The organism is Mannheimia massilioguelmaensis (genome assembly GCF_000940515.1).
Lineage (GTDB): Bacteria > Pseudomonadota > Gammaproteobacteria > Enterobacterales > Pasteurellaceae > Basfia > Basfia bettyae.
On sequence record NZ_CDQL01000004.1, the window covers coordinates 1 to 230,686 of the forward strand.

214 protein-coding genes, 5 tRNA genes, 2 rRNA genes and 2 pseudogenes (1 of these 223 cut by a window edge) are annotated in these 230,686 nt (G+C 37.5%); 157 read left to right on the forward strand and 66 right to left on the reverse strand.

From position 1 onward, the window contains the following. Positions 1-140: 140 nt before the first annotated feature. The 5 genes from BN1226_RS01425 to BN1226_RS01440 all read left to right on the forward strand — a co-directional run bounded on the left by BN1226_RS01425 (position 141) and on the right by BN1226_RS01440 (position 4,934). Positions 141-3,040 (forward strand): 23S ribosomal RNA (locus tag BN1226_RS01425). A 118-nt stretch (positions 3,041-3,158) separates the two neighbouring features. After that, positions 3,159-3,274, forward strand: a 5S ribosomal RNA gene (rrf, locus tag BN1226_RS01430). 383 nt (positions 3,275-3,657) lie between these two features. Further along, a complete protein-coding gene (locus BN1226_RS10750; RefSeq protein WP_156149880.1) occupies positions 3,658-3,807 on the forward strand; it encodes a hypothetical protein in 150 nt (49 codons plus the stop codon). Positions 3,808-3,819: 12 nt separating this feature from the next. Then, complete coding sequence (locus tag BN1226_RS01435; RefSeq protein ID WP_156149881.1) at positions 3,820-4,260, forward strand: hypothetical protein; 441 nt, start codon at positions 3,820-3,822, stop codon at positions 4,258-4,260. Continuing rightward, positions 4,257-4,934 carry a hypothetical protein gene (locus BN1226_RS01440; protein WP_044469674.1) on the forward strand — a complete coding sequence of 226 codons (678 nt, stop codon included), beginning with the start codon at positions 4,257-4,259 and terminating at the stop codon, positions 4,932-4,934. The genes BN1226_RS01435 and BN1226_RS01440 overlap by 4 nt, the downstream gene beginning before the upstream one ends. Before the next feature lie 304 nt (positions 4,935-5,238). Here the strand turns inward: BN1226_RS01440 and BN1226_RS01445 are convergent, their stop codons facing one another. After that, complete coding sequence (locus tag BN1226_RS01445) at positions 5,239-6,570, reverse strand: NAD(P)/FAD-dependent oxidoreductase (protein ID WP_005761270.1); 1,332 nt, start codon at positions 6,568-6,570, stop codon at positions 5,239-5,241. Positions 6,571-6,754: 184 nt separating this feature from the next. Between BN1226_RS01445 and nudC the strand changes: the two genes are divergently transcribed. The 7 genes from nudC to BN1226_RS01480 all read left to right on the forward strand — a co-directional run bounded on the left by nudC (position 6,755) and on the right by BN1226_RS01480 (position 13,928). Beyond that, the gene (gene nudC, locus BN1226_RS01450) at positions 6,755-7,549 is read left to right on the forward strand and encodes an NAD(+) diphosphatase (RefSeq protein ID WP_044469675.1); all 795 of its coding nucleotides are present in this window, start codon (positions 6,755-6,757) and stop codon (positions 7,547-7,549) included. 68 nt (positions 7,550-7,617) lie between these two features. Beyond that, a complete protein-coding gene (hemE, locus tag BN1226_RS01455) occupies positions 7,618-8,682 on the forward strand; it encodes a uroporphyrinogen decarboxylase (RefSeq protein WP_044469676.1) in 1,065 nt (354 codons plus the stop codon). Positions 8,683-8,699: 17 nt separating this feature from the next. Further along, positions 8,700-9,287 (forward strand): YjaG family protein, encoded by a 588-nt coding sequence (locus BN1226_RS01460; RefSeq protein ID WP_044469677.1) that lies wholly within the window; start codon positions 8,700-8,702, stop codon positions 9,285-9,287. 171 nt (positions 9,288-9,458) lie between these two features. Then, positions 9,459-9,734 carry an HU family DNA-binding protein gene (locus BN1226_RS01465; RefSeq protein ID WP_044469678.1) on the forward strand — a complete coding sequence of 92 codons (276 nt, stop codon included), beginning with the start codon at positions 9,459-9,461 and terminating at the stop codon, positions 9,732-9,734. 132 nt (positions 9,735-9,866) lie between these two features. Next, positions 9,867-10,646 (forward strand): DeoR/GlpR family DNA-binding transcription regulator, encoded by a 780-nt coding sequence (locus BN1226_RS01470; RefSeq protein WP_044469679.1) that lies wholly within the window; start codon positions 9,867-9,869, stop codon positions 10,644-10,646. A 40-nt stretch (positions 10,647-10,686) separates the two neighbouring features. Next, complete coding sequence (gene glmS / locus BN1226_RS01475) at positions 10,687-12,522, forward strand: glutamine--fructose-6-phosphate transaminase (isomerizing) (protein ID WP_044469680.1); 1,836 nt, start codon at positions 10,687-10,689, stop codon at positions 12,520-12,522. Between the two features lie 200 nt (positions 12,523-12,722). After that, on the forward strand, positions 12,723-13,928 hold the full coding sequence (locus tag BN1226_RS01480) for an MFS transporter (protein ID WP_044469681.1): 1,206 nt from the start codon (positions 12,723-12,725) through the stop codon (positions 13,926-13,928). Positions 13,929-14,018: 90 nt separating this feature from the next. Here the strand turns inward: BN1226_RS01480 and pnuC are convergent, their stop codons facing one another. Beyond that, positions 14,019-14,744: a nicotinamide riboside transporter PnuC gene (gene pnuC / locus BN1226_RS01485; RefSeq protein WP_005761355.1), complete on the reverse strand. Its 726-nt coding sequence runs from the start codon at positions 14,742-14,744 to the stop codon at positions 14,019-14,021. A gap of 218 nt (positions 14,745-14,962) precedes the next feature. Here pnuC and rapA point away from each other — a divergent pair, with 218 nt between their 5' ends. From rapA to hslU, 5 genes are all read left to right on the forward strand, one after another. Continuing rightward, positions 14,963-17,860 (forward strand): RNA polymerase-associated protein RapA, encoded by a 2,898-nt coding sequence (gene rapA / locus BN1226_RS01490; protein ID WP_044469935.1) that lies wholly within the window; start codon positions 14,963-14,965, stop codon positions 17,858-17,860. Between the two features lie 289 nt (positions 17,861-18,149). Then, on the forward strand, positions 18,150-19,499 hold the full coding sequence (gene gdhA, locus BN1226_RS01495) for an NADP-specific glutamate dehydrogenase (RefSeq protein ID WP_044469682.1): 1,350 nt from the start codon (positions 18,150-18,152) through the stop codon (positions 19,497-19,499). A gap of 147 nt (positions 19,500-19,646) precedes the next feature. Further along, positions 19,647-20,648 (forward strand): outer membrane protein assembly factor BamC, encoded by a 1,002-nt coding sequence (gene bamC / locus BN1226_RS01500; RefSeq protein WP_044469683.1) that lies wholly within the window; start codon positions 19,647-19,649, stop codon positions 20,646-20,648. A gap of 204 nt (positions 20,649-20,852) precedes the next feature. After that, on the forward strand, positions 20,853-21,374 hold the full coding sequence (gene hslV / locus BN1226_RS01505) for an ATP-dependent protease subunit HslV (RefSeq protein ID WP_005761269.1): 522 nt from the start codon (positions 20,853-20,855) through the stop codon (positions 21,372-21,374). A gap of 61 nt (positions 21,375-21,435) precedes the next feature. Next, positions 21,436-22,761: an HslU--HslV peptidase ATPase subunit gene (gene hslU / locus BN1226_RS01510; RefSeq protein ID WP_204204310.1), complete on the forward strand. Its 1,326-nt coding sequence runs from the start codon at positions 21,436-21,438 to the stop codon at positions 22,759-22,761. A 116-nt stretch (positions 22,762-22,877) separates the two neighbouring features. Here the strand turns inward: hslU and BN1226_RS01515 are convergent, their stop codons facing one another. From BN1226_RS01515 to hemC, 4 genes are read right to left on the reverse strand one after another with little or no spacing between them, the layout of a single operon-like run. Further along, positions 22,878-24,197, reverse strand: a complete 1,320-nt coding sequence (locus tag BN1226_RS01515; protein ID WP_044469685.1) for a heme biosynthesis protein HemY — start codon at positions 24,195-24,197, stop codon at positions 22,878-22,880. Positions 24,198-24,208: 11 nt separating this feature from the next. Beyond that, entirely contained in the window at positions 24,209-25,480 is a 1,272-nt protein-coding gene (locus BN1226_RS01520; RefSeq protein WP_044469686.1) for a uroporphyrinogen-III C-methyltransferase, read from the reverse strand. Positions 25,481-25,497: 17 nt separating this feature from the next. Further along, positions 25,498-26,247, reverse strand: coding sequence for a uroporphyrinogen-III synthase (locus BN1226_RS01525; protein WP_005761310.1), 750 nt, complete (start codon positions 26,245-26,247; stop codon positions 25,498-25,500). A 3-nt stretch (positions 26,248-26,250) separates the two neighbouring features. Next, positions 26,251-27,183 (reverse strand): hydroxymethylbilane synthase, encoded by a 933-nt coding sequence (hemC, locus tag BN1226_RS01530; RefSeq protein ID WP_044469687.1) that lies wholly within the window; start codon positions 27,181-27,183, stop codon positions 26,251-26,253. A 155-nt stretch (positions 27,184-27,338) separates the two neighbouring features. Between hemC and BN1226_RS01535 the strand changes: the two genes are divergently transcribed. From BN1226_RS01535 to ppx, 5 genes are all read left to right on the forward strand, one after another. Further along, complete coding sequence (locus BN1226_RS01535) at positions 27,339-29,840, forward strand: class I adenylate cyclase (RefSeq protein WP_044469688.1); 2,502 nt, start codon at positions 27,339-27,341, stop codon at positions 29,838-29,840. Positions 29,841-29,902: 62 nt separating this feature from the next. After that, positions 29,903-30,532 (forward strand): response regulator, encoded by a 630-nt coding sequence (locus tag BN1226_RS01540; protein WP_044469689.1) that lies wholly within the window; start codon positions 29,903-29,905, stop codon positions 30,530-30,532. A 267-nt stretch (positions 30,533-30,799) separates the two neighbouring features. Then, complete coding sequence (gene tamA, locus BN1226_RS01545) at positions 30,800-32,557, forward strand: autotransporter assembly complex protein TamA (protein WP_082041896.1); 1,758 nt, start codon at positions 30,800-30,802, stop codon at positions 32,555-32,557. Positions 32,558-32,602: 45 nt separating this feature from the next. After that, positions 32,603-36,511, forward strand: a complete 3,909-nt coding sequence (tamB, locus tag BN1226_RS01550; RefSeq protein WP_044469691.1) for an autotransporter assembly complex protein TamB — start codon at positions 32,603-32,605, stop codon at positions 36,509-36,511. Between the two features lie 12 nt (positions 36,512-36,523). Then, complete coding sequence (gene ppx / locus BN1226_RS01555; protein WP_044469692.1) at positions 36,524-38,083, forward strand: exopolyphosphatase; 1,560 nt, start codon at positions 36,524-36,526, stop codon at positions 38,081-38,083. A gap of 142 nt (positions 38,084-38,225) precedes the next feature. On the opposite strand, the gene glnA is transcribed toward ppx, so the two are convergent. Further along, complete coding sequence (glnA, locus tag BN1226_RS01560; RefSeq protein WP_044469693.1) at positions 38,226-39,653, reverse strand: type I glutamate--ammonia ligase; 1,428 nt, start codon at positions 39,651-39,653, stop codon at positions 38,226-38,228. Positions 39,654-40,068: 415 nt separating this feature from the next. On the opposite strand from glnA, the gene typA reads away from it, so the two are divergent. Further along, the gene (gene typA, locus BN1226_RS01565; protein ID WP_044469694.1) at positions 40,069-41,916 is read left to right on the forward strand and encodes a translational GTPase TypA; all 1,848 of its coding nucleotides are present in this window, start codon (positions 40,069-40,071) and stop codon (positions 41,914-41,916) included. Between the two features lie 51 nt (positions 41,917-41,967). Here typA and bcp read toward each other — a convergent pair whose 3' ends face one another. Next, positions 41,968-42,435 (reverse strand): thioredoxin-dependent thiol peroxidase, encoded by a 468-nt coding sequence (gene bcp, locus BN1226_RS01570; RefSeq protein ID WP_044469695.1) that lies wholly within the window; start codon positions 42,433-42,435, stop codon positions 41,968-41,970. Between the two features lie 121 nt (positions 42,436-42,556). Here bcp and dapA point away from each other — a divergent pair, with 121 nt between their 5' ends. Both dapA and dsdA read left to right on the forward strand, forming a co-directional pair. Beyond that, positions 42,557-43,453, forward strand: a complete 897-nt coding sequence (dapA, locus tag BN1226_RS01575; RefSeq protein ID WP_044469696.1) for a 4-hydroxy-tetrahydrodipicolinate synthase — start codon at positions 42,557-42,559, stop codon at positions 43,451-43,453. Positions 43,454-43,659: 206 nt separating this feature from the next. After that, the gene (gene dsdA, locus BN1226_RS01580; protein WP_044469697.1) at positions 43,660-44,976 is read left to right on the forward strand and encodes a D-serine ammonia-lyase; all 1,317 of its coding nucleotides are present in this window, start codon (positions 43,660-43,662) and stop codon (positions 44,974-44,976) included. A 61-nt stretch (positions 44,977-45,037) separates the two neighbouring features. On the opposite strand, the gene BN1226_RS01585 is transcribed toward dsdA, so the two are convergent. Next, entirely contained in the window at positions 45,038-45,745 is a 708-nt protein-coding gene (locus BN1226_RS01585) for a tRNA1(Val) (adenine(37)-N6)-methyltransferase (protein ID WP_044469936.1), read from the reverse strand. 188 nt (positions 45,746-45,933) lie between these two features. On the opposite strand from BN1226_RS01585, the gene secE reads away from it, so the two are divergent. From secE to BN1226_RS01665, 16 genes are all read left to right on the forward strand, one after another. Then, a complete protein-coding gene (secE, locus tag BN1226_RS01590) occupies positions 45,934-46,347 on the forward strand; it encodes a preprotein translocase subunit SecE (RefSeq protein WP_044469698.1) in 414 nt (137 codons plus the stop codon). A 1-nt stretch (position 46,348) separates the two neighbouring features. Then, positions 46,349-46,903, forward strand: coding sequence for a transcription termination/antitermination protein NusG (gene nusG / locus BN1226_RS01595; RefSeq protein WP_044469699.1), 555 nt, complete (start codon positions 46,349-46,351; stop codon positions 46,901-46,903). Between the two features lie 177 nt (positions 46,904-47,080). Beyond that, the gene (rplK, locus tag BN1226_RS01600; RefSeq protein ID WP_005761367.1) at positions 47,081-47,509 is read left to right on the forward strand and encodes a 50S ribosomal protein L11; all 429 of its coding nucleotides are present in this window, start codon (positions 47,081-47,083) and stop codon (positions 47,507-47,509) included. Between the two features lie 3 nt (positions 47,510-47,512). Continuing rightward, positions 47,513-48,202 carry a 50S ribosomal protein L1 gene (gene rplA / locus BN1226_RS01605; protein WP_044469700.1) on the forward strand — a complete coding sequence of 230 codons (690 nt, stop codon included), beginning with the start codon at positions 47,513-47,515 and terminating at the stop codon, positions 48,200-48,202. Positions 48,203-48,479: 277 nt separating this feature from the next. Continuing rightward, a complete protein-coding gene (gene rplJ, locus BN1226_RS01610; RefSeq protein ID WP_005761285.1) occupies positions 48,480-48,971 on the forward strand; it encodes a 50S ribosomal protein L10 in 492 nt (163 codons plus the stop codon). 57 nt (positions 48,972-49,028) lie between these two features. Further along, on the forward strand, positions 49,029-49,397 hold the full coding sequence (rplL, locus tag BN1226_RS01615) for a 50S ribosomal protein L7/L12 (RefSeq protein WP_005761370.1): 369 nt from the start codon (positions 49,029-49,031) through the stop codon (positions 49,395-49,397). A 412-nt stretch (positions 49,398-49,809) separates the two neighbouring features. Beyond that, positions 49,810-53,838 (forward strand): DNA-directed RNA polymerase subunit beta, encoded by a 4,029-nt coding sequence (rpoB, locus tag BN1226_RS01620; RefSeq protein WP_044469701.1) that lies wholly within the window; start codon positions 49,810-49,812, stop codon positions 53,836-53,838. Positions 53,839-53,939: 101 nt separating this feature from the next. Next, positions 53,940-58,199, forward strand: a complete 4,260-nt coding sequence (rpoC, locus tag BN1226_RS01625; RefSeq protein WP_044469702.1) for a DNA-directed RNA polymerase subunit beta' — start codon at positions 53,940-53,942, stop codon at positions 58,197-58,199. 197 nt (positions 58,200-58,396) lie between these two features. Then, positions 58,397-61,843: a transcription-repair coupling factor gene (gene mfd, locus BN1226_RS01630; protein WP_044469703.1), complete on the forward strand. Its 3,447-nt coding sequence runs from the start codon at positions 58,397-58,399 to the stop codon at positions 61,841-61,843. 241 nt (positions 61,844-62,084) lie between these two features. Continuing rightward, a complete protein-coding gene (gene lpcA / locus BN1226_RS01635; RefSeq protein ID WP_044469704.1) occupies positions 62,085-62,669 on the forward strand; it encodes a D-sedoheptulose 7-phosphate isomerase in 585 nt (194 codons plus the stop codon). A 150-nt stretch (positions 62,670-62,819) separates the two neighbouring features. Further along, positions 62,820-63,551 carry an arginine ABC transporter ATP-binding protein ArtP gene (artP, locus tag BN1226_RS01640; protein ID WP_044469937.1) on the forward strand — a complete coding sequence of 244 codons (732 nt, stop codon included), beginning with the start codon at positions 62,820-62,822 and terminating at the stop codon, positions 63,549-63,551. Between the two features lie 14 nt (positions 63,552-63,565). Continuing rightward, a complete protein-coding gene (locus BN1226_RS01645; RefSeq protein WP_044469705.1) occupies positions 63,566-64,288 on the forward strand; it encodes an arginine ABC transporter substrate-binding protein in 723 nt (240 codons plus the stop codon). Positions 64,289-64,293: 5 nt separating this feature from the next. Further along, positions 64,294-64,965 carry an arginine ABC transporter permease ArtQ gene (artQ, locus tag BN1226_RS01650; RefSeq protein WP_005761306.1) on the forward strand — a complete coding sequence of 224 codons (672 nt, stop codon included), beginning with the start codon at positions 64,294-64,296 and terminating at the stop codon, positions 64,963-64,965. Next, positions 64,965-65,648 (forward strand): arginine ABC transporter permease ArtM, encoded by a 684-nt coding sequence (artM, locus tag BN1226_RS01655; RefSeq protein ID WP_044469706.1) that lies wholly within the window; start codon positions 64,965-64,967, stop codon positions 65,646-65,648. Before artQ ends, artM begins: the two co-directional genes overlap by 1 nt. Positions 65,649-65,767: 119 nt before the next feature. Further along, entirely contained in the window at positions 65,768-68,638 is a 2,871-nt protein-coding gene (gene polA / locus BN1226_RS01660; RefSeq protein ID WP_044469707.1) for a DNA polymerase I, read from the forward strand. 199 nt (positions 68,639-68,837) lie between these two features. Then, positions 68,838-70,874: a BCCT family transporter gene (locus tag BN1226_RS01665; RefSeq protein ID WP_044469708.1), complete on the forward strand. Its 2,037-nt coding sequence runs from the start codon at positions 68,838-68,840 to the stop codon at positions 70,872-70,874. A 69-nt stretch (positions 70,875-70,943) separates the two neighbouring features. Here BN1226_RS01665 and murQ read toward each other — a convergent pair whose 3' ends face one another. Both murQ and BN1226_RS01675 read right to left on the reverse strand, forming a co-directional pair. Then, positions 70,944-71,858: an N-acetylmuramic acid 6-phosphate etherase gene (murQ, locus tag BN1226_RS01670; protein ID WP_044469709.1), complete on the reverse strand. Its 915-nt coding sequence runs from the start codon at positions 71,856-71,858 to the stop codon at positions 70,944-70,946. A gap of 12 nt (positions 71,859-71,870) precedes the next feature. Next, complete coding sequence (locus tag BN1226_RS01675) at positions 71,871-72,983, reverse strand: anhydro-N-acetylmuramic acid kinase (protein WP_044469710.1); 1,113 nt, start codon at positions 72,981-72,983, stop codon at positions 71,871-71,873. 138 nt (positions 72,984-73,121) lie between these two features. On the opposite strand from BN1226_RS01675, the gene glmU reads away from it, so the two are divergent. From glmU to BN1226_RS01735, 12 genes are all read left to right on the forward strand, one after another. Next, positions 73,122-74,486, forward strand: coding sequence for a bifunctional UDP-N-acetylglucosamine diphosphorylase/glucosamine-1-phosphate N-acetyltransferase GlmU (gene glmU / locus BN1226_RS01680; protein WP_044469711.1), 1,365 nt, complete (start codon positions 73,122-73,124; stop codon positions 74,484-74,486). A 362-nt stretch (positions 74,487-74,848) separates the two neighbouring features. After that, a complete protein-coding gene (gene hcp / locus BN1226_RS01685; protein WP_044469712.1) occupies positions 74,849-76,504 on the forward strand; it encodes a hydroxylamine reductase in 1,656 nt (551 codons plus the stop codon). Positions 76,505-76,578: 74 nt separating this feature from the next. Further along, entirely contained in the window at positions 76,579-77,604 is a 1,026-nt protein-coding gene (gene hcr, locus BN1226_RS01690) for an NADH oxidoreductase (RefSeq protein WP_044469713.1), read from the forward strand. A 480-nt stretch (positions 77,605-78,084) separates the two neighbouring features. Beyond that, complete coding sequence (gene nrfA / locus BN1226_RS01695) at positions 78,085-79,641, forward strand: ammonia-forming nitrite reductase cytochrome c552 subunit (protein WP_044469714.1); 1,557 nt, start codon at positions 78,085-78,087, stop codon at positions 79,639-79,641. A gap of 69 nt (positions 79,642-79,710) precedes the next feature. Then, on the forward strand, positions 79,711-80,346 hold the full coding sequence (nrfB, locus tag BN1226_RS01700) for a cytochrome c nitrite reductase pentaheme subunit (protein WP_044469715.1): 636 nt from the start codon (positions 79,711-79,713) through the stop codon (positions 80,344-80,346). Further along, positions 80,343-81,023, forward strand: a complete 681-nt coding sequence (gene nrfC / locus BN1226_RS01705) for a cytochrome c nitrite reductase Fe-S protein (protein ID WP_005761346.1) — start codon at positions 80,343-80,345, stop codon at positions 81,021-81,023. Before nrfB ends, nrfC begins: the two co-directional genes overlap by 4 nt. Further along, positions 81,023-81,994, forward strand: a complete 972-nt coding sequence (gene nrfD, locus BN1226_RS01710) for a cytochrome c nitrite reductase subunit NrfD (RefSeq protein ID WP_044469716.1) — start codon at positions 81,023-81,025, stop codon at positions 81,992-81,994. Before nrfC ends, nrfD begins: the two co-directional genes overlap by 1 nt. 75 nt (positions 81,995-82,069) lie before the next feature. Beyond that, on the forward strand, positions 82,070-83,983 hold the full coding sequence (nrfE, locus tag BN1226_RS01715) for a heme lyase NrfEFG subunit NrfE (RefSeq protein WP_044469717.1): 1,914 nt from the start codon (positions 82,070-82,072) through the stop codon (positions 83,981-83,983). Then, positions 83,980-84,510, forward strand: a complete 531-nt coding sequence (locus tag BN1226_RS01720; protein WP_044469718.1) for a DsbE family thiol:disulfide interchange protein — start codon at positions 83,980-83,982, stop codon at positions 84,508-84,510. The genes nrfE and BN1226_RS01720 overlap by 4 nt, the downstream gene beginning before the upstream one ends. Position 84,511: 1 nt before the next feature. Then, positions 84,512-84,982: a heme lyase NrfEFG subunit NrfF gene (gene nrfF, locus BN1226_RS01725; RefSeq protein WP_044469719.1), complete on the forward strand. Its 471-nt coding sequence runs from the start codon at positions 84,512-84,514 to the stop codon at positions 84,980-84,982. Further along, complete coding sequence (locus tag BN1226_RS01730; RefSeq protein WP_044469720.1) at positions 84,979-85,827, forward strand: tetratricopeptide repeat protein; 849 nt, start codon at positions 84,979-84,981, stop codon at positions 85,825-85,827. The genes nrfF and BN1226_RS01730 overlap by 4 nt, the downstream gene beginning before the upstream one ends. Continuing rightward, positions 85,827-87,041, forward strand: a complete 1,215-nt coding sequence (locus BN1226_RS01735; RefSeq protein WP_044469721.1) for a BaiN/RdsA family NAD(P)/FAD-dependent oxidoreductase — start codon at positions 85,827-85,829, stop codon at positions 87,039-87,041. The genes BN1226_RS01730 and BN1226_RS01735 overlap by 1 nt, the downstream gene beginning before the upstream one ends. An 86-nt stretch (positions 87,042-87,127) precedes the next feature. On the opposite strand, the gene sodA is transcribed toward BN1226_RS01735, so the two are convergent. After that, a complete protein-coding gene (gene sodA, locus BN1226_RS01740) occupies positions 87,128-87,772 on the reverse strand; it encodes a superoxide dismutase [Mn] (protein WP_044469722.1) in 645 nt (214 codons plus the stop codon). A 151-nt stretch (positions 87,773-87,923) separates the two neighbouring features. Next, complete coding sequence (locus BN1226_RS01745; RefSeq protein ID WP_044469723.1) at positions 87,924-90,200, reverse strand: NADP-dependent malic enzyme; 2,277 nt, start codon at positions 90,198-90,200, stop codon at positions 87,924-87,926. Between the two features lie 248 nt (positions 90,201-90,448). Here BN1226_RS01745 and rsuA point away from each other — a divergent pair, with 248 nt between their 5' ends. The 3 genes from rsuA to BN1226_RS01760 all read left to right on the forward strand — a co-directional run bounded on the left by rsuA (position 90,449) and on the right by BN1226_RS01760 (position 94,309). Next, entirely contained in the window at positions 90,449-91,147 is a 699-nt protein-coding gene (gene rsuA / locus BN1226_RS01750) for a 16S rRNA pseudouridine(516) synthase RsuA (protein WP_044469724.1), read from the forward strand. 8 nt (positions 91,148-91,155) lie between these two features. Further along, positions 91,156-92,358 carry a Bcr/CflA family multidrug efflux MFS transporter gene (locus BN1226_RS01755; RefSeq protein ID WP_275425075.1) on the forward strand — a complete coding sequence of 401 codons (1,203 nt, stop codon included), beginning with the start codon at positions 91,156-91,158 and terminating at the stop codon, positions 92,356-92,358. A 106-nt stretch (positions 92,359-92,464) separates the two neighbouring features. Continuing rightward, the gene (locus BN1226_RS01760) at positions 92,465-94,309 is read left to right on the forward strand and encodes an ABC transporter ATP-binding protein (protein WP_044469726.1); all 1,845 of its coding nucleotides are present in this window, start codon (positions 92,465-92,467) and stop codon (positions 94,307-94,309) included. Positions 94,310-94,404: 95 nt separating this feature from the next. On the opposite strand, the gene BN1226_RS01765 is transcribed toward BN1226_RS01760, so the two are convergent. From BN1226_RS01765 to hinT, 5 genes are all read right to left on the reverse strand, one after another. Next, positions 94,405-94,965, reverse strand: coding sequence for an LOG family protein (locus BN1226_RS01765; protein ID WP_044469727.1), 561 nt, complete (start codon positions 94,963-94,965; stop codon positions 94,405-94,407). Between the two features lie 7 nt (positions 94,966-94,972). Further along, a complete protein-coding gene (gene rlmC, locus BN1226_RS01770) occupies positions 94,973-96,142 on the reverse strand; it encodes a 23S rRNA (uracil(747)-C(5))-methyltransferase RlmC (RefSeq protein ID WP_044469728.1) in 1,170 nt (389 codons plus the stop codon). Positions 96,143-96,297: 155 nt separating this feature from the next. Next, the gene (gene nagZ, locus BN1226_RS01775) at positions 96,298-97,344 is read right to left on the reverse strand and encodes a beta-N-acetylhexosaminidase (protein ID WP_044469729.1); all 1,047 of its coding nucleotides are present in this window, start codon (positions 97,342-97,344) and stop codon (positions 96,298-96,300) included. Between the two features lie 48 nt (positions 97,345-97,392). Next, positions 97,393-97,749 carry a DUF1425 domain-containing protein gene (locus BN1226_RS01780; RefSeq protein WP_044469730.1) on the reverse strand — a complete coding sequence of 119 codons (357 nt, stop codon included), beginning with the start codon at positions 97,747-97,749 and terminating at the stop codon, positions 97,393-97,395. 9 nt (positions 97,750-97,758) lie between these two features. After that, positions 97,759-98,109 carry a purine nucleoside phosphoramidase gene (hinT, locus tag BN1226_RS01785; protein ID WP_044469731.1) on the reverse strand — a complete coding sequence of 117 codons (351 nt, stop codon included), beginning with the start codon at positions 98,107-98,109 and terminating at the stop codon, positions 97,759-97,761. Positions 98,110-98,433: 324 nt separating this feature from the next. Between hinT and focA the strand changes: the two genes are divergently transcribed. The 3 genes from focA to pflA all read left to right on the forward strand — a co-directional run bounded on the left by focA (position 98,434) and on the right by pflA (position 102,630). Then, complete coding sequence (focA, locus tag BN1226_RS01790) at positions 98,434-99,285, forward strand: formate transporter FocA (RefSeq protein WP_044469732.1); 852 nt, start codon at positions 98,434-98,436, stop codon at positions 99,283-99,285. Positions 99,286-99,377: 92 nt separating this feature from the next. Then, positions 99,378-101,690 (forward strand): formate C-acetyltransferase, encoded by a 2,313-nt coding sequence (pflB, locus tag BN1226_RS01795; RefSeq protein ID WP_005758374.1) that lies wholly within the window; start codon positions 99,378-99,380, stop codon positions 101,688-101,690. Positions 101,691-101,886: 196 nt separating this feature from the next. Continuing rightward, positions 101,887-102,630: a pyruvate formate lyase 1-activating protein gene (gene pflA / locus BN1226_RS01800; protein WP_044469733.1), complete on the forward strand. Its 744-nt coding sequence runs from the start codon at positions 101,887-101,889 to the stop codon at positions 102,628-102,630. A 27-nt stretch (positions 102,631-102,657) separates the two neighbouring features. Here the strand turns inward: pflA and tadA are convergent, their stop codons facing one another. From tadA to rppH, 5 genes are all read right to left on the reverse strand, one after another. Further along, positions 102,658-103,179, reverse strand: coding sequence for a tRNA adenosine(34) deaminase TadA (tadA, locus tag BN1226_RS01805; protein ID WP_077064980.1), 522 nt, complete (start codon positions 103,177-103,179; stop codon positions 102,658-102,660). Between the two features lie 76 nt (positions 103,180-103,255). Continuing rightward, positions 103,256-104,107, reverse strand: a complete 852-nt coding sequence (locus tag BN1226_RS01810; RefSeq protein ID WP_005758568.1) for a thymidylate synthase — start codon at positions 104,105-104,107, stop codon at positions 103,256-103,258. A gap of 25 nt (positions 104,108-104,132) precedes the next feature. Continuing rightward, positions 104,133-104,933, reverse strand: a complete 801-nt coding sequence (gene lgt / locus BN1226_RS01815) for a prolipoprotein diacylglyceryl transferase (RefSeq protein WP_044469735.1) — start codon at positions 104,931-104,933, stop codon at positions 104,133-104,135. Positions 104,934-104,952: 19 nt separating this feature from the next. Continuing rightward, positions 104,953-105,756, reverse strand: a complete 804-nt coding sequence (locus BN1226_RS01820; RefSeq protein WP_044469736.1) for a sulfite exporter TauE/SafE family protein — start codon at positions 105,754-105,756, stop codon at positions 104,953-104,955. 1 nt (position 105,757) lies between these two features. After that, complete coding sequence (gene rppH, locus BN1226_RS01825; RefSeq protein WP_044469737.1) at positions 105,758-106,348, reverse strand: RNA pyrophosphohydrolase; 591 nt, start codon at positions 106,346-106,348, stop codon at positions 105,758-105,760. Between the two features lie 702 nt (positions 106,349-107,050). Between rppH and BN1226_RS01830 the strand changes: the two genes are divergently transcribed. From BN1226_RS01830 to BN1226_RS01850, 5 genes are all read left to right on the forward strand, one after another. Further along, the gene (locus BN1226_RS01830; RefSeq protein ID WP_044469738.1) at positions 107,051-107,266 is read left to right on the forward strand and encodes a YceK/YidQ family lipoprotein; all 216 of its coding nucleotides are present in this window, start codon (positions 107,051-107,053) and stop codon (positions 107,264-107,266) included. Further along, positions 107,267-109,282 (forward strand): DNA helicase Rep, encoded by a 2,016-nt coding sequence (gene rep, locus BN1226_RS01835; protein ID WP_044469739.1) that lies wholly within the window; start codon positions 107,267-107,269, stop codon positions 109,280-109,282. A 119-nt stretch (positions 109,283-109,401) separates the two neighbouring features. Next, positions 109,402-109,494: transfer RNA gene (locus tag BN1226_RS01840), tRNA-Ser, on the forward strand. 12 nt (positions 109,495-109,506) lie between these two features. Beyond that, a tRNA-Arg gene (locus tag BN1226_RS01845) sits at positions 109,507-109,583 on the forward strand. A gap of 84 nt (positions 109,584-109,667) precedes the next feature. Then, a tRNA-Arg gene (locus BN1226_RS01850) sits at positions 109,668-109,744 on the forward strand. Between the two features lie 111 nt (positions 109,745-109,855). Here the strand turns inward: BN1226_RS01850 and BN1226_RS01855 are convergent. Beyond that, entirely contained in the window at positions 109,856-110,242 is a 387-nt protein-coding gene (locus tag BN1226_RS01855; RefSeq protein WP_239384644.1) for a hypothetical protein, read from the reverse strand. Between the two features lie 105 nt (positions 110,243-110,347). Between BN1226_RS01855 and BN1226_RS01860 the strand changes: the two genes are divergently transcribed. The 11 genes from BN1226_RS01860 (at position 110,348) to BN1226_RS01910 (ending at position 119,623) form a co-directional block, all read left to right on the forward strand. Then, positions 110,348-110,950, forward strand: a complete 603-nt coding sequence (locus tag BN1226_RS01860) for a beta-phosphoglucomutase family hydrolase (RefSeq protein WP_044469741.1) — start codon at positions 110,348-110,350, stop codon at positions 110,948-110,950. A 63-nt stretch (positions 110,951-111,013) separates the two neighbouring features. Beyond that, the gene (locus BN1226_RS01865; protein WP_044469742.1) at positions 111,014-111,499 is read left to right on the forward strand and encodes a YqaA family protein; all 486 of its coding nucleotides are present in this window, start codon (positions 111,014-111,016) and stop codon (positions 111,497-111,499) included. 169 nt (positions 111,500-111,668) lie between these two features. After that, positions 111,669-112,175 (forward strand): S-ribosylhomocysteine lyase, encoded by a 507-nt coding sequence (gene luxS, locus BN1226_RS01870; RefSeq protein ID WP_044469743.1) that lies wholly within the window; start codon positions 111,669-111,671, stop codon positions 112,173-112,175. Positions 112,176-112,209: 34 nt separating this feature from the next. Beyond that, a complete protein-coding gene (gene purT / locus BN1226_RS01875) occupies positions 112,210-113,391 on the forward strand; it encodes a formate-dependent phosphoribosylglycinamide formyltransferase (RefSeq protein WP_044469744.1) in 1,182 nt (393 codons plus the stop codon). Positions 113,392-113,473: 82 nt separating this feature from the next. Then, a complete protein-coding gene (lpxB, locus tag BN1226_RS01880; RefSeq protein ID WP_044469745.1) occupies positions 113,474-114,655 on the forward strand; it encodes a lipid-A-disaccharide synthase in 1,182 nt (393 codons plus the stop codon). After that, positions 114,648-115,247 (forward strand): ribonuclease HII, encoded by a 600-nt coding sequence (rnhB, locus tag BN1226_RS01885; protein ID WP_044469746.1) that lies wholly within the window; start codon positions 114,648-114,650, stop codon positions 115,245-115,247. The genes lpxB and rnhB overlap by 8 nt, the downstream gene beginning before the upstream one ends. A 15-nt stretch (positions 115,248-115,262) precedes the next feature. Then, positions 115,263-117,113, forward strand: coding sequence for an SLC13 family permease (locus BN1226_RS01890; protein ID WP_044469747.1), 1,851 nt, complete (start codon positions 115,263-115,265; stop codon positions 117,111-117,113). Between the two features lie 18 nt (positions 117,114-117,131). Next, positions 117,132-117,725: a molybdopterin adenylyltransferase gene (gene mog / locus BN1226_RS01895; RefSeq protein ID WP_044469748.1), complete on the forward strand. Its 594-nt coding sequence runs from the start codon at positions 117,132-117,134 to the stop codon at positions 117,723-117,725. 37 nt (positions 117,726-117,762) lie between these two features. Beyond that, positions 117,763-118,101 carry a nitrogen regulatory protein P-II gene (gene glnB / locus BN1226_RS01900; RefSeq protein ID WP_005758618.1) on the forward strand — a complete coding sequence of 113 codons (339 nt, stop codon included), beginning with the start codon at positions 117,763-117,765 and terminating at the stop codon, positions 118,099-118,101. A gap of 79 nt (positions 118,102-118,180) precedes the next feature. Continuing rightward, positions 118,181-118,561, forward strand: coding sequence for a cytochrome b562 (locus tag BN1226_RS01905; protein WP_044469749.1), 381 nt, complete (start codon positions 118,181-118,183; stop codon positions 118,559-118,561). A 12-nt stretch (positions 118,562-118,573) separates the two neighbouring features. Beyond that, positions 118,574-119,623 carry an AI-2E family transporter gene (locus BN1226_RS01910; protein WP_044469750.1) on the forward strand — a complete coding sequence of 350 codons (1,050 nt, stop codon included), beginning with the start codon at positions 118,574-118,576 and terminating at the stop codon, positions 119,621-119,623. Between the two features lie 114 nt (positions 119,624-119,737). Here BN1226_RS01910 and dsbB read toward each other — a convergent pair whose 3' ends face one another. After that, the gene (gene dsbB, locus BN1226_RS01915; RefSeq protein WP_044469751.1) at positions 119,738-120,274 is read right to left on the reverse strand and encodes a disulfide bond formation protein DsbB; all 537 of its coding nucleotides are present in this window, start codon (positions 120,272-120,274) and stop codon (positions 119,738-119,740) included. A gap of 18 nt (positions 120,275-120,292) precedes the next feature. Further along, positions 120,293-121,840, reverse strand: a complete 1,548-nt coding sequence (gene nhaB, locus BN1226_RS01920; RefSeq protein WP_044469752.1) for a sodium/proton antiporter NhaB — start codon at positions 121,838-121,840, stop codon at positions 120,293-120,295. Positions 121,841-121,961: 121 nt separating this feature from the next. Between nhaB and fadR the strand changes: the two genes are divergently transcribed. Next, a complete protein-coding gene (fadR, locus tag BN1226_RS01925; protein WP_044469753.1) occupies positions 121,962-122,711 on the forward strand; it encodes a fatty acid metabolism transcriptional regulator FadR in 750 nt (249 codons plus the stop codon). 18 nt (positions 122,712-122,729) lie between these two features. Here the strand turns inward: fadR and folB are convergent, their stop codons facing one another. Beyond that, on the reverse strand, positions 122,730-123,095 hold the full coding sequence (gene folB, locus BN1226_RS01930) for a dihydroneopterin aldolase (RefSeq protein WP_044469754.1): 366 nt from the start codon (positions 123,093-123,095) through the stop codon (positions 122,730-122,732). 107 nt (positions 123,096-123,202) lie between these two features. On the opposite strand from folB, the gene plsY reads away from it, so the two are divergent. Further along, entirely contained in the window at positions 123,203-123,826 is a 624-nt protein-coding gene (plsY, locus tag BN1226_RS01935; RefSeq protein ID WP_044469755.1) for a glycerol-3-phosphate 1-O-acyltransferase PlsY, read from the forward strand. 81 nt (positions 123,827-123,907) lie between these two features. Here plsY and pgeF read toward each other — a convergent pair whose 3' ends face one another. Further along, complete coding sequence (pgeF, locus tag BN1226_RS01940) at positions 123,908-124,642, reverse strand: peptidoglycan editing factor PgeF (RefSeq protein WP_044469938.1); 735 nt, start codon at positions 124,640-124,642, stop codon at positions 123,908-123,910. A 13-nt stretch (positions 124,643-124,655) separates the two neighbouring features. Beyond that, complete coding sequence (gene rluD, locus BN1226_RS01945) at positions 124,656-125,630, reverse strand: 23S rRNA pseudouridine(1911/1915/1917) synthase RluD (RefSeq protein WP_044469756.1); 975 nt, start codon at positions 125,628-125,630, stop codon at positions 124,656-124,658. 127 nt (positions 125,631-125,757) lie between these two features. On the opposite strand from rluD, the gene BN1226_RS01950 reads away from it, so the two are divergent. Beyond that, positions 125,758-126,582 carry an outer membrane protein assembly factor BamD gene (locus BN1226_RS01950; RefSeq protein WP_044469757.1) on the forward strand — a complete coding sequence of 275 codons (825 nt, stop codon included), beginning with the start codon at positions 125,758-125,760 and terminating at the stop codon, positions 126,580-126,582. A gap of 118 nt (positions 126,583-126,700) precedes the next feature. Here BN1226_RS01950 and rho read toward each other — a convergent pair whose 3' ends face one another. Further along, positions 126,701-127,963: a transcription termination factor Rho gene (rho, locus tag BN1226_RS01955; protein ID WP_005758416.1), complete on the reverse strand. Its 1,263-nt coding sequence runs from the start codon at positions 127,961-127,963 to the stop codon at positions 126,701-126,703. Positions 127,964-128,180: 217 nt separating this feature from the next. Between rho and rhlB the strand changes: the two genes are divergently transcribed. From rhlB to lipA, 12 genes are all read left to right on the forward strand, one after another. Next, the gene (gene rhlB / locus BN1226_RS01960; protein ID WP_044469758.1) at positions 128,181-129,437 is read left to right on the forward strand and encodes an ATP-dependent RNA helicase RhlB; all 1,257 of its coding nucleotides are present in this window, start codon (positions 128,181-128,183) and stop codon (positions 129,435-129,437) included. Positions 129,438-129,566: 129 nt separating this feature from the next. Beyond that, a complete protein-coding gene (cdd, locus tag BN1226_RS01965) occupies positions 129,567-130,457 on the forward strand; it encodes a cytidine deaminase (protein ID WP_052506672.1) in 891 nt (296 codons plus the stop codon). A 739-nt stretch (positions 130,458-131,196) separates the two neighbouring features. After that, entirely contained in the window at positions 131,197-133,206 is a 2,010-nt protein-coding gene (locus BN1226_RS01970; RefSeq protein ID WP_044469759.1) for an OPT family oligopeptide transporter, read from the forward strand. 279 nt (positions 133,207-133,485) lie between these two features. Next, complete coding sequence (gene rsfS / locus BN1226_RS01975; RefSeq protein ID WP_005758412.1) at positions 133,486-133,794, forward strand: ribosome silencing factor; 309 nt, start codon at positions 133,486-133,488, stop codon at positions 133,792-133,794. Positions 133,795-133,834: 40 nt separating this feature from the next. After that, positions 133,835-134,302, forward strand: a complete 468-nt coding sequence (rlmH, locus tag BN1226_RS01980) for a 23S rRNA (pseudouridine(1915)-N(3))-methyltransferase RlmH (RefSeq protein ID WP_044469760.1) — start codon at positions 133,835-133,837, stop codon at positions 134,300-134,302. A 17-nt stretch (positions 134,303-134,319) separates the two neighbouring features. Next, the gene (gene mrdA, locus BN1226_RS01985) at positions 134,320-136,365 is read left to right on the forward strand and encodes a penicillin-binding protein 2 (protein ID WP_044469761.1); all 2,046 of its coding nucleotides are present in this window, start codon (positions 134,320-134,322) and stop codon (positions 136,363-136,365) included. Continuing rightward, a complete protein-coding gene (gene rodA / locus BN1226_RS01990) occupies positions 136,362-137,480 on the forward strand; it encodes a rod shape-determining protein RodA (RefSeq protein ID WP_005758475.1) in 1,119 nt (372 codons plus the stop codon). Before mrdA ends, rodA begins: the two co-directional genes overlap by 4 nt. A gap of 69 nt (positions 137,481-137,549) precedes the next feature. After that, positions 137,550-138,131, forward strand: coding sequence for a septal ring lytic transglycosylase RlpA family protein (locus BN1226_RS01995; protein ID WP_044469940.1), 582 nt, complete (start codon positions 137,550-137,552; stop codon positions 138,129-138,131). A gap of 174 nt (positions 138,132-138,305) precedes the next feature. Beyond that, a complete protein-coding gene (locus BN1226_RS02000) occupies positions 138,306-139,454 on the forward strand; it encodes a serine hydrolase (protein ID WP_420835339.1) in 1,149 nt (382 codons plus the stop codon). 96 nt (positions 139,455-139,550) lie between these two features. Continuing rightward, the gene (gene ybeD, locus BN1226_RS02005; RefSeq protein ID WP_044469763.1) at positions 139,551-139,829 is read left to right on the forward strand and encodes a DUF493 family protein YbeD; all 279 of its coding nucleotides are present in this window, start codon (positions 139,551-139,553) and stop codon (positions 139,827-139,829) included. A 61-nt stretch (positions 139,830-139,890) separates the two neighbouring features. Continuing rightward, a complete protein-coding gene (lipB, locus tag BN1226_RS02010) occupies positions 139,891-140,550 on the forward strand; it encodes a lipoyl(octanoyl) transferase LipB (RefSeq protein WP_044469764.1) in 660 nt (219 codons plus the stop codon). A gap of 73 nt (positions 140,551-140,623) precedes the next feature. Then, the gene (gene lipA, locus BN1226_RS02015; protein ID WP_044469765.1) at positions 140,624-141,586 is read left to right on the forward strand and encodes a lipoyl synthase; all 963 of its coding nucleotides are present in this window, start codon (positions 140,624-140,626) and stop codon (positions 141,584-141,586) included. 69 nt (positions 141,587-141,655) lie between these two features. Here the strand turns inward: lipA and BN1226_RS02020 are convergent, their stop codons facing one another. Together BN1226_RS02020 and pssA are read right to left on the reverse strand one after the other, a co-directional pair. Then, positions 141,656-143,326, reverse strand: coding sequence for a formate--tetrahydrofolate ligase (locus BN1226_RS02020; protein ID WP_044469766.1), 1,671 nt, complete (start codon positions 143,324-143,326; stop codon positions 141,656-141,658). Positions 143,327-143,572: 246 nt separating this feature from the next. Continuing rightward, a complete protein-coding gene (pssA, locus tag BN1226_RS02025; RefSeq protein ID WP_044469767.1) occupies positions 143,573-144,934 on the reverse strand; it encodes a CDP-diacylglycerol--serine O-phosphatidyltransferase in 1,362 nt (453 codons plus the stop codon). Positions 144,935-145,096: 162 nt separating this feature from the next. Here pssA and BN1226_RS02030 point away from each other — a divergent pair, with 162 nt between their 5' ends. Next, entirely contained in the window at positions 145,097-146,266 is a 1,170-nt protein-coding gene (locus tag BN1226_RS02030) for a TrmH family RNA methyltransferase (RefSeq protein WP_044469768.1), read from the forward strand. Between the two features lie 29 nt (positions 146,267-146,295). On the opposite strand, the gene BN1226_RS02035 is transcribed toward BN1226_RS02030, so the two are convergent. Then, positions 146,296-146,559 (reverse strand): YfhL family 4Fe-4S dicluster ferredoxin, encoded by a 264-nt coding sequence (locus BN1226_RS02035; RefSeq protein WP_040596123.1) that lies wholly within the window; start codon positions 146,557-146,559, stop codon positions 146,296-146,298. Positions 146,560-146,644: 85 nt separating this feature from the next. Between BN1226_RS02035 and BN1226_RS02040 the strand changes: the two genes are divergently transcribed. From BN1226_RS02040 to BN1226_RS02055, 4 genes are all read left to right on the forward strand, one after another. Beyond that, positions 146,645-147,397 carry a ribonuclease T2 family protein gene (locus tag BN1226_RS02040; protein ID WP_082041897.1) on the forward strand — a complete coding sequence of 251 codons (753 nt, stop codon included), beginning with the start codon at positions 146,645-146,647 and terminating at the stop codon, positions 147,395-147,397. A 155-nt stretch (positions 147,398-147,552) separates the two neighbouring features. After that, a complete protein-coding gene (locus BN1226_RS02045; RefSeq protein WP_044469769.1) occupies positions 147,553-148,719 on the forward strand; it encodes a phosphoglycerate kinase in 1,167 nt (388 codons plus the stop codon). Positions 148,720-148,797: 78 nt separating this feature from the next. After that, positions 148,798-149,877, forward strand: coding sequence for a class II fructose-bisphosphate aldolase (fbaA, locus tag BN1226_RS02050; protein ID WP_005758585.1), 1,080 nt, complete (start codon positions 148,798-148,800; stop codon positions 149,875-149,877). Between the two features lie 82 nt (positions 149,878-149,959). Continuing rightward, the gene (locus BN1226_RS02055) at positions 149,960-151,219 is read left to right on the forward strand and encodes an O-antigen ligase family protein (protein WP_082041898.1); all 1,260 of its coding nucleotides are present in this window, start codon (positions 149,960-149,962) and stop codon (positions 151,217-151,219) included. On the opposite strand, the gene BN1226_RS02060 is transcribed toward BN1226_RS02055, so the two are convergent. From BN1226_RS02060 to BN1226_RS02070, 3 genes and pseudogenes are all read right to left on the reverse strand, one after another. After that, complete coding sequence (locus BN1226_RS02060; RefSeq protein WP_044469770.1) at positions 151,191-151,547, reverse strand: diacylglycerol kinase; 357 nt, start codon at positions 151,545-151,547, stop codon at positions 151,191-151,193. The genes BN1226_RS02055 and BN1226_RS02060 overlap by 29 nt on opposite strands. 68 nt (positions 151,548-151,615) lie before the next feature. Beyond that, a pseudogene (locus BN1226_RS02065) lies at positions 151,616-152,713 on the reverse strand (TGS domain-containing protein); the annotation flags it as partial. A gap of 209 nt (positions 152,714-152,922) precedes the next feature. Continuing rightward, positions 152,923-153,612, reverse strand: coding sequence for a helix-turn-helix domain-containing protein (locus tag BN1226_RS02070; RefSeq protein ID WP_044469771.1), 690 nt, complete (start codon positions 153,610-153,612; stop codon positions 152,923-152,925). Positions 153,613-153,829: 217 nt separating this feature from the next. Between BN1226_RS02070 and BN1226_RS02075 the strand changes: the two genes are divergently transcribed. The 46 genes from BN1226_RS02075 (at position 153,830) to BN1226_RS02290 (ending at position 186,241) form a co-directional block, all read left to right on the forward strand. Next, the gene (locus tag BN1226_RS02075; protein WP_044469772.1) at positions 153,830-154,051 is read left to right on the forward strand and encodes a helix-turn-helix domain-containing protein; all 222 of its coding nucleotides are present in this window, start codon (positions 153,830-153,832) and stop codon (positions 154,049-154,051) included. 15 nt (positions 154,052-154,066) lie between these two features. Further along, positions 154,067-156,037: a transposase domain-containing protein gene (locus BN1226_RS02080; RefSeq protein WP_044469773.1), complete on the forward strand. Its 1,971-nt coding sequence runs from the start codon at positions 154,067-154,069 to the stop codon at positions 156,035-156,037. Between the two features lie 14 nt (positions 156,038-156,051). Then, positions 156,052-156,969 carry an AAA family ATPase gene (locus tag BN1226_RS02085; protein ID WP_044469774.1) on the forward strand — a complete coding sequence of 306 codons (918 nt, stop codon included), beginning with the start codon at positions 156,052-156,054 and terminating at the stop codon, positions 156,967-156,969. Next, positions 156,966-157,274 carry a hypothetical protein gene (locus BN1226_RS02090; RefSeq protein ID WP_044469775.1) on the forward strand — a complete coding sequence of 103 codons (309 nt, stop codon included), beginning with the start codon at positions 156,966-156,968 and terminating at the stop codon, positions 157,272-157,274. The genes BN1226_RS02085 and BN1226_RS02090 overlap by 4 nt, the downstream gene beginning before the upstream one ends. Before the next feature lie 19 nt (positions 157,275-157,293). Then, positions 157,294-157,548 carry a hypothetical protein gene (locus BN1226_RS02095; protein WP_044469776.1) on the forward strand — a complete coding sequence of 85 codons (255 nt, stop codon included), beginning with the start codon at positions 157,294-157,296 and terminating at the stop codon, positions 157,546-157,548. Positions 157,549-157,562: 14 nt separating this feature from the next. Then, entirely contained in the window at positions 157,563-158,081 is a 519-nt protein-coding gene (locus tag BN1226_RS02100; protein ID WP_044469777.1) for a host-nuclease inhibitor Gam family protein, read from the forward strand. 72 nt (positions 158,082-158,153) lie between these two features. Further along, positions 158,154-158,351: an ANR family transcriptional regulator gene (locus BN1226_RS02105; RefSeq protein ID WP_044469778.1), complete on the forward strand. Its 198-nt coding sequence runs from the start codon at positions 158,154-158,156 to the stop codon at positions 158,349-158,351. A gap of 9 nt (positions 158,352-158,360) precedes the next feature. Then, a complete protein-coding gene (locus BN1226_RS10820) occupies positions 158,361-158,528 on the forward strand; it encodes a hypothetical protein (RefSeq protein WP_204204308.1) in 168 nt (55 codons plus the stop codon). Positions 158,529-158,536: 8 nt separating this feature from the next. Next, a complete protein-coding gene (locus BN1226_RS10755) occupies positions 158,537-158,713 on the forward strand; it encodes a hypothetical protein (protein ID WP_156149883.1) in 177 nt (58 codons plus the stop codon). Positions 158,714-158,722: 9 nt separating this feature from the next. Next, the gene (locus BN1226_RS02110) at positions 158,723-159,217 is read left to right on the forward strand and encodes a gp16 family protein (protein ID WP_044469779.1); all 495 of its coding nucleotides are present in this window, start codon (positions 158,723-158,725) and stop codon (positions 159,215-159,217) included. Then, complete coding sequence (locus tag BN1226_RS02115; RefSeq protein ID WP_044469780.1) at positions 159,204-160,142, forward strand: hypothetical protein; 939 nt, start codon at positions 159,204-159,206, stop codon at positions 160,140-160,142. The genes BN1226_RS02110 and BN1226_RS02115 overlap by 14 nt, the downstream gene beginning before the upstream one ends. Before the next feature lie 175 nt (positions 160,143-160,317). Beyond that, positions 160,318-160,746, forward strand: coding sequence for a Mor transcription activator family protein (locus BN1226_RS02120; protein ID WP_044469781.1), 429 nt, complete (start codon positions 160,318-160,320; stop codon positions 160,744-160,746). Between the two features lie 3 nt (positions 160,747-160,749). Beyond that, positions 160,750-161,001, forward strand: a complete 252-nt coding sequence (locus tag BN1226_RS10675) for a DUF4236 domain-containing protein (protein ID WP_044469782.1) — start codon at positions 160,750-160,752, stop codon at positions 160,999-161,001. Positions 161,002-161,079: 78 nt separating this feature from the next. After that, positions 161,080-161,622 carry an N-acetylmuramoyl-L-alanine amidase gene (locus BN1226_RS02130; RefSeq protein ID WP_044469783.1) on the forward strand — a complete coding sequence of 181 codons (543 nt, stop codon included), beginning with the start codon at positions 161,080-161,082 and terminating at the stop codon, positions 161,620-161,622. 174 nt (positions 161,623-161,796) lie between these two features. Further along, the gene (locus BN1226_RS02135) at positions 161,797-162,021 is read left to right on the forward strand and encodes a DUF2644 domain-containing protein (protein ID WP_044469784.1); all 225 of its coding nucleotides are present in this window, start codon (positions 161,797-161,799) and stop codon (positions 162,019-162,021) included. Beyond that, on the forward strand, positions 162,018-162,302 hold the full coding sequence (locus BN1226_RS02140) for a DUF2681 domain-containing protein (RefSeq protein ID WP_239384645.1): 285 nt from the start codon (positions 162,018-162,020) through the stop codon (positions 162,300-162,302). The genes BN1226_RS02135 and BN1226_RS02140 overlap by 4 nt, the downstream gene beginning before the upstream one ends. A 115-nt stretch (positions 162,303-162,417) precedes the next feature. Beyond that, a complete protein-coding gene (locus BN1226_RS02145) occupies positions 162,418-162,699 on the forward strand; it encodes a hypothetical protein (RefSeq protein ID WP_044469785.1) in 282 nt (93 codons plus the stop codon). Beyond that, positions 162,696-162,923: a TraR/DksA C4-type zinc finger protein gene (locus tag BN1226_RS02150; protein ID WP_044469786.1), complete on the forward strand. Its 228-nt coding sequence runs from the start codon at positions 162,696-162,698 to the stop codon at positions 162,921-162,923. Before BN1226_RS02145 ends, BN1226_RS02150 begins: the two co-directional genes overlap by 4 nt. Beyond that, the gene (locus BN1226_RS02155; protein WP_156149884.1) at positions 162,920-163,249 is read left to right on the forward strand and encodes a DUF2730 domain-containing protein; all 330 of its coding nucleotides are present in this window, start codon (positions 162,920-162,922) and stop codon (positions 163,247-163,249) included. Before BN1226_RS02150 ends, BN1226_RS02155 begins: the two co-directional genes overlap by 4 nt. 4 nt (positions 163,250-163,253) lie before the next feature. Continuing rightward, positions 163,254-163,550: a VpaChn25_0724 family phage protein gene (locus tag BN1226_RS02160; protein WP_044469787.1), complete on the forward strand. Its 297-nt coding sequence runs from the start codon at positions 163,254-163,256 to the stop codon at positions 163,548-163,550. Positions 163,551-163,583: 33 nt separating this feature from the next. Then, positions 163,584-164,156 carry a DUF3486 family protein gene (locus tag BN1226_RS02165; RefSeq protein WP_044469788.1) on the forward strand — a complete coding sequence of 191 codons (573 nt, stop codon included), beginning with the start codon at positions 163,584-163,586 and terminating at the stop codon, positions 164,154-164,156. Beyond that, positions 164,157-165,719 (forward strand): terminase large subunit domain-containing protein, encoded by a 1,563-nt coding sequence (locus tag BN1226_RS02170; protein WP_044469789.1) that lies wholly within the window; start codon positions 164,157-164,159, stop codon positions 165,717-165,719. Positions 165,720-165,728: 9 nt separating this feature from the next. Continuing rightward, the gene (locus BN1226_RS02175) at positions 165,729-167,294 is read left to right on the forward strand and encodes a DUF935 domain-containing protein (protein ID WP_044469790.1); all 1,566 of its coding nucleotides are present in this window, start codon (positions 165,729-165,731) and stop codon (positions 167,292-167,294) included. Then, entirely contained in the window at positions 167,281-168,600 is a 1,320-nt protein-coding gene (locus tag BN1226_RS02180; protein WP_044469791.1) for a phage head morphogenesis protein, read from the forward strand. Before BN1226_RS02175 ends, BN1226_RS02180 begins: the two co-directional genes overlap by 14 nt. 140 nt (positions 168,601-168,740) lie before the next feature. Continuing rightward, complete coding sequence (locus tag BN1226_RS02185; RefSeq protein ID WP_044469792.1) at positions 168,741-169,175, forward strand: phage virion morphogenesis protein; 435 nt, start codon at positions 168,741-168,743, stop codon at positions 169,173-169,175. 237 nt (positions 169,176-169,412) lie between these two features. Further along, complete coding sequence (locus tag BN1226_RS02190) at positions 169,413-170,486, forward strand: phage protease (RefSeq protein ID WP_044469946.1); 1,074 nt, start codon at positions 169,413-169,415, stop codon at positions 170,484-170,486. Then, complete coding sequence (locus BN1226_RS02195; protein WP_044469793.1) at positions 170,486-171,412, forward strand: Mu-like prophage major head subunit gpT family protein; 927 nt, start codon at positions 170,486-170,488, stop codon at positions 171,410-171,412. Before BN1226_RS02190 ends, BN1226_RS02195 begins: the two co-directional genes overlap by 1 nt. Positions 171,413-171,495: 83 nt before the next feature. Next, positions 171,496-171,906, forward strand: a complete 411-nt coding sequence (locus tag BN1226_RS02200; protein WP_044469794.1) for an HI1506-related protein — start codon at positions 171,496-171,498, stop codon at positions 171,904-171,906. Then, complete coding sequence (locus tag BN1226_RS02205) at positions 171,906-172,325, forward strand: gp436 family protein (RefSeq protein ID WP_044469795.1); 420 nt, start codon at positions 171,906-171,908, stop codon at positions 172,323-172,325. Before BN1226_RS02200 ends, BN1226_RS02205 begins: the two co-directional genes overlap by 1 nt. Next, the gene (locus BN1226_RS02210; protein ID WP_044469796.1) at positions 172,325-172,879 is read left to right on the forward strand and encodes a DUF1834 family protein; all 555 of its coding nucleotides are present in this window, start codon (positions 172,325-172,327) and stop codon (positions 172,877-172,879) included. Before BN1226_RS02205 ends, BN1226_RS02210 begins: the two co-directional genes overlap by 1 nt. Positions 172,880-172,882: 3 nt before the next feature. Next, a complete protein-coding gene (locus BN1226_RS10550; RefSeq protein WP_044469797.1) occupies positions 172,883-173,056 on the forward strand; it encodes a DUF2635 domain-containing protein in 174 nt (57 codons plus the stop codon). 3 nt (positions 173,057-173,059) lie between these two features. Next, positions 173,060-174,523 carry a phage tail sheath subtilisin-like domain-containing protein gene (locus BN1226_RS02220; RefSeq protein ID WP_044469798.1) on the forward strand — a complete coding sequence of 488 codons (1,464 nt, stop codon included), beginning with the start codon at positions 173,060-173,062 and terminating at the stop codon, positions 174,521-174,523. Between the two features lie 9 nt (positions 174,524-174,532). Beyond that, positions 174,533-174,886 (forward strand): phage tail tube protein, encoded by a 354-nt coding sequence (locus BN1226_RS02225; RefSeq protein WP_044469799.1) that lies wholly within the window; start codon positions 174,533-174,535, stop codon positions 174,884-174,886. Further along, positions 174,871-175,257: a phage tail assembly protein gene (locus BN1226_RS02230; RefSeq protein WP_239384646.1), complete on the forward strand. Its 387-nt coding sequence runs from the start codon at positions 174,871-174,873 to the stop codon at positions 175,255-175,257. The genes BN1226_RS02225 and BN1226_RS02230 overlap by 16 nt, the downstream gene beginning before the upstream one ends. Before the next feature lie 122 nt (positions 175,258-175,379). Beyond that, positions 175,380-177,548 (forward strand): tape measure protein, encoded by a 2,169-nt coding sequence (locus BN1226_RS02235; protein WP_044469801.1) that lies wholly within the window; start codon positions 175,380-175,382, stop codon positions 177,546-177,548. Continuing rightward, positions 177,548-179,044, forward strand: coding sequence for a DNA circularization protein (locus BN1226_RS02240; RefSeq protein ID WP_044469802.1), 1,497 nt, complete (start codon positions 177,548-177,550; stop codon positions 179,042-179,044). The genes BN1226_RS02235 and BN1226_RS02240 overlap by 1 nt, the downstream gene beginning before the upstream one ends. Continuing rightward, entirely contained in the window at positions 179,041-179,802 is a 762-nt protein-coding gene (locus tag BN1226_RS02245; protein ID WP_044469803.1) for a phage baseplate assembly protein, read from the forward strand. The genes BN1226_RS02240 and BN1226_RS02245 overlap by 4 nt, the downstream gene beginning before the upstream one ends. A 3-nt stretch (positions 179,803-179,805) precedes the next feature. Then, positions 179,806-180,258, forward strand: a complete 453-nt coding sequence (locus BN1226_RS02250) for a phage baseplate assembly protein (protein ID WP_044469804.1) — start codon at positions 179,806-179,808, stop codon at positions 180,256-180,258. Positions 180,259-180,271: 13 nt separating this feature from the next. Next, complete coding sequence (locus BN1226_RS02255; RefSeq protein ID WP_044469805.1) at positions 180,272-180,796, forward strand: phage baseplate assembly protein V; 525 nt, start codon at positions 180,272-180,274, stop codon at positions 180,794-180,796. A gap of 8 nt (positions 180,797-180,804) precedes the next feature. Further along, positions 180,805-181,209, forward strand: coding sequence for a phage GP46 family protein (locus BN1226_RS02260; protein ID WP_044469806.1), 405 nt, complete (start codon positions 180,805-180,807; stop codon positions 181,207-181,209). Beyond that, on the forward strand, positions 181,209-182,279 hold the full coding sequence (locus BN1226_RS02265) for a baseplate J/gp47 family protein (RefSeq protein WP_044469807.1): 1,071 nt from the start codon (positions 181,209-181,211) through the stop codon (positions 182,277-182,279). The genes BN1226_RS02260 and BN1226_RS02265 overlap by 1 nt, the downstream gene beginning before the upstream one ends. Beyond that, entirely contained in the window at positions 182,267-182,854 is a 588-nt protein-coding gene (locus tag BN1226_RS02270; protein WP_044469808.1) for a putative phage tail protein, read from the forward strand. Before BN1226_RS02265 ends, BN1226_RS02270 begins: the two co-directional genes overlap by 13 nt. Further along, entirely contained in the window at positions 182,854-184,179 is a 1,326-nt protein-coding gene (locus tag BN1226_RS10440; protein ID WP_052506674.1) for a phage tail protein, read from the forward strand. The genes BN1226_RS02270 and BN1226_RS10440 overlap by 1 nt, the downstream gene beginning before the upstream one ends. Further along, positions 184,176-184,823: a DUF4376 domain-containing protein gene (locus BN1226_RS02280; RefSeq protein WP_239384648.1), complete on the forward strand. Its 648-nt coding sequence runs from the start codon at positions 184,176-184,178 to the stop codon at positions 184,821-184,823. The genes BN1226_RS10440 and BN1226_RS02280 overlap by 4 nt, the downstream gene beginning before the upstream one ends. Further along, a complete protein-coding gene (locus BN1226_RS02285) occupies positions 184,816-185,289 on the forward strand; it encodes a hypothetical protein (protein ID WP_044469809.1) in 474 nt (157 codons plus the stop codon). Before BN1226_RS02280 ends, BN1226_RS02285 begins: the two co-directional genes overlap by 8 nt. A gap of 124 nt (positions 185,290-185,413) precedes the next feature. Beyond that, on the forward strand, positions 185,414-186,241 hold the full coding sequence (locus BN1226_RS02290; RefSeq protein ID WP_082041899.1) for a hypothetical protein: 828 nt from the start codon (positions 185,414-185,416) through the stop codon (positions 186,239-186,241). Positions 186,242-186,390: 149 nt separating this feature from the next. Here BN1226_RS02290 and BN1226_RS02295 read toward each other — a convergent pair. The 10 genes and pseudogenes from BN1226_RS02295 to BN1226_RS02340 all read right to left on the reverse strand — a co-directional run. Further along, positions 186,391-187,521: pseudogene (locus BN1226_RS02295) on the reverse strand (HD domain-containing protein); the annotation flags it as partial. A 17-nt stretch (positions 187,522-187,538) separates the two neighbouring features. Next, entirely contained in the window at positions 187,539-188,855 is a 1,317-nt protein-coding gene (gene rlmD, locus BN1226_RS02300; protein ID WP_044469810.1) for a 23S rRNA (uracil(1939)-C(5))-methyltransferase RlmD, read from the reverse strand. A gap of 7 nt (positions 188,856-188,862) precedes the next feature. After that, on the reverse strand, positions 188,863-189,573 hold the full coding sequence (recO, locus tag BN1226_RS02305) for a DNA repair protein RecO (RefSeq protein ID WP_044469811.1): 711 nt from the start codon (positions 189,571-189,573) through the stop codon (positions 188,863-188,865). A gap of 169 nt (positions 189,574-189,742) precedes the next feature. After that, positions 189,743-190,876 carry a porin gene (locus BN1226_RS10445; protein ID WP_052506675.1) on the reverse strand — a complete coding sequence of 378 codons (1,134 nt, stop codon included), beginning with the start codon at positions 190,874-190,876 and terminating at the stop codon, positions 189,743-189,745. A 579-nt stretch (positions 190,877-191,455) separates the two neighbouring features. Beyond that, on the reverse strand, positions 191,456-192,601 hold the full coding sequence (gene nagA, locus BN1226_RS02315; RefSeq protein WP_044469812.1) for an N-acetylglucosamine-6-phosphate deacetylase: 1,146 nt from the start codon (positions 192,599-192,601) through the stop codon (positions 191,456-191,458). Positions 192,602-192,610: 9 nt separating this feature from the next. After that, positions 192,611-193,414: a glucosamine-6-phosphate deaminase gene (gene nagB, locus BN1226_RS02320; protein WP_044469813.1), complete on the reverse strand. Its 804-nt coding sequence runs from the start codon at positions 193,412-193,414 to the stop codon at positions 192,611-192,613. A gap of 97 nt (positions 193,415-193,511) precedes the next feature. Further along, positions 193,512-194,390 carry an N-acetylneuraminate lyase gene (gene nanA / locus BN1226_RS02325; RefSeq protein ID WP_005758405.1) on the reverse strand — a complete coding sequence of 293 codons (879 nt, stop codon included), beginning with the start codon at positions 194,388-194,390 and terminating at the stop codon, positions 193,512-193,514. 20 nt (positions 194,391-194,410) lie between these two features. Beyond that, positions 194,411-195,283 carry a MurR/RpiR family transcriptional regulator gene (locus tag BN1226_RS02330; protein WP_044469814.1) on the reverse strand — a complete coding sequence of 291 codons (873 nt, stop codon included), beginning with the start codon at positions 195,281-195,283 and terminating at the stop codon, positions 194,411-194,413. A gap of 4 nt (positions 195,284-195,287) precedes the next feature. After that, on the reverse strand, positions 195,288-196,166 hold the full coding sequence (locus BN1226_RS02335; RefSeq protein ID WP_044469815.1) for an N-acetylmannosamine kinase: 879 nt from the start codon (positions 196,164-196,166) through the stop codon (positions 195,288-195,290). A 10-nt stretch (positions 196,167-196,176) separates the two neighbouring features. Continuing rightward, positions 196,177-196,866: an N-acetylmannosamine-6-phosphate 2-epimerase gene (locus BN1226_RS02340; protein ID WP_044469816.1), complete on the reverse strand. Its 690-nt coding sequence runs from the start codon at positions 196,864-196,866 to the stop codon at positions 196,177-196,179. Positions 196,867-197,176: 310 nt separating this feature from the next. On the opposite strand from BN1226_RS02340, the gene BN1226_RS02345 reads away from it, so the two are divergent. From BN1226_RS02345 to ruvX, 6 genes are all read left to right on the forward strand, one after another. Next, positions 197,177-198,163, forward strand: coding sequence for a sialic acid TRAP transporter substrate-binding protein SiaP (locus tag BN1226_RS02345; protein WP_044469817.1), 987 nt, complete (start codon positions 197,177-197,179; stop codon positions 198,161-198,163). 71 nt (positions 198,164-198,234) lie between these two features. Further along, positions 198,235-200,082 carry a TRAP transporter large permease subunit gene (locus BN1226_RS02350; RefSeq protein WP_044469818.1) on the forward strand — a complete coding sequence of 616 codons (1,848 nt, stop codon included), beginning with the start codon at positions 198,235-198,237 and terminating at the stop codon, positions 200,080-200,082. 117 nt (positions 200,083-200,199) lie between these two features. Beyond that, positions 200,200-201,342 (forward strand): N-acetylneuraminate epimerase, encoded by a 1,143-nt coding sequence (locus BN1226_RS02355; protein WP_044469819.1) that lies wholly within the window; start codon positions 200,200-200,202, stop codon positions 201,340-201,342. Between the two features lie 166 nt (positions 201,343-201,508). Next, a complete protein-coding gene (rsmE, locus tag BN1226_RS02360) occupies positions 201,509-202,240 on the forward strand; it encodes a 16S rRNA (uracil(1498)-N(3))-methyltransferase (protein ID WP_044469820.1) in 732 nt (243 codons plus the stop codon). 15 nt (positions 202,241-202,255) lie between these two features. Next, positions 202,256-202,813, forward strand: a complete 558-nt coding sequence (locus BN1226_RS02365; RefSeq protein WP_044469821.1) for a YqgE/AlgH family protein — start codon at positions 202,256-202,258, stop codon at positions 202,811-202,813. Next, on the forward strand, positions 202,813-203,232 hold the full coding sequence (gene ruvX / locus BN1226_RS02370) for a Holliday junction resolvase RuvX (protein ID WP_044469822.1): 420 nt from the start codon (positions 202,813-202,815) through the stop codon (positions 203,230-203,232). Before BN1226_RS02365 ends, ruvX begins: the two co-directional genes overlap by 1 nt. Before the next feature lie 104 nt (positions 203,233-203,336). Here ruvX and BN1226_RS02375 read toward each other — a convergent pair whose 3' ends face one another. Further along, positions 203,337-205,121 carry an ABC transporter ATP-binding protein/permease gene (locus tag BN1226_RS02375; protein ID WP_044469823.1) on the reverse strand — a complete coding sequence of 595 codons (1,785 nt, stop codon included), beginning with the start codon at positions 205,119-205,121 and terminating at the stop codon, positions 203,337-203,339. 175 nt (positions 205,122-205,296) lie between these two features. Here BN1226_RS02375 and BN1226_RS02380 point away from each other — a divergent pair, with 175 nt between their 5' ends. Both BN1226_RS02380 and srmB read left to right on the forward strand, forming a co-directional pair. Beyond that, complete coding sequence (locus tag BN1226_RS02380) at positions 205,297-206,952, forward strand: putative transporter (RefSeq protein WP_044469824.1); 1,656 nt, start codon at positions 205,297-205,299, stop codon at positions 206,950-206,952. Positions 206,953-207,083: 131 nt separating this feature from the next. Beyond that, a complete protein-coding gene (gene srmB, locus BN1226_RS02385; RefSeq protein WP_044469825.1) occupies positions 207,084-208,421 on the forward strand; it encodes an ATP-dependent RNA helicase SrmB in 1,338 nt (445 codons plus the stop codon). A gap of 120 nt (positions 208,422-208,541) precedes the next feature. Here the strand turns inward: srmB and purB are convergent, their stop codons facing one another. From purB to BN1226_RS02445, 12 genes are all read right to left on the reverse strand, one after another. Next, positions 208,542-209,909 carry an adenylosuccinate lyase gene (gene purB / locus BN1226_RS02390; protein WP_044469826.1) on the reverse strand — a complete coding sequence of 456 codons (1,368 nt, stop codon included), beginning with the start codon at positions 209,907-209,909 and terminating at the stop codon, positions 208,542-208,544. A gap of 22 nt (positions 209,910-209,931) precedes the next feature. Beyond that, the gene (gene hflD, locus BN1226_RS02395; RefSeq protein WP_044469827.1) at positions 209,932-210,546 is read right to left on the reverse strand and encodes a high frequency lysogenization protein HflD; all 615 of its coding nucleotides are present in this window, start codon (positions 210,544-210,546) and stop codon (positions 209,932-209,934) included. Positions 210,547-210,683: 137 nt separating this feature from the next. Further along, positions 210,684-211,853: a tRNA 2-thiouridine(34) synthase MnmA gene (gene mnmA / locus BN1226_RS02400; RefSeq protein WP_044469828.1), complete on the reverse strand. Its 1,170-nt coding sequence runs from the start codon at positions 211,851-211,853 to the stop codon at positions 210,684-210,686. A gap of 105 nt (positions 211,854-211,958) precedes the next feature. Beyond that, a complete protein-coding gene (gene nqrM, locus BN1226_RS02405; RefSeq protein WP_005758450.1) occupies positions 211,959-212,204 on the reverse strand; it encodes a (Na+)-NQR maturation NqrM in 246 nt (81 codons plus the stop codon). Between the two features lie 10 nt (positions 212,205-212,214). Further along, a complete protein-coding gene (locus tag BN1226_RS02410; protein ID WP_044469829.1) occupies positions 212,215-213,261 on the reverse strand; it encodes an FAD:protein FMN transferase in 1,047 nt (348 codons plus the stop codon). 93 nt (positions 213,262-213,354) lie between these two features. Beyond that, positions 213,355-214,590, reverse strand: coding sequence for an NADH:ubiquinone reductase (Na(+)-transporting) subunit F (nqrF, locus tag BN1226_RS02415; protein WP_005758408.1), 1,236 nt, complete (start codon positions 214,588-214,590; stop codon positions 213,355-213,357). Positions 214,591-214,602: 12 nt separating this feature from the next. Beyond that, a complete protein-coding gene (gene nqrE / locus BN1226_RS02420) occupies positions 214,603-215,199 on the reverse strand; it encodes an NADH:ubiquinone reductase (Na(+)-transporting) subunit E (protein ID WP_005758556.1) in 597 nt (198 codons plus the stop codon). Positions 215,200-215,202: 3 nt separating this feature from the next. After that, positions 215,203-215,832: an NADH:ubiquinone reductase (Na(+)-transporting) subunit D gene (locus BN1226_RS02425; protein ID WP_044469830.1), complete on the reverse strand. Its 630-nt coding sequence runs from the start codon at positions 215,830-215,832 to the stop codon at positions 215,203-215,205. Further along, positions 215,832-216,566 (reverse strand): Na(+)-translocating NADH-quinone reductase subunit C, encoded by a 735-nt coding sequence (locus BN1226_RS02430; protein ID WP_005758570.1) that lies wholly within the window; start codon positions 216,564-216,566, stop codon positions 215,832-215,834. The genes BN1226_RS02425 and BN1226_RS02430 overlap by 1 nt, the downstream gene beginning before the upstream one ends. Beyond that, complete coding sequence (locus BN1226_RS02435; RefSeq protein ID WP_044469831.1) at positions 216,559-217,794, reverse strand: NADH:ubiquinone reductase (Na(+)-transporting) subunit B; 1,236 nt, start codon at positions 217,792-217,794, stop codon at positions 216,559-216,561. The genes BN1226_RS02430 and BN1226_RS02435 overlap by 8 nt, the downstream gene beginning before the upstream one ends. Position 217,795: 1 nt before the next feature. Next, positions 217,796-219,139 (reverse strand): Na(+)-translocating NADH-quinone reductase subunit A, encoded by a 1,344-nt coding sequence (locus tag BN1226_RS02440; RefSeq protein WP_044469832.1) that lies wholly within the window; start codon positions 219,137-219,139, stop codon positions 217,796-217,798. Between the two features lie 336 nt (positions 219,140-219,475). Then, positions 219,476-219,787 (reverse strand): BolA family protein, encoded by a 312-nt coding sequence (locus BN1226_RS02445; protein ID WP_044469833.1) that lies wholly within the window; start codon positions 219,785-219,787, stop codon positions 219,476-219,478. 149 nt (positions 219,788-219,936) lie between these two features. Between BN1226_RS02445 and BN1226_RS02450 the strand changes: the two genes are divergently transcribed. Further along, complete coding sequence (locus BN1226_RS02450; protein ID WP_044469834.1) at positions 219,937-220,530, forward strand: YajG family lipoprotein; 594 nt, start codon at positions 219,937-219,939, stop codon at positions 220,528-220,530. A gap of 130 nt (positions 220,531-220,660) precedes the next feature. On the opposite strand, the gene BN1226_RS02455 is transcribed toward BN1226_RS02450, so the two are convergent. The 5 genes from BN1226_RS02455 to mutY form a co-directional block, all read right to left on the reverse strand. Continuing rightward, positions 220,661-220,736 (reverse strand) — tRNA-Asn (locus BN1226_RS02455). Between the two features lie 2 nt (positions 220,737-220,738). Then, positions 220,739-220,814: transfer RNA gene (locus BN1226_RS02460), tRNA-Phe, on the reverse strand. Between the two features lie 280 nt (positions 220,815-221,094). Beyond that, on the reverse strand, positions 221,095-222,162 hold the full coding sequence (gene mltC, locus BN1226_RS02465; RefSeq protein ID WP_040596128.1) for a membrane-bound lytic murein transglycosylase MltC: 1,068 nt from the start codon (positions 222,160-222,162) through the stop codon (positions 221,095-221,097). Positions 222,163-222,178: 16 nt separating this feature from the next. Further along, positions 222,179-222,454 (reverse strand): oxidative damage protection protein, encoded by a 276-nt coding sequence (locus BN1226_RS02470; RefSeq protein WP_005758563.1) that lies wholly within the window; start codon positions 222,452-222,454, stop codon positions 222,179-222,181. Beyond that, positions 222,432-223,571: an A/G-specific adenine glycosylase gene (mutY, locus tag BN1226_RS02475; RefSeq protein ID WP_044469835.1), complete on the reverse strand. Its 1,140-nt coding sequence runs from the start codon at positions 223,569-223,571 to the stop codon at positions 222,432-222,434. Before mutY ends, BN1226_RS02470 begins: the two co-directional genes overlap by 23 nt. 137 nt (positions 223,572-223,708) lie before the next feature. Between mutY and trmB the strand changes: the two genes are divergently transcribed. The 5 genes from trmB to yggU all read left to right on the forward strand — a co-directional run bounded on the left by trmB (position 223,709) and on the right by yggU (position 227,182). After that, complete coding sequence (trmB, locus tag BN1226_RS02480; protein WP_044469836.1) at positions 223,709-224,458, forward strand: tRNA (guanosine(46)-N7)-methyltransferase TrmB; 750 nt, start codon at positions 223,709-223,711, stop codon at positions 224,456-224,458. A 24-nt stretch (positions 224,459-224,482) separates the two neighbouring features. Then, a complete protein-coding gene (locus BN1226_RS02485; RefSeq protein ID WP_044469837.1) occupies positions 224,483-224,827 on the forward strand; it encodes a YggL family protein in 345 nt (114 codons plus the stop codon). Positions 224,828-225,226: 399 nt separating this feature from the next. Further along, positions 225,227-226,177, forward strand: a complete 951-nt coding sequence (gene corA / locus BN1226_RS02490; RefSeq protein WP_005758638.1) for a magnesium/cobalt transporter CorA — start codon at positions 225,227-225,229, stop codon at positions 226,175-226,177. Positions 226,178-226,289: 112 nt separating this feature from the next. Continuing rightward, a complete protein-coding gene (locus BN1226_RS02495) occupies positions 226,290-226,862 on the forward strand; it encodes a YggT family protein (protein WP_044469838.1) in 573 nt (190 codons plus the stop codon). A 32-nt stretch (positions 226,863-226,894) separates the two neighbouring features. Next, positions 226,895-227,182 (forward strand): DUF167 family protein YggU, encoded by a 288-nt coding sequence (gene yggU, locus BN1226_RS02500; RefSeq protein ID WP_044469839.1) that lies wholly within the window; start codon positions 226,895-226,897, stop codon positions 227,180-227,182. 32 nt (positions 227,183-227,214) lie between these two features. Here yggU and BN1226_RS02505 read toward each other — a convergent pair whose 3' ends face one another. Next, positions 227,215-227,652 carry a hypothetical protein gene (locus tag BN1226_RS02505; protein ID WP_044469840.1) on the reverse strand — a complete coding sequence of 146 codons (438 nt, stop codon included), beginning with the start codon at positions 227,650-227,652 and terminating at the stop codon, positions 227,215-227,217. A gap of 188 nt (positions 227,653-227,840) precedes the next feature. On the opposite strand from BN1226_RS02505, the gene tpiA reads away from it, so the two are divergent. After that, the gene (tpiA, locus tag BN1226_RS02510) at positions 227,841-228,608 is read left to right on the forward strand and encodes a triose-phosphate isomerase (protein ID WP_044469841.1); all 768 of its coding nucleotides are present in this window, start codon (positions 227,841-227,843) and stop codon (positions 228,606-228,608) included. 80 nt (positions 228,609-228,688) lie between these two features. On the opposite strand, the gene BN1226_RS02515 is transcribed toward tpiA, so the two are convergent. After that, a complete protein-coding gene (locus BN1226_RS02515; protein WP_239384649.1) occupies positions 228,689-229,552 on the reverse strand; it encodes a helix-turn-helix transcriptional regulator in 864 nt (287 codons plus the stop codon). A gap of 116 nt (positions 229,553-229,668) precedes the next feature. On the opposite strand from BN1226_RS02515, the gene BN1226_RS02520 reads away from it, so the two are divergent. Continuing rightward, positions 229,669-230,686, forward strand: partial view of a TonB-dependent siderophore receptor gene (locus tag BN1226_RS02520; RefSeq protein ID WP_044469843.1) — the beginning only. The gene runs 1,058 nt beyond the window's last position; the window shows 1,018 of its 2,076 coding nt (coding positions 1-1,018); the start codon lies at positions 229,669-229,671; its stop codon lies off the right edge, out of view.

Here is a 230,686-nt window from a genome sequence, read left to right on the forward strand (position 1 = left end):
CAAATCGAAAGAGCGTACTACTATGAAAAAGTCTGAGTAAAAAAACGCGATTAACTGAGAAAAGGCAGTTAATTGTTGAGTTGTTTAACGAAGCGTACAACAAAAGGAAAGCTTTGCAAAAAGAATACTTGAGGTTGTATGGTTAAGTGACGAAGCGCACAAGGTGGATGCCTTGGCAATCAGAGGCGAAGAAGGACGTGCAAATCTGCGAAAAGCTTGGATGAGTTGATAAGAAGCGAATAATCCAAGATATCCGAATGGGGAAACCCAGTAGATGAAGAATCTACTATTTATTACTGAATCCATAGGTAATAAAGGCAAACCGGGAGAACTGAAACATCTAAGTACCCCGAGGAAAAGAAATCAACCGAGATTCTGTGAGTAGCGGCGAGCGAAAGCGGAGGAGCCAGTTAGTAATAGTTATTATGTTAGGAGAATGTGCTGGGAAGCAGAATCGTAGAGGGTGATAATCCCGTATCCGAAGGCAGAATAATGGTACTAAGCTAACGAGAAGTAGGGCGGGACACGAGAAATCCTGTTTGAAGAAGGGGGGACCATCCTCCAAGGCTAAATACTCCTGATTGACCGATAGTGAACCAGTACTGTGAAGGAAAGGCGAAAAGAACCCCGGTGAGGGGAGTGAAATAGAACCTGAAACCTTGTGCGTACAAGCAGTGGGAGCGGAATAATTCTGTGACTGCGTACCTTTTGTATAATGGGTCAGCGACTTATATTATGTAGCGAGGTTAACTGAATAAGGGAGCCGAAGGGAAACCGAGTCTTAACTGGGCGAAGAGTTGCATGATATAGACCCGAAACCCGGTGATCTAGCCATGGGCAGGTTGAAGGTTGGGTAACACTAACTGGAGGACCGAACCGACTAATGTTGAAAAATTAGCGGATGACCTGTGGCTGGGGGTGAAAGGCCAATCAAACCGGGAGATAGCTGGTTCTCCCCGAAATCTATTTAGGTAGAGCCTTGAGCGGACACCTTCGGGGGTAGAGCACTGTTTCGGCTAGGGGTCCATCCCGGATTACCAACCCGATGCAAACTACGAATACCGAAGAGTGATACTCAGGAGACACACGGCGGGTGCTAACGTTCGTCGTGGAGAGGGAAACAACCCAGACCGCCAGCTAAGGTCCCAAAGTTTATGTTAAGTGGGAAACGAAGTGGGAAGGCTTAGACAGCTAGGATGTTGGCTTAGAAGCAGCCATCATTTAAAGAAAGCGTAATAGCTCACTAGTCGAGTCGGCCTGCGCGGAAGATGTAACGGGGCTCAAACATAGCACCGAAGCTGCGGCATCAGTCGTAAGACTGTTGGGTAGGGGAGCGTTGTGTAAGCGGAAGAAGGTGAGTTGAGAGGCTTGCTGGACGTATCACAAGTGCGAATGCTGACATAAGTAACGATAAAACGAGTGAAAAACTCGTTCGCCGGAAGACCAAGGGTTCCTGTCCAACGTTAATCGGGGCAGGGTGAGTCGGCCCCTAAGGCGAGGCTGAAGAGCGTAGTCGATGGGAAACGGGTTAATATTCCCGTACTTGGTGTAATTGCGATGTGGGGACGGAGAAGGTTAGGTTATCAGGGTGTTGGAAATCCCTGTTTAAGTTAGTAGGTGGGTGAATTAGGCAAATCCGGTTCACTATAAACACTGAGAGATGATGACGAGGCACCACGGTGCTGAAGTAACTGATACCACGCTTCCAGGAAAAGCCACTAAGCTGTAGGTTACACTAAACCGTACTATAAACCGACACAGGTGGTCAGGTAGAGAATACTCAGGCGCTTGAGAGAACTCGGGTGAAGGAACTAGGCAAAATAGCACCGTAACTTCGGGAGAAGGTGCGCCGGCGTAGATTGTAATCCCTCGCGGATGAAGGTTGAACCGGTCGAAGATACCAGCTGGCTGCAACTGTTTATTAAAAACACAGCACTCTGCAAACACGAAAGTGGACGTATAGGGTGTGATGCCTGCCCGGTGCTGGAAGGTTAATTGATGGAGTTATCGCAAGAGAAGCTCCTGATCGAAGCCCCAGTAAACGGCGGCCGTAACTATAACGGTCCTAAGGTAGCGAAATTCCTTGTCGGGTAAGTTCCGACCTGCACGAATGGCATAATGATGGCCAGGCTGTCTCCACCCGAGACTCAGTGAAATTGAAATCGCCGTGAAGATGCGGTGTACCCGCGGCTAGACGGAAAGACCCCGTGAACCTTTACTATAGCTTGACACTGAACATTGAATTTTGATGTGTAGGATAGGTGGGAGACTTAGAAGCGGTCACGCCAGTGATTGTGGAGTCGACCTTGAAATACCACCCTTTAACGTTTGATGTTCTAACGAAGTATTCGGAACGAGTACTCGGACAGTGTCTGGTGGGTAGTTTGACTGGGGCGGTCTCCTCCCAAAGAGTAACGGAGGAGCACGAAGGTTTGCTAATCACGGTCGGACATCGTGAGGTTAGTGCAATGGTATAAGCAAGCTTAACTGCGAGACAGACAAGTCGAGCAGGTGCGAAAGCAGGTCATAGTGATCCGGTGGTTCTGAATGGAAGGGCCATCGCTCAACGGATAAAAGGTACTCCGGGGATAACAGGCTGATACCGCCCAAGAGTTCATATCGACGGCGGTGTTTGGCACCTCGATGTCGGCTCATCACATCCTGGGGCTGAAGTAGGTCCCAAGGGTATGGCTGTTCGCCATTTAAAGTGGTACGCGAGCTGGGTTTAAAACGTCGTGAGACAGTTTGGTCCCTATCTGCCGTGGGCGTTGGAGAATTGAAAGGGGCTGCTCCTAGTACGAGAGGACCGGAGTGGACGCATCACTGGTGTTCCAGTTGTCTCGCCAGAGGCATTGCTGGGTAGCTAAATGCGGGAGAGATAAGTGCTGAAAGCATCTAAGCACGAAACTTGCCTTAAGATGAGTTCTCCCTAGTATAAACTAGTAAGGGTTGTTGAAGACGACGACGTAGATAGGTCTGATGTGTAAGTGGTGTGAGCCATTGAGCTAACAGATACTAATTGCCCGAGAGGCTTAGCCATACAACGCTCAAGTGTTTTTTTTATGAAGTGGAAGGCTTGTTTTTTATTTAGATGAAGGATGATTAGTGTAGACGAAGTGTAGACTAATAAGGAATAGAGATAAGAATAGAAGGATAATCTTGGCGGCGAAAGTGCGGTGGTCCCACCTGACCCCATGCCGAACTCAGAAGTGAAACGCCGAAACGCCGATGGTAGTGTGGGGGATCCCCATGTGAGAGTAGGTCACCGCCAGGTCATAATTAGGCAAATAGCCGAAGGAAACCGTTAATCGAGGGATTAACGGTTTTTTTATTTTTGGGAGATGCTAAAAGTGCGGTTAGAAATTTAAAAATTTTTGATTTGTAACTTATGCAGGTTTAGTAAAAGCATATCTGTTATTTCCCCTTATCTTTCATTAAAAAACTCTATGTAAGTATGTATAAAATAGACAAAATATAACCAAACCCCATTTTAATTCTATTTCTATTTTTATTTTCTCTTTGATATTACCAATACCAGTCCATAGAAAAATCATATTTAAATGTAACACTTTTTTGTGATTATCAAGTTTTGAATATTGCTCAATTGTTTTTTTTGTACAATTCGGATGTTTTTTATATTCATATTGGAGTGTTTAAATGGCGAAAAAGCGTTTCCCTTGGGAAGCTAAAATAGGCCGTAGAGCAGGGATGAAAACACAGGTAGGAAGAGTGTTTTATATAATCAAAGGCGTTTTCATATTCGTTATTGTTTATGAAATATTACATAAATTAGGGGTTTTACAATAAAAAAGGACATTTATGATGGAAATCGCGATTCTTGTTGTATTAGCGTTTGTAACAATTTGGCTTGTTTATTTGGTGGGGAATATTTTATTAGAGAAAACCTATTCCATTGTTTTTCCTATTTTAGCTTTCTTTTTGCAACCTTTTGTTCTTATTGGCGTTTTAAAGCTCTATATCTATATATTAGATAATCAATTTGGTTTTACGGCATCATATATTAAGGACATTTTACAAACAGCGTTTTGGTGGTTTATTGGGTTATCTGTGTTCTTTATTTGGGTTGGTTTTAGTCACAAGCACGAAACTAAAAGCGGTAAACGCGATAAACGATATAAAGATAATCCTCAAACTGCTCCTAATCTGTCGTTATATTTAATCGGATTATTTATCTATGTTGGTGTCGCTTTATTTGTGGTCAATTATTATTTTAAAGGTTGGATTCAAGGTTTACTATGAGTATAAATTTTCTTACAGCGGTTAAACAATTTCATAAAGATAAGCAGGAGCCGAATAGCAGATACCTTTCTTGGGAATATTGTTATACCGCATTTTATCAGGCAAGAAAAACAAAAAATCCTGACTACGATTATTTGAGTTTGCAGCTTTATCAATATCTTGCAAGCTGGGGAATGTTGCGTGGTTCATCTTTTTTATTATGGAAAGATTATAAAATTCATATTCCAGTTATTAAAGAAATGTTGAAGCCTGAATATGACTGTTTGCAAGGGGCAAGTTGCCAAAATTTTCTAAATGAAAAAATACTGGTAGCTTGGAAAAAATTAGATGACTGGCTGATAGCGTATTACAGCAAAGTGCGTGATAGCGTACGGGATAGTGTAAAACAAGATATTTCAACCGTATTACGCAGCAAAATTTTACTCGGTACATTAGGTTGTACGCCTGCTTATGACCGCTTCTTTAAAGAAAAAGTGAGAGCTTATGGCATTAGCAGCATATATGGCAAAAATTCCTTTAAACAATTAGCTGAATTTTATGAAAAACATCATTCAGAATTTGAAGTGTGCCGCCAAACTTTAAAAGTTGATAATAGTGACTTGATTTATCCGCAAATGAAATTGTTGGATATGGGATTTTGGCAACTTGGTTTTAACGAGCAAAATATAGAATAATACTAATGCAGCTTTCTCTGATGAGTGTTGCTATTTAAATATAAAAAGGCTATCGTCAGAGACAAATGGCATGGGGTATTGCTGTTTTTGGGCTGATGAACACAAATAAAGGCTGAAGTGAAAGCGAAAAGCAATAAAAATAAGCAAGTAAAATAGGCAAAGTGCGGTATATTTTTAGAGAATTTTAACCAAATGAAATACTGGAAAACGCTAATATCCCTCTCGGTATGATTAATAAAAATTTTAGAATATGATACCGCACTTTCGTCAATTAAAAAGAGAGCATAAGCTCTCTTTTATCGTTTTAGTGTAGTTTTAACGATGGGCGGATAAAACGATTTAAACGACCAATAAGAATAATAAGACCCGTTTTAAAGCAACCATGTAGTTTTTGTTGATGTAAGCGATAGAGAGATATATAGGCTAATCTAGCAAGGCGCCCCTCAATTGTTAAAGAGCTTTTTTTGCCCGTAGTAATATTGCCTAGTGCTGTGAATTTTGATAAGGATACTAGTGACCCCTTATCAAAGTATTGAAAATCTTTAAGTGGTTTATTATTGAATATAGCTACAATATTTTGTCCACAGATAGTTGCCATTTGGTTGGCAGCTTGTCCTCTAGGTGGAACAGGTTTTCCATCCTTTTGTAGTAGATATGCACAGTCACCAATGGCAAAAATGCTTTCATCTACTGTAGTTTGTAGAGAGTTTTTTACACATATTTGATTAATACGATTAATTTCTAATCCATCAAATTGTTGGGTAATTTTTGAAACACGAATTCCAGCAGCCCATACCATAAGATCTGCTGAAATTTCTTTTCCCTCTTTTGTTAATAAGGTATTTTTAGTTGCTTCAGTGATCATTGTCGATGTTTGTACTTTTACCCCAAGGTTTTCTAGTTCTTGTTGTACTGATGAAGATATGCGTTCTGGTAAAGCCGGCAGAATTCGGTCTCCAGCTTCAATTAAAGTGACTTGTAAGTGACCACTTTTTATTTTTCCATATCCATAAGATGATAAATGTTGTGCTGCATTGAAGAGCTCGGCAGAGAGCTCAACGCCTGTGGCTCCACCACCAACAATTGCAATATTTACTTTGCCATCTTGAACAAGTTTTTGTTTACTTTCATCTTCACCGATTTCTTCTAATGCATTGTTCTCTGCGAATTTTAAGAACAGCTCTAGCATCTTATGTTGGAATCGTATTGCTTGATCAGGGCTATCAAGAAAAATACAATGTTCAGCTACACCTTTGGTGTTGAAATCATTAGATTGACTGCCAATTGCAAGGACTAAATAGTCATAAGGAATGCGGCGAGCAACGACTAATATATCACCTTCTTGACCTGTTATAGGTGCTAATTCAACATATTTATTAGTGCGATCAATACGGGTAATAGAGCCTTGTTCAAAATTAAAGTGATGATTATGTGCATGAGCACGATAACTTACTGCATCGGTTTCAGAATCTAATACGCCAGTAGCTACTTCGTGTAATAAGGGTTTCCAAAGGTGAGTTTGATTACGATCGACCAGAGTCACATTAGCTCTCTGCTTTTTACCTAGCTTATTGCCTAAATAAGTTGCTAATTCTAATCCGCCAGCGCCTCCACCAACGATTAAAATATTTTTCATAAATGCTCCTAAAATCAAAATATTAAATTTACAAAACTTTAACAATTATAATAAAAATTTAAAATTTTATCTATAAAGGCGATGGCTATAAGGAATAAAGCAGTTAAGAAAATGAGCAAGTTCGTTTATAATATTTAAATTATATATATGATTTTTCTCTATTCACAATATATGAGGCCCTCATATGAAAACGATTCAGCCTTCAGATAATGGTTTTTGGATGTTAACTCAAGATTCTGCCGTCTACTTCCCGAATGACCAGCTTCTGTATGGAAATGCTAAGGATTTAGGTTTCACTGGATTAAAAGGTATGAGAATTGGCGATTGGGAACAACGCCCTTTATATTTATTAGAAGAGCAGAATGATGAATATAGATATACTAATTTGCGTGACTTATTAGTTTTACCTGAAGTTAAATTCAACTTACTTAGTCGTGGTGTTGAACTTAATCATTTTATGAAAACACACCAGTTTTGCGGTAAATGTGGTTACCATAATCATATGGCAGAAGATGAATGGGCAATGCAATGTTCAAATGAGCACTGTAATTACCGCACTTATCCTGTGATTTGTCCTTCTATTATTGTGGCAGTACGACGTGGCGACGAAATTTTGTTGGCTAATCATAAACGTCACTCGTCACCTATAGATAAAAAGGATCGTATGTACACTACTTTAGCTGGTTTCGTAGAAGTCGGCGAAAGTTTTGAACAAACTGTACAACGTGAAGTATTTGAGGAAACAGGCATTAAGATTAAAAATATTCGCTATTTTGGTAGCCAACCTTGGGCATTTCCTAATTCACAAATGGTTGGTTTTTTAGCGGATTATGAGAGTGGTGATATAAAACTACAAGAAGCGGAAATTGTTGATGCAAAATGGTTCAAGTTTAATGAACAATTACCCAATTTGCCACCAGAAGGAACAATTGCATTAAAATTGATTAAAGCAACTTTAGATCTGTGTGCAAAAGAATAAGTGTTTATTATTTCTACTTTACTTAAATATACATTCTAAAAATATCTAGAATAACTTAGGAAATATCAATGACAATATTAAAGAACGATCGTTATTTGAAAGCATTATTACGTGAACCTGTAGATATGACTCCAGTATGGATGATGCGTCAAGCAGGTCGTTATTTGCCAGAATATAAAGCTACAAGAGCTGAAGCAGGTGATTTTATGTCATTATGCCGTAATGCAGATTTAGCCTGTGAAGTCACACTTCAGCCTTTACGTCGTTATGATTTAGATGCTGCGATCTTATTCTCTGATATTTTAACTATTCCAGATGCAATGGGATTAGGTTTAAGCTTTGGTCCAGGTGAAGGACCTAAATTTACATATTCTGTAGAAACTAAAAGTGCGGTAGAAAATTTACCAATTCCGGATCCTGAACAAGAATTACAATATGTGATGAATGCTGTGAGAACTATTCGCCGTGAACTTAAAGGTGAAGTACCTTTGATTGGTTTTTCAGGTAGCCCTTGGACGCTTTCAACTTATATGGTTGAAGGGGGAAGTAGTAAAGCATTTACTAAAATAAAAAAAATGATGTATAGAGAACCGCAGTTATTACATCAGTTATTAGATAAAGTGGCTGATTCTGTCATTTTATATTTGAATGCTCAAATTAAAGCAGGAGCTCAAGCAGTAATGATTTTTGACACTTGGGGAGGCACTTTAGCACATCGTGAATATTTAGATTTTTCATTGCAATATATGCATAAAATTGTTGATGGATTAATTCGTGAAAATGATGGGCGAAAAGTACCCGTCACCTTATTTACCAAAGGTGGCGGGTTATGGTTAGAAGCTATGGCTAATACAGGTTGTGATGCAGTTGGTTTAGATTGGACTGTCGATCTTGCTCAAGCTAAACGATTAATTGGGCATAAAGTTGCATTACAAGGTAATATGGATCCATCTGTACTTTATGCTTCAGCAGAATATATTCAACAAGAAGTGAAATCTATTTTAGCTGACTTTGGTCATGGAACAGGGCATGTATTTAATTTAGGGCATGGTATTCATCAAGATGTGCCAGTTGAGAACCCGAGAGTATTTGTTGATGCGATTCACAATTTTTCAAAACCTTATCATAAATAATATTAAAGGAATAATTTATGCGTAATCCCATTCATAAACGTTTAGAACATTTTGAAACTTGGCAACACTTAACTTTTATGGTTTGTCTATGTGAACGTATGTATCCAAATTATCAGTTATTCTGCCAAGTTACAGAACAACCTGATAACGCTAAGATTTATCAAAATATCTTAAATTTAATATGGGAAAGTTTAACGATTAAAGGCGCAAAAATTAATTTTGAGAATCAGCTTGAAAAATTTGAGAATATTATTCCTGACGTTAATAATTATAATTTTTTTGGTGTGGTTCCTGCGATAGATGCCTGTGAAGCACTTTCTGAGCTATTACATGCAATTATCGCTGGTTCTACGTTAGAACAGTCTATTAAAATTAGTAGACTTTCTTTACAAACGGTTGCAACCTTATTAGAAACACAATTAGATTGTAATTTAAATGAAAAAGACTTAAAAGAAAGCGAAGAAATACAACAAGAGCTAGATGTTCAATGGGAATTGTATAGAGCTTTGAATAGTACCGAAGAACGTGACGTAGATCTCATTTTACAACTTAAAAGTGAGCTTAGAGCGTCTGGAATCTCAAATATTGGCATTGAATGTTCATAAAAGTGTAAATTTTTCACAAATTTTGCAGATAATACTTTGCTTTATGTTCAACTTAGATTAAGCTTTATCGTACTGTTTTAAACAGTTATCTAAAATATCGGTAAAACAATATTTAGCTTTATCCGAAGACATAACAAAGTGTAATAAAACAAACAAAGAAGGTACTAATTTATGAACAAAACGGATTTAATTGATGCGATTGCTGGTGCAGCAGATTTAAACAAAAAACAAGCTAAAGCAGCATTAGAAGCAACTTTAGATGCAATCACAAAAAGCTTAAAAGCGGGTGATCCAGTGCAATTAATCGGCTTTGGTACATTCAAAGTGAGCGCACGTAAAGCTCGTACTGGCCGTAATCCACAAACTGGTGCTGAAATTAAAATTGCTGCATCAAAAGTTCCAGCATTTGTATCTGGTAAAGCCTTAAAAGATGCTGTAAACAGTTAATTAAACCTTTCTAATTTTAAAACCCTGCTATTTTAGCAGGGTTTTTTATTTTTAGGATTAAATAAAACCTATTTACATTCCTTATAACATTTCATAAAATTACGAATCGAAACTTATAATGATTATTATGTTATGAAACGAAAACCTCAACAACGTAATACACAACAACGTCGCTATTCCATTATGCAGTTATTACAGCAGCATGGTGAAGTGAGTGTAGAACAATTAGTAAAACTATTTGATACATCTGAAGTGACTATTCGTAAAGATTTAGCTGCATTAGAATCAAATGGTTTTTTATTGCGTCGATATGGTGGGGCAATTTTAATGCCTCAGGATTTAATAGATGACTCTCAAGAAGAGGCGTTGTCAAAGCAAAAATTGCAGATTGCTAAAGTAGCCTCTGAAAGAATTCGAGAGCATAACCGTATTATTGTAGATAGTGGCCGTACAACAACCGCACTTATTAAGCAGCTAAATGGTAAGCCTGGATTAGTGGTCATGACTAACTCACTTTCAGTAGCAACAGAATTACGGGTATTAGAACAAGAACCAACCTTATTGATGACGGGAGGAATTTGGGATCCTATTTCAGAATCTTTTCAAGGAAAAATTGCTGAACAGGTTTTACGTTCTTATGATTTTGATCAGCTGTTTATTGGTGCAGATGGTATTGATTTAGAACGAGGAACAACAACTTTTAATGAATTAGTTGGGCTAAGTAGAGTGATGTCTGAAGTTTCTCGTGAAGTCATTGTGATGGTGGAGTCTCATAAGATTGGCAGAAAAATGCCTAATATAGAGCTGACTTGGGAACAGATTGATGTTTTAGTTACTGATGATTTGTTACCAAAGGATATTAAAAACATGATTGAAGCACATAATGTAGAAGTTATTTGCGTAAGTGCTTGATCATAGATTGTATAAATAACATAAATAAAGGAAAAATATTATGTGTGGTATTGTAGGTGCGGTAGCACAACGCGATGTGGCTGAGATTTTAATAGATGGGTTACATCGTCTAGAATATCGCGGTTACGATTCAGCAGGTGTTGCGGTAATTAGTCCCGTTGATAAACAAATGCATATTTTGCGTAGAGTGGGAAAAGTAAAGGCCTTAGATGATGCTTTAGTTTCTGAACCATTATTAGGAGGTACTGGTATTGCTCATACTCGTTGGGCAACGCATGGTGAACCTTCAGAAAAGAATGCTCATCCTCACCGTTCAGGTAAAATTGCGGTGGTACATAATGGCATTATTGAAAATTATGCTGAATTAAAAGTAATTCTACAAGAACGAGGATTTGTTTTTCAATCGCAAACTGATACTGAGGTAATAGCCCATTTAGTTGCTTGGGAATTACGTACAGCCTCTTCATTATTGGAAGCTGTACAGAAAACAGTAGTGCAATTACGTGGTGCTTATGGCACCGTGGTGATGAATGAAGAAGAACCTGAACATTTAATTGTTGCGCGTTCTGGTAGCCCATTGGTGATTGGTTATGGTATGGGAGAAAACTTCTTAGCCTCAGATCCTTTAGCATTATTAAGTGTGACACGCCGATTCTCATACTTAGAAGAAGGCGATGTTGCTGAAATTTCACGTCGTGAAGTTCACATTTATAATCGTATGGGCGAGCTAGTTGAACGTGAAATTAAAGAGGGGCATTTTGAAGCAGATGCTGCAGATAAAGGTCAATATCGTCATTATATGCAGAAAGAAATTTTTGAACAGCCAGTTGCTATTATGAATACCCTAGATGGTCGCATTGTTAATGGCAAAGTTAATCTAGCTGCATTAGGTGAAAACGCACAAGATGTTCTAAAAAATGTTCAACATATTCAAATTGTTGCTTGTGGAACCTCTTATAATGCAGGTGTAGTAGCTCGTTATTGGTTTGAGTCTATTGCAGGAATCGCTTGTGATGTAGAAATTGCTTCTGAGTTCCGTTACCGTAAATTTGTTGCCCGACCAAATAGTTTATTAGTGACTATTTCTCAATCTGGAGAAACTGCGGATACATTAGCTGCATTACGTTTAGCTAAAGAATCTGGTTTTATGTCAGCAATGACAATTTGTAATGTAATTACTTCGTCTCTTGTAAGAGAATCCGATTTTGCTTTTATGACGAGAGCTGGCGTTGAAGTTGGTGTGGCTTCTACTAAAGCCTTTACTACCCAACTAACATGTTTATTGTTATTAACTGTAGCAATGGGACGTATCAAAGGGACAGTTAGTGAAGCGGTGGAATCGCAAATTGTTCATTCATTACAGCGTTTACCTGCTCAAATTGAAAGCGCATTAGTAATGGATAAAACGATTGAAAGTTTATCTGAAGATTTTGCAGATAAAAACCATGCGTTATTTTTAGGTCGTGGAGAATTCTATCCTATTGCTATGGAATCTGCATTAAAACTAAAAGAGATCTCATATATTCATGCAGAGGCGTATGCTGCAGGAGAATTAAAACACGGTCCTCTCGCTCTAATTGATGGAGATATGCCTGTTATTGTGGTGGCACCAGAAAATGATTTATTAGAAAAAGTAAAATCTAATATTGAAGAAGTACGTGCACGAGGTGGTCAATTATATGTATTTGCTGACCAAGATGCGGGTTTTGCAGATACAGATGGGTTTAAAACATTAATTTTTCCTAAAGTTGATGAAGTAACTGCACCAATTTTTTATGCTGTACCATTACAGTTGTTAGCGTATTATGTTGCCTTAATTAAAGGTACTGATGTTGACCAACCACGTAATTTAGCAAAATCGGTTACCGTAGAATAATTTTCTAAAAATTTTTTATAATTACACCGCACTTTGAATTAATCTCATTTAAAGTGCGGTTATTTTTTTGATAAATTTCCTGAATAGCTTGCTAAAGAAAAATAGATAGCCTAAACTAGCCCACGATTTCCCTATGGGGAAATAATCTACATCTCCTTTCACTTTTAAAGGTTGCCTGTGAGCAACAAAAGGACTTTTCAATGAAAAATAAAGTAAACAGTTACGGCTGGAAAGCGTTAATTGGTTCTGCGGTCGGCTATGCAATGGATGGCTTCGATCTTCTTATTCTTGGTTTTATGCTATCGGCTATTTCAGCTGATCTCGCTCTTTCACCTGCACAGGCAGGTTCATTAGTCACTTGGACATTAATTGGTGCGGTTGCGGGTGGTATTATTTTTGGCGCATTAAGTGATAAATATGGGCGTGTACGAGTTTTAACTTGGACCATTGTGCTTTTTGCAGTCTTTACTGGCTTATGCGCTTTTGCACAAGGATATTGGGATTTGCTGATTTATCGAACTATTGCAGGAATTGGGCTTGGTGGTGAGTTTGGTATAGGTATGGCACTTGCGGCAGAAGCTTGGCCAGCCCATCACCGAGCTAAAGCCTCTTCTTACGTGGCATTAGGGTGGCAAGTCGGCGTGTTAGCCGCAGCATTATTAACCCCCTTATTATTACCTATTATTGGCTGGCGAGGTATGTTCTTAGTGGGAATTTTCCCTGCATTAGTGGCTTGGTATTTACGTGCTAAATTACATGAGCCAGAATTATTTGTAAAAAAACAAGAATCAACAATCCCCACTAAATCCCCATTTAAATTATTAGTGAAAGATGTACAAACCACGAAAGTTAGTATTGGTGTTGTAGTGTTAACCTCAGTACAGAATTTTGGTTACTATGGGATTATGATTTGGTTACCTAATTTTTTATCAAAACAATTAGGTTTCAGTTTAACAAAATCTGGTATTTGGACCGCAGTTACAGTGTGTGGAATGATGTTTGGAATTTGGGTATTCGGCCGTTTAGCTGATCGGATTGGTCGTAAACCAAGCTTCTTGTTATTCCAACTAGGCGCTGTTATCAGTATTTTTGCCTATTCACAATTAACCGATCCAACTGCCATGTTATTTGCTGGTGCGGCATTAGGTATGTTTGTGAATGGTATGATGGGTGGTTATGGTGCATTAATGTCGGAAGCTTATCCAACGGAAGCTCGAGCAACAGCTCAAAATCTATTGTTTAATTTAGGTAGAGCTGTAGGTGGTTTTGGTCCTGTGGTGGTTGGTGCGATCGTTTCGCTGTATTCCTTTAAAATTGCGATTGCCTTATTAGCCCTAATTTACATTATAGATATGTTAGCGACAATATTTTTAATCCCTGAATTAAAAGGCAAGGAACTTGAATAGTTAGAGCTTTTTATTCAAGTTATTTAAAAGCTTTTCTATATCATTTATAGATAAACCGCGCTTGTTAAAGTGCGGTTTATTTTTTTAAATTTACATTGTTTGATGTTTTTTCACTAATTTAGTCCAATTGTAATACCCATAAATTGAATTACATAGGTACATAATATACATCACTAATAAAGGTAAACTGGTTTCTCCGTTTTGGAGATACATCCCTGTCCAAAGTGAAATAGTCAGAGCATTGACAATAATCCATAATGACCATTGTTCACGATAACGTAAAATCATGAGGATTTGTGCCACGATTGAAACACCCACGGTAACTCCATCTAATGCTGGCAATGCACTACCTAAATGGCGTAACCACTCAATATATGCATAAGTTACCGCAGCAGCTGCAATGCCAACAATAATCCATTGGGTTAAGGTAAGTGATTTTGCAATTACTTCTTCTACGCCAGCATCATTAACTGTATTTTGGCTTGTCATATGTTTACGCCACATGTAAAAACCAATAAATTGTACTGGAACATATACGAGGAGATTTAACATCATTTCACCATACAGTTCGAAAGTATAGGAAGTATATGCATAAAGTGAAACACTAATAAGGCCAAATAAATAGTTACTAATTTTTCCTTTACCGACAAAGACAACACAAAGTATACCTGTAATGGCGGCAATGGTAGCTATCCAACTATCAGGTTGATAAATAAAAATAGCAATTTGAATAACGAGAAAAAGAGTCAGCCAAAATGCTTCAAATTTTGTCCAGCCTCCGAAAAACTCATTTTTTAAATTTGTTGATAAACTCATAATGATTTCCTTTGAGTATAATAATGGTGTTGGGATTCTTGCATTGCCCTTGTTAATTGTCAATAAAGCTAATCTGAAATTAGAATAGTTTATTCTATACTTGATTAATAATAAGGCTAATAAGCGGTTATCTTCAACAGAGGATTCCTTTTTTTGTTGAAGCTCGTTAGAATACGCCCCTTTACATATTTTATTGTTTTTGTGTAGGTTAAAGCATGATGTCCTTTGCAGTTGGTCAACGTTGGGTAAGTGAAAGTGAGAGTGATCTCGGTTTAGGAATAATAACTGCGGTAGATAATCGTACGATTTCGATTATGTTTCCCGCAGTTGATGAGCAACGTATTTACTCCGTGGCTAATGCCCCTCTTATAAGAGTGATATTTCAGAAAAATGATATTGTTAGCCATCACCAAGGCTGGCAAGGAAAAGTGTTAGATGTGTTAGAAGAGGATGGACTATTAAGCTATTTAGTTATGCCAGAGGATAGTCAACAAGAAAGATTATTTAAAGAAATCGCCCTTGCTCATCAGATTACTTTCAGTAAACCTCAAGATCGTTTATTTACTGCACAAATTGATCGCAGTGATCGTTTTGCATTGCGTTATCAGGCATTGTTACAACAACAGGCTCAATTTTTGTCTCCTTTACGTGGATTACGAGGGGTTCGTGCGGGATTAATTCCTCATCAATTACATATTGCTAAAGAAGTGGGACAGCGTATTCATCCTCGCGTATTACTTGCTGATGAAGTTGGTTTAGGAAAAACTATTGAAGCAGGTATGATTCTGCAACAGCAACTTTTTTCAGGTAAAGTTGAACGTGTTTTAATTATTGTGCCTGAAAGCTTACAGCATCAATGGCTGGTAGAGATGTTACGTCGTTTTAACTTACATTTCTCGCTATTTGATGAAGAACGAGCGAGTGATTTTAGCGCAAATGAATATGATGAAGAATCTAATCCTTTTGAAAGCGAAAATTTTATTATTTGTTCTTTAGATTGGCTTATTTCTCAACCTAAACGTGTTTCACAAATTTTAGCAAGCCATTTTGATATGCTGATTGTGGATGAAGCACATCATTTAGCATGTTCTGAACAACAAGCCAGTTTACCTTATCAGTTGGTTGCACAACTGACCCATAATATTCCTGCCGTGCTTTTATTAACTGCCACCCCTGAACAATTGGGGCCAGAAAGCCATTTTGCCCGTTTAGCATTGTTAGATCCAGCTCGCTTTCATGATTATCAGACTTTTTTAGTTGAACAACAGCAATATCAACCTGTGGCAGATATTGTGCAAGCTTTATTGACCAATGCAGAATTAACCACCCAGCAACAGAAGTATATTATTGATGTATTAGATGAGCCATGTGAATTATTAATGACTCGTATTCACTCACAAAATAATCCACAACAATGTTTTATTGCGAGACAAGAGTTAATCAATCAGCTTATTGATCGCCATGGTACTAGTCGAGTGTTATTCCGTAATACTCGTCAAAGTATAAAAGGTTTTCCGCATCGTCAATATCATCAAGTCGCATTAGAGATGCCAGCGCAATATAGCAACGCTATTAAGGTTCTCAAAATGTTAGGTGAGAAAATGGATGATGGTTTGTTTTACCCAGAACAGTTATTCCAAAAAATGAATTCAGAGGCTAAATGGTGGGAATTTGATCCCCGCTTATCGTGGTTAATTCATTTTTTGAAAAATCATCGTGAAGAAAAGGTATTAGTGATTTGTCAGCATGCACATACTGCTATGCAATTAGAACAAGCTTTACGTGAGAAAGAAGGCATTTATAGTGCGGTCTTCCACGAAAAAATGTCTATTGTTGAACGAGATCGTGCAGCAGCTTATTTTGCACAAGTTGATGGTGCTCAAGTATTATTAAGCTCAAGTATTGGATCTGAAGGGAGGAATTTCCAGTTCGCTTGTCATTTGGTGTTATTTAATTTGCCTGCTGATCCTGATTTGTTAGAACAATGCATCGGGCGCTTAGATCGAATTGGACAGTCTCGAGATATTCAAATTCATGTGCCATGTTTTATAGATTCTCCACAAATGGTCTTAGCTCGTTGGTATCATCAAGGTTTAAATGCTTTTGAAGAAACTTGCCCAATGGGAATGGCAATTTTTGAACAGTGCGGTAAGAAATTATCAAATTTTTTAAATCATCCCACTGATTTGACTGGTTTTGATGAATTTCTTATGGAAACACGCCAGCAACAGCAAACCTTAAAACAAGCCTTAGAAAAAGGCCGGGATCGTTTATTAGAATTACATTCTCGAGGTGGAGAGCAAGCACAGCAATTGGCAGAAGAGATTGAGAAGGAAGATTATTCCACTGAACTGGTCAATTTTACCTTAAATTTATTTGATGTAATTGGTGTAGAACAAGAGGATTTAGGGGAAAAATCTATTGTGATTACGCCAACTAGCACAATGTTAGTTCCCGATTTTCCAGGTTTAAAAGAAGAGGGGGTTACGGTTACCTTTGACCGACAGTTAGCTTTGGTTAGAGAAGAATTTGAATTTCTAACTTGGGATCATCCTATGATACAACATGGTATTGATTTGATTGCTTCAGGTAATCTTGGTAAAACCGCCGTATCATTATTGCCACATAAATCCCTTCCTGAAGGAACATTATTAGTAGAACTTATTTATGTGGTGGAAGCTCAAGCGCCGAAAGCACTACAGCTGAGTCGTTTTTTACCACCAACACCAGTACGTTTATTGTTAGATCGTCAAGGTAATAATCTTGCACCACAGGTTGCTTGGTCAGCGCTAGAAAAACAATTACGTCAAATTAAGAAGAGTATGGCTAACAATGTGGTAAAAATGGCTCGTACGAATATTGAATTGATGATTAAGATGGGGGATAAACATATTGCTGAACAGGCACAAAATCTTATTCATCAAGCGCAACAAACTGCACAGCATCAATTAACAAGTGAACTTGATCGCCTTCATGCTTTAAAACGAGTTAATAAGAATATTCGCCAAGATGAAATTGATACACTTGAGTACATTCGTCAACAATCACTCATACAAATTCAACAAGCCACTTGGCGTTTGGATAGTTTGCGTGTAATAGTCAGTCATCGAGCATAACTTTAACGTTTATCTTCAGACTTGATTAAAGCTATCTCTTGAAATTCAAGAGGTAGCTTTTTTGTATAAAACGATAGTTTAAACTCTTGCTGATTTTCTGATTACTGTGGGAAAAAATTTATTGATTATATATTTTTTAAAAATAATGAATTTTATTATATTTTATTTACTCATTTATAAAAAATGATAATTTTTTGATAAATTAATTGTGTTTCTATTAATTTTTATTGCATATTATTTATAACTTCATTTATTTATATAAAAAAGCAAACACAACAAGGAGTTTATCATGTCTCAAGTCGTATCATCATTAGAGGTATTTTTGGCTAATGTTGCTCAAAAAGATCCTCACCAACCTGAATTTTTACAAGCTGTACGGGAAGTATTTACATCCATTTGGCCGTTTTTGGAAGAGAACCCTAAATATCGTTCAGAAGCATTATTAGAACGATTAGTCGAGCCAGAACGTGCATTTCAATTTCGTGTGGCATGGACGGATGATAAAGGAAATGTCCAAGTTAATCGTGCATTTCGAGTGCAATATAACAGTGCTATTGGTCCTTATAAAGGTGGAATGCGTTTTCATCCTTCTGTTAATCTTTCAATTTTAAAATTTTTAGGTTTTGAACAAACCTTTAAAAACGCACTCACTACATTGCCTATTGGTGGTGGGAAAGGTGGTTCAGATTTCGATCCAAAAGGTAAATCAGATGCGGAAGTAATGCGTTTCTGCCAAGCATTAATTGCAGAATTATACCGTCATATTGGTGCTGATACTGATGTCCCTGCAGGCGATATTGGCGTAGGTGCTCGAGAAGTCGGTTATCTTGCAGGCTATATGAAAAAATTATCTAATCAAGCAGCCTGTGTGTTTACTGGTCGTGGGTTGTCATTTGGTGGTAGCTTAATTCGTCCCGAAGCTACAGGTTATGGCTTAGTCTATTTTGCACAAGCGATGTTGGGGGAAAAATCGGATAGCTTTAAAGATAAACTTGTTGCAATTTCAGGTTCTGGTAATGTTGCACAATATGCTATAGAGAAAGCCATGCAATTAGGTGCCAGAGTAGTAACCTGTTCCGATTCGCTCGGCTATGTATATGATGAAGCAGGTTTCACGCCTGAAAAATTGGCAACATTAATGGAAATCAAAAATGTAAAACGTGGTCGAGTTAAAGAATACGCAGAACAATTCGGTTTAAAATATGTTGAAGGTAAACGCCCTTGGGAAGTAAAAGTAGATATTGCACTCCCATGCGCCACTCAAAATGAATTAGAGATTGCTGATGCTAAATTATTAATTAGCAATGGTGTGAAATTGGTCGCAGAAGGGGCTAATATGCCAACTTCAATTGAAGCAACAGAGGCTTTGCAAACAGCAGGAGTATTATTTGGACCAGGTAAAGCGGCTAATGCTGGTGGGGTGGCAACCTCTGGTTTAGAAATGGCGCAAAGTTCACAACGTTTATATTGGACAGCAGAAGAGGTTGATCAAAAACTTCATCGTATTATGTTAGATATTCATGAAAATTGTAAAAAATATGGCTCAGATGGTCAGGGTAATATTAACTATGTGGCAGGCGCTAATATTGCAGGGTTCGTGAAAGTGGCAGATGCGATGTTAGCACAAGGTGTATTTTAATGCCTAAACTTTAAATTTTTTTAAATTAAACCGCACTTTGAAAAGCATAAATCTGTTGAGAAGCCTTGAAAAAGTTAAACTTTTTACAGTTTTTAAAGTCAAAGTGCGGTATATTTAAGAAATGATAAAAAGTTAAAAGGATTATTTATGAAAAAATGGCTCTTATCTGTTGCAATTATCACCGCTTTAACAGCATGCTCAAGTGATGAAACTCGTCAATATGCGAATGATAGCTATGAAAAACATGCAGAATCTCAGATTCATTTTTCCCCATTAGAAACGGGCGGTGTCACCATCGTTGGTCAAAATAATCAATATCAATTACCCACTACAAATATTAGTAAGGGTTCTGCAGTAGATATTCGCCCACCTTCAATGCCAATGTCAATTATTGGAAATTCTGTTGCACAATTTAATGGAGAACAAGCTTCCATTGTTTATCCTGCTAATAAAAACACGGTATATAACTTAAAACAAATAGAGCGTTTGTTATCAGAAGAGAATATTACTTTTACCTCAAAAGAGAATCAAATTGTCACAGATTGGACGCCTTCTCAAGATAAGGATGTACAATTACGTTATCAAATTGAACAATTAGGAAATAAAGAGGCCAATGCATTAACAGTCGCAATTCTGGCAGCAAAACGTAAAGAGATTATTTTTACGCCATCAGTGCCTGAGAAACAACGTTATACATCCGATCGTTTAAATGCTTTTATTGGTAAATTGAACCAAGCCTATACTACGCAGATGGAACAAACTGCACCGCCTGTTACTGCTCCTTCTACAGGGCCTATTTCTGCGGATATCATAACAGATGTTAATAGACATACCGCATTAGGTTTAACTTCTAATTTTCAACAATCTTGGGATAAATTAGGTTCGGTTTTACCCGAATTAGGTTTTGAAATAAAACAAGAAATTGTTGGACGCGGTTATAGAGAGCTAAAATATAAAGAAGTAGATGACCAAATTTGGGCACGTTTAGGCCTCTCTAAACCTTCACTTGAAAGTGGCAAATATCATATGCAATTAAGTGCATATGGTCATCAAAGTGCGGTTGTGTTATCTGATGAAGATAAGCAAGCTTTATCTGGCGATAAAGCCCAAGTGGTATATCAAGCTTTAAAACTACTAGTCACAAAATAATATTTTCATAAAATGCACATTCTTTGCCATTAAGCAAGGAATGTGCTTTATTGCCTTGTTCTTAAAAAGTTAATCTATTTCCTTTCTAATTTTTATCTCTGTCTATCAAAGTCAATTATTAAATGAATTTTCATTTATGTTAGCTTGAAAAGCTTAAATTCAGCCCCATTTTAAAAGAAATCATCAAATAATAAAGGAAAGAATATGACTACAATTGTGTGCGTTCGTAAGAATGGTAAAGTCGCTATTGGTGGTGACGGTCAAGCAACCTTAGGTAATTGTGTCGAAAAAGGTACGGTTCGTAAAGTCCGCCGTTTATATAAAGATAAAGTTGTTACAGGTTTTGCTGGTTCAACTGCTGATGCTTTTATTTTACGTGACTTATTTGAAAAAAAATTAGAATTACACCAGGGGCATTTGGTTAAAGCAGCCGTAGAATTGGCAAAAGAATGGCGTACAGAACGTGCTTTACGTCGTTTAGAAGCGATGATGATTGTTGCTAATGAAAGTGAGTTTTTATTAGTTTCAGGCAGTGGCGATGTTATTGAGCCTGAATTTGATGTTTTGGCGATTGGCTCTGGCGGTAACTATGCAAAATCTGCAGCGCTTGCATTACTTCGCACTGATAATACGTTAACCGCAGCTGAAATTGTTAAACAAGCTTTAGTCATTGCTGGTGATATTGATATTTATACCAATCATAACCATGTTATTGAAGAACTTTAAAATAACATTTCCGTACGAAAGTGCGGTCAGATTTTAAAAAATTTTTGAATTAGGAAGATAAATTATGTCTATGACTCCACGAGAGATTGTCTCTGAATTAGATGCTCATATTATTGGTCAGAATGAAGCAAAACGAGCGGTAGCTATTGCATTACGTAATCGTTGGCGTCGTATGCAGTTACCTGAAGATCTACGCCAAGAAGTTACGCCTAAAAATATTCTTATGATTGGTCCAACAGGTGTGGGAAAAACTGAAATTGCTCGTCGTTTAGCAAAATTAGCTAATGCGCCATTTATTAAAGTTGAAGCAACTAAATTTACTGAAGTGGGCTATGTTGGAAAAGAAGTCGATTCCATTATCCGTGATCTTGCGGATATATCCATGAAATTAGTCCGTCAACATGAAGTTGAAAAAAATCGTATGAAAGCTCGAGATGCCGCTGAAGAGCGGATTTTAGATGTATTACTTCCACCTGCTAAAGATCAATGGGGTAATACAGAAGAGCATAATAATGAAAGCACTCGCCAAGTTTTTCGTAAAAAGCTGCGTGAAGGGCAATTAGATGATCGTGAAATTGAAATCGATGTTGCTACACCCGTGAGTGTTGAAATTATGACACCTCCAGGCATGGAAGAAATGACTTCTCAACTTCAATCTTTATTTGAAGGAATGTCGCCAAATAAAAGTAAAAAACGCAAAATGAAAATTAAAGATGCGTTAAAAGTGATGATTGATGAAGAAGCCACAAAATTAGTCAATACTGAAGAACTTAAACAGAAAGCTATTGAAGCGGTTGAACAACATGGCATAGTGTTTATTGATGAAATTGATAAGATTTGTAAAAAAGGTGAGCATGGTGGTGCCGATGTTTCTCGTGAAGGGGTACAACGTGATTTACTGCCAATTATCGAAGGTTCTACAGTGAATACCAAACATGGTATGGTAAAAACGGATCATATTCTGTTTATCTGTTCAGGTGCATTCCAAGTAGCGCGTCCATCAGATCTATTACCTGAATTACAAGGTCGTTTACCAATTCGTGTAGAATTAAAATCTCTCACTAAGGAAGATTTTGAACAAATTCTTACCGAGCCAAATGCTTCATTAACTTTACAATATCGTGAATTAATGAAAACTGAAGGGGTGGATATTGAATTTACACAAGATGGTATTAGTAAAATTGCAGAATCAGCCTTCCGTGTTAATGAGAAAACTGAAAACATTGGTGCACGTCGTTTACATACAGTGTTAGAACGTTTAATGGATGGTATTTCATTTGATGCGAGTGAACGCTCGGGTGAGAAAGTCGTTATTGATGAAAAATATGTTTCTGATGCTTTAAATGATGTTGTAGAAAATGAAGACTTAAGCCGTTTTATTCTATAAACGGTTATTATCTCAATGTAAAAGTGCGGTCAGATAATCAAAAATTTTTCTGAATTGAACCGCACTTTGATATAAAAAATGCCAGTGTCAAGCTGGCATTTTGTTTATATGTTAATTTACTTACTTACCCATTGAGCGGTTTTCACTGTTTCTTGAGGTTTATTTTCCACCGATTCAGGTAAGAATGCAGGAGGCTCTAAAACAATTTCTTCCGTTTTTAGGTTATCCACCGCCATAGCCGTTTTTAAGCTTGTTTCGCGTACTGATTTAGCCGCATCAAAATCTTGTACCTGTTCAAATACGTAAGCTGCCATAGTCGCATCATTCGGATCCAGTTTTTCTGAACAAGCAATTACCTTTTTAAAGGCTTCAGTGGCTTTTAAGAAGTTATCATTACGTACATATAAATAACCTAAAGCTCGATTTAATGCACATAGATTTTCTGATGAGGTTGAAGATGCACGTTTTTCAAGAAGTTTCATGAGTTTACTGCTATCAGTTGCTTGTAAGCGAGTAATCACATTAAATAATTCTCCACTTAAATCACGATTATCATCTATTTTTTTCACCGCATCTAAGGTCAATTCATAAGCTGAATCATGATCATTACAATCAATTAAACGTTTAATCAGACCTAATCTCGCATAAAAATTATTACGGCGTTTACGAGATTGATCATTCCACCATGCTAATAGGCCATCAGCTCCATCTTCATTCATAATTTCATCAAGTAAGCCATCTTCAACTTGATGTTGTAATTTAATAAATTCTTGTTGTGAATATAAACCACTATTTTCTAAATTATTTAGAATGTTATCTAATGCAGCAAATGCTTTTGAACGTGAGTAAATTTCAGTAGCTAATTTTAAGACTTCTGGATTGCGTGGCGCCATTTCTAGCACACTATCTACCGCACTTCGAGCCGCAGGTAATTTGTTTTGTTGTAATAAAATTCGAGTTCTTGCTAATTCAACGAGTAAATTATCTGAACCTGCTAATTCTGTGGCTTCAATGAGGTAACGGTTAGCACTGAATTCATCACCTCGTTGTTGAGCTGCTTCTGCCGCTTTAATAAAATTAAGGATAGGTTCTGCAGAATGTTTTGCATTTTTACCAATGAGTTTTTCTGCTTTAGAATAGTCTCCTTCATTCATTCGCATTAGACCTTCAAGGGTCTGTTGTTGTGCTTTTATGCGTTTTCTTTTAGAAAAAAAGTTATAGCTGTTATTGCTCCATTTAAAGAAAAGACTTACTAGCCATTCTAAAAGATATACAATAGCCATTGCCATCACAAAGAAAATGATCAATGTGGTAATTGACATTTCAATATTGTGTGAACTGGTTGCAATTAATACATAGCCTTGTTTGCCTGAAAGATATGGACCTGCAATCAAACCAGCTAATAAGGCAAGCATTAAAAATAATACTTTAAACATAATTTTGTTCCTTATTGTTTAGGCTCTTCACTGCTTTTCTCAGCAGGAGTTCCATTTTCTGTTTGTGGCATATTGGGTGTTGCTTCTGTTTTTTCAGTGAGATCTTTATCTACTGATAACTCCACCTTTTTTACCTCATGTACTTGTTTATTTAATAATTTATCTAATGCAGTTAGACTGTTTAAATGATCTGGTACATCCACATAAATAGATTGTTCAGCTAATTCATCTAAGCTCTTTAAAAAGTTTTTCGCTATTTCTGTATTGGTATCAAAATAACTTCTTACCCAAGAGCTTACCGCTTCAATAGATTGTTTATATAAGTCATTTTGCTGACGAGGAACCGCCAAAATTGCCATTTGTAAGCGTAAACGGATATTTTCACGTAGATAAATATCTTGGTTTGGTGCTAATAGCTCTTTTTTACTAGAATTGATTGGCGTTACCCGAACAAAGTGATTTAAAAAAGAAGAAGCACTTTTCTTTAAGTTGCTTTCCCAATCATTAACTGAATCTGATACGTTGGTATCATTTTGTTGGTTATCGAAATCAACATTTAACACCGTTAATTCATCAACACTATTGGCTAATTGTGACAAATGTTGCATGATTGCATTTTGGTCAATATTATTTACTGCGAGTAGCTGTTTTAAGTCATTATTCAGAGCCGTTCTTACTGCTGAAACCTGTGCAGTGCCAACTTTCTCTAATGCTTCATCCGCTAATTTTAATAGTGAGATACTGGTATCAACATCACTATCAAGAACCAGTTTACACAATGCATTTCCTAATAGAAAATCTGCTTCGGACAACAGCCAATCATTTGGTTGCTGAGCATTTACAGTATTTTTTATATGATTAATTTGAGTTTGTAGGTCCAAAAGGGCTTGGTTTTTTTCTGTTAGCGCTTGTTGTAGAGCGGTAATTTTATCCGCATTATCCTGATAGCCTTGACGAATTAAATTGGTCATTTCAGATTTTGTTTGATCTAAGTTAGGTAATTCAGCTACAGCGACTGATTTCTGACCTTCTAGTGAATTGAGTTTTTGGTGAATTTGCTCAACTTGCTGTTGACCAAAGTAATAACCAGCACCGCCTACGCCTAAAGCGACTAATAATGCAAGGAAGCCTAAACCAGCCCCACCTTTTTTGACAACGACAGGCTCTGGAGTGCGGTTGTTTTTCGCTATTTTTTCGGAACTTTCAGCTTTGATTTGTTCCTTTTCATCCTGAACGGTTACGCTTTCCACGTCTTCCACAGTTTCAGTTTGCTTATCTGTCATAGTTATAACCTTTTATTTCAAGAAATTAACGTTAGTAGGGTTTGTAATAAAGTATGATTATCAGCCTTTGGTGACACCACAACGTCTGTCCAACCAAAGTGGCGAGCCATTTTCTCAATTCTTGCACTCACTACAATTAATTGACAACTTTTTAACCAATTTTGCTCTGAGGCTGGCACAAATTCAATTAGTGATTTTAAAAGTTCTCCACTGCTTACAACAATAGTTTGAATTCCAGAACGTTTACAAATACTCGTTTGTTCTAAATTATCATAGATAATTGCTTGGCGTTGATAACATTCAATAATTTCAACCTGACCACCACGAGCTTGTACTTGTTCAGGAAATAATTCACGTCCACTATTACCTCGTAGTAATAATACCGTCTTACCTTTCAAAATATGCATTTCAGGTAAAGCGAGTAAACCTTCACTATTTTCTTGCTGAAAAGGATAATGAACGGCTTGTCCGCTTAGACTTGAAAAATGCATAGCTGTTTGTTGGCCAATTGCAAAGTATTGTAAATCTGCACGCCAGTGAAATCCTGTATTGTGCAAGGTTTCTGTTGCATATTCTACCGCATTTTGAGAAACCGCCATGACATAATCATTTGCTTTTAGTTGGATAAGTTTATTTGGCAGTTCATTTAATTCTCGACCTGCGGTGATGGTAAAAAAAGGCAGATGTAATGCGGCAACACCTGATTTATTTAACATTTCAACTAATTGTGTTCCTTTTTCACCAGGACGAGTCACGAGTACTGCCATAATTTACCCTTGGTAAACTTCTTCTAAAATTTTATCTGCACCTTGTGCCAAAAGTTGTTCAGCAATTTGCACACCTAAATTTTCTGCATTTTCTACCGCACTTTTGCCTTCAGCTCTGATGATTTGAGAACCATCTAATGCGCCAACTAAAGCACGTAGATAAACTTGATTATTTTGTATTTGAGCAAAACCACCAATAGGTACTTGGCAACCGCCCTGTAAATGATTATTCATGGCTCGTTCAGCAAGTACACAAATTGTTGTTTCTTGGTCTGCTAATGGTGCCAATAATTTTTTCACTCGGCTGTCATCTGCTCGACTTTCAATGCCTACTGCACCTTGACCTGCCGCCGGTAGCGACTGCTCTATTTCAATAAATGAGGCAATACGTTCTGACAAGCCTAAACGAATTAATCCTGCAGAAGCTAAAATAATTGCATCATATTCACCATTGTCTAATTTATTTAAACGTGTTCCAACATTACCTCGTAATGAACGAATTTCTAAATCAGGGCGTAATTTTTTTAGCTGACATTGTCGGCGTAAACTTGAGGTACCTACAATTGAACCTTTAGGCAATTCATCTAGATGATGATATTTATTAGAGACTAACGCATCACGAGGATCTTCACGCTTACAAATCACAGATAATTCTAATCCTGCTGGGAATTGCATCGGTACGTCTTTCATTGAATGCACAGCGATATCCGCTTCATGATTTAATAAAGCATGTTCAAGTTCTTTGACAAATAATCCTTTTCCACCAATTTTAGCTAAAGGGGTATCTAAAATTACATCGCCTTTAGTCACCATGGTAACTAATTTCACTTGCAAATCTGGATATAAGTTTGTTAAACGATTTTTAACATAATTTGCTTGCCATAAGGCTAAAGGGCTTTGGCGTGTTGCTATTTTTAAACTCTGTTTTTCATTCATAAAATAAGATTATTATTGTCGATATTTCAAATGAGTATATCCTATCACTGTTGTTTTAAAATGTCAGTCTATTTGATAGATTTACAGGATCCAGTTTGATTTAAATTATAAGCAGTGATAGAGTAGCAAGTCGTCTATTCCCTTTAGGATATATTTTGAAATACGATCTTGAGTTTGCCAAAAAACAAGTATTAAGTTTGCATGAGTTACGCATTGAACGAGCACTTGCGGGCTCAACGACAGACTTCCAACATGTTTTCCAATTAATTAGCTTACTGTTGCATCTTAACCATCCTGATTTACCAGGTTATGTCGTAGATGCACCTGCGGGTGTGGCTAACTTTGAAATTTCCGATTATCAAAAAAGCTTTCTTACAGATTATTCGTTTTATCCAGAATTTTTTACTCAATTAGAACAGCTTTCACAACTCCATCAAAGTGAAAAAACGCCTATTTATGGTATTTATGTGATGGGTAGTATTGCTTCTATTTCACAGACTACGAAATCAGACTTAGATACGTGGATATGTCATAGCCCAATGTTATCGCCTTATGCTCTCAGTAAGTTGCGTCAAAAAGCAACGTTATTAAAATTGTGGGCAAAACAATTGAACACCGATATTAACTTTTTCCTGATGGATGAATCTCGTTTCCATAGTTATCGTTATGCAAATGAATTATCCGCTGAAAATAGTGGTTCAGCACAATATATGTTGCTGTTAGACGAATTTTATCGTTCTGCTATTCGTTTAGCGGGAAAACCGTTATTGTGGTTGCATTTAAATGTAGAAAATGAAAAAGAATATGAGCAGGAAGTAAGAAATTTAGTCGTAACAAAACAAATTAATCGTTCCGAATGGGTTGATTTCGGTGGGCTAGGTTCTTTTTCTGCTAATGAATATTTTGGTGCAAGTTTATGGCAGTTATATAAAGGAATTGACTCTCCGTATAAATCTGTCCTAAAAATTCTATTGCTTGAAGCATATTCCTGGGAATACCCAAATACACAATTAATTTCCCGAGAATTTAAACAAAAACTTTTTACTTCAGACAATATTAAAGAACAATGTTTTGATGCTTATATGGCAATGCTTCATCGAGTAACAGATTATTTGACTAATCTGAAAGATGAGAAACGGCTAGATTTTGTACGTCGTTGTTTTTATATAAAAGTGACAGAAACCATTCGTATTCGACCTCTTGCACCTTGGCGTGCTCAATTATTAAAAAAATTGACAGAACAATGGCATTGGAATGAAGAGACGATTAAGTACTTAAATGCGGTACCTGATTGGAAAATTCGTCAAGCTAAAGAAACTCATAATAAATTAATTCGTGTGTTGATGTTAAGCTACCGTAATTTAGTCAATTTTGCACGTAAACATAATGTAGATGCGAGTATTGCTCCTCAAGATATTAGTATTTTGACACGTAAATTATATAGTGCTTTTGAAGTCTTGCCAGGCAAGGTAACATTAATGAATCCTAAATTAGCCTGGAATTTATCAGAAGAGCATTTAACTTTTATTGAGGTGAATGAAGATAATGGTGTGAAACCTGGTTGGTATGTGGTTAATCAAATGCCATCAGTAGTGTTAACATCACAGCAACGTTATAGTGAATATAATGTTATGTTGATTAAACTAGTTGCATGGGCTTATTTTAATCGACTACTTACCAAGACTTCTACTATTCATATTTCTAGTGAATCAGTAAGTCTTAGCAAGTTGAAGCAGTGTATTGAAGATCTTCATGAGTCTTTTCCTGTTTGTGTTCCACCAGCTACTAATGAAGAATTAAATCACCCTTGTGAGATCCGCAGTTTAGCTGTTATGGTTAATTTGACTGATGATCCAACCAAACGAATCGGTTTACAGAAATCAGAAATTCAACAAAGTGATTTGTTTAGTTTAGATGGTGAAAATGACAGTTTAATTGGCAGTGTTGACCTGATTTATCGAAATAAATGGAATGAAATTAAAACCCTACACTTTGAGGGAAATAAAGCCATTTTATCCACATTAAAATTACTTTCTAGTAAAATTCATCGAGCTTCCACTACGCCTGAACTCATTAATGTCTTTTGTTATAGCCAGTACTATCAAAATGAGTTAACAGAACTCGTTTCTAATTTAATCAATAAATGTATTAGTATTCAGTTAGGAACAACCAATATTACGAAAACAAATAATCATGTGTTACGTGTTGCAGGTAAAAATTGGCAATTTTTCTTTCAAGAACGCTCATTATTAGCTGATCATTTACAAGATCCCAATGTAATTATTGATCAGGCTCTAGAAGATAAAACACAATCATCGGTTAAAAAAATCGAACAGCCTCCATATTACCCACATCAAATAGAAGCATTTGCCAGTGAAGGTTTTTTACAATTTTTCTTTGAAGATAATGAAGATAATTCATTTAATGTTTATATTTTAGATGAAAATAATCGTATTGAAGTGTACTTTGAGTGTGAGGGCGATAAAGCACAAAAAATCAGAGAAATTAGCCAAATTTACAACGCTTCAGGCTTTGATAATAAAGGTAACTATTACAAAATAATAAAACGAGATTTTAATTATCCTCAATTTTATCAATTAAAAATGCAACATAATAAACTCCTTATTCTGCCGTTTAGTCATTCACATACAGTATAGAATCTTAATTAATATTGTTTTATAATCAAATGAAATGACTTAAATAATATTTGGATATTAATATGAGTGAAAAAACAAAAGTTATTGTAATTGATGACCATCCGCTTATTCGTCGTGGTATCAAACAACTTATTGAACTGGATGATCAATTTGAAGTTGTCGGTGATGCAGGAAGTGGTAATGATGGTGTCGAGCTTGCGATGAAAACATTGCCTGATCTCATTATTCTTGATTTAAATATGAAAGGTCTGTCAGGTTTAGATACATTAAAAGTCTTACGTCAAGAAGGGGTTGATGCTCGTATCGTTATTTTAACTGTATCTGATTCTAAAGCGGATATTTATGCTTTAATTGATGCGGGTGCAGATGGCTATTTATTAAAAGATACTGAGCCTGAAGTTTTATTAACGCAAATTAAAAAAATTGCTCAAGGTGAGATTATCCTGAGTGATTCAATTAAGAGTTTATTGGTTGAGCGTCATCCAGCCCATGAGCCTATTCATTCTTTAACAGATCGTGAAATGGATGTTCTACAATTGATTGCAACGGGTCTTTCAAACAAGCAAATTGCTACCCAATTATTTATTTCAGAAGAAACAGTGAAAGTGCATATTCGTAATTTATTACGTAAATTAAATGTACATTCACGTGTGGCTGCCACGGTTCTTTACCTGGAATATAAAGGTTCATAATGTCGTATTTATAAAAAAGCTAATTGAAATTGCAATTAGCTTTTTTATTTCCCTATTTTTTACCGCACTTTTTAATTGAACGATTGTCTGTAATTGAGTAAGTTAATTATTAATTCGTAATTTTAATAAGAACTCCCCAAATAAATTAACAAAAAATATGAGAATTTGTCGAAAAATCATATATTTTCGCATTGCTAAACTTTTAGTTTACCGAGTAAACTAGAGTAGTTTATTATCAAGGGAAGTGTGACACATTTTGGCTATATTATGAACCGTTTAACTCAACATTTATCTCTAGTTATTAGGATTATTTTTTTTGCATTTATTTGCAATTCTAGCTTTGCTGAGCAGACAGTTGAACTGAGTGTTCAAGGTATTAAGAATAAAGAATTAAAAGAAAATGTTCGTCTTTATTTAGACACATTAGATAAAGACACTGCTGATGGTTCTGAACGCTATCAAAATAATGTAAAGGAATATATTGATAAAGCTTTACGTGTTTATGGTTACTATGATAGTTCCGTAGTATTTGATCTGCAACCTCGTAAAAATGTAAAAGATCTATTAGTTGCACATGTAGATATTGGTGAGCCAACACTTCTTACAGGAACAGATATTCGGATCACTGGAGACGCTGTAGATGATGATTATTTTAAAAAATTAAATAGTAAAATTCCTGAAAATGGTACCGCACTTAATCATGAAGCCTATGAAAATTATAAATCGTCATTAGAAAAATTAGCTATCCAACGAGGCTATTTTGATGCTCAATTCCCTGTTCATCAACTACAAGTTATGCCATCAAAACGACAAGCTTGGTGGGTAATGGATTTTAATAGTGGCGTTCGATACCGCTATGGCAACATTACTTTTGAACATTCTCAAATTCGTGAAGATTATCTGCGTAATATGTTAGAAATTCAATCAGGTGATAAATACTTGATTAATGATGTTTCTGAAATGACTAACAATTACACTTCTAGCGGTTGGTTTCAATCTGTGATGGTGAGTCCTGAATTACATGAAGATAGCAAAACTGTGGATTTGCATGTATTAATGTACCCTAAACGTAAAAATGCAATGGAAGTCGGGTTAGGTTATTCCTCAGATGTAGGGCCTCGTGCAAAAATCGGTTGGACTCGTCCTTGGATCAATAGCCGAGGTCATAGTTTACATTCTAATCTTTATGTTTCATCTCCAAAGCAAACCTTTGAAATTACATATAAAATGCCATTATTGAAAAACCCAAGATTATATTATTATGAATATTCTGCGGGTGTTGAAAACGAAAATGATAATGATACGGATACCAAATCATTAGCGGCGACTTTTGCTGGATTACGTTATTGGAATAATCCGACAGGATGGCAATATTCACTAGGGTTAAGAATGCGTTATGATAAATTTACCCAAGCTGCGGAGAAAGAAGAAAAAACCTTATTAGTTTATCCCACAGCATCTGTTAGCCGTGCAAGAACTTCTGGGGGATTATTTGCCACCCGAGCCGATACGATTAGCTTAACCGCTGATTTTGGACATAAAATCTGGATGTCTGATGTAGACTTTTTTAGTATTAGAGCTAAAGCAGGATGGATAAAAACCTTTGCCGTTAATCATCGTTTTTTAACTCGAGGTGAAGTTGGCTATCTCCATACTAATCATTTAGAACGAATTCCTCCTGCATTACGTTTTTTTGCTGGTGGCGATCGTAGTATTCGTGGATATGGCTATAAAAAAGTGTCACCTAAAAATAGTAAAGGCAAACTGGTTGGTGCTTCTCGTTTAGCTTCAGGAACTTTAGAATATCAATATCAAGTAGTTTCTGATTGGTGGTTAGCAACTTTTGCTGATGCTGGTTTAGCCGCTAATTCTTATAATGTCGGTGAGTTGCATTATGGCGCAGGTATGGGTGTTCGTTGGGCATCACCAGTAGGTGCAATTAAATTTGATATTGCGACTCCGATTAGAGATAAAAATAACAGTAAAAATATTCAATTCTATATTGGTTTAGGTACAGAACTATAATGCTTTTTTTCAATTTATGTTAGATTGAATGACTATGGATTTTATATGACAGAGAATATTGAGAATACAACTACAATAGAACCATCTCCACCAGAAAAAACACCAACTAACAAGAAAAAATGGTGTTATCGTATTTTCTGTATTGTAAGTGTAATAATTTTAGTTCCTATTATTGGTGTAATAGGTGCATTATCCAATCAATCTGGTCAACAAGAGTTATTAAAACTCACTGATAAAATGATGGATAATTTATCTTTTGAACAGATTACAGGTAACTTGCAAGAGGGATTAGAATTACATAATGTTCGTTTTCAATCTCCAGGTATTGATACTCTTGTAGAAAACGCCCATATAAAACTAGACTTTAGTTGTTTTTGGCATGGTGAAGTTTGCGTAGAAGACATTAGTATTCAAAAACCAATCATCAATATTGATACTTCACTCTTACCCCCTTCAGAAGATGAGCCTGAAAAAGAATCAGAGCCAATGAAGCGTATTCATTTACCCGTCTCCATTTCAGTAAAAAATGTTTCAGTAGATGAACTTGCTTTAGGGATCGATGCTAATCAGCTTATTCTAGGACATTTTAAAACCGCAGCTAGTCTCGATAATGAAAAAGGTCTAATTCTTTTCCCAACAGAAATTAATGACTTTAGTTTTGTTACTAAAACGACTAAGGCTGAGTTAGAAAAAGCAGAAAAACAAATAGCAGAAGAGGCTAAACAGGTTCAGCCTGTGGATTGGGCGAAAATTGAAGAAACGTTAACTCCACCTTTATTAGGTGATGTAATGCAAGTGATATTACCTTTTGATATGCACATTGAAGATATCCAAGGTAACAATTGGAAATATGAAAGCTTTATTGACGATAAGTCACAACAAGTTATTACTGTTCCTCATATGCAATTACAAGCAGATGCTACGGATTATCATGTTCAATTAAAAACCTTAAGTCTCAACAGTAATCTTGGCAATCTTACAGGTAGCGGTGAATTACAACTAAATGAAGATTTCCCATTGGATATAACCATTCATACTGATATTAATCAGATGAAGCAAGGAAAAGTCATCCTTTTGCCAGACAGTCAACTTGAACTCAAGTTGTCTGGAAATTTGAAAAAACAGACCGCACTTTCTCTCACTACTAGTGGGGCAATGGAGGCACTTTTAACTGGGAAGTTTGAGCTTAATGAGGAGAAAACACCTTTCGATTTACAATTAATTGGTAAGAAAGCACAGTATCCATTTAGTCTCTCTGATGGTTCTATGCCTTTACAACTGCAAGATATTAATTTAAATGTGAGTGGAAATTTACTTGATTATAAAGGGCAATTAAGTGCTCAAGTAGAAGGAATGGGGATACCTAAAACTCAAGTTGATTTTGATGGACAAGGTAAATTATATGAAGCGACTATAGAAAGATTACAGTTTCTTACTTTTGACGGAAGCCTTAATTTAGTTGGGCATATAAATTGGAAACAGGGCGTAGAATGGAAAACGGATGCAGTCTTGAATAAGATTAATATGGGCGGTTATATTAAAGATTTCCCTGCAATTCTTTCAGGAAATATTTCTAGCTCAGGATTGGCAAATAATCAAACTTGGAAAGTGGAAATTCCTACGTTAGATGTCAAAGGAACTGTCAGCCAGCGCCCACTTAGCTTAAAAGGTAACCTCACAGCAAGCCAAGAGACACTATTAAATATACCTGATTTATTGCTGACTTATGGAGATAATAAAATTTCAGCAAAAGGTATATTAAGTGATAAATCAGATTTCAATCTTGATATTAATGCACCTAATTTAAAAGGGTTAGTTCCCGATTTATCTGCTTCAGTAAACGGTAAAATGGTATTAACTGGCAACATTGCTGAACCTCATTTGGATCTTGATCTAAAAGGAAATCAAATTCAATATCAGAATTTCCATCTTGGTAAGTTTAATGCACAAGGTAAAGTCAATTCAGAATCGCAAATAGAAGGCAATTTAAATATTGCTCTTGAGGGATTTAACTATGGCGATATCAAGCTAAATAATGCAACTTTAACTGCTCAAGGTGATGAGAAAAACCATCAACTACATTTACGTAGTCATGGTGAACCTGTTGCTGCACAGTTAAATTTAACAGGATCTTTTGATCGTAGTACACAAGTGTGGAAAGGTTCGATTAGTCAAACAGATATCAAATCTCCTATTGGTAATATTACCAATAATCAATTTACCGTAAATTATGATAATAAAGAAAGTAAAACAACAATTTCATCTCACTGCTGGCATAATCCGAGCATTGAACTTTGTTTTCCTGAAAATTTAGTTGTCGGCTCCACAGGAGAAATCCCATTTGAGATTAAAAAAGTTGATTTAGCTTTAGTGAATAAATTGACTGAAAAAGAAAATTTACTTTCAGGTCAATTAAATAGTAAAGGAAAAGTTGCTTGGTTTACTGATAAGCCAATGAAGCTTGATGCTGAAATTAAAAGTGATGGGATTAAATTTGCACAAAAAATAGAAGGAAGAGAATTTAAATTAGGGGTTTCAAAACTCAATCTTACTGCCAATATGGAAAATAATAATTTAGCAGTGAAATCAGTGATTAACTTACAAAATCAAGGTAATCTTAATGCAGATTTGAAGTTGCAAGATTTATCTAAATCCCGAAAACTAAGTGGTTCATTAAAAATAGCTGGATTAAATTTAAATCTTGCTAATCAACTGTTGGCTAATACAGAACATATTTCTGGTGACGTAGGGGCTAACTTAACCTTTGCTGGTGATCTGAATAGTCCGTTGATTAATGGTAATTTTGATGTAAAAAACATGAAAGCTGCAATGAGAGCTTTACCTTTTGATTTAACGGGTGGCGATCTAACATTAAGATTTAACGGTAATCATTCTGTTCTACGTGGAAATTTACAAACATCTGAAAGTCGATTAGAAGTCGATGGCGATGCAAGTTGGAAAGATATTGATCACTGGACGGCTCGAGTACATGCTAAAGGCAATGAATTTAAACTAGATATTCCTACCATGGCAAAACTTAAAGTTAGTCCAAATGTAGAAATGAAAGCTTCACCTAAGTTATTAGAGTTAACTGGAAATGTTGATATTCCTTGGGGACGTATTATTGTTGAGAGTTTACCTGAACATGCAGTATCTGTTAGTAAAGATGAAATTATTTTAGATGATACTAAACCTCGCACAAGAGTCGTGCAATTCCCTGCTGAAGCAGAAGGCATGGCGATTAAATCTGATTTAAAAATTAATATTGGCGATGATGTTTTTCTTGATGCTTATGGTTTGAAAACTGAACTTGTTGGAAACCTAATGGTAAAACAAGAAAAAGGAAAACTTGGCTTATATGGACAAATTGATTTGAAAAAAGGTCGTTATGCTTCTTTCGGACAAGACTTGTTGATTCGTAAAGGATACATTAGTTTCAACGGATTACCTTCACAACCGATGCTAAATATTGAAGCTATTCGTAATCCTGAAGCCATGGAAGATAGCAATATTACCGCAGGTGTAAATGTGACAGGTTTAGCAGATGCTCCAACGGTGCAAGTCTTTTCTGAACCGGGTTTACCACAGGATCAAGCATTATCTTACTTACTTACAGGTCGTTCTCTTGAAAATAGTGGCGAAGCGGGGTCTAGTGGTTCTGTCGGCGCGGCATTATTAGGTATAGGATTAGCTAAGTCAGGTAAGTTAGTTGGTGGCATAGGCGAGGCTTTTGGTATTCAAGATCTAAATTTAGGTACTTCAGGTGTCGGCGATAGCTCTAAAGTGGTGGTTAGTGGTAATATAACGCCAAGATTACAATTGAAATATGGGGTTGGCTTATTTGATGGGTTAGCTGAGTTTACATTACGCTATAGATTATGCCCACAACTTTATTTGCAATCTGTTTCTGGTGTTAACCAAGCGGTTGACATTCTCTATCAATTTGAGTTTTAACTTTGGAGTTTTATGAAGAACGATACTTTACGAGTAAAAGCCACCGCACTAAGCCATAGTTCTTTTCATGGAATATCAGAAGCAAAAGAAATTGCGGCTATTGATCTCGGCTCAAATAGCTTTCATATGATAGTTGCTCGTATTGTTAATGGCTCTATTCAAGTGCTTTCACGTTTAAAACGGAAAGTACAATTAGCCGCAGGATTAGATGAAAATAATTTGCTTGATCAAGCTGCAATTACGCGAGGAGTAAATTGTCTTTCCTTATTTGCTGAACGTTTACAAGGATTTTCTCCTGAAAATGTGAATGTAGTAGGGACTTATACTCTTCGAAGTGCGGTCAATAATCAGGAATTTTTACGTCAAGCCCAAGCTGTATTTCCTTATCCTATTCGAATTATATCAGGTGAAACTGAAGCTGAAATGATCTATGCAGGCGTCTCACATACCCAGCCAGAACAAGGTCGTAAACTGGTGATTGATATTGGTGGAGGATCTACGGAAATGATCATCGGTGATAATTTTACTCCCCTTTTAGTGAATAGCCGTAATATGGGGTGTGTCAGCTTTGCTCAACAATTTTTTCCCCATGGAGAGATTTCTGAGGAAAATTTTTATCAAGCGAGAGAGACTGCCTTAAGTCGCATTCAAGATCTGGCTGTTGAATATAAACAGCACGGTTGGAAACATGTTTTAGGTTCCTCAGGTACAATTAAAACAGTACACCAAGTAATTATGGGGAATATTGATAGTGATGGCATTATTACCGCAGGTCGTCTTGATCTCCTAATAGAAAGAACCTTAAAGTCTCAGCATTTTAATCAGTTAAAACTCATAGGTTTAAATGAAGAGCGAGTGGATGTTTTTGTACCTGGACTGGCTATTTTAAGTGCGGTTTTTGATACCTTTGATATTGAACAAATGCGTTATTCTGATGGCGCTTTACGTGAAGGCGTCATGTATAGTTTGGAATCGAATTTTCAAGTTAGTAATATTCGTGAACGTACCGCTGAAGGATTGGCAGAACAGTTTGATATTGATCGAGAACAAGCACAACGAGTAACAGAAAGTGCAATTTTATTGGTGAAACAATTTACCAACTGGCAAGTTCCAGAACAAGTAGACGAGCTTAAAGAAATCTTATTATGGGCAGCATTATTGCACGAAGTTGGATTGGTCATTAATCATAAAAATTTACAACGTCATTCAGCGTATATCCTTGCAAATATTGAATTACCTGGTTTTGATAAAGAGCAACAAAATTTATTAGCGACTTTAGTACGATATCAAATAAATTATTTTAAATTAGAGGAAATTGGAAATTTCTCACGTTATCATTTCCAAGACATATTTAATCTCATTAGATTATTGCGTATTGCAATTGCCTTAAATAAATCTCGACAAGCGACTGAATGTGCAGAAAGTATAACTCTCACTATTGAGCCTCATTCAAACGCTTGGTTCTTAAGCTTTAATGAAAATTATTTACGAGATAATCCCTTAGTAGAAAACGATTTAGCCTATGAGCGATTGCAAATGAAAGAGCAAGGAGCTGAATTTGACTTTAAATAATACATAAATTTTTGTAAAAAACACCGCACTTTAAACCCTAAAGACTATTTATGTTGCTATGGTGTAATGCCGATAAACAAAAAGTGCGGTCTGAATTAGAAAAATTCTACCGCACTTTTTAAAGCCTAGTAACTGCTAACAATTAAGCATAATACATTTCAAATTCCACTGGGTGTGGAATCATATTTACACGTTCCACTTCTTTACGTTTGATATTGATAAAGGCTTCAATAAAATCCTTAGTAAATACATTACCTTGAACTAAGAATTCATGATCTGAAGCTAATGCATCTAATGCTTCACTTAATGAAGAGGCTACCGCAGGAATATCTTTTAATTCTTCAGGTGGTAAATCATATAAGTTTTTATCCATTGCATCACCAGGGTGGATTTTATTAGTAATACCATCAAGTCCAGCCATTAATAATGAAGCAAATGCTAAATATGGATTTGCTAATGGATCAGGAAAGCGAGCTTCAATACGAATCGCTTTTGGATTTGTCACCGCTGGAATACGAATTGATGCACTACGGTTACTTGCTGAGTAAGCTAATAACACAGGCGCTTCAAATCCAGGGACTAAACGTTTATATGAGTTAGTTGTTGGATTCGTAAAGGCATTTAATGCTTTTGCATGTTTAATGATACCACCGATAAAATAAAGGGCAGTATCAGATAAGCCCGCATATTTATCGCCTTGGAATACATTTTTTCCATCTTTACTTAATGAAATATTACAATGCATTCCTGAACCGTTATCGCCAGCAAATGGTTTTGGCATGAAGCAGGCTGTTTTACCATGTTTTAATGCGACATTTTGAACCACATATTTATAGATTTGTGTTTCATCTGCTTTTAAGGTTAAGGTATTAAATCTAGAGGCAATTTCATTTTGTCCCGCGGTTGCAACTTCATGATGATGAGCTTCAATGACTAAGCCCATTTCTTCTAAAATTAAGCACATTTCAGAACGAATATCATGAGAGCTATCTATTGGTGATACTGCACAATAGCCACCTTTTTTTAGTGGGCGATAACCATTATTACCATCTTCATAACGTCGATTAGTATTCCATACCGCTTCCGCATCATCAATTTTATAAGATACATTGTTTATATCTGTACTAAAACGAACATCATCAAATAAGAAGAATTCTGGTTCAGGCCCTAATAAAGCAGCATCAGCAATACCTGTTGATTTTAGATAGTTTTCTGCTCGAGTAGCAATAGAGCGAGGGTCACGATCATAACTTTGCATCGTATTTGGATCATATACACTGCAACGAATAGAAAGTGTAGTAATTTGAGCAAAAGGATCTATGACCGCTGTCTCTGGCATTGGCATTAAAAGCATATCCGCTTTGTTAATTGCTTTCCAACCTTCAACTGATGAGCCATCAAACATTTTTCCTTCTTCAAATAAATCTTCTAAATCATCAATGACTAAATTAACTGGCAAAGACACACCATGTTCTTTTCCCTTGATATCAGTAAAACGAAGAAGAACGAATTTTACATCGTTATCTTTGATGAGTTTTGCAACGTTTGAGATTGCACTCGTGTTTGCCATAGAATAGCTCCTATCTTGCTTATCTTGAGTAATGAAATACAATTAAAATTTTATTGGCTAAAATAGCATATTTTGCACAAAATACAATCGTTTGCAAAAAATAAATTTAATGAAGTTATTAATTATTTGAAAAATATTTATTATTATTTTATTTTTTTATAAAAATTAATATTAATTAACTATTTTTATTAAAATAAATATTGTTTTTATGTTGATTTATATGGAAAATTATCAATCACTAGCTAGTGGCTTAAAATATGCTTATTTTCAGTAACTACATTATTTAATAGCTCATTTAGGGAAAAAGTTGTATAATCTGCGACCTTTCGTAATTTATATCCTTTTTATATATAAGCAAGATACGAAATTCTTCGGATAAATTTCTTTATATTTTATACACATTAAGAACTCTCAAATGGCAGAATTAGATATTAATAAATTGCGTAATATCGCAATTATTGCTCACGTTGACCATGGTAAAACTACTCTCGTTGACAAGCTTTTACAACAATCAGGCACTTTAGACTCTACTCGTGGTGATTCAGATGAACGAGTGATGGACTCCAACGATCTTGAAAAAGAACGTGGTATCACAATTTTAGCAAAAAATACAGCAATCAATTGGAATGACTATCGTATCAACATCGTAGATACTCCGGGACATGCAGACTTCGGTGGTGAAGTAGAACGAGTATTATCAATGGTTGACTCAGTGTTATTAGTTGTAGATGCGTTTGATGGCCCAATGCCACAAACTCGTTTCGTCACCCAAAAAGCATTTGCTCATGGTTTAAAACCAATCGTTGTGATCAATAAAGTCGATCGTCCAGGTGCTCGTCCAGACTGGGTGGTTGACCAAGTTTTTGATTTATTTGTAAATTTAGGTGCAACGGATGAGCAATTAGACTTTCCTATCGTGTACGCTTCAGCATTAATGGGCGTCGCTGGTCCAGATCACGATCAACTGGCGGAAGATATGACACCATTGTTCGAAGCTATTGTAGAACATGTTGCACCGCCAGCGGTTGAATTAAATGCACCATTCCAAATGCAAATATCACAATTGGACTATAACAACTATGTTGGTGTTATTGGTATCGGTCGAATTAAACGTGGTACAGTAAAACCTAACCAATCAGTGACTATAATTGATAGTTTTGGTAAGACTCGTAACGGTAAAATTGGTCAAGTTCTAGGTCATTTAGGTTTACAACGTTATGAAGAAGATCTTGCTCAAGCAGGTGATATCGTTGCAATTACCGGTTTAGGTGAATTAAATATTTCAGATACTATTTGTGATATTAATGCCGTTGAAGCATTACCTGCATTAAGTGTTGATGAACCAACGGTAACGATGTTCTTCTGCGTAAATACCTCGCCATTCTGCGGTCAGGAAGGAAAATTTGTGACTTCTCGTCAAATTCTTGAACGTTTAAATAAAGAATTAGTACATAACGTAGCATTACGTGTTGAAGAAACCCCGAACCCAGATGAATTCCGTGTGTCTGGTCGTGGTGAATTGCATTTATCGGTATTAATCGAAAATATGCGTCGTGAAGGTTATGAATTAGCGGTATCACGCCCGAAAGTAATTTTCAAAGAAGAAAATGGTCATAAGCAAGAGCCGTTTGAACAAGTCACTATTGATATCGAAGAACAGCACCAAGGCGCCGTAATGGAAGCATTAGGTATTCGTAAAGGTGAAGTGAAAGATATGAGCCCTGATGGTAAAGGCCGTACTCGTTTAGAATATATTATTCCTGCACGTGGTTTAATTGGCTTCCGTAATGAATTTATGACAATGACTTCAGGTACTGGATTACTTTATTCAAGTTTCAGCCATTATGATGATGTAAAACCTGGTGAAATTGGTCAACGTAAAAACGGTGTATTAATTTCTAATGCAACAGGTAAAGCTCTTGCCTATGCATTATGGGGTTTACAAGAACGTGGTAAGTTAATGGCTGAACATGGTCAAGAAGTGTATGAGGGACAAATTATTGGTATTCATGCACGTTCAAATGACTTAACGGTTAACTGTTTACAAGGCAAAAAATTAACTAATATGCGCGCATCTGGTAAAGATGACGCTATCCAGTTAACTACACCAATTAAGTTAACTCTTGAGCAAGCGATTGAATTTATCGATGACGATGAATTAGTCGAGGTCACACCACAATCTATCCGTATTCGTAAAAAATTATTAACGGAATTAGATCGCCGTCGCTCAGTACGTACAACAACCAGTACAAGTACACATTAAGTTAAAATTTTAAGAAAAAATACCGCAGTTTAAAGTGCGGTATTTTTTTAGCTATTTTTGTTCTAAATAATTCAGAACTACTTCATGATGGTCTTTGGTTTTGAATTTATCAAAAACTTGCTCAATTCGACCTTGTTCATCAATTAAAAAACTAATACGGTGAATACCATCATAGACTTTTCCCATAAAGTTTTTTTCACCCCATACACCAAACTGCTCTGCTACTTGGTGATCTACATCAGATAATAATGTGAAATTTAATGCTTTTTTTTCAATAAAACGGGTTAATTGGCTTGGGGTATCAGGGCTGATTCCTAAAATGACTACGCCTAATTGCTCTAACTTGATTTTCGCATCACGTAGCCCACAAGCTTGAGTTGTACAGCCTGGAGTTAAAGCTTTTGGATAAAAATATACTAATACTTTTTTACCTTTAAGGGTTGATAAAGAAACTAGCTCATTATCTTGATTAGGTAGCGTAAACTGCGGTGCAAAATCCCCTATTTTTAAATGATTCATAATATTTATCCTAGAAATTTGATATGTGATATAAAATTACAAAAAATTACTTGCAAATTGTAACGATTTTGGAGAATCTAAACAAATAATAAAAAGCCTAAAACACAGTCGGAGAGATATTATGTCAGCAACACGTCCTTTATTTCATGGTAGTATCGTCGCATTAATTACGCCAATGAATAGCCATGGTGCTATTAATTATGATGAACTAAAAAATTTAGTTGAATATCACATAGCAAATGGTACACATGCGATTGTTTCTGTGGGAACAACGGGAGAGTCAGCTACATTAAGTGTTGATGAAAATATCAAAACTATCTTGAAAACAGTTGAGTTTGCAGCAGGTCGTATTCCAGTGATTGCTGGTGCAGGTGCAAATGCTACAAGTGAAGCCATCACGATGACTAAATTATTAAACGGTAGCGGAGTTGCAGGTTGCTTGTCTGTAGTACCTTATTACAATAAACCTACTCAAGAAGGTATGTATCAACATTTTAAAGCTATTGCTGAATCTACAGATCTTCCACAAATTTTGTATAACGTCCCAGGCCGTACAGGGAGCGATATGAAACCAGAGACGATAGCCCGTTTAGCAAAAATTAAAAATATCGTTGCTGTCAAAGAAGCCACAGGTGATGTTAGCCGTGTTAAGCAAATTAAAGAATTAGCTGGTGATGATTTTATTTTCTTAAGTGGCGATGATGCGACAGGATTAGAAAGTATAAAATTAGGTGGACAGGGTGTAATTTCTGTGACAAATAATATTGCTGCTCGTGATATGTCCAGAATGTGTGAACTAGCAATGGCAGGCAATTTTACTGAAGCAGAAATGATCAATCAACGTTTAAGCCCGTTACATAAAGATCTATTTATAGAGGGCAACCCAATTCCTGTCAAATGGGCTGCTTATAAATTAGGTCTAATCAAAACTCCAACACTACGTTTACCATTAACTACATTAAGCGAATCAGCACAGCCTACGGTATTATCCGCATTAAAATCTGCTGGCTTACTTTAGTCATTAATGATCTTAATTTAATGATTATTTACATAGTTTAAATGGGCTGATTTTTTGTACTAAATAACAGCCCTTTTTATTTTAATACGATATCAAGATTACATTGTTGTAATATTCTTTTCCATTCCATTAGAAATAGAATTACCATTTTCAGCTAGTTTGGGGCTGTGTTAAGTTATTATCTTATTTGAGATTGATAGGAAAAAATGAATATAAGAAAATTAACAACAAAATTTCCATTGTTAAAAAAATTAATTAATCTAGAAGAAGTAACTTGGTTTAATCCTAATATTACTTCATATGCAGAAGGTTTGCCTTTTGTCACTTTAACACAAGAGGATAGTAATGATGCAGCCAAACGTTTAAAACGTTTTGCTCCATATATTTGCGAGGCTTTTCCTGAAACAAAAATAACCAATGGGATTATTGAATCAGAAATTGTTGAAATTCCACAAATGAAGCTAGCACTTGAACAACGTTATAACACGCCTATTACAGGGCGATTAATGTTGAAGAAGGATAGCCATTTACCTATTTCTGGCTCTATAAAAGCAAGAGGGGGTATTTATGAAGTGCTAGCTCATGCTGAAAAATTAGCGATAGAGCATGGATTACTTTCTAAATCAGATGATTATGCTATTTTATTTTCAGAGAAGTTTAAAACCTTCTTTAGTCAATTTAGTATTGCTGTGGGGTCAACAGGAAATTTAGGTTTATCTATTGGCATTATGAGTGCAAAACTTGGTTTTAAGGTGAGTGTTCATATGTCAGCCGATGCTCGAGAATGGAAAAAACAACGACTACGTGAAAATGGTGTCAATGTTGTTGAATATGCACAAGATTATAGTGTAGCAGTTGCACAAGGGCGTGAGGCAGCAAAAAATGATCCAACTTGTTTCTTCATTGATGATGAAAACTCTAAAACTTTATTTCTCGGTTATTCTGTAGCGGGTCAGAGATTAAAGCAACAATTTGCAGAAAAAGCGATTGTTGTTGATAAACAGCACCCATTATTTGTGTATTTACCTTGTGGTGTAGGTGGTGGACCTGGAGGCGTTGCGTTTGGTTTGAAGCTTGCTTTTGGTGATAATGTACATTGTATTTTTGCTGAACCTACTCATTCTCCTTGCATGCTATTAGGTGTTTATACTGGATTACATGATCAAATTTCTGTACAAGATATTGGTATTGATAATATTACGGCAGCTGATGGTTTAGCCGTTGGACGAGCTTCAGGATTTGTCGGGCGTGCGATGGAAAGACTAATTGATGGCTATTATACTATTAGCGATCAAGAAATGTATGATTTACTTAGTTTATTAAATAAAACAGAAAATATTAAGTTAGAGCCATCGGCATTATCAGCTATGGTAGGTGCTGTTCGTATGCAAAATAAAGAATATTTACAGCGGATGCAATTTTCTGAATCTCAATTAAAGAATGGGACTCATGTTGTTTGGGCAACTGGTGGTGGAATGGTCCCTGAGGATGAAATGGAAAAATATTTAAGTTTGGGAAACTAAAAATTTTCTAAAAACTAACCGCACTTTAGCTGAAATTGAGGAAAATAAGGTGCGGTTTTTATTAAAATTTTAAGTAAAACGCTTTAGTGAGCTGAATAAACTCCTCTGTATATTGATTTTGTTCATCATAAATAGTCAATTGACTCATTTTGGTTTCACAAGGTTGCGGAGTAAAGGATAGTAGTAATCGATTTGGCTTTTTCCCTTTTTTAGTAATTACTTCACAACAAGCCGCACAATAAAGTGCGGTTTGTTTTTGTAAAATTTTTCCTTCTGTATAAGGTAATATAAAATGAATCAGCCCATTTTCATTTAATAAGTTATGACAATGTTCTAACCAACTAAGATGATTGAGTGTTGATGTATAACGGGCAGTCTTACGTTGTTGATCACGACAGTTTACACCTTGTTTAAAGTACGGTGGATTAGAAACAATAACATCAAATTTTTGTGAACAGGTTTTATCAAAATAGATGAGATCTTGATGGAAAACTTGAATTTTTTCATGCCAAGGCGAATTCTGAACATTTTCTATTGCTTGTAAATAAGCTGCTTTATCGATTTCAATTGCAGTAACTTGAGCGTCTTTGGAGCTACGTTGAGCAAGCATAATCGCCACCAATCCAGTACCAGTTCCTACATCAAGAAATTGTGTTCCTGATAATTTTGCCCATGCACCTAATAAAATGCCATCGGTACCGACTTTCATGGCACAATGATCATGATTGATATAAAATTGTTTAAAAGTGAAATCTGGTTTTTTTGTCATCATCGGGATTAGTTATTAAAACAGAAAAGTTATTTTAAAAGATTATTGTCTGAGTACCAAATTCTTATTTATTCCGTAAAAAATCTACTGTTAACTGCATAATTTAATATGAAAGATCAAAATTAAATGCTACAATCACGCGTTCAAAAAGATGTCCTAAATTTTTAAATTGGATTTATGAGTTAATTATGGCTTTAGAAATCGAGAAAAATAAGAAAAATGCTCCTGAACAAGTTGAGCAACAATCAAAAGGGTTAAATACTCTTTTATGGGTGGCTGTAGTTGTTGTAATTATCGCAGCGGCAATCGGTAATGTTTACTTTGCAGAACAATTTTCAACAGCAGTACGTGTGGTTGGTGTGGTTGTTTTATTAGCGGTTGCATTAGGTTTAGCTGCGTTAACCAGCCAAGGTAAAAAAGCATTAGCATTCTTCAGCGAGTCACGAACAGAATTAAGAAGAATTGTGTGGCCTACGCGTCCAGAAGCAATGCAAACAACATTAATTGTGATTGGTGTTACGGTATTAACTTCACTAATTTTATGGGGATTCGATAGTATTATCGTATCAATCATTAATTTCTTAACAGATTTGAGATTCTAAGATGACAGAAACAGCTGCACCTAAAAAACGTTGGTATGTGTTGCAAGCGTTTTCAGGCTTTGAAGGTCGTGTTGCAACCACATTACGTGAATATATCAAGCTAAACCAAATGGAAGATCAATTTGGCGAAGTATTAGTTCCAACTGAAGAAGTTGTTGAAAATGTTGCTGGTAAGCGCCGTAAAAGTGAACGTAAGTATTTCCCAGGCTATGTTTTGGTTGAAATGGAAATGAATGATGATACATGGCATTTAGTGCGTAGTGTTCCTCGTGTTATGGGCTTTATTGGTGGTACACCAGATAAACCAGCGCCAATTACAAAGCGTGAAGCTGATATGATTTTAAATCGCTTAGAACAAAATAGCGATAAGCCACGTCCAAAAACTACTTTTCAGCCTGGTGAAGAAGTTCGCGTTACTGAAGGTCCATTTGCAGACTTTAATGGTACGGTTGAAGAAGTTGATTACGAGAAAAGCCGTGTTAAAGTGTCAGTTTCAATTTTTGGTCGAGCAACGCCAGTTGAGCTTGAATTTGGTCAAGTTGAAAAAGCAAATTAATTTTGTGACGTACTATGTATGATATTTCATATAAAGTGCGGTGAAAAATTTTGAAGTTTTGAATATTCAAAGCTTGAAAAATAGGCAGTATTTAATTAAAATGCAGCCCTTTTTATACGAAAGTAAACAGGGGAGCTAGATTTCTAGCGATACTACCCATTCATTAAGGAAACTAAAATGGCAAAAAAAGTACAAGCCTACGTTAAGTTGCAAGTTGCAGCGGGTATGGCTAACCCATCACCACCAGTTGGTCCTGCATTAGGTCAACAAGGTGTGAATATCATGGAATTCTGTAAAGCATTCAACGCAAAAACTGAAAGCATTGAAAAAGGTTTACCAATTCCTGTAGTTATCACAGTTTATGCTGACCGTTCATTCACATTTGTGACTAAAACTCCTCCTGCAGCTGTATTATTGAAAAAAGCAGCGGGTGTTAAATCTGGTTCAGGTAAACCTAACAAAGATAAAGTGGGTAAAGTAACTCGTGACCAAGTTCGTCAAATTGCTGAAACTAAAGCAGCTGACATGACTGGTGCAACTATCGAAACTAAAATGAAATCTATTGAAGGTACTGCGCGTTCAATGGGTTTGGTAGTGGAGGACTAATCAATGGCTAAACTTACCAAACGTATGAAAGCAATCCAAGCTGGTGTTGATTCAACTAAAGCATATGAAATCAATGAAGCTATTGCAGTATTAAAACAATTTGCAACAGCGAAATTTGACGAAAGCGTAGATGTAGCGGTTAACTTAGGTATTGATCCTCGTAAATCAGACCAAAACGTTCGTGGTGCAACAGTGCTACCAAACGGTACAGGTCGTACAGTACGTGTTGCGGTATTTACACAAGGTGCTAATGCAGATGCTGCTAAAGAAGCTGGTGCTGATTTAGTCGGTATGGAAGACTTAGCTGAACAAGTTAAGAAAGGTGAAATGAACTTCGACGTTGTTATTGCCTCTCCAGATGCAATGCGTGTTGTTGGTCAATTAGGTCAAGTATTAGGTCCACGTGGTTTAATGCCAAACCCTAAAGTTGGTACAGTAACTCCAAACGTTGCAGATGCAGTTAAAAATGCTAAATCAGGTCAGATCCGTTACCGTAATGATAAAAATGGTATCATCCATACTACTATCGGTAAAGCAAGTTTCTCAGCTGAAGCATTAACGCAAAACTTACAAGCGTTATTAGTAGCATTAAATAAAGCTAAACCAACGACAGCTAAAGGTATTTTCATCAAGAAAGTAAGCATCTCTACTACTATGGGTGCTGGCGTACAAGTTGATCAAAGCAGCTTATAATTTACGTTAAACCTTTACAAAGGCATAGATTATACTTATAATTCTGTGCCTTATTTTGCGAAACTTCGCAAAACAATTTTCTGGTTGGTGCTTGACCTTATTCAAGCCCCGTCCAAGACCGTAGGGGAATGTAGTCGTTCTTAATTATCCTACGTAGATGGTGAACAGACAGAGTAAGAAATTTTCTGCTTCTGTACACCGAAGTCGTCCTAATATGCAGTTTATATTAGGTAATTTAATTCTGAGAAATCAGAGTGTATTCAGGAGCTAAAAGCCAATGGCATTAAATCTTCAAGACAAACAAGCAATTGTTGCTGAAGTAAATGAAGCAGCCAAAGGTGCCCTTTCAGCAGTAATCGCAGATTCTCGCGGTGTGACTGTTGATAAAATGACTGAGTTACGTAAAACAGCTCGTGAAGCTGGCGTTTCAATGCGCGTTGTTCGTAATACTTTATTACGTCGTGCAGTTGAAGGTACAGAATTCGAATGTTTAAAAGATGCGTTTACTGGTCCAACACTTATCGCATTCTCTAACGAACACCCAGGTGCAGCAGCACGTTTATTATCTGCGTTCGCTAAAGAAAACGATTTGTTTGAAATTAAAGGTGCAGCCTTTGAAGGTAAAATCCAAGATGTTAATTTCTTGGCTACATTACCAACTTACGACGAAGCGATTGCACGTTTAATGGGTACAATGAAAGAAGCTGCGGCTGGCAAACTTGTACGCACTATTGCGGCATTACGCGACAAATTACAAGAAGCTGCTTAATTTTTAATAAGCACTTCTTAACTCGTTTAACTTTATTTACATTAGGAATTGATTGTCATGTCATTAACTAACGAACAAATCATTGAAGCAATTGCTTCTAAATCAGTGTCAGAAATCGTTGAATTAATTACAGCGATGGAAGAAAAATTCGGTGTTTCAGCAGCAGCATTAGCAGCAGCTCCAGCAGCAGGTGGCGCAGCAGCAGAAGAAGAAAAAACTGAATTCAACGTAGTTCTTAAAGCCGCTGGTGCTAACAAAGTTGCTGTAATCAAAGCAGTACGTGGTGCAACAGGCTTAGGCTTAAAAGAAGCTAAAGATTTAGTTGAATCAGCTCCAGCTAACTTAAAAGAAGGCGTTTCTAAAGAAGAAGCTGAAGCATTGAAAAAAGAATTAGAAGAAGCTGGTGCAGAAGTAGAAATCAAATAATTTTTGATTTAGCTTTTTGCCTAATTTCAGGTCTAAATAAGCCCCGATGGAGACATTGGGGCTCATTTTTTAATGTATTTGCTTTTGCAAAAAATTCTGGTTTTTTATTGATAAAAATTAACCAAAACGTTATAATTAACGACCATTTAAAAAATGATGCTGATAATGGAATATTATCGGCATTTTGTGTTCTCTTAAAAACACAAAATCACCGTTTGATTGCAAAAAAATTAAGCTAAATTAAGCTGTTAGCTTAATGCAATCCGCTCATCAGAAGTAAGGTTCAGAGTGCGGTATCTAGCAAACGGATCAAAACATTGATATAAAATTTTCTGAATTTAGACCGCACTTCTTTTGTGTGGTGGAAAATTTGTGTCAAATCGGTCTCACTAAAAATTACAGAGGAAAACCAATGGGTTACTCCTATACTGAGAAAAAACGTATCCGTAAAGACTTTGGTAAACGTCCACAAGTTTTGAACGTACCTTATTTATTAACAATTCAATTAGATTCTTTTGAAAAATTTATTCAAAGAGATCCTGAAGGTCAGCAGGGTTTAGAAGCTGCATTTCGTTCAGTTTTTCCTATCGTCAGTAATAACGGTAGTACTGAATTACAATATGTGAGCTATAAGCTTGGCGAGCCTGTATTTGATGTTCGTGAATGCCAAATTCGTGGCACAACATATGCTGCACCATTGCGTGTTAACTTGCGTTTAGTAAGTTATGATCGTGATGCTGCACCTGGTACCATTAAAGATATTAAAGAACAAGATGTTTATATGGGTGAAATCCCATTAATGACAGATAATGGTACTTTTGTGATCAATGGTACTGAGCGAGTTATCGTATCACAATTACATCGTAGTCCTGGTGTATTCTTCGATTCTGACAAAGGTAAAACCCACTCTTCTGGTAAAGTGCTTTATAACGCACGTATCATTCCTTATCGTGGTTCTTGGTTAGACTTTGAATTTGATCCGAAAGATAACTTATTTGCTCGTATCGACCGCCGTCGTAAATTACCTGCAACTATTATTTTACGTGCTTTAGGCTATACGACTGAAGAAATTTTAGATTTATTCTTCGAAAAAATTTCATTTGAAATTCAAGATAACAAATTATTAATGGCATTAGTGCCTGAGCGTTTACGTGGTGAAACCGCATCATTTGATATTGAAGCAAATGGTAAAGTTTATGTAGAACGTGGTCGCCGTATTACTGCGCGTCATATTCGTGCATTAGAAAAAGATAATGTTACGCAAATTGATGTGCCAACTGAATATATCGTTGGTAAAGTATCTGCTAAAGATTATGTTGATTTAGAATCAGGTGAATTGATTTGCCCTGCTAATATGGAGATTTCTTTAGAAATTTTAGCAAAATTAGCACAAGCTGGTTATACATCAATCGAAACATTATTCACGAATGATTTAGATTTTGGTCCGTACATTTCTGAAACTTTACGTGTGGATCCATCTAATGACCGCTTAAGTGCACTAGTTGAAATCTATCGTATGATGCGTCCTGGTGAACCACCTACGAAAGAAGCTGCAGAAGCATTATTTGATAACTTATTCTTCTCTCAAGAACGTTATGATTTATCTGCGGTAGGTCGTATGAAATTTAATCGCTCTTTAGATATTGATGAAGTTGCTGGATCAGGCGTGCTAAGTAAAGAAGATATCGTAAGTGTGATGAAAAAACTTATTGATATTCGTAATGGTCGTGGAGAAGTGGATGATATCGACCATTTAGGTAACCGTCGTATTCGTTCTGTTGGTGAAATGGCAGAGAACCAATTCCGTATTGGTTTAGTTCGTGTTGAACGAGCGGTTAAAGAACGTTTATCTTTAGGTGATTTAGATGCAATTACACCGCAAGATTTAATCAATGCGAAACCTGTTTCAGCTGCCGTGAAAGAATTCTTTGGTTCTTCACAACTTTCACAATTCATGGATCAAAATAACCCATTATCAGAAGTAACACATAAACGTCGTATTTCTGCATTAGGTCCTGGTGGTTTAACTCGTGAGCGTGCGGGTTTTGAAGTTCGAGATGTACACCCAACTCATTATGGTCGTGTGTGTCCAATCGAAACGCCTGAAGGTCCAAATATCGGTTTGATTAACTCACTTTCTGTGTATGCGCGTACCAATAACTATGGTTTCTTAGAAACACCATATCGTAAAGTGGTGAATGGTCAAGTTACAGAAGAAATTGAGTATTTGTCTGCAATTGAAGAAGGTAACTATGTAATTGCACAGGCAAATTCAAGTTTAGATGACGAGCTTCGTTTTACTGATGCGTTTGTTACTTGTCGTGGTGAACATGGTGAGTCAGGTTTATACCGACCAGAAGAAATCCATTATATGGATGTTTCTCCACAACAGGTTGTGTCTGTTGCCGCAGCGTTAATTCCGTTCTTAGAACATGACGATGCTAACCGTGCGTTAATGGGTGCGAACATGCAACGTCAAGCAGTTCCAACATTACGTTCGGATAAACCATTAGTTGGTACTGGTATGGAAAAACCAATTGCACTTGACTCAGGTGTAGCGGTTGTTGCTAAACGTGGCGGTACTATTCAGTATGTTGATGCATCACGCATTGTAGTTAAAGTTAATGAAGACGAGACTATCCCAGGTGAAGCAGGTATTGATATTTATAACTTAATTAAATATACCCGTTCAAACCAAAATACTTGTATCAACCAAATTCCTTGTGTGAACTTGGGTGAGCCGATTGGACGTGGGGAAGTACTTGCTGATGGACCATCAACAGACTTAGGTGAACTTGCACTTGGTCAAAATATCCGCGTAGCATTCATGCCTTGGAATGGTTATAACTTTGAAGACTCAATGTTAGTGTCAGAACGTGTTGTACAACAAGACCGTTTTACCACCATTCATATTCAAGAATTATCTTGTGTAGCTCGTGATACTAAACTTGGTGCAGAAGAAATTACCGCAGATATTCCTAACGTGGGAGAAACTGCATTAAGCAAACTTGATGAATCAGGTATTGTGTATGTAGGTGCTGAAGTAAAAGGTGGGGATATTCTTGTAGGTAAAGTTACTCCTAAAGGTGAAACACAATTAACACCAGAAGAAAAATTATTACGTGCAATCTTTGGTGAAAAAGCATCTGATGTAAAAGATTCTTCATTACGTGTACCAAATAGTGTTTCAGGTACAGTTATTGATGTTCAAGTGTTTACTCGTGATGGCGTAGAAAAAGATAAACGCGCGCTAGAAATCGAAGAAATGCAATTAAAAGAAGCGAAGAAAGACATTGCTGAAGAGTTAGAAATCTTAGAAGCTGGTTTGTTCTCTCGTGTTCGTAATCTTTTAATTGATAGCGGCATTGATGCTAAAAACTTAGATAATATGGCTCGTGTACAATGGTTAGAACAATCATTATCAGATGAAGCTAAACAAAATCAATTAGAACAACTTGCAGAACAATACGAAGAATTACGTAAAGACTTCGAACATAAATTAGAAGTTAAACGTGGCAAGATCATTCAAGGTGATGATTTAGCACCAGGTGTATTAAAAGTTGTTAAAGTGTATCTTGCGGTGAAACGTCGTATTCAACCAGGGGATAAAATGGCAGGTCGTCATGGTAACAAAGGGGTTATCTCAAAAATTAACCCTGTTGAAGACATGCCATACGATGAAAATGGTCAACCAGTTGAAATCGTATTAAACCCATTGGGCGTACCTTCTCGTATGAATATCGGTCAGATCCTAGAAACTCACTTAGGTTTAGCTGCTAAAGGTATCGGTGAACAAATTAACCGTATGCTGAAAGAAAAACAAGAGATTGAGAAACTTCGTGGATACATCCAAAAAGCATATGACTTAGGTGGCGGTTCACAAAAAGTTGATTTAAATACCTTCACAGATGAAGAAGTAATGCGTTTAGCACAAAACTTACGTAAAGGTATGCCTCTTGCAACACCTGTATTTGATGGTGCAGAAGAGCAAGAAATTAAAGGCTTATTAGAATTAGGTGGCTTACCGACTTCAGGTCAAATTACCTTATATGATGGCCGTACAGGTGAAAAATTTGAACGTCCTGTAACTGTTGGTTACATGTATATGCTCAAATTAAATCACTTAGTTGATGACAAAATGCATGCTCGTTCAACTGGCTCTTATAGTCTTGTTACACAACAACCATTGGGTGGTAAAGCACAATTCGGTGGTCAACGTTTCGGTGAGATGGAGGTATGGGCATTAGAAGCATATGGTGCTGCATATACGTTACAAGAAATGTTAACTGTAAAATCCGATGATGTGAACGGCCGTACGAAGATGTATAAGAACATTGTGAGCGGTACTCACCAAATGGATCCAGGTACTCCAGAATCCTTCAATGTAATCATGAAAGAGATTCGTTCATTGGGTATCAATATTGACTTAGATGAAGATTAATTCACCTCTAAATCAATAAGTGAAAGTAAGTGCAAGTGCGGTAAAATTTTCTTAATTTTCTACCGCACTTGAATAAGTTTAACTCCGACAGGAGCAAATCTGTGAAAGACTTAGTTAAGTTCTTAAAAGCACAATCAAAAACTTCAGAAGATTTTGATGTGATTAAAATTGGTTTAGCATCACCAGATATGATTCGTTCATGGTCTTTTGGTGAGGTTAAAAAGCCAGAAACTATCAACTACCGTACATTCAAACCTGAACGTGACGGGCTTTTCTGTGCACGTATTTTCGGGCCAGTAAAAGACTATGAATGTTTATGTGGTAAATATAAACGTTTAAAACATCGTGGTGTAATTTGTGAAAAATGTGGCGTTGAAGTCACTCAAACCAAAGTACGTCGTGAACGTATGGGACATATTGAATTAGCTTCACCTGTAGCTCATATTTGGTTCTTAAAATCACTTCCATCCCGTATTGGTCTATTATTAGATATGCCGTTACGTGATATTGAGCGTGTTTTATATTTTGAATCATATATTGTTATCGAACCAGGAATGACTGATCTTGAAAAAGGTCAATTATTAACTGAAGAACAGTTCATGGATGCCGAAGATCGTTGGGCAGATGAGTTCGATGCAAAAATGGGTGCCGAAGCAATCCAAGCGTTATTACGTGACATGGATTTAGCACATGAATGTGAAACATTACGTGAAGAATTACAAGAAACCAATTCTGAAACTAAACGTAAAAAAATCACTAAACGCTTAAAATTATTAGAAGCATTTTTACAATCTGGTAATAAACCAGAATGGATGGTGATGACTGTATTACCAGTATTACCACCAGATTTACGTCCATTAGTACCATTAGATGGTGGTCGTTTTGCAACTTCTGATTTAAATGACTTATATCGTCGTGTAATTAACCGTAATAACCGTTTAAAACGTTTATTAGATTTAGTTGCACCAGATATTATCGTACGTAATGAAAAACGTATGTTACAAGAATCTGTAGATGCATTATTAGATAATGGTCGCCGTGGTCGTGCGATTACAGGTTCTAACCGTCGTCCATTAAAATCTTTGGCTGATATGATCAAAGGTAAACAAGGTCGTTTCCGTCAAAACTTGCTTGGTAAACGTGTTGACTATTCAGGTCGTTCAGTAATCACTGTAGGTCCATACTTACACCTACATCAATGTGGTTTACCGAAAAAAATGGCATTGGAATTATTCCGCCCATTTATCTATGCTAAATTAGAAAGCCGTGGCTTTGCTTCAACAATTAAAGCTGCGAAGAAGATGGTTGAGCGTGAAGATGCCATCGTATGGGATATCTTAGCTGAAGTTATCCGCGAACATCCAATTTTATTAAACCGTGCACCAACACTTCACCGTTTAGGTATTCAAGCGTTTGAACCTATCCTAATCGAAGGTAAAGCAATGCAATTACACCCACTTGTTTGTGCGGCGTTCAATGCGGACTTCGATGGTGACCAAATGGCGGTTCACGTACCATTAACACTTGAAGCTCAATTAGAAGCTCGTGCGTTAATGATGTCAACTAATAACGTATTATCTCCTGCGAATGGTGATCCAATCATCGTTCCATCACAAGACGTGGTATTAGGTATCTATTACATGACACGTGAAAAAGTGAATGGTCGTGGTGAAGGTATGTTATTACAAGATCCACGTGAAGCGGAAAAAGCTTATCGTACAGGTCGTGCAGAATTACATTCACGTGTAAAAGTTCGTATTACTGAATATGTGAAAAATGTAGCAGGTGAGTTTGAATCTCAAACTACCTTAACGGATACTACTATTGGTCGTGCAATCTTATGGATGATCGCACCAAAAGGCATGCCATTTAGTTTATTCAACCAAACACTTGGTAAAAAAGCGATTTCTAAATTAATCAACGAATGTTACCGTCGTTTAGGCGTGAAAGCGAGTGTTATGTTTGCTGACCAAATTATGTATACTGGTTTCGCTTATGCTGCTCGTTCAGGTTCATCTGTTGGTATTGATGATATGGTTATCCCAGAGAAGAAATATGAAATTATTTCTGCTGCGGAAGCTGAAGTTGCTGAAATTCAAGAACAGTTCCAATCTGGTTTGGTAACTGCTGGTGAACGTTATAATAAAGTGATCGATATTTGGGCAACGGCTAATGAACGCGTTGCAAAAGCCATGATGGAAAATCTTTCTACGGAAGAAGTTATCAACCGTGAAGGCAATCCAGAAAAACAAGCATCATTTAATAGCATCTTTATGATGGCAGACTCTGGTGCTCGTGGTTCTGCAGCTCAGATTCGTCAGTTAGCAGGTATGCGTGGTTTGATGGCTCGTCCAGATGGTTCAATCATTGAAACACCAATTACTGCAAACTTCCGTGAAGGTTTGAACGTTCTTCAGTACTTTATTTCAACCCATGGTGCTCGTAAAGGTTTGGCGGATACCGCATTAAAAACAGCGAACTCAGGTTACTTAACTCGTCGTTTAGTTGACGTTGCACAAGACTTAGTGATTATTGAAGATGACTGTGGTACACACGAAGGTATCGTGATGACTCCACTTATCGAAGGTGGTGATGAAAAAGTTTCACTCCGTGAATTAGTATTAGGTCGTGTGGCGGCAGAAGACATTTTAAAACCAGGTACAGAAGAAGTATTGATCCCTCGTAACACTTTATTAGATGAAAAAGTGTGTGACATCCTTGACGATAATTCAGTGGATAGTGTGAAAGTACGTTCTGTTGTAACTTGTGATACAGATTTTGGTGTATGTGCGAAATGTTATGGTCGTGATTTAGCTCGTGGTCACTTGATTAACCAAGGTGAAGCGGTAGGTGTTATTGCTGCACAATCAATCGGTGAACCAGGTACTCAGTTAACCATGCGTACATTCCACATCGGTGGTGCAGCATCTGCAGCAGCAAAAGAATCAGGTATCCAAGTTAAAACAACAGGTACTGTACATTTAACTAATGCTAAATTCGTTACTAATACTGAAGGTAAATTAGTATTAACTTCTCGTAACACAGAATTAACGGTAACAGATACTTTTGGTCGTACCAAAGAGCATTATAAAGTCCCTTATGGCGCGATATTAACCAAAGGTGATGAAGCTCAGGTGAGTGCAGGAGAAACCATTGCAAATTGGGATCCACATACTATGCCTGTTGTGTCTGAAGTTGCTGGTTTTGTGAAATTTGTTGATATTGTTGATGGCTTGACAGTTACTCGTCAAACTGATGAATTAACAGGTTTATCTTCAATTGTGGTACAAGACGTGGGTGAACGTGCAACGGCAGGTAAGGATTTACGTCCAGCAATCAAATTAGTTGATGCGAAAGGTAATGACATTATCGTTCCTGAAATTGAAGTGGCTGCACAATACTTCTTACCAGGTAAAGCAATTGTAACTTTAGATGATGGTGCTGAAATTCATGTCGGTGAGCCATTAGCTCGTATTCCACAAGAATCTGTAGGTACGAAAGATATCACCGGTGGTCTTCCACGTGTTGCTGATTTATTCGAAGCTCGTAAACCTAAAGAACCTGCAATTCTTGCAGAAATCACAGGTATCGTATCATTCGGTAAAGAAACGAAAGGTAAACGTCGTCTTGTAATCACCCCAACTGAAGGTGAAGCATACGAGGAAATGATTCCTAAATGGCGTCAATTGAACGTATTCGAAGGCGAAATGGTTCAACGTGGTGATGTGATTTCTGATGGTGCAGAAACACCACATGATATCTTACGCTTACGTGGTGTTCGTGCAGTAACTGAGTATATTGTGAATGAAGTTCAAGATGTTTACCGCTTACAAGGGGTAAAAATCAATGATAAACACATCGAAGTTATCGTACGTCAAATGCTACGTAAATGTGTGATCACTAAAGCTTATGATTCAGAATTCTTAGAAGGCGAACAAGCTGAAGTAGCACGTGTGAAAATTGTGAACCGTAAACGTGCAGAAGAAGGTAAACCATTAGTAGAGTTCGAACGCGAATTACTTGGTATTACTAAAGCTTCATTAGCAACTGAGTCATTTATCTCAGCCGCATCGTTCCAAGAAACCACTCGTGTGTTAACTGAAGCGGCGGTTGCAGGTAAACGTGACGAATTACGTGGCTTAAAAGAAAATGTCATCGTTGGTCGCTTAATTCCAGCTGGTACAGGTTTTGCATACCATCAGAATCGTGTGAAAAACCGTAATCTTGTGCAATCAGAAGAAGTTGCAGTAAAATTCTCGGCAGCAGATGAAGCTGAAATTGAAGCGGAATTTAATATTGTAGCTGAAGATCCAACTGCAAGTTTAGCTGAAATGTTAAATATGGCAGATGAAGCAGAATAAGCACTAGATTAGTGAATTAAATTTAAAACCCTTGATGTAAAAACATTAAGGGTTTTTTATTGGAAATTTTCTGAAATTCCACCGCAGTTTTAGGATTAATTAGATTAATAGCCCTCGCTCATTTAAATAACTGATATAATGTTTTATATCGCTAAGATTCAATAATTATTTTGGCAGAGACCAAGTGACGGATAAAGATGACACAAAACTATTTCAATTTAGATATCCCTTCTCAAGCAAATGATCATAAAATTATTGGTAATGTGATAGCGGGTTCAGACGGTTTAGCTATTGCAGAAATTGCCCGTGAGCATAAAGGTCTCACACTAGTGGTCACTAACGATACTAAAAGTGCGGTAAAATTAGAGAAAATTTTACAGGATATTAGTCCTCATGAAGTGCGTTATTTCCCTGACTGGGAAACCTTGCCTTATGATAGTTTTTCGCCTCATCAAGACATTATTTCTACTCGTTTAAGTACCTTATTTTACTTACAAAATGCAAAACAAGGGATAGTGCTATTGCCAATGACCACTTTGATGCAACGAGTGTGCCCTCCAAGTTATTTGCAACATAATGTTTTGTTAATTAAAAAAGGCGATCGTTTAGTTATTGATAAATTACGTCTGCAATTAGAGAATGCAGGTTATCGTGCTGTAGAACAAGTATTGGAACATGGCGAATATGCTGTTCGAGGTGCTTTACTTGATTTATTTCCAATGGGAAGCAATGAACCTTATCGTTTAGATTTCTTTGATGATGAAATTGATACTATTCGTACCTTTGATGTGGATACGCAGCGGACTATCGCAGATATTAATTCTATTAATTTATTACCTGCACATGAATTTCCAACAGATGATAAGAGTATTGAATTCTTTCGTAGCCAATTCCGCGAAACTTTTGGTGAAATCCGTCGTGATCCAGAACATATTTATCAACAAGTGAGTAAAGGCACACTGGTCTCTGGCATTGAATATTGGCAGCCACTTTTCTTTGAAGAAATGGCGACTTTATTTGATTATTTACCTGCGAATACACTATTTGTGGATATGGAACAAACACAAATCCAAGCAGAACGTTTTTATCAAGATGCTAGCCAGCGTTTTGAAAGTCGTCGCGTGGATCCTATGCGTCCATTGTTACCACCAGAGCGTTTATGGTTACGAATTAATGAAATCAATAAAGCTTTAAAAAATTATCCTCGTATAAGTTTTAAAGTTGAAAAAGTACGGTCATCTGCGAGACAAAAAAATCTATTAGTACAAGCTTTACCTGAATTACAGATCCAATCACAACAAAAAGAACCTTTGCAAAACCTTCGTCAGTTTATTGAGAGTTTCAAAGGACATATTGTCTTTTCTGTGGAAACGGAAGGTCGTCGTGAGACTTTATTAGATTTATTATCACCAATTAAATTACGTCCGCAGCAGATAGAAAATCTCTCACAAATAGAAGGATTAAATTACAGTTTACAAATTAGTTCATTAGATAATGGTTTTATTATTGAAAGTGAAAATAATGAAGCTATTGCGATTATTTGTGAGACAGAATTATTAGGTGAACGAGTTCAACAACGTAGCCGTGATAAACGTAAATCAGTGAATCCAGATACACTGATTCGTAATTTGGCGGAACTCAAAATTGGTCAAGCGGTTGTTCATCTAGAACATGGTGTGGGGCGCTATGGTGGATTAGTGAGCTTAGAAAATGGGGGCATTAAAGCTGAGTACTTACTACTGACTTATGCGAATGAAGCGAAATTATATGTCCCCGTTGCTTCATTACATTTAATTAGTCGTTATGTAGGTGGTTCAGATGAAACCGCACCATTACATAAATTAGGCAGTGATGCATGGGTAAAAGCTCGTCATAAAGCGGCTGAAAAAATTCGTGATGTGGCAGCAGAATTGTTAGATGTCTATGCTCAACGAGAAGCACAGAAAGGTTTTGCTTTTAAATATGATCGTGATGAATTTATGCAATTCTCTGCAACTTTTCCATTTGAAGAGACTTATGATCAAGAACTTGCAATTAATGCAGTTATTTCTGATATGTGTCAGCCAAAAGCCATGGATCGTTTAGTTTGTGGCGATGTGGGATTTGGTAAAACTGAAGTAGCGATGCGAGCCGCATTTTTATCTGTTATGAATCATAAGCAAGTAGCGGTATTAGTGCCTACCACTTTACTTGCTCAACAGCATTATGAAAATTTCCGTGATCGTTTTGCTAATTTGCCGGTGAATGTGGAAATGGTTTCACGTTTTAGAACGGCAAAAGAACAAAAGCAAATTTTAATGGATTTAGCTGAAGGTAAAGTGGATATCTTAATAGGTACACATAAGCTGATTCAGTCCGATGTAAGATTCAAAGATTTAGGGTTGCTAGTGATCGATGAAGAACATCGTTTTGGCGTACGTCAGAAAGAAAAAATTAAACAATTACGTGCGAATATCGATATTCTTACGTTAACAGCAACACCCATTCCTCGTACTTTAAATATGGCGATGAATGGTATTCGTGATTTATCTATTATTTCAACGCCACCTGCGCGCCGACTTACGATTAAAACTTTTGTTCGTCAGAATGATGATTTGGTGGTACGTGAGGCTATCCTGCGTGAAATTTTACGTGGTGGACAGGTATATTATTTACATAATGATGTGGCAACTATCGATCGTTGTGCCGAAAAATTAGCTGAGCTTGTCCCTGAAGCTCGAATAGTAGTAGGGCATGGACAAATGCATGAACGTGAGCTAGAGCGTGTAATGACGGATTTTTATCATCAACGTTTTAATGTATTAGTTTGCTCAACCATTATTGAAACGGGGATTGATGTACCTACCGCCAATACGATTATTATTGAACGAGCGGATAATTTTGGTTTAGCACAATTACATCAATTACGTGGACGTGTTGGTCGTTCACATCATCAAGCTTATGCTTATTTATTGACACCACCGCCGAAATTAATGACTAAAGATGCTCAGAAACGTTTAGAGGCGTTAGAAAGTTTAGATAATCTTGGAGCAGGCTTTATTCTTGCTACTCATGATTTAGAAATTCGTGGTGCAGGAGAATTATTAGGGAGTGAACAAAGTGGACAAATTGAAAGCATTGGTTTCTCCTTGTATATGGAATTGCTAGAAAGTGCAGTGAAGGCGATGAAAGAAGGGCGTGAGCCATCTTTAGATGAACTAACTCAACAGCAAGTAGAAATTGATTTACGTATGCCAGCATTATTACCTGAAGATTACTTGGGCGATGTGAATATGCGTTTATCTTTTTATAAACGTATTGCAGGTGCAGAAAATAAAGCTGCCTTAGATGAATTAAAAGTAGAATTAATCGATCGCTTTGGTTTATTACCTGAAGCAACAAAAAATTTAATGCAAATTGCCGAGCTACGTCTTATGGCAAAACAACTGGGTATTATCCGTATAGATGGTACTTTACATGGTGGCTTTATTGAATTTTCCCCAGCCGCAGATTTAGATCCGATAAAATTCCTTAATCTGATTAAACAACAGCCTGCGGTGTTTAAATTTGATGGACCTACTAAGTTCAGATTTACTTGCAATTTAGAAGAAAATACTAAACGCCTTGAGTTTATAAGCCAGTTGATTGAATCCTTACTAAACTAAACATAAGTAAAAGTGCGGTAATAAAATATTTATTTTTGAATATTGGTTATATCAATCGCCCTAATTGAATGCACAATTTGTTATATGAGTTGTGAATACTTTTTACAATAATTATTGTCTAAATGTTACTTGATTGGATATTTGGCATAGATTAAATAGATATGATGTTATACAATCAATCTTACGACTTTTAACTAAAGTACGTTGATTTTTTTACGTATTTTCAAAGAGGAACATATTCATGTACTTAGAACAAATTAAAGCTGAATTAAATGAAGCGGCAGATGTATTAGATAAATTCATTAAAGATGAAAACAATATCAAATTAATTCAAGAAGCAGCGTTAATTTTAGCGAATAGCTTCAAACAAGGAGGAAAAGTACTTTCTTGTGGTAATGGTGGTTCACATTGTGATGCAATGCATTTTGCAGAAGAATTAACAGGTCGTTATCGTGAAAATCGCCCAGGTTATCCTGCTATCGCAATTTCAGATGTGAGTCATTTAAGTTGTGTAAGTAATGACTTTGGCTATGACTATGTGTTCTCCCGCTATGTTGAGGCTGTAGGGCAAAAAGGTGATGTGCTATTTGGTTTATCTACTTCAGGTAATTCAAAAAATATCTTAAATGCAATTAAAGCAGCTAAAGAAAAGGGCATGAAAGTGATTGCGATGACGGGTAAAGATGGCGGTAAAATGGCGGGTCTTGCGGATGTTGAGATTCGTGTACCCCATTTCCGTTATGCAGACCGAATTCAGGAAGTGCATATTAAAGTGATTCATATTTTAATGATGTTAGTTGAATTTGAAATGGCTAAAGAAGCTTAACTATTTATAGTTTGTATAAAGTGCGGTTAGAATTTTAGAAATTTTAACCGCACTTTTTTTATTCGTTATTCTCACAAATATAATTGCATAATTATGCAAAAAATATTAATATTATTTCAATATTTGGCAAATATAGAGATTTTATTAAAAATGACCCTTAGTGTTAAAAACTTAAATTTCTTTTATGGATCATCTCAAGCATTATTTGATATCAATTTAACCGCTGAAGATGGCGATACTGTAGTTTTGCTTGGACCAAGCGGTGCAGGTAAAAGTACGTTAATTCGTACCTTTAATTTACTTGAAATACCACAATCAGGTGAATTAAATGTCACGGGTAACCAATTTGATTTATCACAAACTGCTGATGCAAAAAAAATGCGTCAGTTACGTCAGGATGTTGGAATGGTGTTCCAACAATATAATTTATGGCCACATTTTACTGTGGTGGAAAACCTCATTGAATCACCAATGAAAGTGCTTGGTTTAAGCGAATCAGAAGCTAAGAAAGAAGCGATGGAATTATTAGTTCGTTTACGCTTAGAAGAACACGCAGATCGTTTTCCACTACAGCTTTCAGGTGGTCAGCAGCAACGTGTAGCAATTGCTCGAGCACTCATGATGAAACCAAAGGTTTTGTTATTTGATGAGCCAACAGCGGCGTTAGACCCTGAGATTACTGCACAAGTCGTTGCGATTATTCAAGAATTACAGGAAACTGGCATAACTCAAGTGATCGTAACTCACGAAGTTGGTGTAGCACGTAAAGTGGCAACTAAAGTGGTTTATATGGAAAGTGGTCGTATTGTGGAAATGGGGAATGCAAGTTGTTTTGAAAACCCACAGACAGAAGAATTTAGACAATATCTGTCACATGACTAATAAAGGTGAACACAATGAAAAAATTACTTTTAGCAACGCTTTTTGCAAGCACAACATTTGCCACACAAGCACAAGATATTACTTTTGCCTGTGAACCATCATATCCACCCTTTGAATTAACTAATGCAAATGGTGAAATCGTAGGTTTTGATGTGGATATCGCACAAGCAGTTTGTAAACAAATTAATGCAAATTGTACTTTCAAAAATCAATCATTTGATGCCTTAATTCCAAGCTTAAAAGCAAAACGCTTTGACGCTGCAATGTCTGCTATTGATATTACTGAATCTCGTGCAAAACAAGTATTGTTCTCTGATCCTTACTATGATAGTTCTGCAAGTTTCATTGCAGTGAAAGGTAAAGTCGATCTTAATACAGCAAAAAATATTGGTGTTCAAAATGGTACTACATTCCAACAATATGTTGTTGCTGAAGCTCCTCAATATACGCCAAAATCTTACGCTTCATTACAAGATGCGATCTTAGACTTAAAAAATGGTCGTATTGATATTATGTTTGGTGATACTGCAGTATTAGCGGATATGTTAGCAAAAGAACCAGAGTTAGCATTTGTTGGCGATAAAGTCACTAACAAAAAATACTTTGGTAATGGATTAGGTATTGCCGTGCATAAAAGTGATAAAGCTTTAGTTGATAGCTTAAATAAAGGGTTATCGGCAATTAAAGCAAGTGGCGAATACCAAAAAATTTATGATAAATGGATGACAGCTAAATAAGCATTATGTTCTTTGATTATCTTCCTTTAATGACTACCGCAACCCTTATGACTTTAGGGTTAGCGGTTGCTTCGTTGTTAGTTGGTCTAATTCTTGCGATTTGTTTTGTGGTATTAGAGACTAATAAATTTGTTTGTATACGTAAACCAACTTCGGTGATTGTAACCTTATTACGAGGTTTGCCAGAGATCTTGGTAGTATTGTTGATCTATTTTGGTTCTACCGAAGTAGTAGAAAAACTAACAGGTGAATATATTGAATTTAGCCCATTTTTATGTGGTGTACTGGCATTAGCGATTATCTTTGCCGCATATGCCTCTCAGACTTTACGTGGTGCAATTCAAGCGATTCCATTAGGTCAATGGGAATCTGGTGCAGCCTTGGGACTTAGCCGTAGTTATACATTCTTACATATTATCATGCCACAAGTTTGGCGCCATGCATTACCAGGTCTAAGTAATCAATGGTTGGTACTATTGAAAGATACTGCCTTAGTGTCATTGATTGGTGTTGATGATTTAATGCGTCAAGCAAGCTTAGTAAATACTAATACTCACCAACCATTTACTTGGTATGGGTTTGCTGCCTTGTTATATTTGGTGATTACGCTTGTTAGCCAATTCTTTATTCGTAAATTGGAAGTGCGTTTCACTCGTTTTGAAAGAGGAGTGAGATAATGTTCCAAGAATATTTTGCAGAAATTGCTAAAGGTATTCCAACCAGTTTATTGCTTACTGTGGTTGCTTTAGGATTTGCATTTATTTTAGCGTTAGTTCTAACTTATTTATTATCAGCAGGTAATAAATGTGTAAGAATTGGTATTAATGGCTATTTAACTTTATTTACTGGCACACCATTACTCGTCCAATTTTTCTTAATTTATAGTGGCCCAGGTCAGTTTGAATGGATTGTTAATAGTGCATTATGGCCATTGCTGTCTAATGCTTGGTTTTGTGCTATGTTAGCGTTAGCTTTAAATAGTGCGGCTTATTCTACACAATTATTCCATGGTGCAGTTAAAGCTATTCCAAAAGGTCAATGGGAAAGTTGTTCAGCACTCGGTTTAAGTAAAGGGCAAACCTTAAGAATCCTTATTCCTTATGCCTTAAAACGTGCATTGCCTTCTTACAGTAATGAAATTGTATTAGTTTTTAAAGGTACGTCATTAGCTTCAACAATTACCATTATGGATATTATGGGCTATGCAAGACAGCTTTATGGTACAGAATATGATGCTTTAACTATTTATGGTATCGCCGGGATCATTTATTTAGCTATTACTGGTATTGCAACTTGGTTGTTACGTAAGTTAGAACATAAAGTTTTAGCGTTCGAAAGATTAGAAGTAGAAAAAGTATAATAGAGAATAATAAGGAAAGGTGGGTTTTTATATCCACCTTTTTTATTGAAAATAGCCTCTGCTGTGATAGATTATAAGCTATAATAATTTACAATTTTAACATTTATATTGAGATTTTTATGGCACAAATTGCACAAAACCCACTTGTTTTAGTTGATGGTTCTTCTTATTTATATCGAGCTTTCCATGCATTTCCACCTTTAACTAACTCCCTCGGTGAGCCTACAGGAGCAATGTATGGGGTGATGAATATGCTGAAAAGTTTGATTGCTCAAGTGCAACCAACCCATATTGCCGTGGTATTTGATGCTAAAGGTAAAACATTTCGTGATGAATTGTTTGAACAATACAAATCTCATCGTCCACCGATGCCTGATGAACTTCGTAAACAAATTCAACCACTACATCATATGATAAAAGCATTAGGCATTCCCCTGCTTTCTATCGAAGGTGTTGAAGCAGATGATGTCATCGGCACGCTTGCCACACAGGCTTCACAAGCGGGTAAAAAAGTGTTGATTAGTACAGGCGATAAAGATATGGCACAGTTGGTGGATGATAACGTGATGTTAATTAACACCATGAATAATAGCTTGCTTGATCGTAAAGGTGTGATTGAAAAATATGGCATTCCTCCAGAGCTAATTATCGATTATTTAGCCTTAATGGGCGATAGTGCGGATAATATTCCTGGTGTCGCTGGCGTAGGTGAAAAAACAGCATTAGGGCTATTGCAAGGGATTGGCAGTATGACGGAGATTTATGCTAATCTTGATAAAGTTGCTGATTTACCTATCCGAGGTGCTAAAAAGTTAGGTGAAAAACTTGAGTCAGCAAAAGCAGATGCAGAGCTTTCTTATATCCTTGCAACGATTAAAACGGATGTGCAATTATCAGTAAATCCCGATCAATTAACTATTGGTAAAGCTAATAATGATCAATTAGTAGAATATTTTGGTCGTTACGAATTTAAACGTTGGTTGACGGAAGTGATGAACGGTACAAGTTCAGTGACTAACCCACAAGAACAAGCAGTGAAAGTGAATAATTACCAAGTCACTCCTATGCCTTCTGGAGAGCCCGCCACACCTAAAAATTTTGTCAAAATAGACCGCAGTTTATATGAAACTGTGGATAGCCCAGATAAACTTGCGATGTGGATAGCAAAAATCACTGAAGCTAAATTAGTTGCCGTGGATACCGAAACCAATTCTTTAGATCCGATGGTGGCAGACCTGGTTGGAATTTCATTTAGCTTAGAAAATGGAGAGGCTTGTTATATTCCATTGGCACATATGCATCAAGTGAGTACAAATTCAATTGGGTTGCAAGGTGATCTTTTTGCTGAACCTGAAGCCAGTGATGAACTTACTTGGGAGCCCATTCCAAATCAATTAAATAAAACAGAGTGCTTGCAGCAGTTAAAAGCAATTTTGGAAAATCCTGAGATTCAAAAAATTGGTCAAAATATTAAATATGATCTTAGTATTTTTGCTAATAATGGCATTGAGTTACAAGGTGTTGCCTTTGATACAATGTTGGAATCTTATGTGCTAAACAGTACAGGTCGTCATAATATGGATGATCTTGCTGCTCGTTATTTAGGGCATAACACGATTGCTTTTGAAGATATTGCAGGAAAAGGTAAAACACAGCTAACATTCGATCAAATTGCCTTAAGCAAAGCCTCCGAATATGCTGCAGAGGATGCTGATGTTACGATGAAATTGCATCAAACCTTGTGGCAAGATGTTTCACAAAATGGCGAGTTAGTAAAATTATTTACAGCAATGGAAATGCCTTTGGTCGGCGTGCTTTCTCGCATAGAACGTAATGGCGTATTGATTGATAGCCAAGCGTTATCTACTTATTCTGAAGAAATTACGCATAGATTAGCTGAACTTGAAGCTCAAGCGCATGAAATGGCAGGTCAACCATTTAATCTTGCTTCAACCAAACAGTTGCAAGAAATTCTGTTTGATAAATTGGGATTACCAATTTTGAAAAAAACGCCGAAAGGCGCACCTTCAACTAATGAAGAAGTATTAGAAGAGCTTGCTTATGATCATGAATTACCTAAATTATTGGTAGAACACCGTGGCTTAAGCAAATTGAAATCCACTTATACAGATAAACTGCCTCAAATGGTTAATTCCAAAACGGGTCGAGTGCATACCTCTTATCATCAAGCAGTGACGGCAACGGGACGTTTATCTTCAAGTGATCCTAACTTGCAAAATATCCCCGTGCGTAATGATGAAGGTCGTCGTATTCGTCAAGCTTTTATTGCTCGACCTGGGTTTAAGGTGATAGCCGCAGACTATTCACAAATTGAATTGCGAATTATGGCTCATCTGTCTAGTGATAGAGGGTTAATGACAGCGTTCAGTGAGGGCAAGGATATTCACCGTTCTACGGCTGCAGAAATTTTTGGCTTAAGCTTAGATAAAGTAACGAGTGAGCAACGTCGCAGTGCAAAAGCAATTAATTTTGGTTTAATTTATGGTATGTCCTCTTTTGGATTATCTCGCCAGCTTGGGATTAGCCGTGGTGATGCACAAAAATATATGGATTTATACTTCCAACGTTATCCTGGCGTGCAAATTTTTATGACAGAAGTCCGTGAAAAAGCGAAATCCCAAGGATATGTAGAAACCTTATTTGGTCGTCGTTTATATTTACCTGAAATTAATTCAAACAATGCGATGCGTCGTAAAGCCGCAGAACGGATTGCTATTAATGCACCAATGCAAGGTACCGCCGCGGATATTATCAAGCGAGCAATGATTGATATTGATAAAGCCATTTTAAATGATCCCGATATTCTGATGATTATGCAGGTGCATGATGAATTGGTGTTTGAAGTGAAAGAAGAAAAAGTTGAGCATTGCAGCCAATTAATTAAATCTTTAATGGAGAATGCCACACAACTTAGTGTGCCATTGATTGTTGATGTAGGTATCGGTGAAAATTGGGATGAGGCCCATTAATTAAAGTTATTAGCGGAATAATTTAATGATTATTCACATGTAATAATATTCAAGAAGTTTTAACTTCCATTCTATTTTAGAAGCACTAATCCTTAAATCTTATGAGCTTGCTATAAGAAATAGCAAGGGGATTATTTTTCAGTACATTAAAGAAACAAGAGAATATAATTAAGTTTATGTTTTCAAAAATGGAGTATTTATGAGCTTTTTACAGCAATTACGTGATTCAACTACATTGAAAGCCCCTATTTTTGTGCCAACGGTTATTTTGGTATTACTTGTAACAATATGTTGTTCAGTTTTTCCTCAGCAAGCACAAGAGATTTTAAATATTGCTAAGCAGAGTATTTTTACTAATTTTAGCTGGTTTTATATTTTAGCAGGATCTATTTTCTTTTTGTTTTTAATATTCATTGGCGTTAGTCGGTTAGGGGATATCCGATTAGGTGCGGAAACTGATGAACCTGAATTTAGCTTTGCATCATGGATTGCAATGTTATTTGCGGCTGGAATGGGAATTGGTTTGATGTATTTTGGTGTTGCTGAGCCTGTATTACATTATCTAAAACCTGTTCAAGATGGTTTAACTGAATCAGAACGTATGAAAGAAGCCATGATGACAACATTTTATCATTGGGGCATTCATGCATGGGCGATTTATGCGGTTGTTGCATTAGCATTAGCCTATTTTGGCTTTCGTTATAAATTACCACTGACAGTACGTTCAGGCTTTTATCCCTTATTGCAAAATAAAATATCAGGTTTCTGGGGGCATTTGATTGATATTGTCGCTTTATGTAGCACAATTTTTGGTTTAACCACAACCCTTGGCTATGGTGCAATGCAAGTTAATGCAGGATTTAATTTCTTAGGGCTAGTAGAGGGAAATAGTTTCATTATTCTGGCCATTATTATGATGGTAGCAATGGCACTTGCGGTGATTTCTGCAATTTCTGGTGTAGGAAAAGGGGTTAAAATTCTCAGTGAAATCAATTTAGTGTTAGCGGGCTTATTATTATTGTTTGTTATTGCTGTCGGACCAACCTTAGGGCTATTTTCAGAATTAACCGAAAATTTGGGTTATTATTTTAGTTCATTAGTGGAGCTTAGTTTCCGTACTTTTGCTTACGATGCTTCAGCTGAGCATAAAGATTGGTTAAGTAGTTGGACGATTTTATATTGGTCTTGGTGGGCCTCTTGGGCTCCTTTTGTGGGTACCTTTATCGCTAAAATTTCAAAAGGACGTACGATTCGTGAATTTATTTTAGGGGTTTTATTTGTTCCTTCATTATTTAATATTTTATGGATGACGAGTTTTGGTGGCTCAGCCATTTGGATGGATCAACAAACACAAGGCGCATTAGCCGCTATTAGCGACAATGCAGAAGCTTTATTATTTGGATTTTTTGAGCATTTGCCTTTTGAGATTATTTCTTCAACTGTTGCTGTGATTGTTATTTCTATCTTTTTTGTGACGTCTGCCGATTCTGGTATCTTTGTTTTGAATAATATTGCTTCACAAGGTAATGAACAGGCACCAAAATGGCAAAGCATTTTTTGGGGCGCTTTATTAACGGTGCTTGGTTTATCGCTCCTTTATTCAGGAGGATTGGCATCACTTCAATCTATGACATTGATAATAGCTCTTCCATTTATGGCAATTATGTTATTACTTTGTTTTGGTCTATGGAAAGGGTTAATGATTGATACTCAGTATTCTAATAAAAAGTTTACACCAGGTAGCAATAATTGGTCTGGTGAAAATTGGCGTGAACGATTAGAACAAATTGTTAATCCCACTAAATATCAGGATGTCCGACGCTTCTTTATGAAAGTTGTGAAACCTGCATTTAAAGAATTAGTGGAAGAGTTTGAAAGCCATGGATTGAAAGCTCAATGGCATTTCATTGAGGGGCAAAACCCAAAAATTGAATTTGAAGTGGTGAAGGAAAATTTACGTAATTTCCTATATGGGGTGGAATGCCAATCAAGAGAGCTTTCAGATTTAGTGATTACAGATGAGCATGTGCCTAATATGGATGAAAGCCAAGTTTATGAGCCGATAACCTATTTCTTTGATGGGCGTCAAGGATATGATGTTCAATATATGACGAAAGATGAATTAATTACTGATGTTTTAAAACAATATGAACGTTTTATGAATTTAGCAATGGATGAAGCACATAATTTAATGACCGCTGATGTCGAGGGAATGTCAGATATTAGTGAAACTTAAGTTTTATTAGGATCTCACTCAAAGTGCGGTAAGAATTTTTCAAATTTCTACCGCACTTTTTTCATGCTATTAAGCGGTCAGTGCTTGTTTTAGTTTACCTTGATGTTGTGCTAATAATTGCATAGCAGCCTGTTTATCAAGATCGCCTAGAATCATCATAATTGCTAGTTTTGCATTATTTTCAGCGATTTTTAACGTATTTTCAGCCACTTCCTTTTTACATTCAGTGGCTTGCATAACAATGCGAACAGCACGAGCTTTTAACTTTTCATTACTGGCTTGTACATCCACCATTAAATTACTGTAACACTTGCCCATAAGCACCATGCTGGACGTCGTGAGCATATTTAACACGAGCTTTTGTGCCGTGCCCGATTTCATTCTGCTTGAACCCGTTAAAACTTCCTGACCAACGATAGTTTCAATGGCAATATCAGCAATTTGTGCCATCGCTGAGTTAGGGTTACTAGCAATCGAAATGGTTGTTGCACCAAGGGATTTTGCATATTCTAATGCACCAATGACATAAGGTGTGCGACCACTTGCAGCAATCCCTACAAGCGAGTCTTTGGCAGTAAATTGAATATTTTTGAGAGCATTTATCGCCATTTCTTTGTTATCTTCAGCGCCTTCAATCGGATGGCGTAAAGCATGTTCTCCACCTGCAATTAATCCTATCACCATATTATTTGAAACCCCGTAAGTAGGCGGACATTCGGAAGCATCTAATACCCCTAAGCGTCCACTTGTGCCTGCGCCAATATAGATTAATCGTCCTCCTTGTTGAAAACTCTCCACAATACGCTCAATTGCTTGGGCGATTTGTGGTAAGCATTTTTCAATGGCAATAGGTACTTGTTTATCTTCATTATTAATAAGCTTAACTAATTGCAATGCGGAAAGATTATCTAATTGCATGGAATTTGGATTGCGTTGCTCGGTAATCATTTGTCCAAGCGAGTTTAAAAGGTTTTTTTCTATCATCTGGTTGTCCATTTATTTCGGATAAATTACGCCTAAGCTGATCAGTTTGGTTGCCCCAGTTACACTCGGTAAGTTACTGGCTAAATTATGCATACGTCGATAAGCCAACCAAGCGAAAGCTGCTGCTTCTACGTAATCAATATCTAAACCAAATTCAGTGGTTGTGGAAACTTGCCATGCAGGTAGTAATTCAATTAAACGTTGCATAATGAGAGGATTCCTTGCACCACCACCACAGACTAGCAGTAAATTAGTGCGGTCTGTTTTTTGTAAATTTTTCAATTCATTGGCGATACTGACCGCAGTAAACTCGACCAAAGTACGTTGAACATCTTCAGGTGCTAAAAGTGCGGTGAATTTTGCTAATTTTTTATTCAACCATGCTAGGTTAAAAAGTTCACGTCCAGTACTTTTGGGCGGAGGTTGTTGGAAGTAAGGTTCATCTAATAATTCTGTTAATAATGGTCCATTCAATACACCTGATTTAGCCCATTCAGCATTTTTATCATAGCGTTTACCTTGATGAAACTCTATCCAAGAGTCGAGTAATGCATTGCCCACACTAACATCATAACCTATGGTAGGCTGATCAGGATCTAAAACTGAAATATTACTAATACCCCCAATATTTAACAGGAGGGTAAATCGATCATTAGCAGAAAACATATCTTGATGAAATGCAGGTACTAAAGGTGCGCCTTGTCCGCCTACGGCTATATCACGACGTCGAAAATCAGCAATAGTCGTGATCCCCGTTTGTTCTGCGACAATATTCATATCACCAATTTGCATAGTAAAAGGAAATACTGAATTAGGAGAATGCCAGATAGTTTGTCCGTGACAACCGATAGCAACAATTTTCTCAGACTCTAACCGCACTTTTTGTAGAAATTGATTAATGCTTTGTGCATATAGTTTTCCTAGTTGGTGATCCAGTTCGCCTAATTTCTGTAAACTTGTCTCACTTGAATGCAAAAGTGCGGTTAGATCTTGGCGAATTTCTTCTGGCATAGGAGTAAAGTCAGAAGCGATGAGTTTTGCAGGATTTTGAGCAAAATCCATTAAGGCTAAGTCCACTCCATCAAGGCTGGTCCCCGACATTACACCAATATAATATTGACTCATAGAAATTCCGTAAGCTGATAAATAGTCAATATTATAGCATTGGATAGGCAATTCTAAAGGAATAAAATATTGATTAGTGATTACTTGAATATGGTGTAAAATACGAAAATTTTATGATGATTAAAAAAGAGAACGATTATGTCAAAACTTAGTGTTGTTATTCTCGCTGCGGGTAAAGGAACTCGTATGTACTCTGATTTACCGAAAGTACTCCATAAAGTAGCAGGTAAACCCATGGTTAAGCATGTGATTGATACCGCAAAACAGCTGGCAGCAGAGAATATTCATTTAATTTATGGTCATGGCGGCGAATTATTAAAAGCACATTTAAGTGATGAGCCTGTAAACTGGGTGTTCCAAGCGGAGCAGTTAGGGACTGGTCATGCTATGCAACAAGCTGCACCATTTTTTAAAGATGATGAAAATATTTTAATGCTATATGGTGATAGTCCTTTAATTACGAAAGAAACATTAGAAAGATTAGTGGCAGCAAAACCTGAAAATGGCATTGCATTATTAACCGTGACCTTGGAAAATCCGACTGGCTACGGTCGTATTATTCGTGAAAATGGCTCTGTAGTTGCTATTGTTGAACAAAAAGATGCTACGCCTGAACAATTAAAAATTAATGAAGTGAATACAGGTGTAATGGTTTCCAATGGGGCAAGTTTTAAACAATGGTTATCTCGTTTAGAGAATAATAATGCCCAAGGTGAATACTATATGACTGATGTGATTGGTTTCGCAAACCAAGATGGCTACCAAGTGGTGGCTGTATCTGCAACAGATACGATGGAAGTTGAAGGTGCGAATAACCGTTTACAATTAGCTACATTAGAACGTTATTATCAACGTAAACAAGCCTCTCGTTTATTATTAGACGGCGTGATGTTGATTGATCCTGAACGCTTTGATTTACGTGGTACATTAGAACATGGTAAAGATTGTGAAATCGATGTAAATGTGATAGTTGAAGGTACAGTAAAATTAGGCAACCGTGTAAAAATTGGTGCAGGTTGTGTACTCAAAAATGTAGTCATTGGTGATGATGTAGAAATCAAACCTTATTCTGTATTTGAAGATGCCGTTGTGGGTGAAAAAGCACAAATTGGTCCATTCTCACGCTTACGTCCAGGGGCAAGATTAGCTAAAGAAACTCATGTCGGAAACTTTGTCGAAATTAAGAAAGCTGTTGTGGGTGAGGGTTCTAAAGTTAATCATTTAACCTACGTGGGTGATGCAGAAATTGGTACAAATTGTAATATTGGTGCGGGTGTTATCACTTGTAATTATGATGGTGCAAATAAATTTAAAACCATTATCGGCAATAATGTATTTGTTGGCTCTGATTCCCAATTAGTGGCACCAGTTACCATTGCTGATGGTGCGACTATTGGTGCTGGAGCAACGATTACTAAAGATGTTGCTGCTGGTGAATTAGTGACAACAAGAGTACCACAACGTCATACGGCAGATTGGGTGCGTCCAACTAAGAAGAAATAATAGATTACTGTTTTGATTATTTAGGCTCCTATTGGAGCCTTTTTTTTTGGGGATTCTGACCGCACTTTTTTCTATATTTATCTGGTTATATTAGAGATAAATTATGTATAAAAGTTGATAAAAAATTAAGGTTAATTTTTTATACAAAATAACCTTAATTTATTGTTTTTATTGGTAATAATTATCATTCATGCAAGTGTGGCTTAACTCTTTATGGGTAGTGTTTTTCGATTGGATCAATAAAATTATAAATAGTAAAAACTTATTCTTTTGGTCAGTTTTTAAAAGTACTAAAATTCGCTCTAATTAAAGCTGACTAAATTAGTCGGATTATTTTTTATTTTTATTTAGGAGTGCGTTATATGTATTGCGTTCAATGTGAACAAACAATGGTAACACCAGTCGGCAATGGTTGTAGTTTTTCTCAAGGAATGTGCGGTAAAACTTCAGAAACTTCAGATTTACAAGATTTATTGATTGGTACTTTACACAGTTTATCTGCATGGGCATTAAAAGCTCGTGAATTTAACATTATTATTCATGAAGCTGATGCTTTTGCTCCTCGTGCCTTTTTCTCTACATTAACAAATGTAAATTTTGATTCAGTTCGTATTGTTGGCTATGCTCAACAAGCTTTAGTTTATCGTAACCAATTAATCCAAGCCGTTCGTAAAGTTTCCCCAAATGCTGATATTGATCACCCATTAGCACATTTGGAATTAAAAGGTATTTCTGTTAATCAACTTGCTGAACAAGCAAAAGAATTTGCATTAGATACTGACCGTGCAGAAATTGGAGAAGATGCACATGGTGTGCGTTTACTTTGCTTATATGGCTTAAAAGGTGCAGCAGCATACATGGAACATGCTTATGTACTAGATAAATTCGATAATGAAATTTATGCTGAATATCATGGTTTCATGTCATGGTTAGGTACTCAACCAAGCGATATTAATGAATTATTAGAAAAAGCCTTAGCGATTGGCTCAATGAATTTCAAAGTAATGGCATTGCTAGATGCGGGAGAAACAGAACATTTTGGTAACCCAGTGCCTGCTCAAGTTAATGTACGCCCTGTAGCGGGTAAATGTATTTTAATTTCAGGCCATGATTTAAAAGATTTAAAAGAATTATTAGAACAAACTGAAGGTAAAGGCATTAACGTTTATACACATGGTGAAATGCTACCTGCTCATGGTTATCCTGAACTTAAAAAATACAAACACTTAGTGGGTAACTTTGGTTCAGGCTGGCAGAATCAACAAAAAGAATTTGCTCGCTTCCCTGGTGCAATTGTAATGACATCTAATTGTTTAATCGATCCAAATGTCGGTGATTATGCAGATCGTATCTTTACTCGTAATATCGTGGGCTGGCCAGGCGTAACACATTTAGAAGATCATGATTTTTCTCAAGTGATTGAGAAAGCGTTAGCATGTGATGGTTTCCCATACACTGAATTAGAACACTTAATTACAGTGGGTTTTGGTCGTCAAACTTTAGTTGATGCATCAGATGCTGTGATTGATTTAGTGAAAGCTGGCAAATTAAGTCATGTATTTGTAATTGGTGGTTGTGATGGTGATAAAGAAGTACGCCATTATTATACAGATTTAGCATATGCTTTACCTCGTGATACTGCAGTATTAACTTTAGGTTGTGGTAAATACCGTTTCAACAAACTTGATTTTGGTACTATTGATGGTGGCTTGCCTCGTTTATTAGATGCAGGTCAATGTAATGATACTTACTCAGCAATCATGTTAGCAGTAACCTTATCTCAGAAATTAGGTATCGGCTTAAATGAACTACCATTGTCAATTGTTCTTTCTTGGTTTGAACAAAAAGCAATTATTGTGTTATTAACATTATTAGCTTTAGGTGTTCAAAATGTGTATTCAGGCCCAAGTAAACCAGCATTCTTAAGTGATAATGTAATGGCATTATTACATGAAAAATTTGGTTTAAGTGGTTTAACTACACCAGAACAAGATTTTGGACATATTATCAATAAATAATTTTTGTATTTTGAAAAGGAGTGAACTAGTTCACTCATGATTATCAAATACAAACTTAAGAAAGGACAATAAAAATGGCAAAAACAAATAAAAATCCATTGTGTATCAATGAATTACAAGTTCATTCAATTGTAAAAGAAGCGCCTGGTGTAACCACAATTAATTTAATTGCACAAGATTTCTATCCATATGAAGCGGGTCAATATGCATTGGTGAGTATTAAAAATACGCCACATATCACACGAGCATATTCACTTTCTTCTACGCCAGGTCAAAGCCGTTTTGTTACTATTACGGTTCGTGAAATAGAGAATGGAGTAGGTTCTACTTGGTTAAATAATGAAGTTAAAGTAGGCGATCAAGTATGGTTTTCAAACCCAATGGGAGAATTTTCTTGTCAACACGTGATTGCTAATAACTATTTGTTAGTCGGTGCAGGCAGTGGTGTAACGCCGATTATGTCAATGGCTCGCTGGTTATTAAAAAATCGCCCAGAAACTAATGTTACCGTTATTCATAGTGTTCATTCTCCTGAAGATGTCATTTTCAAACAAGAATGGGCTGAATTAAAAGCACAATTCCCTCGTTTAAATTTAGTGATGAATGCTTCTGTTGATGCAACAGCAGGTTTTGAATCGGGCCGTATCAGCAAAGAAATGATTGCTAAAGCTGTTCCTAATATTGCGGATTATACCGTGATGACTTGTGGACCAGAAAGTTATATGAATGCATTAAAAGATATCGTTTTATCTTTAGGTGTAACAGAAGATCGTTTCTTTACTGAAGCCTTCTTTAATACTGCGCTGGCAGGTGATATTAGTTCAGATAAGAAAACCACATTAACCATCAATGGTGTAAATAAAGTGACTGCTGAAGTGCCCGTTGGTATGACATTATTAGCCGCACTTGAATCGCAACAACAACCTGTTATTTCTGGTTGTCGCACAGGTTTATGCGGTCTATGCAAAACGAAAGTCACTAGTGGCGATTATGAAGTGGTTAATTATGGTGATTTAACACCAGAAGAAATTGCACAAGGTTATGTTTTAGCTTGTAGCTGTCGAGTAAAAGAGAATGTTTCAGTAGAAATAGCCTCATAATCGGGTGGTCGTTTTTAAGTTAAAATTTATTTCTTGATGAGACAAAGTGCGGTGGAAATTTTCAAAAATTTCTACCGCACTTTTTTGTTCTTGAAATGTAGCAAATAACCCAACATACCTATTTATAGGTATGTTAATTATGCTATATAGCTATACATACCATAAAATGGTTAAGTTAATGAAATATAAGCTATTTATAACTACTCACAATGGGGTATGTGTGTATAAAGAAAATCTAAAATATCAGTTAATCTTGAAAAATATTGATCAAAAACAATAAAAAGTGATTTAACCATGAAAAAAACATGTGATTCTGTTATTTTTAGCCTTGAGAAAATCTCTTTTTTATTAGTTATCGTATTGTTTTTAGTGATAAAAATTCTCATTTTCAAAACCATGGGGTAATTAATAGAACAGTATAAATTTATATATAAATTTTTTAACCTTGGTTAAACCTTTAATGGAGTAATTATCGTGAACATGCTCATAAAAACGCTATCTTCTTTAGCGATTGCTAGCTTAGGTTTCGCAATGACACAATCTGCCGCAGCAGAGGAAAAAGTTGCGACTCATCAACAGGCACAGCAATTGGAACAACCTCTTCCTCCGGCATCTGCAAAACATGCACCGACAAAAGAAGAGTTAACAAAACCTAATCCAAATTTGAAAATTGAAGCAGCAAATGAGAAGTTTGCTAAAGATTTTCCTCGTCAATATAACTCTTGGGCAAGTACCTCTAAACAAACTGAATTTCATCCAGAAGTTGAAGAGGATCCTCGTATGATTGTCATGTGGGGTGGCTATGCATTTGCGAAAGAATTTAATTCTCCACGTGGTCACGTTTATGCGGTAACTGACGTGCGTAATATTTTACGTACAGGTGCGCCTAAAGATGCAAATGGCGGTCCACAACCAATGGCATGTTGGACATGTAAAGGCCCTGATGTTCCTCGCTTAATTGCTGAATGGGGTGAAGAAGGTTACTTTTCTGGTAAATGGGCAAAAGGTGGTGCTGAAGTGGTAAATAGCATCGGTTGTGCAGACTGTCACGATACGACATCTCAAGATTTTAAAGAAGGTAAACCTGCATTACGTATTTCACGTCCACATGTTTTACGTGCGTTAGATCTTGAATCTGTAGGAAAAACCTTTGCAAGTTCTGATCGTACGGATCAACGTGCTGCGGTTTGTGCGAACTGTCACGTTGAATATTATTTCGACAAAACCACTGGTGCAAATAATGTGGTATTCCCTTGGTATAAAGGTCGTGACGTAGATAGCATCGAAAAATATTATGATGAAATTGAGTTTAAAGACTGGGAACACTCTATTTCTAAAGCGCCAATGTTAAAAGCACAACACCCTGACTTTGAAGCTTGGTCAATGGGTACCCACGGTAAAAATGGTGTGACTTGTATTGACTGTCATATGGCGAAAAAACAAGACAAAGACGGTAAAGTATATACAGATCACCAAGTTGTAGGTAATCCAGCAACAGATAATTTTGAAAATACTTGTGCTCGTTGTCATGATCAAAGTAAAGAAACCTTGGTTAAAACTGTTGAACAACATAAAAAAGATGTAAAAGAAGTGATGCTTAAATTGGAAGATCAAATTGTTAAAGCACACTTTGAAGCGAAAGCAGCATGGGATGCAGGTGCAACTAAAGATGAAATGAAAGATGCTTTAAAAGCAATTCGTCATGCTCAATGGCGTTGGGATTATTCTGCAGCAAGCCATGGTATGCACATTCATGCACCAGACGTTGCGTTAAAAGTGATTGCTAGTGGTTTAGACCGTGCAGCAGATGCTCGTGCTAAATTAGCGGTGATTCTAGCTAAACATAATGTTCAACAACCAATTCAATACCCAGATATTTCAACTGCTGAAAAAGCATGGAAAGTGATGGGCATTGATATTGAAAAAGAACGTAAAGATAAAGAAGAGTTCATTAAAACTGTGATTCCTGAATGGAATAAAGAAGCGATCAGTAAAGGTTTAATCTTAACTGCGCCACCAACAACACCTGCAAAATAATGAAAAAAGCGACCGCACTTTCTTTGCTTAAGGTGCGGTAACTTAAATCAAACAATTAAGGTAAATAACATGAACTCTGTATTGAAAAAATTTGCAAAACTCTCAACATTGTTTGGAGTGATGCTATTTGTGACAACAGTTCAAGCTGAACAGGCGAAAACTGAAGCACAGAAAGAGTCTCCAGTGGCATCTTTTGAGCAAAAATTGGATAATGTGCGTGATCCTAATCAGTATTGTGCACAATGTCACAACCTTGATACTGCAAAAGACCAAGCCGTAGGGACAAACCATGCGGGTAAATTCCATGGTACACATTTAACAAAAGAAAATCCTGCAACAGGTAAGCCTATTACTTGCGTAAGTTGTCACGGTAATATATCTGAAAATCATCGTCGTGGTGCTAAAGATGTCATGCGTTTTGAAAGTGATATTTTCACTACTGAAAAACCGATGTATTCAGTACAAGAACAAAACCAAGTTTGTTACTCTTGCCATAAACCTGAAGTGTTACGTGAAAAACTTTGGGCTCATGATGTTCATGCGATGAAAGCACCTTGTGCAAGCTGCCACACATTACATCCTGAAAAAGATGCAATGAAAGACATTGAGCCTAAACAACGTGTAAAACTTTGTGTTGACTGTCATGGTGAACAACAAAAACGTAAAGCAGAACAAACTGCAACCGAACAAAAGGATAAGAAATGACAGCCTGCTCACGCCGAAACTTTGTTTCCGGAATGGGTGCGTTAATCCTCACAACGGGAACATCAGTTAAATTATCGGCACAAGGTGAAAAACCGACAGAGATAGCCCCTAAACGCTATGCAATGGTACATGATGAAACCTCATGTATTGGTTGTACGGCTTGTATGGATGCTTGTCGCGAAGTAAACCAAGTGCCAGAAGGTGTTTCTCGTTTGGAAATTCTTCGTAGTGAACCTTATGGTGAATTTCCGAACCAGGAATATGAATTTTTCCGTCAATCATGTCAACATTGTACCAATGCGCCTTGTGTATCAGTTTGTCCGACAGGGGCTTCGTTTATTGATCCTGAAACAGGCATTGTTGATGTTAATAAAGATTTATGTGTCGGTTGTCAATATTGTGTTGCGGTATGCCCTTATCGTGTACGTTTTATTCATCCAATACATAAAACAGCAGATAAATGTAACTTCTGTCGTGATACTAATCTTGCTAAAGGTAAACAACCTGCTTGCGTGGAAGCTTGTCCAACAAAAGCATTAACTTTTGGTGATATGAATGATCCAACAAGTGCGGTTGCGAAAAAAGTAAGAAATAATCCAGTTTATCGGACAAAAGTAGCCTTAGGTACAGAACCTAATCTTTACCATATCCCATTTGCAAGAGGAGAGCATAGATAATGAGTACATTAGAATATCCTGTGCCTTTCCATACACCTGATCTTGTATGGGACTCAAGTATTGCGATTTATTTATTTTTACTTGGTATTTCTTCTGGTGCAGTGCAATTAGCCATTGCTTACCGTCGTAGTAATAAGCTTGAGAAACCTAGTCAAAATTGGATTATTCGTAGTGCGGCAGTGCTGGGAACGGTTCCCACTCTAATCGGGTTAACCTTATTGATTTTTCATTTGGCAAGACCTTGGACATTCTGGAAATTGATGTTTAATTATCAATTTAATTCTGTAATGTCGATGGGGGTTATGCTGTTCCAAGTTTACATGTTATTCATGGTGATTTGGATCGCAGTCTTGTTTAAACAGGAAATTGATGAGCTAATTAAGAAATATGTGCCTAAGTTGCAATTTGTCAGCAATATAATCACTATGTGTGAACGCATTTTTGGAGCAGCAGAAGTTATCTTATTTATTTTGGCTGCTGTATTAGGTGCTTATACAGGTTTCTTATTGTCAGCATTGATTAGTTACCCAATGTTGAATAACCCCGTTTTACCTGCGTTATTCTTAGCATCAGGGACTTCTTCAGGTATTGCTGCCACTTTCTTATGCATCTTATTGGCAGGTAAGCTAAAAGGCGATAGCCATGAAGTTCACTTTATGCATAAATTTGAAGTACCAATTATGGTGACTGAATTAGGATTAATTGTGTGCTTCTTTGTTGGTCTACATTTTGGTGGTGGACAAAAGGTAGTTGCCTTACACAATGCGTTATCTGGTTTCTGGGGGGCTGTATTCTGGATCGGCATTATGCTGATTGGTATTATGATTCCTCTGATTGCAAATTTATTTGCCAGTGATAAGTGGAAGTACAATGCGAAATTCATCATTTTGGTTTCTATTTTTGACTTAATTGGTGTCCTTTGCTTGCGTTACTTTATTTTATACGCAGGACAACTAACCATCGCAATGTAAGTTAACTTTTTGTAAAATAAGGGCGTATTTTTATACGCCTTTTATTTTTATTCACATTTATTTAATTAGATTATGATGATTCCAGAGCTTGGCTTTATTGCATTGTTGATAGCAGTGCTTGTTTCTTTCTTATTAGCCTTTGTGCCTTTATGGGGTATTGTTAAAGGTAAATCTCATGTGATTAGCTATGCTTGGAATTTTAGCTATCTGTTAGGGATTTTTAGTAGTCTATCAATTGGTTTATTAGCCTATTCTTTTGGTGTAGATGATTTCTCATTAGAGTATGTGAGTGCTCATTCTAATTCTCAACTCCCTTTATTTTTTAAATTAGCGGCAACTTGGGGAGGGCATGAAGGTTCAATGTTATTTTGGCTATTTTGTTTAGCTTTATGGACCGCACTATTTGCTTTCTTTAGCCGTAAAATTGATCCTATATTTTCTGCTCGAGCCTTATCTATTCTCGGATTTATTTGTTTAGGAATTGGCATTTTTATTTTATTTTTCTCAAATTCCTTTATTCGTCAATTTCCATTACCTCCCGAAGGTCGCGATCTCAACCCTATGCTACAAGATATTGGTTTGATTATTCATCCACCCTTATTATATCTTGGTTATGTGGGTTTTGCGGTTAACTTTGCGATGACAGTTTCTGCAATGTTAAGTGGACATTTAGATGCGGCTATTGCACGTTGGACAAGACCATGGGTATTAGTTTCTTGGCTATTTCTCACTTTGGGCATTATGGTAGGAGCTTGGTGGGCTTATTATGAACTCGGTTGGGGAGGCTGGTGGTTTTGGGATCCTATAGAAAATGCTTCCTTAATGCCTTGGTTATTAGGGCTTTCTTTATTACATAGCTTAGTGGTTACCGAACAACGGGGTATTTTCAATTATTGGACAATTCTGTTTTCACTTTTTGCATTTTCATTTAGCTTACTTGGTACCTTTGTTGTACGTTCTGGTGTTTTGACATCCGTGCATGCTTTTGCGGTAGATGGTGAACGAGGAACTGTATTATTGCTATTATTCTTCATTTTAATGGCGGTAGCATTAACGATTTTTGCGTTAAAAGTAGATCTCAAACAAAGTGCGGTAAGATTTTCAATTTTTTCTAAAGAAAGCCTATTGTTGTTAGCCAATATGATTTTTACTATTGCAACAGTGAGTGTGTTCTTAGGAACATTTTATCCAATGGTCTTTTCAGCGATGGGATGGGGATCCATTTCTGTCGGTGCACCTTACTTTAATAGCATTTTTGTTCCTTTGTTAGTCATTATTCTTTTGGCGATGGTATTGGTGTTAGTCACTAAATGGCAAAAAGCCAATTCTGCTTTATTAATCAAGAAATTAGCATTAATTATTCCTGCATTAAGTTGTGCTTTTGTAGTGATTTATTTCACCATACAACAAGATGAAAGTTTAAAATTCCATATATTTGCTTTTGTTATTCTAAGTTTAGCTATTTGGTTACTGATGGCAACATTATGGACTAATTGGCTGAAAATTTCAGTGCCGCAATTAGCTATGGTCTTAGCTCATTGCGGCGTGGCATTGGCAGTCATTGGTGCAGTAATGTCGAGTTATTTCGGCAGTGAAATTGGTGTACGTTTAGCACCAAATCAAAGTAAAGTGTTAAATGGTTATGAATTCCGTTATTTGGGATTTAGTAATGAATTAGGACCAAACTTTACTTCAGAGCAAGCTCATTTTGAGATTTATCAAGATGGTCATAAAGTGACAGAATTATTCCCTGAACGTCGTTATTATGAAGTGAGAACTATGAATATGTCTGAAGTGGGAATTCAATGGGGAATTTTAGGGGATATTTATATTGTCATGGGCGATAAATTAGGCCCTGGCGAGTTTAGTTTCCGTTTACATTATAAACCTTTTATTCGTTGGTTATGGCTTGGTGGAATTCTCATGGCATTAGGTGCATTATTAGGCACAATTGGGGTACGTTATAAAAAGCCTAAGGAAATAATATGAAAAAGAAAGCAATTTTATTTTTACCATTAATTTTATTATTAGGGATATGCATATTTCTCAGTATGGGGCTAAAACAAGATCCTAAGAAAATTGCCTCTGCATTAATTGGAAAGCCAGTCCCAGAATTTTTTCAAGCGGACTTACTCGACATTAATCATATTATTAACAATAAAAGCTTACCTAAACAGCCTTTTCTTTTGAATGTATGGGGAAGTTGGTGCTATTACTGCATGCAAGAACACCCATTTTTAATGGAATTATCTGCTCAACATATTCCGATTGTAGGCATTAATTATCGTGATCAAAAACAAGGCGCGTTAGAAATGCTCACCAGAAAAGGCAATCCTTTTATCATGAATATTGATGATAGTCGTGGTGAATTAGCCATGAAGTTGGGAGTTGATGGTGCACCTGAAACTTATCTCATAGATGAAAATGGTGTCATTCGTTATCGTTATTCTGGTGCTTTTAATAAAAAAATTTGGGAACAAGAGATTCAGCCTGAATTTAATAAATTGATACAATAATATGAAAAAATTACTATTACTAGGATTGGTTTTATTTGCCTTTTGTGTTCGTGCAGAAATGGTAGATACCTATGAATTTAAAAATGTTGAAGATCGTACCCGTGCAGTCACTTTAGCGAAATCTTTACGCTGCCCACAATGCCAGAATCAGAATTTGGTAGAATCCAACTCGCCGATTGCTTATGACTTACGTATTGAAGTTTATAAAATGGTAGATGAGGGTAAATCAAATCAACAAATTATAGATGTGATGACCTCAAGATTTGGTAATTTTGTACTTTATCAACCACCTTTTGAATTAAATACCGCACTACTTTGGCTGATTCCTGTTGGTTTAATCTTACTCGCTTTACTATTAGGTTGGCGTTATGTAGTAAGAAGAGCCAAAATTCGTGAAATTCCTACCGCACTTAATGCAGAGCAACAGCAAGCATTGAATGACTTATTAGCAAAAGGAAAAGAGAGAGAATGACAGGTTTTATTATTGGACTTATTTGTTTTGCTCTTATTAGTTTAATCTTATGTATCCACTTTACTAAAAAAGTGCAATGGCAGAAAAATTATCGTCAGCAACAAAATATTGCCCTTTATCAGCAACAGCTTAGTTCAAAGCCTGATCCCGCATTAGCTAAAGAATTCGCTGAACGTTTATTATTGGATGAACAACAAAGTGAGTCTGCACTTGCCATCAAAAGTGCGGTAGGATTTTCAAAAAAATTGTCTATTGGGCTATGGGCTATTTTAGTTATCATTCCACTGACTTATTATTTTTCACTTAATAGATTTGATGCCGCCCAAGATGGACAAAAAGCTTTTGCAGAAAAACAAACACAGTTAGCAACAGTTAGTGCAGAAGATAAAAATATGGATTATGTGATTTCTATTCAAAATCGTTTACGTAAAGATCCAAATAATGTTCAAGATTGGGTGGAATTAGGACAAGCCTATATGCTCAGTAATGATTATCAGCACGCAATTGTTGCTTATAGTAATGCTGAAAAAATTGAGGGGAGTAAACCTTATATTTTAGGGCTAGCGGCGACTACTTTATATTATCAAGCAGGCCAAAAGATTACTCCACAAGTGCAAGAGATTATAAACCTCGCTCTGACAGAGGATCCTAAAGAAGCCTCGAGCCTCTCTTTGCTAGCTTCAGATGCTTTTATAAAAAATGATTTTAAAACTGCTTTAGATTATTGGCAGCGGCTGTTAGATACTGAGCAAAGTTCAGTAGATCGTCGAGAGATCATTAAGAATATGAATATGGCAAGAATGTTAGAGAATAGTAAAATTCAACGTTCAGGAGCAAATGAATAATGGCAAATTATGCTGATGTCGTTGTGATTGGTGCAGGTGCAGCAGGACTGTTTTGTGCAAGTCAAATTGCTAAACAAGGTAAGTCTGTGACCATTTTAGATAATGGTAAAAAAATTGCTCGTAAGATTCTTATGTCTGGCGGTGGTTTTTGTAATTTCACTAATTTGGAAGTGAGCGCTCAACATTATCTTTCTCATAATCCACATTTTGTTAAATCTGCCTTGGCACGTTTTACCCAATGGGATTTTATTGCTATGGTAGCAGAATATGGTATTGCCTATCATGAAAAGGAACTGGGCCAGCTATTTTGTGATGAAGGTGCTGAGCAGATTGTCAATATGTTACAAGCAGAATGTGATAAATATCATGTGAATATTCAATTACGTCAGCATATAGATTCGGTAGCGTCTTTTTATTCAGTTGACAAAAGTGCGGTACGTTTTCAAATAATTTCTAATGCTCAAACTTGGCATTGCCATTCATTAGTGGTGGCAACGGGTGGATTATCAATGCCAGCCTTAGGTGCTTCCGCTTTGGGGTATCAGCTTGCAGAACAGTTTGGTATGAATGTTATTGCACCGAGAGCGAGCTTAGTTCCCTTTACTTATTTAGAAATTGATAAAATTTATACCACACTTTCTGGCATCGCATTACCTATCAAGGCAACTGCGCGCTCTGGACAATCTTTCATTAACAATATGTTGTTTACTCATCGTGGTATTTCAGGGCCTGCCATTCTACAAATCTCTAATTATTGGCAACCGAATGAGCCTATAGAAATTGATTTATCTCCTCATCAAAACGTTATGGAATTGATTCAACAGTTACGAATAGATTCACCTAAATTACAGCTTAAAACCGTGTTAACACGATTATTACCGAAAAAACTGGTAGAACTATGGCTTGAACAAAACTTTTTTCAAGACGAAGTGTTGGGGAATTTAACCAAAGTGCGGTTACAAAAAATCGAAAATCTGATTCACCATTGGCAATTCCAGCCTAATGGTACTGAAGGTTATCGTACAGCAGAAATTACTATGGGTGGTGTGGATACTAAACAAGTGTCTTCAAAAACCATGGAAAGTAATACTATGGCTGGTTTGTACTTTATCGGGGAAGTGCTAGATGTAGCTGGATGGCTTGGTGGTTATAATTTTCAATGGGCTTGGAGTTCTGCTTATGTGTGCGCCCAACATATTGGAAAACGTGAGTAAAAAAATTTGCACCCCAATTTTTGAATTGATCTTCAAATTTTAAGGTGCAAATTAATTTATAAGGTACTTTTTATGAGATGATTAACTTATTTCATTTCTGCTAATTTTTTCTCAAAGCGTTCTGCTGCGAAATCCCAGTTTACAACATTCCAGAATTCTTTAATGTAGTCTGGACGACGGTTTTGGAATTTTAAGTAATAAGCATGTTCCCAAACGTCTAAAGCAATTAGAGGGAATCCTTCACAACCAGCAATTGCTTTGCCCATTAATGGTGAATCTTGGTTAGCTGTTGAAACAACGGCTAATTTGCCATCATTTTGAACGACTAACCATGCCCAGCCTGAACCAAAACGTGTTGCAGCTGCTTTTTCAAATGTTGTTTGAAAGGCTTCAACTGAACCAAAGTCACGAATGATAGCTTCTTTTAATGCACCTTTTAATGTTGTGCCTTTTTTCAAACCTTTCCAAAATAATGTGTGATTCGCATGGCCACCAACGTTATTACGTACAGCGGTTAAATTTTGTGGTGCAACTTTATCTAGATTTTTTAGAACATTGCCAGGACAACCTGTAGCAAATTCAGCTAATTCTGGGGCATTTTCTAATGCAGCATTTGCATTATTTACGTAAGTTTGGTGATGTTTGCTATGATGGATTTCCATAGTTAATGCATCAAAATGGGGTTCTAATGCATCATATGTATAACCTAATTCTGGTAGAGTATAAGGCATAACAAGCTCCTTTTTTATAAAGTAAGTGAATAAATCGGAATCATTTTAACAATAAATTTGATTAAGATCATTAAAAATACAAATTTTTAACAAAAAAATAGCTTATGTGAATATTGGGTCAACATAAGCTATTTAGAGGATTAGCTATTAATTATTTTACGTTTTGTGCTTTAACTGCAGCAATAGCCACCATATTAATGATACGACGTACAGAACTCTTAGAGGTTAAAATATGAGCTGGTTTATTGAAGCCCATTAAGATTGGTCCAATGGTGATTGGCGTTGCAGTGCCTTGTAATAGATTTAAGCTAATACGAGCGGATTCCATATTTGGCATAACCAGTAAGTTTGCAGAACCTTTGATTGGACTATCAGGCATAAATGAATCACGGAGATCGGCATTTAATGCTAGATCAGCGTGCATTTCGCCATCAATAATTAAGTTAGGTGCTTTAGCTTTTACCAGTTCTAAAACTTTACGCATTTTAGCCGCACTTTCATTATTAGCAGAGCCATAGTTTGAATGAGAAATTAATGCTATTTGAGGTTCAATACCAAATGCACGTACTTCATCTGCTGCCATCAAGGTAATTTCAGCTAATTCTTCCGCATTTGGATTTTCATTAACGAACGTATCTGTAATAAATAAGTTACCACTACGTAATACTACACCATTAACGGTTGCTGGGGTGGCTACATTAGCTTTTATACCAATGACTTCTTTTAATAATGATAGGTTAGAACTGTAAGTACCGACTAAACCACACAACATCGCATCCGCATAGCCTAATTCTAATAATGCTGAACCGATGGCTGTACTATTAGTTAACATGCGGCGTTTTGCCATTGCTTCAGTGACGCCATTACGTTTAAGGTTGTTGTGATATAAGCTCCAGCATTTGTTGTAGATTTCTTCATCGTTTGTATTTAATACTTCGAAATCTTTACCTACTGCAATTTTTAAACCTAGTTTTTTGATATTAGCTTCAATCACATCTTTGCGACCTAGTAATACAGGGTTTGCAATACCTAATGTAGTAATTTCTTGTACCGCATGTAATATGCGAGTCTCTTCACCATCAGTTAATAAAACTCGTTTTTTATCTTTTTTAGCTTGATCAAAAACAGGTTTCATAAATAAATTGGTTTTATAAACAAATTGTGTCAATTTTTCGATATAAGCATCAAAGTCAGTAATTGGACGAGTTGCTACGCCACTGTCCATTGCCGCTTTTGCAACTGCTGGTGCAATACGTACAATTAAACGCGGGTCAAAAGGTTTAGGAATAATATATTCAGGGCCAAAGGTTATTTCTGAGCTATCGCCATAAGCTGATGTGACAACTTCGCTTTGTTCTGCTAATGCCAAATCCGCAATAGCTCGTACGGTAGCCATTTTCATTTCTTCATTAATTGTTGTAGCACCGACATCTAATGCACCACGGAAAATAAATGGGAAACAAAGCACATTATTAACTTGATTTGGGAAGTCTGAACGACCTGTACAAACAATAGCATCTGGGCGAACGGCTTTTGCTTCTATTGGGGTAATTTCTGGATTAGGATTTGCTAGTGCAAGAATTAATGGGTTTGGCCCCATGGTTTTTACCATATCTTGAGTTAATGCCCCTGCTGCTGAACAGCCTAAGAAAATGTCGGCATCTTTTACAGCATCAGCTAGATTTCTCCAGCCATTATCTTTAATTGCATAGCGTTTTTTCGTTTCATCCATTTTGTCATCACGATTGAGGTAAATAACTCCTTTTGAGTCGCATACCGTGATGTTTTCCTTTTTCATACCAAGAGAAACTAATAAATTTAAACAGGCAATTGCTGCCGCTCCTGCACCTGAAGCAACTAAACGAACATCTTCAATTTTTTTATTAACAATACGTAAACCGTTTAATACTGCAGCTGAGCTGATAATAGCAGTACCATGTTGATCATCATGGAATACAGGAATATTACAGCGTTCACGTAATTTTTGTTCAATATAAAAACATTCTGGTGCTTTAATATCTTCAAGGTTGATACCACCAAAGGTAGGTTCTAATGCAGCGATAATTTCAACTAGTTTTTCTGGATCTTTTTCATTGATTTCAATATCAAATACGTCTACACCTGCAAATTTTTTGAAAAGAACACCTTTTCCCTCCATGACAGGTTTACCTGCAAGTGCACCAATATTACCTAATCCTAATACAGCTGTACCATTTGAGATAACGGCGACAAGATTTCCTTTAGCTGTATATTTATAAGCATCCATCGGCTCATCTTTAATGGCTAAACAAGGTTCTGCGACACCAGGTGAATAAGCCAATGCGAGATCTCGTTGTGTTGCTAATGATTTTGTTGGTGTGACTTCAATTTTACCAGGTACAGGAAATTGGTGAAAATCTAGAGCGGTTTGTCGTAGTTGTTTGTCCATAACTATCCTCTTTTATAGAAATGCATAAAATAGTTTACTAAGATACTCGGATTAAGTATTAATCTTTCGATTATACACATAATTAAATTAAAAACTGTGATAAAGTCCAAGTTTTTACATATTTTTTACAAAATTAATTAGAATCTAACCGCACTTTATTTTGTGCAATTTTTGATAACAGGCTAGAATAATAAAATGATTCATTGATTTGAATATACATTTGTTAAAGAAAATAAGTTGAGAGTTTTATGAGATTAGATAAATTCCTTGCTGAAACCACAGGTTTGACACGTTCACAGTCGACAAAAGCACTTCGCCAGCATCGAGTTAAGGTAAATGGTGAGAAAGTAAAAAGTGGTGCGATTCAAGTGAGTTCTGAAGACCAAATTTATTTTGATGATCAGCTATTAGAGTGGATAGAAGATGGTATTTATTTAATGTTTAATAAGCCACAGGGTTATGTGTGTGCAAATGAGGATGGAGAATATCCTACTATCTATCAATTTTTTGATTATTCCATAGCAAATAAATTACATAGTGCTGGGCGTTTAGATGTAGATACAACAGGGTTAATTTTATTAACTGATGATGGTCAATGGTCACATCGAATTACCTCACCTAAACATCATTGTGAGAAAACTTATTTTGTCACACTGGCAGATCCTGTAGAAAATAATTATCGGGAAGCTTGTGAACAAGGAATTATGTTACGTGGTGAGTTAGAGCCGACCAAACCAGCGAAATTAGAGATTATTGATGACTATCATGTGAATTTGACAATTAGTGAGGGACGGTATCACCAAGTCAAACGAATGTTTGCAGCGTTGGGAAATAAAGTGATTGGCTTACATCGTTGGAAAATTGGCGAGATTGAGTTAGATCAAAATTTAGCTGAAGGTGAATTTCGTATTCTTACAACAGACGAGATTACTAGTTTTAATAAATAGGATATATTTTGCAACAATCTAATATTATTCGTGCTAATTGGGTATTTGTTATGACCCTAGGAATACTATCAATGCTACCTCCTCTTGGTGTTGATATGTATTTACCCTCTTTTTTGAATATTGCTCAGGATCTTAGTGTCGATCCTGAACAGGTTCAGTATACACTCACCTTTTTTACTTTAGGAATGGCTATTGGGCAACTATTTTGGGGACCTGTAGGCGATAGTTATGGGCGTAAGCCTATTATTCTCTTAGGCGTTATGGTTGGTGCAATTGCGGCATTTATGTTAACAGGTGTTGAATCTATTACGCATTTTACAACATTACGTTTTTTACAAGGCTTCTTTGGTTCCGCCCCTGTTGTTTTGGTAGGTGCATTATTAAGAGATTTATTTGACAAAGAAGAATTGTCGAGAATGATGTCTATGATCATTTTAGTCGTGATGATTGCTCCACTGGTTGCTCCTATTATTGGTGGGTATATTGTTTCTTATTTTCACTGGCATAGTATTTTTTATGTGATTGGATTTATGGGAATAATTAGTGCATTACTGGTGTTTTTTATTATTCCTGAAACACACAAAAAAGAAAATCGTATTCCCTTGCGGCTGAATGTGGTAATGCGTAATTTTGTTACACTGTGGAAACATAAAGAAGTGTTAGGATATATGTTTTCATCGGGGCTTGGTTTTGGAGGGCTTTTTTCTTTCTTAACCGCAGGTTCAATTGTATATATTGGACTTTATGGTGTTCCTGTAGATCAATTTGGTTATTTTTTCATGATTAATATTGGCATTATGACTTTAGGGTCTTTTATTAATGGAAGAATTGTTCACCGCGTAGGTGCGGAACGTATGATGCAATTGGGGTTAATTATACAATTTATTGCAGGATGGTGGCTGATTTTGGTTGCGGTATTTGATCTTGGCTTTTGGCCAATGGCAATTGGCGTGGCGGTTTTTGTTGGACAAAATTCCTTGATTTCATCGAATGCCATGGCTTCTATTTTAGAAAAATTCCCAACAATGGCGGGTACGGCTAATTCTGTAGCAGGAAGTGTACGTTTTGGGTTAGGGGCATTAATTGGTTCTTTAGTTGCCTTGATGAAAATGGATACCGCAGCACCGATGTTATTTACCATGGGGGGCTGTGTAACAGGAGCTGTTATTTGTTACTATTTTCTGACTTATCGAACACTTAATGCACAATAAGTTTATTGCTCCAAAATGAAGATAAGTTTGCTTGGAGTTTATTTATCCAATAAGAAAAAAAGCGTATAATGCACAGCCTTTGTGTAAGTTAGGAAATGAGAAAATAATGTTCAATAAAATCTTTTCGTGGTTTGAAAATAGACTAGATGCCTATCCACAACAAACACCAGAAACCCCAGCAAAAGGGCTATTTAAATTTATCTGGTCAAGTTTAGAGGGAATGAAAAAATGGATCCTGCTACTCGCAGTATTAACGGTAGGAACGGGTGTAATGGAGGCGCTATTATTCCAATTTATGGGAGTATTAGTTGACTGGCTTGGTCATTATAATCCACTCACCTTATGGCAAGAGAAAGGAACATTATTATCGGCTATGGGAGGCTTACTCGTTTTTAGCGTTCTTTGGTCATTTCTCGCTTCGGCTGTTCGTTTGCAAACCTTGCAAGGTGTATTTCCTATGCGCTTACGCTGGAATTTCCACCGTTTAATGCTTGGACAAAGTCTTAGTTTCTATCAAGATGAATTCGCAGGCCGAGTTTCTGCCAAAGTCATGCAAACCGCTTTAGCGGTACGTGATACAGTGCTCACACTCGCTGATATGATGGTTTATGTGCTGGTCTATTTTATTAGTTCTGGTGTGGTATTGGTTGCCTTAGATAGCTGGTTCCTGGTGCCTTTCATTCTATGGATTATTATTTTTATCACTATTTTACGTGTACTCATTCCTAAACTATCAAAAACCGCAGAACGTCAGGCAGATGCTCGTTCATTAATGACCGGTCGTATTACCGATGCCTATTCGAATATCACAACGGTTAAATTATTTTCTCATGGCGCACGTGAGGCTGCTTATGCAAAAAGTTCAATGGAAGAATTTATGCTAACAGTTCATGCGCAAATGCGTTTAGCGACCTCACTAGATACTTTAACTTATGCCGCTAATGTATTTTTAACATTAACAACCGCCATTTTAGGTGTGGTGTTATGGCAACAGGGGGCTGTCGGGGTTGGTGCGATTGCGACTGCGGTAGCCATGGCATTACGGGTGAATGGATTATCTCGTTGGATTATGTGGGAGTCTGCACGTTTATTTGAAAATATTGGTACGGTAAATGATGGTATGACAACTTTATCAAAACCTCGTACTATCGTGGATAAACCTAATGCACCTGCATTAAAGGTAACTAAAGGTGAAATTCGTTTTGATAATATTAATTTCTATTATGATGCCTCAAAGCCATTACTGAATAACTTTAATTTAGTGATTAAACCTGGTGAAAAAGTGGGTTTAATAGGCCGTTCAGGAGCCGGTAAATCAACTATTGTGAACTTATTATTACGTTTCTATGAACCGCAAAATGGTGTGATTACTATAGATGGACAAAACGTATTAGATGTTCAACAAGAAAGTTTACGTCGTCAGATTGGCTTAGTTACACAAGATACTTCATTATTACACCGTTCAGTGCGTGATAATATTATTTATGGTCGTCCTGAGGCTACAGAGGCAGAAATGATTAATGCAGCAAAACGTGCCGAAGCAGCAGATTTTATTCCTTACTTAAGTGATGCTCAAGGTCGCCATGGTTATGATGCACATGTGGGTGAACGAGGTGTCAAATTATCTGGTGGTCAACGTCAACGAATTGCTATTGCTCGTGTAATGTTAAAAGATGCGCCAATTTTATTATTAGATGAAGCAACAAGTGCCTTAGATTCAGAAGTTGAAGCTGCAATCCAAGAGAGCCTTGATAAGATGATGGAAAATAAAACTGTTATTGCCATTGCACATCGTTTATCAACAATTGCTGCGATGGATCGTCTAATTGTATTAGATAAAGGTCAAATTATTGAACAAGGTACTCATGCAGAATTACTAGAAAAGAATGGGTTATATGCCAAATTGTGGCAGCACCAAAGTGGTGGTTTCTTAACTGAGCATGTAGAATAGTAGTAAAAGTGCGGTAGAAATTTTAAAAATTTTCACCGCACTTTTTATTTCAAAGTAAGTTTGGTTATGTTATGGCTCTATTGTCCCTTAAATAATTATTCAGGGTGAAATTCAGGTGGTTGATAATGGTCAATAAAGTCTTGAATTTCTGTTAAGTCCGCAGAAAATAGAACTAAATCTCTATCTGCTTGGGATAAAAATCCTGTGTTTACCATGTCATCAAAGAAATGTTTAAGTGGTGTATAATAATTGTCGGCATTGTAAAAAATACAAGGATTTGGATTTTGCCCAATGCGAGCCCAAGAAACCATTTCACTAATTTCTTCTAATGTCCCTAAACCACCAGGAAGCGCAATATAAGCCTCTCCTAATTCAAACATTTTCATTTTACGTGCTGGCATATTTTCTACCGTAAGCATTTCTGTGAGACCAGTATGAGCTTTTTCTTTTGTTTTCAAAAAGCGAGGAATTACGCCAATTACCTGTCCACCATGCTGTAATACAGTATCTGCGATAATCCCCATTAAACCTTTTTTTGCTCCACCATAGACAAGTGTATGGTGGTTTTCAGCAATCCATTTAGCTAATTGAATGGTGGTTTCTTGATGTTTGGGATTGGTGCTATTGTTTGCTCCACAATAAACAGTAATTTTCATAAATATCCTAATATTTTCTAGTTAATAAGGTGAGTACTTCATAATGCGATGTGTGTGGAAACATGTCGAATAATTGAATTTTTTGCATTTGGTAATGAGTCAGTTCGGTTAAGTCTTTACCCATAGTCACTGCATTACAACTTGAGTAAAGAATAAACGGAGGTTGCATTTCATTGAGAAATTGTGCCAAAGCCTTACCAATACCTCGACGTGGTGGATTGACTATTACCAAATCAGGTTTGCTTTGCTCTTTATCCAAGGCAAAATTGGCAGCATCAAGGGACTTAAAATTTACCTTGTTTAGACCGCACTTTTGCGCAGATAAGGTGGCTGAATAGATAGCTGAAGGAGATATTTCAATACCTGTGAGCTCAATGTCAGGACGGGTTACCGATAAAGCTTTAGCACAATGTAAACCAAAACCTCCAACGCCACAGAATAAATCCCATAATTTAGCAATGGGTAAATCTTTTATCCATTGTTGTGCGGTGCCATATAATCCTTCTGCCACCTGTGGGTTAGTTTGAAAAAAACCTTGTGGACGAATAAATAAAGGAATCTGATTAAATTGTTCTTCTAATACTTGTTGCTCCGTAAAAAAGATTTCTTTTTCACCTTCTAAAATTGCTGCAGGTTGCGGTTGGATATTGGCAGTAATGACCTTTAATTGAGGTAATTTGGCTATTAAGCCAGTAATTTCTCGCTCAATTAATGGAATTTTTGTTTCAGAACGTAGCACAAAACGTAACATTACGTCACCTGAATAACAACTTTCTGTGAGTAGGATATATTTGAGTTCGCCTTTTTGTTTTTGAATATTGTAAGGCACCAATCCTGCCCGACCAATAAAGTCTTTTAAGATAGGAAACAGTGAGGCAAAACTTTTTGGATAAAGCTCACAATCAATCAGCTCCACGGCACTTTGTGGATCGCTTGGATCCTTCAAAATACCTAGAATCGGACGCTCAACAGCACCGCTTACCACCATTTTAGCTTTATTACGAAAGTTTGCTTGTGCGGATTGAAAAGGGCTTATCCACTGTAGTGTTGATTGGTCAAGGTGCTCGAGTTGAGATTTTAGATGGGCAAGCTTTTCTATCAGTTGATCGGAATAGTTTTTCTCGATCCACTGACAGGAGGTACATTGCTGATTTTGGAAATGTAGGCAGTTAAGCATTTATCTATTCGTTATTTGTTGGGCAATCAATATTGAGTTTGTAGTTATTTTTAGCTAGTTAGCATTTTTACCAAAATTTTGTCATTGGTTGTGGTCAAATAAAATTGTCTAGAACTTTTAAGTTGCTTAGCTTTCAAAGGCAAACTTAAACATATTTAGGCCTTTGCATCTAACCAACGTTGTTGCAATATCGATAGTTTTTTATTATTTTCGAGCCATCGGCTTGTCTTTATTAATTCATTCCAGCTGAAAGATTTCTTTTTAAATAAAGAGGTTAAGCGTTGTTGGCGTGCTTCAAAGTGCGGTTGATTTTCAGAAAATTTTAATCCATCAAGCACCTGAATGACTCCTTCAGGCTCATTACAAAGTAATAATAAATCACAGCCTGCGGTAAGTGCTTTTTCACTACGTGCAACAAAATCGCCCATGAAATTTGCCCCTTTCATACCTAAATCATCGGAGAAAATTGCACCTTGAAAGCCAAGTTGTTTACGTAAAACTTCTTGTAACCAATATCGTGAACCACTAGCAGGTTGGCTATCACATTGGCTATAAATTACATGAGCGGGCATAACTGCATCTAATTTATTTTGTGCAATGAGTTGTTTGAATGGTTGAATGTCTCGTTCAAAAATGACTTTACTTGGACGTTTATCATAAGGTGTTTCTAAATGGCTATCGGCTAAAACATGTCCATGACCAGGAAAATGTTTACCCGTGGTTGCCATGCCCGCTAAATGCATTCCATCAATAAAGGCAGAGGCTAAGGGAATGACAGTTTCTATCTCTGAATTGAAACTACGATCTCCAATGGCTTGACATTCATGCCCGAGATCTAAAACTGGTGCAAAACTGAGATCAATATCTAAAGCTGCCATTTCCGCAGCCATTAGCCAGCCCGCTTCTTTCGCAGTTTCAAGTTGTAATTCTGGATCTTCAATCATTGCCGCAAAAGCTTGCATAGCAGGAAGTTGAGTAAAACCATTGCGGAAACGTTGTACACGGCCGCCTTCTTGGTCAACCGTAATCAGCAAAGGTTTTTTTACACGTTGGCGAATATCTTTAATCAGTGCCTGAATTTGTTCACGATCGTAAAAATTACGTGTAAATAAAATTAATCCTGCGACTAAAGGGTGTTCTAGTAATTCAATTTCTTCTTGTTGTAATTCTTGACCTTTAAGGTCCATGAGTAACGTTGACATATAAACCTAATAAAATAATAGACAAATAGGATGTCTAAGCACAAGACATTAATTCATATGGATATATAAGCGATAGTTTACACTTTCAGGTGTCGGTCTGCTAAGGTTTATTTCTGATTTTTGTAAGGGTTGTAGCAGCAGTGAGGCACGATATTTATCTTGTTGTGGACTAAATACCTGAGTCACCCCGTTTTGATCATACCAATATAAGCTGTAGTACACATTAATCGGTTGATTGGTCTTGTTTTTTACCCAAGCTGAATTTTGGCTAACGCTAGCTTCTATATAAGAATTAGCATCAGCCGTAATATTCAAAATAGGTTTTTGGCTATGAGTTAAACTTGGTTTTTGTATTGAACAAGCTGCTAACAATAAGTTAACAGCGACTAATATAAACTTTTTCATATGATTTACTTACTTAGCAACAAGGGGCCCTAAAGGTTCGCCACCTAATAAGTGCATATGAATATGGAAGACTTCTTGGCCAGCATGTTTATTGCAATTAACAATGAGACGATAACCATCTTCAGCAATGCCTTCTTGTTGAGCAATTTTCGCTGCGACTGTAAATAAATGACCTAATGCAAGTTCATCTTCTGTCGTCACATCATTTACGGTAGCAATGAGTTTATTAGGAATAATTAAAACATGTGTTTTTGCTTGTGGTGAAATATCACGAAATGCAGTGACTAATTCATCTTGATAAAGGATATTTGCAGGAATTTCTTTACGAATAATTTTGCTAAAAATGGTTTCTTCTGACATTTTTTATTCCCTATATTTTTTTGAAAAATTTACCGCACTTTTTATCAGAAATTAGACAAAATAGCAATTTATCAACTTAAATTAAAAGATGTTAAATTCTGGACTTTTTGATCATTCCTATGAATATGACTCTTTGGGGTTAACTTTGATTTAAGTCAACTTTTTTTTAAAAGAGAGACCTAGATCACATAAATAACTATTATATAGTATATGAATTTCTTATAATTCAGCCACTGACAATTTACTTTTAGTCTGCAGTATTTTTCTAGCTAATCAAATTAGCTTAATTAATTTGGATCAGGGTATTATTCGAGGAAATGAAAAATGAAAACAGAAGATCTTAAATCTACTTGTATAGCCTCACCTACCGAAATCGCTGTGACAGGTCGAGACGTTGGCGCTTATAAAGCAACTAAAAAACAATATTATTCTTTTCTATCGGCAATTTCATCAGGTATGTTTATTGCTCTCGCATTTGTATTTTATACAACTACACAAACAGGCGGTGGTGGCTCTCCTTGGGGACTGACTAAACTGGTGGGAGGATTAGTATTCTCTCTGGGTGTTATTATGGTTGTTGTTTGTGGTTGTGAACTCTTTACTTCGTCGACCTTATCAATTATTGCTCGTGTTGACGGAAAAATATCTACTTATGAAATGTTACGTAACTGGATTGTTGTCTATTTTGGTAACTTTGTTGGCGGATTATTTATTGTGGCATTAATTTGGTTTTCAGGTCAAATTATGGCAGACAATGGACAATGGGGCTTAACTATTTTAAAAACTGCTCAACATAAGGTAGAGCATACTTGGATTGAGGCATTCTGTTTAGGTATTCTTTGTAATATTATGGTATGTATAGCTGTCTGGATGGCTTATGCAGGTAAGACGTTAACAGATAAAGCGTTTATTATGATTTTACCTATTGCCTTGTTTGTTGCCTCTGGTTTTGAACACTGTGTTGCAAATATGTTTATGATTCCAATGGGAATGCTCATTGCACATGCGGGTTCTCCAGAGTTTTGGCAAACAATTGGATTAAATCCTGAACAATTTGCAAATTTGGATGTCTATCATCTTATAGTTAAAAATTTAATTCCAGTGACTTTAGGTAATATTGTCGGAGGGGCGATTTGCATAGGTTTAATGCAATGGTATACCAGTCGTCCACATTAATTAGGGAATAAGGACGCTGACTTATTCATACGTCGGCGTTCTTATAAGATTTCAATGTTTTATCAATACTAAACAATAAGGAAGTATGAACAATGGTTGAATTAACTGAAGCTCAAAAAAAAGCATGGGAAGGATTTGTTCCTGGTGAATGGCAAAATGGTGTAAATCTTCGTGATTTTATCCAAAAGAACTATACACCATATGAAGGTGACGAATCATTTTTAGCTGATGCAACTCCAGCAACACTTGAGTTATGGAATAATGTGATGGAAGGCATTAAAGTTGAAAATAAAACTCATGCTCCTTTAGATTTTGACGAATATACACCATCAACTATTACTTCTCATAAGCCAGGTTATATCAATAAAGATTTAGAAAAAATTGTTGGTCTACAAACTGATGCTCCATTAAAACGCGCAATTATGCCATATGGTGGTATTAAAATGATCAAAGGCTCATGTGAAGTCTATGGTCGTAAATTAGATCCTCAAATTGAATTTATTTTTACTGAATATCGTAAAACCCACAACCAAGGTGTATTTGATGTATATACACCAGATATTTTACGTTGCCGTAAATCAGGTGTGTTAACAGGTTTACCAGATGCTTATGGTCGTGGTCGTATTATCGGTGATTATCGTCGTTTAGCTGTATATGGTATTGACTATTTGATGGCTGATAAAAAAGCACAATTTACTTCATTACAAGCTCGCTTAGAAGCTGGTGAAGATATTCAAGCCACAATTCAATTACGTGAAGAAATTGCTGAACAACACAGAGCTTTAGGCAAAATTAAAGAAATGGCAGCCTCTTACGGTTATGATATTTCTGGACCAGCAACCAATGCTCAAGAAGCTATCCAATGGACATATTTTGCATATTTAGCTGCAGTTAAATCACAAAATGGTGCAGCAATGTCATTCGGTCGTACATCTACATTCTTAGATATTTATATCGAACGTGACTTAAAACGTGGTTTAATCACTGAACAACAAGCACAAGAGTTAATGGATCATTTAGTAATGAAATTACGTATGGTTCGTTTCTTACGTACTCCTGAATACGATCAATTATTCTCAGGCGACCCAATGTGGGCAACTGAAACATTAGCAGGTATGGGATTAGATGGTCGTCCATTAGTCACTAAAAATAGCTTCCGTGTATTACATACTTTATACACAATGGGCACTTCTCCAGAACCAAACTTAACAATTCTTTGGTCTGAACAATTACCAGAAGCATTCAAACGTTACTGTGCTAAAGTATCTATTGATACTTCATCTGTTCAATATGAAAACGATGATTTAATGCGTCCAGATTTCAACAACGATGATTATGCAATTGCATGTTGTGTATCTCCAATGGTTGTTGGTAAACAAATGCAATTCTTCGGTGCTCGTGCAAACTTAGCGAAAACTATGCTATATGCAATTAACGGTGGTATCGATGAAAAGAATGGTATGCAAGTTGGTCCTAAAACAGCTCCAATTACATCAGATGTGTTAGATTTCAATGAAGTTATGACACGTATGGATAGCTTCATGGACTGGTTAGCAACACAATATGTGACAGCATTAAATATTATTCACTTTATGCATGATAAATATGCTTATGAAGCAGCATTAATGGCATTCCATGATCGTGATGTATTCCGCACAATGGCTTGTGGTATTGCTGGTCTTTCAGTTGCTGCTGACTCATTATCAGCAATTAAATATGCAAAAGTTAAACCAATTCGTGGCGATATCAAAGATAAAGATGGCAACGTAGTTGCTTCAAATGTCGCTATTGACTTTGAAATCGAAGGTGAATATCCACAATTTGGTAACAATGATCCACGTGTAGATGACTTAGCTGTTGATTTAGTTGAACGTTTTATGAAAAAAGTTCAAAAACACAAAACTTATCGCAATGCGACTCCTACACAATCTGTTCTTACTATCACCTCTAATGTGGTATATGGTAAGAAAACAGGTAATACTCCAGATGGTCGTCGTGCTGGTGCACCATTCGGCCCAGGTGCTAACCCAATGCACGGTCGTGACCAAAAAGGTGCTGTTGCTTCACTTACTTCTGTGGCTAAACTTCCATTTGCTTATGCAAAAGATGGTATTTCATATACTTTCTCAATCGTACCAAATGCATTAGGTAAAGATGATGAAGCACAACGTCGTAATTTAGCGGGCTTAATGGATGGTTATTTCCATCATGAAGCAACAGTTGAAGGTGGTCAACACTTAAATGTTAATGTTCTTAACCGTGAAATGTTATTAGACGCAATGGAACACCCAGAAAAATATCCACAATTAACAATTCGTGTATCTGGTTATGCTGTTCGTTTTAACTCATTAACCAAAGAACAACAACAAGATGTTATTACTCGTACCTTTACACAATCAATGTAATTACGTAGATAATATATAATCTATAAATAAAAAAATTCCGCTTTGAATAGGCGGAATTTTTTATATCTGAAATATTGATAATAGATTTATTGTTATTATATTGACTACATGCAATAAGTTTTTAACCTGAAAAAAACAGATTTTTTTGTTATAATCCTGCAAGCTATCAACAATTCAATGATTTAAGGACATGCATATGTCAGTTTTAGGAAGATTTCACTCATATGAAACCTGTGGTACAGTTGATGGTCCGGGTATTCGTTTTATTTTATTTTTACAAGGTTGTTTGATGCGTTGTAAATACTGCCATAATAGAGATACGTGGGACTTGCATGGTGGTAAAGAAATTTCAGTAGAAGATTTAATGAAAGAAGTGGTGACTTATCGCCATTTTATGAATGCTTCTGGTGGTGGTGTCACTGCTTCTGGTGGGGAAGCAATTTTACAAGCTGAATTTGTAAGAGACTGGTTTAGAGCTTGCCATGAGGTGGGTATTCATACTTGCTTAGATACTAATGGTTTCGTTCGTCATCATGATCATATTATTGATGAATTAATTGATGAAACCGATCTAGTTATGCTAGATCTTAAAGAAATGAATGAACGAATTCATGAAAGCCTAATTGGTGTACCGAATAAACGTGTGCTCGACTTTGCCAAATATCTTGCTGAACGTAATAAACGTACTTGGATACGTCATGTTGTTGTGCCAGGATATACGGATAATGATGACGATATCCATATGTTAGGCTACTTTATTAAAGATATGCAGAATATTGAGAAAGTAGAGCTATTGCCTTACCATCGCTTAGGTGCACATAAATGGGAAGTGCTTGGTGACAAATATGAATTGGAAGATGTAAAACCACCAACAAAAGAGCTTATGGAACATGTGAAAGGTATTCTTGAAGGATACGGATTAAAAAATGTAAAATATTAAAAGAAAACCATCATTATGATGGTTTTCTTATGGGCTATTTTCAGTGGAAAGTGCGGTATTTTTTTGGTGTTTTTTCTGTTCTCGGCGTTTTTTAAAAAAAGCACTTAGTTTTTGACTACATTTTTCCTCTAAAATACCACCAGTCACTTCAATCACATGATTCATTTTGTAATCATCAAAAAAATGAAATCTAGATCCTACAGCTCCTGTTTTATAGTCAGCAGCACCAAAAACCAAACGCTTAATTCGGCTATGTAGAATAGCACCTGCACACATCGTACAAGGTTCTAGAGTGACATATAGGGTGGTATTAAGTAGACGATAATTTTGTCGCTTTTGCCCAGCATTACGTAATGCAATAATTTCTGCATGGGCAGTAGGATCAGAATTAACGATAGATAAATTCCAGCCTTCACCAATAATTTTACCTTGTTCATCCACTAATACTGCACCAACAGGGATTTCGCCCAATGCTTCTGCTTTATCCGCTAAGGAAAGCGCATGAGCCATCATATATTCATCAAAAGCCTGTTGTTCACTAATCGTCATTATTGTCATAAGCAAAGTATAAGGAGAAAAGTGCGGTAGAAATTTTGAAAAAGCTTACCGCACTTTATAAGCTGAGTTATACAGAAAATGGATATTTAATCGCATCATGGCATTGATAGCCGATGACCTTAAAATCATCCATCGTTACCCAAGTTTCAAGATCTTCAAGAGATTTAATATCTGGATTAATTTCCAATTTAGGAGATGGGAATGGCTCACGTTTTAATTGTACATCACGCATTAATTCAAGTTGGTCTTCATAAATATGCGCATTTACAATTTTATGGTAAGCCATACCAGCTTTCTTTCCTGTAATTTGAGCCATCAGTGCTAGAAAAGTAAACACTTGAATTTGATTGAAATTCAACCCTAGTGGTACGTCACAAGAACGTTGATAACTGGTTAAATATAAAGTATCACCAAGCAATGAAAAGGTATGATTGTACATACAAGGGCGTAGGCAACCGAGATCAAATTCACCAGGGTTAAAAAAAGTTAGAATCTCACCACGATCATCTACACCTCGGCTTAAATTATTGACAATTTTACGTAGTTGATCAATGGTTTCGCCATTGGGTTTACGCCATGCTCGACCTTGCACACCATAGACGCGGCCCATGTCATCGGTCCCTTTACGGTGTGGGTTAGCTAGCCAAGCTTGATTTTCATTGGCATTTGCATCCCAGGTTTTCGCACCGAGTTTACGAAAATCTGCGGCATTATCATAACCTCGAATATAACCCAGAAACTCTGCGATAGCCGCTTTCCAATAACTTTTACGAGTAGTAATAATTGGAAACTGATTATTGGCAACATCATAGTTTAAATCAGCATTAATAATGGTTAAGCAACGTTTTCCTGTACGGTTATTTTGAACCCAAGTGCCTTGCTCAATAATCCGTTGGCATAAATCTAAATATTGACGCATATATCTTTCCCAAAATTTTTGTTTTTTATACCGCAGTTTTACGACGGTAGGCTATAGCGATAAATAATGCACCAAGAATAATCATTGGTGTTGATAGAATTTGTCCCATTGAGATATGTTGACCAAAATATAATCCTAGTTGTACATCAGGTTCACGGAAGAATTCTACAATGAATCGGAATAGTCCATAGCATAATAAGAATAAGCCAGATACTGAGCCTATTGGGCGAGGTTTTCTAATAAACCAATTTAAGATACAGAATAATACTATGCCTTCTAAGAAAAATTCGTAGAGTTGTGAAGGGTGGCGTGGTAAGTAGCCACCTGATGGGAATAGGACTGCCCAAGGTACGTCGGTGACTCTTCCCCAAAGTTCATCATTGATAAAATTGCCAATGCGTCCCATTCCCAGACCGAATGGAATGAGAGGAGCAATAAAATCAGCTACAGCCCAAAAATAACGTTTTTGTAATTTGCAGGTGATCAGCATGGAAATAATTACCCCAATTAAACCACCGTGAAATGACATGCCGCCTTCCCAAACTCGGAAGAGGTACATTGGATCTCTGAGGAATAGATCCCATTGATAAAATAATACATAGCCAATTCGTCCACCAAGGAACACGCCAGCGAAACCATTGAATAATAAATTATCAATTTGTTCAATTGTCCAGCCACTATTCGGTTGATTGGCTCGGCGAACAGCAAGCCAACGGGCGAACATAAAACCAATCAAATACATTAAACCATACCAGCGCAAGCTGATAGGGCCAATGGAAAAAATAATGGGATCAATTTGGGGGAAAGTTAAAAACTGGTTTTCCATAAATTTCCTTATTAAAGAATTATCCTAAAATCATCTTGATTGCCATAAGAATCAAGAAAACAGCAAAATAGGTTTTGAGTTTAGTAACAGGTAGCTTATTGGCAACTTCAGCACCAAGCTTTGAGGTAAAGAATGAAGTCACCATAATACCTAACACAGCAGGTAAATAAATATAACCTAATGACCAATTAGGCATACCTTCTGTTGCCCAACCTCCGATCATGAAACTAAACATCCCTGCACAACCTAAAAAAGCACCACAAAATGATGATGAACCAATAGCTTTTTTCATCTCAATGCCATGAGAATTAAGAAAAGGAACAATGAAGCTTCCACCGCCAATCCCCGCAGCACTTGAGGCAATACCAATACCAATCCCACCGAGAATCGTTTTTTGTGGTGTTAATGGTGTAATAGCAGTATTTTCAGATTTTTTCTGACGAATAGATAACACCATTTTTATGGCTAAATAGACCACTAAGAGTGCAAATAGTTTACTGGAAATATCTTTTGGTAATTTGCCGATAAATAAGCCAGAAATAAAAATGGCAATGACTGCGCTAGGTGCAAGATATTTAACAGTTTCCCATACCACATTCCCCATTTTATTATGACGATAAGCAGATGATAAGCTAGTGAAAATAATTGTCGCAAAAGAGGTACCTAATGCGGTTGCCATTAATTTTTCATCAGGTACGCCAACCATGGGCAATAAATAGAGGAGTGTAGGCACAATCACTAATCCTCCACCGATACCAAAAATACCTGCTAAAAAGCCAACAATAGTACCGACAAGTAATGTAATAATGAAAAAAGTTAGCATATTAGCCTCTGAATTTACGTTTTTTATCTTGAGTTCGATAAGGATGTTGAGCTTTTTTTACAGTATGATTTTTCTTTTTTTCATCAATAGCTGATAAAAGTACATTACTGGTTTTATTTGGATCAAAAAGGAATGTTGCGAATTCTTTCATCGCTTTGCGATACACATCACGTTTGAAAGAGATCACTTGCCGAACTGGATACCAAAAGCTTACCCAACGCCATCCATCAAATTCAGGAGAAGGGGTACAATTCATATTAATATTTTTTTCGTTACTTATTAACTGTACAAGAAACCAGCGTTGTTTTTGTCCAATACACATTGGTTTACTATCATATCGCAACAAACGTTTTGGCAATTTATAGCGTAGCCATTGTTTGGATACATAGAGTACTTTGACATCTCTACGAGTTAATCCAACTTCTTCATACAATTCACGAAACATTGCTTGTTCTGGTGTTTCGCCATCATTGATGCCACCTTGTGGATACTGCCATGAATTTTGTCCGTACCTCTTGGCCCACATAACTTGTCCCTTGTTGTTACAAATGACAATGCCAACATTAGGACGGTAGCCATCGAAATCGATCACTATCGCTCACCTTAAATAAATGTTTTATATATTCTGATAACCCTAAATTGTTTCATAATCTGAGGTATTACTCAATCATTATCCACAGAAATCACAAATAAAGTGCGGTGATAATAGAAAAAATTTTAGTAAAGCAGCCCATAAGCAAGTTATCCACATTTCCACAAGATGTGAATAATTTAGTGGATAATCACTGAATAAGTAGCAAAAAAGATTTTTTTCTCACAAAGATCTTTTTATATTACAAAAACCTAAAAAAGATCTTTATCAATAGTGGTATTTTTTAATCTTCTGCCTCTTGACAAAAAACAAAGCAAATTTCAAGGGTAAGTTATCCACATGAGATGAAAAAAATAAACCCGAGGTTTGGTGAAATTTATAGCGGTTTTTAGCCATTTGTGAGTTATTCAGATTTTCTGTGGATAAGATTGTGGTTGAATTTGCTAATAACTTTTGAATGTGATTTAGTAAACTTTAGTTATCTCTTTTAAAATCTAAAAAACTATTTTAAATCAATGTGATATGTATACAGTAAGATGGATTTTGAGAGACGTAAAAAGGCGTAAAATGGTCTGTATATTTTTTAATCTATCATTATTTGCTAATGAAGACTCATGAGCATATCAGTTTTATGACAGAAATTTCCCTAACAAAGCCATGATTTTCGCTTATAATGTATAACATTATTTGAGATAGCAATTTATGATTAAAAATTTACTCATTTTAACCGCACTTTTCTGTATGACGGGCTGTGGAACTATTGTTCAATTAATTAATCCCCGAGATAAGTATGAGGCTTATGATGGGACTAAGCTTGATTGGCAACAGGCACAGCAATGGGGTTTACCAATTTTAGATTTACCCCTTTCTTTCTTATTAGATACCGCACTTTTACCTTATGTTTGGTCACAGGAATAAATGAAACTTAATTTTCAACAACAAGAAGCCATGGAGTATACCTCTGGACCTTGCTTAGTACTTGCAGGTGCAGGGTCTGGCAAGACACGTGTGATTATTAATAAGATCGCCTATTTGATAGAAAAGTGCGGTTATTTACCAAAACAAATTGCAGCAGTAACTTTTACTAACAAAGCCGCTCGAGAGATGAAAGAGCGTGTAGCCCATTCTATTGGTAAAGAATCAACTAAAGGTTTAACGATTTCGACTTTTCATACCTTAGGTTTCGATATCATTAAACGAGAATATAAGCATCTTGGTTTTAAAGCGAATATGACGTTATTTGACGAACATGATCAAATGGCATTATTAAAAGAATTAACGGCTGATTTATTACTAGAGGATAAAGATCTATTACGTGAGCTGATTTCGACGATTTCAAATTGGAAAAATGATTTAGTCATGCCAAGCCAAGCGGCTAAATTTGCACGAGATGAAAAGCAACAAACTTTTGCCAAATGTTATGAGCGTTATGCTAATCAGATTCGTGCTTATAACGCCTTAGACTTTGATGATTTAATTATGCTTCCTACTTTACTATTTAAAACTCATCAGGAAGTGCGGTTGAAATGGCAAGAAAAAATTCGTTATTTATTAGTGGATGAGTATCAAGATACTAACACCAGTCAATATGAGTTGATTAAATTATTAGTCGGGCAACGAGCATGCTTTACAGTGGTAGGCGATGATGACCAATCTATTTATTCATGGCGTGGTGCACGCCCACAGAATATGGTGCGTTTACGTGATGATTTCCCACAATTAAAAGTGATTAAGCTCGAACAGAATTATCGTTCTACGCAACGGATTTTGCATTGCGCTAATATTCTTATTGATAATAATGATCATGTTTTTGATAAAAAACTATTCTCTAATATTGGCGAAGGTGAAAAACTACAGGTTATTGAAGCCAAAAATGAAGAACATGAGGCTGAACGTGTGGTTGGTGAATTGATTGCTCATCGTTTTATCAATAAAACAAAATATCAAGATTATGCCATTTTATATCGAGGCAATCATCAATCGCGTTTATTAGAAAAAGTACTAATGCAAAATCGTATTCCTTATAAAATTTCAGGTGGAACCTCATTTTTCTCCCGTGTAGAAATTAAGGATATGATGGCTTATTTGCGATTACTTGTGAATCAAGATGACGATTCTGCATTTTTGCGTATTGTGAATACGCCCAAACGTGAAATTGGTACAGCAACCTTAGAAAAATTAGGCATGTTAGCCAATCAAAAACACGTGAGCTTATTTGAAGCAATTTTTGATTTTGACTTAATTCAGCTTGTTACCCCTAAAGCTTATAATGCGTTACAAAACTTTGGGCGTTGGATGGTGGAATTAAGTGATGAAGTGGTACGTTCTGAACCACAACGCGCCGTTCGTTCCATGTTGGCACAGATTCACTATGAAGAATATTTGTATGAATATGCCAATAGCCCTAAAGCTGCCGAAATGCAGTCAAAAAACGTGGTGACTTTATTTGAATGGGTGAATGATATGCTCAAAGGCGATGAATTTAATGAGCCAATGACCTTAAATCAAGTCGTCACTCGTCTCACTTTACGAGATATGCTAGAACGTGGAGAAGAGGATGATGAGTCTGATCAGGTGCAACTGATGACTTTGCATGCATCTAAGGGACTAGAATTTCCCCATGTATTTTTAGTGGGAATGGAAGAGGGGATTTTACCTCATCAAACCAGCATTGATGAAGATAATGTAGAAGAAGAACGACGCCTAGCTTATGTAGGTATTACTAGAGCACAACGCACATTGCGTTTTACTTTATGTAAAGAACGCCGTCAATTTGGTGAGTTAATTAAACCTGAAGCAAGTCGTTTCTTATTGGAATTACCACAAGATGATTTGCAATGGGAACGTGATAAGCCAGCGTTAACGGCAGAACAAAAAGAACAGAAAGCGGTAGCCAATATTGCTAATTTGCGAGCAATGTTAAAACGTAATTAAATGAAATTGAGTTAAATTGCACATAATTCCGACAAATGAGTGACGGATTGCAAAGTTTTGTAAAAAATCATTTGACTTATTTTCAGAAAAAAGTATGATACCGCCCACAAACCGACGACGGTGAGATGGCCGAGAGGCTGAAGGCGCTCCCCTGCTAAGGGAGTATGTGGTCAAAAACTGCATCGAGGGTTCGAATCCCTCTCTCACCGCCATTTACTCTCAGGGCACCCGTAGCTCAGCTGGATAGAGTACTCGGCTACGAACCGAGCGGTCAAAGGTTCGAATCCTTTCGGGTGCGCCATTTCAATTTTTACTCTAGATTGAACTGGTCAATAATAGATTGCGAGAATAAATAAAGTTTGCTAATATTGAGAAATCAATCAGCGCACCCGTAGCTCAGCTGGATAGAGTACTCGGCTACGAACCGAGCGGTCAAAGGTTCGAATCCTTTCGGGTGCGCCATTTCACTAAATCTCTTAATTCCCTTTTTATCAAAACTAACTGATTTTTTCTTATTCACTTATTTATTTAGCCATATATTTCATGAGTTAATATTTTATTAGTTGGTTGTGACTAATCTTGTTTTAACACCCAAGGTTGGGCAATCGTAAGAGAATACCAGTTTGCAATTAAATGAGTTTGTTCGCTCTCTGGAATAGAAAAAGGGATAAGTGTAAGAATATCTCTATGTATTTCTAAAATTTTTGGAAAATACACCGCACTTTTAATTTCTTCCATAATGTCTTTATGTAGAGGTTGAGCTGCATAGCCCCTGTTTATTCGACCTAAAGCCATGGCAAGATGCAATAATTCCATTTCCATTTGTTTGGTTGTAACATCAACTTTCCAATAATCTATAAGGCGTTTCTCAATTCTTAACATGATAGTTGATAAATTGCTATTAATTAGCTGTCGCTCTTCTAATAATATTAAATGTTCTGCTAATTTCATAAGACTCATGGGGTAAGTTAGGATCATTTTAAGCATAACAAATGTATTAAAATTAAACAGTGCATAGATCACAAATTTATAGGAAAATGTAGAAAAATAAAAAAGAGGATAAACATGTTCGATTTTGAGCTGATTAATCAATATGATGCACTGATTTTTGATATGGATGGTACACTTATAGATACGATGCCTAGTCATGCTCTTGCCTGGGAAAAAGTAGGCGAAGTATTAGGCTATCCGATTAAAGGTGATGTGATGTATGAGTTTGCAGGCGCTCCCACTAAAGTGATTGCAGAAGAAACTATGCGTCGTTATGGCGTCCCCCCTGAACTAGAAGAACAATTAGTTATTTTAAAACGTAATTTTGGACGAAAGTTAGTTATTGAGAAAGCGACATTGCTGCCAACTATACAAGTTTTACAACATTTTTATCGTAAAAAACCATTGGCGTTGGGAACAGGTTCGCATCAAAGTATGGTGGATTTGTTACTAAGCCATTTTAATTTAGCGCATTATTTTAATGCGATGGTGGTGGCTGAGGATGTAAAACAGCATAAACCTGCTCCTGAGACGTTTTTGCGTTGTGCAGAATTATTGAATGTAGAACCTAAACATTGTTTAGTTTTTGAAGATGCAGATTTTGGTGTTCAAGCTGCATTGGCTGGTGGCATGGATGTGTGGGATATTCGCTTCAATAATATTATTACAAATAAATAAGAGATAAAAATAAAATCGCCACAATGAGATATAAAATGAACTATAGAATGTTGATGTTGTATTATGTTTGAATGGACATTTTGGGCAGAGTTTTGGCAACATCATAGCCTTTATTTAATGTTTGCGAGTAGTTTTCTTAGTGCGACAGTGTTGCCTGGCAGTTCAGAGATTATTTTTCTTGGATTAGCAACGGCGATGCAATTATCTGCTCAACATTATTTTTCTAGTTCAATATTGCTTTTATTAGTGGTAGCAACTATTGGTAATACTTTGGGTGGAATGACAACCTATTGGATTGGATGTTGGTTGCCATCCCCTGAGCTTAGCCAGCAATCCAATGCAAAAGTGCGGTGGGTTTTAGAAAAATTTAAGCGTTATGGTAGCTTTGCTTTATTATTAAGTTGGATGCCAGTTGTAGGTGATGTGTTTTGTGCAGTCGCAGGTTGGATAGGTTTACCTTGGGGAAAGGTTTTTAGCTTTATGTTAATAGGTAAAACCTTACGTTATTTATTTTTATGCTATTTGGTCATAGGTTATCAATTTTTATAAATGTTAAAAATAAGTTAGATTTGCTAAAATAAAAAAGCCACTCATTGAGATGAGTGGCAAAATATAACCTAAGGAACCAATTTTTTATTATTAATCACAACTGTAAGTTGCTATTCATAAGACTCGTAATATGTCAGAAAGTTCAAAAAAATTAAAAAAAGGATAAATTATGCCATTGCTCGATAGCTTCAAAGTTGACCACAGAATTATGAAAGCCCCGGCAGTACGTATTGCTAAAACAATGCGAACTCCCAAAGGGGATGATATTACGGTGTTTGACTTGCGTTTTTGTATTCCCAATAAAGAAAATATTCCATCTAAAGGTATTCATACCTTAGAACATTTATTTGCGGGCTTTATGCGTGATCATTTAAATGCGAGGGATGTAGAAATTATTGATATTTCGCCAATGGGATGCCGTACAGGTTTCTATATGTCATTAATTGGCTGTCCAGATGAGCAACGTGTGGCAACCGCTTGGCTAGCAGCAATGAAAGATGTGCTAGTGGTTAAATCTCAAGATCAAATTCCAGAATTAAATGAATACCAATGTGGCACATATACTGAACATTCACTTGCTGAAGCTCAAATAGCCGCTCGCCATGTGATTGAAAAAGGTATTAGCATTAATAAAAATGAAGATTTGTTATTAGACGAAAAATTATTAAACCCATAATTCTCGTTAGCAACACAATAGTAAAGGAACATTTATGACAACTCTTGGTACAGCATTAACCCCGAAAGCAACGAAAGTAATGATGTTAGGTGCAGGTGAGTTAGGTAAAGAAGTAGTAATTGAACTACAGCGTTTAGGTGTTGAAGTTATCGCCGTAGATCGTTATGAAAATGCGCCAGCACAACAAGTGGCTCATAGAGCTTATACCATTTCCATGTTAGATGGTGAGGCATTAAAAGCTTTAGTGGAAAAAGAAAAACCTGATTATATTGTGCCCGAAGTGGAAGCTATTGCTACTGCAACTTTAGTTGAATTAGAGCAGCAGGGATTTACTGTCATTCCCACAGCTAAAGCAACACAATTAACCATGAATCGTGAAGGTATTCGTCGTTTAGCCGCTGAACAGTTAGGGTTACCTACCTCAAATTATCAATTTGTAGATAATTTTACAGATTTTAAACAAACTGTAGAAAAAATTGGTGTTCCTTGTGTGGTTAAGCCTATTATGTCTTCTTCAGGGCATGGGCAATCTATTATTAAATCGTTAGATCAAGTTCAACAAGCTTGGGATTATGCTCAAGAAGGTGGTCGAGCAGGTGCTGGCAGAGTGATTGTAGAAGGTTTTGTAAAATTTGATTATGAAATCACCTTGCTAACGGTTCGTCATGTTGGTGGAACTTCATTTTTAGCACCAATTGGTCATCATCAACAAGATGGTGATTATCGTGAATCTTGGCAGCCACAAGCCATGTCTGAAAAAGCCTTACAAAAAGCTCAAGAAGTGGCAGAGAAAATTACCAGTGCATTAGGAGGACGTGGTATTTTTGGTGTGGAAATGTTTGTCTGTGGTGATGATGTTATTTTTAATGAAGTATCGCCTCGACCACATGATACAGGAATGGTCACTTTAATTTCCCAAGAGCTTTCTGAATTTGCATTACATGCTCGGGCAATTTTAGGCTTACCTATTCCTGAAATTAATCTCATTAGTCCAGCTGCGTCAAAAGCGATTGTGGTGGAAGGAAAATCTACACAAGTACAATTTGATCATTTAGAACAAGTGCTAGCAGAACCAAATACGAATATTCGTTTATTTGGTAAAGCTGAAGTTAATGGACACCGTCGTATGGGAGTGATTTTAAGTCGTGATATTTCTGTTGAGAAAGCTTTAGAAAAAGCTTTTCGTGCTTATGATAAATTAGAAATTAGTTTATAATTTATGAAAATCATACCGCACTTTGGGGAAAATAGACCTAAAGTGCGGTTATTTTTATCAACATTTTGCTAGCGTAATCATTATGGAAAATGTAATAAATAATCATCCAACTATTGCTATTGTAGCAGGAGAAGTATCAGGAGATATTCTTGGTGCAGGTTTAATTCGAGCGTTAAAATTGAAATATCCACAAGCACGTTTTATTGGCATTGCAGGTAAAAATATGTTGGCTGAAGGTTGTGAAAGCCTAGTGGATATGGAAGAAATTGCAGTAATGGGGTTGGTTGAAATTTTGAAGCATTTGCCACGCTTACTGAAAATTCGTAAACAGATCGTTGAAACGATGTTGGCAGTTAAACCAGATATTTTTATTGGTATTGATTCGCCTGAATTTAATCTTTATGTGGAAGAAAAACTCAAAGCACAAGGGATTAAAACTATTCATTATGTGAGCCCATCAGTATGGGCTTGGCGTCAAAATAGAATTTATAAAATTGCTAAAGCGACTCATCTTGTTTTAGCTTTCTTACCTTTTGAAAAAGCCTTTTATGATCGTTTCAATGTGCCTTGTCGTTTTATAGGGCATACTATGGCTGATGCAATACCTCTAAAACCTAATCGTAGTGAGGCTTGTCAACTATTGAAATTAGATGAAAATAAGCGTTATATGGCGATTCTTGTGGGAAGTCGTGGTTCAGAGGTGGAGTTTTTAGCAGAACCTTTCTTACAAACCGCACAGTTATTAAAACAGCAATATCCAGAACTTCAATTCCTTGTGCCATTAGTCAATGAAAAACGCCGCCAACAATTTGAACAGTTAAAAGCACAAGTTGCTCCTGAACTAGAATTGATTTTATTAGATGGTCATGCTCGTCAAGCCATGATAGTGTCAGACGCCACTTTATTAGCATCTGGAACGGCAGCGTTAGAATGTATGCTATGTAAATCGCCAATGGTCGTCGGTTATAAAATGAAACCATTAACTTATTTCTTAGCGAAACGTTTGGTGAAAAGTAAGTATATTTCCTTGCCTAATTTATTGGCAGATGAGATGTTAGTACCAGAAATGATCCAACAAGAGTGTGAACCAGAGAAATTAGCTGTACAGCTTGCTGCCTATTTAGATCAAAGTGAAAGTGCGGTAGAAAATCGTAAAATTTTATTACAACGTTTTACTGAATTGCATCAACTGATTCGATGCGATGCAGATAGTCAAGCAGCTCAAGCTGTAATTGATTTATTAGAAGGAAACAAGCATGAGTGATTTTGAATACCCGCAAGGTTTTGAATTAGTTGCAGGTGTAGACGAAGTCGGACGGGGACCATTAGTGGGCGCCGTGGTTACAGCAGCAGTGATCTTAGATCCTAATAATCCTATTGAAGGATTGGCAGACAGTAAAAAATTATCTGAAAAGAAGCGTGAACAGCTTGCTGAAGAAATTAAACAAAAGGCATTAGCTTGGGCATTAGGGCGTGCAGAGCCTGAAGAAATTGATCAATTAAACATTCTGCATGCCACCATGCTTGCGATGCAACGTGCGGTAAAAAATTTAAAAATTCAACCGCACTTTGTGTTAGTCGATGGCAATCGAGTGCCTGAATTAGCCATGCCAGCACAAGCCGTGGTAAAAGGTGATAGTAAGGTACAAGAGATTAGTGCTGCATCAATTATTGCTAAAGTAGCTCGTGATCATGAGATGGAAGAACTGGATAAACAATATCCGCAATATGAATTTGCAAAACATAAAGGTTACCCGACAAAAGTCCATTTAGAAAAATTAGTTGAATTTGGCGCCTTGCCACAACATCGCCGTAGTTTTGGTCCTGTACGTAAGGTATTAGATAAGCATAATTGATAAGCGAAATAGATTATGAATGAACAACTTTGGTATCAATCACCACTATTTGTTGTACTTGCTTTACTGATCGGTGCAATTATTTTGTTTGTGCAGAATAAATTGCGGATGGACACCGTTGCATTACTAGTTATGCTGTTATTTTGCTTAACAGGTATTTTATCTTTAGATGAGGTATTTGCGGGCTTTAGTGATCCCAATGTTATCTTAGTTGCTCTTCTATTTATTGTCGGCGAGGGGCTTGTTCGTACAGGTGTCGCTTACCAAGTAAGCGAATGGCTGATGAAGGTTTCCAATAATAGTGAAACTAAGGTGCTGGTTTTATTAATGTTAGCAGTTGCAGGCCTGGGTTCTTTTATGAGTTCTACTGGGGTTGTGGCAATTTTTATTCCTGTGGTACTTGCTATTTGTCAGCAAATGAAAATTTCCCCTAAACGATTAATGATGCCACTAAGTGTAGCGGGTTTAATCAGTGGTATGATGACATTGATTGCTACGGCTCCTAATCTAGTAGTGAATGCAGAATTAGTGCGTATTGATAATCTTCGTTTTAGTTTTTTCTCTTTTACCCCGATTGGTCTAGCGGTCTTGGTGGTGGGGATTTTATATATGCTAATAGCTCGCCGTTGGCTTGATAGTTCAGAGCATAATATTAGTGAAGTCAAACAACGTGATTCAATTACTGATTTAATTGAAGAATATCAATTACATCAGCGTGTTAAACGATTTGTAGTGAAAACGGGATCACAATTTATTGGTCATTCAGTTGAAGACTTGCATTTACGTTCTAATTATAAATTAAATATTTTAGCCATTGAACGTTGGAAGCGATTTCGCCCAGTCTTTATTGCCGCTTCCTTAGGAAAAATTGAAATTAAAGAAAAAGATATTCTATTAATTGATATTGCTAATCCTCAGTTAGATTTAGATTCTTTCTGTCATTTATATCATTTAGAACCTACCGAAATTCGCAATACTCACTTTAATGAACAATTAAAATCTGTAGGCATGGTAGAAATTACGCCTGTACCAGATAGTGATGCCATTGGTCAGAGTGCTGCCCAGTTGCGTTTTCGTTCCCATTATGGTTTGAATGTAATTGGAATTAAACGTGATGGAGAATTATTGCAGGGATTATTGGTGGAAGAACCTTATAAATTAGGCGATCAATTATTAGTGATTGGGGATTGGAAACTGATTCGCAAATTGCCTGATCGTACTAAAGACTTCTTTGTATTGGAATATCCAAAAGAAATTGATAAAGCCGTTCCTGCTCGTAGTCAAGCTATGCATGCTATTTTCTCTGTGGTAGCCATGGTAATCCTCATGGTGACAGGTGTGGTGCCTAATGTTATTGCTGCATTAATTGCTTGTTTATTATTGGGGAAATTCCGTTGTATTGATGCAAAAAGTGCTTATGATAGCATTCACTGGCCAATTATTATTCTAATTGTTGGTATGATGCCATTTTCCATCGCCTTACAAAAAACAGGTGGGGTAGATTTAGTGGTGGATTTTATGATTAATACCGTAGGTAACATGGGTAAGCATTGGATTTTAATCAGTTTATTTACTTTATCTGCGGTAGTTGGATTATTTATTTCTAATACGGCTACGGCAATTTTAATGGCTCCTATTGCAATTAATATGGCTCACCAATTAAATTTATCACCAGTCCCTTTCGCTATGACAGTTGCTATTTCCGCCTCTGCGGCTTTTATGACGCCTGTTTCTTGCCCTGTGAATACGATGGTATTAGGGCCAGCAGGATATAAATTTGGTGATTTTGTCAAAATTGGCGTACCATTCACCATCTTAGTTATGTTAGTCACCATTTTCTTGGTGCCTGTATTGTTCCCATTCTAGGGAGAAAAAAGGAAAATTATGACCGCACTTTCACAAACAAAATTGAAAATTGGACTAGTCTCAGTCTCTGACCGAGCTTCACAAGGCATTTATCAAGATCAAGGTATCCCAGAATTACAAACTTGGTTAGAAAATGCTTTAGTGGATAAATTTGATGTTGAAACTCGTTTAATTCCAGATGAACAATCAGAAATTGAAAAGACATTAATTGAGTTAGTAGATATTCACCAATGTCATTTAGTGCTGACGACAGGCGGAACAGGCCCTGCTAAACGTGATGTGACACCTGATGCAACATTAGCTATTGCTGATCGAGAAATGCCTGGTTTTGGAGAACAAATGCGTCAAGTGAGTTTACATTTTGTACCGACTGCAATCCTTTCTCGTCAAGTTGGTGTGATTCGTAAAGATAGCTTAATTTTGAATTTACCAGGTCAACCTAAGGCAATTAAAGAAACTTTAGAAGGTGTTAAAGATGAAAATGGTAGGGTATTAGTAAAAGGAATTTTTGCAGCAGTACCATATTGTTTACAACTGATTAATGGATTATATATTGATACGAAACCAGAAGTCATTGTGAGTTTTAGACCTAAATCAGCACGTCGTACTTAAAAGTGCGGTGGCATTTATAAAAATTTTGAGGTGAGCGATGAAAAAAATTGAAGCAATTATAAAACCTTTTAAATTAGATGATGTGCGAGAATCATTATCTGATATTGGTATTACAGGTATGACAGTCACTGAAGTGCGTGGTTTTGGGCGTCAAAAAGGCCATACTGAATTGTATCGTGGTGCAGAATATATGGTGGATTTTTTACCTAAAGTGAAAATTGAAATTATCATTCCTGATGATTTGCTCGATCAATGTATTGAGGCCATTGTAGAAACTGCTCAAACAGGGAAAATTGGTGACGGCAAAATCTTTGTGTATGATGTGGATCGTGTTATTCGTATTCGTACTGGTGAAGAAAACGAAGATGCACTTTAATGTATTTTACTTTTTATTCTACTTTTAATTAAAACTGCGGTGAATTTTTAGAAAATTACCACAGTTAAAAGGATCTTTTATGAAAAAATTACTTTCTCTACTTAGTATTATTAGCTTATCTTTTGTTATAACGGCTTGTGGCGGCGAGGATGCTCGTTCAGAAATGCAAATGATGGGACGTTATAATAGTGAATTGATGAGTGCATCAAGTGCCGAAGAATTTCATAAGGCAGCAGATAATTTAACTAAATTTTCTGTAGAGGCGATGAATAAACGTCCTTCCACAGTAAAATCTGATGAAGAATTTAATGCATATCAGCAAGCTATGCAGAAATTTATTGAAGTTGTTATGCAAGCGGATCAACTTGCACAACAAGGTAAATTAGCTGATGCAAAAGCTTTAACGCTTCAATTATCGGACATGAAGAAGCAATATCATGCCGAATTTAAAAATAAATAAGAGTAATAGATTATGGTAAAACCTCATTCTGCAAATCATGTATTAGTTGGTCTTGCTTCATTGGTAATTATTTTAGCAGGCATAAAAATGGCAGGAGAGATTGTTGTGCCTTTTTTATTAGCCTTATTTATTGCTATTATTTGTTCGCCGATTATTCAATATATGACAAAGAGGAAAATTCCTCATTGGTTAGCAATTACAATTTTGTTTTTGCTAATTCTAATGGTGTTTTTCTTTTTAATTGGTCTTATTAATGGCTCAATACAAGAGTTTTCTCAGTCAATGCCACAATATCGTGTATTAATGGATGAAAGGTTAAATGACCTTACCGCATTATTAAAAAAGTGGAATATTCATTTTTCGATTAATAAAGCGATTATCCTTAATCATTTAGATCCTAGCGCTATGATGAATTTTGTGAGTAAGTTACTACTTAACTTTTCCAATGTAGTATCTAATGCATTTGTACTCATTTTAGTGGTGATTTTTATGTTACTCGAAGCCCCAACAGCTAAACATAAATTTGCATTAGCATTCAGTGATAAAGACAGTGATGCTGGTAGCGAAGAACAATATCTTGATGCTATTTTACAAGGTGTAATTAGTTATTTATGGGTGAAAACTTTGGTAAGTTTGCTGACGGGTATTTGTGTATGGTTATTGTTAGAAATGTTTGATGTGCAATATGCGGTTTTGTGGGCAACATTAACCTTTTTAGCTAACTATATTCCTAATATAGGCTCTATTATTGCAGCAATCCCGATTGTTCTACAGGTTTTTTTACTCAATGGATTATCCGATGGTTTCTGCGTAATGATTGGCATTATTGCGATTAATATGTTGATTGGTAATATTTTGGAACCTCGCCTGATGGGACGTACTTTAGGATTATCCACATTAATCGTTTTTCTTTCTTTATTATTTTGGGGTTGGCTATTAGGAACTGTTGGTATGTTTCTCTCTGTGCCATTAACTATGGCAATTAAAATTATTTTAGAAATGAATCCAAACACAGAAAGATACGCTATTTTATTAGGCGATGTTTCGGAAGATAAACGTTAAGCACTTTTAGGCAATTAAATAACAAAAAGCATTTTATTCGATCTGCACCTCAAAAGTTAGGCTAAATCGCCAACTGATTAAGGTGCAGATTTTTTGTGTTTTTCAGAGATGAGATTAATGAAAAAGTTTTCGATGTCTTTGTTTTCCTGATTTAAATTGGCTTAGCAATAAAATAATGAATAATAAGGTGTAAACAACAAAAATAACAACTATCCATTGTGCCATAGATAAACCTAAGAATGACCAAGTAATCTCACTGCAAGAGCCACTCGGGCTAAATAAAAAGGGAAACCACTTATCTAAAGGTAAGGTTTGTGGAAATTCAGGTAAATAGGAACATTGATTCCAAGGTGCAGGATTAAGCTGATAATCTACATGTTTTAATGATATTAATAATCCTTTTACCGAACTTCCTAAACCAATAAATAATCCTAGAAAACGGAAGAACCAAGAACGTGGATAAATAAATCCAATTATTCCTGCAAAAAACAATCCGAATAATGCAACGCGTTCATAAACACACATTACGCAAGGTTGCAATTCCATGCCATATTGGAAATATAATGCTGTTAATTCTAAAGCGATAGCAGAAAAAGCTAATAATAACCATCCGCCACGACTGGTTGAAAGATCTTTAAAATAATTAAGCATAGTATTTCCTTCTATGTTTTATACAGGTAGTGCGGTGATCCAACCTAAACTACTAAAGAATTTTGTTGCTCCTGGTAAAATAAATTCAACGGCAAGTAACCCAACTACGGTTAATACGATAGTATAAGGTAAAGCCATATAAACCATTCTACCATAAGATAAGCGAATAAGAGGTGCTAATGAAGAGGTTAGCAAGAATAAAAATGCCGCTTGTCCATTTGGTGTAGCAACAGATGGCAAGTTAGTACCAGTGTTAATTGCTACTGCAAGTAATTCAAATTGTTCTAATGAGATAGAACCAGCATGTAATGCCGCTTTCACTTCACTAATATAAACTGTTGCTACGAATACATTATCTGAAATTGCTGAGAGTAAGCCGTTGAAAGCATAAAATAATAATAGCTGTGCACTTTCACTTGCTGATAGTACAAAACTAATAATCGGTGCAAAAAGGTGTTGATCAATAATGACGGCAACCACAGAGAAGAATACCACTAATAAAGCACAGAACGGTAAAGATTCTTCGAAAGATTTACCAATAGCACTTTCTGAAGTAATACCACAGAATGCAGTAGTAAGCACAATCACAGTTAAACCAATTAGACCTACAGCAGCTAAATGGAATGCTAATCCACAAATTAACCATATTCCGATGAGCGCTTGGATAATCAGTTTAATTTTGTCTTGTGTTCCCATTTTTTTCTGTTGGACACGATTAAAGGTCACTAAAATACACCATACTTTACGAGGTAATTTTTCGCCGTAGCCGAATAAATGTAATTTTTCAAGTAGTACACAAGTTAAAATACCTGCAATTAAAGTGGGTACTGTGACTGGTGCCATACGAATAAAAAACTCGGTAAAGTTCCACGATGCTTGTTCAGCAATAATAAGATTCTGAGGTTCTCCAACTAAAGTCATTACCCCACCAAGAGCGGTACCAACAGAGGCATGCATCATTAAACTACGCAAAAATGCTCTGAATTGTTCGAGAACTTGTTGATTTTTCTTTATCTTTTCATCATTTGTAATATCTGTTGAATCTTCAAAAGAAGCACCTGAAGCCACTTTATGATATACACCATAGAATCCCATAACTACACTGATAATTACAGCAACAACAGTTAGAGCATCAAGGAACGCAGATAAAAAAGCTGCACTTAAACAGAAAGCAATAGAGAGTGCAATTTTAGATCGAACACTAATTAAGAGTTTGGTAAAAGCAAATAGTAATAATTGCTTCATGAAGTAAATACCAGCCACCATAAACATCAGTAGCAGAATAACTTCAAAGTTTGCCATAATTTCAGATTTAACATGTTCTGGAGATGTCATCCCAATTACGACGGCTTCTATAGCGAGTAGACCACCGGGTTGTAATGGATAGCATTTCAAAGCCATGGCAAGGGTGAAAATAAATTCAATCACCAAACACCAACCAGCTAAGAATGGACTGACTGCAAAATATAATATTGGATTAAGAATGAGAAAAGCGATAATAGTAAGTTTATACCAGTCAGGACTTCTTCCTAAATAATTATTGAAAAATGCATTACAATTATTCATGTATGTGTTGCTCTGTAAAGTTAGGTAAAATTATATTATAGATTGTAATATATTTCAGATTAAAGGATAATACTAAATAATTAGTTTTTTAGAACTAGATCATATTTTGAGGGAGTTTCTGTTGTTTAAACAAACAAGTACTAACCAAGACCAATCTATTTTGAAAGCAAGAAGCCCTGCTGCTTTAGCAGAAGAATATATTGTAAAAAGTATTTGGGGTAATCATTTTCCACCGGGTACAGATTTACCTGCGGAACGAGAACTCGCAGATAAAATTGGGGTGACACGTACGACTCTGCGAGAAGTGCTACAACGATTAGCTCGTGATGGTTGGTTGACGATTCAGCATGGTAAACCAACACGGGTCAATGATGTATGGCAAACATCAGGACTTAATATTCTTGATGTATTGGTGCGCTTAGATAGTACAATGTCTCCAATGCTCATTTCTAATGTTCTGTCTGCACGGACTAATATTGCCACTATTTATGTACCCAGAGCATTTAAAGCAAGTTTTGAGGAAGCCGTATCACTTTGTAAGAATGTTATAGAAACAATTACCGAAGATGCAAGCTCTTATACTTCACTAGATTATGAACTGTTTCATAAATTAGCCTTTTTTTCTTTTAATCCCATTTATGGCATGATTTTAAATAGCTTAAAAGGGCTTTATACTCGAGTCGGTATGTTTTATTTTAATATTCCTCAAGCTCGTGAACTTGCTAAGAACTTTTATGTTGAGCTTTATGAGTTAGGTCAAGCTCAAAAATTAGATGCAATTCCAGAGCTAATTCGCCAATATGGTCGAGATAGTTCTCTTATCTTTGCTGCCTCACAAGATGAATTAACGGCACATTTAAGAGATGCGTAAAATATGTAATTTGTTAATTTAAGCACTTTTTATACTACCACGTTCAATAATAATACCAACATTACGAGCTTGTGCCACGGCATTAGGTTTGCTTAGTTTAATTTTGAGCCATTGAATAGAAAATCTTTGTTGTAATTGTTCAGCGACTTCATTGGCTACTCGTTCAATTAATAAAAAGGGCTTAGATTGTACGTATTGGATAATAAATTCACTGACTTCGGCATAATTTAAGCAATAGCTAACATTATCTGTTTCAGCTGCTTTACGGCTATCCCAAAGCATTTCAATATCGAAAATGAGTTTTTGCTTAATTTGTTGTTCCCATTCATATACACCAATTTGAGCGAAAACGGTCAACTCTTCAATAAAAATACGATCATTCATAAATTTCCTTTGCGATTTTAATCAAATATTATTAGCTATATGCTATCAAGTTTAGGTAGAATAAACGAATAATTTTTAATAGGAAATTGACTTTCTAAGGTGAATTTATGAGTTATTTTGCCATTTTTTATATGCTAGTAACCTATTTAATTGGTTCTATTTCCAGTGCAATTCTGATTTGTCGCCTTGCAGGATTGCCAGATCCTCGTAAAAATGGTTCAAATAATCCAGGGGCAACTAATGTATTAAGGATTGGTGGACGTTGGGCAGCTCTTGCGGTTCTCATTTTTGATGTGTTAAAAGGAATGTTGCCTGTTTGGTTGGGTTATCGTTTAGGGTTGACGCCTTTTGAATTAGGAATGGTTGCTCTTAGTGCTTGTTTGGGGCATATTTTTCCAATTTATTTTAAATTTAGAGGTGGTAAAGGAGTCGCTACGGCATTTGGTGCCATAGCACCTATTGGCTGGGGAGTCGCAGGTACGATGCTATCAACTTGGCTATTGGTTTTTTTATTCAGTGGTTATTCTTCTTTGAGTGCAGTTTTAGCAGCCTTGTTAACCCCATTTTTTGTATGGTGGTTCCGACCTGAATTTACTTTTCCTGTCGCTCTTGTGTGTTGTTTGCTAGTGTATCGTCATCATGAAAATATTCAACGTTTATGGCGTGGTCAAGAAGATAAGGTGTGGAGTAAATTTAAAAAGAAAGTGGCTGAATCTGAACCACCAAAATAGCGATAAAGAAACTAAAAGTGCGGTGTAATTTTAGAAAATTTTAACCGCACTTTTTTATTATTAAGGGTTTGATAATTTTGATTATTCAAACCAAATCAATGTTGCCATTCTGCCAGTATTTACATCACGGCGAAATGAAAAGAATTGCTCTGCTTCAGTATAAGTGCAGTGTTCTCCACCATAAATATGAGTTACCCCCATTTTATCTAAACGCTGGCGAGCTATTTGATATAAATTCCCTAAGAATTTTCCTTTTCTAGTGGTGTCATTAACAAATGCCTCTTGTGCTTGAGTATCTTTTGCCACAAATTGATCCACAACATCTTGACCTACTTGGAAAGCTTTAGGACCAATTGCAGGACCAAACCAAGCAATAATTTCATTACGAGGGCATTGAAAACATTTAATCGTTTCTTCTAGAATGCCATCACATAGCCCACGCCAGCCAGCATGGGCAGACGCCACTTCAGTTCCTTGTTTATTGGTAAATAAGACTGGGAGACAATCTGCGGTCATGACTAAACAAATTTGATTTGGCTGATTGGTATAAACTGCATCAGCATCAAGGTTATCTCCTTTATAAGGCAAGCTAATTACTCTTGTACTATGAGTTTGAGTCAAGAAAATAGGCAATTGAGGTAAGCCAAATTGTTCTACTAATAGTTGACGATTTGTTTTGACATCTTCTGGATTATCGCCTACGTGATTACCTAAGTTGAAACTCTCATAAGGTACTTGGCTTACTCCACCTTGGCGTGTGGTGGAAAATCCATGAACATTATTTGGTACAGACCAATTTGGTGAAATCCTTTGTATCATAATCACTAACCTAATAATCTAATTCATCTTTATGAAGTTGGTAGTCTGCTTTTAGAGCATTAACTAACTCAACAAAATCATCGGGCAATGGTGCGTGCCATTCCATTAGTTCTCCAGTAATTGGATGTTCTAAACGTAACATTACTGCATGTAAGGCTTGACGTTGGAAATTCCGCATTACTGTCATAAATTCTTCACTGGCGTTTTTTGGTGGACGTGGACGACCTCCATAAGTTTGATCGCCCAGTAATGGATGAGCGATATGTGCCATATGTACTCTAATTTGGTGGGTGCGTCCAGTTTCAAGTCGTAAACGTAAGCGAGTATAGTTACGAAAATGTTCCATAATACGATAATGTGTTATGGCTGGTTTTCCCATAGGATGTACAGCCATTAAAGTCCGTTTAGTCGGATGGCGTGCCATAGGTTCATCTACCGTACCACCTTTTGTCATAATTCCAAAGGCAATAGCTTCATATTCTCGGGTTATTTTACGCTTTTGTAATGCTCGAACTAATTGGGTTTGTGCTGGAATCGTTTTTGCGACTACCATTAAACCTGTTGTATCTTTGTCGAGGCGATGCACAATTCCCGCACGTGGTACCTCAGCAATTTGTGGATAATGATAAAGCAAGGCATTAAGAACCGTACCATTAGGATTACCTGCACCAGGGTGTACTACAAAATCTTTGGGTTTATTAATGACTAAAATATCATCATCTTCATAAACAATATTTAAAGGTAAATTTTGTGGTTCAAAACGATTTTCATCTTCAATTTCTACCGTAATTTCAATTTGCTCACCACCAAACATCTTTTCTCGAGGCACATTTATGATTTTTCCATTCACTGAAACAAGCTCCTCTTCGATCCAAGTTTTTAAGCGGGAGCGAGAATAATCAGGGAACAATTCTGCAAGAGTTTGGTCTAAACGTTGTCCCATTTGATGTAGCTGAACTTCAGCCGTCATAGTAATTTGTGCCATAAATATTAAAAATCCACTAATTCAAGTTTGCTTATTTTATAATGTTCTATACAATAACAAAATTATTTTGGGTGCATTGTAACGCACAACACTAAATATTTATACTGAAAAAAGGATTATAGCCGCTATGCGTAATTTTAAATCACTGGCTTCGATCGCTTTAAGTGCATTTGTGATCACAGCATGTTCAAGTTCAGAGACACCTGTTGAACAAGCCTCCGAACAACAATTATTTACAATGGGGCAGGAATATTTACAAGATGGTAATTATAGCCAAGCAACCCGTTATCTAGAAGCTGTTGATGCACGTTTCCCTGGTGGATCTTATAGTGAACAATCTGAATTAAATTTAATTTATGCAAGCTATAAAACACAGGATTATACAAAAACCTTAGTTACCGCAGATCGCTTTTTAAATCGTTATCCCCATAGCCAACATTTAGATTATGTGCTTTATATGGCAGCTTTAACCAATAGTGCGTTAGGAGATAACTTATTCCAAGATTTCTTCGGTGTAGATCGCTCTACTCGTGAAAATACTTCAATGAAAACGGCGTTTAGTAACTTCCAAACCTTAGTGCAAAACTTCCCTAATAGCCCATATACACCTGATGCGTTAGCACGTATGGCTTATATTAAAGACCGTTTAGCACGTCATGAATTAGCCGTTGCTAAGTTTTATGCGAAACGTCAAGCCTGGGTGGCTACTTCAAATCGTATTACAGGTATGGTCAGAACTTATCCTGATACGCAAGCTACTTTAGAAGCTTTGCCGTTGCTACAAGAATCTTATGAAAAATTAGGTTTAACCCAATTAGCAAATCAAGCAGCCACTTTAGTTCAAGCCAATCAAGGTCGTGTGATTAAAGAAGTTGAAAAGCCAGATGAACCTTTCTTAAAATTACCATCTTGGTTATCTTTTGGTAGTAAGGCATCTGAAAAAGCAGAATAGTAGCCTTAATAGCTAAACTCATAAAGCAGGTATGTTTACCTGCTTTTTTTATGCATATCAATAAAAGCAAAGGACGCTAAAAAGCGTCCTTAAAAGTGCGGTAAATTTTAGAAAAATTTTATGAGCGTTTCATTATCTCAAAGAATTCTTCGTTAGTTTTTGCGACCATGAGTTTATCAATAAGGAATTCCATTGCTTCCACTTCACCCATTGGGTTAAGAATTTTACGTAAAATCCACATTTTTTGTAACTCGTCTGGTGTAGTGAGTAAGTCTTCTTTACGAGTACCAGAACGGTTGAAATCAATGGCTGGGAAAACACGTTTTTCAGCAATTTTACGGGATAAATGTAATTCCATATTACCCGTACCTTTGAATTCTTCAAAGATAACTTCATCCATTTTAGATCCTGTATCTACAAGTGCGGTCGCAATAATGGTTAAACTTCCACCTTCTTCTACATTACGAGCAGCCCCGAAGAAGCGTTTAGGACGATGTAATGCATTAGCATCCACCCCGCCCGATAAGATTTTCCCTGAAGCAGGTGTCACTGTATTATAAGCACGTGCTAAACGTGTAATTGAGTCTAATAAAATGACAACATCTTTTTTGTGTTCAACAGAGCGTTTGGCTTTTTCAATAACCATTTCGGCGACTTGCACATGACGAGAAGCAGGTTCATCAAAGGTAGAAGCAATCACCTCACCTTTTACTGAACGTTGCATCTCAGTCACTTCTTCTGGACGTTCATCAATTAGTAATACAATCAACTCACATTCTGGGTAGTTGTGAGTAATGCTTTGTGCAATATTTTGTAGCAACATTGTTTTACCCGCTTTAGGTGGGGCTACAATTAGACCACGTTGACCTTTACCGATTGGTGATGCTAAATCTAAAATACGTGCAGTTAAGTCTTCGGTTGAACCGTTACCACGTTCCATACGCAAACGAGAATTCGCATGTAATGGAGTTAAGTTTTCAAAAAGAATTTTACTACGAGAAACTTCAGGTTTATCGTCATTGACTTGATCGACTTTTAAAAGTGCAAAATAACGTTCACCTTCTTTAGGTGGACGGATTTTCCCTTCAATTTTGTCACCAGTTTGTAAATTAAAACGACGGATTTGGCTTGGAGAAACATAAATATCATCTGGACCAGCAAGATATGAACTATCAGCTGAACGTAAGAAACCGAAACCATCAGGTAAGATTTCTAAAACGCCACCTCCAAAAATATCTTCGCCACTTTTGGCATGTTGTTTTAAGATTGCAAATACGATGTCTTGTTTACGTAAGCGAGCTAGATTTTCTAAGCCCATTTGTCCTTCACCAAGTGCCACTAATTCAGACACAGGTGTATTTTTTAGTTCTGTCAAATGCATAATTTAAGCGTTTTTGATTGGATTTTTCGTTGAGTTTTTTGAATTGTCCGCATTATTTATTTCTGTGCGGTGGTTTGGAATGGGCATAAAGTTACCACTAAATGCGCACAGTGTCTAGTTTTTGATTAAAAATCTTAGAAAAGTGCGGTCATTTTTTGAGGAATTTTATGGTTCGTGTTATTCTTAGAGCTCATTTTTTTATAAGAATAGATTATTTATGTCAACAGATCATCTTAGTCAAACCCGTTTTGCTGATTTACCACTTCATCCTCAAGTATTAGAGGCATTAACTTGCAACGGATTTGAATTTTGTACGCCAATTCAGGCTCTTTCTCTTCCTCTTTCACTTAATGGGAAAGATGTAGCAGGTCAAGCGCAAACAGGAACGGGGAAAACAATAGCGTTTTTAACCGCGACATTTCATCATTTACTCAAACATCCTAATAATGTCGAAAAACAACCACGTGCTTTAATTTTAGCGCCTACTCGAGAACTTGCGGTACAGATTGCACATGATGCAGAGCGTTTAGTAAAAACTACAGGTTTAAAAACTGCGTTAGCTTATGGTGGTGATGGTTATGATAAACAGCTGAAGGATATTGAAGCAGGCGCTGATATTATTATTGGAACCACAGGACGTATTATTGATTATGTGAAACAAAATGTTATTTCATTACGGCATATTCAAGTTGTGGTGTTAGATGAAGCAGATCGTATGTTTGATCTCGGATTTATTAAAGATATTCGTTATTTAGTACGTAAATGCCCATCCCCAAACCAGCGTTTAACTTTATTATTTTCTGCGACACTCTCTTACAAAGTAAGGGAGCTTGCTTTCGAAGATATGAATAATCCTGAATATGTGGAAATTGAACCTCGTCAAAAAACAGGTTATCGGATTAAAGAGGAATTATTTTATCCTTCTAATCATGACAAAATTCCATTATTGCTTACCTTATTGGAAGAAGAATGGCCAGAACGTTGCATTATTTTTGCTAATACGAAACATCAGTGTGAGCGTATTTGGGGGTATTTAGCGGCAGATGGTCATCGTGTGGGGCTATTGACAGGTGATGTCGCCCAAAAAAAACGACTTTCGTTGTTAACGCAATTTACTGAGGGGGCACTTGATATTTTGGTTGCCACTGATGTTGCCGCCAGAGGATTGCATATTCCAGATGTGACGCATGTATTTAATTATGATTTGCCTGATGATCGTGAAGATTATGTTCATCGGATAGGACGAACTGGGCGAGCAGGGGAGAGTGGTATTTCTATTAGTTTTGCTTGTGAGGAATATGCGATGAATTTACCTGCGATTGAAGACTATATTGGTCATAGAATTCCAGTGAGTCAATATGATCCAGAATCTTTACTGCAAGATTTACCTAAGCCTTATCGATTAAAAAATTCAGCATCAATAGCGCAACGAAATCATCGAAGTTCTCAGAAAAATTTTAAAAAACGTGCTTAATATTCAGACCGCATAAACAAAAAGCGCGGTCTTTTTATTAAAAATTTTAATAACTTGGATCTTGATCACGGACAGCTTATATTTGAATATTCTATAATAAGATCTTAAGCGAAAACTAAGGAGAGTCAGATGAAGGATTGTATTGAGCATCGTTTAACGATGTTAGCTAATGAAACTGAAAGTCATATCATTCCACGGATGGTGCAACAAATTCAACAACAAGATTATAAAGCACTTATTCCACAAGCCGTGGTACAAAAATTTTGTAACGAATTTCAAATTAAACCAGTAGATTTAGCCCTTCAATGTTTACCTATTGCAGCCTGTTACGCATTAACGCCGATTTCTCATTTTAATGTGGGAGCAATTGCGATTGGTATTTCAGGCAATTTCTATTTTGGTGCAAATCAAGAATTTACTGCAGCAGCCATGCAACAAACTGTACATGCTGAACAAAGTGCGATTAGCCATGCTTGGATTGCAGGAGAAAAAGCTATCATGCATATGGTAGTGAATTACACACCTTGTGGGCACTGTCGTCAATTTATGAATGAGTTGAATACGGCTAGTCAATTGAGAATTCATTTACCTCATAGCCAAAATCATTTATTACATAGTTATTTGCCTGATGCTTTTGGACCAAAAGATTTAAATATTGAGAAGGTACTTTTTGACCCGCAAATACATTCTATTCAACAACATTCTGATGATCCTGTTGTGCAAGCTGTGATAGCGGGAGTGAGCCAATCTTATGCCCCTTATAGTCAAGCATTGAGTGCTGTGGCATTGCAAATAGGTGAGCAAATTATTGTGGGACGTTATGCTGAGAACGCAGCTTTTAATCCTAGCTTTTTGCCATTACAATCGGCTTTAAATTATCAACGTTTACAAGGCTATTTTAATATTCCAGTATCAAGAATTGTGATGGCTGAAGTAAAATCAGGGTTAAGCCATAAAACCATGACAGAAAGCCTTGCTAAAGCTTATTTAGAACAACCGATAGAATATATTTCACTATAAAATTTCTATTTTTCTGACCGCACTTTTTGTGAAATAAAAGTACATTGCACCTAAAATTAAAGCATTAGGTTTTAGGTGCAATTTATATGGCGATTTTCAACTTTCTTATTCTGCTTTATCTTATTGAGATAATAAAATAGGCCGTTAGTTTCTTAAATAAGTAAATAAGCTTTTTACAAATATCAATTTGTCATTGATTCATCATTTCTAGAAAATGACTTACATTAATCACATGGATTTTGTTAGCTTTGTATAATCATTTTTCTATTTTATACAAAACCCAACGACACTTTTATTTTGACATCCATAGATAAAAAACACATACTCCCATCATTAACCTTATTTTATAAAGAAAACACAATGACATTTTACTGATTTTTCACTAAATTAACATTGATAAATTGGTAGTTAGTTGCAAACTGCTATGGGGTTTAAGACTAGAATACCTATTCTATTGAGAAGTATTTCAGCGATTAAAATTAAAGAATGATTGGGCTGAACTACTGTAAATAGTAGATTATTCTTTAGGGAAATTAGATCAATTCATTGTGGATTAGGATGTCTATCAAGCTCGAAATTTAACTGCACTTTAGGGTGTGCGAGAGGCTTGAATAGCACAATAATTTCATTTTATGCAACAAGGTTATTATTTTTATTGTATAAATATGATCAAAACTGCTAAAAAATTTACCCAATTGGGAGTAATATTCCAATAAACTTTAATTGCTTAGGGAATGATATGTTAAATAATCAATCAACATTAAAAGAACTGACATTACGAGGAATGTTGTTGGGGGCGTTGATTACGGTGATTTTCACTGCATCTAATGTCTATTTGGGGTTGAAAGTTGGGTTAACTTTCGCTTCTTCTATTCCTGCTGCCGTAATTTCAATGGCGGTGCTCAAATTTTTTAAAGGATCAAATATTCTTGAAAATAATATGGTACAAACGCAAGCTTCTTCTGCGGGGACCTTATCTTCAGTGATCTTTGTGATTCCTGCGATGCTAATGATGGGATATTGGCAAGGATTCCCATTTTGGCAAACACTGTTAATTTGTATTTCAGGCGGTATTTTAGGGGTGATCTTCACCATTCCATTGCGTCATTCGATGGTGGTAAAAAGTGATTTACCTTATCCTGAGGGCGTGGCAGCTGCGGAAATTTTAAAAGCAGGTAACGATGAATCTGCGGGTAGTGGTGTAAAAGAAATTGCTACAGGCGGATTAATTGCCGCAGTGGTAGGGTTTGCTACCAACGGCTTACGTTTAATTGCTGATGGCGCTAGCTTGTGGTTTAAAGGCGGAAATGCCATTTTCCAAGTGCCAATGGGCTTTTCACTAGCCTTATTAGGTGCTGGCTATTTAGTAGGAATGGTTGGTGGTATCGCCATTTTACTGGGTATTTTCTTTGCTTGGGGAATTGCCGTGCCTTATTTTACCTCAGCAGCTCCAATCGGCGCTGATGCGGATATGATAGGATATGCGATGACCATTTGGAAAACCAAAGTTCGTTTCATCGGGGTTGGTACTATCGGAATTGCTGCGATTTGGACATTATTAGTATTAATGAAACCAATGGTTCAAGGAATGCGTCAATCCTTTCGTGCATTAAGAGATCCAAATGCAAAAAATACTGACCGCACTTCGCAAGATTTATCGCCGAAAGCAATGATTTACATTACTTTAATCAGCGTAGCCTTGATTGTGTTAGCACTCTATAGTTTCTTGCAACCTATAGGTATCGAACCTACTACAGCAATGATTTTAATCGTGGTTTGTAGCTTATTAGCCTTCGTGATTGGTTTCTTTGTAGCGGCTGCTTGTGGTTATATGGCGGGGCTTGTGGGTTCATCTTCTAGCCCAATCTCTGGCATTGGCATTATTTCTGTCGTTATTACTTCATTGATCCTAATGGTGATCGGTAATGCTACAGGATTATTAGATAGCGCTGATGGTCAGAAATTCCTCACTGCATTAACCCTTTTTACTGCCTCTATCGTAATTTGTATTGCTGCGATTTCTAATGATAATTTGCAAGACTTGAAAACAGGTTATTTAGTAGATTCAACGCCTTGGAGACAGCAATTTGCCTTAATTATCGGGGTTATCGTGGGTGCATTGGTGATCGCACCTGTACTAGAAATTCTCTATCATGCCTATGGTTTTTCTGGTGCAATGCCTCGTGAAGGCATGGATGCAAGCCAAGCTTTATCTGCACCGCAAGCCACTTTAATGATGACCATTGCCAACGGGATTTTCTCGCATAATCTAGAATGGAACTATATTTTCTCGGGTATCGGTTTAGGGATTGTTTTAATCATCATTGATATGGTATTGAAAAAATCTAGTGCTAATCGCTTAGCATTACCTGCATTAGCGGTGGGAATGGGCATTTACTTACCACCATCAATCAATGCACCTATTGTGATTGGTGCTATTTTGGCTTGGTTGATGAATCGTCATATTGAAAACTATGCAAAACACAATCATAAAGCGGTTGGCGAACTTAAGAAAAAAGCTGAACGCTATGGCACGTTATTTGCAGCGGGTTTAATTGTGGGTGAAAGCTTGATTGGCGTGATTATGGCGTTTATTATTGCTGCCTCAGTCACCTCTGGCGGTTCAGATGCTCCATTAGCCTTATCTTTAGACAACTGGGGCACTACTGCCGAAATCTTAGGATTAATCGTTTTTGTAACTGGTATAGGTATTTTTGCTCAGCGAATATTGAAAGCGAAAAAAGATTAGTCATTAAAATATCAAAAGTGCGGTTAAAATTTTCATTTTTTTCACCGCACTTTTTTAGCAAAATAAAACCCTTATAATCCCCTCAACGAACAATCTGGATTTTACAATGCAAAAACTCCAAAGTTCCACTTAAAATGGTAACATTTTAGACGGCATTTTATTCTCGCAAAATCCATCCAAAGGGATTGTTTTCGCCAAAATTTCACTCCTTTGTTTCGATTCTTTTAAACTCATGTTAAAATTATCCACTTTTATATAAATGGAAATAGATATTGCACAATGAATTTAACTGATTTTTTAATGAATAAATTAGACGATTTAAAAGCCACTGATATTCAACATATTGATGTACGAGGAAAATCTTCAATTACTGATGATATGATTATTTGCACTGGTAGTTCAACTCGTCATGTTGCTTCTGTTGCCCAAAAATTAATTGATGAAAGTAAACAAGCTGGATTTGAGAGCTTTGGTGAAGAAGGTAAATCAATTGCTGATTGGGTAGTTGTGGATTTTGGTCAAGCAATTGTTCATATTATGCAACGAGAAGCACGCGATATGTATCAATTAGAAAAACTTTGGGCATAAAATTTTCGTAAATTGTACCGCACATTGATGAGTATTTATTATGAAAATTCAATTAATTGCCGTTGGCACTAAGATGCCTGATTGGGTAAAAATAGGGTTTGAAGAATATCAGCGACGTTTTCCAAAAGATATGCCGTTTGAATTAATTGAGATACCTGCGGGTAAACGGGGTAAAAATGCTGATATTAAACGTATTCTTGAACAAGAAGGTAAAGCTATGCTCAGCAGTTGTGGAAAAGCTAAAATTGTTACTTTAGATATACCTGGTAAGCCTTGGACTACAGAGCAGTTAGCACAACAGCTTGAAAGTTGGAAAAATGATGGGCGAGATGTGTGTTTATTAATTGGTGGGCCTGAAGGATTATCTCCTGAATGTAAAGCTGTTGCAGAGCAAAGTTGGTCTTTATCTCCTTTGACGCTACCTCATCCGCTAGTGCGTGTGGTGGTGGCTGAAAGCCTTTATCGGGCATGGTCATTAACTACTAATCATCCTTATCATCGTGAATAAGTCGCTAATTAACGAATATGAGTTTTTTTAAAAACCTTTTTACAGCCCCTTTACATGAGCCGATTCGTGATAATAAAGCAGAGCGGAATTTGTTTGCACGCCGAGCTCTTGTTGCGTTTATTGGGACGATTGCTTTAACTGCGATACTATTCACCAATTTGTATCATTTGCAAGTCGTTGATTATGATAAATATCAAACCCGCTCGAATGGCAACCGTATTAAATTATTGCCTGTGCCACCTACACGAGGTTTGATTTATGATCGTTATGGTAAACTTTTAGCTGAAAATTTAACTTTTTTTGGTTTGTATATTGTTCCTGAAAAAGTGGAGAATTTAGACCGCACTTTTGATGAGCTTCGTGATATTGTGGGGTTAACTGATGAGGATATTGAACAGTTTAAAAAAGAGCGTCGTCGTTCATCTCGTTATACACCAATTATGCTCAAAACAGATTTAACAGAAGAACAAATTGCTCGTTTTGCGGTGAATCAATATAACTATCCGAGTTTGGATGTACGTCCTTATTTTAAACGTCATTATCTCTATGGCGAACCATTAACCCATATTTTAGGCTATGTTTCTCGAATTAATGATAAAGATGTTGAGCGTTTAAAACGTGAAGAAAAATATGCAAATTATGCGGGAACCACGGATATTGGCAAATTAGGTATTGAACGTTTCTACGAAGAACAACTTCATGGAACCGCGGGGTATGAGCAAGTTGAAATTAATAACCGAGGTAAAGTCATTCGTAAGTTAAGCGAGCAACCTCCTGTTGCAGGTAAGAATGTTCAGTTAACTATTGATTTACAACTACAACGTTTTATTACTGATTTATTAGTAGGGCAAAAAGGGGCTGTGGTCGTAATGGACCCTAGGGATAGCAGTATTTTAGCGATGGTATCTAGCCCAAGTTATGATAATAATTTATTTGTAGATGGTATTTCAGGTTCAGATTATAAACGTTTATTAAATGATCCTAATCGACCATTATATAGTCGTGCTACACAAGGTGCTTATCCACCCGCTTCAACGGTTAAACCTTTTATGGCTGTTTCTGCATTAACTGAAGGGGTAATTACTCCGAGTATGACAATATTTGACCCTGGTTATTGGGTGCTGCCCAATACGACAAAACGTTTTCGTGACTGGAAAAAGTCTGGGCATGGTAATCTTAATTTAAATAAGTCACTTGTCGAGTCAGCAGATACTTACTTTTATCAAGTGGCTTATAAAATGGGTATTGATCGTATTTCTTCGTGGATGAAGCGTTTTGGCTTTGGTATGCCAACGGGGATTGATATTCAAGAAGAAACCACAGGCATTATGCCTAGCCGTGAATGGAAACAAAAAAAATATAAGAAACCTTGGGTGTTAGGCGATACTATTCCTGTGGGTATTGGTCAAGGTTATTGGACTGCTACACCATTACAATTAGCTAAAGCAACAAGCGTGTTGGTTAATAATGGTAAAGTTAATACGCCACATTTAATGAAACAAACCGTAGGTGCTTTAATAGAGCCTTATAAAGATCCTTTATTATATGAAGATATCACAGATCCTGATAAATCTTATTGGGAAGCAGCTAAGCGGGGGATGTTTGGGGTTGTTCATGCGGCTAGTGGTACAGGTCGAAAAGCCTTTGCTAGCGCACCTTATCATGTGGGCGGAAAATCGGGAACAGCGCAGGTGTTTAGTTTAAAAGAAAACCAAACTTATAATGCTGGTCAATTGAAAAAAGAATTACATGATCATGCATGGTTTACCGCTTTTGCTCCTTATGAAAACCCACATATGGTAGTATCAATTATTTTAGAAAATGCAGGTGGTGGTTCTGGTAATGCTGCACCAGTAGTCCGTCAAATTATGGATTATTATTTATTACATCGTTTACCAGAAGTGGCGAAACAAGAAGGAATTCAAGATACTTTACCTGCAAATCAGGCAGTGATTGAAGAAGATGAGCCAGTTTCAAATAGTAATGATGAAAGCCCAGCAGATTTGACTAGCCCAGATCAAGAAAATGCTCCAATGAATATGAATGAGGGTGAAACAGAATGATAGAGAAAAGATCACTCTTCTCCAATATTTGGCCTAAATTACACTTAGATATTTGGCTATTGTTAGGATTACTTGTTATTTCAGGTTATGGGCTTATGGTATTATACAGTGCCACAGGCGGAAGCGAAGTGATGTTTCGGAATAGGATTATCCAAGTCGCTTTAGGGTTTATGGTTATGATTATCATGGCGCAGCTTCCACCAAGATTTTATCAACGAGTTGCCCCTTACCTTTATATTGCTGGGATTATTATGCTTGTTCTGGTTGATTTAATTGGTACGGTTAGTAAAGGGGCACAACGTTGGTTAGATTTAGGCATTTTGCGATTTCAGCCTTCTGAAATTGTAAAGCTATCTGTGCCTTTAATGGTGGCTGTTTATTTAGGTAATCGTAGTATTCCACCAAAATTATCAGAAACCTTGATTGCATTAACGATTATTGTGGTCCCCACTCTTTTAGTCGCAATTCAACCTGATTTAGGAACATCGATTCTAGTGGTTGCATCTGGGATTTTTGTTGTATTTCTAGCAGGTATGAGTTGGTGGCTGATACTGATTGCGGTAATCGGGGTTTCAGGATTTATTCCTATTATGTGGTTGTATTTGATGCATGACTATCAAAGAACACGTGTGTTAACTTTGTTAGATCCCGAGAAAGACCCATTGGGAGCAGGATACCATATTTTGCAGTCTCAGATTGCTATCGGTTCTGGTGGAATATCAGGAAAAGGCTGGATGTTAGGCACTCAGTCGCAGTTAGAGTTTTTACCCGAACCTCATACAGACTTTATTTTTGCTGTATTAAGCGAAGAACATGGTATGATTGGAATAATTCTGTTGATGTTGATTTATTTCTTCATTATTGTACGAGGTCTAATTATCGGCGTAAAAGCAGAAAATGCATTTGGTCGTATTTTGACAGGCTCGCTAACCTTAATTTTCTTTGTTTATATTTTTGTTAATATTGGCATGGTTAGTGGCATTTTGCCCGTCGTCGGTGTACCATTGCCACTCATTAGCTATGGTGGAACATCATTTGTTTCATTGATGGCAGGTTTTGGATTGATTATGTCAATTCATACTCACAAGCGTACTCTTTATCATAAAGGGAACTAATTAAAGTTTATACAGTCTCAATTGTTTATGAACTGTAAAAATTTAGGACACTAACCTAGAGTATTACTTATGAAGCTAAAATTTTTATTAACTATATTACTGTCTATTATTCTGACGGCTTGTTCAGCGAATAGTGATGCCAAGCATAGTACAAAGAAGCACTATGGCATTGCGGGCCCCACGTTAGAGCATAAAGGGACAATTAACTTTTCTAATACTTATATTGTGAATGGTCAAGCATACACTACCTATACTTCAAATAATGCAAAAAACTATAGTAGAGAAGGTAAAGCTAGTTATTATCATAATAATTTTCATGGTCGCCGTACTGCAAGTGGTGAACCTTATAATAAAGAAAAATTTACTGCCGCACATAAAACTTTACCTCTAGGTTCTTATGCGTTAGTGACTAATCTGCGTAATAATAAAAAAGTCATTGTACGAATTAATGATCGTGGACCTTTTTCAAACACTCGTATTTTAGATTTATCACGGGCAGCAGCAAGTGAAATTGGACTTATTAGTTCTGGCGTGGGTAGAGTTCGAGTAGAGGCATTACATGTTGATCGGCAAGGACAAATTTCTGGGGCTGGGGCTTCAACATTAGTAAAAAATGCCAAATCAAACGAAGCTCGTGATAGAATTAAATAAAGCATTATTTCAAATGAATTATCATTTAAATGCAAAGTGACTTTATTACTTAAAGTCACTTTGTGTGTTTATTTAGACGCAATAATTTATCGTTTAAATAGAAAATACATTATCAAACATTATCTGAAGGATTTATCAATGTTTAAGAAAGCATTACAAAAAACACGCTTAGCGATGTTCATTCCGCTATTTGTTCTTCCATTTACAGCATCTGCTGAAGATATTAATTATGGTATTACACCTCCTCAAGTTAATGCACAAACCTATGTGGTAATGGACTATAATTCGGGCGCAATACTCGCTTCACTAAATCCAGATCAACGTCAATATCCAGCATCTCTTACTAAAATTATGACAAGTTATGTGATTGGAGATGCTATTAAGCAAGGTAAAATTCATAATACAGATACAGTGACTATCGGTGAGAGTGCATGGGGAAAAAACTTTCCAGATTCTTCAAAAATGTTCTTAAATTTAAATCAACAAGTCACAGTAGAACAATTAAATCGTGGGATCATTGTGGTTTCAGGTAATGATGCATGTGTGGCAATGTCTGAGCATGTTTCTGGAACAACAGAAAAGTTTATTGAGACCATGAATAAATATGTAGAGCAGTTTGGATTAAAAAACACTCATTTTACTACAGTACATGGTTTAGACGATCCAAATCAATATTCATCTGCTCGTGATATGGCAATTATGGGTGCTCATGTTATTCGTGATTTACCTGAAGAATATAAAATTTATTCAGAAAAAGATTTTACCTTTAATAAAATTAAACAGCCTAACCGTAATGGATTATTATGGGATAAAACCATCAATGTTGATGGCATGAAAACAGGGCATACAAGCCAGGCTGGTTATAACTTAGTGGCTTCTGCAACGAATTCAAATAATATGCGTTTAATTTCTGTTGTGATGGGCGTGCCAACTTATAAGGGACGTGAAGTTGAAAGTAAAAAATTATTACAATGGGCATTTAATAGTTTTGATACTTTCAGAACTTTAGAAGCAGGTAAAGCGGTAACTAAACAAAGTGTTTACTATGGTGATAAGGGCGAAATTGAAGTTGGTGTATTGCAAGATAGCTATATTACCATTCCTAAAGGGCGTAATGCGGATTTGAAGGCTCGTTTTGAATTAAATCAGAAATATCTAGAGGCGCCTTTAGCAAAAGGTCAGGTTGTAGGTAAAGTGATTTATCAATTAGATGGTAAAGATGTTGCAACCCTTGATCTTCAATCAATGGTTGATGTGCAAGAAGGCGGTATATTTGGTAAAGCTTGGGATTGGTTAGTATTAACGATTAAAAGCTTATTCTAAAAATTTTGAAAATTGACCGCACTTTTTTCATTAATATAGTATATTTTAGGCAGATTTATGGTCTGCCTGTTATTAAGGTTGAATATTTAGAAAATTATGGCAACAGAACAAGATTTTGAAAAATTAAAAGACGTCATGGAATTTCCTGCAAAAATGACATTTAAAGTCGCAGGGATCAATCGAGAAGGTTTAGCTGCGGATCTTGTCGCAGTAGTTCAGCAATATTTGAAAGGTGATTATACTCCGAGAGAAACAAAAAGTAGTAAAGGAACTTATAATTCAGTTTCTATTGATATTGTGGCGGAAAATTTTGATCAAGTGGAAACCCTATATAAAGAATTGGCAAAAGTTGATGGTGTAAAACTGGTCATTTAATTAATGTGAAAGCTGATGTACACCATCAGCTTTTTTATTAGTGTTAAAAGAGAATTTTATAATGGAACCTCGTTTAATTGTTCGCCAACTTGGAATTCAAGATTACCAAGAAACTTGGCATAAAATGCAATCATTCACAGATCAACGTAATGAACAAACCCCAGATGAAATTTGGTTAGTTGAGCATCCTGCGGTATTTACTCAAGGTCAAACAGGTAAAGCAGAACATTTATTGCAAAAAACAGATATTCCTGTGATTCAAACTGATCGTGGTGGTCAAATTACTTATCATGGACTTGGACAACAGGTGATGTATGTGTTGATTGATATTAAACGCCTTAAAGCACAGGGGCGAGAAATAAGTGTTCGAGATTTAGTCACGGCTTTAGAGCAATCTGTGGTAAAAACATTAGCAGATTATGGTATTGAAGGTTATCCAAAAGTGGATGCACCAGGTGTTTATATTGATGGTCGAAAAATTTGCTCTTTGGGTTTACGTATTCGTCATGGGCGTTCATTTCATGGTCTAGCATTTAATATAAATATGGATCTTTCGCCTTTTCATAGTATTAATCCTTGTGGCTATGCTGGACTAGAAATGACCCAATTGGCTGATTTTATCAATTCAAATGAGGCTCAATGTGATAAAGTTTCACCCAAATTAGTTGATCACTTTGTAACAATTTTAGGTTACAATAAGCAACAAATTTTTAACATTTGATTTTCTTCAATGCCATTTAGCAAAATAGGGCATGTTGTCTGAAATCAGTTATTTAGGGAAGCAAGGAATATTTATGAGTACGCCATTTAAAATGGAGCCTGGGGTAAAATATCGTGATGCGGCGAAAACGACCATTATCCAAGTGAAAAATATCGATCCTGATCAGGAATTATTGAAAAAACCTGCTTGGATGAAAATTAAATTACCCGCGAATTCTGCAAAAATCGAAAGCATCAAAAATGGTATGCGTCGTCATGGTTTAAATTCAGTTTGTGAAGAGGCTTCTTGTCCTAATTTACATGAATGTTTTAACCATGGCACGGCAACGTTTATGATTCTTGGGGCAATTTGTACTCGTCGCTGTCCATTCTGTGATGTGGCACATGGAAAACCATTGCCTCCAGATGCAGATGAACCGAAAAAATTGGCAGAAACAATCCAAGACATGAAATTGAAATATGTGGTCATTACTTCTGTGGATAGAGATGATTTACCTGATCGTGGTGCGGGTCATTTTGCAGAATGTATTAAACAAATTCGTCTGCTCAATCCTAATACTAAAATTGAGATTTTAGTCCCTGACTTTCGTGGAAGAATTGAACAAGCGTTGGATAAGTTAAAAGATAATCCTCCTGATGTGTTTAATCATAACTTAGAAAATGTACCACGTTTATATAAAGATATTCGTCCAGGTGCAGATTATCAATGGTCATTAAAATTGTTACGTGAATTTAAAGCATTATTCCCGAATATTCCAACTAAATCAGGTTTGATGGTGGGGTTAGGTGAAACTAACGAAGAAATTCTTAAGGTAATGCAGGATTTACGTACCAATGGGGTTACGATGTTAACTTTAGGTCAGTATTTGCAACCTAGCCGTTTCCATTTGCCTGTGGCACGTTATGTACCACCTGAAGAGTTTGATGAATTCCGCAATCAGGCACAATCAATGGGCTTTGAACATGCCGCTTGTGGGCCATTTGTTCGTTCATCTTATCATGCGGATTTACAAGCCAGTGGTGGTTTAGTTAAATAGCGTATTTTAAAATAAAAAGTGCGGTAGAAATTTTAAAAATTTTTACCGCACTTTTTTATGTTATGGTGATTAGAACAAGCCTGTAATTACACCTTCTGATGTTACATCAATATGTTCTGATGCTGGAACTTTTGGTAAGCCTGGCATACGCATAATGGTGCCACAAATTACTACAATAAATCCTGCACCAGCAGATAAGCTGATACTTCTTACGTTAATATCAAATCCGCTAGGGCAACCTAATTGTTTAGCATCATCACTTAATGAATATTGTGTTTTTGCCATACAGATAGGTAATTTATCTAAACCTAATTTTTCTAATTTTTTCACTTCTGAGAGCGCATCACGACTAAAAATAACATCATTTGCACCATAGATTTTTTGTGCAATTGCTTTTACTTTATCATGAATAGATTGTTCACTATGGTAAGTAAATTTGAAGTTATTAGGTTGTGATTCTATAGCATGTATCACTTTTTTAGCTAAATCTAAACCGCCTTTACCACCTTTTCCCCAGACTTCAGTGAGTGAAACTTCTACTCCACGTTCAGCACAAGCGTTTTGAATAAGTGCAAGTTCTGCATCTGTATCAGTAACAAAACGGTTAATTGCAACTACAACAGGTAAACCTAATTCATTTTTTAAGTTATGAATATGTTTTAATAAATTCGGTAATCCTTGTTTAAGGGCTTCAAGATTTTCTTGATTGAGTTCAGATTTATCTACACCACCGTTATATTTTAAAGCACGTACTGTTGCCACAATGACTGCGACATCAGGTTTTAAGCCTGATAGACGACATTTTATATTACAAAATTTTTCTGCACCTAAATCAGCACCAAAGCCTGCTTCAGTGACTGCATACTGACCTAAATGTTTTGCTAATGTTGTGGCTAATACTGAGTTACAACCATGAGCAATATTAGCAAAAGGTCCTCCATGTACAAAAGCGGGGCTTCCTTCGATAGTTTGCACCAGATTAGGTTTGATGGCATCTTTTAATAATGCAGCCATTGCACCTTGTGCTTTGATATCTTTTGCATACACAGGTTGTTTGTCATAAGTATAAGCAATTAAAATATTACCTAAACGTTCTTTTAGGTCATTAAGATCTGTTGCTAAGCAGAAAATTGCCATGACTTCAGAAGCGACAGTGATATCAAAACCATCTTCACGAGCTACGCCATCGGTTGCACCACCTAAACCACTAACGATATTACGTAATTGACGATCATTAACATCAAGTACACGACGCCAGACCACTTGTTTAGGATTGATATTAAGTGCATTTCCTTGGTAAATATGATTATCAATTAATGCGGCTAATAGATTGTTGGCGCTAGTAATTGCATGGAAATCGCCATTGAAGTGTAGATTAATATCTTCCATTGGTAATACTTGAGCATAACCACCACCTGCGGCGCCACCTTTAATCCCAAATACAGGGCCTAGTGAAGGTTCGCGCAGAGCAACCACAGCTTGTTTGCCTAATTGATTTAAAGCATCTGTTAAACCAATTGTTACCGTGGTTTTACCTTCACCCGCAGGGGTTGGATTGATTGCCGTAACTAAAATTAATTTACCGTTTTTAGAAGGCCGTTGGTAGGTATCTTGTGGATCAATTTTTGCACGGTATTTACCATGTTGCTCAATTAACTCCGAATTTAATCCTAATTTTTCTGCAATACAATTAATATGTTGCATTGATACTGATTGGGCAATTTCTACATCGCTTTTCATATTAGATTCCTAAAAGTAGTTGGCAAGTTAAGATAAGGGGGTTTTTGCCATTGTAACATTTATGTAAAATTTTGCGTATAAAAATACAGCAATTTTCAATTCGCTGTTAAGATAGCTCAAAGTGCGGTTAATTTTAAGGATTTTTATGTATTAATATATGGTAAAAATTTTTGTAGGAGTCAAGCTATTGATGAGTGGGAAATAAAAAGTGCGGTAAAACAACCGCACTTTTTTATAATGGATAAATTAGAGAATCATTTTTACTAGTTTATCCGCTTTTACACGTTGAAAACGTTTTAGTAAACGTTGAGCAGGTTCTGGATATTGTTCCATTTCTTCTAACTCAGTATAGCTACGTAAAACTTGAGTATGTTGGCGAATATGTTCTAATTCTTGCTGTGTTTGAGCTTTTAATTGCTGTTTTGGATCATGAATTAATAAGCCATTTTCAGCATCTAAACGCCATGCTCGAGGATTTAAATTATTGCCTGTGAGAAGAAGATAATCATCATCAATCCACATTCCTTTCAAGTGATAGGTATTATCACCATCTTTCCAAGTGCGAATGACTAAATTGCCAGAGTCAATTTGTGCCGCAAACTTTTTACTAAAAGCACGTAGATTCTTCTCATATAAATATGGAAGTGCTCCTGCTATTTTAAATGGTTCGGCTGGTGGAATATAGAAATCATTCGCCACTTTATCGCCAACGATAATTTCTACTTTTTTACCTTCTTTTAATAAATGGCTAATTTTTCCTTGTAGAGTACGAGGAAAGTTAAAATATGGGGTACAAATCACCAATTTTTCTTTTACCAACATAAATAAATCAGCAATGATTTTATTAAGCAGGTTTTCATGTGTACCTAAACCAAATAATGGGGCAATTGTTAATTGTTCATTGGTAAAGGCAACCGCATTTTTGACTTGATAATGTGCTTCACTGGCAAGATTTTTGCGGAATGCTTTAATATGTGCACGAATCTCTTTCGTTGTTGGACGCTGTCTATTATCTAAGCTATATACTGCGGTTGGATCAAGTAAATATTGGGTTACAAAATTTACTAAAGTATCGGCAAGGCTAGCATTAGTAATTTTTTGATAACGGTCATAACGATATTTATCTTGATGATGTAAATAGACGTTATTAATGCTGGCACCGCTATAAAGCACTGTATCATCAAATACAAAGCCTTTAATGTGTAATACACCAAAGACTTCCCGAGTATTGATGGGTACACCAAAGAAGATAGAATCAGCCTGGTATTTCTCACGTTGTTCACAATACCAATCTGCATTCGTTGCACTTTTCTCTGCACCTAATAGATTTCGTTGTGCACGATGCCAGTCCACTAAAACTTTAATATCAAGTTGTGGATTTTTTTGTTTAGCTAAATATAGCTCATCCAAAACCTCTTGGCCTGCTTCATCTAACTGCCAATAAAGTGCAGTAATATAAATACGTGTTTTAGCCGTACGAATTAATTCGATAATTGTTCTTTTAAATTGAGCTGGGCTATGAATAATTTCAAAATCTGAAGCTGATTGCACTAGATAAGGCAAATGTTCCAGATGTTGTTTTGCTCGTTTAATCTTATTCACTAACATAATATTTCTTCTTCTACGCTGTTATGCGTTATTGCGATTTAGTAGTTTACAATATTTACGACCTAAATTGATACAAAAAAGGTTTTTTTTCGCTATAATGCTTAAAATTTTTATTAGAAGTGTTTACTTTTAATCCAATTCTTGATAAATGGCGATTCTTATATGAATGATAAATCATCTTTCCAAAAAACTAAATTTCAACAATCTTCTCACCAAAAACGTTTTAATGAACGTTCTCTAAATAATCGTAATGAGAAACGTAGTCAAAATAGACTGCAGTTTGGACATAATGAGTCACGTTTTGAACGAGATGATAATCATCGTTCAGGTAATAGTTTTGAAGAGAGAAAACGTAAGTTTGGAGATGATGGTCGACAAGAACGACAAAATTTTTCAAAAAATGACCGCACTTTTAGTCCTCGCAATGATCGTGAGAATGAACGTAGAAATCCCCGTTCACCGTTTTTACAACAACGTGTGACCGAGACCACTATGGAAAAGGCAAGTGGTGCAGGAAATGTTAAAGTCATGGTAAAAAGTTCGGGTGTGACTAATGTGGCTCCTGTGAAAAAAACAGGTCCATTGTCACCTCGTGCACCTGAAAAAATTAAAAAGAATCGTTCTGAAGAAATGAAAGTCTATGGTGAAGGTGCTTGTTTAGCTTTATTTGCGGAACGTCCTGAAAGTATTGTTCGAGTATGGGCAACAGTTGAGATGGCGCATAAAGTGGGAGATATGTTTAGTTATTTGGCGACGAATAAAAAAGTCTATCATGTTGTGGATCGTGAAGAGCTTGGATTAGTCAGTGGCACTGAACATCATGGTGGAATTTGCATGTTAGTGAAAAAAGCACGTCCATTTACTTTATCTGGTTATTTAGATATTCCTCGTGAAAAAGACGCATTAGTGATGTTAGACAATATTCGCAATCCACAAAATATTGGTGGAATTGTGCGTACTTGTGCATTTTATGGTGTAAAAGGTGTGATTATTGATGATGTGGACATGCTTAATTCTGCGGCTGCAATGCGTGTAGCGGAAGGTGGAATGGAATATATTCATACTTTGCAAACGGATTATTTAGATAATGCTTTAAATCAATTACGTAAAGCAGGTTATCAGATTATTCATACGACCACAAATAAACAAGCTAAAGGTGTACATAAATTAGAGCTAGCTAAAAAAGTGGTGTTTGTTTTAAGTGAATCAGATACTTCCGCTTTAGCACAGCAGAATGATGAAGTGATTAATTTATCTTTTGCGAATCCATTAAGAACAGGCTTAAATGTTGCAGTAGTAGCAGGCGTGTTGTTAGCCGAATGGGTAAAATAATAATGTTCCCTGCGTTAGTAGGGAATAAATTATGTTAATTCATGAGCGTGATGAATGAGTACGAAGCGTTCCCACAATTGTTCTTCTGTTTCCATATGTGCTGGATCACTGATAATACATTTGCTAATAGGGCAAACTTTTTGACAGGTTGGGGTGTCATAGTGTCCGACGCATTCGGTACAAAGGTTAGGATCGATTACATAGATTTCATCGCCAACAGAAATTGCCTCATTTGGACATTCTGGTAAGCACATATCACAGTTGGTGCATTTATCAGTAATTAAAAGTGCCATGTAAACCCTTGTTATTCGTTAAGAACGGCAAATTATAATGATTGCCCTTAGAAAGGCAAATATTTATTTCTATTTAAAGGTTAGTATGCAGCAAAAAAATTATTTCATTAAAGCACTTTTGGCTACACTTTCAATGACATTATTATTGTCTAGTTGTTTTGATAAACATAAATCAGAATCGGAAAAAATTTCTCAAAATACTATCGCAGTTTCTCAATCACAACGTTCTCAACCACAGTCTAATCAAAATAAATCTTCTTCGCTGAAAATCAATACTAACTATGATTATGCGATGCGAGAAGATAAAATTGGTCCAAATACTAAAGCAACAGTTGATTATTACATGTTAGCACTTTCGTGGTCACCTGCATTCTGTGATTCCCAATATGATAAATATGGCAAAAACTTACCTCCCTCTGCAGAGTATCAGTGTGGTATGAAAAAGCAATATGGCTGGATAATTCATGGTTTATGGCCACAAAGTGCAACAGCAAGAAGTGCTGCTGGCCATCCCCGTTTTTGTCAGGGAGATTTACCGCCCGTTGATGAAAATGTGATTGCCCAATATATGAATGAAAGCCCTAGCCCAAATTTGTTACAAGGTGAATGGGAAAAACACGGTGCTTGTGCTTTTAAAGAGGCTCAACAATATTTTGCTAAACAGCAAGAATTATATCAAGCATTAAACTTGCCGAATAAAGCGCTAAAAGGCAAAGAATTATTTAGCTGGCTCAGAAAAAATAACCCTCATTTAAATGGTGCATATTTAGGGGCAAGTCGTAATGAAATTTATATTTGTTACAGTTTGCAATGGCAGGTAATAGATTGCCCTAAATAAAATGAATTTTTTTCAGAATAAACTGACTATAGTAGATGAAACATTGTCGTCATTTAATAGGAATAAATTGATCTAGACCTATTACAATATAGCCAATAGTAGGTATAATATTGCGGTCTATAAAAATTAAATTTTAACCCAAAAGAGGATAAATTATGTCAGTAATTAAAATGACCGATCTTGATTTAACAGGCAAACGCCTATTCATTCGTGCAGATTTAAATGTTCCCGTAAAAGACGGTAAAGTAACTTCAGATGCACGTATTCAAGCTACAATTCCGACATTAAAATTGGCATTGCAGAAAGGTGCTAAAGTCATGGTAACTTCACACCTCGGTCGTCCAACTGAAGGCGAATTTACTCAAGAAGATTCATTACAACCTGTAGTTGATTATTTGAATGAGGCAGGTTTTAAAGCACGTTTAGTTCAAGATTATTTGAATGGTGTAGAAGTTAATGACGGCGAAGTGGTTGTATTGGAAAACGTACGTATTAACAAAGGTGAAAAGAAAAATGATCCAGAATTGGGTAAAAAATATGCCGCACTTTGTGACATATTCGTGATGGATGCATTCGGCACAGCTCACCGTGCACAAGCTTCAACTTATGGCGTGGCAGAGTATGCTCCTATAGCTTGTGCTGGTCCATTATTAGCAGCTGAATTAGATGCTTTAGGCAAAGCATTAAAAGAACCAAAACGCCCAATGTTAGCGATTGTTGGTGGTTCAAAAGTTTCGACTAAATTAACCGTTTTAGATTCTCTTTCTAAAATTGCTGATCAAATTATTGTGGGTGGTGGTATTGCTAATACCTTTATTGCTGCTGAGGGTCACCCTGTTGGTAAATCTTTATATGAAGAAGATTTAATCCCAGAAGCAAAACGTTTAGCTGCTGCGACAAATATTCCAGTTCCTGTAGATGTGCGTGTAGGAACAGAATTTTCTGATACAGCATTAGCGACAGAGAAAGCAGTAACTGCAGTACAAGCAGATGAATCAATCTTTGATATTGGTGATAAAACAGCAGAACAATTAGCTGATATTATTCGTCAATCAAAAACTATTCTTTGGAATGGCCCTGTAGGCGTATTTGAATTCCCTAATTTCCGCAAAGGGACAGAAGTTATTTCTAATGCTATCGCAGAAGCTACCGCAAATGGTGCATTCTCTATTGCAGGTGGTGGCGATACTTTAGCAGCAATTGATTTGTTTGGTATCAAAGATAAAATTTCTTATATTTCAACGGGCGGTGGTGCTTTCTTAGAATTTGTGGAAGGTAAAGTTTTACCTGCTGTTGAAATCTTAGAAAAACGTGCTAAATAATAGTGACTAAAATCCAAGGTGCAAAGCTGTTTTTTTGCACCTATGAAAAAGGTTTAACTCAACGAGGAAAAAGCAAACATGGCTAAATTATTAGACATCGTAAAACCAGGTGTATTAACTGGCGATGACGTACAAAAAGTATTTGCATATGCAAAAGAACATAATTTCGCAATCCCAGCAGTAAACTGTGTCGGTTCTGATTCAGTCAATGCTGTCTTAGAAACAGCAGCTCGAGTGAAAGCTCCTGTGATTATTCAATTTTCTAACGGTGGTGCGGCGTTCTATGCAGGAAAAGGCATTAAACCTGCAACTGGAGTTCGTCCTGATGTTTTAGGTGCTATTGCTGCCGCTAAACATGTTCATACTGTAGCTGCTGAGTATGGTGTACCAGTGATTCTTCACACCGACCATTGTGCTAAAAAATTACTTCCATGGGTTGATGGTTTATTAGATGCGGGTGAAAAGTTTTTTGCGGAAACTGGTAAACCATTATTTTCTTCTCATATGTTAGATCTTTCAGAAGAACCAATGGCTGAAAATATGGCAATTTGTCGTAAATACTTAGAACGTATGGACAAAATGGGAATGACACTTGAAATTGAAATCGGTATTACTGGTGGTGAAGAGGATGGTGTCGATAATTCTGGTGTTGATGAGTCTCGTTTATATACCCAGCCTGCAGATGTACTATATGTTTATGATCAATTACATCCAGTCAGCCCTCGTTTTACAGTAGCTGCGGCATTTGGTAATGTACATGGTGTTTATAAACCTGGTAACGTAAAATTAAAACCATCTATCTTAGGTGACTCACAAGAATTTGTTTCTAAAGAACGTAACTTACCAGCTAAATCAATTGATTTTGTATTCCATGGCGGTTCAGGTTCAAGTCGTGAAGAGATCCGTGAAGCAATTAGTTATGGTGCAATTAAAATGAATATCGATACTGATACTCAATGGGCATCTTGGAATGGTATCCTTCAATTCTACAAAGCAAATGAAGCATACTTACAAGGTCAATTAGGTAACCCTGAAGGCCCTGATGCACCAAATAAAAAATACTATGACCCACGTGTTTGGTTGCGTAAAATGGAAGAATCTATGTCTAAACGTTTAGAACAATCTTTCCAAGATTTAAACTGTGTTGATGTATTATAATTGGTGATAAAATCAGTTAAAATAAGACCGCACTTTATTAAAAGTGCGGTCTTTTATTATAAAATTTTTAAAGAGTAAGGTTATGTTGAAAATTAATAAAGTGAATTTAGTTAATGGATTAGTCGGGTTCTTCTTTATTATCTGCTTAGTCGTAAAAAGTGGATATAGTATTTCACCAATCTTACTTTCATTTATTGGCATCATTTATTTCATTTATCAATTTATTCACAAAACCAATTGGAATATTTCTCAAGATGAAAAGCAACTTATTTATAGCTATGCCATTTATGTTAGTTTATTTGTTCTATCCTTTATTATTCATCAAGGTAAATTAAGAGAGCTTGATGGCCCAACCAAAATTCTTTGTTTGTTGACATTATTACCTTTATTTCGTCAGTTTCCTATAAAATTATCGACACTAATTACTTTCATTCCTATTGGTGCTTGTATTGCTTGTGCTGTTGCAATATTTGACCGTTTTTATTTGCATGCAGGTATGGCATTTTCAACTCGTCTGATGCATATTCAGGGTGGCGATATTTCCATGTCTTTAGGTATGTTTTCTTTAGTATGCGCTATTTATTATTTTATTAAGGGTCGCTATAAACTCGTGTTGTTTTGTTTAATAGCAAGTTCATGTGGTGTGATTGGTAGTATTTTATCTACTGCTCGTGGTGGCTGGATTGGTGTTCCTTTTATTGTGTGTTTTATTTTTTGGGCATATCGTAAAAGCTTATCTAAAACTTTTTTCATTTCAATTATTGCGACATTACTGATTACAATTGTCGCTGCAGTATCAATTCCTAATACAAAAATCATAACACGCTTAAACCAAGCACAGAGTGATATCTCTGGATACCTTGATAATAAAAAAGGCGCAGATTCAACTTCAGTTGGTGCTCGTTTTGAAATGTGGAAAAGCGCGATTATTATGATTAAAGAAAAACCTATATTAGGTTGGGGCATTCAGAATGTAACGGAAGAGCGTAAGAAACATTATGAACAAGGTTTAATCAGTAAGTATGCATCACAGTTTAATCATGCTCATAATCAATATTTAGATGATGCTTCAAAACGTGGAATACTTGGCTTGTTAGCATTATTAGGTATATTTTTTGTGCCTATTCGTTTTTTCTGGAAATCTTTGAAAGATAAAGAATTAGATGTACGTTTTGTGGCGATTTTAGGATTGGTTCATGTCGGTTCAGTGATGTTTTATTGCCTAAGCCAAGGTTTCTTTTCCCATAACTCAGGCAATATATTTTACTTTTTTCTTGTGGTTCTGTTTTATGCCGTGATTTTATCAATAAAAGCTAAAAGAACAGCAGGATTAACCAAATAATTAGTGCATTACTAATAGCCACAAATACTGCGGCAGAGCCTTGATCTTTGGCTCTGCCAGATAGCTCATGTCGTTCTGTACCAATTCTATCTACCACAGACTCTAAAGCACTATTTAACAGTTCTGTAATCAGTACAATAAGATAAGAGCCTATCATCAAAGCTAATTCAAATTTATCATTAGCTAAATAAAATGCTAATGGAATTAAAATGATGCCAGCCGATAATTCATGTCTAAATGCTACTTCATGTTTAATTGCACTTTTTAATCCTTGAATAGAATAGCCTGCTGATTTAATAAAATGTGTAAGTCCTGTTGTTTTTTCCATTGATGATAATCCAGATAAAAAGTACGAAAAATAGACCGCACTTTAGCACCTATTTTGAAAAGTGGTTATTATAAACGTTTTGCTTCAATTACATCATTTAATTTTGTTAATCGAGCTAATATTTTAGTTAATATCTCGACATTATGAAGTTCTACTTCTAAATCCATCGTTGCCAGTTGATTCTTTTTATCTAAACGAGTCGAAATATTTGTGACTGAGATCTTATCATTTGCTAAGACAGTCGTAATATCACGTAATAGACCATTTCTATCATTAGCAATCACACGGATACTAATATTGAAACCTTTTGTATTGTTATAATTGGTTCCCCAGATTGACTTAACTACTCGTTCTGGATGTGCTGATGTTAACTCAGCAAGTTGTTCGCAATCGGCTCGATGAATAGAAATTCCTCGTCCTACAGTAATATAACCTACAATCTCATCACCAGGAATTGGCTGGCAACAGCGAGCAATATGATGCATTAAATTGCCGACTCCCTCCACAATGATATGGCTATTTGTTTCATTTTTTTGTGTGTTAGTAGCAGTATTTGCACTTCGAGTAACTTGGCGTAAGACTTCTTCATCCACTTCTTGAGCGGTTGGTTTACTCAATTTCCCTTGCAAAAAATTGATTAAGTGATTAATACGAATATCGCCACTACCAATGCCTGCAAATAGATCATCTATATTTTTTAGATTATAACGTGGTAGAGCAAGTGGCTCGATTTGTTTTAATGTTAGTCCAACACGGCTAAGTTCAGTTTCTAATTGCTCTTTGCCAATTGGAATATTTTTCTCACGATCAAGTTTTTTAAACCAAGTTTGGATTTTAGACCGTGCTTTTTGCGTATGGGTAAAGCCTAAATTAGGATTTAGCCAATCTCGGCTTGGATTCGGATTTTTTTGGGTAATGATATCAATCTGATCACCCATTTGTAGTTGATAAGTAAAAGGAACAATGCGTCCCGCTACTTTCGCACCAATACAACAATGCCCTACATCACTATGAATAGCATAAGCAAAATCTAATGGTGTTGAACCTGTTGGTAAATCAATCACTTGACCTTTTGGTGTGAAAACATAAACACGATCATCAAATACTTGAGTACGAAGTTCGGGAACCACTTCACCTGCATCACTAATATCATGTTGCCATGCGAGTGTAACCAACCACTTAAATTGAGAATATTAGGACTTAGGTTGAATTATGCTGGAATAAGTGGAACGAATATAGGTATGACGGGGGTTGACGAGATGTCAGCCCCTTTTTATTGGTTAAATTAAAAGAAAGGTAAAATGAGAAAAATGTAAGTGAGTGGAGCCGTTTAACCGCATAGAGTGAGAAATCATTTACGGCATTTAAATCGTGTTTAAATTAAGTCATGCCCTACGAAAACTACTTGCCCTATCACTTCAAAATCAAGCCCATCATCGAAAATCACATCAACAGGGGTATAGATTTCTTTGTTATCACTAATTAAGCGAATCCCTCCAATAATCCCTTGCACACGCTTAACCCAAAGCTGGTCGCCCGAACGCACCACATAAATCTTGCCATCTTTTAATGTATTGCGAGAACGGTCTAATAAGAGCATATCGCCATTGCTAATCGTAGGATACATCGAATCGCCGTCCGCTAAAATAAAAGCGAGAGATGACTTATGTAAGCCTTTAAAATTAAGCCATTGTGTGCTTAAACCAATATAATCATCAGGCTTATAAACGTCGGTATTAACGGCTCCAACGCCAGCTGAAGCAAAGGTGTTATAAAAAGGCACTTGTTCCAATGTTGTCGCCATAGCATTGTTAAAGTTGGTTATCCCTTTCATCTCATTAACTGGCGTAGGCGTAGTTATATCAAAGCCTAGCTGTTGTTGCACGGCTGGTGGCAGTGATGAATAGTGGTATTCATACGCAACCCCTTTCTTGCCTTGGATCTGTCTTTTTTCCCAATTTTCTTTGGTTGCTCGTCTTGTTATGTTCGTTGCTTTATTAGGTAAATTCCCTATTCCTTCCAATTCAAAAGCAGTAAACCATTCTTGTTTTGCAGATGAATTCATAAAACACCTTGTAAATTCATTTGTGAATTCAAAAAGTTAAAAATAATTTCTTTTAGAAATCAACAGGTTAATAAACTCAATGAAAATATTGTGAATTCTTTTAAAATCTTTTGTTGATTTCAAAATGAATTCACTATATTATTCAATTCATAGTTAGCGAACTACATTACTGCGTAGTTCGCTAAGTAGCGGTAAAACTAATTAAGGATCTCACAAAATGGCAGGAAAAAAAAGAATTATTGATATGCATCGTGCCGATATTCGAGCAGAACTAGAGAAGAAAGGAACTTCATTAGCAAAACTCGGAATTGAAAACGGATTATCAAAAACCACTGTTCGTAATGCCTTGGATAAACCTTATCCCAAAGGGGAACGAATTATTGCAGATGCTTTAGGTCTTGAGCCATCTGACATCTGGCCTAGTCGTTATATTGGGTAAAGTTAAGGTGGCACTATGAAAGAATGGTTTAGTCCTAAAGAACTTGCTGGTGTTGGTGGATTGCCTAGTAGCCCAAGCAATGTAACTCGAAAAGCAAGAAGTTTATCTTGGGAATTCAGACAAGTAGAAGGTGCTAAAGGTATTAGTTTTGAATTCTCTTTCAATTCATTACCTAGAGAAGTTCAAGCTGCTTTACTTCTGAAACGCTCTCAAAGTGCGGTCGAAAATCCCCTAGTTTTACCTACCGCACCAAAGAAACCCTTGAATTATCTGCCTGAAGTGATTTGGGCTCCCTTTGACAAAGCAACCAATGCACAACGGGAGAAAGCACAAGAACGGTTAAAACCTGTCACGGCTTTTGCGGATTTATTGTTGCACGGGCAGCCATTTGATGTGGTGTTGAACTTGGTGGCAACGGAATTTAACGTGGCGGAAGGGTCGCTGAAACGTTGGTATTACCACGTGAAACCCTTTGAACGCAGTGATTGGTTGCCACGCTTGTTGCCGAGTTATGGCAGACGCAAAGGCAAAGACGCAGAATTTACTGAAGCGGCGTGGGAAAGTTTCAAGGCAGATTATTTCCGCAATGAACAACCGCAGTTTGGCAGTTGTTATGAAAGATTGAAACGCGCTGCAAAAGAACAAGGCTGGATCATCCCCTCCGCCAGTTCGGTGAAACGCAAAATTGAGCGTGAAATCCCGAAACTGCAGCAGGTATTTTTACGCAAAGGCGAACACGCCGTGATGGAATATTACCCATCCATGCGACGCACAGTGGAAGACATTGAAGCCCTTGAATGGATCAACGGCGATGGCTATCAGCACAACGTCTTTGTGAAATGGCATAACGGTGAAATCGTCCGCCCAAAAACCTGGATTTGGCAAGACATTCGCACGCGCAAAATCTTGGCGTGGCGTACAGATTTAAGCGAAAACTCAGACACCATTCGCCTATCAATGATGGATTTAATTTGGAAATACGGCATCCCGAAAAAATGCACCATTGATAACACCCGAGCGGCAGCGAATAAGTGGATGACTGGCGGTGTGAAAAACCGTTACCGCTTTAAAGTGAAAGATGATGATGTGATGGGGATTATCCCGTTACTGGGCATCGAATTGTTTTGGACATCGGTGCAGTTTGGGCAAGGTCACGGACAGGCAAAACCCATTGAACGTGCGTTTTCCCACGGGGGGTTAGGTGAATTAGTAGATAAACACCCGAGTTTAGCAGGCTATTTTGCAGGGGAAAACATCTACAACAAGCCTGACAACTATAACGGCGGTAAAGCTGGTGTGGATTACGACACCTTTATTATGGCGCTCGAAGACGGCATCCGCACCTTTAACGAACGTGAAGGACGCAAAACCGAAATCTGCCAAGGGGTGTACAGTTTTAGCCAAGTGTTTGAACGCGATTACGCCACAGCGCGCATACGCAAAGCTAGCGCCGAACAAATGCGTTTTTTAATGCTGATGAGCGAGGCAACCACGATTAATAAGCAAGGCAAATTTACGTTGAAAGTGGGTGGCAAAGTCCACGGCGGAGAAAACGAATACACCGCCTTTGATTTAATCGGCTCGCACCACAAAAAAGTGGTAGTGAAATTTGACCCACAAGACCTACACAACAAAGTGTGGGTGTACAGTTTAGACGGGGTATTTTTAGCCGAAGCGCAATGCACCAGCGCGAAAGCCTTTGGCGACAAAGCGGCAGGACGTGAACACGACAAAGCGCGTAAACAGTTTGTGAAAGCCGTGAAAGCACAAGCCAAAGCGCAACTCACCATGAATGCTCAAGAAGCGGCGCGTTATCAGCCTGAATTTGAGGAAGAAGAACGCCCTGAGCCGAAGATTATTGAGCTGTTGCAGGTGCAAGGCAACGTGGTGCGCAAAGCCGAGACGTTGATTGATGACGACGAAGTGGCAAACAGTTTTGAAACAGGCTTATTAAAAGGATTAGCCCAGCTTAAAAAGCAAAATTAAGGAGTATTTAACCCATGTTAAAACAACAAATCCAACAAATTTTAGACAGTAAAACCTTAAGCCAGCGCGAGCTTGCTACTCAAGCAGGCATCTCTACGGCAGCGTTAAGCACTTACTTAAAAGGCACGTACACTGGCAATGTAGCGAACGTGGAAAGTGCGTTGGAAAACTGGCTTGCCAGCCGTAAGAAAAAAGCAACCACTTTTGTGGAAGCACCGCAATTTATCGAAATCCCAACCGCAAAACGCGTGTTTGGCGCACTTGACATGGCGAAACTGTTGCCAACCATGGTGACGATTTACGGCGCAAGCGGTGTGGGCAAAACCAAGGCGTGTCAAGCCTATAAACAGGCGAACCATAACGTGTGGATGATTACGGCAAGCCCGTCACGCGCCACATTAAGCTGCATTTTGTTTGAGTTAGCCCTTGAGCTTGGCATTAACGATGCTCCACGCCGCAAAGACCGCCTAAGCCGCATGATTACGAAAAAACTGAAAGGCACGCAAGGCTTGGTGATTATTGATGAAAGCGACCATTTGCCTTACGACGCGCTGGAAGAAATCCGCATTATCCAAGAAGATACGGAAGTGGGCTTTGCCTTGATTGGCAATGACAAGGTTTACACTCGAATCCAAGGTGGCGTGAACCAAGCGCATGAATATGCCCGACTTTGGAGCCGTATCGGCAATAACTGCGGCATTAAACACAGCACCAAGGGCGATATTAAAGCGGTGGCGGAGGCATGGGGATTAAACACATCAGACAAAGACTTGATGACCACGTTATATGACATTGGTGGCAAAGCTGGCGGTTTACGCGCCTTAACCCAATATCTCCGTCTTGCAGGCATTACCGCCAAAGGGCAAGGCATCGCCATTAATTTAGACTTAATTTTAGCCGCCAAGGCGCATATGCAAGGAAGTAATCAATGAAAACGAAACCCTTAGAACACCCAAATACTGCCATACGTGGCAACAATGAGTTGGTGATTGAATACTTAAACCAAGTGCAAAAGTGCATTAAAAAACTGGAAAAAATGGGGTTACATGTGATTAACGTGCATTTTGAAAACATTAAGCCGAAAGTGCGTGTGCAACCTTGTTTTAAGACCTACGAACTGCAACAAACCGAGCAAGCCTTGTGCTACATCTGCGGCAATGACAACCGCAAATTTGAAGAATATCAAATGATGGTGGACGGCATTAAGGTGGTTTGGCGACATTATCCAATCCATTAACCAATAGGAGAAAAACAAAATGACGAAAGAAGAATGCAAAGAGCAACTTGAAGAACTTGGGGTGACGTACAAAAAGCAAAAAATAGCAATCACAAAAGAGATGGTCAAGGGGACTACTAATATTTATGGCAGAAAATACAACATTGATGTCCGAGAACGTATTGGTTACGGCGTACAAATTAGCACAGTAGGTAACGATAAATCCTGTGTAATCAGTTATGAAGCGATGCTAAATATTGCTGAAGCAATGGGATTATTTGACGAAAACGAATGAAAGGAGAAAACAAAATGGCAAAAAAAGCAACCCGAATCAAAACCGACACCCACGCTGTGCGCTTGCAGACGCGTGATGATGTGGAAGTCGCGATTAAGCAAATTGGCGACTTGCAACGCCAATTAGAACAAACCTCAATTGACCAAAACAACGAACTGGCAGCGATTACGGAAAAATATGCACCGATTTTAACCGCACTGAAAGCGCAAATTGAGCCTGTGCAACAGGCGGTGCAAGCGTGGTGTGAAAGCCGTCGCGATGAGCTTACGCAAAACGGAAAAACTAAGAAAAGCAGCTTTAACACTGGCGAAGTGCAATGGCGACAACGTCCACCAAGTGTGGCAGTGCGTGGCGCAGATAGCGTAATTGAAAACTTGAAAACACTGGGGCTGGTGCGCTTTATCCGCACCAAGGAAGAAGTAAACAAGGAAGCCATGCTTAACGAGCCTGACATTGCAGGCACAGTGGCAGGTGTGACGATTAAAACAGGCATAGAAGATTTTGTGATTACGCCGTTTGAGCAAGACATTTAAAACCTTTTTCAATGCCCTTTAAATAAAGGCTTAAGGGGCATTTATAAAATGTTTTAATAGAAGGAAATCAAAATGAAAAAACAACCTACTCAATTTAATATTTTTAAGCATTTTAGCGAACAGGCCGCGAAATTAGAACGTCAAGGCAAGTATATTGATGCCAATCTTGCTTGGCGAGATGCTAGTCGTAATGCCATTAAAGAAGGCGATAGACTGTGGTGTGATAACCGTGCGCAATTTTGTTTAAGAATGGTGAAAAAGCCGTTTTAGGAGGAAAAAATGAAAAAATATATTGTACGAATGTACTGCCTAGTGGAAAGCCAAGTAAAAGCAGAAAACATTGAAGATGTGACTGAATGCGTCTGTGATTTAAACCAATTTGATATTAACCAAATCCCCCATCAAATCATAGAAATTGATGATGTGGTGGAAGTGGAAGAAATGTAGGTGGAATTATGCAACTGACCAAACGACAAGACACAGCCCTTGAAATTGCGGACTTAATCCAGCTTTTAGAAAGCACAAAAGACGTGGTTTTAGATGACAAAATTCAAGATGCCGACAAACTCTTAACGCTTGTCGGGCGTGATTTAAAAAAGCTGCATCACTATGTGAAAAAGTCGCTGAATTAAGGAACGGTTATGCACTACACCAAACCCAAACTTATCCAGTTGATCCACATTGCCAAGCAGAAACTGGGCATTGATGAGTTTAGTTACCGAGTCATGTTGGAGCGGCTAACAGGCAAGCAAAGCACGAAAACCATGAGCGTCCCCGAATTGATGAAAGTGATGCACGAGCTAGAGCAAAAAGGCTTTAAAAAAACCAGTAAACGAGGGCATTCGCCAAGCACCAAGAAAAGCACGGCGAAAAGCCTGATTGCCAGCAAAATTCGTGCCTTGTGGATTGATATGCACAAGCAAGGCATTATCCGCGACGGCTCGGAACAGGCACTCACCAAATGGATGCACGGCATTGTGTTGCCTATGCGTGAACGCCAAGGCGACAAGATTATACCCTTTAACGTCGGTGCTATTAACGACCATGAAGCCAGTGTTGTAGTGGAAAGGTTGAAGAAATGGCGGGCGAGAATAGAAACCACAACTCAACAGGAGAAACAAAATGAAAAACAGTGATTTTATCCAAATGAACCAATGTGCGATTTATAGCATTAAGTTCCCGACTGATAAATTTGTAGAAACTTTAGAATCAGCCATCTGCGATGAACGTGGCGATGGATTTAGTGCAGAAGTGATCGCCAACCCACTCACTGGCAAGAAAGTCCATATCCTTGAACATGGTTATTTTTTTACTCTGCGTGTTAATTACAAGAAAATCACGAAAGCTTTGCTCTCTGCTAAGGTGTTTGAGTTGAAATCATCAGAAGATACAAAGCACGAATGTGCAACAGAAAAAGAATGGGAACAACTGGCAACTGTCCATTTATTTGCCACCGTCCCTGCATCAACTGAAACCATGAATGTATTTTATAGCCCTGAAAAAGAACTGTTGATTGCTAATAAAAACTCGAAAAACTGCCGTACGGCACTCAGTTATTTAATTGAGCAATTCGGATTGGCAGGTTTTCGCAGTGTGGTGGTGTCTGATGAAAAATTTGGCTTAACTACTCGCTTAAAAAATTATCTGAATGATTATTCGCCAATGTTTAAACACCTACAATTTGAAAACGAAGCGACGTTGTTTAAACGCCAAGGATTTGACGAAACTCATTTAGTTTGCCGTCATTTAGACGAGGAAGAAAAGCGTATAAAAGCTAAAGAAGCCCTTAATGATGAATACAGCGTGCAATCGGTTTTAATGAGATTTGATAACAGAACGAATTTTATGGTGAAATTTAAGTTAGATAAGAGCTTAAAAATTCGAACAATGAAATTTGCCGAATATAACGATGTGGCTCGCCAGTTAAATAATTCGAAAACAGCAACGAAAAGTGCAGTGATGTATGAGTATTTAAATCAACAACTTGATATGTTACTCAAAACTGCCGAAAGCACCGTGTTAGAGTTTGTGGATGGCACAAAATTGGAAGGATTTGTGTAAAATCAACTAGCCAATGAAATAATTCAATGACTTTTTTAACCGCCTAAAAAGGCGGTTTTTTATTGCTAAATCATTGAGTTAGGTGCTTTTTTGAAAAAGTGCGGTAAAAAAATTCCACGTTTTGCGGATTTTGTCGGATATAATTTGTCCTAATGGTATTTAACAGGGGGCAGAAATGGAAAACCAAACAGATTTATTTGCGGATGATCACGCGTTTGTTGGCGCGTTGTTTGACCATTTAGACGACATTCCTGAAGCGGAGATTGCCAATCAGTGGGCGGGCAATCTCGCCGATATGATTGAAGTGATGCGCACGGAGCTTTGTCGCCAAGGCGAACCTGAGGATCAAGCCAAATTGCGCGCTTGCAAATTAGCAGGCGTGTTGGCGCATTATATTGGCGGTCAAACCATTTATATGCCAACGGGCGAACGCGTCAAAATGGCAATTCGCAATGCGCAAATTTATCATGACTTTACTGGCAACAACGTGCGTGAGCTTATCCGCAAATACAAGTTGTCAGAGTCGAAAATTTATGAAATCATACGCGAACAGCGTAGTCTATTTAGACGGCGTAATCAATATGATTTGTTTGATAAGGCATAATATATGGCATTTAAGCTCAGAAAACGTGTTAAAATCGCGCCAGGGGTCTCTGTAAATTTAAGCAAAAGTGGGATAAGTACAACGATTGGCGGTAAAACGACCTATAGTCTCGCATTTTTTGGTTGGTCTATTGCGAGTATATTAAAAGCAATCATTAAATTTACAGGCGGAATGCTAACACTAATCAAATTTATCTTTTTACTTGGTTTTTGGGCAGCTGTTTTATATCTACTAGTTAAATTATTTTGGCTCTGACACTCCGCAAACTCAATCCTGTCTTGATTTAGATAAACTCCAGTTATCAGCTAAACATTGATAACTGGAGTTTTTTTTATGTCCCAAATCAGCAAAATTGTCGTCCATTGCTCGGCAACGCAAAACGGCAAATCCTTACGCACATCTCAACAAACCGCTGCACAACGTATTGACGACTGGCACAAGGCGCGCGGTTATCGACGCACGGAATGGCGTGCAAAGCTATTTAATCCACATTTAAAACATATCGGCTATCACTTTGTGATTGACACTGACGGCACCGTTGAAACGGGGCGCGCGGTGGGCGAAGTGGGCGCACACGTCAAGGGGCATAACACGGGCTCGATTGGTATTTGTCTTGTTGGCGGTATCACCCAAGACAAAAAGAACCATGGCGAATACACCGAGAAACAATGGCAAGCCTTGCACGCCTTATTACGCAAACTCGAAAGCCAACACCCTAATGCGCGCATTTGTGGGCATCGTGACTTAAGCCCCGACACCAACCACAACGGCAAGGTGGATAAATGGGAATGGTTGAAAGACTGCCCGTGCTTTGATGTGTGGAGTTGGTTAGATAGCGAAGAAATTGTGAATGTGGATCATTTATTTAAGGGGTAAAAATGAAATATTTAGGCTTTTTTAAACGGGTTTGGGATTGGTTTTACACAAAACCAAAATCGACAAAAAAACGACCGCACTCTTATAGCAAAAATGCGTGGTCTTATGTGGGTAGCGGACAAATTACGCCCGCTATGCAGTTTTATGTGCGATTGGCGAAATAAGGATTGAACGATGGCATTGAAAGAATTAGTCAGTAATGAAGACGGTCGATTATCCACAACCAGCACTATCCAGTTTTTTGGTTTTGTTGCAGCAGTGGGGGTCATGCTCTACTCGGTGTATATGGATAAGCCTTATGTGCCTGAGTTATTTAGCACCTTTTTATTTGCCTGTGTGGGGACAGCTGCCACCAAGGGCGCGGTAAATGCCTTTAGAACGTATAAAGGGGGCGAATGATGTTGAATTTAAATGTGATTTTGATTGTTGTCGCGGTCGCCGCATTGGCGGTGTGTTATGGCTTAGTTAAGCTCAAACAAGCCAATAATGAGATTGAGCGTATCACAAAATCTAACGCGGAGTTAACCGCTAAAAATGAGCAATTAAAAACGCAAAAAGCCGTGGCAGAAACTCAAGTGAAAAACGCCAAAGTGAGAAAGGAAAATGAAACGAAATCTGTTAGCACTGATCGCAATGAGCTTATTGACGGCTTGCACGCCACAGGCGATTTACGTGACTAATACCGCGTGCGAAGGGTTTGGGGTGATTAAGGCAAGCCGCCAAGATACCACCGAAACATTAAGACAAATTACCGTCCACAATGCGACCTATCGGGCGATTTGTAAAGAGGAATAAATGGCATTATTTAAATATTTAACCAAAGAAAAGGCATTAGCCGAGGGATTTACGCATAAAGGCAAATTATTTGGTATCCCCGTGTTTATCGCTGATATTGAATCTGAAGCTCCTAAGATCATAACGGCTAATTTTATCCCCGAATGGGTACTTGATGTGGCGGAATCAATCTATTTTATGATTGAATCCTTAGTAAACGCTTATAACCCCTCTTATGATCCTTGCTACAAAATCTATATCACAGAACGTTTTGGCGATAAAAAATCAAAGGAACAACCATGACTGATATTGTAGATTTAGCCCAAGCGCAGAATGAAGGGATTGTGGAAAAACAACTTGCCACGAGAGTGAAGCCTGCCCTATCCGCCGAAGACGTGGAACGCATTGTGCGTCAAGGGCGTGAGTGCGTAGACTGTGGTGAGCCGATTGCTCCACAACGTTTGCGAGCCGTGCCATTTGCGACACGCTGCATCGAGTGCCAAGAAGAATGGGAACAAACAAGATGATTGCTGATTTTTTTGATTTTATCCGCGCCAACTTTGGCGTGTTGTCCACGGTGGTGGCGATTGTGGCAGGGGCATTTTGGCTAAAACTGGATAGCAAATACGCGAAAAAAAGCGATATGGGACAGCTGATTGATTTAGCTAAAACCCACGAAAACCGCTTAACTGCCCTTGAAACCAAGGTCGAAAACTTGCCAAGTGCAGTGGATATGGAAAAACTGAAAACCCTTGTGACGGACGTGAAAGGCGATACCAAAGCCACGGGAAAACAGGTAGATAGTATTAGTCATCAATTAGGCTTGTTGCTCGAAGCAAAATTAAAGGAATGATGAAATGGCATTAAAAGAATTATTAACTCAAGACCAACGTTTAGTGATTTTGCGCAGCCTTGCCGAAGCAGGTTATGACGCAAACGAATCCATTATTAGTGATTGCTTGGATTTATATGGTCACGATATTAGCCGCGATTTGGTGCGTAACCACTTAAATTGGCTTGAGGAGCAAGGCTTGGTGACGGTACAACGCTTAGAGAGTGGTTATATGGTGGCGAGTATTACCCAACGCGGTTTAGATGTAGCACAAGGTCGCACTTTTGTGGACGGGGTAAAACGCCCACGTCCAAAAATTTAAACGTCAATTAAAGCAAGATTAAGGAGCGTTTAAATGAGCGAAAAACCAACCCGTGGACGTGCGAGCAAGGTCGATTTATTACCACCGAATATCAAAACTCAACTTGCAATGATGTTGCGAGATAAGCAATTTTCGCAGACCCAAATCTTAGAAGAAATCAATGATTTAATCCGTGATTGTGGCTTGCCTGATGAGATGTGTTTGAGCAAAACAGGCTTAAACCGTTATGCCAACCGTATGGAGCAAGTGGGAGCAAAAATTCGCCAAGCCCGTGAAGTCGCAGAAATTTGGACAAAACAGCTGGGCGAAATGCCTCAAACGGACATCGGCAAAACATTAATGGAAATGGTTAAACAGATTGCCTTTGATACGTCCTTAAAACTAGGAGAGCAAGACGGGGGCATTGAGCCGAAACAGCTTGCCTTGCTCTCATCAGCTATCCAACGCTTAGAACAGGCGGAAAGTTTGAGCTTTAAGCGTGAGCAAGCAATTCGCAAGGAAGTTGCACAGCAAGCAGCAGAAACAGCAGAAAAAGCCATTGTGCAAGCAGGCTTATCGCAAGATACCGTGGCAAGTATTAAAGCCCAAATTTTAGGGATTGTTTAAATGACCTTACCTGATTTTATTCCGTTTGACCCCAATGAGCTGTTGCTAGGCTACCAAAAACGCTGGATTGCTGATAATAGCCAGTTAAAAATTGCGGAAAAATCTCGCCGTACAGGTTTAACGTGGGCGGAAGCGGCAGATGATGTACTCATTGCCAGTCGAACCAAAGCAGATGGTGGGTCTGATGTCTTTTACATTGGCTCAAACAAAGAGATGGCTCGTGAGTTTATTGACGCTTGTGCAATGTGGGCGAGCAAATTTAACCGTGCAAGCGGTGAAATTCAAGAAGAAATTTTCAATGATGAAGACAAAGACATTTTAACCTATGTGATCTACTTTTCATCAGGTTTCAAAATTAAAGCCCTTTCATCAAATCCGAAAAACCTGCGTGGTATGCAAGGTGTGGTCGTGATTGATGAAGCAGCGTTCCACGAATACTTAGCAGAAGTGTTAAAAGCGGCTTTGGCTTTGACAATGTGGGGAGCAAAAGTCCGCTTAATTTCTACCCATAACGGCGTGGACAATCTGTTTAATCAGCTTATCCAAGATAGCCGCGCGGGGCGAAAACGTTATGCTATCCACACCATTACACTAGACGATGCGTGCCGTGAAGGCTTATATCAGCGCATTTGCCAAGTGAGCAAACAAGAGTGGACGCCAGAGAAAGAAGCGGCGTGGAAACGCGATTTATTACGCGATACCGCAAGCGAAGAAGACGCATTAGAAGAATATTACTGCGTGCCGAAGAAAAGCTCAGGCGGTTATATCCCGCGCCCGCTGGTGGACCGCGCGGCAGACCCGAGCAAGGCGATTGTGCGCTTTGAGTGTGACAGCCAGTTTACTCGTTACAGCGAGCAAGAGCGCGAGAAGATGACGCTGGATTGGTTGTTAAAAGACGTGTTACCGCACCTTGATAACCTAAATAAAGACTATCGCCATAGTTTTGGCGTGGACTTTGCGCGCGTGGGCGACTTGAGTGTGTTTAGCGTGTGCGCTTGTTTACCAAACACAGCCCGACACATTGAGCTTACCCTTGAAATCCGTAACTGTCCTTACGACCAACAAAAGCAAATTATGCTGTTTATTTTGCCCAAACTCCCCCGCTTTATCGGAGCAGCCTTTGATGCCACGGGAAATGGTGGCTATTTGGCAGAGAGTGCGCTGTTGCGTTATGGCGCATCAATGATTGAGACGGTGATGCTTAACGATAAATGGTATCGCGAGTGGATGCCAAAATACAAAGCCTTGTATGAGTCTGATTTGATCCGCATCCCACAAGACGAAGAAACCATTTTAGACCAAGGGCATATTGTGGTGGTCAATGGCGTGCCGAAAATTGATAAGTCTCGCAATCAAGGCAAAAGCGGCAAACGCCACGGTGACAGTGCGGTGGCATATTGTATGGCGGTGCGCGCCAGTTATATGACAGGTGGCGAAATCGAATTTACGCCACTGCCTGAAAAACACCAAAGTGCGGTGGAAAATGGACGCGATTTTTTTGTCAATCGCGCGGAAATGGATGATTTAAACAACGAATTTGGCTCGGACTGGGCTGAGATGTAGGGCGATATTATGCAAAGTCAAATTTTAGATATTTATGGCAACCCGTTTGTGTTTGATGACGAGTTACAAACGGAAAACAATAGCCGTTTAGCCTATTTGCAACACCATTACAGCGAGCATCCTGCCAGTGGATTAACCCCTGCTAAAGCCGCCAGTATTTTGCGCGCGGCAGAGCAAGGCGACTTGGTAGCACAATCGGAACTGGCGGAAGACATGGAAGAAAAAGACAGCCATTTGCAGTCTGAGCTGGGCAAGCGGCGTGCTGCCTTGTTGACCGTGGATTGGACGATTAAACCGCCACGCAATGCCAGCGCGGCGGAACAACGCGACGCGGAGATGTTGGAAGAAATCCTACGCGATGCCACGTGGCTAGATGATTGTATTTATGATGCGTCGGACGCGATTTTAAAAGGGTTTAGCTGCCAAGAAATCGAGTGGGAAGCAGGCTTGCAAGGTGGCTTAAAACTGATTAAAAACGTGCAATGGCGCGACTCGAGTTGGTTTATGACACCGTCTTTTGAGCGCAACAACTTGCGCCTACGCGATGGCTCAACACAGGGGCTGGATTTACAGCAATTTGGTTGGATTAAACATATCGCAAAAGCCAAAACGGGCTATTTGTCGCGGATTGGTTTGGTGCGTATGTTGGTGTGGCCTTTTATTTACAAAAACTACTCTGCCCGCGATTGCGCGGAATTTTTAGAGATTTATGGCTTGCCATTGCGCTTAGGCAAATACCCCGAAGGGGCGACACCAAACGAAAAAAATACTTTATTGCGTGCGGTGATGAGTATCGGACATAACGCAGGGGGTATTATCCCACGCGGCATGGAAATTGAATTTGAACGCGCGGCTGACGGCTCAAGTGGCGAATTTTTTGCCATGATTGACTGGGCCGAAAAGTCCATGTCAAAAGCGATTTTAGGCGGCACGCTCACCTCACAGGCGGATGGCGCAACCAGCACCAACGCACTCGGTAATGTGCATAATGACGCGCGCCTTGAGTTACGCAATGCAGATTTATCGCGTTTGCAAGCCACGCTCACGCGTGATTTGGTTTATCCGCTCTACGCACTTAACTGCAAATCATACAACGACGCACGGCGTATCCCGCGCTTTGAGTTTGATGTCTCCGAGAGCGAAGATATGAACGCCTTTGCCGACGGGCTGAACAAGCTCGTGGATATTGGCTTTAAAATCCCTGCGCAATGGGCACATGACAAATTGCAAGTGCCAGTAGCGGCAGATGACGAAGTAATTTTAGAGCGCAAAACTACGCCAAATCCGACCGCACTTTTAAACGCCCAGGCTACAGGCAAAATGGCGGTGTTATCGGTGCGACAAGACCCTGATGTGGTGTTAGATAAATTTGAGCCAAGCGCGGATGAATATCAGCAAGTGATTGATCCGATTTTAATGCCCGTGGTGGAGGCATTACAACAAGGTGGCTATGAGTTTGCACAAGAGCGCATTGCCACCTTGTATGCGGATTTAGACGACAGCGCGTTGGAAGATATGTTGGCGCGTGCGATTTTTGTGAGCGATATGTGGGGACGACTCAATGCCAACCGATGAGATTGATTTAGGCTATGCGTCACGGCTTGAGCCTGAGCTTGCGGTGGATTATTTTAAAGCCAAAGGCTACAAAATCACGTGGAATTGGCAAGAACAGCTCGAATCCGCTCACGCTCGCGCGTTTACTGTGGCGAAAGCCACCAATATGGAAGTGTTGGAAACCTTGCGTCTTGCCACGAAAGACGCGATTAAAAACGGCACATCAGAACGGGATTTTATCAAAAATCTGCAACCTGAATTAGAGCGTTTGGGCTGGTGGGGTAAGAAAACCATTATCAACGAGCGTGGCGAAACGCAAGAAGTGCAACTTGGCAGCCCACGTCGATTACGCACCATTTTGCGCACCAACAAAATCACCGCCTATCATGCAGGACGTTACGCGGAGCAAATCGCCAATGCGGATGAAGAGCCTTATTGGCAATATGTCGCCGTCAACGACAGCCGCACGCGCGCCAGCCATTTGGCAATGAATATGAAAATCTATCGTTACGACGACCCGATTTGGAATACGATGTATCCGCCAAATGACTGGGGTTGTCGCTGCCGAGTGCGTGCGTTGAGCGAGTTTAGAGTGCAACGTCAGGGCGCAACAATTAGCTCAAGCGAAGGCAAGCTGAGCGAAGATTGGACGTTAGCGGCAGTAGATAAGGCTACGGGCGAAGAAACGCATACCAAAGTGACGAGCATTCGCACGGATAAAGGCAAGATGACCACGGGAGCAGGTTGGAATTATAACGTGGGACAAGCGGCGTTTGGCACAGATCAGGCGGTTATCCGCAAATTGTTGCAAGTGCAAAACCGTGAGTTACGTCAGCAGACTATCCAGGCAATTAACAACAGCGAAGCGCGGCATAAAGCCTTTGAGCGTTGGGTAAATACGACGTTAGGTAAATATGGCGCAGGGAAATCGTATATTGCAGCAGGTATAGTCACCACAGATATTGCCGAAAAAGTCTCCGTCTTATCAAACAGCGAGAAAATATCTGAACAGCTTTTAATTGTCTCCGAAAAACGGTTAAATCACTCCAGAGAAAAACACAAAAAAGACGGTGTTGGCTTAACACTGGCAGAATATGCCAGTCTTTCGCGGATTGTTGCCAACCCAAGCATGGTGATTTGGGATAAAGACAATCAAAATTTGATTTATTTAAATAGTGATAAAACCATAAAGGTTGTGGTTGATGCACCAAATAAAGACAAAATAAGACCCCGAGATAAAGTTGACTCTATTATTAATGCCTATAAGGTCAATTTTATTGATGTGCAAAATGCAATAAAAGGCGGCGTGTATGTTGTGATTAAATAAAACAAGGGGCGTATTGCTACGCCCCTTGTTTAGGGTTATGGTGGGGGTCGAACCCACAATACCACGATCTCTCGCTGACTTACCATTAGTCGACATAACCTATTTTTTATTATTAAAATCTAATTTTTGGACAAAGTCAAATGCATTTAGAGTTTAAATTTGATACCCGAGCCATACAAAACCAATTTCGCAAATTGCAAGAGGCAGGCAAATCTGATGGCTTGACGCGTAAAATCGCCAATGTCCTACTCGCCGAAGCAGAAGATGCCTTTGACCATGAGCAGTCACCGAGTGGCGAAAAATGGTCGGCACTTGACCCTAAATATAAAACACAACGACACGTCAAAGGTTATACGGGCAAAATGTTGCAAGTGACGGGTGATTTGGTGAGTAGCCTTAATATTGATTATGGTGACAGTTTTGCTGTAATTGGTGCAGCCGAGCCTTATGGACAATATCATCAAACTGGCACCACCAAAATGCATGCTCGTCCATTTTTGGGCTTGGGCGAAACGGGCGTGGAAGAAATTAAACAGATTATTGCAAAACGGTTAAAAGAAGCCTTTGACAATTAAATTTGCAAAATACCGCCTAAAACGCGTTATAATAGCCACGAAATTTAAGGTTCGCATAATTTAACGCATAAAATAATTTAAACGCAATATGCGCGATTTAAACGGCAATTAAACGACATCCACTCCATAAAATAAAATACAATTCCTTATCGCCCCTGAAATTTGCTTGTCGGGGGCTTTTTAATCTCTGATCTTCCGCAAACTCAATTCGCGCCCCCATACGGCAAAATGGCAAGTATGAAAGCAAAGAAAACCCCTATTGCGGTTTTAACCGCGCAACTTATCAATCCAGACGGTTGGCAGCAGCTACTCCCTAAAGGCGAATTCCGTTCGCGTGATGGCTCGCCGCAAGATGTGGCGCATTGGTTTATTGACAAAACCATTGCTCACCGCTTGATGGATAAAGTGCGCGCGTTAAAACAAGACATCCTAATCGACTACGACCACGAAACCATTATCAAAGCCAAGAATGGCGTTGACGCTGGCAATGTGGTGGCGGCTGGTTGGTTTAACGCAGATGAGATGCAATGGTTTGACGATGACGAGCGCGCAGGGCTGTTTATTAAGCCACGCTGGACACCGAAAGCCTATCAGCAAATCAAGGATGGCGAATTTGCTTTTTTAAGTGCTGTATTCCCCTACGATGAAAACGGCATCCCTTTAGAGCTCCGAATGGCAGCGGTGACTAATGATCCTGGTGTGACAGGCATGCAACGGTTAGCTGTGCTTTCGGCGTATGACTTAACAACGGAGAGTAACGCGATGAATGCACTGTTAAAACAGTTGCTGGCAAAACTTGGCGTAGAGCTTGCGGACGGCGCAGAGCCGACCGAAGAACAAGCCACTGCGGCAAAAGATGCCTTAGATGCCTTAATCAAAGGCAAAACCGACGCTGAAGCCCAAGTGGCGACCTTGAGTGCGAAAAGCACAAGTGTAGATTTAAGCCAGTATGTGCCAAAAGCGACTTATGATGCCACGGTATCACAATTAGCGGTGTTATCGGCAAAAACCGCCGAAAACGAAATCGACACTTTGGTGACAAAAGCGCGTAACGAAGGGCGCGCGATTGAAGCAGAAGTGGATTATTTAAAACAATTTGGCAAACAAAAAGGTGTGGCGGAATTGTCGGCAATGTTGTCTGCACGCCCACAAATCGCGGTGTTATCCGCACAACAAACACAAACCACCAAAGTGGAAAAAACTGAGAAAGGCGTTGCAGTGTTAAGTGCGGTGGAAAAAGAGACAGCCTATCGTTTAGGCATCTCAGAAGCGGATTTTATTAAGCAAAAAGCGGAAATGGAGGCTAACTAATGGCTAAAAATGTCACCCCCGAAATTGTGAAAGCCCTGTTTGTCGGCTTTGGCAAAAACTTTAAAGACGGTTTGGCGAAAGCACCTAGCCAATACACTAAAATTGCGACCGTGATTAAATCTAGCACTGCCAGCAATACTTATGCGTGGTTAGGTCAAATGCCAAAACTCACGGAATGGATTGGTAAACGTACGATTACGGCAATCCAAACCCACGGCTACTCGATTGTCAATAAATCGTTTGCTAACGGCGTGGAAATCCTACGCACAGACGTAGAAGACGACAACGAAGGCGTATATAGCCCACTTATCGAAGAGTTAGGTCGCTCAGCAGGCGAACAACCTGATGAATTGGTATTTGGTGCATTAAAAGCAGGCTTTACGACACCTTGTTATGACGGTCAATACTTTTTTGACACCGACCACCCTGTAGGCGCAAATGTGGACGGCACAAGCCCTGTGTCGGTGAGCAATATTACCGATGACGGCACTAACACCACCGAAGCGGATGCGTGGTATTTATTGGATACATCACGTGCGTTAAAACCTGTGATTTTCCAAGAGCGCAAAGCGCCAACTCCTGCGCAAATGACGGACGCAAACGCGCAAAAAGTGTTTGAAGAAGATGTGTACACCTACGGTGTGGACAGCCGTTGTAACGTGGGTTACGGATTCTGGCAGATGGCACACGCGGTGAAAGGCAAATTGACCGCTGACAACTTGTGGAAAGCCATTAGCGCAATGCGTGCGGTGCGTGGTGATGGCGACCACCGTTTAGGCATTAATCCAACGGTGATTGTGGTGCCACCGTCGCTCGAAAAAGAAGCCACTCAGTTGTTAGAGCGCGAATTCCGCGTTGAAAACGGTGCGACCGTGGACAATGAGTTTAAAGGCAAACTGGAGTTAATTGTCGCGGATTATCTCTAGCGCATTTAAAGTGCGGTGAAAAAATCGCGTATTTTTAACCGCACTTTAAAACACATTTAATGGGCATTAAACAAGGATTAAAAATGGATGAACAACAAGCTATCCGCTATCAAGTGGTGGTGCATAACAAAATTAAAGACGGCTATCGACGTGCTGGCTTTAGTTTGCAAAAAGGTGCCAATCTCCTTATGGATGTCACTGAAGCGCAAATTGCTACCTTTAAAGCCGATCCCCGTTTGGTATTTGGCAGTCAAGACCCGATGCCAACAGAAAGCATTTTACGCGCTGAAAAACGCTTACAAGGCAATGCGGACGGTGGTGCGCAATCGACCGTGGTCGACAATTTGTTACCTGCCGATTTAACGGTGTCGCAACTTAAAGCCGCGCTTACCGAAAAAGGCGTGGAATTTGCCGACGGCGCGAAAAAGGCGGATTTAGTGGCATTGCTTGAGACCACAACGCAAGCCGAAACCAACAAAACGGACGGTGAATAATGTTATACGCGACCCGAGACAGTTTTATTAATCGTTATGACGAACGCACCTTGGCGTTATTAGCATCTCACCAAGACGGCTCGTTAAACACCGTCAAAGTGGACGAAGCCTTGCAAGATGCCAGCGAAATGATTGATAGCTATTTGAGTGGTCGCTATAGCTTGCCGCTCAAATCCGCCCCTGCGGTATTAGAGCGTCATTGTTGCTATATCGCGCGTTACTTTTTGGAGAAAAACCGCGCCACCGAACAAGCACGCAAAGACTACGAAGACAGCATCCGCTATCTCGAAAAAGTGGCAAGCGGCGCAATTTCGCTCGGCTTAACCGAGACGGACGAAACCGTGGAAAGCGAAAATGTCGTATTTATGGAATCCGCAGGCTCGGTCTGGGCGCGGGATAAATCAAAAGGATTTATCTGATGAGTGTGATTGCCGAAACATCGCAGGCGTTGATTGCCAAAATCCAAGCGCTATGCGGGGATTATCTGCGCGAAGTCGCCGAACACCCAGGGCAATGGGATGAAAGCACGATTCGCCGTTTGGTGCGCAACCCGCCCGCCGTGTATGTAGCGTGGCTTGGGCAAGTGCCAAACGCTCGTCCTTTTACCGTGACGGCACGCTGGGGCATTTTTGTGGTGGCGGACGTGTTAAACGGGCAACGGCACGACAGCGTGGGGATTTATCAAGTCGTAGAGAAACTCTCGGCAGGCTTGCATCAAGTCCAAATTGCGCCCAGCAATATGTTTGAGTTGGTCTCCGTGCAAAACCTGTGGAGCGACACCCAAAGCGAAATGGGCGTGGCGGTTTATGGGATGTATTTCAATGCCGTCCAACCGTTGATTAACCATATTGATGAGAGCGAATGGGACGATTTTAGGATCTACGACCAAACACTCAATCAAGCCAAAGAAGACAATGTGATTGACGGTTACACCCGATTAACCGTGCATTTACCACCATCCGAACAGGAGTAAGTGATGTTTAAAATCAAACCCAAAGCAGGATTAATTATCCGCGACCCCGACACCTTTGAGCCGTTGAGCGAAAAAGGCGAAGACAAACCGAAAACCAGTTATTGGCTTAATCATTTAAAAGCAGGCGATGTAGAGCTTGTGGTTGCCAAAGGCGCGAAAACTAACGAAAAGGAATAATCTATGTCAGTCTCCTTTAACCAAATCCCAAGCGCGGTGCGTGTGCCGTTAGCTTACATTGAATTTGATAACACCAAGGCGGTGAGCGGTACGCCATCAACCTTGCACAAGGTGTTGATGTTGGGGCAAAAACTCGCCACAGGCTCGGCCGAAGCAGGTCAGGCTGTGCGTGTATTAAATCACTCGCAGGCAAAACAGCTGTTTGGACGTGGCTCCATGCTCGCTGAAATGGTGCGCGTATTTAAGGCGCACAACAGCACACAAGATTTATGGGTGTTACCGTTAGATGACGCGGAAAGTAGTGCAAAAGCCACAGGCACTATCAAAATCACAGGGACCGCCACCGCAACAGGCGTGTTTAACCTGATGATTGCAGGCAACAGCTATCAACAATCGGTGGCGATTGGTGATACGGCAGCGCAAGTGGCGACTAAATTACAAAAATTGATTGCTGCTGATTTAGATAACGTGGTGGAGAGCCAAGTTAGCGATAGTACGATCACCTTAAAAGCACGCTTTAATGGAGAGTGTGGTAACGACATCGACATCCGTTGCAACTACTACACGGGCGAGACTTACCCCGAAGGCATGACGGCAACCATTACCGCCATGTCGGGTGGCTCGGTTAACCCTGATATGGCAGACGCTATCACGGGATTTGGCGCGGAATGGTGGAATTATGTGATTAACCCATTTACCGACACAGCAAGCCTTAATGCCTTGCGCACCGAATTGGTAAAACGCTGGGGACCGACGCAACAAATCGACGGCATTTGCTTTATGGCAAAACGTGGCAGTCACGCGCAAGTGACGACCTTTGCCGAAGAGCGTAATGATTATTTATTTAGCTGTATGCCAACCAATACTGTGCCACAGCCTGCTTATGTATGGGCAAGTGCGTATTGTGCGGTGGCGAGCGCATCGTTAAATACCGATCCTGCTATGCCATTGCAAACCTTGGTGATGGACTTGTTGCCGCCAGCTAAAAGTGCGCAATGGGACTGGACGGCACGCAATACTTTGCTTTATAGCGGTTTATCCAGTTATAGCGTTAACTCAGGTGGTCAGCCACAAATTGAGACAGCAATCTCCATGTATCGCAAAAATGCCTTTGGCGATACCGACGAGAGCTATTTGTATGTGGAGACGATTGCTACATTAAGTAAAATCCGCTACGCCTACCGCACACGGATTACGTCAAAATATCCGCGTTACAAACTCGCCAATGATGGCACGCGTGTCGCTCCTGGGCAAAAAGTGGTGACACCAAGTATTATTCGCGCAGAATTGCTCTCGTTGTACACGGAGTTGGAATATGACGGCTTGGTCGAAAACTTTGATAACTATAAAAACAGCTTAATTGTTGAGCGAGACACTAACAACACGCAACGCATTAACGTGTTATCAAACGACGACACAGTCAACCAATTCCGCGTTTACGCGCACGCTGTGCAATTTATCTTATAGGAGACAATCATGCCACAACAATATCAAGGCAAAGCCTATATCCGCATTAACGGGGCGGAATATCCCACCGACAATGACGGTACATTAACATTAGGCGGTATGGAGCGCGAAACCGTGAAAGGCTCGCGCGTGTATGGTTACTCCGAGAAACCAACCGAAGCCACAGTTGAGACTACCGTATTTAACTGCTCGGAAACAGACGCAGCGGTGTTAAAAGATTTAGTGGGTGTAACAGTTGAGTTTGAGACCGATATCGGGCAAACCTACTTACTCCCTGACGCTTGGGTAACGGATAGCACAACCTTAAGTGCAGACGGCAAAGTTAAACTTAAATTTGCTGCCGTTGAGTGCAAACGTATTTAGGAGCACGTATGGAATTTAGCTTAAAACACGGCATTATGCTTGAGGATGATGCCCAAATTAGCGTGGAGACGCGCGAGTTATCTACGCAAGACTTAATCGACGCGGAAGTCGCCGCAGAGCGATTGGTGTTTGATAAAGACGGCAATCCTGCGTTGGTGACCAGCCAAGTGTTATTTAACTATGAGCTACTTCGTCGTCAAATTAAATGTATCGGTAAGATCCCAGGCCCACTTTCGATCAAAATGTTAGGTAAGTTACACCCTGATGACTTAAATCTCATTAATGTGATGCTCTCCACACAAGAGCAAGCCAAAGCATCAAAGGTGTTAGACCAACGGGGGCGCGTGGAAGCAACAAGTGAGAACGCTTGAGAAGGCTTGCTTGTTGCTCGCAAAACATTATCAAAGCAGCCCATCGTGGCTGCTCTCTCAAGAGATTTTAAGTTTGCCTCGATACGCCAGCTATATCCAATCGCCTGATTAAGAGGTAACGCATGTCAAACTCCACTACTTTTTATATCAATTTGGCTGGCGATGTCAGCCAACAATCACAACGCTTTGGGCGTGATGTCACCCAATTCTCCAACAAATCCACAAGCGCACTAAATAAGCTCTCCAGTCGCTTAAAATCAACCACAAATGAGTTACGCAGCATAGGCTCTACCCTTGGCGGACTGTCCAGCAAAATCAATGGCATGGGCAATATTGCTTTGCCTGTGGTTGGGGTAGGTGTGACCGCAGGCTTGATGACCGTCGGTAAATCCTTAATCCGCACCGCCGCGGATTTTGAGATGGCGGACATCCGAATGAATCAGATTTTTGGCAAACGCGGCAAAGAAGCGTCCAAATGGTTAAAAGACTTTGCCAAAGATACGCCAATGGCATTTGGCGACGTGCAACAAGCCATGATGCAATTAGAGACCGCGGGTATTGACCCGATGAACGGCTCTTTGCAAGCTCTTGTGGACTATAACGCCAAAATCGGTGGCGATACGCAAAACTTAAATGGCTATATCTCCGCAATCTCAAAAGGCTTTATCAAAGGCAAGCTCTCCATGGAGGAGATTAACCCGTTGCTTGAGCGTAATGTCAAAGTGTTTGAGATTTTAGCCAAGGAGACAGGGGGTAAATATACCGCCGACCAAATGCAAAAAATGCTCCAAGATGGCAAGCTCGGGCGCGCGGCAATTAATGCCTTATTGCGTGGTATGGGCAAAGACGCTCAAGGCGCCGCCAAACAACAAATGAAAACCTGGGATGGTTTGGTCTCTAACCTTGACGACACTTGGGTGGCGATGCAGGCGCGTTTTATGGAGCATGGTGCCTTTGATGAGCTTAAAAAAGAGCTGGGCGGATTGGTCGATTGGCTCGGACAAAAAATGGACGACGGCACGCTGGACGAATTTGCCAAGGTCGTTAGTGAGACATTGATTACCGCCTTACACGATTTAAAAGAGACCGCCAATGACGTTAAGCCGATTTTAGAGAGTATCGGCTCGGCAATGGCGTGGGTATCTGAACATGCGGGCGGTTACGGCAATATTGCTAAATTTGTCGCTGCACTTTACGCCGCCAATAAAATTGCGCGCGTGAGCTGGTCGGTAGGCAGTGGCGCGTACGGCATTGGTAAGGGAACCTATAATTTTGGTAAAAACGTTTATGGAGTAGGCAAAAAACTCGTCGGACGCGGCGGCAAAGGTGGCGCGCTGGAAGCAGTGAGCAATATTGCAGGGGGCTTAGCCAACAGCGCCGCTGGCGTGCAGTCGGTATATGTGGTCAATATGCCTGATGTGGGGTTTGGCGGAGTGGGACGTTCAAAAGGCAAAAAAGGTCGTCGTGCATTAAGCAAAAAATCACAAACCACCCAACAAAAACAACGGACACAGCGCGCAGCATTGGCGCATAAGTCATCGCCAACGCTGGTAGATACCCACTTAAAAACTGCCGTCCCTGCCACCGTGGCGGCAAATGTAACTAAATCGGCAAGCACTGCGGCAGCCGCTGGGTTGCCAGCCGTTACGCCTGTTGCCGCGCAAAACACAGCAAATGCGGTCAAACAAGCGGCGACAAGCCTTAAATCCAGTGCGGCAAGTGCGGTCAAAACCACGACAAATGTCGCCAAAACCGCTACCCAAGCCGTGGGCAAAACCCTTGGACGTGCCGTGCCAATGCTCAATGTCGGCTTGGCTGCCGCGCAAACGGCATCAGTGATTATGGATGAAGACGCGTCATTTCGCGAAAAATCCGAAGGTATTGGATCAGTGGCAGGTGCAACCGCGGGCGCGATTATCGGACAAATGGCAATCCCCGTGCCTGTTTTGGGCGCGGCGGTGGGCGGATTTATCGGCGAAAAACTCGGGGGCTGGTTGGGCGACTGGTTTGGCGAGAAACAAGAAGAATCCGCCAAAATCAATCCAGACCAAGCGGCACAGCAAGTCGGCTCGGCAATGGGCAGTTTTATTGGCTCCGAAGTGGGGCAAAAACTCTCGGGGATTAACCCTGTTGAGACCAAACTGGACGGCGCGGTCAAGGTGGCGTTGAGTTTGTCCGATGACTTGGTCGCCAAAGTTAAATGCCAAGAGATCACCAGCAATCAAAAAGGACAGTTGCAAATGATGGTTGAGACAGGCAGCACCAGCCAAATGTTATATGGAGCGGCATAATGAGCAGTATTAAAACAGGCAAAGGATCGTTTCGCGGTGTGCCATTTTTAATCGAGGAGCAACAAGGGCAAGACGGCGGTCGTCGCATTGTGACACACGAGTATCCCTTACGTGATGACGGTCTCACCGAAGACTTGGGCGCGCGCTTACGCAATTATCACGTAAGCTGTCTTGTGATTGGTGATGACTATCTCAGCCAAGCCGAGAAATTGATTGACGCATTGGAGGCAAAAGGCGAAGGCACGTTAAAACATCCTTTTTTTGGTAACAAAGAGGTGCGTGTCAGCGAGTATAAAGCCAACTACTCCACATCGCATTTGCGTGTGGTGCGTTTTGAGATCACCTTTGTGCCAGCAGTGGGGCAAATTGCGCCATTGGCAAGTCAAGACACGCGCCTTTCGGCGTTGTCGCAATATAGCAATGCACTCAACGCATTAAGCGATGAGTTTGCCAGTGCCTTTGAGCAAGCGATGGCATTTATGGATGAGATTATGGACTCGCCTTATTTGGCCGTGCTAGACCAAACCTTGGATTTTGTCGATAGCGTCTTTGATGGGATTGGATCAGTGCTTAATGCGGGGACGGATTTAAAAAATCGATTAACCCAGTTTAAATCTCGTTTAGAGAGCTTATTGCACATGCCGAAAACCTTAGCGGCAGAGTTGCAATCCTTAACCAAACTCACCGTGCTTGGCTCTTTTGATGTGGCAGCGGTGGCGGCTGGCGGGCGGTCAACCACTAAAAATTATGGTGGTTTGACGATTAGCGATAACACAAACAGTACCACAACCAGCCAAAGTGCGGTGGATTTTCAGCGCGTTTTTTCGCAGGCGGAAACTATGAAAACGAGCGTCAATAATCAACTCGCCAAACTCAATCAGCAAAGCGCCGAAATCAGTAACGACACCTTGGCGGAGGTTAGCGCGGCACAACAAAACAAACAAGCCACCACGGTGATACTTAACCGTTTATTTGCCGCGCAAATGGCAGAGACTAACAACAAGCAAACCATTAGCGATTTGTTTGTGGCAAAAACGCAGTACCTTGTGATGCGATTGGTGTTGACCACCATTGCGCTTGAGTATAGCAATGTTGTCGTCAATGCGGTGACTGTCTCGGCTGCGCAAGCCGTGACAGAGCGCAACGCCGAAGGCATTAGCGCAATGTTGATTGAGAGCCAACAAGATGTCCGTCGATACAGTGAGACGATTGATGCACAACTTGATAACCTTGCGCTCACCTATGCCGACCTTGGCTACTGGCAAAGTTATGAGAGCCTTGAGACTTATCGTTTGACCGTGCTTAATGATTTGCGCACGCGTGGCGAGCAACTGGCAAACAGTAAATCCGTGACCTTATGCATGACGCAACCCGCGCTTGTAGTGGAGTTTGAGCAAACAGGCAACGCCAAAACGTGGGAGCGATTTGCCGTGCGTAATAATTTGGCTCATCCACTCTTTTGTACTGGCAATCAAACCGTTGAGGTATTGCAATGACGAACGCATTAAAACAATCTGATATTAAACTCTATTTAAATGGCTTGATTTTTACGGGCTGGAAACGTATTTCGGTGCGCCGCTCCCTTGAGAGCATGAGCGGTCAATTTGAGTTAGGCATTGCGGTGCGCCCCGAAGATGATGCCACGGTGCTCAAAGTGGGCGCATCGCTCCAACTTAAAATCAATGGGCATAATGTCATCACGGGTTATCTGGATGAGCTTAAGCAAAGTATCTCAGGCAATGACAAGACCATTGATATTTCGGGGCGCGATAAAACTTGCGATTTAGTCGATTGCTCGGTGATCCACGATAGTTATCATTTTAAAAAGCAAACCGTTAAACAAATCGCCGAAAGCCTATGTAAGCCGTTTGGCATTGCTGTGGTGTGGGCGGTGGATACCGCCGAAGCCAATGAGACGTTGCCCGTTTGGCAAGTGGAGCCAGGGGAAACTGTTTTTGATACCCTGCAAAAGCTGGCAAGACATAAAGGGATTTTAGTGACATCGGATGTGGACGGCAATTTAGTTTTTACCGAGCCGTCGACACAACAAAACGGGCACTTGGTGTTGGGCGAAAACTTGTTAAGCCTTGATGTGATGGATTGTTGGACAAATCGCTACTCCATGTATCGCGTGATTGGTGATGCGGAGCAAGGCGGCGAAAAAGGCGATACTGTTAAAAATGCTAAAAAACGCAAAAGTAAAAAAGATAAATCAGCTATCCCTGATGACTCGGGGTTATTTACAGGGGGCTAAATAATGAGTGCAAGTGGATTAAAAATCGAAGTCAATGACGAAGGCGTCTCTCGCTATCGCCCGTTAGTGATCATTGCCGATGATAATATGACAGGCTCCACGGGCTACCAACGCGCCCAATGGGAGAAGAAACGTAACAACGCCGAAGCCAAAAAATCCACCGCCACTGTGCAAGGTTGGACGCGCGCAGATGGCTCATTGTGGTTGCCGAATGAGTTGGTGTTATTAACTGCCGCAGAATTTGGTATCCAGGGCGAAGAACGCTTGATTGTGGATGTGGAATTTGCGCTAGACGACCAAGGCGGCACAATAACTAATCTCACACTAATGCACCGTGACGCCTTTGATGAGCCACCAGAGCCGTTGGATGACAATGGCAAGAAAAAATCGAAAAAATCCAAAAAAGCGAAAAAATCGAAAAAAGACAACGTAAAAGAATTTACCGATTTTGAATAAAGGTTAGTTGATTATGCAAGGTTTAAATAAGGTTTTAGCCCCAATTAAAAGGGGGTTACAAGGTCTTGTTTCGCGCGCTGTGATTGCGGTCGTCAACGACAGTTTGGCACGCCAAAATTTGCAAGTGCGGTTACAAGCTGACGAGGTGGCAGATGATGTGGAGCGTTTCCAAAATTATGGGCATTCATCCTTTCCCGTGGCGGGCGAAGCCATTGTGGTTTCGGTGGGCGGTAAACGCTCGCATTTGGTGGCAGTGGTTGTCGATGATAAGGGAGCTCGCCCAACAGACTTGATTGCAGGCGATAGTGTGTTGTATCATTTTGAGGGACACCAACTCCTTCTCACGCAAAATGGCGAAGCCATTCTCACCTGTAAAAAATTTACCGTTGACGCAGACACAATACTCTTTGACGCTCCGCAAACTCAATTTACTGGCGATGTTGATATTATGGGCGTATCAACAGCAAAAGACCATCAATCTAGTGGTGTGAGTGGCAAAGACCACGACCATGAGCAAAAGGTGGGCAAACCTACATAGGATTTAAGATGTCAGATTTAGCCATTGCATGGACCAACGGACAAGGCGATCTCGTCGATGTCGGCGGCTCATTATTGTTAGATGACACCTTAACCAATGCCATTGTGATTAGTCTCTTTACCGATGCGCGTGTTGATGGCGCGCGCGGTTGGTGGGGCAACTCCTTTGCCGAGCTTGAGATGGGCTCAAAATTATGGACGCTCACCCGCGCTAAGCAACTTGATGATGTGTTAGCCGATGCGGAGCATTATGCGAATACGGCGTTACAGTGGATGGTGCGCGATAAACTCGTGCAAGCCATTGCAGCGACCGCCACTAATCCAACCAACGCCAAGCTGTTGTTAACTATTGATGTGACGCTCCTTAATGGGCGCGTTGAGCAACGTATGTTTACAGCAACTTGGAGCCTTTAATGTCTTATCAAACCCCGACGCTATCTGAACTGATTGCTCAAGGTGAAAGACTCTATTTACACCAATTCCCCCAATCTAAACGACACTCGGTGTTGTCTGTAGTCAATCGCGTCAATGCGGCATTGAGCGCAGGCGAGCATAAGCACGTGGATTGGCTGGCGAAACAAATTATCCCCACTACCGCCGACGAAGATTATTTGCTTGAGTATTGTGCTTATAAAGGCATATTTCGCAAGCCTGCCAGCGTGGCGCGCGGCATGATTGTGTTGGATGTGGCATTTGACACTGAGATTGAGAGCGGGACGAGCTGGGAGGATAGCACCACGGGATTGCAATTTTTCGCGGTTGCTACCACGCAAGTTGCGGCTGGCAAGGCGGAGATTGAGATTGAGTGCGACACCAGTGGCACGGTTGGCAATTTAAGTGCTGGCACCACATTAAGTCTTACCAATGCCGTGTTGGGCGTGCAATCAGACGCTACCGTCAAAACCTTAAGTGGTGGCGCGGATTTAGAGAGCCTATCCAGTTTACTCGCGCGCTTGATTTATCGTGTGCAATACCCACCAGCAGGTGGGGCTGACCACGATTATGTGCGCTGGGCATTGGAGTGCGATGGCATTACGAGAGCGTGGTGCTATCCGCGTTATATGGGCGGTGGCACAGTTGGCGTAGCGGTGGTTTTAGATAATCAAAGCAATATTTTACCTAGCCAACAAGACTGCGACACGGTCAAAAATTATCTGCTCGGGCATAAAAATAGCGTCACTGGATTGTGGGAAGGCGCGCCCGCAGAAGCGGAAATCTATGTGTTTGCACCTAAAGTACGCAAACTGGATTTAACTATTCGCCTTGTGCCAGCTACCACAGCTTTAAAAAGTGCGGTCAAAAATGCGCTTGTTTCGCTTTGCCAAAGTTTAGATCCTGGTACGTTGCTTTATCTATCCCATTTGCGCGCTACCATCTCTAATGTGGTAGGTGAAACGGATAACGCGGTGATATCGCTTAACTCAGATATTCAGCTGGCATCTGATGAGATTTTGGTATTAGGTGAGATCACATGGCAAGCCTAAAAAAATCAGATTATCTTGATTGTGCGTTGCAGTTACTCCCTATTGGATTAGCGTGGCATCGCGCGTTAGACGGCAATTTTGCCAAACTTTTCGCGCCGCGCGCCACGCAATTAGCCAATGTCAACGCAGACGCACATCAACTGGTTAAAGAGCGGATTTTAAGCAACGCCTTTGTCTTGCTAGACGACTGGGAAGCCTTTTTCGGCTTACCAGAATGCACCGAAATTAACACGATTGATGCACGCCGCGCCGCATTAGTGGCAAAAGACAACGAAGTCGGCTCTTTTAACAAATATTACCTTGAGGAGCTAGCCCGCCAAAATGGCTATGAAATCAAGGTAATTGCGCATTATCCGCACCACTGCTTGCGTGATTGCACCTATCCACTTTATCCGCAAGAGAATGCGTGGCGCGTGTTTATTTACACTACATCAAAATCCATTCGCAATATGACGTGCTTAGATGATGTGACCAACGAATTAGTGATGATAGAGCGAAGCAAAATCGAATGCTTTTTAAAGCGTTTTTGCTATTCGCATCTTGAGATTATTTTTGTTTACGAAGAGGGACAATAATGTACGCATTAGATAATAAATCTGGCGTTGCCGTGATGCCAAAGATCCAAAAACAAGTATTTGATGCCAGATCGCCACAATGGTTTACCGAAGGCGGAAATGGTGTTAGTCCAAGTTACCCAGGCGCAGATTGGTTTAATGTTGTGCAGGCGGAGTTGCTTAATATTTTAAAGGCAGGTGGGATTACCCCTGATAAATCTCAGTTAAATCAACTCGCGTTAGCAATTCAAAAAATTATTGTAACGCAGTATCCGCCTTATGCGGGATATGACAGCAACAATGAAAAGTTATATGCATCAGCCAAGGCTATCAATACGCTCAAAGGATTTATTGATAGTAATACTCGTAGTTTTGCTAACTACATCCCAAACGGTAAAAAATCCAATGCAGTTGATAGTAATAGTGCTGACACAGTAGCAACGACTCTTGCAGTTAAAACTGCTTATGATTTAGCCAATACTAAAGTCAGTAAAAGTGGTGACACTATGACTGATGTATTAATATTTGACACTAATAATTGGGCACAAACTAAGTATACCACACAAGGAGGTATCTGGCGCTTTGAGGTACATCCTACTGGCGATCTTGCCACAAATACAGCAAGATTTAATTACGTGTTTGTGGATAAAACTGGTGCCGAAAGATCGCGCATCGCATTTAATCAATCAGTAGGCACATCAATTGTCGCGTATCAAGGTTGGATAGCAGATAATTATCTACCTCTTACTGGTGGCTTATTAAGTGGCGAGGTGTCATTACCGACACTAAAGGTAACCTCTAATAATACTGGTAAAGGCATCGAGATTGGCGATGACGCGACTATCGCTGATGTAAAATTATCTAATGGTATTGGCATTATCGGTAAACAACAAACCAACAAAGGATATGTCGGCTTTGGTTACAATACAGCAGCAAGTAAGCCACTAGCCTATATAGGCTATGACGGCAACAAATTAGTTACCAGTAACATATTATATCAAGGTGATACCAAGTACGCATTAGTGACAGATATCCCTAATATCACATCGGAGGCCGTATATGCAAGCCATTATAATGGCGCCAAGGTGTTAAAAATTAAGACCAACACTAACACAGGATGGAAAATCATTAAAATGCAAGTAGATAAGATGACTGTACCAGGTGACGGCGTACTTACCTTGAATCTGCCTGAGGCGACAACAACCGATGCTGTAGTCAGTGCTATTGATAATGGCACCGCTCGCTTTGGCTATGGCGGTAAAATGGACGGCACAAACAAGATTAAAATTTATGCACCACAAAACGCTATAGTTGGGCTAAACATTATCATTATCGGAGGCTTATGATGATTAAACAATTTAATTTAACTTTAAAAATCTTTGATGATATCCATGCAAGTGATGAGATAGAGTTAAGTGATGGATGGTACATTGTTGATGATGACATGATAGATAACATATCCGCCTCAATCACAGGCGGCGGAGATGTATGGTTAGATGATAATGGTAAATTAACCTGCTCTGGTAAATCACCATCACCATTACACATATGGGATGGCTCGCAATGGGTTATCGACCAATCAAAAGAGACTGCATTAAAAGCACAACATATAGCTCAACTGCGAGATAAAATCAACGCCTTGCGCGATGCCAAATCTGCAGGTGGCGTGTATGTGGAGCAACTAGGTAAGTGGTTTGACTCCGACAGCAAGGCTCAGGCAAAACTCCTAGGGCTGAAAGCTACAATGGATTTAGTAGGCGAGATAACTGTGAGTTGGACGTGTGCAGATAATACCGACTTTGAGGAGTTCGGCAAGCCTCACTTAACCGCCGTGATTGCTGCCATTTTGCAAGCAGAAAATCACAATCACACCGTGGCAAAACAGCATAAAGCGGCAATTGAATTGGCAGACAATCCGCTTGAGTATGATTATTCAGGTGGCTGGTCGAAAACCTATGAGGATTATTTAGCGGAGCAAGCCAATGGCTAATCAAGTATTTTTAGCATTTTACAAAGGCTCTGGTGGCAGTTTATCGGACAAACTCATTGACTTAATAATCCGCAAAACCACGCGCGGGAAATACTCACATTGTGAGCTTGTGATTGCCAAAACGGAGTTTATTACAGGCACTCATTATGAGTATGAGACAATATATCATTGCTACACATCATCGCCACGAGATGGTGGTGTGCGTTGCAAGGTGATTGATTTGAGGACGGGGGACTGGGATTTATTGCCGATAAATTCTAGCCTCGAACAACAAATCCTAACCTATTATGCGCAAACCAAAGGTGCACGTTATGACTACTGGGGAGCTCTTGGCGTCATTTTCGGTATTAAACAAAAACGCAGTAAGTATTATTGTTCGGAGTGGTGTTTTAATGCAATCACAGGTAAGACCGACGGTTGGCGGTTTAGTCCTAATCAATTAGCCGTCATTTTTAAAGGGATCTAGCATGACAGATAAACTCATCAACGCAGCAGTTGCAGCCATTGCGGCAAAAGCACAAACTGATAATAAGCAAGCAAGCAAGCAAGCAAGCAAGCAAGCAAGCAAAATAATTTTACAGGAGCGTGCTATGTTTAAACAAGCTCCGCTCCCTTTTATCGGTCAAAAACGAATGTTTTTACAACATTTTGAGAGATTATTAAATGACAACATCCCTAATGATGGTGACGGTTGGACGATTTTGGATGCTTTTGGCGGCTCAGGTTTATTGAGCCACGTTGCAAAACGGCTTAAGCCTAAAGCTACGGTGATTTACAATGATTTCGACGGCTACGCTGAGCGTTTGCAACATATTGATGACATCAACCGCCTACGTCGCCAGATTGCACCATTATTAGCCGAGCAACCAAAACAAAAACGACTAAGCCCAGAGTTAAAAGCTCAGATAATTGATGTTATCAAAGCATTTGATGGTTATATTAATGTGCATGTGCTTTGTTCTTGGTTGTTATTTAGTGGTCAACAAGTAAAAACCTTAGATGAGCTATTTACACAAGACTTTTGGCATTGCCTACGGCAATCAGACTATCCAAGTGCGGACGGCTATTTAGATGGTTTAACCGTAGTGAGCGAGAGTTTCCACACGTTACTCCCTAAATACCAACATGATCCAAAGGCTTTATTTGTGTTAGACCCACCTTATTTGTGTACACATCAGGAGAGCTACGGTCAGCAACGCTATTTTGATTTGATTGATTTTCTACGCCTAATCCATCTAACTCGTCCACCTTTTGTGTTTTTTAGCTCAACCAAATCGGAGTTCGTCCGCTTTATTGACGCAATGATCACCGACCAATGGGACAACTGGCAATCTTTCGCTAATTACGAGCGCATAGCCGTTAAAACATCAACCTCATATAGTGGCAAGTATGAGGATAATATGGTGTTTAAATTTTAAAGCAAAATAAAACGCCCTTTAAATGTGATTTAAGGGGCGTTTCTATTAGCTAAATTTTATCGGATATAACCGATTAAAATGATAATAATGCACTAAACTCAAATTCTCATTTTAAGCGGTTGCTATTCTCAATTTTGGCGGCTGGCTACAGCGAGAAGTTTACGTAACCAGATAATTTTTTCTTCATAGGAAGAAAGAGATCCTGTATTCCCTTCTTTATATTTCCAGTGCGCTGCAACACCTAATTCCGCATCGTCATGCATTTTTTGAGTACGAATTTGTACTTCAATAGGTTTTTCACCTTCGCCAAGTACCACGGTATGAATAGATTGATAACCATTAGGTTTAGGATTAGCAACATAATCATCAAATTGTTCTGGTAGGTGTTTAAAATGGGTATGAACAATACCTAATGCTGTATAACAATCTTGTAATTTAGGAACGATGATACGCACTGCACGAATATCATAGAGTTCGTTAAAGTCCAATTGTTTCTTTTGCATCTTCCGCCAAATACTATAGATATGTTTTGGTCGACCATAAACTTCAGCGCCTGTCATGGCTTCATTTAGATAGTTAGAAATAGTATCGACAAAAGAGGCAATATATTGTTCTCGGTCTAATCTACGTTCATGTAATTTAATCGCAATAATCCGATATTCTTCTGGTTGTAGATTTCGGAAACAGTAATCTTCCAGTTCCCATTTAAGTTGTCCAATTCCTAGGCGGTTTGCCAAGGGGGCATAGATATTAGAACACTCTTTAGCTGCTTCAATTTTATATTGTCTAGGATAGCGTTTTTCTTCGTCCCGGAGATAAATAATTCGTTCTGCTAATTTGATAATTACACAACGGAAGTCATCAACCATAGCGAGTAACATTCGACGAATATTATCGACCTGAGAGTTTGAGTCACTGGTATTAAGCTGACGGATGTTGTTCATTTCCAACACCCCTTTTAATAATTTCCAGATTTGGCTACCAAAATCTTCTTTTATTTGTTCAAGAGTGACGATTTTGGCATTAACAATAGGGAATAACATCGCAGCGAGTAGCGTATCTGCATCCATATTTAGTCCATGCAGAATTTCTACCATTTCCACACCATCACGAAGATACCAATGGCTATTTTGGAAGAGTTGTTGAGCTTTTTCTTGCGTATAGTACCAGGCCTGAACAATCTTTTTTTCTACATCTGTGGTTAATTTTAGACCTGCACACCATTCTTCAATAATAAAGTCTTTCGGGTTTAATAAATGTGATACTCGTACGGCAACCATAGTTCTTCCTTGCTTCGCTATTTTTCAAAAAGCGTAATGCTTTCTAAATGTCCTGTATGAGGGAACATATCAATCATTGCTACTTTATTCATTTTATAGTTAGACTTAATAAGTATTTCTGCATCTCGTACTAAGGTGGCAGGATTGCAAGAAACATAAAGTATTTTATCTGCCTGTAGTTGACATAATGCAGTTAATGCAAAAGCTGCTCCACTCCGAGGAGGATCTAATAACACTTTATTAAAAGTCTCATTTGCCCAAGCTTGTTCTGCAAATGATTGATCTAAATTCGCCCGATAAAATTTGACATTTTTACAATCATTTCGTTCAGCATTTGCTTTTGCTTTCTCTACCATAGCTGAGACACCTTCAATACCAACCACGTTATTCACTCGTTGGCTAATGGGCAGTGTAAAATTCCCCATGCCACAAAACAGATCTAAAACATGATCTTGTTGATTTAGGTCTAACCAATCAACAGCTGTTTTTATCATTTGTTGATTTAAAAGGGTATTTACTTGAATAAAATCACGAATATCAAATTGTAATTTTAAATTATTTTCTAATTCATAATAGGGAAATTGATTCGAAATATTTTCAATGCATTTATCATCCTGTAAGAATAACATTAGATTTTCTTGATGTGCAAAATTAAGCAACAAAGTGCGGTCAGATTTTCTTAAATTTTCACGATAACGCAATAACATTGCTACACCATTATCTGCAGCAACTAATTCTATATGACCTAATTGTTGAGGCTGAGAGAATTGTGAAAAAAGTGCGGTAAGTTTTGGCAATAAATTATTGAGTATAGGTTCAAGCACATCACATTGCTGAATAGCGACAATTTTATCTGAGGATTTTTGACGTAATCCAATTTCTATCTGTTTTGATTTGCTATTGAATAACATACTTAATCGTACACGACGACGATAACCCTCTGATTTACCTATTATCATAGGTTGAAATTCAATTTTTTCTGATTGAAGTTTGCTAAGACGTTTAAATAAAGCATCTTGTTTACTTTGGCGTTGTAGTTCAATGGGAATATGCTGACTTTGGCAGCCCCCACAGATGTGATAATAGCTACAGGTTGGTTTTTGACGGTCTGAACTTTCTTTTAGAATATGTTGAGTAATGCCTAAACCAAATTGCCGTTTTTCTTGAGTGATTTTAAATTTAACCTTTTCTCCTGGCAGCGCATTTTCTATAAACCAGGTTTTCCCTTGTATTTTTGCTACGCCTAAGCCTTGGTAATCTAAATCTAATATATCCACAATTTTTGATTGAGTTGGTGTTTGCAGTTGTGTTTTCGGAGTATAAAGTAAAACCATAATGTTATTATTTTAAATATAAAATATGTTGTGTGAATAATTCTCTGCTTTTCAATGGCTTATTGCCTAAATAAGGTTTTAGCACTATACGTGTAAAACGTTTAGCGGCTTGTAAAACAGCGGTATCATTAAATTGTTGTTGTTCAAAAGCCAGTAATTCACGACCATAAAAAGTGAGATTATCTTTAATAAGTGAAGCAATGAAACCTTTTTCTTCGCGATAACGATAGGTCATATTGGGATCTACCGGTTCACCAGAACCAGCACAATGGAGAAAGTCCACTCCATATCCTAAAGTCTGTAAAAGTTTAAACTCAAATTCACGTAAAGCAGGCTCGACATTATCTTGAGATAATGCAAGGGAGGTTAAACAATGCAAATAATCCTGAAAAAGTTGAGGATAGGATGTCTCATGTTCAATCACCCTTGAGATTAATTCATTGATATAAAACCCACTGAATAATGCTGTTTGTTGTAATGGTAATGCTAATGCTGCAGGTTCCGCTTTTGTTAATGTTTTTAAGCTACCTTTACCAGACCAACGAAGTAATAATGGTGTAAATGGCTGTAAGACTGATTTTAAAGACGAACGTTTTGCTCTAGCACCTTTTGCTAGCACAGTTAAACGACCTGTTTGTTCAGTAAACAGATCTACTAATAAACTCGTTTCACTATAGGGTTTGCGATGTAATACAAAGCCTCGTTGCAGATTTTCTATTGTTTTTCCCTCTTCATTATGAGCTGGCTTATTTTATCAGATTTTAGACAGTAATTTTTAGTTATTTTTGTGAATCAATCATCATATTGACATAAATATAAAAATAAAAAGCCCAATATTTCTATTGGGCAAAAGACATTAGCTATGATGTTTTTTATTAATTATCTTTTTAGAAGAAGATACGAGTACCAAGAGCGATTTTCTTATCGTCATCAATTTTTTGACCTGCTTCTTTAACTTTGAATGAACCGCCTTCAAGGTAGACTAAGAAGTTTTTATTGAATTCATGACCCGCACTTAATACCCAACCACGGAATTTATCGTTGTCAGCATCTCCTTGAGTTTTACCATTACCCCAAATGTAAGTCGCTTGGATAGTATCTTCTGGAGTTAGTTTATATTTTAATGCTGTACGGTATTGAGTTACATCATCATTAATAACATTAGTAGCATAGAATTTACCCCAACCACCAGCTTTAGCTGCTGCTAAACCACGTTTTGATGTTTCAACATGGGCATAGTCAAAACCAAATGTTGTATCAGCATAACCTAATAATATACCTGCACCATGTGATTTCACATTAAATTGATCTGCTTCAAATACGGTTGTTGAAGCTTTAGTTTGACCGAAACCACCGCGAACACCAACTGATACATCACCAAATTTATGATCATAGTAACCTACGATATCAAAGCCAGTACCAGTGCTTGCGCCTTGTCCTGTAGTGGTAGTTGCAATTGGTGCTGTGTTACAAGGTAAAGCAGTACAAGTTGGATAAGTTAAAGTAGTTGAACTTGCTGTTTTTGATTTATTGCCGAAATAGTAGTCAGCACCAATTTTGAATCCATTAAATGTTGCAGATGTGAATTTAATACCTTTGGTCATTTGATCTGGAACTTTGATGATTGTGCCTACTTCGTAGTCAAAGTTTGCATAGTCTAAATTATCACCATGAGTTAATTGACGACCAAATGTTAATTCACCGATGTCTTTATGGAAGATACCACCGTAGGCACGTTTAACATGAAGGCTATCTAATGTATCTGTTTTCGAGAAACGTAATTCTAAAGCTGCTAATACACCATATTTTTCAGTAAATTGGTGAATTGCATCAACACGAAGACGAGTACTTGGGTCACGTAAGTCGGTACGGTTATTTTTAGTATTTTGAAGTTCTAATGTAATACGACCATTAACATCAATTACTGTACCTACTTTACCTTTCTCACCATAGACAACAGTTGCATTTGCTGCTGTTGCTGTTAAAGCTGCGATTGCTAGAGCGATGATAGTCTTTTTCATAATGATACCTTAAGTTTTTAGTTTTAATCACTCGATAATATTTACATATGATTAGTTCATATATATAAGCGTTAAGGAATGGGATAACTCATCCTTGTTATAAAATTTAATGAAATCCCAAAATGGTGTCAAACTATCGAAAATAAAATAAATAATATAAAAAATATAATAAAATCAATAAGATATATATTTTAGATGTGACTGTATTATAAGTTGGCACTTCATTATTCTGTTTTTTTGGAGTTTTCTATATTTATCTTTATGAAAAATATATGTTTTTTTTGGTTTTTTGATTTTTGAATTAATTTGTGCATGATTTTTTAAAAAATGAAATATTTCTCCAAAATGTGAGCTGAATCACTATTTAAATAGGAATTGTTTTTAATTTAGAAAAAAAATTTTTGAAAAAATATGTGTTTATTGGAGGAATAATAAAATTTCTAAATAAAATTAGTGGGCTAGCACTATCATTGGAGTGTGATCTTGATCTTGTTTTAGTAGGCTTTTTAGAAAAGTATAAATAAATAGGTATGATTAATGAAAAACATACCTATTTAAGTTTAAAAAGGGTTGATTACATTATGATAAATAATTTGTTCTGATTCCATTTACAAATGTATCAGTCACTTTAAATTGGTTAGTAAATACAGTTAAATTAGCTATCTTATTAGCTTCAATTGATCCTAATTTATCTGCTACATTAATTGCTCGTGCGGGATATAAATTACACATTCTTAATGCTTCATCTAATGGAATACCAATTTCAGAGACGGCATTTTTTACAGATTCAATCATTGTAATAGATGAACCACTTAATGTGCCATTTTCATCTACACATTTACCATCACGGACATAAATAGGTTTACCAACAAAAGTAAATTCTGTAATGTCAGAACCTGCTGGCGCAATCGCATCGGTGACGATACATAATTTGTCATTTTTAGCTGCTTTAGCAATACGGACATTACCAAAATCAACGTGAAGCCCATCAACGATGATCCCAGTATAAATATCAGAATCTAATACGGCTCCAACAACCCCCATATTGCGACCTGAACTGACAGGAGACATTGCATTATGCAAATGAGTCGCAAAACTTGCACCGTTTTCAATAGCTTGTTTAGCTTGCTCGTAAGTAGCATTAGAATGCCCAATAGAAATTATCATTCCAGCTTTAGCTAGTTCAGGAATATATTCTGCAGTTGGATTTTCAGGAGCTAATGTAAGCTTAGTGATAACATCCGCATTTTTACATAAAAAATCTTTCATTTCAGGAGTAATGACACGAATATACTGAGGTTGGTGAGTCCCTTTTTTCTCTACACTAATATATGGACCTTCTAAGTGTAAACCTAGCGCCTGGTTTTTATGTTTACCAAGATATTCACGCATGATATTAATCGCCAATTTCATATTTTCATCAGATGAGGTAATGAATGTTGGTAAATAACTTGTAGTTCCTGATTTCAAGTTAGTTTTTTGCATGATCTCAAGCGTTTCTACTGTAGTTTGGTCATTAAACATTACGCCACCACAACCATTAAGTTGTAGATCGATAAAACCAGCAGTAAGGTTATGTCCTTTTAAATCAATTTTTTCTATTTTAGTAGGTAGTTCATTTTGGCGAACTACAGCTTTGATTAAATCATTTTCAACAATGACAGCATGATCATATAAAACACAGTCATTAGTGTAGATAACACTATTAGTTAATGCATATTGCATAATGATGTCCTATTTAATACTTTGAATTGCTTCACGTTCTAATTCAGAGAAATATTTCACTGTTTTTACTTTTAATTCTTGAGTTGCAGGCTCATCACATACAATAATTGCTTGTCGATGCATTTGCAATGCCGATATTGTCCATAAATGATTAACGCTACCCTCAACTCCAGCTTGAATTGCCAGGGCTTTATTATGGCCTGTAGCAAGAATAATAATTTCTTCAGCATCTAATAATGTTCCAACGCCAATAGTTAAAGCATATTTAGGTACTTGTGTCATATCATGATCAAAAAAACGAGAGTTCACAATTCGAGTTTCTTCAGTTAATGTTTTGATTCTAGTGCGAGAGCTTAGGGAAGATGCTGGCTCATTAAACGCAATGTGACCATCAATTCCTACGCCTCCTAAGAATAAATTAATTTGACCATAAGCACGAATTTTATCTTCGTATCGTTGGCATTCTGCTTGGTGATCTGCGGTATTGCCATCAAGAATATTGACATTTTCAACAGGAATATCAATGTGATTGAAGAAATTATTAAACATAAAAGAATGATAACTTTCAGGATGCTCTTTAGGCAAGCCAACATATTCATCCATATTGAATGTAACAACATGTTTAAAACTTACTTGCCCTGCCTGATATAATTCTATTAATTTTTTATAGGTTTTTAATGGTGTGCCACCAGTAGGTAACCCTAACACGAATGGGCGGGTAGCAGTTGGTTGGAATTGATTAATTTTATTTGCAATATAATGAGCAACCCACTGACTAGCTTGAGCTTCTGTAGCTAATGGAATAAGACGCATAGAATTTCCTTTATAAGTGTTTTTCAATTAATGAGGCAGACCGATGGTCTGCCCCTATAATTGAACAAGATTGCAGGAACAAACCTGTTTTTTATTATTAAAGATATTTCTGTTTTAATTGTTTTGCGAATGCAATTTTTTCAGCAGTTAACACTGTTGTCATTGGTTCACGGCAGAAACCAGCATCTACACCATCAAGTTTTAATAATTCTTTAATTGTTAGATATAAGCCATTAGATAAAATACCTTCAATTAAATCATTTGTAACATGTTGAATTTTAAGAGCTTCATCAAGTTTACCTGCTTTTGTTAATTCAAAAATTTGACGAGCACGAATACCGTTTACGTTAAATGTTGAACCAATTGCGCCATCAACGCCTAATGAGGTTGCAGGTAACATCATTTCATCGAAACCTGCCCAAATTAGGTGATCTGGGTAAGCTTTTTTAACACGTTCTAACAAATAAAAGTCACCTGCGGTGAATTTAACTCCAATGATTTTTGGATTTTTATAAAGTTCACCAAATTGTTCAACACCAATATTGACACCAGTTAAGAATGGAATTGAATAAACAATCATATTACTTCCAGTTTCAGCGATGATGGTATCATAGTAATGTTTAATCTCGGCAAAGCTAAATTTGTAGTAGAATGGAGTTACTGCAGATAAACAGTCATAACCTAAACTTGTTGCATATTTACCTAGTTCTACAGCTTCTTTCAAATTTACACTGCCCACTTGCGCAATTAGGGCAATTTGATCTTTCGCTTCCTCTTTAGCAATGCGGAAGATTTCTTTTTTCTCTTCTGTTGAGAGCATAAAGTTTTCACCTGTGGAGCCACCAACATAAAGACCGTCAACTTTCATTTTATCAATATTATAACGTACAATTTCACGTAATCCTTGTTCGTTAATTGAGCCATCTTCATTGAAAGAAACGAGTAATGCACTAAAAATACCCTTTAAATTTTTCATATTTTCTCCTGAAAGTTAGGTTATTTAATTCGTTGTTTAAGAATGACATCAACTGTTTTTTGCTTATTATTGATTGCTTTATCAACTTCAGCTTGAACAATTAATGTATAAATAAGATCAAGTACAAATAATTGAGCTATTTTTGTACCAATAGAATCACCTTGTAATTTTCCTTGGCGATTGCCGTTAACCAACACAAAGTCCGCCTCTTGGGTTAATGGAGAACGTAAATTATGAGTAATCGCTACTGTTGTTGCTCCATTTTTTCTAGCAATTTTTAAGGCTTGAACAATTTCTTTTGAGTAACCAGAATGGCTCAAACCAATGACCACATCATTGGGTTTCATTAATGAAGATTGCATATACATAAAATGATTATTTGATGTGGCATCTACTTGTAATCCAATACGCATAAATTTATTTTTTGCATCTTCAGCAGTCACGCCAGAGGAACCCACACCAAATAAAAATAGACGATGGCTTTTGCAAATAGCTTTTACGACTTTTTCTAATTGATTCATATCTAATAAATTAATGGTTTCACTTACCACCGTATTTATTACTGCATGTAATTTGTTAGCAATATCTAATGAGTCATCATTAGCAGTAATATCTGTCTCTAAAACAGTATTATCTTTTGCATCTTTTGTCGCTAATTCAATGGATAACTGAAGTTTAAAATCACTAAATCCTTTAAAACCTAGGGTTCGACAAAAACGAATAAAGGTTGCTTCACCAACACCAAGCTGTTCTGATAATTGAGAAAGAGAGTAGTGTCCAAAATCATTTGGCGAAGCCATTAATTCTTCTGCAATTTTTTTCTCTGTTTTAGTCATACAATGATGTAAGGTATCAATTGTATTCATAATGGATGTTGTATTTATTACCGACATTGAGTTATCCCCTTAATTGATCATTAACCCAGTAAGCAGCTCCAACTAATCCAGCATCTTGCCCATAAAGCGCTTTTGTTAATTCACATTGATAAACAGGAGGCATTTGTTTTAAATATGTTTGTACTAAAGGTAAATAGCCTTCTGCAAGTCCCACACTTCCACCGATAACCACTTTTTGTATATCTAGGCTGATGACTAAATCCGCAACTAAATTTGCAATTGCTTTTGCAGAACGATGAACAAGTGCGGTAGCTTTTTCATCAAAATTTCTGAAACGTTCAAATACTTCTTTGGGTTGACATGGATCTGCCCATTGGCTAGATACTGCTTCAATAGCACGACCTGATGCGACCGCTTCAACACATCCTTGACGTCCACAGCCACATATTGGTCCATTAGGATCAGCTAAACTATGGCCAATATGACCCGCAATACCATGAGGTTCGGTCAGTAATTGGCTATTTAAGATGATGCCGCCTCCAACTCCAGTTGAGACAGTAATGAATGTAAAGTTTTTGATTTCCTTTTGATCTTCCTTTTGATATTCCGCATAGGCGGCTGCTTGAACGTCATTAAGTAAACCAATGGGTTTATTAGTATGTTTTGCTAAACTGGCTTTTAAAGGAAATTCAGCTAAACCACCTAAATTTCGAGGATTAAGTGCAGTTAGCACCCCTTGATTAATAATTCCTGTTGAAGCAACAGCAATATAGTCAAATTGATTTTGATAATGTTTTACTATATTAGCTAATGTATCATGCATTGCATCTACTACATGTTCAGTGGGTGTGGCAAGTTGTATGCGTGAAGAAACTTGACCATTTTCTACAATTGCAGCTGCAATTTTTGTACCGCCAATATCAATTGAAAGACAACGCATAATATCCCCTTTATTTACTTGCTGATTTCACTGCATCCGCAAACCAATTTACAATATGTTCTAATCGAGTTAATGCTGAGCCTACGGTGACTGAATCAGCACCTATTTCGATTGCTTTTTTAGCTAATTCAGGTGTGTTGTATCGACCTTCTGCCATCACATAACAACCAGCAGCTTTGAAATCTTTAACTAATTGATAATCTGGTTCTACAGGCACTGGACCAGATGTATAACCAGACATTGTGCTACCAATAATATCAAAGCCTAATGCTTTACAATGTAGCCCTTCAGATAAGTTAGAGCAGTCAGCCATGGCTAAACAACCTAATTCGTGAATTCTGTTAACCGCAGTTTGCAAGTCAACTGGATGCGGTCGATTAGTACCATCTACTGCAATAATATCTGCGCCAGCGGCTGCAAGCTCTTCAATATCTTTTAAAAATGGTGTAATGCGAACTGGAGTGTCAGGTAAATCACGTTTTACAATTCCAATAATAGGCACTGTAACATTTGGTCGAGTTGCTTTTAAATTATCAATACCTTCAATACGTAATCCTGATGCTCCACCAATTACTGAAGCTTGTGCCATCGCTGCCACGATTTTAGGGTTATCCATTGGACCATCATCAACGGGCTGGCAAGATGCGATAAGTCCATTTTTTATTTGCGATAAAATTGCTTGATGAGTAAGTTTTGACATATAAACTCCATTATTATGACAAAAAAGAAGCGTTTTTTCTTGATTGTCTAAGATACGCTTTTCAATATTTTAGGGCAACATTTTTTATTAAAAATTGTGATATTTATCATTTTTTGAAGAAAAACTTCTATTTTGGGGTTCGGTGATTTATCTTTTATGTGTTGAATTTATTGAGTATTTTTCTTTTTAAGAAAAATACTATTATTTTACCAAAATGTGATGTTTGTCACGGTTATGAAGTTTTACTTCAATTATTATAATAATACGGCTATGGGTATACACATTAATTTATTTACACAGGAGTAATTCTATGAAATTTAATAAAGCGATTCTTGCAGCGACAATTTCTTTAAGTGTATCAATGTCAGCATTTGCGGCAGATTATGATTTAAAATTTGGTATGAATGCAGGTACAACATCTAATGAATATAAAGCAGCTGAATTATTTGCTAAAGAAGTAAAAGAAAAATCAGCAGGTAAAATTGAAGTTTCTCTTTACCCAAGTTCACAATTAGGTGATGACCGTGCAATGTTGAAACAATTAAAAGACGGCGCATTAGACTTTACCTTTGGTGAATCAGCTCGTTTTCAAATTTATTTTCCAGAAGCAGAAGTATTTGCCTTACCTTATGTTATTAAAGATTTTACCTCAGCACAAAAAGCATTGCATGATACACAATTTGGTAAAGATTTAATGCAAAAAATTAATAAGGAATTAGGTGTTACTATTCTTTCTCAAGCTTATAACGGTACACGTCAAACATCATCTAATCGAGCAATTAATAGTATTGCAGATATGAAAGGGTTAAAACTTCGTGTGCCGAATGCAGCAACTAACTTGGCATTTGCTAAATACACAGGTGCATCTCCAACACCTATGGCGTTTTCTGAAGTTTACTTAGCATTACAGACAAATTCTGTTGATGCTCAAGAAAATCCGTTGCCAACAGTCGAGGCACAAAAATTTTATGAAGTGCAAAAATATTTAGCTATTACAAATCATATTTTAAATGACCAACTTTATTTGGTAAGTAATGAAACCATGGCTGATTTGCCAGAAGATTTACAAAAAGTTGTGAAAGATGCAGCAATGAAAGCAGCTGAATATCACACTAAATTATTTGTTGATGGAGAAGCTTCCTTAGTTTCATTCTTTGAAAAACAAGGTGTGACAGTAACTCATCCAGATTTAACTCCATTTAAAGAAGCAATGAAACCTTATTATGAAGAATTTGTGAAGAAAAATGGTGCAACAGGCGAAGAAGCATTAAAACAAATTGAAGCAGTATCTAAGTAATAAATAGTACTTGGCCTATTAATAGATAGATTTAATTAATAGGCCTAATTTCTATTTTTGAGAGGTTTTATATGAAGATTTTCAATAAATTAGAAGAATGGATTGGTGGAGTGATTTTTTTAGTGATATTTGCAATATTAATTGCTCAAATCGCTGCTCGCCAAATTTTTGATGCACCATTGTCTTGGTCAGAAGAACTAGCACGTTTATTGTTTGTTTACATCAGTATGCTAGGAATTAGTATGGCGATTCGTTCTCAACAACATGTTTTTATTGATTTTATTACTAACTTATTTCCAACAAAACTTAAAAAAGTAACAAATAGTTTTGTGCAAATTTTAATATTTATTTCGATCTTAATGTTGGCACATTTTGGTTATAAAAATTTTGTTGAGAATAGTTTTGAAATCGTTTCTTTAGGAATTTCTGAAAAGTGGTTATACGCTTCATTACCCTTTATAAGTATCTTAATGTTTATTCGTTTTATTCAAGCACAAAGTGATAATAAAAGAGAAAATCTTACATATTTAGGCCCTGTCTTTTATCTTGTGTTGGCAGCTATTTTAATTGCTATTTATTTGATTAACCCAGATTTTTATAAAATATTCCGTATTACTAACTATGTCAAATTAGGTGCTGACTCAGTATATGTCGTGTTAGTGGTTTGGTTAGTTATTATGTTTCTTGGCACACCTGTGGGCTGGTCATTGCTTATTGCGACTTTGCTTTATTTTGCTATGACACGTTGGAACGTATCAAATTCAGCCTCTATTAAGCTAGTCGAAAGTTTAAATAGCTTCCCATTGTTATCTGTACCTTTCTTTATTTTAACCGGCATTCTAATGAATTCAGGTGGAATTACTGAACGAATTTTTAACTTTGCTAAAGCATTATTAGGTCATTACACTGGTGGAATGGGACACGTAAATATTGGGGCAAGTTTAATTTTCTCTGGTATGTCAGGCTCCGCATTAGCCGATGCGGGTGGTCTAGGTCAATTAGAAATTAAAGCAATGAGAGATAATGGTTATGATGATGATATTTGCGGTGGGATTACCGCAGCTTCTTGTATCATTGGTCCGTTAGTTCCACCAAGCATTTCGATGATTATTTATGGTGTTATTTCTAACCAATCGATCGCCAAACTATTTGTTGCAGGCTTTGTTCCTGGAGTCCTAGTGACTATTGCTTTAATGATAATGAACTACTATGTATCTAAACGCCGAGGTTATGCAAGAACACCGAAGGCGACTTTAGAAGAGCGTTGTCAAGCCTTTAAAAAAGCAATTTGGGCAGTGTTAACTCCTATTTTAATTATCGGTGGGATTTTCTCTGGTTTATTTACACCAACTGAAGCGGCTGTTATTTCTGCATTATATTCAACCATTATCGGTATGTTTGTATATAAAGAATTAGATCTTAAAGGTTTATTCAGAAGTTGTGTTGAAGCCTTAGCAATTACTGGTGTAACAGTATTAATGGTAATGACAGTAACTTTCTTCGGTGACATGATCGCTCGTGAACAGGTTGCGATGCGTATCGGAGAAATGTTCATGTCAATTGCAGATTCACAACTTATGGTGCTTGTGATGATCAACTTGCTATTATTATTCCTAGGCATGTTCATTGATGCATTAGCACTTCAATTTTTAGTTTTACCTATGTTAATTCCAATTGCCGTACAATTTGATATTGACTTAATTTTCTTCGGGGTAATGACATTATTGAATATGATGATTGGTATCTTAACTCCACCAATGGGAATGGCATTGTTCGTCGTTGCTCGAGTAGGGAATATGAGCGTCAGTACAGTTACTAAAGGGGTATTGCCTTTCTTAATACCAATTTTTATTACCCTAGTGTTAATTACACTCTTCCCACAAATTATTACCTTTATTCCTAATTTGATTATGCCCTAATGCATAAGGAATAATTGAAAATAACATGGTCAACTAATTAGTTTGACTAAAAAAATAAAGACTATTCAGTGTCGTTTGATGAATAGAAGATTAAAACCTAATAAAGAGGTCATTATTATGAAATTCACAAAAACAGCTCTATTTACAGCAATAGCAGCAATGACAGTAACTTCAGCATTTGCTGCACAATACCCTGATTTACCAGTAGGTATCAAAGGTGGTGCAGGTGCATTAATTGGTGATACCGTTTATGTGGGCTTAGGTTCTGGTGGTGATAAATTCTATTCACTTAACTTAAAAGAAAAAGATGCACAATGGAAAGAAATCGCTGCTTTCCCTGGTGGTACCCGTAACCAACCCGTTGCAGCAGGTGTTGATGGTAAACTTTATGTATTCGGTGGTTTCCAAAATACTGATGTGGCAGCCAATCAACTAATTAATGATGTTCACGTTTATAATCCTGCGGACAATTCATGGACTAAAATCCAAACTCGTTCACCTCGTGCCGCAGTAGGTGCTTCAGGTGCTGTGGCAAATGGTAAAGTTTACTTTGTTGGTGGTGTAAACCAAGAAATTTGGAATGGTTTATTCCAAGATGTTAAATTAGCAGGTGGCGATAAAGATAAAGAAAAAACTGTATTTGACCCATATTTCAATTTACGTGCACAAGACTTCTTTTTCTCATCTGAAATTGTAAGTTATGAACCAGCAAATAACATATGGCGTAACGAAGGCTACTTCCCATATGGTGGTCGTGCTGGGGCGGCAGTTGCAGTTCAAGGAGATAAACTATTAGTTGTTAACGGCGAAATCAAAGCTGGTTTACGTACTCCTACAACGGAATTAGGAACTATCGGTAAAGACGGTGTTAAATGGAAACAATTAGGGAAATTACCTGCACCTGCTGGTTATGCTGAACAAGATGGTATCGCAGCAGCAATGGGTGGTTATACCAATGGTTATTACATTGTCACTGGTGGTGCAAACTTCCCAGGTGCTCGTGCAAACTATGCGAAAGGCATTAATGATGCACACCGTACTGGTGGATTGAAAAAAACTTATCATAACGAAGTGTATACTTTAGATGCGAAAAAAGGAACTTGGAAAATTATCGGTAAATATCCAACCAATATCGCAGCAGGTGTGACGATTCCTTATGATAACAAAATTATCTTTATCGGTGGTGAAACAGATGGCGGTAAAGCATTAACTGAAGTTAAAACTGTAAGTTTTGATGGTAAAAACCTAAAAGTTGAATAATATAACCTAAGTGACTTATTTAAGTGTTAAGTGCGGTTGAAATTTTTGAGATTTTAACCGCACTTTTTTTGTCTTTTAGATAAGCTATTAAAAATCAATATTTTGTTCCACCGCATTTTTATTTTTCTGTTATCATAAACTTCCAATATTTTTACTTAGAGAAACTATGCGAATTCCTCGAATCTATCATCCTGAATCTTTATACCAGACGAAAACTTGTTTATTAACTGAAGATGCGGCTAATCATGTTGGTCGTGTGTTACGCATGCAAGAGGGCGAACAACTTGAATTATTTGATGGTAGCAACCATATTTATCCTGCTGTGATTAAGCAAGTGAATAAAAAATCAGTAGCAGTTGAAATTCAAGATTGTCAATTTGACTCTCATGAAAGTCATTTGAAAATTCATTTAGGGCAGGTGATTTCACGTGGCGAACGTATGGAATTTACTATTCAAAAATCTGTGGAATTAGGTGTGAATGTCATTACTCCATTATGGTCCGAACGTTGTGGGGTAAAATTAGATGCAGAACGGATGGATAAAAAAATACAGCAATGGCAGAAGATTGCTATCGCTGCCTGCGAGCAATGTGGTCGCAATGTGATACCTGAAATTCGTCCTATGATGAAATTGCAAGATTGGTGTGCTGAACAAGACGGCATGTTAAAACTCAATCTTCATCCTCGTGCAAAATATTCAATTAAAAATTTACCTGAAATTCCCACGGAAGGTGTTCGTCTACTGATTGGTTCTGAAGGTGGGTTGTCTCCACAAGAAATTGAGCAAACAGAAAAACAAGGTTTTACTGAAGTATTATTGGGCAAACGTGTATTACGCACTGAAACCGCATCTTTAGTGGCAATTACGGCACTACAAGTGAGTTTTGGTGATTTATAAATTAAGAAGACTAAGATGGAATTACAAGATAAGTTTTTAATTGCCATGCCGAATTTACAAGATAGTTATTTTGCTTATTCGGTAATTTATATTTGTGAACATAATGATCAGGGCACAATGGGGCTTGTTGTGAATCAGCCCACAGATTTAAGTGTTGCAGAGCTAGTCGCAAAATTGAATTTCATGATGGCAGATGGTCGTGAATACCCTGATATGTTTGTATTAGCTGGTGGACCAGTAAATATTGAACGTGGTTTTATACTACATACCACTACAGAACAGGATTTTGAACATAGTTATAAAGTGACGGATAATTTACAGCTCACAACCTCTGAAGATGTGATTACCACTTTTGGTACGCTGAAAGAGCCAACTAAATATTTAGTTGCACTGGGTTGTGCAAGTTGGAAGCCTGGTCAGTTAGAGGAAGAAATTTCAGAAAACGCCTGGTTAGTGGTGCCTGCTAATGAACGTGTTTTATTTGATGTACCTTTTGAAAACCGTTGGGCAGAAGCACAGCAATTGTTGGGATTCAAGCCGAGTAGTTTAGTTGCACAAGCAGGATATTGCTAATGAGTTTTACCGCATTAAGTTTTGATTTCGGCACTAAAAGCATTGGTTGTGCGGTAGGGCAGAGTATTACTGGCACAGCACAGGCTTTACCAGCATTTAAAGCACGGGATGGCATACCTGATTGGAATGAAATTGAAAAATGTTTAGAAGAATGGAAGCCACAGGTGATTGTGGTTGGATTGCCACTTAATATGGATGGTACAGAACAACTGCTTACCCTTAGAGCAAAAAAATTTGCAAACCGCTTGAATGGTCGTTTTGGTATTCCAGTAGAGTTACAGGATGAACGATTAACGACAACGGAAGCCCGTTCAGAAATTTTTGGACGAGGTGGTTATAAAGCCTTAAATAAAAGCAAGGTGGATGGTATTTCAGCCGCTCTAATTTTAGAGAGTTGGTTTGAGGAACATATAGAATAACAAGATGTTATGAGATAAAGTGCGGTAGAAAATTTATAAATATCTACCGCACTTTTTTTTTAACAAAAAGGCAGATTCTGATCTGCCTTACTTTGATGCTAAGATTAATTTAATACCCAAGTTTGTGACTGAGGGTTGATAATTAAATGTTGTTTATGATGAGTTTGTAAAGTTGAACGATGGCCAACACTGATAATTGTTGTGTTTGGTAGTTCTGCTTTTAACAAACGATACATTGCATCTTCCAGCCCCTCATCCATACTTGCAGTGGCTTCATCTAAGAACGCTACCTTGGGTTGATATATTAATACTCGAGCAAAGGAAAGTCGTTGCTGTTCACCTAATGAAAGTTCTCTTGTCCAATCATTTTGCTGCTCTAAACGATCAATTAAATGACCTAATTGTACTTTCTGCATGATTTCCGTCGTTTTTTCAATGTCCACTTCTTTAGGTGCTACTTCGGGATAGAATAATGCATCAATTAAGCGACCTTGTGGTAAATAAGGTTTTTGCGATAAGAATAATGCTTGATGCTGTGGAGAATGTACGGAACCCTCAGCATATGGCCATAAACCTGCAACAGTACGTAATAAAGTGGTTTTCCCTGCACCAGAAGGCCCTTTAATTAATATTGTAGAACCCTGTGCTAGGGTTAAATTGATATCTTTAATTAATGCATCACCAGTTGGTTTATTGATCGTTAAATTTTCAAATATAACAGTACCTTCGCTATCTTCAATCTGTGTTTTAGAAGTTTGATTTGCTTGGCTGATTGCTGCATGGAAACCTGTTAAACGGTCTAATACAGCACGATATCTAGTGAAATCATCATACGAGTTGCGGAAGAATGATAAAGCAGATTGAACTCTTCCAAATGACTGTGCTGTTTGTATTAAATCTCCAAGTTGAATTTGTTTACTAAAGTAACGAGATGCTTGAATAAGGAAAGGAAATATCACTGATACTTGTGAAACCATCACATTAAAACCTGATAGTTTTAAGGTGCGGTAAATCATTTGCCATACATTTTCAATAACTTGGCTGAATTGTTTGCCTAGTACTACTTTTTCCATCCGTTCACCACGGAAGAACGCAATGCTTTCAGCATATTCTTTTAGACGAATTAAAGAATAACGATAATTTGCATTGAGGCGTTCATTAGCAAAGTTTAACTGAATTAATGGTCGACCAATTTTGAAAGCAAATACACTGCTGATTAATACATAGATGAATACTAAATATACCATCGCATGAGGAATGGTGAAACCTGCGATGCTCATTGGCCCCGCTAATCCCCATAGGATAGAGGTAAAGGCGACAATGGATACTACTGAAGAAATCACTCCTGTAGCAAAATCAATAGAATCAGTAACAAATGAAAGCACGTCTTGTTGAATACGTTGATCAGGGTTATCTAATTGATTATAAACATATTGTGTTTTGTAATAAGCTTGATTGTTTGTCCATTTATTTACCATTGAATCGTTTAACCATGTACGCCATTGAATAATGAAACGTTGAGTCAGGTAGTAGGTTAATAGGATATTGGCAATATGTACAGTAGCTAATACAGAGAAGACAGCCAGTTGAATCCAAAACACTTTTTCATTTGATTCTTGCAAGGCATTGTATAAGGCTTTATACCATTCTGAAAATAAAATATCTAAGCGAACGGAGAGCAAGTTAAAGAAAACAATAACTGTAAAATAAATAAGTGGTCTTAAACTACGTTTCGGTGATAAATAGCTTGCTGAGAGTGCCCAAAATTGTCTAGCCCAACGGGTGGTCTTGATTAAAATATAGACGGTTAATGAAAATATAACTGCCGTTATCCCAATGGCTTTTATAATCCAAAGTAATGAAGTCAGTAATTCTTCAGAATAATTCATTATCTTTCCTACAATAAGTGAAAATAAATCGCTATTTTTGAGCAAATTCTATGATTTAGCAAGAAAAATGTTATTTGGCCGAGATTTTTAGCGAATATTTGAGGCGTATCAAATTCTTAGAAAACTTCTTTGCTATAATAACCAACAGTTAAAAATTAACCCAAGGTAGGTAGTTATGTCAGATATAGCGATAACAATAAGTATCCTCTCTTTGGTTGCCATTCTTGGTCTATGGATTGGGCATTGGAAAATCAAAGGAGTTGGTTTGGGGATTGGTGGTGTATTATTTGGGGGCATTATTGTGTCGCATTTTAGTGACCAATATGGACTTAAATTAGATCCTCATACGCTTCATTTTGTTCAAGAATTTGGTCTTATCTTGTTCGTTTATACAATCGGTATTCAAGTTGGTCCCGGTTTCTTTGCTTCTCTTCGTAAATCTGGTCTTAAATTAAATAGTTTAGCGGTCTTAATTGTTATTTTAGGGGCAGTGGCGGTAGTGGTTCTTAATAAATTATTTGACGTGCCATTAGATATTATTTTAGGTATTTATTCAGGAGCTGTTACCAATACGCCTTCATTAGGGGCAGGGCAACAAATTCTTTCTGAATTAGGTATGCTTAATATTACTGAAACAATGGGTATGGCGTATGCCGTTGCTTATCCATTTGGTATTTGTGGTATTTTGTTAACGATGTGGTTAGTACGCCTATTCTTTAAAATTAAAATTGATGCTGAAGCCAAACATTTTGAGTTGGAAGCGGGTCGTTCTAAACCTTTATTGGAGAAAATTAACGTAAAAGTTACAAACACTAATTTAGATAATCTTCAATTACGTTTAGTGCCTGGTTTTGATAGTAAACAAGTTGTTTGCAGTCGTATTAAACGAGGTGAAGATATCTTTGTTCCTAAAGCAGATTCTATCGTACAAGTTGGCGATGTTCTTCATATTATTGGAAGTAATGCACATCTACAACAAATGAAAATTATCATTGGTGAAGAAATTGCTTTAGAAAAAGCCGCACTTCAAGGGCATATTCGCACAGAAAGAGTCGCTGTTACCAATGATAATGTGCTAGGAAAACGGTTAATGTCACTTAGCCTCGATCAAAAATATGGTGTCGTTATCTCCCGCCTAAACCGTGCAGGTGTTGAATTAGTGCCTAATGGTGCGACGGCGTTACAATTCGGCGATGTGTTAAATATCGTGGGGGATGAGCATGATATTGAACGGGCAATTGAGGTATTAGGTAATGCCAAAGGTAAATTACAACAAGTACAAATGTTACCTGTTTTTATTGGAATTGGTTTAGGTGTTCTATTAGGTTCAATTCCTTTTAGTCTTCCAGGTATTCCTGTAGCATTAAAGCTAGGCTTGGCAGGTGGACCATTAGTCGTCGCACTTATTCTTGCTAGAATTGGTTCAATCGGTAAGCTTTATTGGTTTATGCCACCTAGTGCTAATTTAGCCTTACGTGAAATGGGCATTGTTCTTTTCCTTTCTGTTGTCGGATTAAAATCTGGTGGTAATTTTCTACATACGCTAATAGATGGTGAAGGATTTGAATGGATGGGTTATGGTGTATTCATCACTTTTATTCCATTAATGACAGTCGCTTGTATTGCTCGTTTCTATAATAAAATGAATTATCTTAGTATTTGTGGTTTGCTTGCAGGGTCAATGACTGATCCTCCAGCATTAGCCTTTGCTAACTCAATTAAAGAAGAAAATGGGGCTGCTGCATTATCCTATGCTACTGTTTATCCTCTTGTTATGTTTTTAAGAATTATTTCTCCTCAATTGCTTGCTATCTTATTGTGGGTAGCTTAAGCCTAAAAACGCACACTTGATGTGTGCGTTTATTTTTCTATAGAAACAATTTTCTCTAATCTAACCGCACTTTTATAACAAAGTGCGGTATAATCCCCAAAATTTTAATTTTAGATTATTTGAGAAAATTCATGCTACACTCACAATTTGAAGACTTTGAACTTGCTCCAGAATTATTAAAAGCCTTAGCTAAAAAAGGTTATACTCGCCCAACAGCCATCCAGTTAGAAGCGATTCCTGCTGCCATGGATGCTCGTGATATATTGGGATCAGCCCCGACAGGAACAGGTAAAACTGCAGCATTTTTACTACCTGCTATCCAACATTTATTAGATTATCCTCGTCGTAAACCAGGTGCCCCTCGTATTTTAATCTTAACACCAACTCGAGAATTAGCCATGCAAGTTGCACAACAAGCAGAAGAGCTAGCACAGTTTACAAATTTAAGTATCGCGACAATTACTGGTGGTGTCGCATATCAAAATCATGGAGAAATATTTAATAAAAACCAAGATATCGTGGTGGCGACACCAGGCCGCTTATTGCAATATATTAAAGAAGAAAACTTTGATTGCCGTGCGGTCGAAATTCTGATTTTTGATGAAGCTGATCGCATGTTACAAATGGGATTCGGACAAGATGCAGAGAAAATTTCTGCTGAAACCCGTTGGCGTAAACAAACACTTTTATTTTCAGCGACCTTAGAGGGTGAGTTACTAGCGGATTTTGCAGAACGTATTTTAAATGAGCCTCTAGAAATTGAAGCTGAACCAAGCCGCCGTGAGCGTAAGAAAATTAATCAATGGTACTATCATGCTGATAATAATGAACACAAAATTAAGTTATTAGCTCGTTTTATTGAAAATGAACAAGTCACTAAAGGTATTGTGTTTGTACGTCGTCGTGAGGATGTGCGTGAATTAGCTGAAATTTTGCGTAAACGAGGAATTCGGGCTACTTATCTTGAAGGCGAAATGGCACAGACACAGCGTAATAATGCTATTGATAAATTAAAAAATGGTATCGTTACTGTGTTAGTGGCGACTGATGTCGCCGCTCGAGGTATTGATATTGAAGATATTAGTCATGTGATGAATTTTGACTTACCTTATAGTGCTGATATTTATTTACACCGCATTGGTCGCACGGCACGAGCGGGTAAAAAGGGGACAGCAGTTTCTTTTGTAGAGGGACATGATTATAAATTATTAGGTAAAATTAAACGTTATACGGAAGAACTACTGAAACCCCGTGTGATTGAAGGTTTAGAGCCTCGTACTAATCCACCAAAGGATGGTGAAGTCAAAACTGTGACTAAAAAACAAAAAGCTCGTATTAAGGCAAAAAAAGAAGAAAAGAGAATTGCTGCTAAGAAAAAAGAGAAATTACGTCATAAAGATACTAAAAATATTGGTAAACGACGCAAACCTAAAGCGGTGGTTGAAGCAGAAAAAGCAGCTCAAAACTAATTAACAAGCATATCCGTATCAATATACAAATGTTTTAACATGGTTATATAAATGACCAACAAAAGTGCGGTAAGATTTTAGAAAATTTTTCAGAATCTTACCGCACTTTTTTATTTGATATTATAGTTTTTCAACTAACTGAATAGCCGCACCAATATAGGTCGCAGGTGTTAATTGTTGTAAACGAGCTTTTTCTTCTGCGGGAATTTCAAGTTTTTCAATGAAAGATTTCATTGCTGCCGCATCCACACGTTTACCACGAGTTAGCTCTTTTAATTTTTCGTATGGTTTCTCGATTCCATAACGACGCATGACAGTTTGAATTGGCTCTGCCAAAACTTCCCAGTTTTGGTCTAGTTCATCACGTAAATGCTGTTCATTCACTTCTAATTTACTAATACCTTTGCGAGTCGCCGCATAAGCAATTAAGCAGTAGCCCAAACCAACGCCTAAGTTACGTAACACTGTTGAGTCAGTCAAATCACGTTGCCAACGAGAACAAGGTAATTTTTGACCTAAGTGAGTCATAATTGCATTCGCAACACCTAAGTTACCTTCAGAATTTTCGAAGTCGATTGGGTTAACTTTGTGTGGCATGGTTGATGAACCAATTTCGCCTGCGATAGTGCGTTGTTTGAAGTGATTTAATGCAATGTAGCCCCATAAGTCACGGTCGAAGTCGATAATGATAGTATTGAAACGAGATACACAATCAAAGAACTCAGCAATATAATCATGGGGTTCGATTTGAGTAGTATAGGGATTCCAATTAATTCCTAATGAGGTTACGAATTGTTCGCTATATTGATGCCAATCAATGTTTGGATAAGCACTTAAGTGAGCATTATAGTTACCTACTGCACCATTGATTTTACCTAACACTTCAATTTGTTGTAGTTGTTTAAATTGGCGGCGTAAACGATATACCACGTTTGCCATTTCTTTACCAACGGTTGAAGGTGAGGCAGGTTGACCATGAGTGCGTGAAAGTAATGGAATAGTTTTGTATTCGTTAGCAAGGCGGGTAATTTCACCAATGAGTTTTTGCCATTCAGGTAAAATCACTTCTTCACGTGCAGTTTTTAACATTAATGCGTGAGAAAGATTGTTGATATCTTCTGAGGTACAAGCAAAGTGGATAAATTCAGAGACTTTTGCAAGCTCAGGAATCGCTTCACTTTTTTCTTTTAAGAAGTATTCGACAGCTTTCACATCGTGATTCGTAGTACGCTCAATATCTTTGATACGATGTGCATCTTCAATGCTGAAATTAGCAACGATTTGGTCTAGGTAATCGTTTGCTTCTTTTGACAATGAAGCAACCTCTTGAATTTGTGCAGTCGCCGCTAATTTTTGTAACCAACGTACTTCTACAGTTACACGGAATTTTAATAAACCAAATTCACTGAAAATACCACGTAAAGCCGCAGTTTTATCTTGATAACGTCCGTCAATAGGAGAGATTGCGGTTAATGCGCTAAGTTGCATATTAGATTGCTCCGTTTGTGTATTAAAGGGATGAATAAATTTGTTTTGCCATATTAAAAATCTTACGGCGTGAAAAGAGAATTTGCCATTTTGAGCCGCCTACTTGCCGCCACAATAGAGCGGAACGAATGCCCGCTAGCAAGCATGCACGAATACGATCTTGTAAAACTTGTTGGCGTAAAAATTCAGAAGAACCTTTTACTTGGATTTTATTGCCCAGCGGGCTAATGATGTCTACATACATACAGGCAATATTAGATAACATCTGATCATCAAATAAATCATAATGTTCTAACTGGGTTGGCAAATATTGAATACGGCGTGAAAGTTCTGCTTTAGCAGAAGCAGATTTTTCTAATTTACCTGATAAAGCCAAAATGCTTAACCAGTAACGAGTAAGATCTTCGGGGCTACCATTGAGTTGTTCGAGTAGAGTCTCTAAACCTAGTTTTAAATTACGTTCATGTCCACCATATACGGCTAATATATTTTCTGGTGCAGTTTGCAGAAGCGAGTATAGTGAAGTTTTAAATGACTCACTCTCTGCCTGTCCTTCTGATGCAAATTGTTGGACTAATTTTGCTGCTTGACAGACCCCAGCTAAGGCTAAGGTCACTTCATAGTAATTGCTTGCCATATTTTTATAAAGTAACTTAAAAATGAGCTGTTAATATAGCATTTATTCAGCTTATTTTAAAGTTGTCCCCTTGAGTCTTGATGTTGTAACAATAAAAGTGCGGTAGAAATTTAAGAAATTTTAACCGCACTTTGAAATTATTTGATTTGTTGTTCAATGACTCCGCCACCAAGACATTCTTCACCTTGATAGAACACTGCAGATTGTCCAGGAGTTACAGCAATTTGTGGTTCATCAAAACGAACTTCTACGGTATCGTCATTTATTGGTGTCACTAAACAAGGAATATCCGTTTGACGATAACGTGTTTTTACAGTACAACGTAATGGTTCACATAGTGGTTGCTCACTGACCCAAGTGAGTTGTTTAGCAATCAAACCCACGGATTGTAATGCTGAATTATCATGGCCTTGCGCCACAATTAATACATTATTTGCTAAATCTTTTTCTGCTACATACCAAGCATTTTCATCTTTGCCTTTGATACCACCAATGCCTAATCCTTTACGTTGCCCTAAAGTGTGATACATCAATCCTTGGTGGCGACCAATTACTTCTCCTTCAGTGGTTTTAATATCTCCAGGTTGAGCAGGTAAGAAACGTGCTAAAAAGTCTTTGAATTTGCGTTCACCAATAAAACAAATACCTGTTGAATCTTTCTTTTTGGCGGTAATCAAGCCTAAGTCTTCAGCAATTGCACGTACAATCGGTTTTTCAATTTCACCAACAGGAAATAAGCTTTGACCAACTTGTTTTTTAGTTAATGCGTGTAGGAAATAACTTTGGTCTTTATTATTGTCTAGACCACGTAATAGATGTGCATTGCTATCATCACCTGAACGACGCACATAATGACCTGTAGCAATATAATGAGCGCTAAGATCTTCTGCTGCATAATCTAAGAAGGCTTTAAATTTAATTTCTTTATTACATAAAATATCTGGGTTAGGCGTACGGCCTGCTTTATATTCACTGAGAAAATGTTCAAATACGTTATCCCAGTATTCCGCTGCAAAGTTGATTTTATGTAAGTGAATACCTAGTTTGTCACAAACCGCTTGAGCATCTGCTAAATCTGCGGCTGCTGTACAGTAATCAGTATCATCGTCTTCTTCCCAGTTTTTCATAAACAAGCCTTCAACCTGATAGCCTTGTTGCTGTAGAATGAAAGCAGAAACAGATGAATCAACGCCACCAGACATACCGCAAATAACTTTAATTTTATTATTTTCAGCAAGTTGTTGTGGTGTGAGTTTCGGAAAATGAGTATCGTAAGTTTTTGAACGTAATGGTTCGGTATTTTGCATAATTTCTCCCGTAACTTCGGTTAAGGCGAAGCACATTGGTTAGATTTATAGAATGTAGGAGCGTATAAAATACGCTCCGAGATCATAATTAAAGCCGCTAATGATTTAGTTGACTTCATAGAATTGTGGTGTTTTTTTGAAACGTTCTAATTCACTTGGATCAGCCTCACCTTTTGCCACTTTATCTTTTAAGTTGTCACAAGGTTCTTCGCAATCACACATTTTTTGCATGCCGAGTGCAGAAATCCCACCACAGCTGCCTTTTAAGGCTTTACGTTTGACAATATATCCTAATGCCATCGCTAAGATTATAAGTAAGAAGAGAGCGAAAGTAATTAAGAATAGTTTCATAATAATGTCCTTAGTTTTTGCTATTTAGCAATTTATCAAATGCTGAAGACATTTTCACTTCAAAACCATTATCTGTTTTGATGATAAGGTATACAGCAATATTTTCTTTTTCAGCCACTTCTAGGGCTTTGTCTTCACCAAGTACGAATAGACCAGTAGATAGGCCATCAGCGGTCATTGAACTTGGTGATAATACGGTAATTGATGCTAATTTATGTTGGATTGGATAACAAGTTTTAGGATCGATTTCATGAGAGAAACGGACACCATTTTCTTCAAAATAATTACGATAATCACCAGAGGTAGCCATGGCTAGGTTTTTTAATCCAATCACTTGTTCCACTGCACGAGAACCATCAAAAGTGGGTTTCTCTATCGCAATTTGCCAATCTTTGCCTTCAATATTTTGACCTTTAGCACGAATTTCACCACCAATCTCAGTCATGTAGTTTTTAGCGCCAATACTGTCTATATAATTGGCTACTTGATCTACTCCAAAGCCTTTAGCAATTGATGAGAGATCAACATAAAGCTCAGGTGCAGTTTTTTCAAGGAAAAATTTATCAGCATTCTGTAATAATTTAAGTTTATCAATGCCAACATAAGCTTTACGTTCTGCTATTTGCTCACTAGTTGGTTGCTTATCAATACGTTTCTCTGGACCAAATCCCCAAAGATTCACTATGGGGCCAACAGTAATATCTAATGCGCCCTGAGTGACATGGTTTAAACGTATAGCTTCTCCTATAACTTTAGCTAAATCTGCTGAAATTTCAATAGGTTGATTAGTTTCTCGATACTGGTTAAAGCGACTGAGTTCAGATGTCTCAATATAAGTAGACATTTTATTATTGACATCTTTCAGGATCGTTTCAATTCCTTCATGAGCTTGTTCTGCCGTTTTAGTTAAACTGCCATCATCAATATATTTTATATGGTAAGTTGTACCCATGGTTTTACCACTAAGGGTAATGATTTCAGGATCTTTTTTACAGGCAGTTAAGGATAGTGTTAATAGAACACTAGTGAGTAAGCTAATTATTGGTTTTAATTTCATAAAGTGCGGTTCAATTTTAAAAAATTTATATTCATAGAAATAGTGAAAGCGGTCAGAAACCTGACCGCTTTGATTTATCGTATGTAGTGAATATTAGCCACCGAAATCATCTAATAAGATATTTTCATCTTCTACGCCTAAATCTTTCAACATTTTGATAACAGCTGCATTCATCACTGGAGGTCCACACATATAGTATTCACAATCTTCAGGTGCTTCATGATTTTTTAGATAGTTTTCATAAAGCACGTTATGAATAAAGCCAGTGTAACCTGTCCAGTTATCTTCAGGTAAGGCATCTGATAAAGCAACATGCCATACAAAGTTATCGTTTTCAGCTGCTAATTGGTCAAAATCTTCTTGATAGAAAATTTCTCGTTTAGAACGAGCACCATACCAGAATGACATTTTACGTTTACTATGTAAGCGTTTTAATTGGTCAAAAATATGAGAACGCATTGGAGCCATACCAGCACCACCACCGATAAAGACCATTTCATTATCAGTTTCTTTCGCAAAGAATTCACCAAATGGACCAGAAATCGTGACTTTATCACCTGGTTTTAATGACCAAATATAAGACGACATTTGTCCTGGTGGAACATCTGGATTACGTGGCGGTGGAGTAGCTATACGCACATTAAGCATAATAATACCTTTCTCTTCTGGATATGAAGCCATAGAGTAGGCACGGATGATATGCTCATCTACTTTTGACACATAACGCCATAAATTAAATTTATCCCAGTCTTCATGGTATTCTTTTGGAATATCAAAATCTTTATAAGCCACAGTATGTGGCTCAGCTTCAATCTGAATATAACCACCTGCACGGAATGGAACTTCTTCGCCTTCTGGAATAGCTAATTTTAGCTCTTTAATAAAGGTTGCTTTGTTATCGTTAGAAATAACAGTACATTGCCATTTTTTTACACCAAAAATTTCTTCTGGTAATTCAACTTCCATATTGCCTTTAACATTAACTTGGCAAGATAGACGATAGCCTTCTTTAGCTTCACGTTTTGAAATATGGGAAAGTTCGGTTGGAAGAATATCTCCACCACCTGATTTAACAATAACACGACATTGACCACAAGAGCCACCACCACCACAAGCAGATGAGACGAAAATACCTTTGCTCGCAAGTGCACCTAATAATTTACCTCCTGCGGGTAATGTGATGGCTTTATCTGGATCCCCATTAATACCGATAGTAATATCACCGGAGTCTACTAATTTTGATTTAGCGAATAAAATAATCGCAACTAATACTAGAACAATGACAGTAAAAGCGGCAATACCGAGTAGTAAAACTGTAGAGTCACTCATTATTTCCACTCCTTATAACTGAATACCAGAGAATGACATAAAACCTAATGCCATTAATCCCACGGTGATAAAGGTGATACCTAAACCACGTAAACCTGCTGGAATATCTGCATATTTCATTTTCTCAGTTAATCCTGCAAGTGCAACGATGGCTAACATCCAACCTAAGCCAGCACCAAAGCCATAAACTACTGATTCTGGAAAGTTATAGTCACGTTGTACCATAAATGATACACCACCGAAAATTGCACAGTTTACCGCAATTAAAGGTAAGAAAATCCCTAATGCGTTATAGAGAGTTGGCATGAATTTATCAAGTACCATTTCGAGAATTTGTACTAAGCCTGCAATTACACCAATGAAAGTAATAAAGTTAAGGAATGAAAGATCCACACCTTCAACTAATGCACTGTCTTTTAATACATTTGCGTAAATTAACTGGTTAACAGGCACTGCAATACCTAAAACAAAGGTTACTGCGATACCTAAACCAAAAGCAGTAGACACTTTTTTGGAAACCGCAAGGAATGTACACATACCAAGGAAGAAAGAAAGTGCCATATTTTCAATGAAAACTGACTTTACAAAAAGACTAATATAATGTTCCATGGATTACTTCTCCTGTTGCTCTGGTTTCCAAGTTCTTAATCCCCAGATAACAAATCCGATGATAAAGAAAGCACTTGGTGCAAGTAGGAATAAACCGTTTGCTTGGTACCAACCACCATTTTGAATAGTTTCAAAGATAGTTACACCAAATAATTTACCTGAACCAATAAGTTCACGGAAAAATGCAACGATAATTAGCATAGTACCGTAACCTAAACCATTGCCTATACCATCAACGAAACTTTCTAATGGAGGAGCTTTCATTGCAAATGCTTCTGCACGTCCCATAACAATACAGTTAGTGATAATTAACCCCACAAAAACAGAAAGTTGTTTTGATAAGCCATAAGCATAAGCTTTAAGTAATTGGTCAACCACAATTACTAATGAAGCAATAATGGCTAATTGAACAATAATACGAATGCTGTTAGGAATATAATTACGGATTAATGAAATAAAGAAACTAGAACAACCTGTAACTAAACTTACTGCGATAGCCATAACCACTGCAGTTTCCAATTTAGTTGTTACCGCTAATGCAGAACAAATTCCTAAGATTTGTAATGCAATTGGGTTGTTTTTAATAACAGGTCCTAATAAAAGTTCTTTTAAATTACTTTTTGAATCAGCCATTATTTAGCCCCCGCTCTAAGTTTTTCAAGGTATTTACCTAAACCTTTATCACTGAACCAATAATTAAATGTACCTTGTACACCATTACCAGTTAAGGTTGCACCTGATAAACCATCAATACTATGCTCATCTTGAGGTGCTTGGCCTTTTACAATTTTGATTGCAGGTTGGTTATTAGCATCAAGTAGTTTTTTACCTACGAAAAGTTTTTGCCAGTTAGGGTTTTCAATTTCACCACCTAGTCCAGGAGTTTCCCCATGTTGGTAATAGGTGATGCCTTTAATTGTGTTTGCATCTGGTGCGACAGAAACAAAACCATACATCACTGACCATAAACCTGTTCCGTAAATAGGTAATACAATTTGTTCTACTTTACCTTGTTCATTTTTAACTAAATAAACTTCAGCTGTTTTGCTTCTTGAACGGATTTTTGCTTTATCTAAATCAGCTGGAATTAATTCAACTTCAGTACTTGCAGAATCAACATAATCACCTGTATCTAAATCAACAAAACGAGGTTCAATAAATTTAGAATAAATTTCTTTAATATTGCCGTTTTCTTTTAAGAGACCTGCAACATTTAAGATATTTTTTTGTTTATCAAGTTGTTTTTGTTCCTCTTGTGCTGGTTTTAGTGCTACAGCAGAACCAGCTACAATAATTGAACAAACTAAACTTAAAAGTAATACGACAGTAACCGTGCCGAATACGCTATCTTTATTAAACTTAGCCATTTGTTCTTGCTCTCCGACGTTTGATATTTGCTTGAACTACGACATAGTCGAAAATTGGTGCAAATAAGTTTGCAAACAAGATCGCTAACATCATACCTTCTGGATAAGCAGGGTTAACTGTACGAATCAGAACAACCATGACACCGATTAAAATACCGTACCACCATTTGCCTTTATCAGTAAATGAAGCAGATACAGGGTCAGTTGCCATAAATACCATACCTAATGCAAATCCACCTAATACTAAATGCCAGTGCCAAGGCATTGAGAACATAGGATTAGTATCAGAACCGATAACATTAAATAAAGTTGCTGTAGCAGCCATACCAATCATTACACCAGCCATAATTCTCCATGAAGCAATACGTGTAAATACGATGATTGCTCCGCCAATTAAGATAGCTAATGTAGAAACTTCCCCCATAGAACCTGGGATATTACCTAAGAATGCATCCATCCAAGTAATAGGCGTGCCATCAAAAGTATGTTTTAATCCGCTAATACCAGCTTGGGACCATTGCGAAAGTGCAGTTGCACCAGAAAAACCATCTGCGGCTGTCCAAACTGCATCTCCTGAAATTTGTGCAGGGTATGCAAAGAAGAGAAATGCACGACCAGCTAAAGCAGGGTTCATGAAGTTTTTACCTACTCCACCGAAAATTTCTTTAGCAATTACAATACCAAAAGAGATACCTAAAGCAGCTTGCCATAAAGGTAATGTAGGTGGAACAATTAATGCAAATAGGATAGTTGTAACAAAGAAACCTTCATTAACTTCATGTCCTCGCACGATTGAGAATAATAATTCCCATACCATCGCCACAACGAATACAGTGATATAAATAGGAAAGAAGAAAATTGCACCAAGTGCCATTTTATTTGCCCATCCTGCATTAGTTGATAAATCAATACCTAATGCGTTAGCCAATGAATAGTGCCAGTTATTAGCCACTAAATCATTTAAGTTACCTACTTGGTTTAAAGCAGGAATTGCTTGTGCACCTACGTTAAATAAACCATAAATGAGTGCAGGTAATAAGGCTAACCAAACAGTAATCATCATACGTTTAGAATCAATCCCATCACGTACGTGGGTATTTTTATGCGTTACTGTACCAGGGGTATAGAGCAAGCTATATACTGATTCAAATAATGGATATAACTTTTGGTATTTACCTCCAGGTAAAAACGCGGGTTCCATTTTTTCAAAAAGAGATTTTAAACCCATTTTAACCTTCCTTCTCAATCTTATCTAATGCCTGGCGTAAGATTGAACCGAATTCATTTTTGCCTGGGCAAACAAATGAACAAAGTGCTAAATCTTCCTCATCTAACTCAAGACAACCTAACGCTTGAGCACTATCTGTATCACCTGACATTAAATCACGTAATAACATGGTTGGGAGAATATCTAGTGGCATTACACGTTCATAACTACCAATTGGCACAATAGCGCGTTCTGCACCATTTTCTGCGGTAGTAAAATTAAATAATTTTTTAGAAAAATGCCCTAGTATTGTACGTGTTATTGAGAATTTATTAGCTTGTGGTGTAATCCAACCAAAAAACTCTTTATCACGACCTTCGGCAATTACAGAAACTTGTAAAGCATAACGACCTAAATAGTTATGTGGACCTTCAGCGGTACTACCACATAATACTGAGCCTGAAATGACACGATTTTCACCTTCGTTTAATTCATTTGAAGTCAAATCACTTAGGTTCGCACCTAATATTGTACGAACTAAACGAGGCGTTTTAACTTGGGGACCAGCAAGAGAAATAATGCGGTTTGTATATAACTCACCTGTGGTAAATAATTTACCAATAGCAATAACATCTTGATAGTTAATATGCCATACCGTTTTTGTTGAACCAACAGGATCAATAAAGTGAATGTGAGTTCCTACTAAACCAGCTGGGTGAACACCGCCAAAATGATGAATTTGCAAATTACTTAAATTAGCTGTTGTAATATTTGTATTTTCAGATTGGCATAAGTGTAATGGGCGTTCTGGGACTAAACAGCTTAAAACAGTTAAACCATCAGTAAAATCTTGTGAAAATTCTTTTAATATGACACAAGGATCTGCCGCTAATGGATTGGTATCCATTGCATTTACAAAGATAGATGCTGGAACCGCATCTACCGCAGGAACTTTACTAAATGGGCGTGTACGAAATGCTGTCCACAAACCAGAGGCTTGTAGATTTTCACGTACTTGTTGGGAGCTTAATGAATTTAATTCGGTAGCTGAATATTTAGTGAAAGTTTCTTGTTCGTTACCTTCAACTTTAATTACTACAGATTGTAATACTCGCTTAGCACCACGGTTAATCGCAGTTATAGTACCACTTGCAGGTGCAGTGAAAAATACACCAGGATTCTTTTTGTCTTCAAAAAGAACTTGGCCTTTTTTCACAGTATCGCCTTCACGAATTTTCATAGAAGGACGCATACCTACATACTCTTCACCAAGCAAAGCAACTTCAGTGATAGCATTACCATCACGGATTACTTGTTCTGGCTTCCCAGCGATAGGAAGATCCAAGCCTTTTTTAATCGTAATCATTTGTTTGCACTACTTTTGTTGGATTAAAAATATGATTGCACCATTAATTATAAAATAAATTAATCATGCAACCTCGCCTTGAGTAATGATTTTCGATCTAAGAATTTTTGATCTATTTTTCAATAAATCATCAATAATAGTTCTCCAACCAAATAAAATTAAAACTCAAATTCTAGATAATTCATTGTTTTAAAATAAAATTTATTTTTATCGTTGTTTAAAACAATGAAAAATAATTTTTTACATAAAATTAAACGCCTTATTTTAACTAAAATATGCCATTTCTGCTAGTTATATGAGGAAGTTTAAATGCTTTTTATAGAAAACCTAAGGTAATTATTTATTGACGCCTAGGCAATTTGTTGATTTGGGTAGATGTTTACCTCTTTGTTCCCATTCTATTAGAGTATAAGTATGTAAAGCTAATGCATGAAGATTTGTTGCTAGCTCTTCAGATAAATATTGATAAACCATACGGTGTCGAGCAATCCTGGATTTTCCTTCAAACTTTTCACTAACGATAACAATTTTAAAGTGTGATTCGCCACCAAGGTTAGAACTATGCATATGGCTTTCATTTTCTACTTGTAGAAATTGAGGACAAAATGCTTGAGTTAAGCGCTGTGTTAACTCTTGTTGTTTATTCATGCTCAAATTTTCCTAAAAATAATTAATCATGAGGGATTTAAGGCTATACATTCTCGCATAAGTTTGCAAGAATAAATGAATCTTAATTTAGATTTATTGTCTTATTATAAAATCTGAAGTCTCATCACTTAATGAAAATAAGGATAAATATGAAATTTACTAAACCATTATCTTTAGCGGCGATTGTTGTTACAACTATATTTCTTTCTGCTTGTCAGGCGCCAAGTCATACATTAACTTTTACCCCTCAAGCTCCAACTTCGACCTTAAATGTAAGTAATCAACATGCAATTGTTAATGTTGTTACTAAAGATGGTCGTAGCCAAAAAGAAGTATCTAGTTATACGAAAGATGGTGCTTTATTTCCATTATCTGCACAACCTACTGTAGAAGCATTATTTCAACAAGTTATGCAACAAAATTTAAATAGTAAAGGTTTCCGCTTATCTGAAGCAAATTCAGCCAATACAACAGTATTAGTGACAGTTAAAGACTTTTATGCAAAAGTAGAGGAAGGAAATTTACGTCATAAAATCAGTTCTAAGATTCAATTAGAAGTTCATGTTCAAGGAGCTAAAGGTAATTTTACTAAAAATATGGGGGCATCTCGCACTGATGAAGGCGCACTTACTGTAGGTAATGATGATATTCAAAAATCATTGAGTGCTGCATTAAAAGATGTGGTGTCAGCGATTTATAATGATCAAGAAATTGGTAATGCAATTCGTCAATATTCAAATTAATTTTATTTGAAGCAATTATTTGGCACAACATTAAAGTTGTGCCTTTTTATTTGTAGAGAGCAGTATATACGACTTAGCTGATAGAATGAAAAAAGGCTGTTAATTTAATAATTAACAGCCTTTCAGAATTTGGCTCCTCCTGCTGGACTTGAACCAGCGACATACGGATTAACAGTCCGCCGTTCTACCGACTGAACTAAGGAGGAAATGGTGCCTCGAGGCGGAATCGAACCACCGACACGGGGATTTTCAATCCCCTGCTCTACCGACTGAGCTATCGAGGCGTTTAACACTCATCGCGTTAACACGGGGCGTATTAAACCGTTTTTTCGTGGGTAAGTCAACATCTATTTTAAAAAAAATGTATTTTTTAGTTTGATTGTTTGTTAAATGTGCAAGGCGTATATTAAAGCGACAAATTTTATTTATTTTATGCTATAAAATCATTGAGATGAAGAGCCCATTTTTATTGCTATCTGCCACATTTTGGAAAAGTGCGGTGTGATTTTGAGAAATTTTTTTATAAAAAAACTCACTAATTTTTGATTAGTGAGTTTTTATTATTTATTGTGCTCTGCGATAACTTTTTTGTGCTTTATCTACTTTTAACAAGTAGTTTCTCGCTTGAGAAGATGGATGCGCAGTAGTTAATATTCTATAGACTTGTTCTGGTTGCATGCGGTTAATCGTATCTATAGCTTCTTCTGGATCACTATTGAATACACGTAATACCGCTCCAGCACCACTGTTATAAGCCGAAATCATAGCATAGCGCATTGATGTTGGATTGCTAATACCTGCTAAGTAGTCATTTTTAAGAATCCATAAATATGTGGTACCAGCATCAATATTATTGCCTGGATCAAATAAATAACTCTTATTTGGTTGTCCTGAGCGTCCTTTTAATTTAAATACATCTCTACCTGCAGTGTGTGGTACGACTTGCATTAGCCCCATCGCATTAGCATAACTAATCGCATAAGGGTTAAAACTGGATTCAGTTTGCATAATTCCTAAAATTAAACTTTCATCAATGCTATAACGACGAGATGCTTGGCGAACTAATGATAAGTATTTTCTTGCACGAACATTGATGTGGTTTGCAATCATTTGAATTGTCACGAATTGCACAGTGCGTCCATTGGTTAATTTACGGCTCTGCAATTTATTTTGTAGTAAATAGCTTGCAAAACTGTTTGCAATATCAACCGTGGTAATAGCACGTCCGAAATTATCCACTACCTGTCCCACTAAGAATGGTCGAGAGCTAATAGGAACATCACCAGAGGCAAATAAATCGATACCTTTAGCATCTGAACCCATGAGTAGGGTATGGACGATAGCACTATGTAAATGATTTGCATCGGATAAAGTTTCGATGGTTATAACACCATCATCAAAGCCGATATGGCTACGGGAGTAGTAGCTATCAGTATATTTTACATAGTCTTTACGGCTGGCTACTAATAATTCATTCACACCCCAAATTTGGTCAATGTTTTGTGAGAATTGTCCTGTTAATAAGTCTAATCCATTAGTATCTTTTGCAAATGCATCATCATAAAAGCTACTGTTATCTGACGAGCAAGCATAAAGAAAGGGAATTAGCGCTAAAAGTAAATATTTTCTGATTTTCATTGTAATTTATTTACGAGTTAGATTGTGGAACATAACCTTCAATATGGACATCTTTGCCTTCAAAAAGAAAATTAATCATTTCTTGCTCGAGTAATTTACGGTGTTCCACATTCATCATGTTTAATTTTTTTTCATTAACAAGCATGGTTTGTTTTTTTAGCCATTCTCCCCAAGCTTGTTTACTAATATTGTCAAAAATACGTTTACCTAATTCACCAGGATAAAGTTGGAAGTCTAAGCCTTCGGCTTCTTGTTTCAAATATTCACAGAACACGGTTCTTGCCATAATGCAGTCCTTTTTGAAATTTAGTTAATAAATTCTTTACTGGTGTTGCCAGCCCAATTTGAACTGGATTTTTAGGATCATACCAATATTTGCTCACAGTTGATACAGTTGTTTTGTAATCTGCGGTAAATTCTTCAATTTTTTTCCATTGAGAACAATCTTCATCCCCATTTGAGTGTGCATCATATTGTGCATAAATAGGATAAATATCTAAATGAAAATGACTAAAAGTATGTCTAAAAGCCGTCCATTCTTGGTACTTATCAATTCCTTCTTGTTTCAGATAATCTAATAATGCTTGTTTACTATTAAATTGCGGAAAACAATAAAGTCCTCCCCATAAGCCCGTCTCTTTTCTTTGTTCTAAAAGCACTTTTTCGTTTTTAGCTAACAATAAAAAATAAGTTTCTCGTTCAGGTAAGTCTTTTTTAGGTTTCTTACCTGGATAATCTTTCCAATTTTGTTGATCTTTCGCTTTGCAACCTGTTTGTAATGGACAAAGTTCACATTTAGGTTTGCTTCTTGTACAGACCATGGCACCAAGATCCATCATCGCTTGATTGAAATCTGCTACTTTTTCTGTCGGTGTAACTTGGCTACTTAATATCCATAATTGTTCTTCTACTTTATTCTCACCAGGCCAACCTTGAACGGTAAAATAACGTGCTAAAACACGTTTTACATTTCCATCAAGAATAGGATAAGGCGCATCTAAACAAGAAGATAAAATGGCTCCTGCTGTGCTTCGTCCAATTCCAGTTAAATTCCATACTTTATTAAAATCGGTAGGAAATTCACCTTGGTATTGATCTCGGATAGTTTGAGCAGCCTTATGTAGATTTCTTGCCCTAGCGTAATATCCTAATCCTGTCCATAAATGTAAGACTTCGTCTAATGGTGCATTAGCAAGTGCGGTCACATTTGGAAAAATTTTAATAAAACGTTCAAAGTAAGGAATAACAGTAGTCACTTGAGTTTGTTGCAACATGACTTCAGACAACCAAACTGTATATAAAGTTTTATTTTTTTGCCAAGGAAGATGTTTACGTCCGTATTTTTCATACCAAGTAAGGACAGCATGAGCAAAAGGTGCCTGAGGAGAGGATTGCGCTAACATAAAAATTAAATAATATTAAATAAAGAGACAGTTTAACATGCAAGAGTATGTAATAAAATGATAAAAATGAGTTAAAAAGTTACCGCACTTTGTGATTTTCGCTTATAATCCACGCTCGAAGAATTTTGGGGTAACAAATGTCTGAACAAAAAACAACTTTTGCTGATCAAAAACGTAAAACAGTAGAAATTGCGGAATTTACTGAAGATGGCCGTTATAAGCGCAAAGTGCGTAGTTTTGTGTTACGTACGGGACGTTTAAGTGAATTTCAACGTAATGCAATGAATGATCATTGGGCTGATTATGGCTTAGAGCATCAAAATCAGCCATTTAATTTTTTTGAAATTTTCGGTAATGATAATCCTGTAATCTTAGAAATTGGTTTCGGGATGGGAAAATCTTTAGTAGAAATGGCAAAACAACATCCACAGTATAACTATCTTGGCATTGAAGTACATACACCTGGCGTAGGAGCCTGTATTGCTTACGCTGTTGAGAAAAATATTAAAAATTTACGTGTGATTTGTCATGATGCGACGGAAATTTTGCGTGATTGTATTGCGGATAATAGTTTAGGTGGTTTACAACTCTTTTTCCCTGATCCGTGGCAAAAATCAAAACATCATAAGCGTCGTATTGTACAACCAGAATTTGTACAAGCTGTGATGAAAAAAATGCATCAAGGTGGATTTATTCATATGGCCACTGACTGGGAAAATTATTCAGAACATATGTTAGAAGTATTGAAAAATACCCAAGGTTTGCGTAATACTTCAAAGACTCAAGATTTTATTCCACGACCAGATTTTCGACCATTAACCAAGTTTGAACAACGTGGACAGCGTTTAGGGCATGGTGTGTGGGATTTATATTTTATTAAAGATTAACTAACAACCATAGGAGAAGATAATATGGCTATCAAACGTAATCAAAGACAACGTAAAAAAATGCATCTTGCTGAATTCCAAGAATTAGGTTTCTTAGTAAATTGGCAATTCGCTGACAATACGTCAATCGAAACTGTGGATGAAGTTGTTGATCGTTTCATCAGTGAAGTTATCCAACCAAACGGTTTAGCTTATGAAGGTAGTGGTTATTTACATTGGGAAGGTTTAGTTTGTTTAGAAAAACTTGGCAAATGCGATGAAAACCACCGTCAATTAGTAAAAAATTGGTTAGAAGCAAATGGTTTACAACAAATTGAGATCAGTGAATTATTCGATATTTGGTGGGATTACCCTACCAAACAAGCCTAATTAATTACTAACTCATAAAGCCTTCTTAGTTTACGAAGGCTTTATTTTTGTAGTAAAAATAAATATTCGAAATTCTAGCAAAAAAATCTACCTTAACCTTGACGAATAGTTTGTTCAGGGGTAATATTCGCGACGATTTAGTAACAAGAGGACACACACTTTGGACAGTCACAGTCGATACCGATTGAATTCTTTACTCTAAATCTCGCCCAATTCACTTATCGGCGAGGTTTTCGCGGATAAGTATCTTATATACCCGCTTTTATTAGGTATCTTTTTTTACCAAAACATCAAAAATTTTTATTTTTATGACCGCACTTTGCGGTGATGTCGATTGGTTTTTATTTGTTCATTGCGTTGTTCATAACCATAGGCACAACCTAGGGAGTATGACAAAAAATGATTAATGCTTTTGCACTTGAAAATTCACGTTTAAGCCGTCTTGATGAGGAAGATATTGCTTCATTAAATACGGCAATTTGGATTGATTTGGTTGAACCAACCCTTGAAGAACGTGAAATTTTACAAGATGGGTTGGAACAAAGCCTGGCTTCTTTCTTGGAATTAGAAGATATTGAGGCATCAGCTCGTTTTTTTGAAGATGAAGACGGTTTACATTTGCACTCATTCTTTTATTGTGAAGATGAAGATGATTATGCAGATTTAGCGAGTGTTGCATTTACTTTACGTGATGGGCGTTTATTTACCTTACGTGATCGTGATTTGCCAGCATTTCGTTTGTATCGTATGCGTTCTCGCTATCAACGTTTAGAAGAATGTAATGCGTATGAAGTATTACTAGATTTATTTGAAACTAAGATCGAACAGTTAGCCGATGTTATTGAGAATGTTTATTCTGATTTAGAAAAATTGAGCCACGTTATCTTAGATGGCAAGCAAGGCGAGGCGTTTGATGATGCTTTAGCAACCTTAACCGAACAAGAAGATATGAGCTCAAAAGTGCGTTTATGTTTGATGGATACGCAACGAGCCTTAAGCTTTTTAGTTCGTAAAACGAGATTACCGGCAAATCAATTAGAGCAAGCTCGTGAAATTTTGCGAGATATTGAATCTTTACAACCGCATAACGAATCTTTATTCCAAAAAGTAAATTTCTTAATGCAGGCGGCAATGGGTTATATCAATATTGAACAGAATAAGATTATGAAATTTTTCTCAGTAGTGTCGGTTATGTTTTTACCTGCAACCTTAGTGGCATCCACTTATGGTATGAACTTTGACTTTATGCCAGAGTTGCATTTTAAATATGGCTACCCAATGGCCATCGGTTTAATGATTATGGCAGGATTAACACCGTATATTTACTTTAAACGTAAAGGTTGGCTATAATCTTTATTATTTCACAATAAAAGTGCGGTAATTTGCCGCATTTTTTATTTTTATTGAATTATCAGGAAGTTGGCCCCATTTTATTAACTCAACTTCGGATAAAGGAAAAATTATGAGTTCAATTTCATTTTTAGTGAATACTGTGATTAGTCTTTATATGCTGATTTTGATGCTGCGTATGTGGTTTCAATATTGCAAAGTAGATTTTTATAATCCACTGTCACAAACCATTGTGAAAATTACTAATCCTGTGTTAAATCCATTAAGAAAACTTCTTCCTACTGTGAAGAATATTGATTTAGCGGCGATCTTTTTTGTGTTTATTTTAGGCTTTATTAAGGTACCATTACTTTATTTAGCTAATGGGCAATGGGCAATAGAGATTCTGCAACAAGAGTTTCTTCAATATTTATTGATCGGTATACTCTCTGTGTTTAGTAGCTTTGGCAAAATGATTTTTTATGTCATCTTTTTGGGGGCTATTTTAAGTTGGTTTAATCGAGGTAATAATCAATTAAATTACTTACTTTACCAATTAGGTGTGCCTGTATTGAGCCCAATTCGCAAAGTATTACCTCGCACTGGCATGATTGATTTCTCACCGATGATTTTAGCTTTTGGTTTATTCTTTGTAGATAAATTTTTATACGATATTTTTGGCATAATATGGCAATTAGCTAGCTAAAAGTGCGGTATATTTTTTAAGAATTTTAAGATATGGCGGCACTGCAAAAAACAGAACAAGGTTTACGCTTAAAGATCTTTTTACAGCCTAAAGCGAGTAAAGATCAAATTATTGGTATACATGACGAAGAGCTTAAAGTCTGTATTACGGCTCCACCTGTGGATGGTGCAGCAAATGCACATTTATTAAAGTATTTTAGTAAATTGTTTAAAGTGCCGAAAAGCAGTATTGTATTGGAAAAAGGCGAATTAAATCGACATAAACAAGTTTTTATTCCAGAACCTAAATTAATCCCCTTAGAAATTCAAAAATTATTATAAAAAGAAGTCCTGAGAATGATCTCAGGACTTTTTTATAAATTCAGTTCAAATATGGATTTTTTGGTATTAAGTTTAAAACCTTCACTTTCCCAAAGCTCATGGTATTGATGATCTTGCTCAACCACTAATCGATTAGATTGAGTAAAGCATACAAATTCTTTCGCTTTCTCAATTAATTTTGCATAAACTTCTTTTTTATTACTGCTATCTTTTACAAAAATATCAGTCAGTTGCCAATAGCGTTGTAATTGTAAAGAGGAGAGACGAGGATAAAGTTGGATAAAACCAATCGCCTCTTGTTGGATATTGGTAGCAATGAAAATCATACTTTCACTAAAACGAATTCGATTGTTGAGAAAAGTTAAAGTACGCTCTGGGTTTTCTTGCATGCCATAAGATAAACGATATTCCTCAAATAATGGAAGCAACACTTCGAGGTTCCATTGTTCAGCTTTAAATATTTTAATCATATTGTTGGCTCTTAGAAAAATAAACTGATACTGGTTATTTTTTATAACTTATATACAGTAGATTGTAGCTTTTTAAATCGAAATAATCATCTATTAGATCAAGTTTTTGCAAAAAAAAGCAAAAATACTAATTAAAATTTGGTATAGTAACTAATAGTTTTATTAATTACTTAAATGGAGAAAATACTATGGCTCGTCGTCCTTTAGTTATGGGTAACTGGAAGTTAAATGGTAGCAAAGCGTTCACTAAAGAATTAATTGAAGGCTTAAAAGCTGAATTATCTACTGTTGAAGGTTGTGATGTAGCAATTGCTCCTCCTGTAATGTATTTAGCAGAAGCTGAAGCCGCATTAGCAGGTAGCAAAATTGCATTAGGTTCACAAAATGTGGATGTCAATGTAAAAGGTGCATTTACTGGCGATATTTCAACAGAAATGTTAAAAGATTTTGGTGCTAAATATATCATCATTGGTCACTCTGAACGTCGTACATATCACAAAGAAAGTGATGAATTTGTAGCTAAAAAATTTGCAGCATTAAAAGAGGCAGGTTTGACACCAGTATTATGTATCGGTGAATCAGAAGCTGAAAACGAAGCAGGTAAAACAGAAGAAGTTTGTGCACGCCAAATTGATGCAGTAATCGATGCATTAGGCGTTGAAGCATTCAATAATGCAATCATTGCTTATGAGCCAATTTGGGCAATCGGTACGGGTAAATCTGCAACTCCAGCACAAGCTCAGGCAGTTCATGCATTTATCCGTGGGCATATTGCGGCTAAATCTCAAGCCGTGGCTGAACAAGTTATTATTCAATATGGTGGTTCAGTGAATGATGCGAATGCAGCAGAATTATTTACACAACCAGATATTGATGGTGCATTAGTTGGTGGCGCTTCATTAAAAGCTCCAGCATTTGCTGTGATTGTGAAAGCTGCTGCTAAAGCAAAAGCATAGTATTGTTAGTGGCTTAACAATTTTATAATTTAGTATAAATACCTGTAGATGTTCATCAGATACAGGTATTTTTTATTATATTAAATAATTCCTTTACTCTTATCTCTTTTTACTTGGCTCGGGATTATTCCGAAATTTCTCTTAAAAGCGGTTGAGAAATTCTCTGCATTTGAGTAACCCGCACATTCAGCAGCTTTTGTTACACTCGCTCCTTGTAATAAAATTTTATAAGATTGTTCTAGTTTGGATCGTCTAAAATAAGCAAAAATAGAAGTTCTATGATACTGCTGAAATTCATTTTGTAATGTGGTCACGTTGGTATGGAAAAATTTTGCCATCTGCTTTAAGTTCCAACCGTCAAATTTACCGCTATCAAGCATTTCTGTAAGTTGATGAACACGATCCTTTTTTTGCTGAGGAGTTTGTGTCAATTGTGAAAATGCCTCGGTCAATAATGCCAGCAATTTACTTTCTTTCTCTAGCATTGCAAATTGTGTAGATTGGTTGTCAGCTATAATATCATTAATCAAGTTAAGCATGCTTTGGGTTAATACAATATGATAAGGTTTTAAATGTTGTTTAAATTGATGATAGCTAGATAAATTTAGTTGGCTTTCCATGATCCATTTAGAATAAAGAAATATCACAAGTTCTTTTTGTAGCTGTCCTTTTCTAAAAATCTTCTTTCCTAGCTCAGCTTTATTTAGTGGCCAAAATGCAGCTTGTGGTTTTAATGCTGCATCTAATTCAAATACCTCTGAATCAAACTGAATTTCTGCATGCCCATTCAATAGAATGACTAAACGCAGTCCTAATTCAAATTCCGCTTTTTCTTGCTCAACGGTTTCATTGATTAAAACTTCTGTATATTTCATCATCAAATCGGAGCGTAATCGGTATAGATGAGCAAAACCATTCATTTTATTTGGTTCATTAATCAACATTATTTTTTTCATATTAAAAACTTTTTTTCACACAGTAAAAATTTTATTTTACAAAGGTTTTTTGTATAAAAACAAGTTATCATTATTAATAATCATTATTATTTTAAAGGAAGACTATGAAAATCATGCGATATTCGCTCTCTTTAATTACTTTAGCTATGGTAGTAACTTATGTTTCTGCTAAAGATAGTTCTCAGACAACACTTGATACGATTGATGTAAAAACAAAATTAGCAGCAACTACAGGTTATATCCCTGTTTATACTACAGTTGGTACTAAAACTGTTACGTCATTAGCTCGTACGCCATTTAGTGTAAATGTAATTTCTGCTGATTTAATGAAAGATCAAGCTGTTCGTTCAGTTACCGATGCGGTAGCTTATACTTCTGGTATGGTTGGCGGTTATCGTGGCAATAACTCATTAATTGAAATTTCTATTCGTGGTATAGGGAACAAGAGTGATGGTGGTACTGTTCCAACCTATTTAAATGGTTCTCGCTACCAAACAGCATTTGAAATTGATCCATTCTTTTTAGAAAGCATTAATGTCATTAAAGGACCAAATTCTATTTTATATGGGCAGGTCAATCCTGGTGGTGTCATGGATATTATTACCAAAAAAGTCAGCGGAAATCCTCATCACCACTTGCAATTTATTGTGGGTAATCATCATCGTTATCAAGTTGGGCTTGATGTAGAAGAAAATCTTTCTGATACTTTATCTGCTCGATTAATTGGAGAATTAGAGCATGCCGATTGGAATACTCAATTTGTGAAAGAAAAAGGTGGTGCTTTGGCTCCAAGTATTTTATGGAAGCCAACAGAAAATACTGAACTTAATCTTTACGCTTACTATGCGAAAAAACCAAAAGCAGGCGATCGTAACTTCTTACCGAAAGAAGGCACTATCAATGCAGTAAATGGTCAAAAGTTGCCTTACGATATTTTTTTAAGCGACCCTAGTTATCATCAGCTCAAGTCGGAACAAATGCAGATCGGTTATAATTTTTCCCATATATTTAATCCAAATCTAACATTCCGACAAAATACAAGTTACCATAAGGGAGAGGAAAACTTTAAAAATTTAGTTTACTGGGCTGATATTGGCTCAGATTTAGTTCGCAAGGCTCGTC

Bases quoted from the DNA above. Each gene is read 5' to 3' on its own strand.
- BN1226_RS02505 (WP_044469840.1), bottom strand. From the start codon at position 227,652: ATGATTAAAATATTTAAAGCTGAACAATGGAACCTCGAAGTGTTGCTT.
- ybeD (WP_044469763.1), top strand. From the start codon at position 139,551: ATGGCAACAGAACAAGATTTTGAAAAATTAAAAGACGTCATGGAATTT.
- BN1226_RS02070 (WP_044469771.1), bottom strand. From the start codon at position 153,612: ATGAATTCATCTGCAAAACAAGAATGGTTTACTGCTTTTGAATTGGAA.
- hflD (WP_044469827.1), bottom strand. From the start codon at position 210,546: ATGGCAAGCAATTACTATGAAGTGACCTTAGCCTTAGCTGGGGTCTGT.
- hinT (WP_044469731.1), bottom strand. From the start codon at position 98,109: ATGTCAGAAGAAACCATTTTTAGCAAAATTATTCGTAAAGAAATTCCT.
- artP (WP_044469937.1), top strand. From the start codon at position 62,820: ATGACCCTTAGTGTTAAAAACTTAAATTTCTTTTATGGATCATCTCAA.
- BN1226_RS02185 (WP_044469792.1), top strand. From the start codon at position 168,741: ATGCATTTAGAGTTTAAATTTGATACCCGAGCCATACAAAACCAATTT.
- yggU (WP_044469839.1), top strand. From the start codon at position 226,895: ATGGCGGCACTGCAAAAAACAGAACAAGGTTTACGCTTAAAGATCTTT.
- BN1226_RS01910 (WP_044469750.1), top strand. From the start codon at position 118,574: ATGGTAAAACCTCATTCTGCAAATCATGTATTAGTTGGTCTTGCTTCA.
- BN1226_RS01780 (WP_044469730.1), bottom strand. From the start codon at position 97,749: ATGAAAAAGTTTATATTAGTCGCTGTTAACTTATTGTTAGCAGCTTGT.
- rplA (WP_044469700.1), top strand. From the start codon at position 47,513: ATGGCTAAACTTACCAAACGTATGAAAGCAATCCAAGCTGGTGTTGAT.
- focA (WP_044469732.1), top strand. From the start codon at position 98,434: ATGAAAACAGAAGATCTTAAATCTACTTGTATAGCCTCACCTACCGAA.
- BN1226_RS02100 (WP_044469777.1), top strand. From the start codon at position 157,563: ATGGCAAAAAAAGCAACCCGAATCAAAACCGACACCCACGCTGTGCGC.
- BN1226_RS02365 (WP_044469821.1), top strand. From the start codon at position 202,256: ATGGAATTACAAGATAAGTTTTTAATTGCCATGCCGAATTTACAAGAT.
- BN1226_RS02255 (WP_044469805.1), top strand. From the start codon at position 180,272: ATGCAAGGTTTAAATAAGGTTTTAGCCCCAATTAAAAGGGGGTTACAA.
- BN1226_RS02150 (WP_044469786.1), top strand. From the start codon at position 162,696: ATGACTGATATTGTAGATTTAGCCCAAGCGCAGAATGAAGGGATTGTG.
- BN1226_RS02155 (WP_156149884.1), top strand. From the start codon at position 162,920: ATGATTGCTGATTTTTTTGATTTTATCCGCGCCAACTTTGGCGTGTTG.
- nrfB (WP_044469715.1), top strand. From the start codon at position 79,711: ATGAACTCTGTATTGAAAAAATTTGCAAAACTCTCAACATTGTTTGGA.
- rluD (WP_044469756.1), bottom strand. From the start codon at position 125,630: ATGGCACAAATTACTATGACGGCTGAAGTTCAGCTACATCAAATGGGA.
- BN1226_RS02380 (WP_044469824.1), top strand. From the start codon at position 205,297: ATGTCAGATATAGCGATAACAATAAGTATCCTCTCTTTGGTTGCCATT.
- typA (WP_044469694.1), top strand. From the start codon at position 40,069: ATGGCAGAATTAGATATTAATAAATTGCGTAATATCGCAATTATTGCT.
- BN1226_RS01735 (WP_044469721.1), top strand. From the start codon at position 85,827: ATGGCAAATTATGCTGATGTCGTTGTGATTGGTGCAGGTGCAGCAGGA.
- nagB (WP_044469813.1), bottom strand. From the start codon at position 193,414: ATGCGTCTTATTCCATTAGCTACAGAAGCTCAAGCTAGTCAGTGGGTT.
- BN1226_RS02430 (WP_005758570.1), bottom strand. From the start codon at position 216,566: ATGGCTAAGTTTAATAAAGATAGCGTATTCGGCACGGTTACTGTCGTA.
- rho (WP_005758416.1), bottom strand. From the start codon at position 127,963: ATGCATTTGACAGAACTAAAAAATACACCTGTGTCTGAATTAGTGGCA.
- sodA (WP_044469722.1), bottom strand. From the start codon at position 87,772: ATGCCTTATACTCTACCAGAATTAGGTTATACATATGATGCATTAGAA.
- glmS (WP_044469680.1), top strand. From the start codon at position 10,687: ATGTGTGGTATTGTAGGTGCGGTAGCACAACGCGATGTGGCTGAGATT.
- nrfE (WP_044469717.1), top strand. From the start codon at position 82,070: ATGATTCCAGAGCTTGGCTTTATTGCATTGTTGATAGCAGTGCTTGTT.
- BN1226_RS01435 (WP_156149881.1), top strand. From the start codon at position 3,820: ATGATGGAAATCGCGATTCTTGTTGTATTAGCGTTTGTAACAATTTGG.
- BN1226_RS02110 (WP_044469779.1), top strand. From the start codon at position 158,723: ATGCACTACACCAAACCCAAACTTATCCAGTTGATCCACATTGCCAAG.
- BN1226_RS02225 (WP_044469799.1), top strand. From the start codon at position 174,533: ATGCCACAACAATATCAAGGCAAAGCCTATATCCGCATTAACGGGGCG.
- BN1226_RS01585 (WP_044469936.1), bottom strand. From the start codon at position 45,745: ATGACAAAAAAACCAGATTTCACTTTTAAACAATTTTATATCAATCAT.
- nqrE (WP_005758556.1), bottom strand. From the start codon at position 215,199: ATGGAACATTATATTAGTCTTTTTGTAAAGTCAGTTTTCATTGAAAAT.
- BN1226_RS02060 (WP_044469770.1), bottom strand. From the start codon at position 151,547: ATGGAAAAAACAACAGGACTTACACATTTTATTAAATCAGCAGGCTAT.
- purT (WP_044469744.1), top strand. From the start codon at position 112,210: ATGACAACTCTTGGTACAGCATTAACCCCGAAAGCAACGAAAGTAATG.
- BN1226_RS02080 (WP_044469773.1), top strand. From the start codon at position 154,067: ATGAAAGAATGGTTTAGTCCTAAAGAACTTGCTGGTGTTGGTGGATTG.
- corA (WP_005758638.1), top strand. From the start codon at position 225,227: ATGATTAATGCTTTTGCACTTGAAAATTCACGTTTAAGCCGTCTTGAT.
- BN1226_RS01830 (WP_044469738.1), top strand. From the start codon at position 107,051: ATGATTAAAAATTTACTCATTTTAACCGCACTTTTCTGTATGACGGGC.
- luxS (WP_044469743.1), top strand. From the start codon at position 111,669: ATGCCATTGCTCGATAGCTTCAAAGTTGACCACAGAATTATGAAAGCC.
- BN1226_RS01520 (WP_044469686.1), bottom strand. From the start codon at position 25,480: ATGACAGATAAGCAAACTGAAACTGTGGAAGACGTGGAAAGCGTAACC.
- BN1226_RS01860 (WP_044469741.1), top strand. From the start codon at position 110,348: ATGTTCGATTTTGAGCTGATTAATCAATATGATGCACTGATTTTTGAT.
- BN1226_RS02515 (WP_239384649.1), bottom strand. From the start codon at position 229,552: ATGTTGATTAATGAACCAAATAAAATGAATGGTTTTGCTCATCTATAC.
- pssA (WP_044469767.1), bottom strand. From the start codon at position 144,934: ATGTTAGTGAATAAGATTAAACGAGCAAAACAACATCTGGAACATTTG.
- BN1226_RS01865 (WP_044469742.1), top strand. From the start codon at position 111,014: ATGTTTGAATGGACATTTTGGGCAGAGTTTTGGCAACATCATAGCCTT.
- BN1226_RS02470 (WP_005758563.1), bottom strand. From the start codon at position 222,454: ATGGCAAGAACCGTGTTCTGTGAATATTTGAAACAAGAAGCCGAAGGC.
- BN1226_RS01765 (WP_044469727.1), bottom strand. From the start codon at position 94,965: ATGAAAATTACTGTTTATTGTGGAGCAAACAATAGCACCAATCCCAAA.
- nqrF (WP_005758408.1), bottom strand. From the start codon at position 214,590: ATGAGTGACTCTACAGTTTTACTACTCGGTATTGCCGCTTTTACTGTC.
- BN1226_RS02345 (WP_044469817.1), top strand. From the start codon at position 197,177: ATGAAATTTAATAAAGCGATTCTTGCAGCGACAATTTCTTTAAGTGTA.
- BN1226_RS01665 (WP_044469708.1), top strand. From the start codon at position 68,838: ATGAGCTTTTTACAGCAATTACGTGATTCAACTACATTGAAAGCCCCT.
- lipA (WP_044469765.1), top strand. From the start codon at position 140,624: ATGAGTACGCCATTTAAAATGGAGCCTGGGGTAAAATATCGTGATGCG.
- BN1226_RS02240 (WP_044469802.1), top strand. From the start codon at position 177,548: ATGAGCAGTATTAAAACAGGCAAAGGATCGTTTCGCGGTGTGCCATTT.
- BN1226_RS10750 (WP_156149880.1), top strand. From the start codon at position 3,658: ATGGCGAAAAAGCGTTTCCCTTGGGAAGCTAAAATAGGCCGTAGAGCA.
- BN1226_RS01645 (WP_044469705.1), top strand. From the start codon at position 63,566: ATGAAAAAATTACTTTTAGCAACGCTTTTTGCAAGCACAACATTTGCC.
- ppx (WP_044469692.1), top strand. From the start codon at position 36,524: ATGAAGAACGATACTTTACGAGTAAAAGCCACCGCACTAAGCCATAGT.
- BN1226_RS02265 (WP_044469807.1), top strand. From the start codon at position 181,209: ATGTCTTATCAAACCCCGACGCTATCTGAACTGATTGCTCAAGGTGAA.
- murQ (WP_044469709.1), bottom strand. From the start codon at position 71,858: ATGATAGAAAAAAACCTTTTAAACTCGCTTGGACAAATGATTACCGAG.
- BN1226_RS02375 (WP_044469823.1), bottom strand. From the start codon at position 205,121: ATGAATTATTCTGAAGAATTACTGACTTCATTACTTTGGATTATAAAA.
- BN1226_RS02350 (WP_044469818.1), top strand. From the start codon at position 198,235: ATGAAGATTTTCAATAAATTAGAAGAATGGATTGGTGGAGTGATTTTT.
- BN1226_RS01995 (WP_044469940.1), top strand. From the start codon at position 137,550: ATGAAGCTAAAATTTTTATTAACTATATTACTGTCTATTATTCTGACG.
- hemE (WP_044469676.1), top strand. From the start codon at position 7,618: ATGACAATATTAAAGAACGATCGTTATTTGAAAGCATTATTACGTGAA.
- secE (WP_044469698.1), top strand. From the start codon at position 45,934: ATGGCTTTAGAAATCGAGAAAAATAAGAAAAATGCTCCTGAACAAGTT.
- BN1226_RS02090 (WP_044469775.1), top strand. From the start codon at position 156,966: ATGAAAACGAAACCCTTAGAACACCCAAATACTGCCATACGTGGCAAC.
- trmB (WP_044469836.1), top strand. From the start codon at position 223,709: ATGTCTGAACAAAAAACAACTTTTGCTGATCAAAAACGTAAAACAGTA.
- BN1226_RS02245 (WP_044469803.1), top strand. From the start codon at position 179,041: ATGACGAACGCATTAAAACAATCTGATATTAAACTCTATTTAAATGGC.
- rapA (WP_044469935.1), top strand. From the start codon at position 14,963: ATGTCCTTTGCAGTTGGTCAACGTTGGGTAAGTGAAAGTGAGAGTGAT.
- nrfD (WP_044469716.1), top strand. From the start codon at position 81,023: ATGAGTACATTAGAATATCCTGTGCCTTTCCATACACCTGATCTTGTA.
- BN1226_RS01540 (WP_044469689.1), top strand. From the start codon at position 29,903: ATGAGTGAAAAAACAAAAGTTATTGTAATTGATGACCATCCGCTTATT.
- BN1226_RS01525 (WP_005761310.1), bottom strand. From the start codon at position 26,247: ATGGCAGTACTCGTGACTCGTCCTGGTGAAAAAGGAACACAATTAGTT.
- BN1226_RS02140 (WP_239384645.1), top strand. From the start codon at position 162,018: ATGATGTTGAATTTAAATGTGATTTTGATTGTTGTCGCGGTCGCCGCA.
- nrfC (WP_005761346.1), top strand. From the start codon at position 80,343: ATGACAGCCTGCTCACGCCGAAACTTTGTTTCCGGAATGGGTGCGTTA.
- BN1226_RS02120 (WP_044469781.1), top strand. From the start codon at position 160,318: ATGGAAAACCAAACAGATTTATTTGCGGATGATCACGCGTTTGTTGGC.
- BN1226_RS02280 (WP_239384648.1), top strand. From the start codon at position 184,176: ATGATGATTAAACAATTTAATTTAACTTTAAAAATCTTTGATGATATC.
- glmU (WP_044469711.1), top strand. From the start codon at position 73,122: ATGTCAAAACTTAGTGTTGTTATTCTCGCTGCGGGTAAAGGAACTCGT.
- BN1226_RS02075 (WP_044469772.1), top strand. From the start codon at position 153,830: ATGGCAGGAAAAAAAAGAATTATTGATATGCATCGTGCCGATATTCGA.
- hcp (WP_044469712.1), top strand. From the start codon at position 74,849: ATGTATTGCGTTCAATGTGAACAAACAATGGTAACACCAGTCGGCAAT.
- BN1226_RS01760 (WP_044469726.1), top strand. From the start codon at position 92,465: ATGTTCAATAAAATCTTTTCGTGGTTTGAAAATAGACTAGATGCCTAT.
- BN1226_RS02040 (WP_082041897.1), top strand. From the start codon at position 146,645: ATGCAGCAAAAAAATTATTTCATTAAAGCACTTTTGGCTACACTTTCA.
- rplL (WP_005761370.1), top strand. From the start codon at position 49,029: ATGTCATTAACTAACGAACAAATCATTGAAGCAATTGCTTCTAAATCA.
- BN1226_RS02290 (WP_082041899.1), top strand. From the start codon at position 185,414: ATGTTTAAACAAGCTCCGCTCCCTTTTATCGGTCAAAAACGAATGTTT.
- artM (WP_044469706.1), top strand. From the start codon at position 64,965: ATGTTCCAAGAATATTTTGCAGAAATTGCTAAAGGTATTCCAACCAGT.
- BN1226_RS01465 (WP_044469678.1), top strand. From the start codon at position 9,459: ATGAACAAAACGGATTTAATTGATGCGATTGCTGGTGCAGCAGATTTA.
- BN1226_RS02170 (WP_044469789.1), top strand. From the start codon at position 164,157: ATGACCTTACCTGATTTTATTCCGTTTGACCCCAATGAGCTGTTGCTA.
- BN1226_RS01445 (WP_005761270.1), bottom strand. From the start codon at position 6,570: ATGAAAAATATTTTAATCGTTGGTGGAGGCGCTGGCGGATTAGAATTA.
- BN1226_RS02485 (WP_044469837.1), top strand. From the start codon at position 224,483: ATGGCTATCAAACGTAATCAAAGACAACGTAAAAAAATGCATCTTGCT.
- lpxB (WP_044469745.1), top strand. From the start codon at position 113,474: ATGGAAAATGTAATAAATAATCATCCAACTATTGCTATTGTAGCAGGA.
- BN1226_RS02180 (WP_044469791.1), top strand. From the start codon at position 167,281: ATGCCAACCGATGAGATTGATTTAGGCTATGCGTCACGGCTTGAGCCT.
- nagA (WP_044469812.1), bottom strand. From the start codon at position 192,601: ATGCAATATGCATTAACTAATAGTGTTATCTACACTAATGACTGTGTT.
- gdhA (WP_044469682.1), top strand. From the start codon at position 18,150: ATGTCTCAAGTCGTATCATCATTAGAGGTATTTTTGGCTAATGTTGCT.
- BN1226_RS10675 (WP_044469782.1), top strand. From the start codon at position 160,750: ATGGCATTTAAGCTCAGAAAACGTGTTAAAATCGCGCCAGGGGTCTCT.
- tamB (WP_044469691.1), top strand. From the start codon at position 32,603: ATGACAGAGAATATTGAGAATACAACTACAATAGAACCATCTCCACCA.
- BN1226_RS02250 (WP_044469804.1), top strand. From the start codon at position 179,806: ATGAGTGCAAGTGGATTAAAAATCGAAGTCAATGACGAAGGCGTCTCT.
- BN1226_RS02425 (WP_044469830.1), bottom strand. From the start codon at position 215,832: ATGGCTGATTCAAAAAGTAATTTAAAAGAACTTTTATTAGGACCTGTT.
- BN1226_RS01810 (WP_005758568.1), bottom strand. From the start codon at position 104,107: ATGCGTCAATATTTAGATTTATGCCAACGGATTATTGAGCAAGGCACT.
- BN1226_RS01905 (WP_044469749.1), top strand. From the start codon at position 118,181: ATGAAAAAATTACTTTCTCTACTTAGTATTATTAGCTTATCTTTTGTT.
- bcp (WP_044469695.1), bottom strand. From the start codon at position 42,435: ATGAATCATTTAAAAATAGGGGATTTTGCACCGCAGTTTACGCTACCT.
- nagZ (WP_044469729.1), bottom strand. From the start codon at position 97,344: ATGTCAACGTTACTCATGGACCTTAAAGGTCAAGAATTACAACAAGAA.
- BN1226_RS02145 (WP_044469785.1), top strand. From the start codon at position 162,418: ATGGCATTATTTAAATATTTAACCAAAGAAAAGGCATTAGCCGAGGGA.
- BN1226_RS02355 (WP_044469819.1), top strand. From the start codon at position 200,200: ATGAAATTCACAAAAACAGCTCTATTTACAGCAATAGCAGCAATGACA.
- glnA (WP_044469693.1), bottom strand. From the start codon at position 39,653: ATGGCAAACACGAGTGCAATCTCAAACGTTGCAAAACTCATCAAAGAT.
- BN1226_RS02035 (WP_040596123.1), bottom strand. From the start codon at position 146,559: ATGGCACTTTTAATTACTGATAAATGCACCAACTGTGATATGTGCTTA.
- BN1226_RS10445 (WP_052506675.1), bottom strand. From the start codon at position 190,876: ATGAAAAAGACTATCATCGCTCTAGCAATCGCAGCTTTAACAGCAACA.
- BN1226_RS02190 (WP_044469946.1), top strand. From the start codon at position 169,413: ATGAAAGCAAAGAAAACCCCTATTGCGGTTTTAACCGCGCAACTTATC.
- mfd (WP_044469703.1), top strand. From the start codon at position 58,397: ATGACACAAAACTATTTCAATTTAGATATCCCTTCTCAAGCAAATGAT.
- lipB (WP_044469764.1), top strand. From the start codon at position 139,891: ATGGAACCTCGTTTAATTGTTCGCCAACTTGGAATTCAAGATTACCAA.
- BN1226_RS02095 (WP_044469776.1), top strand. From the start codon at position 157,294: ATGACGAAAGAAGAATGCAAAGAGCAACTTGAAGAACTTGGGGTGACG.
- rlmH (WP_044469760.1), top strand. From the start codon at position 133,835: ATGAAAATTCAATTAATTGCCGTTGGCACTAAGATGCCTGATTGGGTA.
- BN1226_RS02020 (WP_044469766.1), bottom strand. From the start codon at position 143,326: ATGAAAAGCGATGTAGAAATTGCCCAATCAGTATCAATGCAACATATT.
- BN1226_RS02220 (WP_044469798.1), top strand. From the start codon at position 173,060: ATGTCAGTCTCCTTTAACCAAATCCCAAGCGCGGTGCGTGTGCCGTTA.
- hslV (WP_005761269.1), top strand. From the start codon at position 20,853: ATGACTACAATTGTGTGCGTTCGTAAGAATGGTAAAGTCGCTATTGGT.
- rsfS (WP_005758412.1), top strand. From the start codon at position 133,486: ATGAATTTAACTGATTTTTTAATGAATAAATTAGACGATTTAAAAGCC.
- BN1226_RS02135 (WP_044469784.1), top strand. From the start codon at position 161,797: ATGGCATTGAAAGAATTAGTCAGTAATGAAGACGGTCGATTATCCACA.
- bamC (WP_044469683.1), top strand. From the start codon at position 19,647: ATGAAAAAATGGCTCTTATCTGTTGCAATTATCACCGCTTTAACAGCA.
- cdd (WP_052506672.1), top strand. From the start codon at position 129,567: ATGAAGGATTGTATTGAGCATCGTTTAACGATGTTAGCTAATGAAACT.
- rhlB (WP_044469758.1), top strand. From the start codon at position 128,181: ATGTCAACAGATCATCTTAGTCAAACCCGTTTTGCTGATTTACCACTT.
- nhaB (WP_044469752.1), bottom strand. From the start codon at position 121,840: ATGAATAATTGTAATGCATTTTTCAATAATTATTTAGGAAGAAGTCCT.
- BN1226_RS02440 (WP_044469832.1), bottom strand. From the start codon at position 219,139: ATGATTACGATTAAAAAAGGCTTGGATCTTCCTATCGCTGGGAAGCCA.
- rodA (WP_005758475.1), top strand. From the start codon at position 136,362: ATGATAGAGAAAAGATCACTCTTCTCCAATATTTGGCCTAAATTACAC.
- BN1226_RS02105 (WP_044469778.1), top strand. From the start codon at position 158,154: ATGAAAAAACAACCTACTCAATTTAATATTTTTAAGCATTTTAGCGAA.
- nudC (WP_044469675.1), top strand. From the start codon at position 6,755: ATGAAAACGATTCAGCCTTCAGATAATGGTTTTTGGATGTTAACTCAA.
- BN1226_RS02055 (WP_082041898.1), top strand. From the start codon at position 149,960: ATGTTGAAAATTAATAAAGTGAATTTAGTTAATGGATTAGTCGGGTTC.
- BN1226_RS01470 (WP_044469679.1), top strand. From the start codon at position 9,867: ATGAAACGAAAACCTCAACAACGTAATACACAACAACGTCGCTATTCC.
- BN1226_RS02270 (WP_044469808.1), top strand. From the start codon at position 182,267: ATGGCAAGCCTAAAAAAATCAGATTATCTTGATTGTGCGTTGCAGTTA.
- mog (WP_044469748.1), top strand. From the start codon at position 117,132: ATGACCGCACTTTCACAAACAAAATTGAAAATTGGACTAGTCTCAGTC.
- lgt (WP_044469735.1), bottom strand. From the start codon at position 104,933: ATGGAAAACCAGTTTTTAACTTTCCCCCAAATTGATCCCATTATTTTT.
- BN1226_RS10440 (WP_052506674.1), top strand. From the start codon at position 182,854: ATGTACGCATTAGATAATAAATCTGGCGTTGCCGTGATGCCAAAGATC.
- BN1226_RS01720 (WP_044469718.1), top strand. From the start codon at position 83,980: ATGAAAAAGAAAGCAATTTTATTTTTACCATTAATTTTATTATTAGGG.
- nrfA (WP_044469714.1), top strand. From the start codon at position 78,085: ATGCTCATAAAAACGCTATCTTCTTTAGCGATTGCTAGCTTAGGTTTC.
- rnhB (WP_044469746.1), top strand. From the start codon at position 114,648: ATGAGTGATTTTGAATACCCGCAAGGTTTTGAATTAGTTGCAGGTGTA.
- tadA (WP_077064980.1), bottom strand. From the start codon at position 103,179: ATGACGATTAGTGAACAACAGGCTTTTGATGAATATATGATGGCTCAT.
- BN1226_RS10755 (WP_156149883.1), top strand. From the start codon at position 158,537: ATGCAACTGACCAAACGACAAGACACAGCCCTTGAAATTGCGGACTTA.
- dsbB (WP_044469751.1), bottom strand. From the start codon at position 120,274: ATGCTTAATTATTTTAAAGATCTTTCAACCAGTCGTGGCGGATGGTTA.
- dapA (WP_044469696.1), top strand. From the start codon at position 42,557: ATGTCAGCAACACGTCCTTTATTTCATGGTAGTATCGTCGCATTAATT.
- BN1226_RS02000 (WP_420835339.1), top strand. From the start codon at position 138,306: ATGTTCATTCCGCTATTTGTTCTTCCATTTACAGCATCTGCTGAAGAT.
- polA (WP_044469707.1), top strand. From the start codon at position 65,768: ATGGCACAAATTGCACAAAACCCACTTGTTTTAGTTGATGGTTCTTCT.
- rlmD (WP_044469810.1), bottom strand. From the start codon at position 188,855: ATGGTTTTACTTTATACTCCGAAAACACAACTGCAAACACCAACTCAA.
- BN1226_RS02160 (WP_044469787.1), top strand. From the start codon at position 163,254: ATGGCATTAAAAGAATTATTAACTCAAGACCAACGTTTAGTGATTTTG.
- rplJ (WP_005761285.1), top strand. From the start codon at position 48,480: ATGGCATTAAATCTTCAAGACAAACAAGCAATTGTTGCTGAAGTAAAT.
- rsmE (WP_044469820.1), top strand. From the start codon at position 201,509: ATGCGAATTCCTCGAATCTATCATCCTGAATCTTTATACCAGACGAAA.
- fbaA (WP_005758585.1), top strand. From the start codon at position 148,798: ATGGCTAAATTATTAGACATCGTAAAACCAGGTGTATTAACTGGCGAT.
- BN1226_RS01440 (WP_044469674.1), top strand. From the start codon at position 4,257: ATGAGTATAAATTTTCTTACAGCGGTTAAACAATTTCATAAAGATAAG.
- mutY (WP_044469835.1), bottom strand. From the start codon at position 223,571: ATGTTAGCGCAATCCTCTCCTCAGGCACCTTTTGCTCATGCTGTCCTT.
- rep (WP_044469739.1), top strand. From the start codon at position 107,267: ATGAAACTTAATTTTCAACAACAAGAAGCCATGGAGTATACCTCTGGA.
- BN1226_RS01730 (WP_044469720.1), top strand. From the start codon at position 84,979: ATGACAGGTTTTATTATTGGACTTATTTGTTTTGCTCTTATTAGTTTA.
- BN1226_RS02085 (WP_044469774.1), top strand. From the start codon at position 156,052: ATGTTAAAACAACAAATCCAACAAATTTTAGACAGTAAAACCTTAAGC.
- BN1226_RS01820 (WP_044469736.1), bottom strand. From the start codon at position 105,756: ATGCTAACTTTTTTCATTATTACATTACTTGTCGGTACTATTGTTGGC.
- BN1226_RS02260 (WP_044469806.1), top strand. From the start codon at position 180,805: ATGTCAGATTTAGCCATTGCATGGACCAACGGACAAGGCGATCTCGTC.
- BN1226_RS02175 (WP_044469790.1), top strand. From the start codon at position 165,729: ATGCAAAGTCAAATTTTAGATATTTATGGCAACCCGTTTGTGTTTGAT.
- BN1226_RS02340 (WP_044469816.1), bottom strand. From the start codon at position 196,866: ATGTCAAAACTTACTCATCAAGCAATTTTATCGCAAATAAAAAATGGA.
- BN1226_RS02410 (WP_044469829.1), bottom strand. From the start codon at position 213,261: ATGAAATTAAAACCAATAATTAGCTTACTCACTAGTGTTCTATTAACA.
- BN1226_RS02435 (WP_044469831.1), bottom strand. From the start codon at position 217,794: ATGGGTTTAAAATCTCTTTTTGAAAAAATGGAACCCGCGTTTTTACCT.
- BN1226_RS01890 (WP_044469747.1), top strand. From the start codon at position 115,263: ATGAATGAACAACTTTGGTATCAATCACCACTATTTGTTGTACTTGCT.
- BN1226_RS10550 (WP_044469797.1), top strand. From the start codon at position 172,883: ATGTTTAAAATCAAACCCAAAGCAGGATTAATTATCCGCGACCCCGAC.
- BN1226_RS02335 (WP_044469815.1), bottom strand. From the start codon at position 196,166: ATGCGTTGTCTTTCAATTGATATTGGCGGTACAAAAATTGCAGCTGCA.
- tpiA (WP_044469841.1), top strand. From the start codon at position 227,841: ATGGCTCGTCGTCCTTTAGTTATGGGTAACTGGAAGTTAAATGGTAGC.
- lpcA (WP_044469704.1), top strand. From the start codon at position 62,085: ATGTACTTAGAACAAATTAAAGCTGAATTAAATGAAGCGGCAGATGTA.
- ruvX (WP_044469822.1), top strand. From the start codon at position 202,813: ATGAGTTTTACCGCATTAAGTTTTGATTTCGGCACTAAAAGCATTGGT.
- BN1226_RS02450 (WP_044469834.1), top strand. From the start codon at position 219,937: ATGAAATTTACTAAACCATTATCTTTAGCGGCGATTGTTGTTACAACT.
- srmB (WP_044469825.1), top strand. From the start codon at position 207,084: ATGCTACACTCACAATTTGAAGACTTTGAACTTGCTCCAGAATTATTA.
- nanA (WP_005758405.1), bottom strand. From the start codon at position 194,390: ATGAAAAATTTAAAGGGTATTTTTAGTGCATTACTCGTTTCTTTCAAT.
- BN1226_RS02030 (WP_044469768.1), top strand. From the start codon at position 145,097: ATGAATGATAAATCATCTTTCCAAAAAACTAAATTTCAACAATCTTCT.
- tamA (WP_082041896.1), top strand. From the start codon at position 30,800: ATGAACCGTTTAACTCAACATTTATCTCTAGTTATTAGGATTATTTTT.
- BN1226_RS01515 (WP_044469685.1), bottom strand. From the start codon at position 24,197: ATGTTTAAAGTATTATTTTTAATGCTTGCCTTATTAGCTGGTTTGATT.
- nqrM (WP_005758450.1), bottom strand. From the start codon at position 212,204: ATGAAACTATTCTTAATTACTTTCGCTCTCTTCTTACTTATAATCTTA.
- glnB (WP_005758618.1), top strand. From the start codon at position 117,763: ATGAAAAAAATTGAAGCAATTATAAAACCTTTTAAATTAGATGATGTG.
- rplK (WP_005761367.1), top strand. From the start codon at position 47,081: ATGGCAAAAAAAGTACAAGCCTACGTTAAGTTGCAAGTTGCAGCGGGT.
- BN1226_RS02495 (WP_044469838.1), top strand. From the start codon at position 226,290: ATGAGTTCAATTTCATTTTTAGTGAATACTGTGATTAGTCTTTATATG.
- BN1226_RS02330 (WP_044469814.1), bottom strand. From the start codon at position 195,283: ATGTCGGTAATAAATACAACATCCATTATGAATACAATTGATACCTTA.
- BN1226_RS02445 (WP_044469833.1), bottom strand. From the start codon at position 219,787: ATGAATAAACAACAAGAGTTAACACAGCGCTTAACTCAAGCATTTTGT.
- BN1226_RS02195 (WP_044469793.1), top strand. From the start codon at position 170,486: ATGGCTAAAAATGTCACCCCCGAAATTGTGAAAGCCCTGTTTGTCGGC.
- folB (WP_044469754.1), bottom strand. From the start codon at position 123,095: ATGAATGATCGTATTTTTATTGAAGAGTTGACCGTTTTCGCTCAAATT.
- BN1226_RS01745 (WP_044469723.1), bottom strand. From the start codon at position 90,200: ATGGACAAACAACTACGACAAACCGCTCTAGATTTTCACCAATTTCCT.
- BN1226_RS01675 (WP_044469710.1), bottom strand. From the start codon at position 72,983: ATGAGTCAATATTATATTGGTGTAATGTCGGGGACCAGCCTTGATGGA.
- BN1226_RS02130 (WP_044469783.1), top strand. From the start codon at position 161,080: ATGTCCCAAATCAGCAAAATTGTCGTCCATTGCTCGGCAACGCAAAAC.
- nusG (WP_044469699.1), top strand. From the start codon at position 46,349: ATGACAGAAACAGCTGCACCTAAAAAACGTTGGTATGTGTTGCAAGCG.
- BN1226_RS02200 (WP_044469794.1), top strand. From the start codon at position 171,496: ATGGATGAACAACAAGCTATCCGCTATCAAGTGGTGGTGCATAACAAA.
- BN1226_RS01855 (WP_239384644.1), bottom strand. From the start codon at position 110,242: ATGAGTCTTATGAAATTAGCAGAACATTTAATATTATTAGAAGAGCGA.
- rsuA (WP_044469724.1), top strand. From the start codon at position 90,449: ATGAGATTAGATAAATTCCTTGCTGAAACCACAGGTTTGACACGTTCA.
- pflA (WP_044469733.1), top strand. From the start codon at position 101,887: ATGTCAGTTTTAGGAAGATTTCACTCATATGAAACCTGTGGTACAGTT.
- BN1226_RS01480 (WP_044469681.1), top strand. From the start codon at position 12,723: ATGAAAAATAAAGTAAACAGTTACGGCTGGAAAGCGTTAATTGGTTCT.
- rlmC (WP_044469728.1), bottom strand. From the start codon at position 96,142: ATGCTTAACTGCCTACATTTCCAAAATCAGCAATGTACCTCCTGTCAG.
- BN1226_RS10820 (WP_204204308.1), top strand. From the start codon at position 158,361: ATGAAAAAATATATTGTACGAATGTACTGCCTAGTGGAAAGCCAAGTA.
- BN1226_RS02285 (WP_044469809.1), top strand. From the start codon at position 184,816: ATGGCTAATCAAGTATTTTTAGCATTTTACAAAGGCTCTGGTGGCAGT.
- purB (WP_044469826.1), bottom strand. From the start codon at position 209,909: ATGCAACTTAGCGCATTAACCGCAATCTCTCCTATTGACGGACGTTAT.
- nrfF (WP_044469719.1), top strand. From the start codon at position 84,512: ATGAAAAAATTACTATTACTAGGATTGGTTTTATTTGCCTTTTGTGTT.
- dsdA (WP_044469697.1), top strand. From the start codon at position 43,660: ATGAATATAAGAAAATTAACAACAAAATTTCCATTGTTAAAAAAATTA.
- hemC (WP_044469687.1), bottom strand. From the start codon at position 27,183: ATGAATGAAAAACAGAGTTTAAAAATAGCAACACGCCAAAGCCCTTTA.
- plsY (WP_044469755.1), top strand. From the start codon at position 123,203: ATGAGTTATTTTGCCATTTTTTATATGCTAGTAACCTATTTAATTGGT.
- BN1226_RS02165 (WP_044469788.1), top strand. From the start codon at position 163,584: ATGAGCGAAAAACCAACCCGTGGACGTGCGAGCAAGGTCGATTTATTA.
- BN1226_RS02210 (WP_044469796.1), top strand. From the start codon at position 172,325: ATGAGTGTGATTGCCGAAACATCGCAGGCGTTGATTGCCAAAATCCAA.
- BN1226_RS01970 (WP_044469759.1), top strand. From the start codon at position 131,197: ATGTTAAATAATCAATCAACATTAAAAGAACTGACATTACGAGGAATG.
- BN1226_RS01950 (WP_044469757.1), top strand. From the start codon at position 125,758: ATGCGTAATTTTAAATCACTGGCTTCGATCGCTTTAAGTGCATTTGTG.
- mnmA (WP_044469828.1), bottom strand. From the start codon at position 211,853: ATGCAAAATACCGAACCATTACGTTCAAAAACTTACGATACTCATTTT.
- BN1226_RS02235 (WP_044469801.1), top strand. From the start codon at position 175,380: ATGTCAAACTCCACTACTTTTTATATCAATTTGGCTGGCGATGTCAGC.
- pflB (WP_005758374.1), top strand. From the start codon at position 99,378: ATGGTTGAATTAACTGAAGCTCAAAAAAAAGCATGGGAAGGATTTGTT.
- BN1226_RS02045 (WP_044469769.1), top strand. From the start codon at position 147,553: ATGTCAGTAATTAAAATGACCGATCTTGATTTAACAGGCAAACGCCTA.
- mrdA (WP_044469761.1), top strand. From the start codon at position 134,320: ATGAGTTTTTTTAAAAACCTTTTTACAGCCCCTTTACATGAGCCGATT.
- hcr (WP_044469713.1), top strand. From the start codon at position 76,579: ATGGCAAAAACAAATAAAAATCCATTGTGTATCAATGAATTACAAGTT.
- BN1226_RS01460 (WP_044469677.1), top strand. From the start codon at position 8,700: ATGCGTAATCCCATTCATAAACGTTTAGAACATTTTGAAACTTGGCAA.
- pnuC (WP_005761355.1), bottom strand. From the start codon at position 14,744: ATGAGTTTATCAACAAATTTAAAAAATGAGTTTTTCGGAGGCTGGACA.
- artQ (WP_005761306.1), top strand. From the start codon at position 64,294: ATGTTCTTTGATTATCTTCCTTTAATGACTACCGCAACCCTTATGACT.
- rpoB (WP_044469701.1), top strand. From the start codon at position 49,810: ATGGGTTACTCCTATACTGAGAAAAAACGTATCCGTAAAGACTTTGGT.
- BN1226_RS02205 (WP_044469795.1), top strand. From the start codon at position 171,906: ATGTTATACGCGACCCGAGACAGTTTTATTAATCGTTATGACGAACGC.
- BN1226_RS02115 (WP_044469780.1), top strand. From the start codon at position 159,204: ATGAAAAACAGTGATTTTATCCAAATGAACCAATGTGCGATTTATAGC.